Genomic DNA, 230,686 nt, shown 5'->3' with positions numbered 1-230,686 from the left:
TAATCCGCCACAAAATAGCGCAACCCAACCAAGAGGTGTTTTTACTGAATCAAGTAAATCCTGAAAACCGATATCTCCTTTAGCTATAGGAACCAAAATCGCCACAGAAATAACCGTCACTCCCCAGTTGATTCCTTTACTTCCTATTAAATCCAAAATTTTACTTGATTGTGGCAGTAATTTTATCAGCAAAACAATTCCCGTTGCGATTAATAAACTTTGATTTTTAGCAGTCCAAGCAACAATTAGAATAATTCCTAAAAATAACCAACTTCCCATCATCCATCCTCCTTTTCAAGTTTAATCACAGTCTTCATTTCAGTGTCGATTCTACCGTAATTCATGCAAAATCACAACTTAGGAAATAAAAAAGGTAAAAATACGAATCCTCTTCAAACTAATTTTCCTCTGCTAAGTCTTATTTGTGTTTCCCTAATTACTAAATTTCCACTTATTTCAACAACCTACAAATTCCCCTTGCATCTCCTTGCATTTTATGTTAAATTATTTTAGTATGAGCTGAAAATAAACGCTCCGATATCAAAGCAAAGGAGGAAACTAAAAATGGCAAAAGTATGTTACTTTACTGGTCGTAAGACAAGCAGCGGCAATAACCGCTCACATGCAATGAACGCTACTAAACGTACTGTTAAACCTAACTTGCAAAAAGTTCGCGTATTAATAGACGGTAAACCTAAAAAAGTTTGGGTGTCAACTCGTGCTTTGAAATCTGGTAAAATCGAGCGTGTTTAATAAAACTAGTTAAAAAGCTGAACGCATTTTGCGCTCAGCTTTTTTTATTTGTCTTTACTTTGAATCACAGCAATCGTACCTGACTCAAAGCTAAATTTTGCAGTTTTGCGAATAAATTCATTGCTAGCAAACGATGTTGGTTGCTCTGTACATTCATTATTCAATAGATATTTACTTTCTCTTAATGTCAAATTCGTAACTGGCGTTAAACAGACATACGCTAGATAATTCATGCCTGATTCTTGGGTTACAACATGCGTCCCCGGTTCATAATAATCAATTGTATTTTGATGATCTTTTATTCGAATACACTCCATATAAGGTTGGAATCTTGGTTCCAATGGCAACCATAGATTGGCTAAGAAATGATCGATTCGACCTCCTGTTGCACCAATAATGGTTACTTTTGCTTCCGGAAATGTCTTAAATGCCAGTGCTAAGGCTAATTGCGTATCCGTATCATCTTTTTCAGACTGCGCAGTATGTAGCTTTTTAGCTTCTTTTACAACTTGAGCATATTCTGCTTTTGAAAGAGAATCAAAATCTCCCACCGCTAAATCTAACGGCCAGTCCCTTTCAATCAAATATAAGCTTCCTCGGTCAATTCCTACAAAATAGTCGTATTTTTCTTTATCAATCAATGGCCATTTATTAGGATTACCGCCTGCAACCAGTAATATTTCCATTAATCCAACACTGCTCTAAGCGCGTCAATTCGATCTTTAGGACTTTCAGAATTATAAATATACGAACCGGCAACAAATACATCTGCTCCTGCTTCTTTACAACGCTTCGCAGTTTCAGGTACAATCCCGCCATCAACTTCAATTTCATAAGTATAGCCTTTTGTTTCTTTCCATTCTTTTAATTGAGCTATCTTATCTAGTGAACTTTCAATAAATGATTGTCCGCCAAAACCTGGATTTACCGTCATAATTAATACTAAATCGGCTAAATCCAGCACATGTTCAATCGCACAAAGCGGTGTCCCAGGATTAATGACCACACCTGCTTTAACACCAGACGCTTTGATCATTTGCATCGCACGGTGAATATGCGGCGTTGCTTCTTGATGAACAGTAATAATGTCCGCTCCTGCTTTAGCAAAGGCATCAACATAATTTTCAGGATCAACAATCATTAAATGAACATCCAACGGTAATTTTGTCACTGGACGAATGGCAGAAACCACATTTGGACCTAACGTAATATTTGGAACAAATTGACCATCCATCACATCTACGTGAATATAGTCTGCCCCTAACTTTTCGACTAATTGAATATCTCTTTCTAAATTGGCAAAATCGGCACTTAATATTGACGGTGCTATTTTCATCAAAATCACTCCTTCTTCTTTTTATATATTGGTCTACGGTTTTCTATTTCTAATAAAAACTGTAGATAATTATCATAACGGCTTCGAGCAATTGTTCCAGCTTCAACACGGCGTTTCACTTCGCAGTTTGGTTCTTTACGATGCATACATTCGCGGAACTTACAATCTACGGAAGCGACTAAAAATTCAGGAAATTGTTTTGGTAAATCAACTGCACTCATTTCTAAAAAATCAATCGAACTAAAACCAGGTGTATCTGCAACTAACCCTTCATACAAGGGAATTAACTCCACATGTCGTGTTGTATGTTTTCCTCGACCGAGCGATTCTGAAATACTGGCCGTTGCTAATTGTAATTCAGGTGAAATTTTATTTAACAACGTAGATTTTCCTGCTCCTGATTGTCCCATAAAAACAGTCAATTGTTCTGGGAAATACTGCTCCAATTCCGTTATAGCACGACGATCCTCTTTTTGGCTGGCCGCAATCACAGGATAACCAATTTGACGATACACATTCAGCACATCAGCTAATTGTTCAAGCCCAGCTTGATCTAATAAATCGATTTTCGTTAAATAAATAATTGGTCGGATTTCTTTATCTTCCAATGTCACTAAAAAACGATCCAAAAGATTATACGAAAAATTCGGCTCCACCATGCTCATCACGACGACCCCTTGATCGACGTTAGCGATTGGCGGGCGAACTAATTCATTATGTCGCGGAAAAATTTCCAATAGGTACCCGTCTGTCAGATTATCGCTTTCAAAAAAAACGTTATCTCCAACCAGCGGAGTGATGTTTCGATTGCGAAAATTCCCTCTTGCTCTAGTCTGATACGTTTCTCTATCAGAATATATGTAATAAAAACCACTTAACGCTTTTCTAATTTGGCCTTTCATCAACGTCACCTCCTAGATTCAACTATCCTCATCCATTTTAGCATAAATCAGCAAAAAAGAGCGTAGATATCTAGAAAACAAAGAAACTATTTCGATATTAAGGGATAGTCAAAAACGTTTCGGGGTATTTGAATGTTTCAAACACCGCCTAGTTGAAAAAGCGCGATTCATGGTGATAAGGAGAATTCATTATATAATAGAAGTAGCAATTAGCCATTCTGGTCACGTTTGAATTTTCACAGTAACTCCCTTATACCAGATTTTATTTCCATTCAATTAGTCCGTTCAGCGTTCCCCATACTATTGGCGACAAAAATTGTCCCGCATTTTTATTTTATCCATTATATACTTTGAACATAATCTACTAGGCCAAGGAGATTTTATTATGGAAACCAATCGATTGAGTTTACTTTACAATATTGAAAACATTTACAACGAAAACAAACTAGGTTCTACTGATTATCAATTAGCTAAATTCTTATTGGATTACTATACCGAAATTCCTTCATTTAGAAAAAGTGGATGACGATATGTTCTCTAAAAAAATGATAGGAGAAGGCATTGCAATTGAACCAGCAGAAGGCATTTTATACGCTCCTGCGGACGGTACAATAGTAATGACTACAGCAACCAACCATGCAATTGGTCTTAAAACAAATGATGGAATTGAACTTTTGATCCATGTCGGAATTGATACCGTTAGTCTAAACGGAGAATACATGAGAACACTGGTTAACGAAAATAGTTTTGCAACTAAAGGAACCCCTTTGCTCTCCTTTGATCTTGATACGCTTAAGGCAATGAATATTGATATGATTACACCTGTTATCGTCACAAATACTAATCAATCCATTGCTTTACCGACAATGGAAGAGAAGGTTTCTTCTGGAGACTATCTTTTCTCAGTAGAATAAACAACTAGTTTCCAAATCATAAAAATCCCCGAACTCGTACAACATGAGCTATACGAGTTCGGGGTCAATCATTCTATTTTACATCACAGTTGCTTGCGCTTTAATCTAGTCGCCACCTGCTGCAATTTTATCTTTATTATATATCGCTACTTTATTTTTCAAATCTTCCAACGTACCAACCTTTTTGCCTTTTGAATAAAAACCATCCAATAAGCCGACTGATTGAAACATTGCTTGTTTATAAGCAATTTCCGCATTCCACTCTACAGTATCTAAGATTTGTAGGGCCTTGTGAATCGCTTCAGAACCAGAATTTCCTGGCGCATTGATTAGAACTCCATGACTATCTAACAAAAGCATATGTGGTAATTCTAATTTATTTTCTTTGATATAATCACTCGTAATTTTCGCTAATTCTTCCGAACAGTTTGGTGCAAATTCCATCACTGGAACAGCTTTTACTTTCTGAGTTGCTTCTGTTAAGTTTGGCATTGGAATCCCACTAGTTGCCCAAAACATCGCATTTGGCGCATGGGCATGCAAAACTGCTTTAATTTCTGGATTACTTTCATAAACAGCTTTATGCATATTGATTTCTCGCGTCAATTTCCCAACACCATCAATTACTTCGGTCGTTTCTGGGTCTACCACTAAAACTTGAGCAGGGGATAAATTACCTAAATAAGCTTCTGACATCATTGTTGGAGTCATAATAATATATTCTTTTCCTGCTTCATCTGTTGTCTTAAATGAAAAATTTCCGCCAGCAACATTGGTATTTTTTCGATCGAAAATCACTTTGACTACTTTAGCCATATCCAATCGTTCTTGTTCAAATAACATTCTTCCATCACTCATTATTCATTACTTCCTTTCTTAAATAGTCTACCTTCTTGGATAATTGTTCTTGTCGCAGTATTGATTTCTTCACCTTGACGTTTCTTCCATTCTCTCTTTTTATTATATTCACTAAAAATGACTTGATCACCATATTTATAAATACAAATTGCTAGTAAAATCACTAGTACATTTAACAATGGTTGCGCATAACTTAACGATAAAACAAACAATGAGATAGCTAAGAGAAGCAATACATACCAAAAGAATTTCGTTTTCACTCAATCATCCCTCCTACTTTTTATTCATATTTTTTACTTGGAACATCTACTGTTTTCATGTACTTATTCAACAAATAGAACAATCCTAAAAAGACCACAACACCAATGATTGCTGGAATATTTTTGTTAAATGCTTCCGCAAATAGAATACGAAATTCGGGTCCTTCAATCGATGACCACGTAATCAATTGCCCTGCTTTATGCCCTTCTACGGCACCCGTTTGATCTGCTAAACCTGTTAAAATTGGTGCTAAATAAGTAGCGGAATACAGATAAATCGGAATCGTTAGCACACCTAGAACCAGCATTCTCAATAAATTCCCACCTGTTAACAACAATCCACCTACTGCAATCGAATAATTAATGATTCCAGCTAAAGGCAATACTTGGTTTCCTGGCAAAATAATCGCAAATAAAATCGTAATTGGCACTAATAAAATCGCCGTTACCCAAACTTCAGATCTTCCCGCTAAAATCGGCCAATCCAAGCCAATAAACACTTCTTTATCTTTAAATCGTTTCTTCATAAATTCAGACATTGCATCCGCTAATGGAGATAACGCCTGCATAAACATTTTTGAGATCATCGGGAATAAAGCCATTGCTGTTGCGACTTGGATCGCTAAATTAAGTGAACCTGAGATTCCGTAAGCAGAAGCAAACCCTAATCCTAATCCGATAATAAAGCCCATCACTGAGTTCTCTGAAAAAATACCGATTTTTTTCTTCAGTGAATTGGTGTCGAATTTTTTGTTGAAGAATGGAATTTTATCCATTAGCCAATTAAACGGAAACATCAATACCGCCGAAGAAGTCATAAAATGCGTCACTGTTACAAGCGGAATACCCGTTAAATCTTGAATATGTTTTTGGAACATATCTCCTAGTTTCAATTCTAGGATCACTTGAACAATTGCGACGATAAACCCTGCAACTAAACTTCCAGAAACAAAGTAAACAAGATACGCAGTCAGAGCCTTTCCCCAAACATTCCACATATCAACGTTCAATGTTTTCGTTAAATTAAGAACCAACATTAAAAAGTTCACACCAATCGTGACCGCAAAGAAAACAAAAGCGTACGCCCAAGACCAAGTAATACTGGCCGCTCCAGTCCATCCTAAATCTAAAGCAGGCAAGTTGATCCCTGTATTCGAAGCCATCGCTTCAGAGGCGGGACCCACAGCATTGGTCATATAACCAATCACCATCGACATTCCACTGAAGGCAATTCCTAACGTTAACGCTGACATAAATGCTTTACTGAATTTCATACCAGCAATTAAACCTAAAATCAAAATAATTAATGGAACAAAAATTGCTGAACCTAACCCTAATATATAATTAATAGCTGTTTGAAATAGTTCCATGAGAATCCTCCTACTAAGAATTATTTTTAATATCCGCTACAATTGATTCGTAAATCTCATCCATACCCATTCCTGTTAAAAAAGGAATCCCTGGATATACTTTGATTGCCAACTCTTGAGCCTTCGCTAACACTTCTTCATCTGGTTGAGCAATGTACACATAAATTCCTGCGTCAGGCAATTCATTTAAAATTGATTTGTAATCTACTGCTTCAACTTTAAAATCTACACCGTCATTATCCAACATACTCGAAATCTTACTGGCAATCGTTTGACTGGTCGCTACTCCACTACCACATGCTACAATCAATTTTTGTTTCATTCTAATTCTCCTCCTGTTTTATATATTGGTTTGAAATAAATCAATGATTTCCTTTTTAGAGTCCATTTTTTTGAAACTGCTTACAAAATCACTGTCCATAAATAAATTCATAAATGCTTGCAACAAACCAACTTGTTCTCTTGGATTCTTGATTCCCAAGAAAAACAAATTCTGTACATCCATTTCTTGGTTATCACCCATTTGCTTAAATTTAATAGGAGCATTTAATCTACAAATAAAAACAAACGGTTTCTTTATCACTTGTGGATCTGTATGAGGTAACGCAATATTCATATTTTGGGTGATTAAACCAGTTGGAAATCTCTCCTCTCTACTGATTAAACTTTCTAAATAATGATCATCAACATATTCTTTTTTTCTTAACTCTTGATAGATAGAATTAAAAATGTCGAGTTGATCAGATTTCGAAACATTTAAATCAATTAAATTAATATTAAACATATCCGCATATTGACTCATATTAGTCTCCTTTCTAAAAAATGATTGTTTTTGTTCATATTTGTATTATAATGTTTGTATTAGTTAATTGTCAACGCTTTATTTTCATTTTTATGTTATATTTTGTTAAAACACTTTCATTCAATTGCTTTTTTGTTCGAAAATGTTTATAATTTAGAAAACTATGTTTAATTAATTCCAAGGGGGGATTATATGTTAAAAGAGCAACGATGGGATGATATTATCAATATTGTTCAAAAAAATGAATTTATTACTATAAAAGATTTATCAAACGAACTAAATGTCTCCGAAATGACCATTCGAAGAGATGTTAACTATTTAGCAAAAGAAAACAAAGTAGAAAAACTGCGCGGGGGAATCAAAGTAATTGAGGCATCATTTCCCGAATTAAGCACAGAAGAAAAAATCATCAAAAATATTGATGAGAAGAAATATATCGGAACTATTATTAATTCACTGATTAAAGATGGAGATACCGTCTTTTTAGGCCCTGGAACAACCATCCTTTACGGCTTAGACTATATTGATAAAGAGAATTTAACCATTGTTACTAATAGTTTATTAGTATTGTTAGAAATGAAGAAACGCTATCGCTGCATTTTAACCGGGGGTGAATTTTTTAATAAGACCGAAGAATTTATCGGAGACATCGCAAATAGAGCCTTTGATAACTTAAATATCAATATTTCTTTTATTGCTACTAATGGTGTTTATAACAACAATATTACTACCTCAAAACAATTTGAAGGAAATGTTCAGAATTGTGCGATTAATCATTCTCAGACAAATTGTTTAGTTCTTGATAGTTCAAAATTTAATAAAGCGGATATTTATACCTTCAATACACTTTCTAATCTCGATTACTTAATTACTGATTGGAAAATTTCTGATGAGGACTTTAAAAATTACTCACAATTCACGACGATTGTAAAGGAGAACTAATTTTATGATATTAACCATTACTATGAATCCTTCAATTGATTATATTTATTTACTTAATACTCTGACACTAGGAAAAGTAAATCGCGTAAAATCACCACAAATTGACATTGGCGGTAAAGGTATCAATGCGGCTAGAGCAGCCAATTTATCGGGAGCCGATGTAGTTTTAACTGGTTTTTTGGGAGGAACTAACGGACGATTTGCCGAAGAAAAATTAGCAGAAGAAACCTTTAGACAAATCAGTATGATCTCTGTCGATGGCGAAACAAGAAATGCGGTCACACTCATGCACGATGCCAATACACACACCGAGATTGTTGAAGAAGGACCAAAAGTAAGTGATAAAAATATCCTAGAACTAATGGAAATGATTAAAACAATTTGTTCAACTTTTGATATCACAACAATTTGCATTAACGGATCAGTTAACTCGACACAAGAAAATATTTTTCCAAAATTAATTGAAGTAATCCGCACCAAAATCAGTCCAAAAATACCAATTTTAGTGGATGTTGCTCGACAATATTTAGATGAGTTATTAAAAGAAACGACCTATATTCCCAACTTTATTAAACCTAATATTCATGAAATCAGCGATATTGCTAGAAAGGAATTTTCACAAAAAACTGATTTGATTGATTATGTTTGTTCTTATGATTTCAATAACATCGAAACAGTCATGATTAGTTGTGGCGCAGAAGGAGCTATCTTTAAAACTCAAGATTCGATATATGATATCTCTATTCCTAAAATAGAGATTCTAAACCCTACTGGTTCTGGAGATGCAACTGTAGGTGGCTATGCTTATGCGCTAGAAAATAATTTCCCACTTGAAGATCGGATCAAATATGCAATGGCATGCGGAATGTCTAATGCACAACACCAACGGGTAGGATTTATTAATAAAGAAAATGTAGCTACTTTTATGGAGCAGATAACAATTTACAAACTATGATGGAATGCATTTTTTAAAATTTTATTTTCCATCTATCCTATCTTAAAATCACCTTATTCAGAACACAAAAAAAGTAAGATAAAACCAGCAGTAAATGGCTCTATCTTACTTTTTTACATTTTTAATAATTAAAAGCGATTACACTCATTCTCCCATAATCATAATATTGATTTTTCTGTTTCGTTCTCGATTTTGATCCCAATCAATAAAATAAATATAACCCACGGATCCAATAAGTAACTTATTATCTTTCAAAATGAACGTCTTTTCTGGGCCAAATATTGACGCACGAATATGAGCATCTCCGTTCAAGATAGTTGCAGGATCTGCTGGAAATTCTGGATGATCCTTTGCTATTTCTTCTAAAAATTCAACATGTTTCGGTCCTGGGTACAGATAATCAGATTCTGTAAGTTGACGGGGAATGATTTTATCTAGAATTCTATTTAGATCTACTTGAATCAATTCATCACCATTCCAATCAACATCATGGACATATTCTTCAAATATTACAGAACACGTCGTATGTGAAGTAGAAACCACACAAAATCCGTTCTCTAGTTTCGTTTCTTCTACAAATCGCTTAACATCCTCTGTAATATTAACATAGGTTGCTCTCTTACCATTAGAGGTTACAGTTAATTCTTTATGCTTAATCACCATGTTCTAAAATTCCTTTCTACTTAGTCTGGAATAGCTGATAATAATGGTCGAGAATTTTTTCCATCCCAAGAGCTGCTTCTTTTTTTAAATCCAAATAATTTTTTGGTTCGCTTTCTTTAATACTATTGTATGCACCATTGATTAAATCAGTAAAAATATTAATTTTTGAAATGCCATGAGTAGCACAGTATGCCAGATTTTTATCGCCTGAAGAAGAACCTCCATGTAAAACAAGTGGAATTGTAACTTTTTCAGAAATTTCATTCAGACGTTCAAAATTTAACTTCGGCGTTCCTTTGTACGTTCCATGAGCAGTTCCAATAGAAACGGCAAGAGAGTCAATATTCGTTTGTTCAACAAAAGTTACAACATCAGCCACTTCAGTATAGATAGAATCAGTCATCGACTGGCTTTCATAATTTTCTCCAGCACCGACATGCCCCAATTCAGCTTCCACAGTCACATCAAATTGATGTGCATATTTAGCAATTTCTTTTGAAAGTTGTATATTTCGCTCAAAGGATTCTGTTGATGCATCTATCATAACCGAAGTAAACCCAAGTTCAATAGCTCTATGAATAAAAGCTACGTCTTGACCATGATCGAGATGCAACGCTACTGGAACAGTCGCTTTCTTTGCCAAATATTTTCCTATTAAAGCAGCTTCTTCTAAGGGAAGTAATTCTTCATGCGCTTGAGCAAAGGGTAAGATAAGAGGTAACTTTCTTCTTTCAGCTAGTTGAACATAACATCGTGCTGAGTCTAAATCAATAAAATTGGGTGCGGGTACTGCATACTTCTTTTTCTTCGCTTCAGATAAAATTTGTTTTGAATTAACTAACATAACCATTCCTTCTTTTCTTATTTTTTCACTATCTTTTCGAACAATAATTATCTGAAAACTTGAATATAACCGTTATAAAAGTTTAATAAAAAACTTTGCTTATCGTTCAAGCTATTCTTCTGTTAACTAGTTGAGGTTGGGAAAAAGTGAATAACTCCGAGAATCGAGTACGTATTGCACAACACTAGCTTAGTTCTGAGAAAGCTACTTTTACCCAACCGTTTTTTACTAGTTGATTGATTCAGTAATTTTCAGATTGACTCTAGTTTTCGTTTCTCTTATTTTTGAATTCTGCTACTTTTTCAATCATTTTCCTTGCTGTTTCAACAGGGTTTGAAGTAGCAACAATACCACTCGTACCGCCAGTAGCGTCTGCTCCTGATTCCAACGCTTGTTGAACATCCTCAACACTTGAAATCCCTGCTGCTTGTAGTATTAAGATAGAAGGATTAACGGTCCGAACCGCTTCATTAGTGGCTTCCATATAGTGACGATCACTCACTTTTCCTGTCCCAATCAATTCAGTTGGCTCACATACCATAATATCTGGAGAAAGAGTTGCAATTATTTTCGCTTCAGTAATTGAATTGGCACAAACAATGGTTAATAATCCCAGTGAATTAGCCCTTTCTATTGCATCAACTAGCTCACTCAGCTCCATCGGGTGCTCCGCATGATTTAAAAATGTAGCAACCGCCCCCGCTTCTTTAACACTTTCAGGTAGAATTCTTCCCATTCCTCGTCCAGGTGTTATACCATCAATATGCTGAGCTGTTATGAATAAATGCGTTGTTTCTTTTGCAATTGGATAAATATCTGCATGTTGACAAGTAAATAAGATATCTACGTCATAACTTTTAGCAAATACATCAAGTTCTTTAGCAAAGGCTAACGCACTTTTTCCGTACATATATGATTTCGGATTTACTGTGAAAAATGGGGAACGTATACTTCTTTTTGACAAAATTCACGACCTCCTAGTATTTTTTAACCTAACGTTTATTCCTTAATCTTTTGTTCTATCTCAGTAAACATAGCTTCCGTTCCAATACCTGTCAGCAATGGCAGCCCCATAATCACTTTATCCTTCACCTTATCTGGTACAACAGTCGTACTAACAACAATATCATAATCATCTAATTTGTTTACTTCATCAGCAATTTTGGATTGGTATAATTTCACCTCATTTTCAAGACCCTTTTCTTTCAACCATTCTTTCATTTTCCCAGTTACAACAGTAGAAGTTGCAACTCCTGTTCCACACATAATTAATAACTTTTTCATTCTAATCATTCCCTTCAATTGTTTGTTTTGTCCTTTTTGGTAAAATCTTATTAACATAAATCATTAAACTTAGGATGACCAAGCCAATGAAAATTAAGCCAGCCCAACTAAATAGTTTAGTTAAACCAACATACATTAAAGTGGTCCATAAACCACCTTCAGCGAGTGCTGTGATTGATGCATGTCCTTGTAAGTCAAAACTAGCAGCTTTAGCTGCAGTTGTTACTAAAGGAGCGACCCAAGAAGTAATATATAAAATTGATGTCATATAAATGGTTCCAGCTAAAATTGTGCGGATAATATTTCCATTAAAAACGGCAGCCATCAAGCAAATTAAAAATGGAATGGTTGCTAAATCTCCAAATGGAAGGGTTGTATTTCCTGGCAAAATAACGGCTAAAATAATTGTTATTGGAACAAGAATCAAAGAAGAAGAAAGAACAGCTGGATGCCCAACAGATAATGCAGCATCCATCCCAATAAACAATTCTCTTCCTGGGAAACGTTTTTGAACAAATTGATTGGCTGATTCTGATATGGGCGTTAAACCTTCCATCAAGAGAGAGACCATTCTTGGCATAATAACCATAACTGCACTTGTTTGAATGGCTAGCTGACCAATCCCCGCAATATCATAGCCTGCTAAAATTCCCATTCCCAATCCTATAATGAATCCCATCACAGTTGAATCTCCAAAAATACCGAATTTTTTTTGAATTGTTTCTGGATCAGCTTTCCAGTTCTTTAAACCTGGAATTCGATCAAACAGCCAATTCAACGGCAATGCAAGAATAAATCCAGGAATAGCCGTTCCATGAGGAAAAGTGATATTAGGAAATCCATAAAATTTATTAATAATCGGCCCAAGTAAATCTCCAAACAATAAAATCATCATCGTGTATACAATCGTTGCAAAAATACCCATAGCAAAATTACCTGTAAGTGCGTAAATTAATGAAGAGATAAATGCCGCATGCCAAATATTCCAAACATCAACATTTAACGTTTTAGTTAATCCCAAAATAATAAGAACGACATTTAAAACAACAGCAATTGGTATGGCTAATGATCCTAGAATAGTACCGTAAGAAATTGCGGCAGCAGCAGGCCAGCCAATATCGATTGTAGTTAAATTTAAGCCAAATCGTTCAACCATCGACTGAGCTGCAGGGCCTAAGCTATTCGTCAACAACTCAATAACTAGATTTAAACCTACAAATCCCACCCCTACAGTTAAAGCCGCTGAAAATGCTTTCCCTGGTTTTGTCCCTAAAACTAAACCAAAGATAAAAATTAAAATTGGCAATACGACGGTTGCACCTAAATCAACAAACCACTGCAGTGCATCTAACATGATAATTCCTCCTTAATAGTAATCAAATTAAATGATTCATTTTTAATAAGTCCATATACTCTGTTTTTGTTTCTATTTCTAAAAAAGTAGCGAGCGTATTCTGCTTTTGAAACATAGCAATCAAGTTTTGTAGCATAGTTAATTGTTCATGTGGTTCTTTTAAAGCTAGCATAAATAATATTCTCACCTCCACTGGCGTACTATCTGTACCCATTTCATAAAATTCAACAGGATTCGTTAAGGATAGAAAAGCAATCTGTGATCGTCGAACAAATTGACTATCGGTATGAGGAATTGCTACACCAATTCCATTTATAACTAATCCTGTTGGAAAATTTTTTTCTCGTTTTAAAATTTGTTCGTAAAAATCATCCGTAACAAATGATTTTGTATATAATTGTGTAGAAAGTTTTTTCAAAGCTGATTCTTTTGTATGATCGCTTTCTTTAAATAAGGCAATTTCGCCATCGAAAAAATTAGTCATTTGCTGCACAACCTTTCTGTTTTAAGAACTGAATAATGTCATCTTTTTTGTTATAATTGGCAATTTTATCGATATTTTCTTTAGAACTAAGAATCGTATAAATAGAAGAAATAAGCGTTCGTGCAATGCCCATATCTTTTTCTGCTATAGAAAGCATTACAACAACATGAATAGAAGTATTTCCCCATAAAATCGGTTTTTTCAACGTCATTATGACTAAACTTGTTTGAATTACCGTTTTTGGGTCAGCATGGGGAATTGCAACACCAGTATCCATTCCTGTCGATCCAATGTTTTCACGTTCGAAAATAGCGCTTTCAAATCTTTCGGTAACAGCTCCGCGTTTAAAAAGAAAATGACTAATATGTTTAAATATTTCTTCTTTTGATTGAAACTCTTCTTGTAAAAAGATGAGTTTTGAATCCAGAATCATATCAATTGAATAAGACTGTAACTGAGATGTTTCATCCTCGAATTTTTTTTCTATTGAAATTATTTTTGATATTTTTTTATTGATTATCGATATTTCCTCATAAGTAGGTAACACTGAAACATAGCTAACGGGTACAGTTGTTTGTTCTGGTAATTTAACCGCTGAAATAATTAGATCCACACCAGATAAATTTTTTGATTCAAATTCATTAAAATCAAGTTTTTCAATAACATTATTGGTTGAGAGGGTTTGTTTAATTCGTTGATAAATTAATTGAGATGTTCCTAAGCCATTTGGGCAAACGACTAAAATATGTTTCGTCGAATTTATTTTTTCAAATGCTAATTGAAAGTGAATTGTTAAGAAACTAGTTTCATCATCAGGAATTTCTACTTCAAAAACTTCTTCAAGCAGATGAACACTATACTTCACTATATTAAACATCGTCGAATATTGAGCGACAATTTGCTTTTTCAATGGATTCTTTATGGAAACACCCATATTCAAGCGAAAAATCATTGGTGCAATATGAGAAAGTAGCGAATTGAACAAATCATCGTCCTGAGATAAATCAAGATTAATTAGTAATGACATTTGATGAATAAACGTTTCAATCGTCTCTTTAAGTAAGTAATTGACTTTCGGTGCATTTGGTTTAATTCCATGTGCTAATAATAAAGAACAAAGATGATAGATATCCGATTCTTTGAAAAAGATATCAAGTTCCCTATTACATTTCTCTAAAAATTCATATGCGGTCATATATAACTGCATATTTTCAATCTCACTAAATACCGAATTTGAGCGCTGTTCACAGTGGTTACCTAAAGTCGAACGACTTAGAAAAACTAAAATGCTATTTCTAAGTGAACAAATAAGATAATTTTTTTGATTTTTGTTGTGATTGAATGGTCTAATAAATTCGTTTACAACCTCTATGATAGCGTTATCAAAAATAGCGAAGTCTTGCATTCCTTGGTTAGTAATAGTGAAGGTCTGTTTTTCATAATAATTTTTAAACGCGTTTTGAATAGTCGATTCTTGTCCAAGTAAATTTCTATTTTTGTCTAATTCGACACCTTGCTGAATCAAATATTCTTTGATGCTATCCATATCTTTTTTGATGGTTTGAATACTGATATAAAATTTATCAGCATAAAAAGCATAACTTTGAATTTCTCTAGCAAAAAGTAGTTCTGAAAAAAGAAAGACTCTTCGATACTCATTGTTAAATATGGAAGAATCATTTTTTTCACTCTGCATATCGCCGATTAATTTATTCTTGTTTCTATCACTCCCGTTCAGCCGAATCCCATTTCTAGGCTTTTTTTCTATTGACAAATCATACTGTTCAACGAGTTTTTCTAGTTGATCTATATCTTGATAAATCGTTTTAGTAGACACATTCAATAAGACCGCAATAGCTCTAGCAGGTTTAAAATTATTTTCTTTAAGTAGCACTGTTAATAATTTTTCTTCCCTATCCTTAAGAATCATTTTTTTCACCTCTAAAGAATTTCTTGTACTAAGAATAGCTTAGGTTCAGTCAACAGTAAATTACTTATTAGTTCCACATTAATCTGGAGGTTGTTACTGACATAAAATAATAACGAATCGAATCGTTCAAACACTACTTTTCAAAATTTCATTCCAATAATTTAATAACAAGCTAGTAAAACAATCTGTTCAAGATTATCTATAAATAATTTTTTTGTTGACAGCTATCCTTAAGTTAATAATAGTCATTGACAAAATTGTTTATCAAAACTTTAAGATTTATAAAGATAAGTGGGATAATTCTAAAAAAAACTTGATAAAAGGTGTTCAAAGAGATATTATGTGGTATAAGAACTACTATAAATAAAATAACCTTGTTAGGTGAGGCTCCTATATAAACATAGGCTATTGCGCAGAAACGTCGAAAGACGCCAATGTGTAGAACAGGAATTGTCGAATTAAGGCTTTTCATAAAATAGCTAAGAGTATTCTTTACGTTATATAGTGCTAAAACTCGGACGATGAGATTGATTTCAAGTCAAGCCTCTCGAAAGATAGTGTTTGGCTTTTTTTGATAAGTTTTTCCTTATCAATACACTACATCTTTTTACTTACTTTTTTACAGAGTAAGCAGACGGATTTAATCGATTGATTCTTCCTTTCTATTTTATTAATGGAAAAGTTGACTCAGTCGCTTTTTTATTGTGAACAGAAAAAAATAAAATGAATAGAAATAGTTTTTATCTTCTGCAATTGATTGAAGATAGCTATGAAGGGATGGTACAATGCAACAACAGAAAGAAAAAAATGGCGTTTACGCAATCGTAGGCTTGGTCCTTTTTTCGATTTTAACTTTTTTAGTCGTAGAAAATTACAATTGGTTCAATACACTTGATTCTTCAATCTATCAATTTTCTTGGACTCCAAATGCAACGTTGACCTCAATAGTCAATTTATTAGCAAAAACAGCGACAATCGTTCCAATCTTTGCGGTAAGCTTAGTGGTTTCGATTATTCTTTGGTGGCATAAAAAAAGACTATTGGCCTTTTGGAATGTATCGAATGTACTGATTGTCAGTTTTTTAGGGTTTATTTTAAAGCACTCAGTCGCACGACCAAGACCAAATGTTGATCAATTAGCAGCCAAAACATCGTTTAGTTTCCCAAGTGGGCATTCATTATTAGCTATGTGCTTGGTGTGTTCAACATTTATCGTTTTACAACAATTACATAAAAATTATAAACCATTGAAGATTGGACTGATTGTCTATCTTTTATTGATTGCAATGAGTCGGATTTTCTTGCGTGTCCACTACCCAAGTGATATTTTAGGCGGATTCCTGTTAAGTTTCACTTGGATTAACCTGTCTTATGCAATTTTACAAAAAGCTTATATGGATAGAAAATTCGCTTCTCGTTCTGCTAAACGAAGCTTTGTTAAAAAAGTAATTTTCTGTTCCGTTTTACTTTTAGCAGTTGGTGCCTCAGCAGTTACTGCTTACGGAATCAAAGTATTCACGAGCGTACAAAAAACAGCCAGTGCAATGTATCAACCTTTGGAAAGAAAATCAACACCTGTTGATAGCAATTCAAGCGAACCGATTAGTATTTTACTTTTAGGAATCGCTAATGATTCCAAACGAAAAACCGATTTCCGTGCTAATACAATTATGGTCGCAACCTTAAATAATGATACTGGAACAACGACCTTAACAAGTATTCCACGAGATGCTTATGTAGAAATCATCGGCGAAGATGGCTTACATGATAAAATCAACCATGCCCATTCATACGGTGGAGAAAAAATGATTATCGATACTGTAGAAAATTATATGGATATCCCAATCAACCACTACTTTAGTATTAACATGGATGGACTATCTCAATTAGCGGAAGCGGTTGGTGGCGTAGATGTTGATAATGAGTTTGAATTTGACGCAGAAGGCATTCATTACCCGAAAGGAAAACAACACTTAAACGGTTGGGAAACATTACAGTATGCGCGTATGCGTGAATACGATGGGGATTATGGTAGACAAAAACGTCAACGTGAAGTAACGACATTACTAATGCAAGAAATGCTTTCGATTAAAAGTGTTTTTCGTTATCAAGAATTACTTAATGTAATCGGTGATAATGGCCAAACAGATATGACTTTAGATCAAATGATTACTGTCCTTAAAAACTATCAAAAGGCTCTTAAAAATATTGAAAGTGACCAATTACAAGGTGAAGGATTTACTGGTGATGGATACACTGGAGAATTAGGTATTTCGTATCAAATCATTCCTGATGAAGAAAAAATTCGTGTTCAAAAAGCTTTAGCGAAACAACTAAATCTTACTTGGAACCCTGAAAACGAACAAACTACTTCCACAACTCCAGCAGCAAACGGAACAACTTCTTCAGATCCAGCTAATGAAGAAATATACTATGAAGAATCTTATCCGACTGCCGATTATTCCGAACCTGCAGTAGATGAGTACCAATATGGCTATTAAATAAAAATGAGTGTGAAGTAGTTAAACAGGAATATCTGATTAACTACTTTACACTCGCTTTTTTATTTCATTCTATTAATCGTTAATATGAAACTAATTAACTTCAACTACTTATGTTTTTCACGTATATTCAATTTTTCTTTACCAACCCTTTTAGCAAGGTTTGATTTTGTGTAATTTCAGTTTGATCCGTTGGTAAAATATCTAAATAATCAGAAGAGTTGGTCACAATCACAGGTGTAATGACCGAAAAACCAGCTTCTTTGATTTTTTCTTGATCAAAAGTCAAAAGCTTTTGTCCTTTAACGACATGATCACCTTGTTCAACAAAACTCTCAAAATATTGACCATCTAACTGAACAGTATTTAAACCAATATGGATCAGTACTTCCATTCCTTCATCTGAAATCAGTCCTAAAGCATGCTTTGTTGGAAACAATGTCGCAACTACGCCATCAAATGGCGCGACTACTTCACCCTTTGTTGGAAGGATACCAACACCAAGACCTAACAAACCTTGAGCAAAAGCCGCATCTTCAACTTGTTCTAACGGAACGATTTTTCCTTCGATTGGACTGCTGACTGTCATATTCGTATTGATATGTGTTAAAGTTCCATTCGTTGTTTCTGTTTCTTTTTCCACTGCAATCGCTTCTTCTGGATCTTTAAAGGTAATCATCGTTGCCACGAATGCAATTGCCATCGCAATACCGGCGCCAATTAGACCGACAACTATATCCCCCATCCCTTTTGTTTCTGGGTTAATCATTGCTGGAAATTCAAAAATACCGATTCCACCAAATATATATTCTCGTAGATTTGCATAACCAAAATACGCACCAGCAATCGCCGAAGCAATACAGCTAATAATAAATGGTTTTTTCAGTGGTAACGTAATTCCATAAATTGCAGGCTCCGTTACACCGAAAAAGGCTGAAACAGCAGCTGGAAAAGCCATTTCTTTTAGTTTCTTATTTTTCGTTTTTAACATGATTGCTACTACAACAGCTGTTTGTGCAAAAGTTGTCGCAAAAAATGGCATCATCACATTATCATAACCAAGCGTCATAATATTATTAATATAAATTGGAATCAATCCCCAGTGAACACCAAAAATAACCATGATTTGCCAGAAGAAACCAACTAAAGCACCTGAAAGAATCGGACTGAAATTACGAACAGCTAAAATTCCTTCTGCAATCAAAGTAGAAGAAAAGGTAACAATCGGTCCAATCACGATAAGTCCTAAGATCATTGAAATAAATAATGTTAACATCGGTACTGTAAAGAATTTAATAACATCTGGAATCACTTTATTAAAGAATTTTTCTAACTTAGCAGCAATAAAAACAATGAAAATAACGGGTAACACGGTAGAGGTGTAATCCATCGTAATCACTGGAATGCCGAAAAAGTCTAAATAAATAGGTGATGCAAAAATCGTATGATTGAATAATGTATATAAAGGCTCTGTCGTTTCTGCAATCGCGGACAATTGAAGACTAGGATAGCATAAGGCTAAACCAATCAAGACGCCGACAAATGGTTTTAGCTTAAATTTTTGAGCGGAAGTATACCCTAGAAAAACAGGTAAAAACATAAATAAGGCATCACTCATCCCGGCGATAATGATATACGCACCACTAGAATCACTATAAAGTCCCATGACACTGAATAAAACATTCAATCCTTTTAACATTCCTGCTGCAGCCATGATTCCTAATACCGGTTGGAAAATTCCTGAAACAAGATCAATTAAACGATCGATTGTTTTTTTATGCTCGCCACTTTCTTCTTGTGGCGTAAAATCGCCTAATTGAATATTGATTGCATCAAAAACATCTGCTACATGATTACCGATTACAACTTGGTATTGTCCACCCGATTTCATAATCGTTACAACGCCGTTCATTGTTTTTAGCGCTTCATCATTTGCTAGTGATTCATCTTTTAATTTAAAACGTAATCGAGTGATACAGTGGGCTAGACTAGTAATATTGTCTTTCCCACCTACTTCTTTAATAATTTGACTTGCTAATTGTGTATAATCTGCCATTTCGTTTTCCTCCAAATTTAAAATAGATTGTGAAGGTCTAGCCAACTGAATGTCACTATCCGAAAAGAAACAACTCACCTCTTTCTATTATTGACTAATAACTTTTTGAATATGAACCGTTAAATATAAGCCCTCTTCATCCGATAATTGGTAACGATAATTATTTAGAAGGAACTCAGATATTTTTTCTACACAAAGATAAGATCGATGGTACTTTCGTTGCATAAATGAAATCATTTCGGGATCTTCCTGGCTATCATACGTTTTATCTGCTATCACGCGTTGTGAGAAAAATTTGAGATGGGTAATAAAACGATAATAATAGACTGAATCCTCTTCGAAATTGATTTTAAAGAACAGTCGTACGATATTAGCGATCTCTTGCATTAATTTTGTGACCTTATACGCATCTGGACTTCCTTCTTCTACTTCCGCATTAACGATGTGAAGCGCAATAAAACCAATTTCGTCTTCTGCTAAGGTAATGTCAAACGTTTCCTTGATATAGCTTAGAGCCAATTTACCAATCTTGTATTCGTCAGGATAAAAGCTTTTGATTTCCCATAACAAGGCATTTTTTAATTCAATACCTTCTTTTTTACGTAAAATCGTATTATAAATATGATCCGCTAATGATAAATAAATGCTTTCATTCAGTTTTTTTCCTAAAATCAACTTGGATTGATCAATTATTTTGACTGCTAAATCTAGGTATTCGATGGGCATTTCTGTTAACAACTCATCAAAGCGCTCAAATGTTTCTTTATCAGATAAATAAAAAAACTGCTCGACAATCTCTTTATTCACAATATCTCCCGCCTGTCGCTGAAACGCCAGACCTTTGCCTTTAATAATTACTTCTTTTCCACGTTCATTACGAGCTAACGCTACATTATTGTTGATAACTTTGATGATTTCCACTTTCATTTCACCTCCAATGAAAAAAACCTATTTACAGCACTAAACAAACCAGGCGAATCTGGCTTATTAGTTCGTAAATAGGTCTAGCTTGTATTTAAACAGTTACTATCCAATGTTACTTATTCGATTTTCTTATAGTGGTAATATACCATTTGAAAGCAATAATGTAAAGGGTTTCTTTTGTTCAAAATATGATTATTCGATTGAGGATTTTTTGGGATTATTAAAAATAAAAAAAATTGATGCAAAGGTTGTTTTTCAAAAACAACCTCTTTTGCATCAATTTCTTGAGTTGATTAGTTAAAAATCACTTAGAAATACGTTAACTATTTCCAGTATTTTCCTCTTTTCCAGCATCGCCACCATTAGTTGATGGACCAGATGAGTAGAAAATCGTGATTGCTGTATTAGGTGCTACTTTGTCTCCAACATTTACAGATATTCGTGTCACTTGATTTTTATCTTTCGTTGAAGTCTCTTGTTGTTCGCTAATCACACCAGTAATTCCCAAACTACTTAATTCTGCCTTATATTGAGCAACAGTTTTCCCTTCAAAGGAAGGAATCGTGATTTTATCTGTTCCCTTACTTATATATAGTGTAATTTTATCTTTGGTTACATTGAATGACGAGCCCGCTGCTGGTGTTTGTGAAAAGACCGTTCCAGCTTCCGCATCATTTGTTTCTTCCTTACGAATAATACGGTCACTACTAATCCCTAGTGCTTCTAATGCATTTGCGGCTCCATCAGCAGTATAGCCTGCATAATTACCTAGAACAATTTTGTCCGACCCTTTGCTCACAACTAACGTTACTTTACCATTTTTAAGGCTAACTGATGAACCACCCGCTGGGGTTTGAGAAATAATCAAGCCAGCTTGAACCGTTTCACTTTCTTCATAAGAAGGAATAATTTGATTTTCTGATAAGCCTAATCCCATTAACTCGGCAACTGCAGTTTCATAGGCATATTGCGAATAATCACCAATAGTGACACTATCTGGACCTGTACTGACAATCAATTTGACTTCATCTGTTTTAGGATCAAGTTCTGTACCTGATGTTGGTTTTTGACTGATAATTTTCCCTTCATCAACATCTGTACTAGATTGTGTTTGCTTCTTAATATTACTTTCAGGGAATCCCAATTTTTTCAATGCGCTAAGAGCATCGTCATACGTCTCCCCTTCATAATCTTTCAACTTAATCTTTTTAGCACCTGAACTAACGTAAAGTTGGACTTCTCGATTCTTTTTCACAGATTGACCGATTGCAGGATCTGTTTTAACGACGTTTCCAGCTTCAATAGATTCATCTGAAATTTCTTTTACATCCTCTTTTACTTTTAGCTTAGCATCTTCTAGTATCTTTCTTGCTTCTGCTTCTGTTTTATCTTTAACATCAGGAACATCTACATCATTACTTGATTGCCCACCTAAGAAATACATCAAAATCAGACCAAATAAGGCGATTGCGACAATACTTAGAACTACGATCAATGGTTTCTTACTTTTCTTCTTAACTGGCTCTGGTAAAGGTTCAAGTATTTCCTGTTCTGGTTCATTTTCAGGAACATTAAAAGAATCCGGCATTGGCGTATCCTCTGTAATTGGGGTTAAAGCAATTGTTTCACCCATCAGAGCCGTAGGTTGCCACACAGGTTCATCCAATCGATTGGCTGCCAAAACAGTGTATAAATCTTGCGCCATTTCTTCTGCTGTTTTATAACGATCAGCTGGATCTTTCGTTGTTGCTTTCAAAACTACATTCGCTAATGATTGCGGAATATTTGGATCAATACTTTTCACTGAAGGCATTTCTTCTTGAAAATGTTTTAACGCAATTGTTACTGCCGATTCGCCATCGAAAGGAACATTTCCTGTCAACATCTCATATAAAATAATCCCGACAGCATAAATGTCTGATTGGTTTGTTGCCATACTACCACGCGCTTGTTCTGGTGATAAATAATGAACTGAACCAAGCATGGTATTGGTTTGCGTAATCGAAGTTTCTGACAAAGCAATCGCAATCCCAAAATCTGTAATTTTAACGACACCATGTTCATCCATCAAAATATTTTGTGGTTTTAAATCTCTATGAATGATTCGATGTTCATGAGCTAGTGAAACAGCAGATAAAATTTGTTCCATGATATCAACTACTGTCGCATAAGGCATCGGATAATGTGTTTGGATATAACGTTTTAAATCCATCCCTTTAACATATTCCATCACTAAATACTGTAGCCCGTCTTCTTCTCCTACATCATAGACACTCACAATATTCGGATGAACTAGTTCCGTCGCTGCAAGAGCTTCCCGTTGAAAACGACGAATCGCTGCTTGGTCATTCTGGAAGTCAAAACGCAAAACTTTTATCGCCACATCACGATCTAAAATCAAATCATGCGCTAAAAATACGTTAGCCATTCCGCCACTGCCAATGTTACCAATAATGTGATATCGACCATTTAGTTTTCTGCCGATCTCAATCATTGTGTTGCCTCCTTACGCTCATCAAAATGAATGATTAAGACCGTAATATTGTCTAAACCACCCGCTTCATTTGCAGCAGTAATCAGTGTCGCAACCTTCTCTTTTAAAGACTGTGCAGAATGGATAATCTCAAGCATCTTCGCTTCTGACACCATATTCGTCAACCCATCTGAACAAAGAACAATATAATCATTTGGTAACCAAACATGGTTTGTTACATCTACTTCAACCGTTTTTGGCATTCCTAGTGATCGCGTTAAAACATTTTTTCTAGGATGGTTTGCTGCCATTTCTGCTGTAATTTCACCTGATTTTACTAACTCATTCACCAAAGAATGATCTTCCGTTAATTGCAATAATTGATCCCCTCGGACTAAATAAGCGCGACTATCCCCAATATTAGCCAATACTAAAGACTCTTTCAAAAGCGCTGCAGTAACAATCGTCGTTCCCATCCCCTGATACTCAGGTTTCGATTGCCCTTTCTCATAAATCGCTTCGTTGACTGATTGAATTTCTTGAATCAACCATTGAATCGCTTTTTCTGATGTGTGAATCTCGCTTTTTTGCCATTGTTCTCCAAGATTATTAACCGCCATTTGACTGGCAACATCGCCAGCTTGATGGCCGCCCATTCCGTCAGCTAAAACAGCTAGTGCTAGACCCGTTTTATTTTCAAACAATCCAGCGTAATCTTGATTGGTATTTCTTCTTTGACCTACATCTGTTTGGAAATTGATTTCCATTTTTCGATCACCTCATTTAACAAACTTTCTGCATGCAACAAATAAAGAAACCATCTGTTCCCAATTGATGTGGATATAACGTCAGCATTTGCTCATGAATGGCTGATTGAACAACCTCATTGACTTTTACATCAATTTTTTTTAATTCAGGATGCTTCTTTAAAAATGTAGCGACGACTTCTTGATTTTCTTCTTGGGCAATTGTACATGTGCTATAGACCATTATACCCCATTGTTTTAGAGTATGTGAAACACTTTCAAGAATTTCCAACTGAATTTTCGGTAATTCTTCAAAATCTTCTGGTGCTTTATTATATTTTATATCTGGTTTACGACGCATCAGACCTAAACCTGAACATGGAGCATCCACTAAAATACGATCAAAATATTCTGCTGGAAATTCTGTTCCAACTTTACGTGCATCTAGCTTTTCTGTGTCTACGACCTCTTTTACATGTAACCGTTCAGCATTTTGGCGAATTAATTTAATTTTATGATCATGAATATCTAGTGCTTTTACTCGTCCACCTTGGGCAGCATCTAAAAATGATGCGATATGTACCGTTTTCCCTCCAGGAGCTGCACAAGCATCTAAAACTACATGATTTTTTTCGATTTGTAGCGCAGGTGCGACTAACATCGAACTTTCATCTTGAATCGTTAATTTTCCTTCATCAAAAAGATAATGACCCGCTAAAAATCCTTTATCTGCTACAACACCATAAGGAGAAACTTGGCTAGCTGACGCCTCTATCCCTGCCTCTTGAATCTCTTCTAAAGCTTCAAAAACACTGATTGCTCTTGTATCTACACGCCCACTGACATGGCTTTTTTCAAATAACGAGAGCCCCAGTTTTCGCGTCTCATCAATGCCTAATTGAGCAACTAATTTATTCGTTAACCACACTGGCATACTGATTTCTACCGATAAACGTTCAATTGGATCAGAAATTTCGGCTAAACTTGGCACACCTTCTCGTTGAAAGGCACGTAAAACACCATTTACAAATTTACCGATTCCGCTATTGCCACGATGTTTACCAATTTCTACCGCTTCATTGATTACAGCGTGATCTGGAATTTTATCTAAGAAAACTAACTGATACACGGATAAACTTAAGAGGTTTTTCACCCAATTATCCACTTTTTTAGGATTCGTGATATACGAAGATAAATAGTATTCTAACAATAATTTCCGACTAATCGTTCCATAAACTAATTCTGTAAATAAGCGACTATCTTTTTCACCTAAATCTGATTTATTAATCATTTCATTTAATAGCAAATTAGAATACGCGCCACCTTTATCTACTCGTTCAATGGTCTGTAACGCTACATAACGAACCGAACGTTTAACTCTTGCTGGTATTTTTTTTCCCATTTTATGCCACCTTATCTTGTTCTGAAACTGATTTTCCTACGCCATTCAAGAAATCTTGAACAGCTAATTTTCCTTTACCTGACGGTTGCAATACAACTATTGAAAGGACTGTTCCTTGTCCACAAGCAATCCATAGTTCTTTTTTTGTACGTTTAATAATTGTTCCAGCTTCTGCCTCTGTTGTTTCAGCCAAAGGAGTTACTTGCCACAATTTCCAAGTCGTTTCTTTGTAGGTAGTAAAAGCAGTTGGCCACGGCCGCATACCACGAACTTGGTTATCAATTTCTTCTGCTGTTTTATGCCAATCGATTTTTTCTTGTTCCCGTGTAATGTTTGGTGAGAAAGTCACATTCGCTTCATCTTGTGGAATTGGTGTGATTTCATTTGCTAAGATTTTCGGTAATGTTTCCAGTAAAAGCTCTTTGCCAACCTTACTTAAACGTTCAAACATCGTTCCGACATCATCTTGCTTCGTTATTGGAATTGCTTTTTGAGCTAAAATATCTCCTGCATCCATTTTTTTAATCATTTCCATGATTGTCACACCTGTTTCTTGCTCACCATCAATAATCGAATAATGAACTGGCGCACCACCACGATATTTTGGAAGTAAAGAAGCATGAACATTAATCGCACCAAATTTAGGTGCTTTTAGAATTTTTTCTGGTAAAAATTGCCCAAAAGCTGCAGTTACAATAATATCCGGTGCTAATTCAATAACTTGATCCATTTCAGGAGATCCCGAAATTTTTTCTGGTTGTAAAACAAGTAGATTATGTTTTAAAGCCGCTTCTTTTACTGGTGGCGGTGTAATCACTCTTTTTCGTCCAACCGGGCGATCCGGTTGCGTCACGACCGCTAAAACATCGTAGCCTTGTTCTAACAATCCTTCTAAAATCGGTACTGAAAAAGCTGGTGTCCCCATAAATATAATTTTAGTCATTTATATGTTCCTCCATATATGCTTCTAAATCTTCTGGTTTGATTGGTTCAATAATTTTATCGATAAATAATTCGCCATTTAAATGATCAATTTCATGCTGAAACGCTCGTGCTAAATAACCGTAAGCCGTAACTTCGATTTCATCCCCTTCACGATCAAAATAACGAACCGTTACCTCATCTGCCCGTTCAACCGTTCCATACGTTTCAGGAATACTCAAACACCCTTCCACATCAATATCTTTGCCTTTAGATTCAATGATTTCAGGATTAATCAATTCAAAAAGCCCAGTTTCCTCATCAATCTCAATCACAGCCAACCGCAAATTTTTCCCAATCTGAGGAGCCGCAAGCCCAATTCCATCATGAGCAACCATCGTTTCATACATATCTTCTAGTAAAGCAACAATCTCATCAGTAATTACCGTCACCGACTCCGCTTTTTGAGTCAAACGATCATTTGGATAAATAACAATAGGATAACGCATTAAAAAAAACTCCTTTCGAATAAGAAAAGCTGAATGAAGTGGTTAGCTCTGAAGCAAATTAGGAAATAGATGGAAAGATGCTCCTTATCTTTCTAGCTATTTATCTATTTGCCGAAGAGCTGCTTCTGGAAGCTAGAAAACAAAAAAAGCTGAATGAAGCGGTTATCCCTTTAGAAAACTAGGAATCTGAATGGTGAACGCTTTTTGTTTCTCATTCAGATTATCTATTTTCCACAAGAGATGCTTCTCAATGCTAGGAAATTGAAAAACTCCCTTCTTCCTCCACCAAAAAATCACTCAAATAAAATTCATTGGTTCCGCATCAATCGATACTCGTAAGCCTTTCGCTGTCACTTTTTGTGTATCGGATAAAATTTTCTTTAGTATTCTTTGTAAATTTGGCTCTTGTTTATATTTAATAATCACTTGATAAAAATAACGATTATTAACGCGTAAAATCGCATTCGGCGTTGGACCTAGTAAAATGCTATGGTCTGATAACCCCTGTTTTAATTCATTAACGATTGAAAACATTTGCTTCGCCGCTTGATTTTCATCTGGATGACTTGCCGTAATTTGAACGGTAAAGTAAAAAGGTGGATAATCGCCACGATGCCGTATCTGCATTTCTTTTTGATAAAAATCTTCATAATCTTGGGCTTTAGCTAATTGAATCGCATAATGTTCTGGATTAAATGACTGAATAATCACTTCACCCGCTTTTTCAGCCCGCCCCGCTCGTCCACTAACTTGAGTCAGTAATTGAAACGTTCGTTCACTTGAACGAAAATCAGGTAAATTAAGCGCCGTATCTGCATTTAATACGCCAACCAAAGTAACCTCTGGAAAATCCAATCCCTTAGCAATCATTTGTGTTCCTAACAGAATATCTGCTTCGCGATTGCCAAAGGCTGATAAGATTTTTTCATGCGCACCTTTTCGCCGTGTAGTATCAACATCCATCCGCAATACACGACTATCAGGGAAAAGTTCTTTTAATTCTTCTTCTACTTTTTGTGTTCCCGTTCCATAATAACGAATCTTATCGCTCCCACATTCGGGACAACGATAGGGAATTCGTTCTTCATGACCACAGTAATGGCACTTCATTGTTTTTGAGTCCATATGTAACGTCAACGAGATATCACAATTAGGACAAGGTAAAACGAAGCCACAATCTCGACACATAACAAAAGAAGAATAGCCACGACGATTCAAAAGCAATACGCTTTGTTCTTTCTTATCTAAACGATCTCGTATTTTTTCCTGTAAAGCATACGAAAAAGATGAAGTATTTTTATTTTGTACTTCTTGGCGCATATCGACAATATCAATTGTTGGTAACCTCGCCGATTGATTTGCTCGTTCAGTTAATAATAAACGTTGGTAGACATTTTTTTGCGCTCGCGCCCGAGATTCTAACGAAGGAGTTGCACTACCAAGAACTACTGGACAATGATGAAATCCACCACGCCAAATTGCTAAATCGCGTGCATGATAACGCGGTGTTTCTTCTTGTTTATAGCTTGCTTCATGTTCCTCATCAATAATAATGACGCCTAAATTATCTAACGGAGCAAAAATAGCAGAACGCGCGCCAACTACAACTTGTGCTTCTCCGCGTTCGATTTTCCGCCACTCATCATATTTTTCTCCTTGAGACAGTCCGCTGTGCATCACCGCAACTTGTTCCCCAAAACGACTTTTAAATCGGTCAACCATTTGCGGCGTCAAGGAAATTTCTGGCACTAACATAATTGCAGTTTTCCCTTGAATTAACGCTTCCGCAATGACTTGCAAATAAACTTCCGTTTTACCGCTACCAGTAATTCCTTCCAGTAAATAGGTCTTACTCGCCTTTTGATTCATACTACTTAAAATTTCATCAACTGCGGTTTGTTGTTCATCATTCAAGGCTAATGCTGTCGTTTTTGCAAATGTTTGTCCAGCATGAGGATCGCGATACATTTCTGATTCGATAAAGGTCAACCAGCCACGATTTTCGCCATCATTCAAACTAGCTAAACTAAATCCTAGCTCTTTCATCTCTTTAACTGTTGTTGTTTTTTCTAATCCTAAATTTTGTAAGTAATAAATCAACTGTTCTTTTTTTTGCGAACCTTTACGTAAGCCAGCGCGCTCTTCTTCCAGTTGTTCAAAATTCTTTTTCGCTTGAATTGAACGAATCATTTTTGCTTTATTACGCGTCTTCACTTCATAACGAATATCAACTTTATGTTCTTTTCTTAAATTCATCAATTGCGGTAAAATGCCACGTTCAAGTGCCTCATCCCAAGAAACTTCAGCTGATCCGTGAAATAGTTGCTCTAAAAGTGTTGCATCTAACTCGTCCGTTAAATAAATATACTTTTTATAATCTGAGCGCATCACACTTGGTAACATCGTTTGCAGACAAGTAATTTTAAATGCAAATGTTTTTTCCTTCATATAATCAGCTAGTTCTAAAAGTTCTGCATTCAATACTGGTTTCAAATCCAATACCGACTGAATTTCTTTCCAAGCGATTCGTTGATCAGAGACTATCTCTTCATTTTCTTGCGTAATAGCTAATACAAAGCCCTGCACGTGACGATTGCCATTGCCAAAAGGAACTTCCACACGCATCCCTACCGCAAGTTGTTGTTCTAATTGTGAAGGAATCAAATAAGTAAACGGCTGATCTGTCTGCATCGTTGGAACATCTACAATAACTTGTGCCACTTTTCTCATTTTTATCCCTCCATTCTAACCATTCTATGTAATTAGGCTTTTCAGCACTAAAATCTCTTTGCTTATTGTACTAAAGAATCGGGCTTTTGTCTTGTACTCATTAACAAGCTTAACCAATCATTTACTGAAAAAGAAAAAGATTGGCGTCAACTTTTCCAAGCAGAATCCAATCTTTTATTACATGCTTAATTTCTTTCATCACGAATGCGATTTTCTAATTCTCTTTGTTCTTGATCACGCATCATTTTTTGCTCTTCTTTAGCTAAACGCATTTTTTCACGTTTTTCTTCTGGATTTGGGTCGTTGATTACTGTTCCAGCATCGATTTCTTCTAGTGCTTGTCCAACGCTTTTTACAGATTCAAATCCTTCTATTGTTGGTTGCGCGCCTTCATCTAATTCATGCGCACGTTTGCTTGCTAAAATAACAAGTGAATACTTAGAAGGAACTTCGTTCAATAATGAGTCAATTGATGGTTTTAACATCATAAGGCTACATCTCCTTTAACATTTTAATATATTTTCCAATTACCCGATCCACACGAAAATGTTCACTGGCAATAATTTCTTTGATTCGCTTCACTGCAAGAGGCACTTCATCATTAACAACTGCATAGTCATATAAGGCCATCATTTCAATTTCTTCGCGAGCAATACGCATCCGCTCTTCAATCACTTCATGAGCATCTGTGCCACGCCCTACAATACGCGACTTTAATTCTGCTAAATCTGGTGGTGTCAAGAAGATGTAAACACCATCTGGTACTTTATCTTTCACTTGACGTGCACCTTGTACTTCAATTTCTAAAAAGACATCTTTGCCTTCATCCAGTGTTTGATTGACATAAGAAAGCGGCGTCCCGTAATAATTTCCTACGTACTCTGCATATTCTAACATTTCTCCAGCTTCAATCATAGCTTCAAATTCTTCTCTTGTCCGAAAATAATAATCAACCCCCTCTACCTCACCTTCTCGCATTTTACGAGTCGTCATAGAGATCGAATAGTGAAAATCATTCCCTTCACTATCAAAAATTGCTTTTCGTACAGTGCCTTTCCCAACTCCAGAAGGACCTGAAAGCACAATTAATAATCCACGCTCTGGCATAATGTCTTCCTTTCAAATTATGTCTTTTATGTATTAGTTCTATAATGCACTTTTTCACAGAAATTTTCAAGGCTTTCACATTAATGTTTCATGAGAATCCGCTCTTTTTGTGCAAAAATAATAAGATGTCTCCATTTTGGCTAGACATCTTATTATAATCAATTTCACAAACGTTGAAAAGAAGTGAGTGCTTAATGATCATTTGAACATTCTCACACCCACTAAAATAGTATTAAAGCCTTATTTAATCGTTTAAGAATCGCTTTTTTTCGTTATTACTTAAATCGGCCCTTCAGTTATCGTCCAATTAACAATCACTTTCCCACTGTAATTACCTTCTGATATCTTTCGATGACTTTGAAGTAACACACCTAATTTATCGTTCCATGTTTGTGAATATTCATAGGACCCTTTGTGACTAGCTGAATTCTTATCCATAATAGTGATTGGACTCTCATTCATCGGAACATCACTAGAAGAAGTACTACTTTTCCAAACAAAACCAAAAGGAATATCTTCTTCAACCATAGTAAGGTTTGCCTGAATAGACCAATCATCATTTTGATTCTCTCTACTATCTACTACTGATAATTCAATGTCGTTGTTTGTATCACGATCAAGAATTCCAATAGATGAATCAGATGATCGATTTGTCCAATACAGCGAATCAGGAACAGACTCTAATCTTAACGAACCATTAATTGCAATCGTTAAATTTAATATTGCATCTGCCTTATCACTAGTTAGAACCTTACCTGTAGCATCCAATTGATAAAATTCAAGCGTCATTTGATTGTCACCATAAGCTAATTTTTCTGTATTGATTTCTACTTGGTCTTTCTTCAGTGCATCAGTGTCATCTTCTTGAATAATTTTCTTTAAATCCGTTTGCTGATTTGCAACTTTTTGCTTGATGAGATACTGAGTATTTTTTTTGTTAGAATTCCAATAAAACGACATTGTACTCGTGCTATCCGCGCGATCTACTTTCTTTGTAGTACTTGTTTCGATTTTATCGGCATTCCAACTAACCGTTATCCTTGTTGTTTCTTCCCAACAAGCATATAGCGTAGTATCTTTCATTTCTGCATCAATCGTCCCGTAGGTATAGCCTTCTTTTAGCAATTTCGTGCTATCAGTTGGGGAAGTTGACCACCCTAAGAACGTATAGTTTTCTCGAACAACATTAGCCTCACCAAGTAACTTAATTCCATCAATAGTAAAAGGGACTTTAGTCGTTGCTTGACCGTCAATTGTGCCGCCATTTCCGTTATACGTCAATGTATGTTGGTCTATTTTCCAACAAGCATACAAAGTTGTATCTTTCATCTCTGTATCAAGTTTCCCATAGATATAATCTGCTTGATAAGCCACTACACCAGTTGCTGTTGTTGACCAACCGGTAAAGGTGTACCCTTTGCGAATAACTTTAGAAGCGTCTAATAACTTCACTCCATCAACAGTAAAAGGAATATCATCAGAAATTGCTTTTCCGTTGACTGTCCCACCGTTACCATTGTACGTTAATTTATACTCGACCTTTTTCCAGCAAGCGTATAAAGTCGTATCTTTTTGCTCAGTCGCAAGCGTACCATAATTATAACCTGCTTTAAAACTTACAGCGCCATTTGCTGTCGTTGACCAGCCAGTAAAGGTATACCCTTTTCTAACAAACTGAGATCCATCCATTAATGATGTACCATCTTTGGTAAACTTTGTCTCTGTGGTTGTTTGACCATTCAAGGTACCGCCATTTCCATCATACGTTAACTTGTATCCATCTGCTACATTCACAGTCGCAGTTACGATTTGCGTATAGTTGAATTTGTCACTTTTTAAAACTATATTAACTTTATTTGCACCCGTCGTTAACGTTTGATTTGTATTTTGATACCCTGCACTTACTTCATCCCAAGGAAAATACGTATTGTTCATATCTCTTACAAGGTCTTCAAGTGGAATATCATACAAAGTAGTCCCAGTGTTTACAGTGTAACCATCCGTCAATTTAGCTGTTAGTTCTGGAACAACAGTAAATTTAAAATCAGATTTATTTGTCAGAACAGACATGTTTGTATTTGTTTGAACAGCTGAAGACATTTTATAAGTTAACTGAGTTCCGATCGCTATAGGTAATCTACTGTCAACCAAACTATTCATACTCATTGGATCTGAATAAATCAAAGACTTTTGTTTGACGGTCAATGTTTGTCCTGCATACTGAGAAGCAAAACTACCTAATAAATTGATATTGATTGTTGCAGAACTATCTGTAGTTTGATTCACCGAAATAGAATATCCACTATTTGGAATTATTGTATCTCCCACTAATAAAGTAAAATCATCTTTTGTTACCTGCAAATAATCAATATTACTTTCATTAATTGCTAAATTTAATGAACCCGCAGTTGGATAAAAACTAGCATTTTTCTGCTTCACTAGTAGTTGAGATGTTGTAATATTAATGTACTTTCCCTTATCTGTTGTTTGATCTGCTACAGAGCTATTTGTGTTTGGATAAACTAATGGTATTAGACTATATTCAGCAGTAGGATTAAAAATACTATAGTTTATATCTCTATACCGATAGTCGTTGTTATACGTTCCTTGTCCAACATATAAAAAGATTTCCCCATAAGCAGATGTATTCCCATAATACGCATACGTAAACATATTAGTTGTTACAGCCTGAATAGCTAAATAGGGCAAATCATTATAATATCTATAAGCGATATAGGAATTGCTCGCTTCTGTACCTTTAAGACCAAAAAGTTGATTAAATCCCGGTGCATCAAATCCATAGTCAGTTTCAGAATTATACTGTGTAGAATTCTGCTGTGTTTGTGTTAATAATACGGGAATATTGGGTTTGGGATTGCCATTAGAATCAACAAATTTCAATCTAAATTGCCTCATAGGATAATAAAAAGCAGCATAGGTATTCCGATTAGTCCCATCCACGACAGATGTAACACTCCCATCTGGTTTTACAATGATGGTAGAATACTGACTCTTATCATTGGCATTGTAAATTTGTAAGTTCAGCATTTCTCCCTTGTAATTACCTACATTAGATATTTCTAAGCAAGCGCGATTATAATAAAGAGTAAATGATTTACCATTTTTAGGAATCTCTGTACCTTTGATTATTTCATTTCCAAACTTATAAGTAGTGTTAGCTGGATTAAATGATAGTTGGACGGTATCCTTAGCAATGTTTAATTGAGGTTGACTAGGATCTACAATAGTGCTTATACCACCTTGTCCCCATCTATAATACCCATTCGCTGGTACTGCTTCAACTTGACTCGTCCAAAAAAACAGCACCCCAATCATCATTATCATTGATAAAATAAAATAGATTCTTTTTTTCATAATTTTATCCTCTATCTTGACTAGTCTTCTTTTATCCAAATTGTATCAATTGATCTTTCACATTCATGAAGAAATAAATCATCATACTAAATGAACTAATTGGAATAAGTAACATCAACCAATTTAAGATCAACACACGATTTGAATACTTCAACTTTCTTTTTAATTTTAAAGATTGCATAAAGAAATAGAAAAATAATAGTAGTGATACTAACCCTATTACGCCCATCCCTGCAATCCAAATATATACAGAAGACACTCTCACCCCTCCTCACTATTTGCTTTTTGGGAACTCAAAAAAATCGCTGTTCCAATAATGACCACTAACCAACCCACTAGTAATAAAATCACTGGCTGCATCAATTCACCTGTTGACGGTAGTCTCCCGCCTGGTTTGGTCGTTGGTTTTATTACAGCCGGCTCTTTTTTGGAATCATCAGAAGATTGTTCTGTGTTGTCAGTACTCCCTTCTGTGAAACGGATTCCGACATCATTCTCCTTAGACTCCGCATAAGAAAAAACTGGTGCAATCAATGAAAATCCCAAAAAAGTAAGCAAACAAATTCCGAAAACGACAACTGTTTTACTTTTCACCCTATCATCTCATCTCATTTTTGTTTAGTTGATTTTTTTCTTTTATTCTTTTTCATTTGCGCCCATTTTTTGTTGCGTAAACTTAATGCAATTGAAAAACCAATCGTAACAATACCAAGAATAATCGTTACAATATATGCCCAATTTGGTAAAAACAACTTGTATAAAGTATCCTTGTTCATTTTTTTCGCTTGTTCAGCAGAAATTTCAAATTCTTTTTCCAAATCCCAAGATTTATGCTTACTTGTCGCTTCTACTTGAGCAGTGTATTTGCCGCTAGGAATTGATTCGATCCCCCAATCGACTGCATAATCAAACGCTGTATTGGGAGCCATCGCACCATTTTCTAACTCTTGTTTTTTTACAACTTTACCGTTCTTATTATCAATGATTTTTATTTTCATTTTTAAATCAGTGATCATTTTGGGTTCTGGGTTCTCAAAAGTTAGTAAAATCGCTTTTTGCGTACGAAATAATTCAGGTGTTGCTTTAGTTAAATTTAACGATTGCCCGTCATTATATACCTTTTCGGATTCAGAAAGACAAATACCGATCCTATAAGAATATTCTGATTTGACTTGACTGGTTTGTTTGGTCTCTTCTTGATCGATTCGCTTAAAATAAACGGTTCCTAATTTAATACCATCATAACTTTCTTGTGGCGTCTTAATGGTAATCGTCACTAACTTTTCTTCTCCATCTGAAATCTCAAATTCTGGAGCATCAACAGTTGCGATTTCTTCAATAGAATTAGTTAACGTTTTATTTTTTTCGATCTCTGGTATATAATTAATCGTGCCAGATTCACTTGTAATAGCATTTGAAACATAGGCTTTTACTTTCACTGGCTTAGGAGAAGTACCCGTAACTTTCACTTGTACTTTTTGCTCAACTCCTGGTTGTGTTTTCAGATAAAAATAAGACTTATCTTTATCTATTTGTGTACTTGGTTGTATTGCTTCTACGGTAAATCCTAGTGGATCAGTTGTAGAACTATCCTCTGCAAAGCTTGTTTGAGGTAGCATAAAACAAACTGCTCCAAACAATAATACGGTCAGAGTTAGAAAAAATTTTTTATTCATAACTAACATACCTTTCAATTTTTCCTAGCTAAAATTAAATAAATAGTTTAGATAAATTATCACAATAACTTTCACCCAACAATGAATGCATAACATATTTTTTCTTTTTTTAACGTTTAAACTTAATTTTATCCTTCAGGATTTGGTGTTGGATCTTCTGCTACATCATCACTTAAATCCCAAGAGATTGTACTAGTGAATGATTTATTCACTACATCTTTATGATCCATTACTCTAAGTTTCACATCACTAATTTGTGTCGCAACTACTAAAGCATCAGCTACATTTTGACTATTTGCATAGCTAAGTACTTTTGTTGCATCAGTAGCCCCAGCTACTAGAGAAACGTTTTGTCCCAAGCTATATAATTTAGCATAGTCAGGATTTGTAAAATCAGTTACATTCGTAGAATCAATTGCTGGAGTAGGTGTTTTCGCTTGATCAGATTTAGCAATGTCCATAGCGTATTGTTTTACTCCACCAGTGTTAAAAGATAATACTGCTTGGTCAAGTGTTTTGGGTACGTCAGCACCATCAGTAAACGCAGCTAATTTAGCATTGACAGTCCAGTTACCTTTTGTTTCACGGTCATCTGAAATTGCAAGATATTTTGCGCTAGTGTCTGCTTGCGCATATGTTTTTGCATAAGATGCTGATGCTGTATTAACTTCATTTGACCCAAAATTAAAATTACCTGGTACATAAGCAAAAGCTATGTTTCCTTCAAAAGGACCTTCCCAAGGTTTGTTTTTATCATAGAAACTAATCCCAGTTTTAGTTTCTTGATGTGTTGCTGTTGCTTCTTCAGCATGCGCTTGAGTTCCTCCCACAAATAATAAAGAACCTAACGCAACCGTTGCTGTAAACATTTTTTTATTCATAATTTCCTCCATTTATGTGCTGCTAGGCATTATAGGCGAAAGTTATTGTGATAATTTATCTAATCCTTTACAAAATTAGCTGTTGAGGCAGGGACAAAAGTAACTTTTTACTTTTGTCTCACCCACGTTGTTTCAATTTTTTGAAAAATTTAATTTTAAATATTCGATTTTGTTATCTTTTTTATATTTTATTTTTTCGATATCAAATAAATCGAAATAGCCTTCTAAATCTTTCTTTATTGGGTAGAAAACTTTTTTATCAATATCACTCATCTTATAGCTTTTTGGAATGTCTAATAATTTTTTAAAACTTTCCATGCTGATAGTGAATTTTTTTGAGTTCTCCATTTCCTTTGTCAATAAATACGTAGTTTTAGCATAGCTTGATGGAATATTCAAAAAGAACTGTAAATCAGCTTGATCAAAGTCATTACTAATCTGTCTCAAATCATCCAATATCTCTGGATTTACAAAGAAAGTGACACTTTCTCCTTTTTCGTCCACTTCATACATCGTAAATAAAATATAATATTTAGATACCGAATTCTTCTCTTTCAAATAAGTGATTTGCATTATTTTTTTCAAATAATCATCAAGTTCTATTGAGATATTTTTTAATTTTGTATATTTTTTTAATTCATCAAAACAAAAAGTTACTGTATTAGTTTTTTCATTTTTAACTTTAAAACAAATCAAAAAAATTAAATTCATCTCCTTCACACTAAATCTTCGTACGTCGATATTGCCCACACTCTTATCAGAATTGAAAATTAATTCGCTCAATTTAAACACTCCTGCTTACTTTTTAGTTTAATCATAATAAAAATGAATTACAAGTCCTTTAATAGAATTCATAAAGACCTCTTCCCCTCCTCTACTCAAAACATCTAATTTATTAATAAATAAAATTAACGATATAAATACGACCTTCTTATTTAGTTAAGATGACCTTATATCAGATACAAATAATTCGATTTTTTACTATATATGAATCTTAAACTATTTTCATTTGTGTTTTTTTTAGATTCTGTCTATTTTCACGACATTTTTTTAAGTTTTTTATTTGATTAAAAGTAATTTATTACTAATCGATAACCTCGAGAACGAATATTCTTTATCTCAACAAATTTATTTTTTTTCAATTTTTTTCTTATATGGAAAATTATATTAGAAACGCGAAGTCTAGCATCTTCATCCTCTGGACCATCAATTTCTTCACTCAAACTTTCATACGAAACAACACTATCACCGCTATCTAATAATTTAGCAAATAATAGGTACTCTATATTGGTCAATTCAATCTCTTCATCATAAATCATCAATGATCTGCTACGTATATCTAAAAATATTTTTTCGTCAGATGTGTTTTTTATCATTCCTGTAATTTCTTCATTTACTTGAGTTTTATCAATCCAAGAAAGAAAATTTTTAATCGAAAAAGCCAATACTTCAATATCTGATTGCTCTGAAAGAATAATGTTCGCTTCCAATGTCATCAATATCAGTTCTTCTTCTTGAGAAAGTTTTCGTTCTGAAAAAACCCAAACAACTGATTTTTCATAACTTTTTACTTTTAGCAATGAAACAATCAAGCTTTTAAAATCAGTTTCCATTTTATTCACTACAATATAGCCGAAATGCGCCTCATCATCACTACTACTTTCCTGTTCACATTGAAAAACAATGTTATTCAATTCTTTAGACGAAAGGCTAGTCAAGAATTGTTCATCTCCATTTATGATGCCCATAGTTTCCATATAATTTATTCTCCTTAACGTTTCTATGAAGTAAAAAATAATATTAGCTAACGCTAATAGATATCTCGATTTTTCAGTTTACTCATAAAAAAATAAAATACAAGTCCTTGTTAAAAAATTTCTATAACCTCTTTAGTCACCCGCAAGAAACGTTGTCATTACTGTATAAAATAAACTTAAAAACAATTGGCCCTTCACTTTGAAACTCAAGACCTTTTTGTGAAAAATCATTATTAATGAAAATAATACTAAAATATATTTTAAATATACTCACTATAAAGAACGTATTTAGTTTTAAAAAAATAAGCAACAAATCATTGAAATGAAAAAAAAACGAAATTTTTTTCGCTCACTATTGAACGGTTTCTATTTGTTTTTTTCATTTTATTATGATTGTCGTTTATTTTAGTTATATAAAAAATATTCCTTTGCTATAATTCTATCGAAAGTAAGCTTGATTTCTAATAATTAAAGCAAGATATAAAGGTAATTTGTATAAAAAAACGACAAATCACAAAAAATTGAAAAGTTAACGTTAGAAATCATTCAATAGCGAATGGAAATCTAGCGTGTTTCTTATCATTTTTTGTGATTTGCCGCTTATTGCGAAAAGCAAAGCAATTCGATGGTGCATCGTTATTACTTAGTTCTCAGAGTTAAAGCTATCTGTCTTAATCTTTTCCGTTGTAACTTGTATTCAAGTAATAATTACAATCCCATATTTGATAATGTATTTACTACTCCCATCAATTCATCATGACGCTTAATTTGTTTATCTACAGGGCCATCTACTTCTACAACATCGATTCGAACGATAAACTTACGGGTTAATTGGACATAAGTATCTTCATTCACGCGAATATTCAATGCATCTTCTGAAATGGTTTCACACGCATCTTTCCACGCTTCAAATGGTGCATGTTCTGATAAAATTTGTCTTTTCACTATCGCTTTACCACTTACTTCGTGGAATGTAACATCATAAAATTTGGACATTCTTTCTCACCTCTTTATATTCTTCTCTTTCATTATATCCTTAATGGAGCAAACCACAAACAATTTTCCCCTATTCAATATTTTGAATTTGTTCTCTTATTTTTTCCAAGATTGTTTTGAGCTGCACGACAATCGTTTTTATTTCGATGGCACTCGATTTAGAGCCAATTGTATTGACTTCTCGATTGATTTCTTGAATCAAAAAATCTAGTTCTCTTCCAGCTGGCCCTTCTTTTAAAAGTAGTTCATTTAGTTTTTCAAGATGAATCCCTAGACGATCCAACTCTTCATGAATATCCGCCTTTTCTAATAAAATAACCATTTCAGTAAGTAAACGTGCTTCTTCTACTTGCGCACCAAGCCACGCAGTTAATTTTGCTTCAAATTTTTCTCGAAATTCTTTTTCGTAGAATTCTGTAAATCGTCCCAAATTCTCTACTAAGTCACTCACTTCTTGACTATATTCCAGTAGCACTTGCTGAATTTTTTGGCCTTCTTGTAGACGACTTTGATTAATTTTGGCTACTGCCTGTTCCACTGTTTCTAAAATCAACGAACTAAATGACTCGTCTACCTCTTGTGATTCAACAATTTCCACATAGTCAGGATTAGTGAGCAGTTGATTGATTGTTTGGGTTGCATCAAAACGCTTTGAATCATAAGTCGTCTCTACTTGCTCTTGAATCTCGTCTATTAATTGATGGATAAGCGGCCAATGAACCAGTACATTTTTATTTCCTGCACCAAATTCTTTGATTGTAATATAGCCTTCTACCCGCCCTCTGTACAGAGCGTCCTTAATCACTTGACGAATGGCCATTTCATGAGGATTTACCTCTTTAGGCATTCGTAAATTAATATCCAAAAATCGTTGATTGACACTTTTGAGTTCTACGTCTACATGATAACGATCATTTTGTTCCGTAGCCTTACCGAAACCTGTCATACTTTTCATCTAATCCCGCTCCTTGCTTTTTATTTACATTGTTTTTATCGTTTTTGATAGTATTTCAAATTCTTCATTGGTTAATGTAATGCCTTTACCCATTTTTTCATGGTTTGGCGCCCAATCTCTTACATCAAATTTCGGTGGTCGCCCATTCCAGCTCACTAGATTAAATTCTTTGCGCCAGCCTTTTGGGTTTTCAGATAAAACAGCAATTTCTTCTACGATTTCATAAGAAAATTCTTGTACCATTATTCATTCGCTCCTTGTTGTATAAATTCGTTCATTAAAACGTGTAATGTTTGGACGGGTAGTTTATCCATCAAAAATAAGATACGCTGTTTTTTTTCGATTTCATTTATCTTTAGTAAATTAGCGATCCCTTGAATTTGTTGTTTCTCGGAAAGTAAAAAATAATCTTCGTAATAGAGTTTTAACCACTCTTGAACGGAAACCAGCCCCGTCGATGTAACAACAGTTGGCTCTTCTACTTTCGAATTTCTGATTTTTTCGCTTAATTCATTCAGGGAATACAATGTTGTTGCAGAAATATCAGCATTTTTGGCTAAAAGCTCTAAAAGAACTTGGGCAATGATTTCTGGATAAACTTTATTTTTATAGATTTTCTGTAACTTTTTACAAATTTTCTGACTGTGAGAAAATGAATTTAACTGTGTGATTGCATATCGTTCCACCAAAAAGGCGTGAAACTCTTTTTGAAACGTAAAAATTTCAGCATCCGTAGTATCGATTGTGTACCAAAAACCACGATAACAACCAAAAGCTTTCATCGTTTCCATATAGCCAAGTTGCATATTTTGTGTCGAACGCAATCCATCAAACAATAAGATTGACCCCATTGACCAAGGTGTTTGCAACGTCACAGTGGTAATCGTTTCGGGAATTTTTATGCCTTTAGTAATTCCTGGTCCTTTAACATCAATCACTATACATTCCGTAGCACCATGAGCTAAGGCTACATCTACAGGCACATTATTTCGATACCCACCATCAACATAATATTGCTCTTTGATTTTAGTGGCTGCCATCGCGGGGAAAAATGATGCGGATGCCAATAGCCAACTGCTCCATTCCTTACTTTCACACTCATCAAAAGTCACCACAACTTCTTCTAATTGAGGCAAAGCGGTCGTCACCACGTATAATTCCTGCTTATTTTGACGCATTTTTACTTCTGAAAAAGTTTCTTTAATCAATTTTTGTAACGGTTGGGTCGAGATGCCATTCGATTGAAGGGCTTGCCGTGCAAAAGCACCGACTTGTCCCACCATCCCAATAAACGTTTTTTCAGCTTCTTCTACAGTGGAGAAAGCTAATATCTGGCTAGTTTCAATTTTTTCCCACATTTTTTTGGCCGCTTCAAGATCTCCTTGTAAAATCAAGGCACCATTTAATGCACCAACAGAAGTCCCTATAATCAGTGGATAGTCAATTGCTAGTTCTTGCAAAGCTTGCCATACCCCGATTTGATAAGCTCCACGAGCGCCACCACCACCCAATACTAAAGCAGTGTTGTAAGAAAGTTTTTTTTGTAACGTTTTAGGCGCCTCACATAGATAGCCAAACTTGATAAACTGTTCTTCTATAGGAAGAGATAGCGTTGTTTGAAAACGGAAAAACACATATTTTTTGAAAAGAGCTTTATAAATTTTTTCAATTTCACCTATAATCTGCTTCAGATGAAGATTTGCCTCTCTTTTCAACAGTAGATTCACAATCGTCTCTTGATGAATCACCAAAAACACAGCTGGTGCTTTATCATGATACAGCACAAAACCTTGCCCTTTACCTTGCGCAACACTTTGCATAAACTGCTCACGAGCTTCTGAATGTGTCGTATAGAACGGAAAAGGCAAATAACTTTCCTCAATATCTGGCAAAAATCGCTTATACTCCGAAAAATAAAGCTGCTCATGATCCATTTTCAACACTCCCTCACTATTGATTATACCAAAAACAACTTGAAGATGGGTCTAAGATAGATGGACCAAAAGTAAAAAAAATAAAGATGATCTTCAGTTTTTACTGAGTATCACCTTTTTTGTTTTCTATGTTTTTTCTTCACGATAGTAATGCGGTTACTTCTCTCTTGATTTTTTCTTCATTGTTTTTGAATCACTTTTCTTTGCAGTCGGTTTACGTTTTCGATTTTTCTTTTGAGTTTTTTTAGCTTCTATCTCTTGTTTTTTCTTCTTTTTATATAGAAACCAAGCAATTATTCCTACAATTAAAATAGCTAACATTGAGCCAACAACGATGTACATCCACATTGGAAATCCTTTCGGTTCATTTCTATCTACAGTTAGATTATTGATTTCTTTTGCTTGTTTGGCTGTAATCGTAAATTTTTCATCAAATTTCCATTCATTTTCTTTCGCATCAGTCACTGTTAAATGTAATTCATACTCACCTGCTTCTAATCGACGATTATCCCAATCAATCGCAAAATCATAAAGAGAATTCGGAGCTATTTGCATTCCACTATCATATGTAACTTTCCTAATACTTTCGTCATTTTTTTTATTGACTACATCGACATCATATTTTAAATGACCATAAGCTTCCATTGTTGGATTTCTAAGCTTCGCAACAACACTCGTTTTTCCAAACGAAACGGCTGGTTCTACACTGACCAATTCGAGTTCGCGCTTGATTGGAGTATCTGTTTCAGTCAAATTCAATCCTAAAATATAACCAACTTTATTTTGAATCCCGCTTTGCTCTTCATCTTCATTTTTTTTCATCACTTTGATCCCAGCCATAATCTGTCCATCAAATGATTCTGCTGGCATTTTGATTGTGATTGGATACTTGACAGCAACCCCTGCATCCACTGTAACTCCTTTTTCATACGTGACAATATCTTTGATTTGATAAGGTAAACTTTGATCTAAAATTGAATCTTCATCTGTATAATCAATGAAACCTTGAGCATTTGTATACGCTTGATTAATTGAAATTTCATACGTATTTTTTTCATCTGAAGTATTATTAATCATTACTTCAATTTTTTGTTCTTGGCCTGGAGTCATCCGTAAATCAAAGTACGTTTTCTCTTTGTCTACTTGATTTTCAGGAATAATCGCTTGAATATCATACCCCACATTCCCTTCATCACCTGCTGCATTAGCAACTAATGTCGAATGAAGAGTAACTAAAAAAATAAGCAATAAACTACCAAATCGTTTCCATTTGTTTTTATACATAAAAATGACTCCTTTTTCATAAAAAAGAGCTACGCTATTAAAAATCAACGTAACTCTTCGTTGAGTTTACTCAAAATTTTGAGAAATCAATACGTAATTCCAATCTGCAAAACACTTATAGCACATACTAAAACTGTTTAATTTTTAACAAAATAGTATTTTTCGTTACTATAAAAAAATAATTATTTTACATCTATGCTGTTGTATAGAGAATACGTAACAGTTCCTTTTAATTCATCATTGGCTTTTAATTCATTGTTTACATCTTGGAAGCCAATTGAAAGAGTTTTTACCTCTGTTGTAATATTACCTGTGTTGTTTGCTTCTGTTTTATCCGCAGCAGCTTTCGCTACGATTCCTGTTGCACCTGTTGCTGCAATTTCGTTCCCGCCCACGACAAATGAATCAACGGTAAACTCTTTATCATCACCAACTCTAGTAATTTTGTTATCAGTAACCGTTGCTTTTACTGACCAATTACGATCTGTACGGTCATTGAACACTACGATATTTTCAGCGGTTGTTCCATCAATCGTATAATCTTTGTTTTTGATGTATGAAGTAAAATCAAATGTAGCAGGAACACTTTCAAGTGTTAAGTGTTGTTGTGTTGGATCTGTTGGATCTAATGGATCTTTACCTGAGCCATCTTCTGCATCCTTGATCGTAATTGTTGTGTCTGTTGATTTCTTTGGACTTTCTTGGTTTTGAATTAAATCTGCGTGCGCTTGTGAAGAAGCTCCCAATACTCCTGCACATACTACTGCAATTGCTAATACTGTTGTTTTTTTCATCTCTTTTTCCTCCAATATGGTTATTTTTATATTATCCGCTTAGTTAAACATAACTTTGCAGGAATATCGTTAATTAAGGTATTACAGGTAAATCGATTAATGTTATCGTTTGAATCGCCTGATACTTTCCAGCGATTCGATTACTAGGAATCATAAGATAAATATCTTCTTTTTGAATCCGATATTCGTAGATTTCTGCATTCACAGGAGCAACTTGCAATAATAGTTGTGACTGATCCGCTTGCAAAGCAATTACTTGAGCATCGTATTTATCAGGATTTACTGTTTGATTATCTGCTAACAATGTCCCGGATCCTAGTGTAAGTCGAACGTCATTTCCTAATTTTTGATCAGCTTTTCCCTCTGTAAACATAGCGAGTTCGTACTGAAGTCCCCAACTATTTGCTTTACTCTCACGTCTGTCAGCCACTTTAACTGAAAGATCGCCCGTCGCTTGCAGTTGTTGCTCTACACCCGTTAACTCATAACTACCAAAAGTCGGTGCTTGAACAGTAGACAATCGTAACGGACTTTCAACTAGCTCAATTTGAATCGGTGTATTTTCAGTACCATTCACTACAGGACTTGCATTTGCTACAACCGGAAGTAAGTTAGCAAGTACAATCATCAGAGAAAAGCTGATTTTTAATAACTGCTTCATCTTGCTTTCCTCCTTTTTCCAAAAAACCAAACTAAGACCAATAAACCCAGCAGTAAGACTCCACTAAATGTTGTCCAAAAAACGTTCATTTCACCTGTACTTGGAAATATTCCACCGCTTGGTTTTGTATTTGTCACTTGTTGACCATTGACTGATGAACCACTGTCTGTCGTTCCAGGATTTTTGGTTCCTTTTTCAAGCAACGTCACCGTGATCGTTTGTTGATCAAAATCAACTTCATTTTCTGCTGCGTTCACTCGCTCACCTAAAAAAAAGGTAAGAGAGATGGCAAAGACCAAACCAAGAAAACAGCTATTTACTAACCATGTATTTTTCAATTTTCTCTTCTCCTTTTTACTCTGGTTGAGCAGTATCATAAAGCGCCCAATTTATACTGACCAAATCACTATAATCACCAACTTTTAAATAGTCTGGACTTTCCAATACAACACCTTTTGTTTCATCCCATGTTTTTGTATAACTATAGCCAGATTTAGTGGATGTTTCATTTGATAAAACTTTGATTTGAGTGTCTAACGGCAATGGATCCGATTGGTCATCTTCTTTCCAAACTAACTTAAATGGAATTTCTTCGCCATCAACTTTAACGGCCTTCGCACTAACGCACCAAACTTTTTGCTCTTCTGGTATATTTCGGCTATCGACAATACTTAACGCTAACAGATTATTTTTGTCTCTATCCATGATCCCTTTACTATCACGAGACGTTCGGTCTGTCCAAGTCAACTGCTTTGGAATCGAAGTGATTTGTAATGATCCTGTTATAGTTACATTTAAATTCATTTCATCTAATGGATTTCCCACAGGATTATCATTACTATCTATGACATAAATTCCTACTCGAAAGCTATTTTCACCATAATCAAGCTTATCACTTGGAATACTGATCATATCCATAATAAATTGATCTGTTCTATCTGATGCGAATGTATTTTGTGCAAAAACTGTTTCTGAATCATTTTTCACGACTATTTTATATGTTTTATTGAGATAAGGTGTTTTCCAGTAGATAGGTGAATCTAACTTGTTCTTCATGTTCGCTTTATCAAGATTCACAATTTTGTCTTTTGAGCTTCCTGTTACCGTCCAAGCTAATGTTGCTTCATCGCCAACTGCCCAAACGGCGTAAAGAGTTACGCTATTTTTTTCTTCTGGTTGATTCCCAAATAACTCTCCAGGTTGATAAATCTTATCTGTATCACTTGGATTCTGAGATAAACTCCAACCAGAAAAGGTGTATCCTTCTTTATATAACTTATCTGCTTTGGGTAAAGTGATTGGCTCCGATATAAATTCACTATTAGCGGGTGGGGTTCCTACTCCCCCGTTTGCATCATAAGTTACAATATATTTATCAACCACTGTCACAGGAATCGACAATTCTTGAATCGTTCCAAATGTATTACTAGTTAGGAGTGCAGTGACCGTTGCAGCTCCTGGTATATCGTAAACATTATTGGGTGTTTTATAACTTACTGTTACATCATCCCAAGTATAAGATTCATTTCGTTCATCTACGAGAAGACTTTCAAAAGGAATATCACTCGTTTTAGTTCCGTTCACTATAGTTGGATTTTCCACCTTATCCGCATTAAGTTTAGGAACAACACCCATTTCAACTATTTGAGTCGCTGTTGAAATGCTAGCATCCTTACCACCGTTGACAGTTGGCGAAAGCGTGTAAATTAAATTAGCATCAATAGCTACTTCTAACTTTTTATCCCTATTTAGACGTTGTTCGATCACCTTTTGATTGTTAATAATTTCTGATTTTTGTTTAATTTCTAAAAGCGTGTCCGGATTTTTCTTTATAAAATCGGAAGTTAAAATAAGTCTAATTCTTGTACTTCCTGTTTGAGCAGTACTATTATCAACTGAAATAGTATAATTACTGGAATCTACCACTTTTCCATCTACGAACAATTCAAAGTCCTTTTCTTTGATATCCATAAGTCCTCTGTTTTCTTCAGAAATTATTAATCTAAAACTATCATCGTACGGATAATATGTGTCATAATCTTGCTTTGGCAAATATTGCGTCATCATAAAATTCGCTGTTTGACCATTATTTGTTGTCTCAGTTGAATTTGTAATATTTAACGGCGAATACGGAATTGCCATAAACATTTCAGCACTTGGTTCATAAACGGATAATACCGTATCTGTCTGATTATTAATTGTCGTAGCATTTAAATTAAATCTACTTTGACTATCTGTCTGACCATAAATTAAATAATCCGTATAAATAACAGGATTTGTTTTACTTTGGTTCGGCTGCATTTCCAAAACTAACTGATTATATTGATTATCATCCCAAATCAGACCCGTTTTAGTTACTCCCTTATCATTATCAAGAGTGGCGTACAGATGTTGATAACTCGGCGGTCGATCATAGCCAAAACTTCGGTTAGTTCTATCATTGACTTGCGAGACAGGAACTAAAAATTTCGTAGAACCTACTGGTGTTCCAGAATCTCCATAGACTAACTGCATTGTTGCTTTTAATGGTGGATTATAAAAAGTTTCATTCGTTCCTGCCCGTTTATAAATCAAACGAATTCCACCTGTACTAGAAATATTTACAGTAGCAGAAGCATTATGTTCATTTTTGAAAATAGCATCGACCATTTTACCATTATAAAAACCAACATTAGTCACTTTGATAAATCCTTGTGAAGGCAGAGTAAATTCAATACGATTAAGAATAAGAGAGGAAGAATCTAAATCACTTTTAGTATAGGTTTTGACCAAAATATTATTAGCGTTGTAGTATTGATATTCAGTGGACGAATTACTACGACTCACTATAATTGTATTGGGATCAATATCAATTGGATTCGTTCCATTTGATACAATCGATGATGATATACCACCTTTTCCAAATCCCCACATCGTATAAGCGTAAGCCGTAATATCTTTATAAAAAAGCAGCAAACATCCTAAAACTAAAGTCAAACCAACTATCGACCAATTTTTCTTTTTATTACTTTTCATTACAACTCTCCTTTCAAAACATAAATAAGGTTAGGAAAAAGATATGAAGCTCCGAGAATCAAATAGTTACGAAACATTATTGAATCCTTGTGTTCTTCGTGATTTATCGAAGTAAGAAGAAATTTCCGAAAATGATAAGAAATACAACAGTTTTTTCAATGTTGAATCATTCCCGTTTGGTATTTTCTAATTTGAATTAACCGAGTAAGCATTATGTACCTTTTTGGCTTATTTTCGAAGATGTTACTTTTTCCTATCTCATTTCACTTTCAACATATATCCGACAGAACGTATCGTTTTAATTTCAAATCGCCCATTTTCTTTCATTTTTTCTCTTAAGTGAAAAACAACATTAGCTACGCGGAAAAAACGATCTCCTTCAAAATCATCCCAAGTCGACTCTGATAACTCTGTATACGTAACAGTTGTATCAATCCGGTCGTAAAGTAATTTAAATAACCGATATTCAGTACGTGTCAGTTGCTGCACTTTACCATCAAGGCTAAAAGATTGATTATTCTCATTAAAAGTTGGTTTGATTAACTTTGAATTATTTTTGTTTTTCAAACGAGCAAACGTATTTTTTACGATATAAAATAACTTTCCAGTACCAGTTGGAGAGAAAACTACATCATTTGCTCCCAATTCAAATAATATATCTTCCTCACGATTTAACTTTTTCGATGAAAAAATCCAAACAAAAAGTTCAGATCTTGTTTTAGAAAAAAGAAGCCATTTTATCGTTTCTGTTAAGCCGTCAGTTTCAGTCAAATGGATAATCAATCCATCTAATTGTTCCATTTGCTTTTTATCATTTACTTGAATCACACTATTGTTCATTGATTCAAATTGACTCACAAATTCTTTAAATAAATCCTTTTCACTTGTAAATATTCCTAAATTCGACACAGCCGATCCCCTTCTTTTTTTCTTGAATGTAGGTAATCCGAGAAAACATTATTATTATAGGCTTTTTTAGCGCTTGAAACAGTGATTGACGGTTATCCAGACGGTTTATAGAACAAAAACAATATATATTTATGGAACACTAACGAATAATGGATAGGGATAGGTAACAGAAATCAATAAAATTTTTAAGTTTGTTAAATTGCTATTTACTTATTCATTTATTTCTAGAAAAAATAAGTAAATACCAGAAAAAAACTAAAAAATACATTATTACTCGTTGAGATACGATTACTATTGATTTTTGATGATATTCAAATTTACATTAAGAGTAAGAACTTATTCTTATTTTTTATAGAATTGTGAACATCTTAATCAGTTTTAGTTGTTTATACTATCTAATTCCAGTTTCAGAATTTCTAATGGATTGCAAATTCTAATTTTGACCATTTTGATGACGGCTATCAGAATAAATACATGTTGTTATTTAATATTTTTCAATCTTTTTGTCTTTTTTTAATATTTATAGAAAATTCTATAGCACTTAGCAAACAAAGAAAAATTTAATAAATTATCATTTTTTTTACAAAAATAAAAAAAATTGATAATTTATCAAAAGAAATAACATAGACATTGTAAAATGTATAGCTTATACTAAGTAAAGAATTAAAAAAATATATATTTTCTTCAGATAATCACATATTAAATTTCTCGGATTACCTACATCTAAGAAATTACAGACGTTTTTAAATTACAAAAAATGATACATTACAAATAATATGTATTAAAAATAAAAAAAGCATTGACTTGCTCTTATTCTATGCATTTTTAGCTAATTTCCTACTAAAAAAAGGCGATAATGACCTCCTAGACCTCTTTTCAGATCAACTAAACTAAAAATAGGCATTATGAATTAGTGTTCTTATTTTATTTAAATTTCATTTGTTTCTCGATAATGAAATTTATTGTTTTTCCTTACTCAAATTTACAAAAAATTTTAGTTTTTATACATATGAAGTTAAAAAAAGTATAAAACTGTCTATTCTTCTGCTAATTTCAGAAAAATTTGGTACAATATAATGAGCTGTTTTATAGAAGGTAAGAAAGGAACAATTGAATTTATTTGCTTCTACTACTGAACTTTTTGAAACGGCTAAAGTAGGAATTATATTTAGAGAAATTATCGGGATTCTGTTTATACTATATAAATAGAAAATAAGAATATAGAGGATCGTTTTATGAGGAAAAAAAATTACTTTGTTTTGTTCACTATTTTTGCACTGACACTTTCTATCGCTAGTAGTTTTTTGGCAGCAAAAACTGCTTATGCACAAGAAGATATTCTGACACTTACTCAAAATGCTGGATATGATACTGATGAAAGTTATCGTCCAAAAGCATCAATTGTGGCTGATGCTGAAACTGGACAAATTATTTGGGCTGAAAATCCTGATCTTATATGGGAACCAGCAAGCATTGCCAAGCTAATGACTATTTATTTAGTTTTCCAAGCTCTCGAAGAAGGACAATTTACATTAGATACAACAGTCAAAGCAACAGAAAGTGATGCTGCCATTTCTCAAATTTATGAATTGAGTAATTCAACTATCGTTGCGGGTGTTGACTATCCGATTCACGATTTAATCTCAATGACTGTAGTGGCATCTTCCAATGCTTCTACTATTATGTTAGCTAATTTTGTGACGAACAATGATGCAGCAAAATTTATTAATCAGATGAACGAACAAGCCAAAAATTTGGGTATGACCAATACTATTTTTTATAACCCTAGTGGAGCCCAAGCGAGTGCCTTTAACGGTTTGTATACACCTGTGGGAATCAATCCAGATGCAGACAACACCTCTACTGCTAAAGATTTAGCTATTTTAGGTTATCAACTATTAAAAACATATCCCGAAATTTTAAATTATACAAAAGATTATCAAGTAACTGTTATGGAAAACACTCCTTATGCAGAAGTTTTGACCAATTCTAATCAGTCAATCCCTGGTGGTCCTTATGGATACGAAGGAGCAGATGGCTTAAAAACAGGTTCAAGTCCTAATGGTGCCTTCAGTTATATGGCGACTGCTAAAAAAGGCGATACTCGTCTGATTGAAGTTATCTTAGGTGTTGGGGATTGGGATAATCAAGAAGGCGAAGCTCAACGGCATGCATTCGGTAATGCGTTATTCGATTATGGTTTTTCGACTTACGAATACAAGAAGCTACTTGATAAAGGAACCACAACAATCAATGAAAAAGAAATCACTTTAGATAGTGATCTTTACGGTTTAATACAGATTGGAGCTACGCCAAGTTATACTTTAGCAAACAATCAGATAAGCGTAGACAATGGCTTAGCTCACTTGTCGCCAACAATTCCTACACTTAGCGTTGGTTATCAACCCGTTAAAAAAACGATTATTTCAAAAATGGCTGACAAAAATTCGACTAGTGCGGATAAAACACAAACAAATAATTGGGTAGATTATCTATTCTGCGGAATTGCAGTTATAATTGGCAGTTTGTTTCTGATACTTGGTCGTTCATTAAAAACACATTTAATCGTCACTAAACGAAAAAGCAAATACCCTGCTCGAATCAAGGCCGTCACTTTAATTGGCTGGATTCTGTTACTTTCAGGAATTGGTTATACGATTTTTCTATTTGTAATGAAGTAAACAAACTTTTTCTACTTTATGATAAAACAACGTTTGGTCGAAAAAATACATTTTTTTTAAAACTAAATACTATCGAATAGTTGGTGGAATCAGAACTATCTCCTACAAAAACAAGCGATAACTAACGGAATTTGCATTTGAAAACTCCGTTAGTTATCGCTTGTTTCTTGCGTTTTATCCCTTCTGATCTACCTTCTTTTTTTTATATTCCAAATTTGCTCGGGAAAGTTTACAAAAATAAAGAAAAATAAAAATTAAAAATCAATTATCATTGCCTTAAGAGATACAAAAATAAAGAAAGGTAAGTGATTTTTGTGAACGAACTGACGAAAGAAAAAATCCAAGAAATGCAAACTCATTTTGAACGTTCGACAAAAAATGAAGTTGCGCAATGTGCTGTCGTAAATAATGGAATCTTTGCGGCTGCCGAAAATTTAAAAGCAATCGGAGATAACAATTTCAACTTTTCGATAGATATTGATTCTGAAATTGTCACGAACCAAAACAAAAGTGGTCGTTGCTGGATGTTTGCTTGCTTGAATGTTTTACGATTCCATATTGAACAGCAATATGATATCGAAAATTTTGAACTTTCTCAAAACTATACTTATTTTTGGGATAAATTAGAAAAAGCCAACTACTTCTATAGTAATATTTTAAAAACAGCAAGCTCTGATCTTTCTAGTAGAGAAGTCAAATATTTATTGAATTCTCCTCAACAAGATGGTGGCGATTGGAACTTAATTGTTTCATTGATTGAAAAATATGGTGTTGTTCCAAGTTATGAAATGAACGAAACCAATTGTAGCATCACTTCAGCCGATTTAAATACTATTTTAAATTCTAAACTAAGAAAAGACGCACTTGTTTTACGCAAATTAGTTGCAGAGCAAGCAGATGAAGCAACTATTGACCAACAAATCGCTCAAAACTTGCAAGAAGTGTACGAAGTTTTATCAATTACACTGGGCACACCTCCTCAAACCATCAACTTTAATTTCAGAACCAAAAAAGATGACTATGTAAATTACACAAATCTTACACCGCTTGATTTCCTTACGAACTATATTGACTTAAACCTAAAAGACTATGTTGGCGTAATCAACGTGCCAACTGAAGAAATGCCTTACAATCAGCTTTATGAAGTAGCGATGTCAGATAATATGGTTGGCGGTATTCCAAATAAATACTTAAATCTACCAATGGATGAATTGAAAAAATTAACAATCACGCAAATAAAATCAGGTGAGCCTGTTTGGTTCGGTTGCGATGTTTTAAAATGCTTCGACAGACAAAAAGGAATCATGTCAACCGAGCTTTATCATTTAGAAAAATTATTAGGAATCGATTTTATTGCTAATAAAGGTGATCGTTTTAATTACAGCGATAGCTTACCGACTCACGCAATGGTCTTTGGCGGAGTGAACTTAATTGATAATAAACCAACAAAATGGAAAGTTGAAAATAGTTGGGGCCGCAAAGTGGGAGATAAAGGCTTCTTCGTCATGGATGATCAATGGATGAACGACTATGTATTCGAAGTGGTTATCAGAAGAGATTTGCTCACAGAAGCACAACAAAAAGTCCTTGAACAAAAACCTATAGTCTTACCATTTTGGAATCCAATGAATCCAATCGCATAAAAAAGAAAGAAGGAAAATATATTATGTGTACAACAGTCTTAGTTGGAAAAAAAGCATCTCGAACAGGTTCAACCATTATTGCCAGAAATTGTGATACAGAAGCACCGATTCAACCCGTCAAATTTATTACAGTCAAGGAAAATAGTAAAACCACAGGAACCTATCATTCTAATTTAACGAAGTTTTCTGAAAAATATCCTTCGCAATCACTTCGTTATCAGATGGTTCCCTTTGTAGAAAAAGAAACATTGGGTATTTTTGGAGAAGCTGGAATCAATTCTTTAAATATTGCCATGAGCTCTACCGAAAGTATTTTTAGTAATACTTTTGTTTTGGCGATTGATCCGCTAACTGACCGCGGCTTAGGAGAAGATTCTCTTTTAAATATGGTGTTACCTTACATTACTTCTGCTAGAGAAGGTGTAGAGTATGTTGGGAAACTCATTGAAAAAAATGGCTCGCATGAAGGAAACGGCATCATTTTTAGCGATAAAGATGAAATTTGGTATATGGAGATTCCATGTGGGCATCATTGGGTTGCACAACGAATTCCTGATGACCATTGCGCCGTGATTGCGAATCAATCGATTATTGAAGAAGTTGATTTCGAAGATACAGAAAACTTTATGTATTCAGCTTCAATTAGAGAATTTGTTGATCAATATGAGTTGAATCCAGATCCAACCACGTTTAATTTCCGTCATATCTTTGGAACCAGCAATTTACAAGATCGAAAATACAATACATCACGTGTTTGGTATGGTCAAAAAGTATTCGGTCATGAAAATACTAGTCCTGTTGCAGACGATATGCCATTTACTTTTAAACCAAAACATAAACTAACGATCGAAGATGTCGGCTATGTTTTAAGTTCTCATTATGATGAAACACAATATGATCCATTTAATGAAAATGATCTTGTTTCTGCTCACGCTTTTAGACCCATTTCAATGAATCGTACAGCAGAATCACATATTCTAGAAATTCGAAACAATGTCGATCCCGAAATTGCTGGGTTGATTTGGCTAAACAGTAGTCCAACAGCCTTTAATCCGTATGTTCCATTCTACGCAAACAGTAACGATACGTCTTCATTATATAATGATACTTCTTTAGAATTTGATATTCATCAAGCCTATTGGTTATCAAGAACATTGGCTGTTTTAGTTGAAAGAGATTATGATAAATTAGCTTTTTCAAACTTTGGCTATTTAACAGTGGCTAAAACGTTAGCAAACCATCTTGTTCTAAAAACAGATGAAGCTTATCAACAAGAAAAACCGGCTGATGTTACAAGCTTTTTAACGGACTACAACGAAAAAAATGCACAAGAAATGTACGATTTAGCGATGAAACATGTTGGAGAATTGATGCAGCAAGGGTTATCTTTATCCAAACTAACTTTTGATATCACTAAAGATGTATAAAACTTATTAATCATTAGATTTGGAGGGAAAACAAATGGCTACACCATCACAACAAAGCACTACATCAAACGCAACACCTATTTCAAATAACTCCGCCCCTGATACTAATCAGGGCGGAGGCACTTTGAAAAAATTATCAAAAATCACTCTACCTACTTTTATCGGTTTGACTTTCGCATTAGTTGCAGGTCCTTATTATTCTACTTTGACCGCAACTGGTTGGAACATGTTTATTTATATGGCTATAGCCGCTATCGGTTTTGCTTTGCCAATTGCACTTATTTCAGGAGAATTCGGCACAACATTCCCAGGTCGTGGGGGTCCAGAATTATGGGTCAAAAATACCTTGGGTCCTAAATGGGGCTTTGTTACTTCGTGGCTGATTTGGGCTGCTATGTTCCCATCAATGGTTGTTGTCGGAACTGGTTTTGCTCCAATGGTCGCATTGTTATTGAACAAACCTGACTTGATTGAGAATCAGTTGTATACATTAATCGTTATTCTACTATTAGTTTGGACCATGACCTTGTTAAATTTAAAATTTGATATGGCAAAAATCAATGGAAAATTCGGTATTTGGCTAGGTTTATACATCCCAGTTGTATTACTTTTTTCATTAGGTGCATTTACTTTTTATAAATTTGGTTTCATCGCTAACAGCACTTTAGGTCATTTTGAATTTTCAAGTTTATTCCCTAAATCTTTCACTAGTGGGACTGGAATGTATTTTAGTGGGATTATCTTTATCTTTTTAGGAATCGAAATGTCTTCTGTATTTATCACTAGATTGAAAAATCCTTCTCAACAATATTCTAAAGGAATCATTTTATCCTTAGTTTTACTAGCTGTTTTTTCAATCGTTAATTCATTTTTAGTTGCTAACGTGATCCCTGCTGGAAAAATCCAATTAAACAATGGGGCACAACCATTACAATTATTTGCTCACTACCTTGGCTTACCTTATTTCGTGGTCCAAATTTTCTGTTTACTATCTATCGTAAGTGTCTTGACGAACATGTCAACTTGGTTTGTTAGTGCTTCTAAGACAGTCACTCAAAGTGCATTGAATGGTGATTTCCCTCCTAAACTTAAGTTTTGGAAAACAAATAAGTTTAATGCATGTCCAAGTCTTTTGTTTGTTCAAGCAATCGCCATTTCGGCTTTAGCAGCTGCTTATGTCGTGATTCCTGGTATCAACAAAGTATTTATCATTATTACCAATAGCGGTACCGTTCTATATTGTATTGCTTATTCATTAATGGCCATCGGCTTTTTAGCTATGAGAAGAAAACAACCAAATGAAGTTCATCCATTCAGAGTTGGAAAATCAGGCAATGGTTTAGCATACTTCTTTGCAGTTTTACTATTAGTTACAATCGCTGCTGCTTTGCTATTGACGTTTTTAAATAATTCTTTATTGAATCTAGTATTTGTTATTGTCCTAACGGTCATTTTCTTTTCTATTCCACTTTTCATTTATAAACACAGAAAAGCAAGCTGGGCTACAACGGTTCAATCCTTAACCAATACACCAAATAAAACAAATAAATAAGATGCTTACTCTTCCCCAAGATAAGTTTTAAACATATTTTTTCAATGGCAAATAAATACACCTCTATTCGCAAAAACGATTTCTCATTTTTGTGAATAGAGGCTTCTTTTTACATAAAAATAAACTGGTGAATGTCTAAAAACTATTGAGGAATTCGAATTTTTTTGGAAGTTTAACTAGAAATCAAGAAAGAGATTGGAGCAAACAGCCATGGTGGCTATTGCTTTCAACTACTCCCTAGCCATCATTAATAATTGGCGTGATAACTAGTTTATTTTTTTAGCAGGATAAAATTAGCTTTTGATTTTCAACTGCTTCTAACTAATACGATCTGCTTCTCTAATCGTATCGATTAACTCTGAAGTTTCATATTCGTCCATAGTTTCACGACTAACGAAAATTTTTCTATCTAAAATCTCCATAGCTTCTTGTCTTTTTTCCCACAGTGAATCGGTATATGTATCTAAAGTCAACTTGATAGAATGGTGTCCCATCAACTTACTTAAAGAAGCAATATCTACACCTAATTCAACACAGCGCGTGGCAAAAGTATGTCGCAATACATGAAAGTGAATATCATCGACTCCGGCTTGTCGCAAACATTTTTTAAAACGATAAGTTACTGTTCGCGGTTCTGCATGATGATTTTTGACCGAAATCACAAAATCTGATGTAGAGAGTAATTTTTTTTCTTGTAAATATTTACATAAATGCGGTGCTAAAGGTATGGAACGAATAGAGTTTTTGGTTTTCGGTGAGCCAAAAAAGATTTTCGTTTTGCCTCTTTCATGTTGTTCTGGCAAGCGTTGAAGAGATCGTTGTACATAAATAATCCCTTGATTAAAATCAATATCGCTCCACTTTAAGCCGCAAATTTCACCAATTCGCATCCCTGTTGCTAAGGCCAAAACAACAGCAGAGCATTGCTTCTCTTGAAAAGCATAGTGTTCCAAACGATGCTGTTCGTCTAATGTTAACGCATAAACAGCCTTAGGTTTCTTTTTCGTTAATAAAATATTTTTCGTGGGATTATCTGGTAAAAACCCTTTTTTAACTGCAAAGCCAAAACTATTTTTTAAAATTTGCAAAATGTTTTTTGTCATGTTTTCAGAAAGTTCTTGATTCATAATATGACGCACAAACTTATTGATATCTTCATGCGTCACAAGGTGTAATGCTTTGTTTTCAAAATAGGGTCGAATATGATTTTTAGTTTTCATTTCATAACTAACCCAAGTAGAATGCTTTACCTTGTCTTTAATGTAAAAATAAAGCCACTCATCAAACCACTCTGAAACAGTTCCCAAGAAAAGGGTATCTTGTTGCTTCTCATATCTCATTTTCTGTTTCATTAGTTCTTGCTGAACAGAAACATATTTACGTCCATAGACATAGCCATAAATTATTTTTCCGTCCTTTGTTCGCGTTTTTTTATAGCGACCTTCCCAACGGCCGTCTTTTCTTTTATAAATATTTTCGCCTTTTTTGGGCATAAAGCATACGCTCCTCACCGACTATTTTGTCGTGTTTATTTGATAAAACTATGAGTCTGTTCCGTTAAAATAACAGACATAAAGATTATTTTTATAGTTCAAACGTAAATTATTTCAAAATCCATACTTCATTTTATCAAAAAATTCTTTCTTTATCAAAAAAGTTGAGAGATAAAATGACAGATAAGGATAGACATTACTAACTTAGTAGCTTAGTATTATAATTGAGGAAAAAGTGTTCAAAACAGCATTCCATCGTAAAAAAAGTTAACAAGATAAAAATAGCCCGCTAACTTAACAAAATAGCGCCCGTTTATAATTATAACTACGAATTCAAACAGCAGATTTTTTCTGTTGTTTTTTGCTTCATTTTATTCATATTGTGCAAATAAAAAACAAATAAATATGGAAAAATAGCTATTTTATTGTATATCTAAAACCAGATTTTGGGAGAATTTTTATTTTGTTATTTGTTAGTATAGCAGAAATTTTTATTTTTTAGACTATTAAGGCTTGCGAAAATAAACCATGATCGACGAAGCGACTGGTTTGGGCGTTTTTATCTAACGGATAGTTTAGAGTATTTGATGCTTTTAATTACATTAGTCCATAAAAAATAAAGCTATCTAGTCTTTCTATTCTTTAGTAAGCAACGCTCAGAAGGAATGCATATGGTCTTTTATATGTACTTATATTTGATTACACTATGACACTTTATAAAAATTATAAAGGAAGAGACAAATTAAAAGCTAATTATGTCCCGACCTCAACCCAAGATTTTATACTTCTACTTTAAACTTTTACCATTCACACCTTACTAATTGATTGCAACTAATTGTCAAGAGAACTAAATCGTTCTTTTATTACATTGAATCTTTAAATACTGCTGCATTTTTTACAAAATAATCCACGCCAGAGTAAATAGTAAAAATCAAACAGGCATAGAGCATAATCTGATCTAGCGGAATAGAAATAGCTGAAAAAGGGATATTATTAATCAGCAATAAAATGATTGCTACCATTTGAGTTGCTGTCTTTACTTTCCCTGGCCATGCTGCCGCCATTACTTCGCCACCTTCAACTAAAAGCAAACGCAAGCCTGTAACCGCTAATTCGCGACAAACAATAATCGCTACAACCCAAGCTGGAGCTTTCCCTTGACCAACTAAAATAATAAAAGCAGTCATTACAAGCATTTTATCAGCCAATGGATCAGCAAATTTGCCAAAATTAGTCACTAAGCCTCGTGCGCGAGCAATCTTTCCATCTAACCAATCGGTAACACTAGCTAAAGCAAATATGATTGCACCAACTAACTGTGTCACAGCTAAAGAGGTTCCTGCTATAGTTATCGTCCCCCAATCCATAGGTACACTAACAACAAGAATAAAAATCGGAATCATAAAAATTCTAAGGACTGTTAATTTATTCGGTAAATTCAATGACTATTACTCCTCTCTTCCTTTTACATTGTACGTTATCTTTCAAAACGTGTCACGAAAAATAAATTAACCTGCTCAAATCTTAGTTAAAAATAAAAAAATGAGAGCAGAATTCGGTTTGGACAGAATCGCTTAGCTCCAATCAAGTAGAGTTGATATTCCCTTTATCTGCTTGATTCTCTGGGCTAAATGTTTCTGTTCAAACCTCCTTATCCTCTAAAAACTAACGTACTATTTTGGGAGTTGTGATATTTGGAAACTTTGTTAAATTACGATGAATCAAGAAAACTAGTGGCCTCAGAAGCATCCTATCGACCTGATTTTCAAGATTCAATACATTTCAATCATTTATCTCACGATTATTCCCTTGTTTGTGTTCACGCTATTGTGCTGGTTCCTGTGACACTTCTGGTTGTGATGTTTGCGTTTGATTTGCATAGGCAATCGCTAAATCAATCCTTCTAAAGCCAATACCAGTGTTATTTGGATTAAAAGCAACAAGTTGATCATCTAGTTTAAATTCTATATTTTCTGAAGCCCCAAACGTAACTATTATTTGAGTTGTTCCCTCTGGGATGTCTACTGTTTTCGGCTGCCCTGGCTGAATCGTTTCTTGGAAGAAATAGCCATTATCAGCATTCGTTGCTGTCGGAATATAAATCCCTACCCAACAAGCGGCAGGTGTTGCCGTAAATGTTGCTTTAGCAGGAGACGAAACATTGACTGCATTCATCTCAACAGCACCATTTAACTCACTTACATACGTCACTTCTGCTTTAGGTTTTGGTTCACTTGAAGAACTTGATTGCGATGTCGACGTTTCCGAACTACTTGATGTAGAAGTCTCACTAGACTCAGACGTTGAGGTGGAAACTCTACTAATCTCAGAGGCAGGTGTTTCAATAATTGGGTTATCTTGACGATTTTGCCAAGAGATATAAAGAACAACTATTAAGATTGCCATCCCAATCAATGAAAAAACAATCGCTGGTAAATTCTTAATCCATGCACTACCCTCTTCTTCATCATACATTTGCGTCCGAGAAGCATCTAACGTTTCAAATTGAACAGCTTCTTCAATTGGTTTTTTTCTATCTTTTCCATCAAAAATATCTACTAAATCATTTCCATCTAGTCCAACCGCATTCGCATATTGCCGAATAAAGGCACGGACATAAAAAGTCCCTGGCATGGCATCAAAATCATTTTCTTCAATTGCCATCAGGTAACGTTTTTGTATTTTAGTAATTTGCTGCAGTTCATCTAGTGTAATATTTTGCTGCAGACGTGCTTCTCTTAACTTTTCTCCTATATTCACGCTGGCCACCCGTCCATCTTCTCCAGTCTTTCAAATTTATTTATCACTATGAGTCATTTATATTCAGAGAGTAAAAAAATCACAGCCGCTAGTTTTCTTAGCTGTGTCACTCTATTGGTTCTTGATTCGCACAATGCATTTGTTTACGTTGGATTCATTCTTATTGACCAATAATCTTTTCAACTTACTTGATTTTCATTCCAACTATTTTGTACTTATTTGATTTAAGGATACCACAAAAAAACTTATTAAGGAGAACTAATTTGAAAGTTTTTAGCCAATTTTTCGCAGTTTTAGTTTTTAATAAAAATAATGAAATTGAATTATTTCAAACTCATTTAAAAAAGTGCTTGAAACAAAAATAGTTGTTCCCTAGAAAGTTGCTTTTATACCACTATTTATTCAGGTTTCGTTAGGGAATCAACCTATTTTGGGAGACTCTTTCTCTGAACAAAATCCAGTCAATTTATCTTCTGTTTAGACTTTCCTATTTTTATTAAGAAAGTCTAAACAATTGCTCTAAACTAATCCAAATGATTCATTTTTAGCCTTATTTTTTAGGATACATATAAAAACGGCTTAATGCTTCTTTGCGAATGAATGCGCGACCCACTTGTTGAATATCAGCCAATTCAATCGTTTCAATCACTTGGATCATATCAAAAAGAGTTACCTCTCCATACAATGATTGAGAAAAACGGTTGGCAATATGTTCTAAAGAATTCAATGATTGCAAGTATTTTCCAATCATTTTTTTCTTCAATAAGTGTAAGTTTTCTTTAGTCAGTTCGTTACTATCTTCAAAGGTTAATAAGATTTTTTCTAATTCTTCAGCTAGTAATTCTGGTTGATCACTATCGCCACCAAAATCTGCAAAATGAAAACTACGATCCAAGCTGAATTCATAACTAAAACTATCATCTAATAATCCTTCATCATACAAACGCAAATAGTTTTGAGAAGTATTACCGAGCAACAATTGTAATAATAAATTAACGGTCGTTTTATATTTTAAAAGTTCAAATCCATCTGTCGGTACATCATCTAATCCCTTTAGACCAACAATTACTTTGGGACGAGAGACAGCCATTTCCATCGTACGTTCACGTATAATATCGGCTGCTGTTTCTTTAGGAAAATGACGGACGATTGGTGTTGCTTGAGCAAACGTCTTTTTCGCTTGATTTTCTCGAATAAACGCCATCATTTTTTCTGGTTCCATTTTCCCGACGACAAATAAAGTCATATTACTTGGATGATAAAAGGTATGATAGCACGTGTATAAATCCTCTGCCGTAATCTCAGCAATACTCTCAACCGTTCCAGCGATATCGATGTGTAACGGATGTTTAGGATAAAGATTCCCTAAAATACCGAAAAATAAGCGCCAATTCGAATCATCTAAATACATTTGAATTTCTTGTCCGATGATTCCTTTCTCTTTTTCGACCGTTTCTTTCGTAAAGTAAGGTGCCTGAACAAAGTCAATCAAGGTTTCTAAGTTTTTCTCTACTTCATCCGTCGTAGAAAATAGATAACTCGTTTTAGTAAAACTTGTAAACGCATTGGCTGAAGCTCCTTGTCGACCAAATTGTTGGAACACATCGCCCTCTTCTTTTTCAAACATTTTATGCTCTAGAAAATGAGCAATTCCATCAGGAACTTTCGTCAATGTCTCTTCTCCCAATGGAACAAATTCATTGTCAATCGAACCATAGTTTGTTGTAAATAAGCCATACGTTTTATGGTAATCATTTTTAGGTAATAAATAGACCGTTAAGCCATTTGCTAATTTTTCCGTATATAATACTTCATTGATTTGAGGATATTCTTTTTTATGCATCTGTTTTTTCTCCTTCCAAAAAGAAAATAGCTTGCAAAGCAATTGATTCTGCAACTTTTTGGATATCTTTTAACGTGACAGCTTCCATGCGAGCAATCCATTCTTCCGCAGTCAAACGTAAATGTGGCATCAAATCTGTCAAATATTCATTTTCTAGAACAGCGCCTGCATTATCTAAGGAAAGAAGGTATTGATTTTTGAGCATTGCTTTTGTTTGGATGATTTCCATTTCGGTGATTCTGCCATTACGCATATTCTCCAACTCGGTTGAAATAAGTCGCAACACTCGATTGCGATTTTTGCCATCAATCCCCGTTTGAACGTTCATCATTCCACGAAAAGTATCCATGCTACTGGATGCATAATACGCTAGATTTTCTTTTTCTCGAACATTCATAAATAACTTCGAATGAGGGAAGCCCCCAAAAATCCCATTGAAAACTTGTAACGCAAAATAATTTTTATCACCATAATAGATACTCGTGTTATAACCCAAATTCAATTTAGATTGAGCTAATGGTTCTTGTTCTGAACGTTCTTCAATCACATTACGAACGGGTTGGCGATAAAAAATATCACTTCGACCCATTTCACGATCGCTAAATGGTAATTTTTCAAATAATTTGCTGACTTCAAATTCATTGACATCGCCTAAAACTAAAATATCGATTTGGTCTTCAGCAAGCATTTTGTGATAATAAGTCGCGATACTTTCTGGTGTTTCCTCTACCAATGCTTCAGCTGTTCCAAAACTTGGAATTTTTTGATCTTCTGATTGATTGAAATACAATTGTTGCAAAGCTAATGCAGCATATGTTTGTTTATCTTCAGTAATACTTTCGTAGTATGCTTTTAAGTTTTCTTTTTCGCGCTCAAATGTTTTAGGTTCAAACGCACCTGCTATGATATTTGGCTTAAATAAAATTTCTTTAATAAAGTCCACTGCTTCTTTCAACACTTGGCTATTCGTTAAATAATTATCATTTACAATGCTTAATGAAACATTCAACCAATGATGGTTGCCTTTTTTAGTTACATTGATGCCAAAGCTGGCTCCATACATTTCTGCCAACTGCTCACTCAATTTCACCTGATCTGGATAGTTTAAACTGTTTGTTTCTAATAGACTAGAAAGTAAGGTCCGCTTCGTAATCGTTTCTTTATCTAAACGCGTATCAAAACGAACTAAAATACGTGTTGTTTTATATTTTTCAGTTGGGATAACGTGCAAGTCAACACCTTGCGCTAATTTAATTGTCATATTGGCAGCTCCTTTTCATTTTCATCATAATAAAGCAGCGAAAAGAATACAATTTTCAGCTCTAATCTAAAAGCTTTTTTAAGAATTGCTCTATCTTTTTAATTATAGCACAGCAAACTACTCTTTCCTTTATGTAAGAGCCTTTCATTTTAAATTTTATTGAATTTTCTATATACTATTTTTATAGAGAGGAGGAAAAAATATGATCAAAGAATTTAAAAACTTTATCATGCGCGGAAGTGTTTTAGATTTAGCTGTTGGGGTCGTTATTGGGAGTGCCTTCACGGCAATTGTCTCAAAAGTAGTGGAGGGATTGATTACTCCTCTTATTAGTTTGATTTTTGTTTTAACAATCAATAAACAAAGTGCCGACGATGCGTTAGGAAGTTTAGTCTTTTCTTTTAAAGGCGTCGAATTTAGATTTGGCGACGTGATTAGTGCAATTGTAACCTTTTTAATTACTGCGTTTGTTTTATTTTTAATTGTTAAAGCTGCAAACAAATTCCAAAACAAAAATAAAGAAGAAGAACCAGAAAAGCCAGCCGCACCGACTGCAGAAGAATATCTTGAACAAATTCGTGATTTATTAGCCGCTCAAAATTCTGAACATACTAATGTTGAAAAATCAGAATCAGCGACCACTAAGTCAGTGGACCCGAAATAAAAATTCTATTAGAAAAATAAATAAGCTGCGGACAAAATCCTTTAGGTACAAAAGATTTTGTCCGCAGCTTATTTATTTTAATACTCGGCCCGTTCTTTAAAAAAAGTCAGAATTTTTTGTCGTTGCTTGCTATGATCTACCAGTGGAGAAGGGTAATCTTTTCCAATGACACAACTTGTCGATTTTTGCAGTTCTTGATTCATTTTACTTGGAAAATGAATATATTTATTTGGTACCTTTTCTAACTCTGGCACAAATTGACGAATAAAAAAGCCTTGTTTATCAAACTTTTCACTTTGGTTGATTGGATTAAAAATCCGAAAATAAGGTACTGCATCGGTTCCTGTCGAAGCTGCCCACTGCCAGCCACCAATATTACTAGCTGCATCATAATCAATCAACTTTTCTTGAAAATATTTTTCTCCTTCACGCCAATCGATCAATAAGTCTTTCGTTAAAAAGGAAGCCACGACCATTCGCAAGCGATTGTGCATCCAGCCAGTTTGATTCAATTGCCGCATCGCTGCATCTACTAATGGATACCCTGTTTGTCCTGTTTTCCAAGCTGTTAGTTTTTTTTGATCATAACTCCAAGATAAGCCACGATATTTTTCTTTAATTTCTTGATTCTTTTGATCAGGATTTTCAAAATAAATCATATTGTAAAAATCCCGCCAACAAAGTTCAGAAATAAAGGTTTGACGTCCATCTGAATCTGGCTCAGCCATTACCGCGTGCCACACTTTGCGAATCGATAGTTCACCTGTTCGTAAAAATCTAGATAACCTACTTGTATAATTTTTGGCGGGATAATCGCGATTTTTTTGATAGTCATGGAGTTGATGCTCAATAAATGTTTTAAGATACTTTTCAGCTTCCTGCTCCCCACATAAATAATCAAAGGGAAGCGTCAGTTGATCCGTCATCGTTTGAAATTGTTTTTGCCCTTGAATAAATAATTCATGGGTCAATTTTGCAAAACTGACAGATGCATCATCTCCAGCTTTATATTTTCGTTTAGGTAATTCTGACCACTTTTTAAAGTACGGCGTAAATACTTTATACGCTTCACCATCTGACTTTTTGACTTCTTCGACACCATGAAGATGACTATCTTGAAAACTAGAAATTTGAATGCCATTTTCTTTAAAAAAAGTACTAGCCAATTCATCTCTTTGTTTGCCATATCCACGTTCATCTTGATTAAAATAAATATGATCCCATTCTGGATAAGCTTTTTTTAATGCCGAAAAACTTTCAATGACCTCTCCATACAAAAAATGGATGGTTCGATTTTTCGCTTCCGCTGCTTGCTGAAACGTCTGCAAACTTAGAAAAAAAGCATTCTGGTTAAAACTATTCTCTAAAAACTGCGCTGGATTTAATTGAAATAAACAAATCAGTTCTTCTGATGATTTGCGTTCTTCTAATAGATGACGAAATGCTGTATTGTCTTCAAATCTAAGATCTTTTCGGAACCACATAACGGTCTTACTCATGATACCCCTCCCTAATTGACTGACCCTTCTTTGATGGTACCATATAGCATACATCCAAGTAATTATAATGCTTTGTAACAGTGATTTATGTCAAAAAATGTCTAAAAGACTCAAAAGCTTGAGAACAAATAGAAAAACTTTTCAAACCCCATTTCCTATAAACTTTCAGCACTTGCTTTTTTCATATCGATATGAGGGATATCATCCTCTAAATAAATATCCGAGATTGGTTTAAACCCAAACGAACCATAAAAATCGACTAAATGAGCTTGAGCTCCAATCACAATGTCTCGGTTAGGATAACAATCTGCAGTGACTTTTAACGTATTCTCAACTAAGCGATTCCCTAATTTTTGCCCACGGTAATGGGGATGAATAAGTACTCGACCAAATGTCACCGTTCCATCAGCTTTCGGATAAATTCGAGTATAACCAACAATATCTGTACCTTCCTGTAACCAAGTATGAATAGCAGTTTCATCGTAATCATCTACTTCTTGATAAAAACAAGTTTGTTCTACAACAAATACTGCTATTCTTAATTTGACTAATTCATAAAATTCTTTAGTCGTTAAATCTGAGAACTCTTTTACAAAATATTCCATTTGCATCCCTCTTTTCCTCTTTTATTATGACTAATAACTGACTAATTAACAATAAAAAGAATCGAATGATCAATGCTTATTCAAAGAAAAAGATGCACCAAAAGGAAAGACCTTTGCTGCATCTGCTAAAACAATTATTCACTAACTTTTGCTTGTAACCAATTTTTTCCTTCCACGATTCGACTAACTAGCATCGCACACACAGTATTTCCTGTCGAATTTAAAAGGGTTGCTGGAATATCAATTAATGTACTAATCACGGCGATTACAGGAATCATCTCCATTGGAAAACCAAATAATGAAACAATCAGTAACTCGGCTGTCAAACCGCCACTTGGAATCGAACCAATCACAATCCCCACTAAAATAGAAACACCAATAACAATCCACATTTGCGAGAAACTATGATAATCTTTATTAAACATTGTAAATAAGAAAATGATCTTCAACATTCCACCAACCACTGAGCCATCTTTATGCGTATTCGCACCCAATGGAATCACCGTTTCAGCAATATCATCAGGAACCCCCATTTTTTTCGTCGCAATCAAATTCACTGGAATACTGGCCGCACTACTAGATGTTCCCATCGCAGTCAACGCTGGTGCCATGATATTTTTCCAAAATACTTGTACACCCTTTTTCCCACCTGCAATAAACGCATAAAAACTAAAAACTCCAAAGAAATAAATAACGGTAATTACTAAATAAAGCAACAGCGAGTTGATATAGCCACCTAAAATTTGAGTGCCTAAACTGCCAATCGTGTAAGCAAAATAGCTTCCCAAACCAAGTGGTGCTACTTTCATCAACAATTCAACTAATTTCATAATTACTTCATTTGCCGATTTCAATAAATTCGCTAACGGTTCGGCTGGTTTTCCAACTAAGGTAATTGCAACACCAAAGAACAATGAAAAAATAATCAACGGCAATAAATTCGCTTTATCAAACAATTTCAAGAAATCATCTACTGTGAAGGTTTGAACGATAACTTCACCAAAACTTCTTTTTTCTGGTTGCGTCACTTCCCCCATCAATTGTTTCATCCCACTTGTATCCATACCTTCAAAAGGGTTGTAGATTGATACTACAAAATACGAAACGAATGCAATAACAACAGCAGTCATGAAAAAGACCAGTAATGTAGTGATCAATATTTTTCCTAATCGCTGAATTTCTTTTGTTCCAATGATGGCATTCGTTAAGCTAAGAAAAACCAACGGAACAATCAAAACAAACATAGCGTTTAGGAAAATATCCCCAATCGGTTTCAAATAAATCGTCACATCACTGAAGAAAATCCCAATCAAACCACCAATCAATACACCTAACAACAGATAGATTGACCCTTTATTATTTTTAATAATCTCCATAAAAAACTCCTTCTATACAATCAATCAATACTTTTAATGATAGTAAAATAAATACTTAGTAACAGATAACTATTTTACAGGAAAAAAACGATAAAAAAAAGCATAGAATCAAAGTATTTACTTAAATATTGGCAAAAAAATAATTCTCTTTCACGTCGACACTTTTGACTAAACCTTTTTAGAACGAACTTAAACAATTATTTTACAAAAAAAAACGCAAAATTTGCGAAAACTAATTCCTGTTTTCTTAAATCTTGCGCTTATTTTGTAATAATCTCATTTGATTCATCTGCTGGCGAAATCCTAACTTTCTTTCGCTTTTCTACGTCTAGCAAAATCAACGAATTTAAATTTATCTAATCGATGTCTTGATTCTGTATATTCGAAACAGCGCGTATCTTCTAAGCTGACTACACTTCTTACAACCACAACATGCGTATCTCTATCTAAATCCATCAACTTTTGGTCTTCAAAGGTAATTGGTTCTACTGTAATCTCTTTTTGAGCATAGCTAATCGCTAAATTTAAATCATTTTCAAAATAATCATAAATCGAATCAGCTGCTCTGTCTTTTGGTAATTCTTCAATGATTTCTTTTAATAAGTAATCAATATCAACAATTACCACTTCGCCATCGATTTCACGTTGGCGAACTAAACGCCAAACTGCAGCACCTTCCTGCCAGCCAGTCAAAAACGATAACGAGCTGTTGACTTGCTCTTCTTTTAACTCAACAACTTTCGTGACGCTCTTCATATGTTGTGCTTCTTGTAATTCTTTATAGCTGATTACACCTGAAATCGGCAAATCAAATTTTCTAATATTTAAAACAATCGAACCTTTACCTTGTTTTTTTTGAATATATCCTGCATTGATCAAAAGGTTCAACGCTTTTCTAACTGTTTCTCTTGAAACTCCATGTTGCTCCACTAATTGATTTTCACTTGGCAACAGCGTTCCTGGTTGATAGGTACCATCCAATATATCTTTTTCAAGATTTAAAAAAATCTCGTGAAATTTATTCATCTCTTTTCCCCCACAATTGACTATTCAAAGAAATCATAGCACACTCTTTCACAAAAATATAGACGCTTTCATCGCTATTAAAATAGATTTAAGAAACCTTTTTCTCGAATCATTCTCTTGTATTTCTCAACTATTCGTACTATACTAAATACAACGAACATGTCTATACAAGTTGAAAAAAATTATAAAGGAGCCTTTTTATGACTTATTTACTATTAACACTCCATCCAACCCACCTAAATGTAACTAACTTAACAGCTGAACAAACGCCTTTAAGCGAGCAATCTTTCGCCTTTTCTGATTTTGAGCTACCTAAAAGTATCCAACCATTAGCCGAAACAATTACCGCTACCTTTACTGACATTAATGGCGCAGTCCTCTCAAAGATTCCTTCAGAATTTTATACTGAAAATTCTAAAGTCACTGAACTAAATGGCTCCCACGCAGAATTTAGCAAACTTTTGTCAGAAGCTTTGAATATACCAGTTATTGATGAAAATTGGTCTAAAAATACGACGGACCTTGAAACAGCATTCCAACAACAAGAACAATATACAACATGGAATCTTGATTACTACGGCTATCATCCTGGTAAAGAGGAATATTCCGTTGAGTCTTTATTAACGATTGGAAATGGCTTTATGGGCCTTCGCGGTACCTTGCCTGAAATGATGATTTCTAAAGAAAATTATCCTGCAACTTATATTGCTGGTTTATACAATAAGGAAGAATCAACTGTTGCTGGGCAAATTGTTGAAAATGAAGATTTTGTCAATACCCCAAACAGTCAATATATCAGTATCAAAGTGGCAGATAGCGCTGATTGGTTACGAGTGGAAGAAGCAAAAGTTCATCACCTTCACCGTCGTTTAGAGTTGAAAACAGGTCTATTTTCTTCTGAAATGATTATTGAAGATAATCAAAAGCACTTAATCAAACTCACAACGTTGAAACTTGTGAATATGGCAAAAATGAATAACTATAGTATTAAATACATGATAGAACCACTGAATTTTTCTAAGAAAATTGCTCTAAAAACAGCTTCAGATGGCTCTGTGTACAATTTCAATGTAGAACGTTATCGAAATCTGACGGCCAAACATTTTCATGTAACAGCTTTAAAAGCGCAAGAAAATGAAGCAACCATTGAAATGATGACGAATCAATCCAAAATCGCCGTACGACAAAAAGCTCAAATAGCTGGCGATTTCTTTGCCCCAGATCAAATTCAAACAAACATTGGTTCTGAAAAAATCGAACAAGTGATTGAATTTGAAGCAACTGAAGGTCACGTTTATACGTTTGAAAAACATGTACAAGTAACAGCTTCTATCGCTACTGAAAGTTGGAATACTCCTGCTCCAATCCCAACTTCTTTTGAATCCGAGCTTGCTGAAAGTAAACGAGCATGGCAAAAATTATGGGAAAAAGCCGATATAGCTGTATCTGGGGATATGATGTCGCAAAAACTATTGCGTACGCATATTTATCATTTACTGGTTTCTGCTTCTCCTTATAGCAATCCGGAATTAGATGTTTCAATTACTGCACGTGGCTTACATGGTGAAGCCTATCGTGGGCACATTTTTTGGGACGAAATCTTTATTTTGCCGTTTTACATTATGCATTTTCCAGAAACAGCGAAGCAAATCTTAATGTATCGTTACAATCGCCTTGGTAAAGCCAAAGAAAATGCGCTTGAAAGCAATTATACAGGCGCCATGTATCCTTGGCAATCAGGTCTGGATGGTGGCGAAGAAACACAAAAACTTCATTTAAATCCATTGAATGGCGAATGGGGCGAAGATCATAGTATTTTACAACGTCATGTGTCGTTAGCGATTGCTTATAATGTTTGGATGTACTGGAATAATACAGACGATACTCACTTCATCAAAGAGTACGGAGCTGAAATGCTTTTAGAAATTGCGAATTTCTGGCGTAGTGCAACTACTTATGATGAAACAACTGGTCGCTACTTTATTGATAAAGTGATGGGACCTGATGAATTTCATGAAGCTTATCCAAACAGTGAAGTAGGTGGCTTAAAAAATAATGCATATACCAACTTAATGGTCGTTTGGCTATTCGAAGAAATTCAACAAGTGCTCTCATTATTAAGTACGCAAGAAAAAGAACAATTGATGAAAAAAACGGGGATTACAGAAGAAAATTTAGCTGAAATGGATCAAATCAGTCACCTATTATCGATTGAAGTCAATGATGAAGGAATTATTGCTCAATACGAAGGGTATTTTGATTTAAAAGAAATCGATTGGGATGCAGCTAGAGAAAAATATGGTAATATTTATCGTATGGACCGTATTTTAAAAGCGGATGGAAAATCGCCTGATGATTATAAAGTATCTAAGCAAGCAGATACATTAATGCTATTTTATAATTTAAATAAGGAACGGATCGATCGAATCTTAGCTGAGTTAGGTTATGATTTACCTAGTAATTATCTTGAAAAAAATCTACTTTATTACTTAAACAGAACCTCTCATGGTTCAACACTTTCTCGTATTGTTCATGCCCAACTAGCTGAACAAGTTGCTTTCCATGACTTATCTTGGACATTATATCAAGAAGCGTTACATTCAGATTATCAAGATATTCAAGGTGGAACCACAGCAGAAGGCATTCATACTGGGGTAATGGCTTCTACTATTTATGTAACCTTAACAACTTATGCAGGCATCGATCTAAAAACGGACGTTCTTTCGGTTACACCTAATTTACCTGAACATTGGACGGATCTTGCTTTCACCACTGAACATAGAGGGGTTCATTTTACGATCAACATGAGCAAAACAACGGTTGATGTAACAGCTTCAAAGGCAACAAGAATTACCGTTTCAGGTACCACTTATACACTTGAAAAAGGAAAAACAACAACCATTAACTATTAAAAATAGAAAGTAGAGGACTCGGTTTATGAAAAAAGGATTTGTATTTGATTTAGATGGTGTGATTACCGATACTGCAAAATTTCATTATCTTGCTTGGAAAGAATTAGCTGCTGAATTGGGTATCAGCATCGATGAGGCATTTAATGAAACACTAAAAGGAATCAGTAGAATGGATTCATTGGACCGCATTTTAGCTCACGGAAATAGAGAAAATGATTTTTCATTGGTAGAAAAAGAAGCGTTAGCTAAACAAAAAAATGACGAATATGTCAAACTTTTAGCCGACCTTTCAGAAAAAGACCTATTACCTGGCGTGCATGATTTTTTAGTTCAAGCAAAAGCACACACTATTCCTTGTGCCGTTGCATCAGCTTCTAAAAACGCCCCAATGATTTTAGAAAAACTTGGCGTTTCAGACTTTTTTGGACATATCGTTGATCCTGAAACCTTGAAAAAAGGAAAACCTGATCCCGAAATCTTTATCCGAGCAGCTGAAAGTATTCATGTAGCACCAGAAGAAGCGATTGGTTTTGAAGATGCACAAGCAGGTGTTGAAGGAATCAAAAAAGCTGGTATGTACGCAGTAGGAATCTCAACTACTGAAACACTTGTTGGAGCAGATTTGCAAGTAAGTTCAATGACTGAATTAGATGTAGAAGAATTGATTAATCAATAATAGTAAAAATCCTGTAGCGGTCTGAATCGATCGTTACAGGATTTTTTATTATTTTCGTTTGAATACTAGCGTTTTTTTAGACCATCCAACTATAGTCAGTAGAATAATCGCGATTCCCGCAAATGAAATCGCCGCAGTATTTTTCTCGTTGGTAGCAGGTAAACTTTTTCCAGCTGGTTTTGTTGTGTCTGAACTTCCAGTAGTGTCCATAGTTTCTTCGGTGATTGTCACTTTTATACTCAGTGCATTTTCTTTTGTAGAAAACTCGTATCCTGGATATTTGTCAGTTAATTGCTTCATTACTGCGTCAGACCATTTATAGGTTACTGTCACTTCTGTTGTGCCAGCTTTTAACGCTGTCCACTTGCCAGTTTCATCAATAGAAATGAGTGATTCATCGCTATTTGTAATCACGAAAGTCCCGCTAGTATCTGTTATTCCTTCAAGTGGTTTTACTTTAATTTGTCCAACATCGCCTACTTTTCCTTCAATAGCAGTCAGATCAAAAACTGGGGTAATATCTATTGTCCCAACAGGAGTTACTTCAACTTGAATATTTTGAGCAATATCACGTGTTACCAAATCACTACCAGGATTTCTATCTTGGATTGCTTTTCTAGTTTCTTCTGAAAGCGTGTAGTCTAAAATCAAACTGGTTTTCCCAGCTTTTAAGGCTGTCCATTTCCCATTTTTATCAACAGAGATGATTCCTTGATCTTTTCCTTCTATGGTGTGCGCTTCAAATTTACCAGTTAAATTCGTCACTCCACCCATAGGAGCTACCGTAAATTGACCTGTATCGCCGATTTTTGCTATAATTGATCCTGGTTCAAATTTTGGCGTGATATCAACTGCTTCGTCATTTGCTTTAATCACCGTTACATTGATTTCTTGCGCCATTTCTTTTTTAACTAAATCATAATCAGGATATTTTTCCTGAATTTTTTTCATTGAAGCTTCATCCCACTCAATATCTACTGTTCCTTTTGTTTTACCTATACTCAATGCTTCCCAGTTTCCTTGGTCATTGATAGATACAATGGTTGAATCTGCTACACTTGTTTTAAATGTTGCTTTTAAGTCTGTCATTCCCTCAAAAGCTTTGACTTCCAATTTTCCTTTTGCGCCTACTTTTACATTATCAATTGTACTAAGTTCAAGCTCAGGGGTAATATCTATCGTTTTAGTCGATTCATTCACACGATTTTTTATTTCAGTCGTTAAACTCTCTGTTGTTGATTTTCCTTTGATAGCATTTTCCTCTTCAGCAAATGCTGTTGTAGAAACTGACACGACTGCCACCCCAGCTAAAATACCCAACACCAATTTATTCTTTTTCATCTTTACTCCTCCTATTGCTATTTCCCATCAACACTATTATCGTAGCAAACCCACTCTGATAAAACAACGTTTGTTTTATCAATAAAAGAAAGCTAGCTGATTGTTACTCTTGTTCATTGAAGGAACATCAATAACAGATAGCCGTGATTTTTAATGTGATTTAAACTACGCTATAATAATGTTAAATCATTAATAAGATAAAAATCACTAAACTAAACGTATCGACTCAAAAAATAGGAGGAACATATGTTAACTAATAAATTAGGTATTACAAATCAAGTTGAATTAGCTAAAGTAGAAGAAAAAATAAGTAAAACTAAGGCAAAAGCATTATATGATACAGGCGACATCAACCAATTAGAAATTGGAACTTATAAAGGACTAGCTGATATTCATCGCTATTTGTTTGACGATATTTATGATTTTACTGGCAAACTATGAACGGTAAATATCGTGGGTGAGACAAAAGTAAAGAACACTTTTGTTTTATCTCTTAAAACCGAACAAACGGTGGTGCAAAAGCAACTCCTTCGGAAATAACCGCTTTTGTTCCAACCTCTCCATTATCTTCTATTTCGGCATAACATCGGCTGGGATTGCTGATTGATATTTTTTCCCTCCGACAGTTACTTGGTGTTCGGCTTTCGCTTTTGCGACTAATTCTGGATTTGTTAGTAAATCATAGGCTGTCGTAGCGATTGTTTTCCCTGCAGCTAATAGACCTTTATGTGCAACGGAAGATTTTCCATTTGCGACCCATTGCCAAGAATGCGGTGGCGTTCCTTGTGGCTCACAGCCTACCAAAACTTGTGCAGTTGGACATACCCAGCTAACATCACCAACGTCAGTTGAACCTGATGTTGCGTCTGAGAAAAATAGTGGTCCGATTTGATCTAAAATAGGTAATTTCCCAAGTCGTTCAAGCTCGGCTTCACTAGCTGTTGGGAAATTTTGTTTTGCTTTCGCTACTAAACTGGCTTTCGTCGCCTCGTTTAAACTATCGTAATAGCGTTGACTGTATGCCTGATCTTCTTCTGTCAGCTCCAGAGAACCAAATTCTTTTAAATTTTCATACATAGCTGTCGTAACTTCTTTATTCGGTAAATAATCCGCACAAGCAGAATCAAAATCAATTTCTACTTCTGTTTCTGTCATCAATGCCGCACCTTCAGCAATTTTATTAACCCGTTCAAAGATTGCTTTTGCTTGTTCAATTTTTGGTGCGCGAATAAAGTAATGCAGTTTCGCTGTTGGTTGAACAACATTGGCTGACTCGCCACCAGCATCCAAAAATGCGTAATGAACACGCCCTTGATCAATAATGTGTTCACGTAAAAACTGTGTCCCAATATTCATCAATTCTGCAGCATCCAATGCACTTCTTCCTTGTTCAGGTGCCGCTGCTGCATGAGCTGAAATTCCTTTAAACGTATAATAAATTTGATAAACAGCTAAACTGCTTAATCCCCAAGCCATACTCATATCCATTGGATGCCACGTAAGTGCTACATCTAAACAATCAAATACACCATCACGCGCCATGTATGCTTTCCCATAGCCACTTTCTTCTGCTGGACAACCAAATAATTTAATCGTGCCCGTCAATCCGTCTTGCTCCATCAAATCTTTAATCCCAACTGCGCCAGCTAAAGCACCTGTTCCTAACAAATTATGTCCGCAACCATGACCGTTCCCGCCTACTTCTTCCGCTTTTTGTTCACCCAAATCAGCGACTTGACTCAAATTTCCTAATGCATCATATTCAGCCAAAATACCAATCACTGGGCTACCGCTACCATACGTTGCCACAAAAGAGTTTTCCATATTGGCAACGCCTCTTTCGATTGAAAAGCCTTCTTTAGCAAGAATCTCCAAAAATGGTTTCACTGATTCATCGGTCGCAAATCTCGTTTCTGGTGTGCCCCAAATACAATCTGCTGCTGCGATAAATTGTTCTTTTTTTGCATCGATTAACGATGCAATTTGTTGTTTTTTACTCATTATTTCAGCTCCTTTTTACTTTGTATCACACTAATTGTACCGTTATTCGTCCATAAATGACAAGAAGCAATTAAAATGACCTACCTCTTCGGACACGGTATAATTGATTTTAAGTGAGTCAAACGGGCAAATAACCTTTTTAAAACGGATAATTTAACATGCCATTGAGTTATTTTTATCATTTTAGCAAGATTTTTAGATTCCTTATAACTATCTGCCAAAAAACGACTCAAATGATCGTATAAACTGGTTGTTTTTTCTTAATAATCTTGTCTATACTAATAGTAATTTAGTCTGTGAATATATTTAAGATTGGAGGAAAGTATGAAAACAAGTCAAGGTGATGTTTTTAGAAGAAGGGAAAATTTGATTCACTTGTTAAAAGAGAATAATACCTTATCTGTCAATCAGTTAGCGGCTTATTTTAAAGTTGCTCCAGTAACAATCCGGAGGGATTTATTATTTTTAGAAAAGAAAAAACTAATCAATCGTTTTTATGGTGGAGCGCAATTGATTCTGGATCCGCCATTAAAACAGGTAAACACACAACAAGAACAAACATTTCCAGTAGCGCTATTGATTGACAAGCTAACACCATTTTTACAACCAGGTACGCAGCTTTTCGTCAGTAGTGGGCTTTTTTCAACTGAAATTATCTATGCCTTATCGTATTTCGATATCGCTATTTTGACCAATGATTCAGCAGCTATTTTTATTCATCACGCGCAGAAAAAAGCTCGGATTCATCTCAGTGGTGGTGAATTGGAAAAAAATACTAGTGCCCTTGTAGGAGATTTTGCGACCCATTCGTTCATTAAAATCGAAGCAGATCTATGTATTATTGAAGCGGCAGGTTTTAATACGCATGAAGTAACTACAAATACATTGAATGAATCCTTTGTTTACCGAACGATGCTTCAACATACAAAAGGCAAAAAGATCGTTTACACGCCATCGACTAATCTAGAAACAGTTAGTTCTTTTATGATTGACCGAACCTTTCTATTTGATCATTTATATACTGATGCGGAAATTTCGCCAGCCATTTTAACTCTTTATCAAACGCAACAAATTTCTGTGACTCCTCTAATAAAATAAATCTAGCTACGATTCTTCAATACAAGTATTTTCACGCGAGAAACTGTTCATAAAAATTTCTTCATGAACAGTTCTTTTCAATCTATTGTATTAGCCAATAAAATCCCTTATCCTTACATCGAAAGCGCTTAACAAAAAATAGAATGGAGCAAACGAATGACACAAACATTTCCAAAAAACTTCTTATGGGGAGCTTCCATTTCCGCTCACCAAACAGAAGGAGCCTATAAAACAGATGGTAAAGGTTTGAGTGTCCAAGATACTCGAGAAAGAGACAATCATGAGATTACCGATTTTACCGTTGCAGTTGATCATTACCATCGTTACAAAGAAGACATCCGTTTACTAGCTGAAATGGGCATCAAAGTATTCCGTTTTTCAATTGCTTGGACACGAATTTTTCCTAACGGACGTGGCAAAATTAATGAAGCGGGGCTAAAACATTATAGTAATGTGATTGACGAGTTACTCCGTTACGATATTCAACCTTTTATCACACTAAATCATTTTGACTTACCACAAGCATTAGAAGATGAAGGCGGCTGGAGTGTTCGCAGTACTGTAGATGCTTTTACTAACTATGTGGAAACTGTTTTTGAAGCCTATGGCGATCGTGTAAAAAATTGGCTAACAATCAACGAACCGAATATCATGTTATTGGTAGATAAAAAAATCTTAGGAAAAGAAATTCCACTACAAGAAAAATATCAACAATTTCATCATTTGATGATTGCCGAAAAATATGCATTTAAACGTTGCCATGAACTTATCGAAGGTGGAAAAATCGGACCTGTTCCAAATATTTCTCTTGTTTATCCAGCAACTAGTAAACCTTTGGATAATCAAGCTTCTCTCTATTTTAATAGCGTTCGTAACTGGGCTTATTTAGATTTTTCTTGCTTCGGTCGTTATAACACGGTCTTTAGCGATTACCTAAAACGCAATGATGTGACGATTACCTTTGCACCTGAAGACCAAGAATTGATGGAAACTCAGTTTCCCGACTTTGTTGCAATGAATTTTTATACTACTGTGACTGTTGAAAAACCAACTCAAAAAGATGGTATGGCAAACGGTATTAGTGATCAGCAAAGTGAAGACATTATGGAATGGGGTTTTTATAAAGGTTTTACGAATCCCTATTTACAAAAAAATGAATTTAATTGGACAATTGATCCTGATGGATTAAAAACGACCTTACAAACACTGTATGACCGTTATCATCTACCAATTATTATTACTGAAAATGGCTTAGGTGCTAAAGATGAACTCACTGAGGATGGAAAAATCCATGATCCGTATCGAATCAATTATTTAGAGCAACATATCGCTCAGTGTCTCGCAGCAATCGAAGCGGGTGTTGATTTGATTGGCTACAGCCCTTGGTCTGCAATCGATCTTGTCAGCGTTCATGAAGGTATTAGCAAACGTTACGGATTTATCTATGTGGATCGGACAGAACATGAAGAAAAAGAATTAGCTAGATATAAAAAAGATAGTTTTTATTGGTATCAAACGTTGATCGAAACAAATAAACTGCCTTAAGATAGAAAGGAGAAAAAAATGAATAAAGTGTTTATGTTTTTGGAAACCAAATTAATGCCGCCACTAAATAAAGTTGCAAATTTACGTTTCATTCGTGCCATTATGCAAGCAGGGATTATTACCGTTCCGTTTACAATTGTTGGATCAATCTTTTTGATTATTAACAATTTACCGCAAATTGTCCCGCCATTAGCACCATTCTTTGAGAATACAATTTTAAAATTCTCCCCTATCTATAGTTTGGCTACTACAATGTCGATTGGGTCAATTGCTGTTTTTTACTGTTTAGCTACTTCCTATTATTTAACAGATATTTATCGTAAAGAAGAAAGTAAAGAACTAAGCAGTTTTGTTGGGGCAATTCTAGGTTTGTTTGCCTTCTTAATGACAATTGTTCAAACAGATATTGTGGATGGATCGGCTAAATTAATCCAAAATGAATCTGAAACAGCAATTATTTACAATGGAATCGCTGTTGGAGGTTGGATCACTCGTTTTGGTGGTGTCGGTATTTTTATCGGAATCATTACTGCTATTATCGCGACACAAATTTACCGTTATTGTGTCAAAAATAAAATTACTATCCACATGCCTGAAGGTGTTCCAGATGGTGTCAGTAAAGCTTTTGCTTCGTTAATTCCAGCTATTTTCATTGCTTTTGTTATGATTTTCATTAATGTGATCTTAGCTATTTTCCATACTGATATTCATGCATTATTATCTAAACCGTTTGAATTTGTAAAAGATTTGACGGGTTCTTGGTTAGGAATTATTGTAATCATGCTATTGATTCATTTACTTTGGGCTGTTGGGGTTCATGGAACAGCGGTGATTAAAAATAGTTTTATCAATCCAATTTTGTTGGTCGCATTGACTGAGAACATTGATGGTGGATCAAATATTTTTGCTGGCGATTTCGTCAATATGTATATTTTCATCGGTGGAGCTGGAAGTACTCTAGGTTTAGTTTTACTAATGGTTTTTGCAGCTAAGTCTGATCAATTAAAAGTACTAGGAAAAACAGCCCTTATTCCTGGACTATTCAATATTAATGAACCGGTGATTTTTGGGGCACCGATTGTCTATAATCCTTACTTAATCATCCCATTTATTATTACACCATTAATCAATGTAAGTATCGCTTATTTTGCTAGTTCCTTTGGTCTGGTTAATAAAATCATCACTGGGATTCCTTGGATTTCTCCGGTCGGAATTGGTGCCTTTTTAGGAACTGGTGGCGACTTCCGTGCAGTACTGATTGCTTTTATTAGCTTAGCTGTATCTGTTGTTTGTTATTACCCATTCTTTAAAATGTATGATGGCAAATTGTATCAAGAGCAATTAGCAGGCTCTGAAACAAAATAAGTGTAACACTGCGTAGGATTCAACCTCAAAAATCAGGCGATAAATCACGAAAATTGTCTTTTAGGCTTTTGTGATTTATCGTTTTATTTTTTTTAAGTTACATATGCTTTATCAGTTATTTGATTTAAAAAATAAATAAGCACCACTTACAAAAATAAAAAAACAAGTTTTGTAAGTAGTGCTTATTTTAGAACTCAGGTCAAATTTTCTATTATTTGTGTTTTGTTTCGAATAACGGACTTACTGGTTTATTTTCATGGATACGTTTGATGGCGTCGCCAATCAAGCCACCCACACTAACTTCATCGATTTTTTCGATTTTACGATCGTCAGAAAGATAAATCGAATCAGTTACAACTAAGCGTTTGATAGCGGAATCTTCAATACGTTGTAACGCTGGTCCAGATAAAACGGGATGTGTACAAGAAGCATATACTTCTTTTGCTCCCGCTTCTTTTAGCGCATTAGCTGCTAAAGAAATCGTTCCCGCTGTATCAATCATATCATCAATCAAGACACATGTTTTTCCTTCGACATGTCCAATGATATTCATTACTTCTGCTACGTTTGCTTTTGGACGGCGTTTATCTATGATTGCAATCGGTGCTTTCAAATGTTCAGCAAGTTTACGCGCACGTGTCACTCCACCGTGGTCAGGTGAAACGACAACGACATCATCACCTTTAATTCCGCGTTCAATGAAGTAATCGGCAATCAGTGGGGCACCCATCAAGTGATCCACAGGGATATCGAAAAATCCTTGAATTTGTACAGCATGTAAATCTAAGGTCAACATTCTAGTAGCACCAGCTTTTTCCAGCATATTTGCTACCAATTTAGCAGTAATTGGTTCACGAGCGCGAGCTTTACGATCCTGACGTGCATAACCATAGTAAGGCATTACGACATTGATTGTTTTGGCACTAGCACGTTTTAAGGCATCAATCATAATTAATAGTTCCATCAAATTGTCATTCACAGGACTGCTAGTTGACTGGATGACATAGACATGTGAGCCACGAATACTTTCTTCAATATTTACTTGAATCTCACCATCGCTAAATTGATTTACAGAGCACTTTCCTAACTCTACTCCCACTGCAGCAGCGATTTTTTCTGCTAAAGGACGATTGGAATTAAGAGAAAAGATTTTCAATCTTGGATCAAAATAATGTTTTGACATGAGGACCTCCACTTTCTTTTACTGAACAATAGCTTCCTTATAAATAGTAGTCACTTTTTGAAAATAAATCAAGTGGTTTTGAACGATTACTTAAAAAATAATAACGTTTTTTAATAAAAGTGAGCATCTGCTAAAAAAGAATAGGCATCTTTAGTTAGTAGATCTTAAGATTTTTTCGCTTATGCTCATAAATAGTTATTTTTCTGTACTTACTGACTTTTTTACATTTCTTTTTTCAGATATCCACAAACCCATTAATGTTAGAACTGCGCCAATAATCACTTTAATGGTTAAAGGTTCGCTCAAAATAAAAACAGCACTCAATAACGTAACCACAGGTACTAAATAGATATAGACACTCGTTTTTACTGCTCCTAAAATTCGTACCGAACTACTCCATGTAACAAAACAAAGAGCTGATGCACCTAGTCCTAAAAATAAAATATTTGCTACAGTAATCCAGTTAGTAAATTGTTTTAATTCAAGATTAAAATCTAAAATAAATAGTAGTGGCACCATAAAAAGTAACCCATAAAAAAATATCCGTCTCGTTGTCTGAATCGTATTGTATCCTAAATCACTGATTTTCTTTGTCAAAATTGCATAAATTGCCCACATCAACGAAGCGAACAGTGCTAAGAAATCACCTAACGGATTTATCTCAAGATCTTGATTTCCATTGTAACCAATCAAAGTGATGCCAATCAGAGCAACTACAAAGCCAATAAAAAATTGCTTTTTTGGTTTTTCAGTTTTTAAAAATAACATAGAAAATAAAGCTGTAAAAAAAGGAGCGATAGTAATAATAATACCGACATTACTAGCTGTTGTTAATGTGAGCGCAATATTTTCTAATAAATAGTAAAGCGCAATCCCACTAGCTCCTGCAGCTATAAATAACCATTCTTCTTGTCGATTGATAAGCTTCAGTCGATGAGGATAGAGGATAATTAATAAGAGAAAACCAATCAAAAAACGAGTAAATAGAATTTCAATGGGAGTAAAGGTTTGAAGCAGTATCTTAGTGGAAACAAAAGTCGTACCCCATATTAAAATAGTAATCAGCGCAAAAACATGCCCAATTCTTATGGCTTTTTTTTGCTTCATATCTTCTTATCCTCCTTGAAAATAGCTTGATACTGACCGGGTGAAAGACCAATAAAGCGACTAAAGTATTTAGAAAAATGACTTTGATCCGAAAAACCCGTTAGTTGGGCAACTTGTACAGATGTTTTTCCTTGTTCTAACAACTTCTTTGCTTCTCCAATTCGAATCGTTTCTAAATATCGATATGGAGATATCCCCATTTGATGCGTAAATAAACGAACTAAACTATATCTATTCAATTTCACTAATTGGCTCAATTCATCCAATGTGATTGTCTCATTATAATTATGTCTTAAGAAGTCACAGATCATTCTAATTTCGTTTCGAATGGTTACTTCTTGATCTTGATTTTTGAAAGAAGCATATTCGACAAAAAGTTGTTTCATCAGTAAAAGAAATTTTTCTTCTTTTTCAATACCAGAACTATTTTCCATAATACTATAATGTAGTCTGCGAAAATCTTCCGCAATACTTACATTAAACTGGACTGGCAAAATAAATTGAGGTATCTCATTGCATTCAAATACTTCATTAGCTACCTTTTGCATGATTTCTTGCTTTATATTCAGGCAAAGATACCGTAACGTTCCACCATCAATTTGTTCACAGGTATGACTGTCTCTTGGATTAAAGGTCATTAAATCTCCAGGTCCAATGTGATACTCTTGTTGATTGACAGTTAGTTTTCGTTTCCCTTCCTCAATCAAACCAACCACATAATAGTCATGGAAATGATTAGGAAACGTTTGAACAACACCATTAAAACGATACGCTTCCAATCTTAAACTATTGTCATAGCGAATCTCTTTTAGATTCTCATACATTTTCATTCCTCCTCGTAAAATAATAATCCAACAACACTTCTCTTTGAAAATGAAAAAAATACACTAAATTTATCTATCGTTCTTTACATCTTTTCTTGATAGATTTTATTAGTATACGCCAAAATAATGTTATTCGATTGTACGATATTGACTTTTATTATTTTGAGAGGTATTAATGAAGTAAGATTGGTAATTTCCCTCTAAAACTGATGTAATAAGCTACAACTCTCAAAAGAATAAAAAACATAATGATAGAGTCACTTATTTTGGTAACAGCTAGATTCTACTTAATGGTTTTTCCTTTTTGTGAGTTGTAGCTTATTTACTTATGAATCATTTCAGTGTTCATTATTTAGTTTGTTTCAAAATAACTCTATTTGCATATACCACTTATAAATTGTTTTTTAGGAAAAATTGATTCAATGTTCTTTGAGAAAAAGGTTAATAACATTTTGATTTGATAATTTTTCTTTTTTTAATGTCAGACTTTCAACATCCTTACGAATACTAGTAGCGAGATTTTCTTCCCCAATGAAATTCAAAAATTCGATACAGTCATAGACTCTTTTTATCGAAAAGTAATCTCCCGTCATCAAATATTTAGTTAAATTACTCAAATAAGATATGACTATTTTATAGCTGATATCTTCAAGTAGCACTTTTTGTTGCATAGCCATTTTAATGTAGTCAGATGCTTTGTCATAAAGTTTTTTTTGTAAATAGGTTGTAATGACATTGTTCATAATATTAGTTATAAAAAATTTTGTGGTTTTAGTACATAACTGTTCTTTTTTTATAGGAAAAACCTTCTTCATAATAGAATCAATTTGTTTTTCATCAAACAAAAAAATAGTATTGGACAGTAGTATATAGTCGTATTGAAAGTGAATTGATTTATTATAAATTAACTCATAAATAAATGTTAGTTCTTCTTGACTCAAGGGCTTTATTTCATCCCATTGTGATGAGAAAAAAACACGAATTACTATACAATTTGATAGTTCTTGTAACGATTTTATATAAAATTCTTTAAAATCAAAACAATAGGAAATTAGACGTTTCTTTAGTGAAGAATTATTACTATGTTCAGCAGCCTCTTTAAATAATTTTCTAAATGAATCTTGTTTTTTATCAGCATATTCAAAAAACTCCTCAGGTGTAATATCAGTTTTTTGAAGAAAGTCCATTAATTCAGAAAATCGCAATTCTTGTTTATTAGATTCTATTTTTGAATAAACAGACGAAGTGCTATAATCTAAGATTTCTTTTTGTTTTAATCCTCTACTTTTTCTAAAAAAATAAAGAGTTTCTCCAATATCCAAAAAAATCACTTCCTTTTTTTCAATAATTGTATCATAATATATAGTGAAAGGTAAAAATAAACGTTGAAAGGATTGAAATAGATGATAGGAATTACTTCATTTTTAGCATCTGTATTTGCATGGATTTGTCCATAAATTAATACAGAAAATAACAAATAGCCCAATGCCAATTATTTAATTTTCACAATCTTATTGGAAAAGAAAGTGAATACTATCAGTGTTTGGCTAGCTAAACAAATTAAAAAGTATAACAAGTAACCCACGTATCGTTTGGCACGTGGGCTACTTGTTATAATGTGACGTAAAAGATGGCTCTATAATTATTTGGTACAAAAGTGATTAGTTCTGAGAACCGATTAGGTAGTGTTTCAATTATTGTTGCTCAATAAAAAATTATTTTTCCTCACCCATTATAAGGCATTTTCTTGGCATAGCCTTCCTTAACCTCTTGTCTTGCTCGAGCAATCGCCAAATCATGTTCAGCTACATCTTTTGTGATGGTAGAACCTGCGGCAATCACCGTATTTGCGCCGATTTTAACCGGTGCAACCAAATTAGAAGACGAGCCAATAAACGCATGATCCCCAACTGTTGTCCGATGTTTTTGTTTACCATCATAATTTACAAAAACTACGCCACAGCCAACATTGATATCTTTCCCTAATTCCGCATCACCTACATAAGTTAAGTGACCAACTTTGGTATCTTCGTCGATTGTCGCATTTTTGACTTCGACAAAATTTCCGATATGCACCCGTTCGCCAATATCAGCTGCTGGGCGCAAGTGAGCAAACGGGCCAACATCTGCATCTTTACGAACAATACTTTGCTCGATGACAGATTGAGTAATCTTTACATTTTCTTCAATTGTGCTATCAACGATTTCTGAATTTGCTCCGATAAAACAATTATCACCAATCACAGTTTTTCCTTTTATAACTACGCCAGCTTCAATAAAGGTATCTGAACCGATTACTACGCCTTCATCAATATAAGTTGCCTCTGGATCGACAAACGTCACACCATTCATCATATGCATTTTATTTAAGCGACGATGCATAATCTTGTTTGCTTCAGCTAACGCTACACGATCATTGATTCCCATTGCTTCATCAAAATCTGCCATTTGATATGCAGCAACTGTTTTTCCTTCTTTTTTAAGAATTTCGATAATATCTGTTAAATAGTATTCACCTTGGGCATTGTTCGTATCGATTTTAGCCAAAGCAGAGAAGAGTGCTTCATTATCAAAACAAAACGTTCCTGTATTTATTTCTTGGACTAGAGCTTCTTGTTGCGATGCATCTTTTTGCTCCACGATTTTTTCAACGATACCCACATGGTCACGAATAATTCGACCATATCCTGTAGGATTTTCCGCATGAGCAGTTAAAATCGTCGCACTTGCATTTTTCCCTTGGTGGTAATCAAATAGATTCGTTAGCGTTTCATTCGTTAAAAGCGGTGTGTCTCCTGTAATAACTAGAGTCGTTCCTTTTTTACCCTCTAAAAGGTCTTGTGCCTGCATTACTGCGTGTCCTGTTCCTAATTGTTCTGCTTGTAAAGCATAGCTACTTCTATCTCCTAAATGACTTTTAATCGCTTCAGCACCATGCCCTACGATCGTAACAACTTCACTTGGGTTTGTTTTTTCAACTTGATCTATGATATGTTCAACCATTGGTTTGCCTGCTACAAGATGAAGAACTTTGTATAGTTTTGATTTCATCCGTGTCCCTTTACCGGCTGCTAAAATAATGACATATTTATTTTCCAACTTTTCCACTCCTAAAAATTTATCGATTTATGAGTTATCTGTTCTTTATGCTACAATTTAGTTTAGCTTACTAGCTATCGTTTTTCAACTGAACCAATTACTTTTTTCTATAGACCAATTGATAATTCGTTAAAATTGCATTATTCTCTAGGAAATTTTATAGTAGAGCTATTGTTGAAACAGTTAGCTTAGCCACTATGCAAAATTACTTCCATTTCTCATTTTATTGTTTCCACTTTACAGTCGAACAAACCTAGACCATTTTTTTCTAAATAAAATAAAGAGATTCATTTTTCAGAAAGGATATCACTCATGAAAACAATATTACAGCCTTACCAATATAATTTTATTAAAAATCAAGCGCAGATCTTATTTCAAGCGCATTTATCAGTTAATGACAAAAACACGATAAAAACCATCCAAGCGTTAGCTCTTGAAAAAATCAAACAAGAATTAGTTGAATATCCTGAAGAAACACAAGAACTATTGACTTCTTTTTTGACTGCTACAACATCAAAAAATAGCTTAGATAATTATTTAGAGGGACTAAAAGAAAGAGTTTTTCCATTTGATCCTCCATCCAAGCAACAATTAGTGAAGTTATTTAAGAAAACGAAAAAATTAAAAATTCCTGATTGGGATTCACTCGATTTACGTGATTATACTTTTTATAGTTGGAACGATAGCGGTAAACAACAAAAATTTATTTTGGCAAAAATAGAAGGGCAATTTATTGGGATTCAAGGTTCGATTGCCCCCACTACTCAAAAAGGGATTTGTCCTATTTGCCATGAAACCGCCGAAGTTACTTTATTTATGTCAAAAGTAAAAGAATCTAGAGACGGACTTTATACTAAACGAGGGAATTATATTTGTTACGACAGCGAAAAATGTAATAACAATATCAAGCAACGAGAAACATTAGATGCGTTTGTTGAAAATGTCAAGTATAGTAAATCGATCACTCAATGAAATAGTACGATAACTTTGTTGTAAGTGAGACAACAATAAAAATACTTTTGTTTTATTTCTTAAAATCAAACAAACGGTGATGCAAAAGTAGCTCCTTCAAAAATAAACTGAAGTTACACAATGAATAACCAGGTTACCAATAATTCAAAGAAAACCAAGTAGAAATCATTATCGAAAGGAAATCTTTCGTGTTTCTTGTCACTTTAGGAAATTCATTCTTATTGCGATAAATCACGAAGAGCTTAGAGATTTGATAATTCGTCGTACCTACTCGTTTCTCGCAGCTAACCTTTTCTGTTACAATCTCAAAAAAGGTTGCTTAACAGAATTTTTTTATAGAATTCACAGGAAATAATAGTCGACATATAAGAAAGTTAGTGATACATTGTATATATAAAATATAATGTTAGGTGAGGCTCCTATACAAACATAGGCTACTGCCCAAAAATGTCGAGAGACGCCAATGGGTAGAACAGGAACTGTCGGATTAAGGCTTTTCTTAAGGTAGCTAAACACTAGTAATTAGTGTTTTACGTTGTATAGTGCTAAAGCTCTACGTTGCTTATTGTACGTTAATAACAACAGTGTTTGAGTACACCTATTTAGGTATGCTTACACACTGTTTTTTGTTTTAAAATTAATTTTCTTGATTTGATATAACTATTCTCTAGTATTCTTATACATTAAAAACTAAGTAGGTGAAATAAATGAAAAAAGTTATTAAACTAGCAATCGGGTTAATTATTGTGATTTTACTATTTATGTATTTTTCCTCTAGAATAAAATATGACTATTATGTAAAAAAGTTTGAAACTGTTCCAGAGAATGAATATATTAATCTTAAAAATAAAGATGGATTGTTTATTTTTGGAAGAAAAAGTTGCTCAGATTGCAGAAAGTGGATACCTATTATTTATAAAGAAAATGATAATTCTAGATACAGTGTTTACTATATAGATACAGAAGATACAGAAGATACAGAAGATATAGAAAAGAATCAAAAGTTAAAAAAATTAATTGCTGAATATCAGCTAAAAGTTGTTCCCACAATAGTAAAAATCAAACAAAATCATTCAACGCTTTGGACTTATGAAAATGGAATAGATTTAAAACAATTTTTATCTGAGTAAAATCTTATAAGCATGGAGGAATCGATATGTTAAAAAAAGAAAAAGTTTCACTGGACGCGAAAAAGATTGAACGAGATTTAAATCGAACCAGTATTTTTGTAATACTTTTCGAGTTCCTAATTAATCTAATATTACTTCCATAATTTAATAGGTTAATAAGATAATATTTATAAAGAAGAAAGGAGTTCATATTTATGAACAAAAAAATTTTAGTAAGTTTTAGCTGGAGGTTTATTTTTAGCAACTAGTAACACAAATTTAGATGTAAACAATGGGTTAGAGACTAGAGGAATGTTTGGAGGAAGAGTTCGCCAAGCTCAAATTCAGCAATGTCTCATTTATAACAAATGCCAATCGCCTTATGGACAATTATGGGATATCATTCGTAAATAAAGATAAAAGAGGTTGGAACAAACAGCCACTACATTTCAATCTTATTAACTATTAAATAAATCGTGGGTGAGACAAAAGTAAAGACCACTTTTGTTTTATCTCTCAAAACCAAACAAACGGTGGTGCAAAAGTAGCTCTTTCGGAAATACGCCGAAATTCACCAAAAATTTGAAGAGCAATTTTCGGAAATTCCTTCTTATTTCTCAGAGCTAACCACTTTTGTCCCAACCTCTTTATAAATTGGGATTTGATTATAATAAACAATATTTTTTTAACTATTACTATTATTCATCAAAATAATTCCCAGGGACTACATTGATTGTTTTCGTACTTGTATCGACATCCTTCACATAAAGTAGTGAAGTATAATCGTCAATTGCTCGATTGCCATTAAATTTAGATTCCGCAAAAACGGTAATTCCAACAAGTTCAGCTTCAAATTCTTCAATTAAGCTCTTCATCCCGTTGACTGTGCCGCCGCCCTTCATAAAGTCATCGACCACTAAAACTCTTGAACCACGTTTTAAACTACGCTTAGATAATTCCATTTTTTCGATTCGCTCAGAAGAACCTGAAACATAATTGACACTAACTGTTGAACCTTCTGTGATTTTTGAATCTCTTCTTACAATCACAAATGGAACATTTAAGTAGTAAGAAACAGCTTGGGCGATTGGCACACCTTTTGTAGCAACCGTCATAACTGCATCGATTTCTTGATCTAAATATTTTGATGCAATGATTCGACCAACCGGACGTAATAACTCTGGTTGTCCTAGTAAATCAGAGAGATAAACATAGCCTCCAGGTAACAGACGATCTTGTTCTGATAAACGATCACATAATTCCAACACAATTTTTTTAGATTCTTCCAATGGAATCTCTGGAATAAACTGAACTCCTCCTGCTGCACCAGGAATCGTTTCTAATAACCCAGTTCCTCGTTCCTTAAATGTTCTTTTAATAATAGCTAGATCTTCACTGATTGATGATTTCGCAGATTGATATTGCTCCGCAAAATACGTTAAAGATACCAATGTGTGCGGGTGATCCAATAAATATTGTGTCATATCAATTAATCGTTCACTTCTCCTAATTTTCAATTTATCTTCTCCTCTACTAGTTTTCTGTCTATTAATCTTTATATAGTATTTCGATGTTATCTCGTGTCTACTAATTTCTCAAAGGGATACACTTTTGCTCCATCCCTTATGCTATAGATTCTTATTATAAGGGTTTATCCAAAAAAAATCGACTATTATTTAAAAAATCACGAAAATAGTTCGCATTTCAGTGTAAAAAAAGAAGAAATACGAAAAAATCTTCGCTTTCTTCTTAAAGTTTTTTATTAAATAAAAATTACAGCAACTATTCACCTATTTTACTTGCTTGCTCTTGCATTTTCTTTTTTCTTTGCACGATTAAGGTGAGTCGTCGAACGACATTTACAATCAAGAAAAGTGCAATAAATATCAGGGTAATACTGGCACTTGGCGGTGTTTCTAAATAGTAGGAACTAGTCAAACCTGTCAGCATACCAATAAATCCCATAATCACACTAATAATAATAACTGTATTGAAGCCTTTACCGATCCGCATACCAATAGCTGCAGGTAAAACCATAATAGCAGAAATCAACAACGCTCCTGCAATTGGAATCATCACTGCAATAGCTACCCCTGTAATTACATTGAATAACATCGACATCCAATAAACGGGTAAACCATCTACGTGAGCGGTATCCTCGTCAAAAGTTAAGACATACATCGGTCGTTTGAATAAACAGAATAATGTCACTAAAACCACTAAAAGAACAGCTAAAATCGTTACTTGATTCCAAGTGATAGTAACAATTGAGCCAAACAAGTATGACTGAATACTGGCTGCAGAATTACCACCGCTTAAATTCATTAAAACGAGCGCCAAAGCTAGTCCACCAGACATTAGAATAGCGATTGATATTTCTGAATACGTGCGATAAATCGTTCGTAAATATTCTAAAATAACGGCTGCAATGATCACAATTACAAGTGTCATCAAATCAGGATTCAAATTTAAGAAAAAACCTAGTGCGACCCCAGCTAAAGATACATGGGATAAGGTATCTGCCATTAATGATTGTCTCCGAATTACTAGAAAAACACCCAACATTGGTGCAATCACTGAGATAAAACCAGCTGCAAAAAAGGCTTTTCTCATGAACTCATATGAAAGCATCTCCATTGTGAGTCCTCCTTTCTGACTAAACGAATTTGACGATCTGCATACGCCTTGATATCTTCATGATCGTGAGTAATCATTAAAATCGCTTTGCCATGATCACATGCATTATGCTTTAACAGTCGATAAAATTCGTTTCTAGAAGTTTCATCCATTCCTGTTGTTGGTTCATCTAAAATAAATAAATCGGGATCTGTAGCGAAAATACGGGCTAAACTGATACGCTGTTTTTGCCCACCAGATAATTCGCCAATGCGTTTGTTCCGCATCTCCCACATGCCAACAGCTTTTAATGCTTTTTCTACATGTTGATGGTCACGCTTTGTTAAAGGTTTGAACCAACGATTACGTGGAAAACGACCCGATCGAACTAATTCAATCACGGTACTTGGAAAGCCAGCATTAAAAGAGGCCACTTGCTGCGGAATATAACCAATACTGATTTTCCTTCCTTCGACATTTTTTTTAGCAATCGTAATCTTTCCGCTCGTCGGTTTTAATAACCCTAAGGTACTTTTAATCAAGGTTGATTTTGCAGCACCGTTTTCGCCTGTTAAAATCACAAATTCACCTGGATCTACATGATAGGATACCCCTTGTAAAACGGGTTCATCATCATAATAGAAAGTTAAATCTTTAACGTCTATATAGTGCATAAGATTGCTCCTTTGTTTAAATACGTGGTTGAGACAAAAGCGATTAGCTCCGAGAAATAAGAAGTAATTTTCGAAAATGACAAGAAACACGAAAGGTTCCCTTTCGATGTTGAATGATTCCTACTTGGTGCTCTTCAAATTTTTGGTAAATTTCGTCTTATTTCCGAAGGAGTTGCTTTTGCACCACCGTTTATCAGGTCATAAAACAATCGATTAGAATTGAGTAATTGGACGAACCAGCAGTTATTGCGTTCTTTGCAATGAATGATGGTTAGGAAATTGCCGAGATTCCGATTGTTTTATGCCGTTTGTTCGGTTTTAAAAGATAAAACAAAAGTGGTTTTTACTTTTGTCTCGCCCACGTTACTAAATTTAGCTGATCCTTCTGTTAAAAGAAATCAATTGATACTTTTCTTCAATGCGGCTAAATTTTCTTTCATAACAGAAATATAATCCTCACCTGCATCTTGTTCTTTCTGTGTTAAACTTTCTAATGGATTTAACACCGCTAATTCAACACCTGTTTCTTTCGCTAATGTTTTCGCTACTTTTGAAGAAGCTGTTGTTTCAAAATAGATGACTGAAACGTGGTTAGCTTCAATATATTTTTTCAATTCAGCTAAACGACTTGGCGATGGTTCTTGGTCTGGAGAAATACCTGCAATCGATTCTTGTGTTAACCCATATTGTTTGGCTAAATAACCAAAAGCCGCGTGTTGGGTAACAAACGTCTTATTTTTAGCTTCTTTAAAAGCCGCTTGATATTCTTGATCCAACTCAGTCAATTTTTCTAAATAAGTTGTAGCATTTTTTTCAAATGTCTCTTTGTGTTCTGGATAACGTTTAATCAACGCATCACGAATTGTTTCAACTTCTTTTTTCGCTAAAACAGGATCTAACCAAACATGAGGATCTAATTCGTGCTCGTGTCCTTCATGCTCTTCTTCATCTTCATCCTCGTGGACAGCGCCGTCCATTAACGTAATATTTTGACTCGCATCGACAACTGTTACCTTTTTCTGATCAACATTTTCTAGAACATCTTTTACCCATGTTTCCAATTCTAAACTATTGTAAACAAACACATCACTATCTGTAATTTTAGCGATATCCTTGGCACTTGGCTCATAATCATGTGGCTCTGTTCCTGCTGGAATCAATAGCTCCACATCACCCAAATCCCCTACAATATTTTTAGTAAAATCATACATTGGATAAAATGTCGTCACAACTTTTATTTTATCCTCTGCTTTTTTAGTCTCTTCTTTTGTTTGTCCACACGCAGCTAGTAAAAAAATAGCTATAATCGCTAGTAATCCGACACGCCAGTTTAAATGATTCTTTTTCATAATTTGCCTCATTCCGATTTAATCTACATAAAACGTAACATTTACGATTTATCAACAAAGATTAATTTAGCAGATGACATCCATTCCGTCAAGAGAAAACTCTATTCAAGAACCCTTCAAAGCTTCTAACAATAATAGTATAAATAGTGAATAACTCGTTCGATAACTTGAAAATAGAGCCTCTAAAAAAGAGACCGAAACACAACTCTTTGAGTTAGTGTTCGATCTCTACAAAAATCATTTTAACGTTCGTACGAGATAAACTTCGTCACAAAATCCTTTTAAACCATTATAAATACGTTGCGCTCTCGTTTTTTTCGAGCAAAGAGCAAAAACTGTTGGTCCACTACCACTCATCAAAGCAGCATCAGCTCCATATTTTATCATTCGGTCTTTAATTTGTTGAATAATTGGATGACGTTTGATTGTCACACCTTCTAGCGCATTTCCAATTTTTTGTGTCATCATCGCATAATCATTCAGCTCAATTGCCTGTTTAAGTCCTTTAATATCTGGATGGTCGATACTATTAAAGGATAAGCTACCAAAAATCGAACTTGTTGAGACACTCATTCTTGGTTTAACTAAAACGACCCAGCATTGTGGCATTGCTGGCATCATTTCGATTTTCTCCCCACGTCCAGTCACAAAGGCTGTTCCACCTTCGATGCAGTAAGGAACATCTGAGCCAATCTGGCCACCTAATTCCGCTAATCTATCATTAGAAAGATTTAATTCCCATAATCGGTTCAGACCACGCAAGGTCGCTGCACAATCACTGCTACCACCAGCCAAACCTGCAGCTACAGGAATTCTTTTTTCAATATGAATCTTTATTCCTTGTGATTGATGATATGTTCTTTTTAATAATTCTGCGGCTTGATAGACATGATTTCTTCTATCTAAAGGCAAAAAAGAATTATTTGTATCGATGATGATTTTATTTTCATTTATTGTTTCAAAAGAAAGTCGATCAGCTAAATCAACACTTGCCATAATCATTTCTAATTCATGGTAGCCATCTTGTCTTTTATAAAGGGCATCTAATCCTAAATTGATTTTCGCTGGGGCTTTTTCTATAATATCCATTTTTTTCACCTATCTATGTTTACTGCTAACAGTTTCCACAATCTTTTAAATTTTATCATATGTTCTACAATAAGTATATATGCCCTTTATTTGGATTTAGCTATTTATTATGAATACATCGAAGATTTTTATGGAAAAATGCGCACAAAAGGCACCTACATTCGTTTCGGTTGACTAAACGATACAAATAATAAAAGAAGCTAAGGCAAGAGTTTTTGACCCTTGTCTTAGCTTTTTTATCGTATGATTACTTAGACTGCTTCGCTGACAAATTCGATTTCTACTGTGCGTGTCAACACATCTGAATAGCTGTAAGATACGCGTTCAAAAGAATTTTCATCTGGATCTAAATCCACTACGAAAACAGAAGGATATGTCTCTGTCAAAATACCTTTACGCTCAGTTTGTCGCTTTCTGCCTGTTTGAGCAACAAGTGTTATTTTGCTCCCAATGCGGCATTCTAAATCTTTTTTGATTGAAGCTAAAGTTGTTGGCATTGCATTCACCTCACGCTCCATCATATCACATTTTAAAGAAAATAACAAGTTTACCATAATAGAATTTCAAATGCAACAAATTTACTAAAATACTATTTAAATAATGAAGTGCAAGAACAGACTTGTTTTTTAGTCGCAAATAAGTTCCTTAATTTTCTTTTTCGCCCGATCATAAGCACTACGGATTGTTCCTTCTTTCACTTGCTTCGCTTCTGCAATTTCAGCTAAATTTTTCCCAGTCATATACTCTTGAAAAGTAGTTCGTTCAAATGGAGACAAGGTGACGGGCAATTCCTCCAAATTTTCGCGAATAATCATTTGATCAAGTACATCATCGGGTGCCAAACTCATTTCATTGAAAAAGGATTCTCCTTGGCTCTCAACCTTTTGATCCAATGAAACACTAGTCGTATCAATCGTTCGTTTGACTGCACATTGTTTACGCACTAAACTCTTGATATGATTTTCAAGGTTCATTTTAAAAAAACGACCAATAGATGTGTTTTGTTGCGCATCATATCGTTCGATGGACTTGTAAAAAATGATGCGGCCTTCTTGTATCCAATCATCTAAGTCAAATCCCCTTAAATAATACTTCTTTCGCATTTTATAAACGATTGGACAATATTGTCGATACAATCGATCAAATGCCAAAGAATCTCCTGCTAATATCGCTTTGTATTCTTCCACATAAAACTCCTCCTTTCATCACTTCATTCTCAATAAAGTAATTACTCAGAGGGTAGCATGTTTTTTCTTACAAAAAGAACCGAACGTTTGTTCAATCGCTTTTTTTAGATAATTCTTCTAATTTGTCCGACAATTTTGACAATTGTTCCAAATTCCACGGGGAATTTCGTCGAAAATCTTGAAAATGGATATCAGTAGCATGAATAGCAATCGTCCGCTCAGTCTTTTTGACATTTTTGTATAATTCATTCGCCGACTCACGCAGCGCGCCTTGTGAGAAAACGACCCACTGTTCTGCTAAATCACTTGTGGCGACTGTCACTTGCGTTAATCGGGTATTTTTTTCTCCCGCGATACGTTCAATATAACTGTCAGCTGTTTCGTCTTCTTTCGTGAAAACAACCGTTAATTGATATTTTTTATAGGATTTTTGAATACCTGGGACCAATTGCGCATCAAAAACAACAATAATTTCAAGTGCTTCATATTTTCCATAGTTAGATAATCGATTCAACAATAATTCTCGTGCATCTTCGAGATTATTTTGATTTTTCAGCCGAACTAACTCAGGCCAAGCCCCAATCATATTGTATCCATCAACAATCAATAACTGTTGTTTCATTGTATCCACCTTCTTTATTTTATTGGGTTTCTACCACGAAAGACTTCGTACATCAATAGTCCAGAAGCCACGCCTGCATTTAAACTTTGAACGTGTCCAACCATTGGAATGGTAATCAACTCGTCTACTTCTTTGTGTAAACCTGGACTCATACCGCGACCTTCGTTCCCGATAATCAATGCAACCGCGCCTTGGCTATTCCAGTTTCGATAATCGGTTCCTTTCATATCCGTCCCAAAAATCCAAAATTGATGTTCTTTTAACGTCGCAATACTTTGGGCCAAATTCGTTACTCGAGCAACTGGAATGTATTCTACAGCACCAGTTGACGCTTTAGTCACAACTGGTGTAATTCCAACTGCTCGATGTTTTGGAATAATAATCCCATCGACACCTGTTGCATCTGCTGTTCGTAAAATAGAACCAAAATTGTGCGGATCTTCAATTCCATCTAAAATTAAGAAAAATGGTGCTTCTGTTTTTTCTTTTGTTTGGCTAATCAATTCATCTAGTGTTAAATATTCATATGCTGTAATTGCTAACACGATTCCCTGATGAACGCCATGATCTGTCATTGTATCCAGCTTTTGTTTTGGCACCCACTTAACTGGAACTGCATGTTCTTTCGCCAATAATTTCAAATGTTCTACTTTTTCACTTTTACTATCCTCTTGTAAAAACAACTTATTTCCACGACCTTGTTGAATCGCTTCTACGGTTGCATGGTTACCAAATACAAAGTTATCTTCAGTATTCTCTTTGGGTACCTCTTTTCGATGATGCTCTTTATTCTGTGTTTTTTTCTTATAAGAACCTTTTTTATACGCATTCTTTTTATCATTTCTCATTATTTTCACCTATTCTTTTGATACACCAGCTGATCAATTCTTCTAAGCGTTCCGTTTGTTTTGTTAAGTGTAGATAGCCCATCAACGCCTCAAATCCAGTCGAAATTCGATAGGTTGTAATATCCGCATTTTTAGCAGAAGTATGACTTTTGGCATTTCTTCCTCGTTTATACATCATAATTTCTGTTTCTACCAATATATCGGTTGCCAACATTTCTTGCACTAAAAATGCTTGCGCTTTTGCAGAAACATATTGTGTGGCCATTCGATGCAAAACGTTGGGTTTTGTTTGACCCAATTCAACTAAATAATCGCGAATATAAATTTCATAAATCGCATCGCCAACATAGGCTAATGCCAAACCATTTAACTGTGTGTAATCTCTCATTCACTTCTTCTCCATCTTGTTCCTTGCGGTGTATCTTCTAAAATAATTCCTTTTTCCTTGAATAAATCGCGAATTTCATCACTACGGGCAAAATCACGTGATTTACGCGCTTGATTTCGTTCCTCAATTAGTTGTTCTACCTCATCATCTAATAACTCATTAGAAACGAAATAAATGCCAAAAACACTTAACCAGTCTGTAAATTTAGTCATCGCCTCAGTCAGCACAATACTTGAAACGACTTCTTTTTCACTATATTGATTTAACCACTTCGCAAATTCATACACAATAGTGATTCCATTTGCTGTATTAAAATCATCATCCATTTCGGCGACAAATCGAGCTTCAAAAGTGTCTAATTGTTTCAGCAATTCTTGATCTTCCTCTGTCTGTTCGATAGCAGAGTCTTTTCTAAATGAAAGATTCTCCAATGCGGTTTGTAGTTTTTGTAAATTAACGGCCGCTTCTTTCATTGTCACTTCACTATATTTGATTGGACGACGATATTGGGTCGTTGCCATAAAGAAACGTAGAATTTGTGGATCCACTTCTTTCACCAGCTCGTGAACTGTAATAAAATTACCAAGAGATTTACTCATTTTCTCATCATCATCACCAATCGTGACATACCCATTATGCATCCAGTAGTTTGCAAATGTCGCGCCGGTTTTTGCTTCACTTTGAGCAATTTCATTTTCATGATGAGGAAATTCTAAATCTTGACCGCCGCCATGAATATCGATTGTTTCGCCTAGATGCTTCGTTGCCATCACCGAGCATTCAATATGCCAGCCTGGACGACCTGCACCCCAAGGAGAGTCCCAAGAAATTTCTCCCTCTTTCGCTTTCTTCCACAAAGCAAAATCTAATGGATCTTCTTTTAATGCTCTTTCATCTCCCGTACGTTGACTTGCACCCACTTCTAGCTCATCGATTGATTGATGGCTTAGTTTGCCATACCCATCAAATTTACGCGTTCGATAATAAACATCTCCTTGCGATTCATAGGCATAACCCTTTTCGATTAAAGCACTGATAAACGTGAGAATATCCTCCATATGATCCATTACGCGTGGATGTAAGGTTGCTGGTTTGACATTTAAATGATTTGTATCTTCTTCAAATGCATGAATAAAACGCTCAGAAACTTCTGGTGCTGTAATTCCTAATTCTTTAGCCGCACGAATGATTTTATCATCCACATCGGTAAAATTAGAGACATAATTCACTTCATAGCCACGATATTCAAGATAACGACGAATCGTATCAAAGGCAATCGTACTACGAGCATTTCCAATGTGAATATAGTTATAAACAGTTGGTCCGCAAACATACATCCGAACCTTTCCTGCTTCAATCGGCACAAATTTTTCTTTTTCTCTAGTTAATGTATTATAAATTTGAATCATAAACTTCCTCCACTCTTTCTCCTTTGATTCTAACAACCTTGGCTGGAATACCGACCGCCGTTGTATCAGCGGGAATATCATGTAAAACAACAGCTGAAGCGCCTATTTTAGCGCGTTCACCAATAATAACAGGACCTAAAATTTGAGCATGCGCATGAATCATCGCCCCTTTTTTAACTGTAGGATGCCTTTTTCCTGTATCTTTTCCCGTTCCACCAAGAGTCACTCCATGGAACAAAACAACATCTTCTTCAATTTCTGCTGTTTGACCAATCACGATGCCCATTCCATGATCAATAAATACGCCAGAAGCAATTTTTGCGCCAGGATGAATCTCGATTCCCGTTAAGAAACGCCAAAACTGGGCATTCATTTTAGCTAACAAGAATAAACGATGGCGATATAAAAAATGCGATAAGCGATGCCAAAACAGGGCATGTACCCCAGGATAAGTTAATACTACTTCTAATGTAGAATGGACAGCAGGATCATTTTTCTTGGTCGCTGCCACTGCTCGACTTAACCAACCCATATTTTTTCTCCTTTCTTACTCAATCAGAATAAACAAATAAAGCGTCTTTTGAACAAACTAAATTTGTTCAAAAGACGCTTTTCGCGTGGTTCCACTTTTTTTCGCAGAGTTACATTCTCTACCTCAAAACAGATAACGTCTGTCAGCCGTCTTCAACTACTTATCGTCGAAACCACTCAAAGATGCATTTCAAAAGATTTTATCAACTGTTTTCACCAACCACAGTCTCTCTAAAGATAATTTCTCTTTACTTCTTCTTATCATTGTGTTTTATTCGTTTGAATAAAGTAAGTCGAACGAACGGCGTTACTTCATTCATTAATTTTTAAATTATAACACATTTACTAAATGAGCTAATGCTTTTTCTTTACCAAGTAATTCGATTGTTTCTGCTAATTCTGGACCATGAACTTGACCAGATACAGCGACACGAATTGGCATAAATAAGTTTTTCCCTTTAATGCCTGTTTCTTTTTGAACTGCTTTAATTGCTGCTTTGATACTTGCTACATCCAAAGTATCTAATGCTTCTAATTGTCCTTTAAAAGCTTGTAAAACAGTTGGAACTGTTTCGCCTGCTAAAACTTCTTTTGCCGCATCATCTAGCGTTGGATGCTCATTAAAGAACAACGTAGAAAGCGCAACGATTTCAGCCGCATAACTCATTTGTGGTTGATATAAACTTACTACTTTTTCCACCCAAGCAATTTTTTCTGCACTAGGATTTTCCTCTACACGACCATCGGCAATTAGATAAGGTAAACATTTTTCAGTCAACACATTTAAATCCATTTGTTTCACGTATTGGTTATTTACCCATTCTAATTTTTTACTGTCAAAAGCAGCCGGTGATTTACTTAAACGCTCTGGATCAAAGATCTTCACTAGTTCGTCTTGGCTGAAGATTTCTTCTTCGCCAACTGGTGACCAACCTAATAAAGCAATGAAATTAAACATCGCTTCAGGTACATAACCTAATTCGCGATATTGCTCGATAAATTGAAGAATCGTTTCATCACGTTTACTTAATTTTTTACCCGTTTCAGAGTTGATGATTAATGTCATATGTCCAAATTCTGGTGCTTTCCAACCAAAGGCTTCATAAACCATCAATTGTTTGGGTGTATTGGCAATATGATCGTCCCCACGTAAAACATGAGTGATTTTCATCAAATGATCATCCACTGCAACTGCAAAATTATAAGTTGGCATACCATCGCGTTTTTGGATAACAAAATCGCCACCGATATTATCAGATTCAAAAACAATTTCACCTTTTACCATGTCTTCAAACGTATACGATGTATTTCTAGGAACACGGAAACGAACAACTGAAGCCAAACCTTGCGCTTCTTTTGCCGCTTGTTCTGAAGGCGTTAAGTTTGCACAGCAACCAGAGTAATGAGGCATTTCACCACGAGCGCGTTGCGCTTCACGTTCTGCTTCTATTTCATCTTCTGTACAATAACATTTGTATGCACGGTTGCTACTTAATAATTGATCAATCAAAGGTTGATAAATATCGCCACGCTCTGATTGACGATAAGGTCCATACTCACCTGGTTTTTCAGGGGATTCGTCCCATTCCATTCCAAGCCAAGCTAAGTTTTCAAGCTGACTTTTTTCGCCATCGGCAATATTTCTTTTAGCATCCGTATCTTCAATACGAATAATAAACTCTCCATCATTATGACGGGCAAATAAATAGTTAAATAATGCTGTTCTAGCATTTCCAATATGCAGATGTCCTGTTGGACTTGGTGCATAACGTACACGAACTTTTGTCATTTCCATTCCTCTTTCCGTTTTGAATCATATAATCAAACAAAATATACTAAACTATATTTTTTCTAGTAATGCTACTGCAATCGAGCCCATGCCTTCTTCTCGACCAATAAAACCCATCTTTTCCATCGTCGTTGCTTTTAAATTGATTTGATTGGTCTCAATTTTACAAGCTTCTGCAATATTTTTTTTCATTGCTTCTAGATAAGGTTGCATCTTTGGTGCTTCAGCTAAAATTGTACAATCAATATTGCCAATAGTAAAGCCTAATTCTTGAACTTTTTCGACTGCTTCTTTTAATAACAGAACTGAATTGGCATCTTTGAATTTAGGATCTGTATCAGGAAACAAATGGCCAATATCTCCTAGACCTGCTGCGCCTAATAAAGCATCTGTAATGGCATGTAATAATACATCTGCATCCGAGTGTCCCAGCAGTCCTTTTTCAAAAGGAAGCTCCACACCACCGATAACCAATTTTCTATTTTCTGCCAACTGATGGACATCAAATCCCTGCCCGATTCGTATCATATTTTTCACCTAACTTTTTTTTGTTTGACAATCGCTTCGCCGATCAACATATCTTCTGGTGTCGTTAACTTGATATTTTCATAACTGCCTAAAACCATTGAAACGCTAAATTCTTTATACCGCTCAATCAACGAAGCCTCATCTGTTCCTAAATACGCTTCAGCCTGTGCTTGTTGGTGGGCACTTAACAAATCTTCACCATAGAACGCTTGTGGGGTCTGAATTTGCCATAACGTTTCACGTGGAACAGTCTCTTCAACCACACCATTAACCACTCGTTTGATTGTATCTTTTACTGGAACACCTAAAATCGCTCCACGTGTCTCGGTCACCTTTCTATGCAATTGTTTCAATTGACTTAACGCAACAAACGGTCGTGCACCATCATGAACCATCACGATATTTTTCAAATCAAGCAAAGCATTTAGCCCATTATATACACTGTACTGTCGCTCGCTCCCACCTGGAATGATTGTGATTGGACACTTACTTTTTTTGGCTGCTTTTTTAATCGTTTCTGCCAATAATTTTTGCTCATCTTCTTGTGTCACTAAAATAATATGTTTACACGCTGGGTCTTTTAAAAAAGTCTGCAAAGAATAGGTAATAACTGGTTTTCCCATCAAATGGAGTAAAATTTTATTTCGACTAGCCCGCATTCGCTTTCCTTGACCAGCAGCTAACAAAATCACTTCATAGTCAGAAAGCAAATTCTTTTTTTTAGCTTTTTCCATTGGCTTGTTTTTCATCAATTCCGCGACTCGAATGCGCCGGTTTAGCAAAAATCATTCGACCAGCAGCAGTCTGCAAGGCACTGGTGACAATCACTTGAATTTGTTCATTCATATAATGTTGCCCATCTTCAACCACGACCATCGTCCCATCATCTAAATAAGCGACACCTTGTTGTCGTTCAGTCCCCGCTTTTACAACCATCACATTCATCGCTTCACCAGGAATAACCACTGGTTTCACCGCATTGGCTAACTCATTGATATTAAGCACAGGGACATTTTGAAATTCTGAAACTTTGTTTAAATTATAATCATTTGTCACAACAATTCCGTCTAATAACTTAGCTAATTTGATTAATTTACTATCTACTTCAGTAATATCTTCAAAATCGCCATCATACATTTCTACTGAAATTCCGTCTTCTTTTTGCAGGGCATTCAAAATATCTAATCCACGACGACCACGGACACGTTTTAAACTATCGCCTGAATCCGCAATATACTGCAATTCATACAAAACAAAATTCGGAATCAAAAGAACTCCTTCTAAAAAACCAGTCTTGGCAATATCATAAATACGTCCATCAATAATCACACTCGTATCTAAAATTTTATATTTATGGAAACGATCAGCGACTTTGCGTTCTAAAATTTGGCCTTCTGTTTCTGCTGGTGCTTTTTTTGGTTTAGGCGTAAAAATTTTACGCCATTCATCGATTCTCGTAGTTCCCATTCGAAAACCTAAATACCCAAGAACAATCATAACTAAGATTGGCAAAACACTATTAACAAAAGGAATCGCCAAGTTATACATAGGGATTGAGATAATTACCCCTAAGATTAAGCCTAAAATGGCACCAACACTACCAAATAAAAGGTAGGTTAAACTCATTTCATTTAATGCTGCTTCAATTTTTTTAACACCTGAAAGAATATACTTTGCTAACCCTAAAGATAAAATAAAGAAAATAATTGCACCAAGTATGCTATTTGTCAGGGCATTAGCTAGCACTGGATTCTTTCCTTGTCCGATCATCGTCCAAACCATAGGCAATAATGAAATACCTAAGCTTGCACCCACGATGACCATCAAAAATGTGATGACACGTTTTTGCATACATTCATCCTCCAATAATTCAATTAATGAGCCTGTGAAAAGTGCTACTATCACGTAAGTGACTTGCACTTTTCATCTTATGCTCTTATAAAAATACTTTTCTTAATGTTTCACCAATTGTGGCTACACCGATTACTTCAATGCCTTTTGGAGGTGTCCAGCCAGCAAGGTTATTTTTAGGTAAATACACTTTGGTAAAGCCAAGCTTCTGCGCTTCTTTCACCCGTTGTTCAATGCTATTTACTCTTCGAATCTCCCCAGTCAAGCCAATTTCTCCAATAAAACATTCAGTCGGTTTGGTTCCTTTTTCTTTATAACTAGAGGCAATACTTACCGCTACCGCTAAATCGATAGCAGGTTCATTAATTTTTACACCGCCGGCTGCCTTTAGGTAGGCATCTTGATTTTGCAATAACAAACCTGCTCGTTTTTCTAACACTGCCATGATTAATGACGCACGATTAAAATCCAGTCCCGTCGTTGTTCGCTTGGCATTACCAAACATTGTTGGGGTGACCAAAGCTTGTACTTCAACTAGAATTGGGCGCGTCCCTTCCATGGCAACGACAATAGCCGATCCAGTGGCACCATCTAAACGTTCTTCTAGGAATACTTGTGATGGATTGGCCACCTCTTCTAACCCATGTTCTCTCATTTCAAAAATACCCAGTTCATTGGTTGAACCAAAACGATTCTTGACCGCTCGTAAAATACGGAAAGTATGATGTTTATCGCCTTCAAAATAAAGAACAGTATCCACCATATGTTCCAACATCCTAGGACCTGCAATCGAACCTTCTTTTGTTACATGACCTACGATAAAAATAGCAATTCCATTGGTTTTGGCCAATTTTAACAATTCAGCCGTCGTCTCCCGAACTTGACTGACACTACCTGCCACACTAGTTACATCTGGCTGTGTCATCGTTTGGATTGAGTCGATGATAACGTAATCGGGTTCTAATTTTTCAATAGCCCGCGAAATTTCATTCATGTCTGTTTCAGCATATAAATAAAAATCGGTATTACTGCTGCCCAAACGTTCTGCACGCAGCTTGATTTGTTCCGCACTTTCTTCACCAGAAACGTAAAGAACTTTCCCGCCAATTTCAGCTAGTTGCTGAGATACTTGCAGTAATAACGTCGATTTCCCAATCCCGGGATCGCCGCCGATTAAAACTAGTGAACCTGGAACAACGCCACCGCCTAATACGCGATTTAATTCAGTTAATTTTGTTTTGACACGAGGTTCTTTTTTAGGAACAATCTCTGTCAACTTTTGTGGCTGGGTCTTTTTACCTGTCAAACTAACTCGTGCTCTACGATCAGTCGTATCTTGTGTTGTTACTTCCACCATACTATTCCATTGTCCGCAATTAGGACAACGGCCTAAATATTTAGGTGAAATATAGCCACAATGCTGACATTCAAACTGAACCTTTGCCTTTTTTGCCATCTGTCAGCCCTCGCTTCATTCTATCATAGTCTAAATGCTTTATCCTAAGACTTCTAGCCTAAATTAATAGTTTTATAAAGATTTGTTTCTTCTATTATTGTCCAGAAGAACCAAAACCACCTTCACGCTCTGTTTCAACCGTGTCGCTATCTGCTAAAAGAAATGGTTTGAAAATTCCTTGACCAATTCGTTCTCCTTTTTCGATTACAACTTCTTCATAGCCAAAATTTAAGAACTGGAACATAATGTGTCCTTCATTGCCAGCGTTATTATAATAATCACAGTCTATAACACCTACGCCATTTGCTAAAACTAAGAAGCGTTTTAATGGATTTGATGAACGACTTACTAATTCTAAGTATTCATTTTTAGCCATGTACGCTTTGATTCCTGTTTTTACCAACACAGGTTTGGGTGCAATTCCAGCTGCCTGCTGTTGCCAAATACTTGGGACTACTACTGTTTCAGCTGCTTCAAAATCATACCCAGCGGCACCTTTTGTTGCTCTTTGGGGAATATTTAATTGTTCTTCCTTAAATGTCGATAGAATTTCAAATCCTCTTTGTTTCATAAAAAATCTCCTCTACTTGTAAACTATTTTTATTTTAACATACTCTATTCGTTCTCTGTTTAGTTTTCTTAGTATCTTTCATTGTTCAATCATGATTTTTTAATCTTCTCTTTTCGATTAAACCTAATCATCTCATAAAGTGTCACCGCAAATAGAATTATCAACAACAAGACACTAATTAAATGAATCGCTTCAACGACAGAAATGGCAGCTGTATTTCTCACACGATGCTGGGTGATTTTTAATACCGTAATCAATGGCAACCTGTTTTCTTGTATTAAGAGCCACAACAATGTGACTAACAATAGTTGATGACAAATACTCCCTTTTGTCTGTGTACTATATTTAATAATTACTCGTTCATCTTTTGGCAAAATTTCTTCATGATAATAGATTTTATTTAAGAAAGATCCGGTCGCACTAGTAAACGTACTTAGTAAAAAAATACCTACTGGAAAAATAGGTGAAAATAATAACGTAACCAATGAAAGGAAAAAGCCATAGACATGCAGAATTTTTGGCTCTTGTTTAGGGAATAAACGGTAAAGTTGTTTAGTTAGTATACCTGACAACAAAATTCCTAAAATGTAAGGTACATACAAGTGACTTACAATCTTATCTGAGCCTAAACGAATAGCAATATAAAAAGTCCCAAAAAGGAGCATGAAATTATTACACATGCCCGTTACAAACGTGAAAATATTTAACCAAGCAGGTAACTTCCAAACTTTTCTTTGGCGATTAAAATACCAAGCGGCAAGTAAAAATAAGAGTGAGAATCCTGTCACACCAATCATTAAAAAGTCCGTATTTAAAAGCATCCGTGCTAAACGAATAAATAGCAACAAAACAAAGAAAACGAGAAACAGGATAAACTCTTTGACTGAAACGACCTTTCGATCGACTTCATTAAAGTCGATTTCATAGCTTGGAAAGTGCGTAATCGTATGGTACGCAGCAATGTACAAAGCCCCATATTCTAATAATACAATCATTATACGAGAAGATGTAGGCAGATTCAGCGAAGCAATCAAAACCACTAAAAGCAAAAGAGCAAAAGGACTGCTTTCTTTTTTAAATACCGAAACACCTTGCTCTTTTTCATAAAAATTAACCGTTGTATTGGCAGCGGGTAACCAAGCAGCACTTAAGCCAATCAAAATCGCTGACAGATAATATAACGGAAAGAAAAATTGTGCCGTCAAACCAAATAAGCACCCGAGTCCGCCAAATAAAACAGAAATAATTAGAATGGTGAATGTTTCTAGTTTCCCTTTGAAGCTTCTTAGTAAAAAAATACCTGTCATCCTAAAGGTATAGAATAAAACAAAAGGGAGCGTCGTTTCTAGCTTTATCCCATTACTTAAACCCATAAAAAGTAAATAAGGAACGAAAATAATTGTATTTGATAAAACGAAAGGGGCAGCTTGCATAAACTGACGAATCGTATTTTTTATAATAGACATGAGAAAATCTCCTTTAAATTTTGTAAATAAGCGAAGCATTGATTATTTAATAAAGCTGGTGTAAGGAAGCTGCAATCTTTAGCAATCACAGAAAACACGAAAACACACCTTCTGAGGTTTGCTAATTCTTATTTGATACTATTTCAAATTTTAACTAACCGAGTAAGAATTTTGCACCATCAGCTCACAAAGAAGTTCACTGTTTTTTTATTGCCCAGTTATAAAGTGATTATGAGAAAACATTCAGTTAAGAAAAGGATTAAAAAATTTCCTTATACATACAATCCAGTTGAAAAAAAGAGTGTGGGTGAGGAAGTTGGGACAAAAGCGGTTAGCTCCGAGAACCAAGTAGGTACGATGCATCATCGAATCACTACGTTCTTCGTGATTTATCGCAATAAGAAGGAATTTCCGAGAATGACAAGAAACACGAAAGGTTTCCTTTCGCTGTTGAATGATTCCTACTTGGTGCTCTTCAAATTTTTGGTAACCGAGTAGATATTGTGCAACATCAGCTCCTTAAATTCGCTGTGTTTTACAACAATTTCGGCTTGTTTCCGTAGGAGCTGCTTTTGCACCACCGTTTGTTCGGTTTTAAAAGATAAAACAAAAGTGATTTTTACTTTTGTCTCACCCACTTTATCTCTTAAAACCGAACAAATGGCATAAAACAATCAGAATCTCGGCAATTTCCGAACCAACATTCATTGCAAAGAGCGCAATAACTGCTAGTTTGTCCAATTGCTCGATTCTAAACGATTGTTTTATGACCTGAACAAACGGTGGTGTAAAAACAGCAGAAAATCTGGCTTACGCTCAATCAACACTATCTGCTAATTTTTAATTTCCACAAAAACCTTGATAAATTCAGCTTTCTCAATCGTTTCAAAATATCATTTAGTTTTAATAAAAAGCGGAAAAACAGACTTTTCATTAATACTCTAACTTTACCTCGTTCTATGAGGGATTACAATCATTAACTATTCCAGTTAAACAAATGATTTTTGACTATTTGACTGCTAATAGATTGTTCTTATCAAGAAAAAGGAGTGATACTAATTAATACGTGAAAATAAATCTGAAAGAATTTTAGAAACTTACTTTTTAATCTTTTTTTAATGTTAGGTTTCTGTTATAATTGTTTTCACATTTACTATCGCAAAAAGCGATAAATTATAAAGGAGAGATAGATGTATGAAAACTGTTTACAATTTTTCTGCTGGCCCTGCTGTATTACCGAAAAGTGTATTGGAAAAAGCGCAATCCGAATTGGTGAATTATGAAAACAGCGGGATGTCCGTAATGGAGTTGAGTCATCGGTCCTCCTTATTCGAAACCATTATCCAAAATGCTGAAACATTATTAAGAGAAATTATGAATATTCCTGATAATTATAAAGTGTTGTTTTTACAAGGTGGCGCAAGTATGCAATTTACCATGGTGCCGCTAAATTTAGCTCAAAATAAAAAAGCACTCTACGTGAACACTGGTTCTTGGGCAAAAAAAGCCATCAGTGAAGCGAAGAAAATCGATAACGTAGAGGTGGAAGTGATTGCTTCTAGTGAAGATAAAAATTTCACGTATATTCCAGAAATACGTAAAGAAGATATTCCACAAGATGCCGCTTATTTACACATTACAACAAATAATACAATCGAAGGAACTGCCTATTACGATTTGCCAGATACTGGTGATGTTCCATTAATTGCTGATATGTCGTCTAATATTTTATCTGTAAATTACAATGTAGCCGATTTTGGTTTAATTTATGCTGGAGCGCAAAAAAATATTGGTCCTGCTGGTCTAACAGTAGTGATTGTCCGTGAAGATTTGATTGGGCAGGTAGATGTTCTTAGCGCTATGTTGGATTATGATATCCATGCCAAAAATGGGTCAATGTACAATACACCGCCAACTTACAGTATTTATATGGCAAAACTTGTCTTCGAATGGATTAAAGAACAAGGCGGCATCCAAAAAATGGAAGAACAAAATAAAGACAAAGCCGCTTTACTTTATGATGAAATCGATGCGTCTGCTTTATTCTCATCACCTGTAACTAAAAAAGATCGTTCAATCAACAATGTGCCTTTTGTCACAGGTAGCGATGAATTAGATAAAGCCTTCAACAAAGAAGCTCTAGCGGCTGGCTTTGAAAACTTAAAAGGACACCGTTCTGTTGGTGGCATGCGTGCTAGTCTGTACAATGCATTTCCAAAAGCAGGAGTTGAAGCACTTATTGAATTGATGAAAAAATTTGAAGCAGAAAATGGAGGAACCAACTAATATGTACGATATTAAGACATTCAACGCCATTGCTCCAGAAGGTTTAGCTCGTTTCAATCCAGAAACCTTTACAATCAATCAAACAGAAATACCTGATGGGATTATCTTACGTAGTCAAAAACTACATGATTACGATTTTCCTGCTTCAGTCTTAGCCGTTGCTCGTGCAGGTGCTGGTACTAACAACGTGCCTGTCAAAAAATGTACAGAAGATGGCATCGTTGTATTTAATACGCCTGGTGCCAATGCCAATGCTGTAAAAGAATTAGTAGTTGCTTGTTTATTACTTTCTGTTCGCCCCATTTTAAGAGGCGCTAACTGGGTGCAAACATTAAGCGGAGCAGATGTTGAAGAACAAGCAGAGGCTGAAAAAAAACAATTTGCAGGTTCTGAACTAGAAGGAAAAAAATTGGGCGTAATTGGTCTAGGTGCGATTGGTGCCATGGTCGCTAATGATGCCTACCGTTTAGGAATGGAAGTTACAGGCTATGATCCGTTCGTATCTGTTGATACCGCTTGGAGCATTTCTCGTCGTGTCAAACGTGCGCAAAGTATGGAAGAAGTGTTTGCAAACTGCGATTTTATCACGATTCATGTGCCACTAACTGAAAATACGCATCATTTAATTGGTAAAGAAGAATTAGCAAAAATGAAAGATTCTGCTGTCTTATTGAATTTTGCTCGTGGAGAACTAGTAGATCCTGAAGCGGTAGTGACAGCACTTGAAAAGGGTGAAATCAGTAATTTTGTCACTGATTTTGCGGATGAACGTTTATTGAATAATGAAAAAATCTTAGTTTTACCACACTTAGGTGCTTCAACAGAAGAAGCAGAAACAAATTGTGCTAAAATGGCGGCTCGTACATTGAAAAAGTTTTTAGAAACAGGAAATATCAAACGATCTGTTAATTTTCCAACTGTGGAAATGGCGTTTAATTCGCCTCATCGTTTTGCGATTATCCATCGGAATGTACCGAATATGTTAGGACAAATCTCAACAGGGATTGCTAATTTAGGAATCAATATCGATAACATGATTAATCGTAGCCGTGAAGACTATGCGTATACAATTGTTGATGTTGCTGAAACAAATGAAGAAAAAATTGCAGAAGTCGCGGCAGAAATCCAAGCGGCGGAAAATATTATTCGCGTTCGTGCCATTAAAAATACCGAGGCGGTGAGCTACTAATATGGTCACAGTAAACCCGTTTAAAGGTATTCGTCCAACTGCTGACTTAAGTGCAGAAGTGGCGACACTTCCCTATGATGTATTAAACTCTGAAGAAGCACGCGAATTAGGTGCTGAAAACCAATACTCTTATCTTCATATCGATAAAGCAGAAATCGATTTACCGACTTCAGTATCGCCGTATGATGATCAAGTTTACCAAAAAGCAGCGGAAAATTTGCAAACATTCTTGCAAAAACAATGGCTTATTCAAGATGAAACACCTGCTTTATATTTATATGAGCTAACAATGAACGGACGGTCACAAACTGGGATTGTCGGTTGTACTTCAATCACTGACTATACAACAGGAAAAATCAAAAAACATGAATTTACTCGTCCAGAAAAAGAAGTCGATCGAATTCGCCATATCGAAGCATGTGATGCCAATACCAGTCCGATTTTTCTGACGTACCGAGATCAACCGACGATTCAATCACTAATCACTGATTGGAAAGAACAACATCAACCAATCTATGATTTTACTAGTTTTCATGAAGTGACACATCGCGTTTGGGTTGTGAATGATTCTAGTGTAATTGATACATTGGTCGCTTCTTTTGCTGATGACGTGCCAGCCTTATACATTGCTGACGGTCACCACCGAACAGAGTCTGCGGTAAAAGTAGGGCAAAAAATCAAGGAACAATCACCCAATGCAAGTGAAACAGCTGAATTCAATTATTTCTTGTCTGTCTTATTTCCAAAAGAAGAATTAGAAATTCTGGATTATAATCGTGTACTTAATGTTCCGATTCCGACTGATTTCTTTACTCGTTTGGAAAAAGGGTTTACCGTTGAAAAAACGACCCAAGCAAAACCAACAGCCCCTAAATCATTTGGAATGTATGTAGCTGGCCAATGGTATAGCTTGACTTCCAAAGAAACGATTTTGTCAGAGGATCCTGTTGATGGACTAGATGTTTCTCTGCTCCAAAATCATGTATTCATGCCTATTTTCGATATTCAAGATGTTCGTACCGATAAACGAATTGATTTCGTCGGCGGTATTCGCGGAATGCAAGAATTAGAAAAATTAGTGGATAGTGGCAAATGGACAATTGCCTTTTCTGTTTACCCAACTACAATGGATGATTTATTAAATGTAGCAGATGCAGGCAAGACCATGCCGCCAAAATCGACTTGGTTTGAGCCAAAACTACTAAGCGGGCTATTTTTACACGATTTAGAGACTCAAAATTAACAAAGTTGGAAAACTAAGGAATTTCTGAAAACAATTGACGTATTCGATTTTTCCAAATATTTAGTTGGAACTTATTCGCCAATATAGATTTCTGATGTTTCCAGTTATTTTCAATTAAAAATTAACTTATCGAAAAAACATGTTATTATATGAGAATAGGGTTGTCGCATTCCATTCAGGATTCTGGAACAAACGCGATTTCCTTATTCTCGTTTATCTTAAGTTTTAGTATATGAAATAAGCTACTGGTTCCTATTTTAAAACATAAGATCAACACTAGCATGACCTTTTTATCAAATAAATAGAAAAATTATCAGTCTAAGCGAGGAAGCCTATGCGTGAAAAACTAAAAGAAGCAAAGAGAATTGTTGTAAAAGTCGGTACAAGTACCTTGATTTATCCTAATGGAAAAATCAATTTGAACGCCTTTGATCAATTAGCGTTTACCTTAACTAGCTTACAAAATCAAGGAAAAGAAGTAATTTTGGTTTCATCTGGGGCAATTGGGGTAGGTTTACACAAACTAAATAAAAAGAAACGCCCTCCAACCATTCCTGAACAACAAGCGATTGCAGCTGTTGGACAAACCGAATTGATGAATATTTATAATCAACGTTTTTTAACTTATAGTCAAAAGGTGGCACAATTGCTACTCACGAGAGATGTCACTGACTATCCTGAAAGTCAAAAAAATGTGGTCAATACAATGGAACAACTGTTAAAAAATGAAATTATTCCAATCATCAATGAAAATGATACGGTTGCCGTCGATGAGTTGGATCATCTGACAAAATTTGGGGATAATGATCAATTATCTGCTGTTATCAGCCAATTAATCGATGCAGATTTACTGATTATTTTATCTGATATTGATGGTTTCTTTACGGATAATCCAACAACAAATAAAGAAGCCACCTTATTTTCAAGAATCTATGCAATCGATGAAGAATTATTTAAACTTGCTGGCGGAGCTGGTAGTGATTTCGGCACAGGCGGCATGTATAGTAAACTAAAAGCAGCCCAACATATATTGGAAAATCAACGAATGATGGTTTTAGCGAATGGAAAACAACCTAAAATCATTTTAGATATTTTAGCAGGAAAAGAAATTGGCACACTATTCAAGGAGGAGAACAAATGACTGATATCAGCGTTTTAGGACAACAAGCGAAAGAAGCAACTTATCAACTTGGATTAATGGATACGACTCAAAAAAATGATGTCTTACTTCACATGGCTGACACCCTTGAAAAGCAAATACCTGACATTCTTAGCGCCAATCAAAAAGACATAGCCGTCGCAAAAGAAAATGGGATTGCTGAAACGATGCAAGATCGATTACTCTTGACGGAAGAACGAATCAAAGAAATGGCTGAAGGAATCAGACAAGTTGCGTCTTTAGCTGATCCAATCGGTGAAATCGAACATATGTGGAAAAACGAAGATGGTTTAACGATTGGTAAACAACGAGTTCCGCTTGGTGTGATCGGTATTATTTACGAATCACGCCCTAACGTGACCACAGATGCAGCCGTCCTTTGTTTTAAAACTGGTAATTCCGTTATCTTAAGAGGTGGAAAAGAAGCATTCCATTCTAATCAGCAATTGGTTGATTGCTTACAAACTGCTTTAGAAGAAAAAAATGTCACACCTCATGCCATCCAATTTGTGGCTGACACATCTCGCGAAACTGCTCAAAAAATGATGAAATTAAATGAGTATTTGGATGTTTTGATTCCACGTGGTGGAGCAAACTTGATCCAAGCAGTCCTTTCTACCGCAACCGTTCCCGTCATCGAAACTGGCACAGGGAACTGCCATATCTATGTTGATAAAGATGCCCAACTAGAAATGGCGATTTCAATCATCGTCAACGCAAAATGCCAACGTCCTTCTGTTTGTAACTCAGCTGAAACCTTATTGATTCATGAAGAGATTGCACTTGAATTTTTACCAGCAATCGAAGAAGCGTTAGCTGAATATAATGTTGAACTACGTGCAGACGGATACGCAGCAACTATCTTTAAAAATTCTATTCCAGCTACTGAAGCTGATTGGTCTACTGAGTTTTCGGATTATATCTTGGCTGTAAAAGTCGTAGATTCAGTAGATGATGCGATTCAACATATCAATCATTACAATACAAAACATTCTGAAGCAATCGTTAGCGACAATTATTTTGCGACACAAAAATTTTTACAACAAGTTGATGCGGCCGCTGTTTATGCAAATGCATCTACACGCTTTACGGATGGATTTGTCTTTGGCTTTGGTGCCGAAATCGGAATCAGCACACAAAAGCTCCATGCTCGTGGACCAATGGGACTTGCCGAGTTGACTTCTACAAAATATATTGTTTATGGAAATGGACAATACAGAAAATAATTTATCAAAAAATATCGGTATAGAAGCAAGCGAACATGGCTCTTCTAACCGATTTTTTTCATTTCCATGCTTGTGGATAATCTTCCTGTTTTGTTAATAACTGAAAACCAATCCCCTTAAAATTGAAACTAACCTTGTTTTCCACAACTAGTTTTGGCTATAATATGATTATAGAAACGTTTTTCTGCAATTACTTTTAGCTATTTAATAATGGAGGCGCTTAAATGAAAAGAGACGGACATACACATACAGAATTTTGTCCTCATGGTCGTGTAGATGACACTGAAGAAGTTATCCAACAAGCAATTAAATTAGGTTTTAAAGAATACAGTATTACTGAACATGCCCCTTTACCTGCTGGAATCGAAACAGTTGCACTCGGTATTCCAGAAGTTTGGTCCACTGCTTCGATGGCATTGAATGATGTGGATAACTACTTCAGAAAGATGAATTATTTGAAGAAAAAATATGCTTCAGATTTACTTATCCACATTGGTTTTGAACTAGATTATTTCACTGATTTCGAAGACTGGACAACAGACTTTTTAGCCGAATATGGTCCTCAAACAGATGATGGCGTTTTATCTGTGCATTTCTTACCTGGAGAGAATGGGTTATATGGAATTGATTATACGTATGATGAATATAATGATGGTGTCGTTGTTCCTGCCGGTGGTTTTGAGAAAGCTCAAACCCTTTACTATCAAACGGTTTTACGCTCTTTAGAAGCTGACTTAGGACCTTGGAAACCTAAACGATTAGGACATATTTCTTTAGTTCATAAATTTGAAAAACAATTTACTGAATCCACTGAATTTTCTCCAGAAAATGTTGCGTTGGTCAACCAACTGCTTCAACGTGTAAAAACAGAAAACTATCAGCTAGATTTAAACACAGCTGGCTTCTTCAAAGAAGGTTATCAACAGAGTTATCCACAGCCGTGGATAATCGAACAAGCACGCACTTTGAATATTCCTCTTGTGTATGGATCAGACACCCATTCAGTAGGTGAAGTGGGACAAGGATACGAAAAAATCGCATCATTATTGGATTAGGTAAATAACTATAGATAATAAAAACATCTATGTATTAGTAAACAATAAGTTATAACAAAAAAATATACAAACTGTGGAAAAGAAGTCATTTTTACTTATCCACAGTTTTTTGTTGTGGATAAAAATAACCAACTTTTTTACCCAAGCTTTTTTCTCAGTCAAACAAATATACTGCAACAACCTGTTCTTTTTTTGCAACAAAACAAATTTTTCGTGTATTTTAGATAGGTACTTGATAATCTATTAATAGAACAGGAGGACAAAATGAAAATTACTTGTTATTGGAAAGAAACTCAACCAATTGATGAACTGAAACTTATCGCTCATCCACAAAACAAAAAAGACGTACTAACTTTAGAAAAAGCTTTAGAAACCATTGAACCACAAATACAAGTTATTGATCCGAAGAACAATCGTAAATCATTCCTTTCACTAAATAGGATTGAAACAATTCAAGCTTTTGGTCATCTTTGCCAACTTCTAACTATCACAGGAGAACCATTTTTGATTCAAAAACGATTAAAAGCTGTCCTGAAAATGAATTTTCCTTATTTAGTGCAAATCAATAATTCAACAATCCTTAATTTGAATCACGTCGTTTCTTTTGAATCTGGACAAAATGCTCGCTTAGAAGTACATACACAAACGAACAATCACTATGTTGTCAGTCGCCACTATGCCAAATTAATAAAGGAGAAATTATCATGAAAACAGAATTAAAAAATAATTTTATGCAAGCTACTTTAGGAACAATTATTTGGATCACACTACTTACTACGTTATTCGCGAATCCATCAACGTTAACAATCCTAGCTTTTTGGAAACTTATTGCAATCGGTAGTATTTTGGGGCTTATTTTCGGAGTGATTTATCCATTTTTATGGAATTATTCGACCTTTAAATCACTTACAAATATCCTTATCAGTACCCTGGTTAATTCTATCGGCGGATTGCTTAGTTTATATCTGTACTCTTACGATTTATTTTCATTCATTCGACCTTATATTTTTGGAATTGTACTTTTAACTTTAGTTGGACATAGTATAGGCTTTTATTTCTACTCAAAAGTAGAGAATCGTAAATTAGCGCGCGAATTAAATCAACATCTAAATTAATCAGCAATCCCTTCCGAATGGCTCTAAAGTCTATCTAATGTTGTCTATAGATTTTAGAGCTATTTTTTCTCTTCCTTTGTTTCTTTCATTCGTTAAATTTTTCTTTTCATTCCATCATTCTCTTCATGAATATGCTAAACTATAGATACGATTATATTATTTACTGAGAGGTTATTTATGAAGAAAAAAATCCAGCAATTTACGCAAAAAAACTGGCCTTATATGACGGCTAGCTTTTTCATTCCTTTTTTCATTATGGTACTTGTTTATTTAAGTATTGGCATCTATCCTGGCAGTAGCCGTAGTGTGATGGCCAGCGATTCTTTTTCACAATTTTCTAATTTTCATGCTAGTTTTAATAATATGCTTCATGGCAAACAAAGTATTTTTTATACTTGGAACGCTTCTTTAGGATTGAATTATCTCTCGTTGATTTCTTATTATCTTGGCGGATTATTCACCCCTTTAGTTTTCTTTTTTAAGAATCAAAATATTCCAGATGCCCTCTATTTGATTACGTTACTTAAAATAGGTAGTGCAGGTCTAGCTTTCTGGGTATTTGCACGTAATACGTATAAACTACCTGAATGGACCCGTGTAGCGCTCAGTGTCTCTTATGCGTTGATGTCATTTGCGACCGCCCATTCTGAAATCATTATGTGGCTAGATGCCTTTGTTTATCTGCCTTTAGTTTTCCTTGGGATTCATCGTTTAATGGATTTAAAAAAGCCGACCTTGTTATTTGTCAGCTACTTGCTCTTGTTTATTTCTAATTTCTATATGGGCTTTATGATTGGGCTATTTTCGTTCCTATACTTTTTTGCGCGAAGTTTTACCAACTGGAAACGATATAAACAGAGCCTTCTTCCCTACGGTATTACTTCTTTATTAGCTGGCGGCGCATCCATGATTCTGGTTTTACCTGCCGTTATGGATTTAAGAACCAATGGCGAAACATTCTCTACAATCTCAAGCTTTAAAACCGAGGCGACAGCGTTTTGGGATATTGTCATGAAAAATATGATTGGGGTTTATGATACAACTAAATACGGCTCCATTCCGTTCATTTATGTTGGTTTATTGCCATTAATCTTTTGTGTTTTCTACTTTGTAACCAAGCAAATTCCACTTAAAAATAAACTACTTTTTGGAAGTTTGTTTGTTGTCTTGATTGCGAGTTTTTATATTGTGCCACTAAATCTGTTTTGGCATGGCATGCATGCGCCTAATATGTTTTTATTCCGTTATAGTTTCCTATTCTCTTTCTTAGTCGTATTACTGGCTGGTTATGGGTGGGAAAAATTTGCAACAGATGACTTAGGCATTTTAACAGGGTCCACATTGATTTTGATTGCTGTTTTTGCCATTGCAGAAGGAACTTCTAGTAGCAAAAGCTATGAATTTGTGACCTTGACCTCTTTTATTTTAACCGTTTTATTTTTACTACTTTACCTTGCGGGGATTGCCTTTTATCAGCTAAAAAAAGTGCCAATGCAACAACTGGTTATCTTATTGCTTCTCTTAGTTTGTGCAGAAGCTTTTATCAATACAAAATTAATGGTCGATGGAATTTTAGATGACTGGAATTATGCTTCACGCAGCTTGTACTCTGAGCCGTATCCAGATATTAAAAAGCTGGTTGATCAAACAAAAAGTAAAAATGATTCTTTTTATCGCTTGGAAAATCTGAACCCTGTTTCATCAAATGATAGTATCAATTATGGATATAGTGGTGTCAGTCTATTTTCTTCCATCAGAAATCGCCATTCATCTGCCTATCTAAATGACTTAGGATTCCGTTCAAGAGGGACTGCGTTAAATATTCGCTATCCAAATAATACCTTGTTGATGGACTCTGTCGTTGGCATGAAATACAATATTTCTGAACAAGATCCACTAAAATACGGCTATGCTTCTGTAGGAAAAGCTGGAAAATATTCATTATATGAAAATAGCCATGCTCTTCCGCTAGGATTTTTAGCAGATGAATCAATTTATTCTGTCGAACAACCGACTAATGATAATTTAAGTAGTCAAACAAATTTATTTAATGCTCTTGCGGATAGAAATGAAACGTACTTTACCTTTTATCAACCAACCGTCGTTACAGAAAATAATGTGACGACTGAAAAAAATGGGACAGGTGTGACTTATAAAGAAAAACAAAGTAATATTGCTAAAGATATCACGTGGACAGTTAATGTACCCGCTCATACACAAGCGTATCTTAGCTTATTCCCAACAGATTTTGGTCAGCTGGAAAGTTCTTCGGCTACCATGACCGTTAATGGGACAAGTCAAAAATCTCAGATTAATATTACAGGCCAATACTATAATATTGGCTACTATGAAGAGCCTACCACTGTTACATTTACCGTTTCTTTTTATGGAACAACGGCTGTTAGCTTTATGGAACCTAAAGTGGTCGGACTGGATCTCACTGCTTTTGATGAGTCCGTGAGTGCCATTAAAGAAAAGGGTGTCGATTTAGCAACAACTGGCCGTACAGCTAAAGGCTCTGTTACAACAGAGAAAGATCAAGTATTAATAACGACGATTCCTTACGATAAAGGATGGAAAGCTTATGTGGATGGTAAAAAAGTACCTACAAAATCATTTAAAGATGCTTTTGTTAGTTTCCAAGTTCCTGCTGGCGAACATAAAATCAAACTCGTCTATTTACCAGAAGGATTTACGCTTGGTGCTATCTTGTTCTTTGTTTGTACATCACTATTTATCGTTTATATAAAATTTACAAATAAACCTAAACTAACTATTGTAACTAAAAAAAGACGTAAAAGAAGAGCTGCTTAAAAAGCACTTAGATTAAAAAAGCTAGCCACTGAAGTCATTTCTCTCAGAAAAATCTTCCTTGGCTAGCTTTTTATTTTTTATAAATTCGAATTATTGGTTTTCTCCTTTTTTCAAGAAATCACTGATTGCCTTCGCATTGATTTGTTCATCAATTTCCAGCACACTTCCAGATGGGGTGTAGTCATTGAAATCCCAGCTACCTTCTACAGGAACTGATAGAGATTCTAATGGTTTTACGCCACCTGTAACAAAGTCCTTAGCTAAATCAATAATCAAACTAGTTGGGATATTAGTATCTAAATAGCCCACTGCTTCTCCAGCAACTTTTGGCAATTGTAAAATAGGAACTAAATCTTTCGCCTGCTCAATCAACGCATTCATAACTTGCTGTTGTCTTCTGACACGACCAAAGTCACTTTCTTCATCTTTTCTAAAACGAGCGTATTGTAGTAGACTGTTTCCATCCAGACGCTGTTCGCCTTTTTTCAAGTCCACGCCATCTAAATTAATATCTTTTTCAACATCGATCTTAACACCATCTGGATAAAGATCATCAATCAACGTTTTAAAGTTATCAAAATCAATTACTACATAATAATTAATCGGTAAATCAAAACTTTCATTTAATACTTCTTTTGTTAATTGTGCACCGCCATATGCATAGGCTGCATTAATTTTATCCAAACCCTCGCCAGGAATATTTACATACGAATCACGCATAATAGAAATCAGTTTCGGTTGTTTTGTTTTTGAATTATAGTGAGCCACCATTAACGCATCTGAGCGCCCTTGGTCTCCATCATCGTAGCGAGCATCATTCCCCACAATCATTACCGTGATTTCGTGATCTTGCTTTTGTTCATCACCAGTGAAATTGGTGTTTGTTGACGGTGTTTTTAAGCTTTCTGCTTTTTGCTTTCCTTCATAAAATGAATAGACCGCATAGCTCCCTACGGCTGAAAGGATAAGCAAAATTAAGAGAATAACACAAATTAGTATTTTAACTGATTTTTTCATAATAACTTCCTTCTCGATTATTGATTTACAATCATTCAGGTATGTTTGTAAATCTTTCTACTTTTTTAGAAATATAACATCTATTTTTTGCTTTATTTTTTTAAAATCGCTTTTTTGACTATTTTAATATAACGAGTTTATAATTTTAAGTCAAATAATAGCAGTTGTTACTTATTTATTACTATACCTTATTAATAAACAAAGAAATCGGCGTTCCACTTGAATTTGTTACCATTTTCTACAACTAGCAGCGCAAAAAACTATTTCATACATAGAAAAAAACAAGAACAATTTAATTATTTCTTTAGATTTTTATTTCTTTTAGGAAGTGCTGGATTTCAAAAAAGAGCCTCAAACAAAACTAAAAATTAGTCTTGCTCAAAACTCTACATCCGAAAAAAGAGCGTGCGTTCAAGTTGGACAACTAAGCTCAACTAACTTCTTTCTTCTATTGCCTTAAAGGGAATCTTGTTTTGAATTATACATGGAAAGCACTAAGCCTATCGCAATAAAATTCGTTAAATAGGCTGTTCCTCCCTGACTTAAAAACGGTAAAGGAATTCCTGTTAATGGTAATAGACCAATGTTAGAGCCAATATTTTCAATAATATGAAATAGAAAATACATAATAATCCCTGTCGTGATATAGGCATAAAATTCTCTTTTAGAATTTAAGGTACTGATTAACATTTGATAAATCAGGTAGAAGAATAACAGTAACAATAAACAAGCACCTAAAAATCCAAAGGCTTCTGCAATCACGGTAAAAACCATATCTGATTCACGAACGGGTACATAAACCTGTAAATTGTTGATTCCTTTACCCGTCATTTCGCCAGATCCAATCGCAATTAATCCACGCGCCTGTTGATAGGAAATGGAATCTGCATACTCAAAAGGATTGAGCCAAGCATGGATTCGATTAAATTGATACGGTTGGAAATGAAGCATAGTCAAAAACTTTTGCCCAGCTTCTGTTAACACTAATAAAATCGTTGTAATTCCTAAAGAAGCTAAAACTGTTCCACTCACAGCTAAAATTTTCCAAGAACAACCTGAAACAAGTACCATACCAATAAAAATCGAGATAAACACCAAACTGGTCCCAAAATCTTTTTGATAAGCCATTAAAGCAAAAATCGGTAAACTGTATAATGTCATTTCACCTAAAAGCCAAAAATCATCTTTTAAAGTGCCCGTTTTGGGTCGGTTATTTCTTTTAGTGATTACATAAGCTAACATCAAAATATACCCGATTTTCATAAACTCAGAAGGCTGAAACGAAATCGGACCTAAACGAATCCAACGCTTTGTACTTGTCGCTGTCGCCATAACTGGATCATAAAATTTAACTAATAGACTCATTAGAAACAACGACCCGCCATAAACAAAAGGTGTTAGTTTCCACAAGTATTCTATCGGTAAAAACATCATCACAAACATCGCAATAAAACCTAAAATCGTCCAATAAAGTTGTTTTCTCAAGAGAGGCATGACATTTGTGATACTTGGATCAGCATGAAACGCGCCATATTGAGCAAGAAATCCCACCAAAATCAACAAAAGAACAGGTAATAATAACCCATAGTTGATTGGCTCTCTATCTGTTGTTAATTTATTCATTCTGCAGGCCCCTTTCCTAAAATCCATGCATCTCTCATTTCTGTTGCTCGTGCATTCATCGCAAGACCTAACACAATACTGAGAATGATCATACTAGAACCGCCATAACTGATAAAAGGAAAGGTCACACCTGTCATCGGAATATATCCAAGCAAACTGCCCACATTCACGGCTACCTGTAATAATAAGATGGTTCCACAACCAACGTAAAGAAACATATGATAAAGTACTTTCGATTTCACTGCTAGTTGATACATTCGTGCAACTAAAAAGAAGACCAATAACAATAAAATAAGACAGACTACTAACCCTAGTTCCTCAATACAAATAGCAAAAATGAAATCCGTATCCGCAGCTGGTAAATAGCCTTTTTTTTGAATACTATTTCCTAGTCCTAAACCCCAAAAACCACCATTATGCATCGCATAGTAAGCATTAGAAGTTTGAAATCCTAAGCCATTTGGATCCGCAAAAGGATTTTGCATCACTTTAAAACGGCTGACTAAATAACTAAATTTATCCGGAAGCCAGCTAGTTGGTATAGATAAAATAATCCATGTAGCTAATTCTTTAATTGTTACAATCGCACCGAAAGTTAAAATTGTAAACCAAGGAGAAAGACCATTCGCTAAAAACATAATCACAACTAAAAATGCAACCATCGCTCCCCCTGCTACATTTGGCTGTAAGACAACTAAACCAATCAACAAAATCGAAACCCAAATTGGTTTCTTATACTCTTTAAACGAAAACGGCTTTTGTTTATCTTTTGTCGCAAAGTTAGCACTTAAGTAAAGCACCATCACTAATGGAATCAGCTCTGAAGGTTGGAAAGATAAAAAACCAATCCTAATCCAACGTTGTGCGCCACCAGAAGCCGTACCTAAAATCAAAACAAATAGTAAGAGGGTAATTGACACCCCTAGTGCAATTTTTAACAATTTCCTATTACGAAAAACCGCCAAATTCACATGAAATACAACAAACATCGCGACTAAACTAATCATAAAGGAAATTCCTTGTTTCATCGCTTTACTAGAAACACCTACATCATTAATCAATAGTTGATACGTACTAGAACTAAAGACCATCAAAATTCCGACTGTACATAAAATCAAATACGGAATCAACAATGACCAATCTAGAAATCTATATTTAGCTAATTTAGAATTTTTTTTCATTTATTTTCACCATTATTCAAAAGATCATACCTTGCTTGGACTGTCATTTGCCCATCAATCGCCAACATACTACTAAACAATGCTTTACCAAATATTTTACTATCTGTAATTACAGCCGTTCGACTTCCTACAAACGTGCTTCCTACTTCCGCTAATAGGCTTCGGCAAAAAGATTTTACTATATATTTACTCGTACTCATTTTTTCAACTATTTTTGCTAACTGAAAAAAAACTATCGCTTTTTGAATTATTTTTATTTTCATTTTCTTGCTAAATCATCCATTCATATTATTTTCTTGCCTCCAACAAAATAAAAAACCATCCCTAAGAATAGCTTCTATCTCAGCGAAGGTCAATGGATGAAAGTTAAGGAAAAACAGCTTGTGAGTAAACGTTGAAAACCAAATAACTATCTCCAAAAATCTTATTCAGATTTAAGATAGTCTTGCATTATTTTCAAAAATGGTTGCTGTCAGATTATTTATATCATATATTTTCATAAAACAATCGATTTAAATAATCGGTCTCAAGCTACTCAACCTCTAAGTCTTAACTATAGATAAGAAAAAGTAGTTTTCCAAAAAACAAGTAAAATCAACTTTTTTGATTTTCCCGATTTTCAAAAGGAAAGTACTCTTGTCCCATCCTCTCATTCTCTTCGTGGAGTTTTAGCACTATGCAACGTAAAAAGTCTTGCTTTTAGCTACTTTGAGAAAAGCCTTAATTCGACAGTTCTTGTCCTACCCATGCCAGTCTTTCGACATTTCTGAGCAGTAGCCTTTGTTTGCATAGAAGCCTCACCTAACAAGTAATCGTGTTATTCTAAATATAGCTATTTTATAAATTGAAGTCAATTAGATTCAAAAAAAGATTCGTTTAAAAAAGAGGTTCATTCGCTTAAAGTTATCTGGCTCTTCAATTTCAAATCCTTGTCACAACAACCTTTATTAAGATTCTCATTAATAGAACGAGCGTTATACAGAATGATTTGATTATAAGCTAAATTTAACTCTTTCTTTAGTATTTATGCAATAGAGACAAGTTAAATAAAAAATAGCTTGCCTCTACCTCTCTATCAGTCTACTATATTCAGTTTTTAGTGTCCATCACATCTACTAAAAAGAAGCAGTTATTATGCTAAAGCATGACTAAAATCCTCAACTACGGTTAACTTATTCATCATTATTCATCACATCTTCAACTAAGAAGACTTTCTTCTTTCTACCTCGTTCAATCAATAGAAGCAACTGAATAAACGTAAACAATGCATTGCTTTGTTTCGGATACGCACAATAACGAGAAGCCCAATTAGTAACATATTGCTCTTTGGCTTTTCTTCTATCTTGAAATTCATAAATATGATACCCATAATTATAGAGAACATTAATCAATCGCTCTTCAAAAAAAGAATATTTTGTCTCACCAACATTCGCTAGTGGCGCAACACCCAAGTCAACCATTGGATAACCAAGCTGTTTAAACGTATCGATAAAATGTGTCAATAAAAAATCAGTAGTTTCGGCTGGTGCTTCATCACAATATCGTAGTAAATCATACGCAACTCTTTTTTCCGTTTGAATCTTCTTTTCAGTAATAAACCCAACAATTTCTCGTTGTTTATTGCGCATCAGACCAACAGCTGCTAAATCCAAATAGGTACGATCAAATCGACCTGAAATAAAATTTTTCTCTTTGTTTATACCCAGCCACTCATCCGAAACTCGTTTCAATTCTTCAAAAATCTCATCAGAAACAGGCTCTTGGTAAAGATGGAAAGTATAGCCTAAATTGGCTAACTGGCGCATGGTCATACTCTCTTTAGTTAGACGTGGTTGCGTAGAGTCTTTAAAGCAAATCGCGCCCTCTTCGCCTACTTTCATAAAATGATACCCTAAATCGTGCAATGTCATCACATATTCATCTGAAATTCGGTAAAATACCACTCGATATCCTAGTAAATCTGCTTGATTCATAAATGAAAACGTAGCTTGCGCCCATTTTTCAGAATCTCCAATCGGATTTCCTGCAACAAAACATTTATCTGCCTTGATTTGATAACCAAATAAAACCAGATCTTCATTCTGTTCTTGATAATAATAATATTCATAGTTCTCCAAATAAAGAAATTGGCTACTTTCATTCCCGCCAAATTTATGTAGAAGTTGCGTTAAACGATTTGTTTCAAGCGTTTCGCCTAAATGCTCTGTTGTATCTGCTAAATATTGATATAATGTAATCAAGCCAACCATCGAGATCCCTAAACCAACTAAACCAGAAAACCAAACATCATCTGAAGGAAATAGTAAAAAGGTTTGCGGCATTGGACCCGTTTTTTCAGGATGGGCACTGTAATATCCCGCTACCGCATAGATAATGAACAAACAGCCAAACAAAAGACTATCAATCACCAAAGCGCCCCATGAATAAACAAATTTTTCTCGATAAAATTCTTCTTTCGCTAGAAAAACTGCGAGTAAAATAATCAAGTAAACGATAATCAATTGCCAGGAAGTAGTTCGGGAAATCGTATTGACAATCCCAAAAATTAACAGACCAATCGTTGGCCAGTAAGCTTTTCGAACTTTCATAGAAATTCCGCGCGCTAATCCAAGTAGCAAAAAGCCAATTAGCATATTAAATGTCTGATCCAAAAAATCAAATGAAAAAGGTAATAGTACCTGGAACAGTCGGCTAACATTAGATAAATTAGTTACTGTAGATAAGAGCACCAACATAATTCCTGCAAAATAAAGCGCCGAAACCAAAATCGCATGAGCTACTTTTTGTGAAATAACTCTTGGTAAATTATCAAAGAAACGATTTACTTTAACTCCTGTTTGATGAACAAACAATATAACCCCTGTCAGAAAAGGGACTACATAATAAAATAACCGATAATAAATCAACCACACAACTGCCGTTGATTGATTTACTCCTAATTGTGATAATCCTAAAATCATCAATACATCAAAGGTTCCCATACCACCCGGTACCATTGTTAACATCCCAATTAATGTCGCTATGATAAACATTGGATAAATTGCTAAGGAAGAAACTGGAACATTCATCAATTGCCCAATTGCTAAAAAGACACACATTGCACCAAACCATTGCCCTAACGAAGCAGCAAACAGCAAAAAAACTTTTTTTGGATAGAAATGTTTAAATAATGTATGGCGCTTAAGTCTAGTAAAACCAAATAAAGCTGGAGCAATCAAGCTTCCTAATAGTAACCAAATCCAATATTCTCTAAATAAACTATCTGGTCGAATAAAAAAAACATCAACAAATGTTACAAAAGATAAAATCGAAAGACCTGAAATCAGGAACAACGCCACTTTCGAGACCGTTGCGACCACTTTTTTACGTGCTATATCTTTTCCGTAAAAATTAGCCCGCAACGTCGCACCAACGACACCGCCAAATCCAGCTAAATTATTAATAGTGTTGGTCACCCATGCTGAAACAATCCAATCCCATGTTTTCATTTTGGGTTTTCCTGCTTCTTCTAATACTTTGATTACTACATAATCGTATAAAAACATCGGTAAAATACCTAAGCAACCGATTAAGATCATACTGATACTGGTTAACTTTTTCTGTTGTGCCATTGTTTGAAAGACATCTTGCCATGACATGCCTTGTGCAATATGTGTCACTTGATTTGCCACGAAAATTAAGACAGAGCCAAGAAAAATAAGTTTTAATAGTAAACTATGAGTTTTAATCCAACCGATCAATTGATTTATTTTGCTTCTCACCGTGCTTACACATCCTTTTGTGAAGAAAATTCGTCTCTACTATGGTAGCGCATAATACATTTTTTTTCCATCTTTGTTTTAGACAGCAGAATATTTGCAGAAGTTGGACCTAAAAAATTGAACAAAAAAAATCAGAGTGAAAGAGTCATCCTTTCATTCTGATTTTCAATTAAACTAGCTTATAAACCTTATTTGATTAAGAGCCATTGTATGTCTTATAAATTTTGTTTTTCCAATATTTTCAATGAAATAAAACAAAAAACAACGGTTGATAACAATAAAATAAAGATTTGGAAACTAAACATTCCATTAAAACTAAACATAAATGTATTTGGAATCATATTTAAAATCCCAGAAACAATACTATTGATAATACTGAATCCCATAAAAATCAGAAATGATATATTTCGACCTTTCATCAAAATGCACGCAGTTGCAATCAACATCAATGAATTAATATATTGAACAAACATGCGTAAAAGTAATTGGAATCCAGAAATTTCAGAATAGTAAAAAACTTCAGAGATTACATCTTTCAATTGATCCAACGCATCAACCTGCGCCAATTTAATGACACATAAAATCAATGGAATCAACGTAATAGCTGCCATCAAGATTAGTGTACAAACAAAAATAGCACCAATTTTAGCAAAAAATAATTTTTGTCGATTTACACCGGATGCAACCATCATCGACATCACATTATTCTTATAGTCCATTGAAATCATATGAAATGGATAGATCCAAGCAAAAATAATATTTCCAAGAGCAATCATTACACTAACACCCGCTAAAGTCCCAATAAACGTAGCTGCTGTACTTGAATCATAATAATTACTTGCACTATTCGCCTCATTTAAGAGAATCAAAGTTAAAACAATATTGATGATTGAAATAACTCCTGCTGTGATTAAAAAGCTTTTATCTCGTAAAAATTTAAATAATTCCATTTTAAAAATCAATTTTGCTGTCATCTTCGTCCCTCCTAATTTAACCTTTCTTCCAATATTTTCACTTTAGCTAATTCTAAAATTTCAATTTGCTCTTCTCCTAATGCTGACTTAACATCTCCCCAACGCTCATCAGAGATATCAAGCTTCAGACTACCTTCATCATCTGTTTGATAATAAAAATTAGCTTCATCTAAAAGGGTCGCAAAACGTTCATTATTTGTTGTGTTAACCAAGCGAATCATTTTAGCTTTTTCAGCTTTCATATCAATTGTTTCAGCGATACGACCACGATCAATTACATAAACAATATCACAAAGGGCTTCTAAATCATTTTGAACATGGCTAGAAATTAATAACGTCAACCCCTGGCTTGTTAATTGTTTTAAATAGCCTTTAAACCACTTCACTGTATCGATATCTAGTCCTCGGAATGGTTCGTCTAAAATCAAAATTTCTGGTGTATGCATCAAAGCAATCAATAAAATCAATTTTTTCTGCATCCCATAAGAATAGTTCTTAACTTTTTGATCTAAAACAGAATATAAATCCAATTCACGCGCCAAATTCCCCGCTTTTTCTTCGTCAAATGTACCTCTTAACCCAGAAAAATATTGAATATTGAACCAACCTGTACGATTCGTATACACTGACATTCCATCTAATACAATCCCAACATTCAACAATAGCTCATTATGTTTTTTTACTAATTGGTCATCTATCAGGATTTCTCCTTGATACGTTGCAATAATATTAGTAATACATTTGAATAAAGTGGTTTTTCCCGCTCCATTATGTCCAACTAATCCGTATGATATCCCCTTTTCAAACTCTAAAAATGGAATGTTTAATACTTCTGCGCGACCATAACGCATATTTAAATCTTTGATTTTAATTTCCATAAGAGACTCCTTTTTTATTTTTTAGAGGATGAAGTCATTTCGTTTTATGTCTTATTCAAACAAGCAACAAACAATGATTACAGAAATTAAGAAGACATACACAAAAACTGAAGAATTTTTTGTGCATGCCTTCTTATTTCTCAACACTGACACTTCCCCCAACCTCTCTACTAGTTTATCATGTTTTATTCAATAGTGGTTAAGAAAAATTAAGCACTAGCAATTCAATTTGAGGGTAAAGTACTAAAATAATCGGAATTAAAACTGCAAAAAAGAGCCTCTAATAAAACAAAAAGCAGCTTTATCTAAGACTCAACCATTTACTCATATAGTGTTACCAAAGCCTATTTCCATCAATTATTACTAAATACTTTTTATGTTTTACAATAGTTATAGTTGCCAAAAACGAGCAGTGATTTCCCTAATCAAATCAGGACCGCCAGCAATAATTGTCTTATCCTCACAAATTTTATACGAACTGCCATCTACGCCTTGAAAAACAACTCCATTTTCTTCTGCAAATAATTTTCCCGCAGAAATATCCCAAAATTTCATCGCACCTTTATTAATCATCACATCAACGGTCCCTTTTCCTAACTCTACCAATCCCAACGATGCACAAGACATCCCACCTAACCCTCGTGATGCTTGAATCACCTCACGAATATGATATTCATCAGTGTAGATGTAATTAAAGCGACTGTATACAAGACTATCTACTAGCTTTCGATCCGCTCGTTTAGGCAACCGTCGATAGTTTTCAAAAGCACCTTGTCCTCTTTTAGCGTGATAAAAAAGATCAGCAACTACATCATAAATGTAGGCTAATTCCCCTACCCCATCTTGATAGACACTAACTGAGATAGCAAAATCTTTTTGTTTGTATACTAAGTTAGAGGTTCCATCGATTGGATCGATTCCCCAAACGATTCCTTTCAAATCCGTCAGTGTATCCCCATAACCTTCTTCACTAATAATCTTATGGTCAGGATATTGTTTTTTAATTTGTTTGACCAAAAAAAATTCTGTTTCTTTATCAATGTTCGTTACAAAATCATGGGCATTTTTCTTAGTATCAATCGTCAATTGGTTGGTCAGCTGATTTTTTATCCGTGCACCAGCTTCTCTAATCAACTGTTCTGCAAAAAAATGAATCGCAAAAAAATCAGTCTTTTGGCTCATTATGCAAGAATCCCTCCCATATAAAGTAGTGTACCTAAGACTAATAAACCGATAATTAGAGGAACAACATGACGGCCATTCGTTTTCTTCAAAAACTTATAGCAAGCAAAAGTTAGCAGAATAGGTAATAAATTCGGTAAAATTTTATCCAACATTTCTTGAATATTCAATACATTATCCTTACCTAATGTAAATTCTAAGCCCAAACTTATTTTTACGTTACTCACAATCAAAGCAGCAACTACCACTGTTCCCATCGCATTGGCAGCATCTGAAAATCGGTTAATCAAACTTTTACTATTTGGAGAGCTTAACAATTCAACTCCTTTTTCATAGCCTAACGTAATCCCATAATATTTTAACGGCATCCAAACAGCATTAATCATTAGCAACATAACGAATGGACCAATCAAACTACCATTCGCCGCTAAACTAGCCCCGATACTGCCGCAAATAGCCAACCATGTATAACTCAAAATACTGTCTCCAAGACCAGCCAATGGCCCCATTAAACTTACCTTTGTATTCCGAACAATATCTTTTTCAAATTCATCTGTTTTTTCTTCTAAGGCCATTGACGTTCCTAAAAGTAAAAATTGCGATACGTGGTGTGTGACCATATACTCCAAGTGACGAGACATGGCAGCTGATCGTTCTTCCGTAGTCCCGTCCTTATAACGTTTTCTTAAAAACGGCAACATCGAATAAAGATACCCTAAATTCCCTCCACGTTCTGCATTCCCTGAAACACCTAAGGTTTGCGCGCGCCAAAAATATTTATTGAGATCCTTTTTTGTTAATAAGTTCTCTTCATTCTCTATCATAAGTCATACTCCTCTTCTTCTGTCATTACTGTTGCAGTCACTGTTTGAGGTAATTCTTCTACTTTTTCTTGCGTAGTAATCAGCATATCGTAAAAATAAGCAATCACGATTCCGACCATTGCAACACCCAAAGTTGGCATATTTAAGTATGAAAATAGAACATAACCAATCAATAAGAAAACCCATGATTTTTTTTGGAGTAACATTCTTAGTAACATGGCAAAACCAACCGCAGATACTAATTTAGAAGCAACCGTTAAGCCCGTCAGCACATTTTCAGGAATATAGGACAACACAGCATCAATCATTGGAACACCAAACAACACAACTAGAAAAATTGGAATAATTCTCGTCAAAGCAATGAACAAGCCACCCGTCCAATGAAGTATGGCAATTCGATTGGAAAATAAATCCCCTTCTTTTGCAATCGAATCAGCTTTATGTGCCAAACCAATATTTGCTGTTTGCGCCACAATATTTAGTTGTTGCACAAGTAAAGCAGACGGCATGGCAACTGCGATTCCTGTCGCTACACCCCCTCCTGATAAAACACCCATCGCCACACCAATAATCGATCCTGCAATAATATCTGGCGGCGTATAAACACCAACATTATTCGTTCCTAACCACATCAATTCTAACGTCGCCGCAATAATTACTCCTTGAACTATATCGCCTGTAATGATAGCCGCTCCCGTTCCAGCTAGTAACGGTTTTTGAAAACCAAAATGCCAAGCTTTACCATCAAACATACAAAAACCGCCCCAAAGACCTAACAAAATTGCTTGAACTAACATAAAAATCCTCCTTTTTATTTTTTACAATAAATCAATAAGTTCATTTTTCTCATCTCTTGGAACTGTTTGAATAATTAATGAAACACCTCTTTCTGCAAGTGATTGAAAAATCGCTTCTTCTTCTGGTGAAATATTCACGGCTTTAGAGATTCGCCTTCTTTCACTTGTTGAACGCATTCCCCCAACATAAACTTCCGAAATATCCACACCTTGATCCAAGGCTTTTTGTACATCAATAGGTTGTGTAAAAAGTAATAAGGTTCGCCGCTTAATAGGATTTTCCTTTTGCACTTGAATAAATTTATCCACTGGAAAAACATGAACACGAATCCCCGTTGGCGCAGCAACCGTTACCATTGTTTTCTTCATCTCATTTTGACTAACTTCATCATCTGCAATGATCACTTGTTCAATATCATAATCTTTTAGCCAAGTAGTCGCTACTTGTCCATGAATCAGACGATCATCGATTCTTACTAATTCAATACTCATCACTTTCATCCTTTCGAACTATTTTTTTATTTATATTGGTCAAATAGAGCAACCAATTTTTTTCAATCAACGTAGTCAATTCAGTTAAAGAAGCTGAATTATTTGTTGCAATCTCCAATAATAAAGGGATATTTAGACCAGAAAACACTTGTACATTTTCAAAACCAAGCAATAATTGTGTTGCTGCATTTGATGGGGTTCCACCATCAATATCCGTCAATATTAACCATTCACCTGGTTTTGTTTCGACCAATTGCTTATATTGTTGATAAAATTCATCTAACCCTTCCCCTGGCTGTAAACTTAATGCACTCATGTTACTTTGTTTTCCCGCAATCATTTCTAGTGTCGTTAAGGCCGACTTAGAAAATTCCCCATGACTAGCTAAAATGATATTCACCTCATTCGTTCCCATAACACGCCTCCTTTCAATAAATATAAAAGCAAGAAGCGTGCCAATAAATTGGGACACTTCTTGCTTTTATTGATACATATACAATATGCTGTAAAGATAGCTTAGTTCTGATTCAGGAATCGTCACACTATATTTCTTTTCAATCCCACTAAAAACTTTCCGTATCGCTTCAAATGAAGTTACTGGAATTTTCGATTTTTCCATCGGATAACCATTAATTGGTTGATTGCGAATCAAGCGCTCAATCAAACAACTAACGTGAACATATAAAACCATTTGGATTTTATTTTCGATCTTACGATTAAATAATACTTCAAAAGTTGAAATAAGAGTTTCGATTTCATTAATAACGGTCTCGCTATCTAAAATAGTAATCGATTCAATAACTTTTTCGAGGGAAAAATTTTTTACAATTTTACGATTAATTCCTTCGATTTCATTCGAACTTAACGTATCAATCAAAGCACTAGTTAAGACCTCGTCTTCTCCAGAAATCAATTTTTCCAAAGGAATATAGGCAATATCTGCAATTTTTGGGTTGTCTGTTCCAATAATCGCCAAAACTTCTTCTGAATGAATGCCGTCTGAAATACCATTACTTTTTAATGTATGATAATCCATCGCTCGGATAGCGATACCATATTGTTGATCGATACTATCCTCTAACAATTGCTTAATTTGAGTGGCTGTGCCGATTCCCGTCAGACAAGTTGTAATAAACATTTTTCGTTGTTGAACTTCTGGTAAATGAAGCTTCACATCAATCCGCTGTTTTTTCGATTGTTCAACAATCGTTTCAGGAGTTGCCTGATTAATGATTGATTGGCCAACTTCTAAGACCATTGATGTTGTAACATTATTAATGATTCCAATGGTAATCATTTCTTTAGGTTTGATAAAAGTTTGAATCTCTTGTAATGAGCCCATATCAACAAGAATGATGAATTCTTTACATTCTTTATATTTTCGAATATATTCATCGACTTTTTTTCCTATTTCTTGTGTCGTAGAATCTAAAGCCATATCAAACGCATCAAAAATATGTTGATCTAATAAACGATTGCCTACTCCAGCTAAACTAGTGGCTGTTGCAAAACCATGAGCTAGAATCAAGGCTTTTACTTTATTTTTTTGTTGATATTGAATATCTGCATTAATCATATAAAACGTTAGAATTAACTCATCTTTCAAATGTAAATAAATGTCGAATTTATTTTCTAACAATAAAATAATATTTTTGGCATTTTCATGTGCTTCAGCATAATGAGTTAACAGGAAATGCTTTAATTCTAAAATAGTTTGATCTTGGTCTTCTTTTTCTAAAAACGTTTGTTTCATCCGATAAAAGATGTAATTTGAAATCGAATAACTGCTATTCGTCATTAATTTAAACTTATTCTCTTCTTCGAGGAACATCATGATATTTTTAACTTTTCGATGAATCATCTGAATCAATAAACGATTGTTTTCATTTGGTTGTTCAAATAGCAAACTATCCATCATTAAATCTACTTTCAGCGAAGCTAGTTTAATAAATTTCTGTCGCGTCATGTTGATTGGAAATTCTTTATACTGTTTAATGATTTCATCAAATAGCACATCTACTTTAGACCACTCATTGGCATTACCAAGTCCTTCTAATTGATTAATCATTGTATTGGAATCAATTAAAATATTTTTTAACGGACCAACAAATTCCAAATTTTCAGGAAGTGGATACATTTCTCTCGATAAAATCGATGTATTGATGACCAATTGAGCAGTATCCTTCTTTTTACGATATTGAAAAGCACACAAATACTTAATGGTACTTTTTAACTCGCCAACATTTCCTTTAAACATATAGTTTAACAATACATAAATCACTCGATTACTAACAGAGATTGTGGTATCTAGAATTGTGGCTTCTCTTTTAAAGAAAGTGTAGATCAATTCTAATCGTTCTCGCTCACTTCGATTAGATAACTCTGGTAGTTCAATTTGAATAGGGATTCTACGTATAAATGTCGTCAGTAAAAATTGATCTCTTGCTTCTGTAGTTGCAAACATCAAGCGTACATTCGCTGTTTTATCTTGTTTAACTTCCCCAACTGGTGTATAAATTCCTTTATCAATGAATATAAACAATTTTTCTTGTGATTCTGGTGATAGTCGATGTACTTCATCTAAAAAAAGAAACCCGCCATCAGCAGCTGCTAACAAGCCTTCTTTTTCACTATCGGCTCCCGTAAAAGCCCCTTTTACATGTCCAAAAAGTAATGCAGATAATAATTCTGGATTATCAGCATATTGAGCACAGTTCAGTGTCATAAACGGAGCATCTTCTTTCAAGCAACCATTCTTGATTGCATATCGATGAGCAAGGGTTGCTATATATGATTTTCCAGAACCAGAAGCGCCAAATAAGATTAAGGCTAGACCATTATCTGGATACATGATAGCGGATTCAATTTGCTGCACAGCGCCTCTCAAACTAGCTTCTGCTCCAATTAACTCATTAAAAATGGCTTGTGATTTCTCGACGATTGCTTCAAGAGACTCATACGTTGATTGAGTAATCGTGTACCCGTTTGATTCAAAAATCTTTTTCGATAAAAAAATAACAGGCCGTGTATTTACCTTAATAAAATGAGAACTTTCCCATAGTTTATTTAATTGCTTGCTTATGGTATTTCTCTTTTGATCAAGTAAAACAGCTAAATCACTGGCTGTAACATTTTCTAATTTCTTTGTCTCAAAATACTTTTGTGTTTGTGTTTCAATCGTAATAATTAATTCATTCCTCATTTTATTCCTCCCTAAGCACTCCTTTAAACTAAGTATAATCGATAAAAACACTTAAAAACAGACTTTTTTAGTCAATAAAATAACTCTCTTGTTTTCCAAATTACACAACATAATCAGAAAACTAAGAGAGTCGCTTTTTTATTAACTGAAGAGTAAGAGATAAAAAAGTGTTACATCTCGAAAAAATAGCTAAAGTTTACAAAAAATGGGAAGAACACTAAATAGGAACCATTCAACATTGAAAAAAAAACTCTCATGCTTCTTATCATTTTTAGCTATCTCTTCATATTGCAATAAATCACGAAGAACAGTGTGTTTTGATGATACCTTTCACCTACTTGATTCTCGGAGCTAACTGCTTTTTTGCCCCAACTTCGGCAACGATTTATCTGTTGTCTTTCGCTTTAATCAATCGCAATTTTTCTATATTTTACCGCTCTAAATACAGTTCTAAATAATCATTTAATAACTTATATCCTTCCATTTTTTGTTCCACTTCTTTTGGACAATAAACCCATTTACCCATCACTTTTCTTTTTTGAGCAAAATGCTTCGTTTCTTCCAGAAAACCATCCAGTTCATTGATAAGGTTCTGACAACTCAAATCATTTCCTAACATGATATCCCGCTGTTCCTTTTTATAAACAGAGTTCCACAAATACGGCAAAACATCCATCTTTTTTAAATTCGTTCTAAACGTTTCTTTTGAAACCATGCCTCTATGCCCTGTCCCTGTATCTCGCTGGAAGATAGCATGTATATCCCACTCTAGCTTCTTTAATTGTCTTAAATTTGAGGTTCTTTGGTGATTAGCCGTTTCAGCCGGTTGAATAAAATTGGATCGATTCATATAACCTGGATTTGGATGTTTTTCAGAAACACGATCAAGTGCTTCTTCAATGGCTAACGTCACACCAGGTTGTTGCTCCGCGACTGCTGGCAAATTTCCTGAACGATTATTTCCAGTTTGTTTAATAGACTGTAAGAACGTCTCTTTACTTGGAAAATTACGGGCTCGTTCCATTCCTTCAGTCGATGTCATAGAAGGCGGTGGGACTGCGACAGGTGTTTGCGGTTGTGCTTGTACAGGTCTTGGTCTAGGTACATCCTTAGGTCCAGCAACAGACATTCGCGCTTGTTGCGCAACTGCCTCTTTTAAGTGTTGTTCATACTTCGTCGCACTTCTCATTTTTTGTTCTAATTCAGCTATTTTTTGATGGGCCTGAATTAATTGAACATCTACTTTACCTACTGTTTGAGTCAATTTCTTGATTTCTGTTGCATTAATTTTCAATATTTCTTGGTCTTTTTTGTGTTGTTCAGTCAACTCTTCCACAGAAGCTTTTTCAGCCACTTCTACGAGTGGAGCTTGCTCGTGTTCTTCCTTAACTGTGACTAATTGCGATTCAACTGTTTGTAATTTATCTTTTAACTGTTCGATAATTTGCGTTAAGCGAATCGTTTCAGAAGCATTTTCTTGAATTTTCCCACGATCTTTTTCTATCCGTTCGACAATTTCCTGATCTGGTTTCTTCTCTAAAACGTTTGTTTCTACCGTATTTAATTTATCACTGACCTGCTGTATTTGCTTAGAAAGCGTACTAACTTCTTGAGTAGTGTTTGCTAGCTTAGCTTCGAGCACATTTTTTTCATTACTTGTTTTGGTTGCTCTAGAGAAAGAAACTTTTGGTCTTTTCGAATTTCTTACTTCCAGAACTTTATTATCAAGAAATGCTATTTTTCTATTTGCATCTTGAATTTCTTTTGTCAATGAATCAACTTTATCAATCGCTAATTCTAAGCGGCTTTCTAAAGTCAATTTACCTTCGATTCCCGTTCCTAAAACAATTTTGAATTTTGGCGGTTTTCGTGGTTTACTGGCTACTGTAGCTTTTTCAGTTACTTCCACTTTAAAATTCGCAAAATCCGCTGTTAATTGCTCAATCTTTTGAGTAAGTCTATTTATCCGTTGACTATTTTCTGTTTCTATTGACTGTTTTGCTAATGCATCGCTAGGAACCACTTTTACAACAGGAGGGGCTTTTTTCTCTTTTAAGTGTTTAACTTCATCGAATACTTCCGTTAGATTCTGACTAAATTGATTCATCATCTCAGATAAAAGCAGCACTTCACTATTCGTTTCCTGCAAGCTCCTTGTAACATCGATTGGATTTCCTTGATCGATAAAATTGCTTGTATGTTCTAACGGCATTTCTGGCACAACTAATTCACTAACCCATTCTCTCAGTTCATTCATCTGAGCTTTAGCTAATGGATTGGCTAAAGCAAGAAACATTGAGATGTAAACTGCTTTTGAAGTTGAGCGAATATACATCTTTTTCAACACAAAATGCTCAAAGTACGTATTGAATTCCTCTGGAAGCAAGGCAAGTAGCAAATCAAACTGTTCTTGCGAGTCATAATCGGTTCCTTGCTCAAATTTTCGCACTAAATAAACTGTATATTGACTTAAAACATCATCTTCGTAAACAGATTTCCCAAGACGACTTGCCTCTATTTCTTTTCTGATAAATATTTTTTTACTTCCGCTTGTACTACTTACTACGCTCATTTTTTCCATCTGTACTAAAGGCTCCTCTTTTACTTAGCTCTTTCTGCTTTAAACATACTTTTGGTCAATTTAGATTTTTGTTTAATTATAATTATATTTTTATTTTAATGAAAACATAGAGTTTTCGTTAAAATAAACAATCATTTTTAATTTTACATCAAAAATAACCTTATGTGTTTTCATAAAATGTTATAAATAGATAAAATAATGAGAATATTTCTCTTTTATCTAATCAACAACTGTTAGATTGAAAAAAAATGAATAAAATATACAAAAAAACTTTTTTTAGCAGGAAAAAATGAGAAATATTATTTTTGAATCGTTCAAAAAATTTAACCTAAAAAATTCGTAAAAATCCCCATCTCTAGTTGGACTAAAAATCAGTCTAAAGGTTGATGTTCCCAAAAATAATTCTTGCTATACTTTATATAACAGAAACAGAAAAAATGGAGGAATTAATTATGAGAGAACAATCAATGCTAATGAAGATTTTAATGGTCATCGGAATATTTTTTGCTGGTAGTATTTTACTAAGTCTAATTCTTGGTCTTTTAGGAAGTGTTCTATGGTTTAGCGTAAGAATCTTGTTGCCATTGGCAATTGCTGTTTGGTTAGTCCGCTTAATTGCAAATCCTTCTAGAGATAGACGCAGACGTTATTAAAATTAAGTTAACAAGTACGATAATCTAAATAAGCGACTCATCACCAAAATTTGTTTTTCAAATTACGATGATGAGTCGCTTATTTTATATGTTAAAATAAATAAACTTTTCTTTATTCCAGCTACTTATATAGTCCGTAAAAAATAGAAAGAGCATTACATTTCATGAACAAGCACAAGTATAATAGAAAATAGGAATTCGAATTAACTACAACTAATAATACTGGAGGAATTGTATGATACAAAATAAATTGATTGCTCATGTTTTAATCAAAATCGATAATCGTTTTTTGTTACTCAAACGTTCGAAAATCAAGCGAGGGACTCCAAATTATTTACCAGAATTTTGGGATATCCCTGGTGGTAGCGTTGAACCTGGTGAAATGCCCCGCAAAGCAGCTGAAAGAGAAGCGTTCGAGGAAACCGGACTACAAGTTCTAGTAGAAGACATTATTTATGAGGATAGTAATTATGATTTAGACAAAAAAACGGTTTTCACTCGATTAGTTTATACAAGATCTGTTATCACAGAGCAACCCATCAAACTAGATCCCGAAGAACATACAGAATATAAGCTAGTTGATACATTCTGTGGGCAAGAACAGTTAGTGGATTATTTATACACAATTTCCCTCTAGATTAATAAATTTTTTGATCAAAATAAAAAGACAGAAGTTACACTGACTCAAAGAGTTCTAACTTCTGCCTAGCTTTTTTATGAATTATTCGCCTAATTTATCAGTTTTTTTAACGATTTTTTTAATTTCATGAATCGCCTTTTTTTGTTCTAAATAGCTTTTGACCTTGTTTTCGTCTCCGTCAATTTTACCTAAAGTACCATCTAATTTATCGATTTCTTTACCGATTTGTTCAACAAGTGACGCTTGACCGTCTACCCAATCTTCAACGTCATTGACCGCCTTTTCTTCTGCTTTAGCTTCATTTTTTTCAATCTTATGTTCTTTACGGATAATTGATTTCACTTCATGCAACGCTTTTTCTTGTTCAAAGAAATGTTTCACTTTACTATCAGTATCTTCCATTTTTCCAAGCGTTTCATCTAACTTATCCATTTCTTTACCAATTTTTTCTAACAATTTTGCTTCTTTTTCTTCATAATTTGTCATAACTCATTCCTCCTAATTTTTTATCTAAATGCATATATGATATTTGTAATTCCAAACATCATAAAATAGAACCCAACTAAGAAACTTAATGTAAGAGCTGCAGATAGAGGATTAGCTAATAAAACAAATCCTAAAATAACCCCTAAAATATCCACAATTAAAGTGAACCAAAAATAACCAGTACTAACTGATTTAGCTAAATCTAAGGTAAATAATCCAAATATAGAGTCGATTATAAACCAGATTGCAAAGACAAAAGGCAACGCTGCAACACCGATATTTAGATTGAATAAAAAGTAAACACCAATCAAAATATCAATAACTCCTAGAATAATCGGTGCATAGGATTTATATCCCGTTAACTCTTTCATTCGATTACGTACAAAAATTTCAAAGATACCTTTCATAATTGCAATTATCGCGAAGAATAACACAATTGCAACTAAATTACCTGCGGGATCTTGAAAAGATATCAATGATGTTACTACAAATAAGATACCCAGAATCAAAGCTCCCCAGTCAATTCCATGTTTTTTTACTTCATTCATATCCATTTCCTCCTTTTTAATTATTACTTATCTTCTACAATTTTATGGTACTCCTAAAAATTTTATTTTTCAAAGAAAAGCACTTGCCTTTATTATTTTGACAAAGTTCAATCAAAATGGGGTAGAACTCTTTACACGCGCTTGCCTTTATAGTAGATTTTATACATACTCAAACACTCATAAGCTAAGAGAAAGCAGGAGAACAATGTCCTTAACTAATACCCAAAAAATCGCTTTATTGACAAAGGAATTAAATCCAGAAAACACACATTACTATGAAGAACTAGCAGAATCTATCATTAGTCAAAGTAAACTAGATTCAACTCAAAAGAAGCAACTTTTATTGGAGATTTTACAAGAAATGATTCAGTTGCAAAATGAAGGCAGTACGATTAAAAATAGCTTCGACGATGAGCCGAGAATATCTGCTGAACATCTTCTAAATGGATTTTTGATGCGACAAAAGAAAAAGGCAACAATCACTCGCTTCCTTTTTCTACTATTTATTTCATTTGTCCAATATGGATTATTTAATACCTTAATAGAGCCAGTCATTACGATTAGTTTATTTAAAACCGGTGTGCCGATTATATTACTTATTTTAGCAACTTTCTTTTTATTCAAAACATTTAAAACAGGGTTATCCTTTAAGAAGATTCATGGTAAACAGTTACTTTTCCCACTCTTAACAGGACTTTGTTGGTTAGGTTTCGTATTGATTCCTCTGATTGATACTAAAATCAACGGTTTTAATGTGAATGGTATTTTGTCTCATCAAACCTTGGCTCTATTTCTATTTATTTTTTCAAGTATTTGTTTATTCGTTCAAATTCAGCAAAAAATTAGTTACACATTAATTGGAATCACTATTTTTTTTATGGTTTTCGATGTGTTTGTTTTTATTGGAACAATTCAGCCAATTTATTTACCTACCACAAGTAAAACAATGGTTTCGCTACTCTTACTTTTAATCATTTCGATTGGTCCTTTCTTCGAACAAAACATGAAAAAGAGGTTGAATTAGCTTTTTAACAGCTAATTCAACCTCTTTTTAGTTAACTCTTGGGGAAGAATAATACATCTTAAAATACTACGATTTTTTCTTTCCAATCGATAAAACACCACGTTTGATAACATCGAAAAATCCAAGTGACTGAACCATCTGGCTCGAATCAAGATATGTTCTGATTGCTCGTAGAACCTTTTTCGGATTTTTAGAAGAAAATGTAAACGTGCCATTTTTTTTGGTTTGGATGGCATAACGAGGAATCCACTTTCCTTTAAACATAACAGACGCAATCACAAGGTCTACTTCTTCCCAGGGAATTTGGACAAATTTCCGAGCATCACGAGCATTATAAAATTCAAACCCTTTATCACCGATCATGATTTTCCCATAGTCAGTCAATCCTGTAAAAGCAGTGGCATCTGTGACCAAATCTACTGTTGTGTTAAGTGATTGTACCATCGTTTTCCCACCTTCACTAATTAAATTCTTTTATCATACCTTGTCTTTAATAAAAATTTGAGTCAAACATAAGAAAGACAACAGCTGTTACTTCTAAAAGCTTGTTTTTCTACTCCTGTTTGTTTGCTATTTTTTTATAAAAGACCAATCAAGTGTCCAACAATACCGACTAAAAATAGTCCTAAGATAATGATAATCGGAGACACTTTTTTCTTCAATAACCACATACAGAAGAATGTTAACAATAAGGCTGCTAAACCAGGAATCAATTGATCCAAGTTATCTTGTAATGTAGTTACTTTATCCGAAGTTAGAGATAGACCATTTCTTGCATCAATAAATGCTTTTTGTAAACCTTCTCCATTCATTGGAAGCTTATCCCAATCAATATATGCACCTTTATCCAATTTTACCGTTGAAACAATTGGTAAGAACTTGATTGATACCCATCTCTGCACCAGAGCGGCTAACACAAACATCCCTAAAATTGAAGCCCCTTTAGTAACATCTTGTAATAACCCACCAGATAAATCATCAGTAATTTTAGAACCTGCTTTATAACCAAATTCTTGTGTATACCACATAAATGACCAACGAATAACATTCCAAGCAACAAAGAATATTATTGGACCTAAGATACTTCCTCCCATTGCTAGTGAAGCACCCAGTGCTCCTAACATTGGACGAATAGTAAACCAAAATACTGGATCACCAACACCAGCCAAAGGTCCCATCATTCCGACTTTAACCCCTTGGATGGCTACATCATCAACAGGTGCACCATTGGCACGTTCTTCTTCCAACGCTAATGTTACACCAAGAATTGGTGAGGCAATATATGGATGTGTGTTGAAAAATTCCAAGTGACGTTTTAACGCATCTGAGCGTTCTTCTTTTGAAGTATATAATTTTTTGATTGCTGGAATCATTGAAAATGCCCAACCACCATTTTGCATACGTTCGTAGTTCCAAGAACCCTGAATGAATGTCGAACGCCATGCAACAGACAAACGATCTTTTTTAGTTAATTCAATTTTTTCTGCCATTTCTGTTTTCCTCCTTCAGGATTAATAGTCATTTAAGATGTCATCAAGCGGATCACCAGTATTACCGCCACCGCCATTTGAAGAACCACCAATCTTAGATAGGTTTAAGTAGATAAGTGCTAACGCAACACCTAATGCTCCTAAAGCGATTAACGTAAGTTGAGAAATCGCAGCGACTACAAATCCAATAATAAAGAATGGCCAAACTTCTTTTGTTGCCATCATATTGATAACCAAAGCATAACCTACGGCTACAACCATACCACCACCGATAGCCATACCATCAGTTAACCATGCTGGCATTGATTCTAGTGCTGATTGAACCACTTCTGCTGGTATAAATAGTAAAGCTGCTGCTGGAATCGCAATACGGATTCCTTGCATACAAACTGCTAAAATGTGTAAAATTTCAATTTTTTTAATATCGCCTTTTTCTGCTGCTGCATCCATCATATGAACGATTGGTACAGCCAATGTACGAACAACCATCGTTAAGAACAAACCGGCAACAGCCAAAGGTACTGCAATAGCGATAGAAGACGCTACCGCATCTTTTATAGAAATACTTTCTGCTCCTAGAGCTTTAACTAAAATAATTGCAGATGCTACAGATGCTAACGCCGCATCAGGAGCCACAGCAGCACCAATATTCGCCCAACCAAGTGCGATCATTTGAAGCGTTCCTCCAAGAATAATCCCTGCTTCTAAATTACCTGTTACCAAACCAATCAAAGTACAAGCAACTAGGGGTTGATGGAATTGGAATTCATCTAATATTCCTTCCATACCCGCTAGAAAGGCAACAAATATTACTAAAACTATTGATATGACTGACATAATAAGCCTCCTATTTAATTTATTTTATTTTTCGTGAGCTAACTCAGTTTTTGCTTTTTTAAGAATTTCATCCATATTTGCTTTCGAATCATTTGGTACTTTACGGACATCAAACTTAATGCCCAGATTTTCCATCTTTTCAAAAGCCTCTACATCTGCTGGTCCCATTGATAACACTTTACTTACTACTACTTTTCCAACTGAATGAGCCATTGAGCCAACATTTACTTCTTTGATGTCAACGCCTGCTTCAATTACGGTTAAAACATCTTCTGGATTTTCAAAAAGCAATAACGCTTTTGTATTCCCAAAACGAGGATCTTTTGCAATTTCGATCATTTTAGCAATCGGAATAACATTTGCTTTTACCCCTGGAGGTGCAGCTTGTTCAATCAATTTTTTACGAAGATCATCTTTTGATACCGCATCTGATACAACGATGATTCGATTTGGTAAAACTGATTTTGTCCATGCAGTGGCCACTTGACCATGCAGCAAACGAGAATCCACACGAGTTAAAACGAATTTAATTTTCCCATCACCAACAACTGTTCCTTCAGGCAATGAGCCTTTAGGTTGTCCATCCGCTACTGCTTCTGCTTTAGTTGCTTCTTTGGGTTCTAATTCTTCAGGTTTGATTCGTACGCCTTCTTTAGCAACACCTAATACGTGTGCCGCAATTTGTTGTGCTGAATCCATTGAAAAACGAGAAGAATATGCTTCGATTAACATCGGTAAATTCAACCCACTAACGATCGCCCATTTATCTTTATGTGCTTCTAACAAACTATTTGCTTGGTTGAATGGTGTACCACCCCATAAATCAACTAAGAACAATACTTCGTCTTGATCATCAAAAGAAGCAATCGCCTCTTCTAATTTTGCTTTTAAATCATCTGGACCTTCACTAGGTTTTAAGATGACTGCTTTGACATTCTCTTGTTCGCCAAAAATCATAGAACCAGATTGTAAGATGCCTTCAGCAAATTCTCCATGACTTGCAAGAATAATTCCTACCATGTTTATACCTCCTAAAAATTTTAGTTTTTTTGATTTTCTACGGTATCGATTGGTCTTTCACTTGTCCAACTTGGCTACTGACTTAAATCAAAAATCGTTTCGTTGCTTAATAATAAAAAGAAAAAATGCTTAAATTCGTTTTGATTGTTGATTTTCACAAGTCATCGCTGACTTTCTATAGTAGATCAGTAAAGACACTCTCTTTTAGGCTATCGTTAATAACCACATCCTTTCCCTGTGTATTCCTTTAGCGCCTATCTCTATTAGAATATACCGAAAATATTACTGCTATTTTTCGAATACTTCCTACAATCTGAAAGAAAGAACTTTCTTACTTTTTTAATAAATCAGTTATAGCAATTGTTCTTTTTTCAGTAATTCCATTAAGTTAACTTCACTATCCGCAGCTACTTTTCTAATTTCTAATTTAATCCCTTGATCATTTAGAAAAGCAAAAGCATCTATATCCTGCTTATCAACCGCAACAGCATTCGTGATCATCTTTTTCCCATTAGTAAAACTTAATCCACCGACATTGATTGATGTTAGTTTCACGCCACCTATAACAACGCGTTTCACATCTTCAGGATTTGTAAAAAGAAGCATTGCTTTAAAACTATTGAAACGATCATCTGGATAGACTTCAATCATCTTAGCTACAGTAACAACATTTACTTTTACTCCTGGAGGTGCTGCTTGAACTAACAGCGCTTTACGCAAAGTGTCTTTAGCAACTGTATCGCTTACGACTAAAATACGATTGACATTTGTTGTCTTGGTCCATACCGTTGCAACTTGCCCATGAATTAAACGATCATCAATTCTAGCTAACCGAATATCCATTGCTTTTTCCTCCTGTATCTAGGTTCCCTTTTGTTTTCAAAACAAGTAAAATAGAATTGCTTTTTCTTTACATCTTATTACTAAGCAATTAGCGTGCCAACTTTAGTGTATTAGCTTAAAAGTCCATTAAATTAAGCTTTTATTAAATAAATACATAAAAAAGACACACTGTATTAGTGTATCTTTAAGTGTATTTATTCTAGTGTATCTTCTAAGAGCTCTTCTTGACGACCTTGTGTATTGTGTAATAGTTGAACAATATAGTAAAGTTCACCAACTGGCAACAACAAGTTGAAGTAATCTTTGAAATACACCGCTTGTGCTAGAACGATTGGGTAAATAGGATCTTGTTCCAGTTCTTTAAGTGCTTCCGCTTCGATCGACAACTCATCTTGATATAATATACGTTCTAACGCTCCTGCCAAATGCAAAATAAAATTGATATAAAAGGTATATGTCACTTCTAGCTGCAACTCATTTTTGACTTGATCAGTAAACTGCCATAAAGGCTCTAATAGTTTTGTTGCATTAATAAAGGTAAAACTTTGTTCCATATACTCCTTACAGATTTTTTTTGCGGTTGATTCGTTTAATTCCATTTGTTTGACAGCGGTCGTACTCTCTGTTAATAACTGCTCAACTAATTTTTTCGCCTCACCCGAAAAGAACGTTTCGATTGAAATAAAGGGAGCTGCAATTTTGGGATCAGCTATACCCGTTACAGCAATCACCCGATACTCTTCCTGAATTCTTTCGATTTGTTCCTGCATATTTACAACAGAAATAGGTAAAACTTCAACATCTGATGCCATTTGAGAAAGTAATTGCTCTTCAATCATATCCTTCATTCGCTTTGCGGTTCCTTCGCCAGAGGCACAAATAGCAATAATTGCTCGATTTTTTAATGACTCGTCAACTACTTTCTCTACATCCATCTTTTGTTCCGCTCCCGCGTACCCATGAAAGTTTTTTAACGATTCATAAATATCTTCTAATCTTGTATCAATTAACGTTGTTTTTCTAGCCGTTTCTAAAACAATCGGCGTCGTAACCATGTCAACTGTTCTTACCGGAATTCCTGTTTGCCGTACGATTTCATCAGTAAAAGTACTTAATGAACCCATATCAACCAACAAAATGACTCCACTATCTTGATTCACTTCTTTTACCGCATTGACAATCAAGACTAAGGCTTCTTGTGGCTGCATCTCTAACGGCATATCAACCGCTCTCAGATTATCGGCTTTTAACAATTGGGAAACGACTTGTACCATACTGGTTGCCGTACTTTTTCCGTGTGCAGCAACAACGACCCCGATTTTCCCTGCTTCTTGATTTTCTCTTAACGAAATCAACAATACAGCTAAATAGTAAGTTTCTGATTCTGGAATCGCCATTTGATAGTTGGCTTCTATAATTTGTTTAATTCCCTGAGCGGTTTCAAATTCTAAGGGATAGTCCAAAACCATATTACGAATATTTTCGTTTAATTGATGATCTCGATTTTCTCCCACTTGAATTCGTTTCAAAAAGGAGCTTAAATGTAAACTCATTGCATACGTAAAATTCGATTGAAACCCATAATTTAGGCGACTTGTAGCAAATGCATAAATTTCTTTAGTGACATCAATAATTCGTTGATCCACGATTTCTGCTAATTTATTTTCTGAGTCAAACGTGAATCCATGTCCTTTATAAAAAGATTTTAAATGAACATTAATATCAGTCGTAATAAAATTGTTGATTGATTCTTGATCCAATCCATCAGCCTTTAGTAGTGCCGCTTTATCACCAATGATTTCATATAAATTATACGGCAATTCATACGAATCCGATTGAATCATCACTGGGGATTCATTGGGTGAAACAATCATTTGTGGTTCTAAATATTTAGAAAGCTCCGCTAACATCTCACGATCACTCGCTAATTGCAACATGCCTTCTTTAACACTTTCAGTCAGCTCATCGATTGTGATTACTAATTCATCTTGATCCATATGATTTAAAAATCCTCGAGCTGTGACAAGCTGGACGTTTGATTTTAACTGCCCTACATTTCCATAAGTCACACTGCCAATCAAGGCTTTGACCACATCTTCAGTCAAAATGATTCTTCTTTGAATCCGAGAAGCTTCCATTGAAATCATCAAGCGAACCAAATCGATTTTTTCTTTCGCTGGACGATTGATAAACGTTGGTAATTGAATGACAATCGGGATTCTACGAACAAAAGTACTTAACAAAGAAGAGGTAGGATTTTCCGTTGTGGCACAAATAATCCGAACATCTGCATGACGTGTTTTAGCCGTCTCCCCTAATCTAGAATACGTTCCGTGATCCATAAAATAGAAAATCATTTCTTGTCCCTCTGGTGGCAGTCGATGAACTTCATCTAAAAATAAAATACTTCCATCCGCCTCATGAATGATTCCTTCTTTAGCTTTATTAGCTCCTGTAAATGCGCCCTCTGCATAACCAAAAAGATGAGACATCAATAACTCTGGATTATGAGCATAATCAGCACAATTAAAAACAATAAACTCTTTGTCTTCATCCATGATTTGATTTAGTTTGGCAAATTGAAACATAGCATGAGCAAAATATGTTTTTCCTGATCCTGTCGGTCCTGTAATAATACAGTTTAACCCTTTTGGTGGATATAAAATAGCTGCTTTGGCTTGTTCAACTGGTGTTTTCATACTCCCGACAGAGCCAATAATCTGTTTGAAAATATCTTCTGCTACAATTTTTTCAGCTTTCCTTTTAGCGTATGGCGATTGTCTTGGTTGCTCGTAATAATTTTCTTGTTGCATATAACTTTTTACTGGCTTTTGTAACGGTTGATGACGGAAAATAGCCTTATCTACATACTTAACAGGACGTCCTTCAATTTTTTCTAACAAACCATCTTTTACTAATAAATTTAAGTCTTTACTGGCATTTGTCCGCTGGATAGCCAACGCTTCAGCAACTTCTTTGGTTGTAATACCTTTGCCAAACGAAACGTCTTGCGGTGCAAAATGCTCAGTCTGTTCTTTTACATATAAGTAAATCTTTTTCATCCGCTTCATTTTAAACGACTCCTTCAAAACGATACACTAACTTATGTGTATCATACAGTGTATTCCTTAAGAAGTACACTAATAGCCTTTTTATATTGAAATTGTTTCATGTGAAACACATTTTTGACAAAAAAAGTGAAATTGAAAAGAAAATCATTGCTGGTTTTCATTCATTCCAAACAAATATCGTTGATTTCCTTGAAAATGTAAGATTTACTCGCTATAATTCAGAGAGGTTCAACTATTATAAATAAAAGTGAGGAAAACAATTGATTACTGTAAATGACGTAAGTTTGCTTTTTTCAGACCGCAAACTTTTTGATGATGTAAATATTAAATTCACACCTGGCAACTGTTATGGCTTAATCGGTGCTAATGGTGCTGGTAAGTCGACGTTTCTTAAAATCTTGTCTGGAGAAATCCAACCAACTACAGGTTCAGTTACCTTAGGTCCAGATGAGCGTATGGCAACACTAAAACAAAATCATTTTGACTATGAAGATAATACCGTTCTAGAAACAGTTATTATGGGACATAAACGTTTGTATGAAGTGATGAAAGAAAAAGATGCCATCTATATGAAAGAAGATTTTTCAGATGAAGATGGCATCAAAGCAGCCGAGCTAGAAGGTGAGTTTGCTGAATTAGATGGTTGGGAAGCAGAGCCTGAAGCTGCTGTTTTATTACAAGGATTGAATATCCCTGAATCATTGCATGACCAAAAAATGAGTGAATTAACTGCAGGTCAAAAAGTAAAAGTTTTACTAGCACAATCTCTTTTTGGTAAACCTGATGTTCTACTACTAGACGAGCCGACAAACGGATTAGATACACGTTCAATCAACTGGTTAGAGGAATTTTTAATTAACTTTGATAATACTGTTATCGTTGTATCTCATGACCGCCATTTTTTAAATAAAGTTTGTACTAATATGGCTGACTTAGACTTTGGTAAAATTAAACTCTATGTAGGAAATTATGATTTCTGGTTAGAATCTAGCCAACTAGCAACTAAATTACAAGCGAATGCCAATGCAAAAAAAGAAGAACAAATCAAAGAATTACAAGACTTTATTGCACGTTTCAGTGCCAACGCTTCAAAATCTAAACAAGCAACTTCTCGTAAAAAAATGCTTGATAAAATAACTTTAGATGATATTCAACCATCATCTCGCCGTTATCCATTCGTTGGTTTTACACCTGAACGTGAAATCGGAAATGATTTATTACATGTCGAAAATGTTTCTGTTACTATTGATGGCAAAAAAGTATTAGACAATATTTCCTTCTCATTGAATAGCACAGATAAAGTGGCATTCATTGCAGACAATGATATTGTTACCACAACGCTATTCAAAGTTATCATGGGTGAGATCACGCCTGATACAGGTAGCGTTCGTTGGGGAGTAACAACTTCTCAAGCTTATTTACCGAAAGATAATAGTAAAGATTTCGACACTGATTTAACGATTTTAGATTGGTTGCGTCAATTTGCCAGTAAAGAAGAAGACGATAATACATTCTTACGTGGCTTTTTAGGTAGAATGCTCTTTTCTGGTGAAGATGTACTGAAATCTGTTAACGTTCTTTCTGGGGGCGAAAAAGTGCGTGTCATGCTGTCTAAATTGATGTTGTCTAAAGCCAACGTACTTGTATTAGATGATCCAACAAATCATTTAGACTTAGAATCAATCACAGCTTTAAATGATGGCTTAATGGCCTTTACCGGTGCAATCCTATTTGCTTCTCATGACCATCAATTTATTCAAACATTAGCAAATAGAATTATTGCTGTTTCTGATAAAGGAATGGTTGACCGTGCAGATACTACGTACGATGAATTCTTAGAAAACAAAGATGTTCAAAAACAATTAGATCAGCTCTTTATTGGAGAATATTAATTATTTCGATGACATTCGTTTGCTTGCAAAAATAAGTGATAAACTAAGTATATAAAAAATACCAAGTCAGATTCCTTCAATTTTGAATGAATTTCGACTTGGTATTTTTTATACTTTAAACCTATAAATTTTACTGAAATTAGCTAATCAACCGTCAGTTGATTGTCTAATTTCAGTAAAAAAGTTATGCTTAATTGGAGGAGTGATAGCAATGTTACTAAAAACGATTTTGAAAACCCACAGACAAGAGCAAGGATTTACACAAGAACAATTAGCAAAGAAACTATACCTCTCTACACAAGCGGTATCAAAATGGGAAACAGGTCAGTCTATTCCATCTATTGATAATTTATTGTTACTTTCAGATTTGTATAGCCTATCACTGGATGAACTGGTACAAGGAAGCCCTTTTTTCAAAAAACCTTACATTGTAGGGAAAAAATATACATTTAAAAAGGGATTCTGCTTTCTCATATTCTGGCTATTTATCAGTCTTCTTTTTACTGGCTTTGGCTACCAACCTATTTGGCTATTTGCACTTCTGTACCTGCTAGGAATTTTTATCATTCTACCGATGCTTGCAGAAGATTATTGGATCATTGATTCAAAATCTATCATAATAAACTCTTACTCTAAGAAGAATCTCACTAAACTTTGGCAAATCGTTACAAATCGACCACAAACAAAAGAAATTTTCTACACAACGGTTTCTCAAATGGAAATTATTTATATAAAGAAGATACGTGTGTCTCCATTTGATTTTAGTTGTGACAATTTTTATTTATTGCTCTCCTACAAGAACAAAAAAGTTAAATTGGATTTAAATGTACCTACTAAGCCATTTTTGCCTCAATTCATTGCTTTTCTTAATCGAAAACAAATCGCTATCATGGATAAAAATCAAATCATTGAACATTTGATCGCAGATGATTCCTTATATGACTTAAAAAATAAAATTCATTAGCATCAAAAATCAGACCGTCCTATGAAACAGACCATAAACCATATAAATAAAAAGAAACATTGTGTAGGTTCCTCTTAATATTAATCGAGTCCTACATAATGCTTCTTTTAGTCTCGCTAGTTCTTCTGTTCATAACCATATAAGCGAACTTCGCCTGAAACATATTCACCTAAATAAATTTCATTAATTCCATTAAAAGACTGTTGCTGCACCTGTTCCACTAGCCAATCAATCTCTTTATCAATCAATTCTAATGTATCATAATTGGCTTGACCGTCAGCAATCAATGGATAACGAATGTTTTCATCTCCAAACTCAATAATCGTCAATTGCCCATTCTGTTCTAAAACTGCTCGTTTCACATTTTCAACTTCATAAATCGCATTTGCTCTTAACTTAAACATTAGCTCATTGGCAGAAATCCCACGTTTCAAACATTCCGCCACATCAACCTGGCCATTTTTGATTAAAGTGATTGGACGTCCATCCACTATGTATTTGATATAACGATTATGCTCTTTCGCAAATTTGATTGTTAAAACAAGAAGTGTCCAAATGATTAAAACTAAAACAAATTGCAAGATTGTAATAGAGTCATTATAGATAACACCGCCAATAATTCCACCAAGCACATAATTTTGAACTTGATCCATGGCAGAAGAAGGCGCTAAATTCCCTTTTCCCATCAAGTTGATTTGAATAATCAAACATATAATACCTAAACCAAGTTTTAAAATAATTGGACTATAAATTTGCATATCGTTTCCTTTCTAGTACCAACGACTATTTAATTACGGAAATTTTAGGATCCATCAAATACGCTGTTTGTAGTGTATACGAGCTTTGATCTGCACTAAGCGTTGCTTTATAATAGTGGTCGTTAATTTTCACTATGGTTCCATCGATTAATTGAGTCGCGTTTACTAAAACATCAGCCGCATCGACTTGCTTGTCTTTGGCGATTTGCTTTACAAAACTAACCATTTGAGAAGATTGTGTCGATCTATTTTGGTTTTGAGTATAATCTGAATATTGCACTCCGAGTAAAAACACAAGTAGTAAAAACGTGATAATACTTAAATCTCGATATTTTGTCTGGAGTCGATGGCGCATATATAAGCTAAAAGCAATGATTAATACAATAAGTGCACTAAAAATAAAAAAATATTTAATATAATCATTCAAACTCGACTGTGATTCTAAATAGTCAATGCCATAAAAATTCAAGCTAGTCACCTCCACCATTTTTTACTGCTAAATTTTTTACTATACTTTAATTTTTCCTCTCTTGTCCAAAAGAAAAGACAGCAATACAACCATTTCCCGTATGGCTAGTGATGGTTGGTCCTAAAGGATATAATTCAATGGCTTTAACCTGAACTGCTGCTTCAAGTAACTGTTTTACTTTTTCTGCACTTTCAAGATCACCTGCATAAGCAATCAGTATCGTTTGTTGTTCTGGGTGCTCCATTCCTTTGACGGTTTCATCAACCACTTTTTTCAAAGCTTTACCACGACCGCGTACTTTTTCGCGATTTTGCAATTTCCCATTTACATCGACATTGATGATTGGTTTAACACTAATTAGAGTTCCTAAAGTCGCTGCAGCTTTGGAAATCCTTCCACCACGTTCTAAATGCTTCAAGTCATCGACTGTGACCCATGACTGCACCCTCATTTTATTTTCAGCAAGCCAATTTAATGTTTCATCCAAAGAATAGCCTTCATTTTTTAAACGGATCGTTTCGATCACTAGTAACCCTTCGCCTAAACTAGCAGCTTTTGTATCCACAATATGGATATTCACCTCTTCATATTCTTCTTTCAAGATCTCAACAGCTTGCAACGCTCCTTGGTAAGAACCACTCATTCCCGAAGAAAAACATAAATACACAACAGGGATCTTTTGCTCAATAAACGAACGGAAAAATTCTATGTAGCGACCAATGTTAACTTGAGATGTTGTTGGCATCCCACCTGCTTTTATTTTTGCTAAAAAACCATCATAGTCAAAAGTCTTACCTAAATCATCCGCTAATTCTTGTCCATTTAATTGAATCGTCATATTAATAAACTCAACTTCATTTGCTTCTAAATAAGTATATGGTAAATCACAACATGAATCAGTTACTATTTTAAATGTCATTTGTTTGACCTCCTATTTTTTATTTTAACATAGAAAAAAAGATACTTCCTTTCTCATGCAGCAATTGGGAAAAAATAGTCTTTTAACAAAAAAAGCTGAACTCCACAAAAACAAAAAATAACATTTCTGTGGATTCCAGCTTATATTTTAACGTTACTATATTTCTTACAGCACAAATAAATATTTTCTGCTTCTATCCCAACTTTTTCAGGATAATGTTTGTTTAGTATTACGTTTATACTTGTGCCCAAACACTCTCTAAAACATTCGTTTGATTACGATCTGGTCCAACTGAGAAAGTAGAAATGCGTACACCCACTAATTCAGAAATACGGTGGACATAGTTTCTAGCATTTGCAGGTAAATCAGCTAGCGTCTTACAGCCTGTAATGTCTTCGGACCAACCCGGTAATTCTTCATAGACTGGTTTACAACGGCTCAATTCTTTCAAGCTAGCTGGATAGTGATAAATCAATTCTCCATCTAATTCATAAGCTGTACAGATTTTAACTGTTTCTAAACCACTTAAAACATCAATTGAATTCAATGATAGATTCGTGATTCCAGAAACACGTTTTGAATGACGCATCACGACTGTATCAAACCAACCTACACGTCTTGGACGACCAGTAGTTGTTCCAAACTCTTTTCCGACTGTACGGATTGTTTCACCTGTTTCATCGAATAATTCTGTTGGGAAAGGCCCATCACCAACACGAGACGTATACGCTTTACAAACGCCTACCACTCGATTGATTTTAGACGGTCCAACGCCACTCCCAATCGTCACGCCACCCGCTACAGGGTTTGATGAAGTAACAAAAGGATATGTTCCTTGATCAATATCCAACATAACGCCTTGCGCACCTTCAAATAAAACACGTTTTCCTTCATCTAACGCATCATTTAAAATAACAGAAGTGTCTGTTACATATTGTTTGATTTGTTGTCCATATTCATAATACTCTTCAAAAATATCTTCAAAAGCAATCGGCTCACTATCAAACATTTTAGTAAATTGACGATTTTTTTCTTCCAAATTAATTTTTAATCGTTCTTCAAAGATTTCTTTATCTAGTAAATCAGCAACGCGAATCCCAACACGAGCAGCCTTATCCATGTATGCAGGACCAATCCCTTTAATGGTTGTCCCGATTTTATTTTCACCTTTAGCATCTTCTTGTAATTGATCCAATTTGATATGGTAAGGTAAAATAACATGTGCACGATCAGAAATACGTAAATTATCAGTAGTGACATTATTGTCTTTTAAATAAGCTAATTCTTTTACAAGTGATTTAGGATTTACGACCACACCATTTCCAATCACACTGATTTTTTCTTTGTAGAAAATACCAGAAGGAATCAAGTGTAACTTGTATGTAACTCCATCGAATTTAATTGTATGTCCAGCGTTGTCTCCGCCTTGATAACGTGCAATGACTTCCGCGTTTTCACTTAAGAAATCTGTGATTTTTCCTTTTCCTTCATCGCCCCACTGCGTTCCAACTACTACAACTGATGACATTCGAACACCTCGTTCTAAATTATTTTGTCCTGATTCATTGTACCAATAAAACAACTGCCTTTCAAGCAAAAATCGAATAATAGCTACTGGAAAATAAAAAAACGAACTAAAAAACGAACATTATTTTTCAATGAAATGAAAATAGATAAAAAAGACGAATGTTGTAGGGAAAATTCTAGAAAAAAATAGTCTCTATTATTGTCTAGAATAACAACAATAGAGACTCACTTTTTCCGATTTTAAAATACATGTTGGCTAGAATTCTTCTCGAAGAGATAGCGAAGAAAACTTATTGTATTCCTTGATAAATAATAATTCAACTGTTCCGCGGGCACCACTTCTGTTTTTTTCAATAATTACTTCAATAACGTTATCTACTTCAGGTGGTTCATGGTCGCCATCTTCTCCACCTTCTCCACGCTCATAATAATCATCACGATACAGAAATGCTACAATATCTGCATCTTGCTCAATCGAACCAGATTCACGGATATCACTTAGAACGGGACGCTTATCCTGACGTTGTTCCACGCCACGAGATAATTGGGATAGCGCAATAACGGGAACTTTTAATTCTTTGGCTAATTTTTTGAGCATTCGTGAAATTTCAGAAACTTCTTGTTGACGATTTTCTCGGCCAGTTCCTTCAATCAGCTGTAAATAGTCAATCAAAATCAAGCCTAAATTCCCTTTTTCTTGCGCAAGTTTTCGACATTTTGCACGAATTTCTGTAATCTTAATCCCTGGTGTATCGTCGATATAGATATTGGCCCGTGATAAACTACCCATCGCGATAATCAAGTTTTGCCACTCTTCTTCTGATAATTGACCTGTTCGTAAATGCCCAGCCTCAATCGATCCTTCTGCACACAACATCCGGTTAACTAATGATTCTGCCCCCATTTCCAAACTAAAAATAGCAACAGAGCGATCTGTTTTCGTTCCAATATTTTGAGCAATATTCAAAGCAAATGCTGTTTTACCAACAGCGGGACGAGCGGCTAAAATAATTAGTTCTTCTGCTTGAAGCCCTGCAGTCATTTTATCTAACGCGGGATATCCTGTTGGTAACCCTGTGATTTCTTCATCGTTTTGATAAAGTTGGTCAATATTGGCGATTGCTGTATTTAATACATCCGCAATCGATAAAAAACCACTACGATTTCGTTTTTCTGAAACCTCTAAAATGGTTCGTTCGGCATCATCTAAAATCGTTTCAACATCTTCGTCTTGTTCAAATCCTTTAGTTACAATATCCGTCGCTGTTTGAATCAAATTTCGCAACAATGATTTTTGTTCGACGATTTTTGCATAATAAACAATATTAGCTGCAGTTGGAACTGCCAATGCCAAATCAGATAAATAACTAAGTCCACCGACATCTTCTATTAAATTTTCTTGTTCTAATCGATCCTTGACTGTCACAATATCAATTGCTTCATTTCGATCGTTTAACGTAAGCATCGTTTGAAAAATTATTTGATGGCTTCTTCTATAAAAATCTTTTGGTTCAATATATTCAAGGGCATCGATAATGACCTCTGCATCTAAAAAAACGGAGCCAAGTACCGCTTGTTCAGCTTCGATATTTTGTGGTGGTACACGATCTTGCCATACTTCATTCATCGTTTTCTCTCCTATGAGTTTAGTACAAACTGTTTCAACAACTAAATAGCTAGCATTGTTTTTAAGCCTCTAAAATCAGAGCCTATCAACACTTTGTTCAGAAGTTAATTCTAATTTTCAGTCTTCTCATTTTAACAAGAATTTATAGAAATGTACATTTCATTCCTACAACAATTTACGGGTAAAAAGAAAAGCTGAAATTCATGAAATTTACTTGTAACTTCTCATGGATTCCAGCCTATTTTTATTCACTATTGATTAATTTTCTTCAACAACATGTACTTTGATTTTTGCTGTTACTTCATGATGTAACTTTACAGGAACATCCATATAGCCTAATGTTCTGATTGGTTGTGCTAACTCTAACTTACGTTTATCTAATTTCACGCTATATTGCTTGTTTAAGGCTTCCGCAATTTGTTTTGAAGGAATAGACCCAAATAAACGGCCATCCTCACCAGCCTTCGCTTTAAGCTCTACAACAGTCTCTTCTTTTTCTAGGAACTCTTGCATTTTTTTAGCTTCTTCTAAAATTTCAGCATCATGTTTTGCTTGCGCTTTTTTTTGACCAGCCAAAGCACTGATACTTCCTTTATTTGCCTCTTGAGCATAACCATTTTTGATCAGGAAATTTTGAGCATATCCAGTTGGAACTTCTTTCACATCGCCTTTTTTCCCTTTACCTTTTACATCTTGTAAAAATATAACTTTCATTGCATTCACTCCTCTTCATACATTGCATCAATATTTTGATGGATTTTTTCTAATAACTGTTCTTTCGCCATTGTTATCGTTATATCTGCTAATTGTACCGCAGCATTGGTAAAATGACCACCACCGCCTAAACTTTCCATAATCAACTGGACGTTTATCGTCCCGTCACTACGCGCGCTGATACCAATCAATTTATCTTTCCGTTTTGTGATAACAAAAGCAGCATTGATTCCTGCCATCGATAGTAATGTATCCGCTGCTTTCGCTGCAGTTACACTATCGTATTCTTTTTCCTCACTCCCAATTACTACTACAGTATCTTTAGTTATATACTCACTTTTGGAAATCAGTTCATTCATTTCTAAGTAAGTATTTAAATCGGAGCTTAATAAATATTGTACTAAAGAAGAATCCGCACTACAAGCTCTTAAATAACTTGCAACATCAAATGTTCTAGCACTCGTCCTTACTTTAAAGCTTTCCGTATCTACCACAATTCCTGCTAGTAACAATGTTGCTTCAAAACTATCTATACGCTTTTCATTGGTACTTTGATACTCAATCAATTCTGTAATTAATTCTGAAGCAGATGAAGCAGATGATTCAATATAGGATAATAACGGTTTCGCAGGAAACTCATCCCCACGTCGATGATGATCGATGATAATCACTTTAGCAAATTGTTCGTAAAGCTCTTGCGAAATCGATAATGAAGGCTTATGATAATCGACCATTACTAAAAGACTACTATCCGTTTTTTGCTTGATTGCTTTTTCGGGTGAAATGATTTGCTCTTTTAATTCTGGATACTCATTTACTTTCTCCATCACTCGTTTGACATCTGGAATAGATTCATTAGAGTCTAAAACAATCCAGGCTTTTTTATTATTAAATTTTGCTAATTTTGCCATTCCAAAAGCAGAACCAATAGCATCCATATCAGGATATTTATGCCCCATTATGTAAACATCAGAAGATTCAGCAAAGATTCCTCTAATCGCTGTACTCATCGCTCTAGAACGAACGCGTGTTCTCTTTGGCGTTGACGCTGTTCGTCCACCAAAAAAAGAAGGTTTTGCATCATCCTTTGCTTCTCTGACTACTACTTGATCACCGCCTCTGACTAATGCAGTATCTAGATTTGTTTGTGCAGCATCACCCGTCTGACTAATTGTTTCGCCGCCATAAGAAATTCCCATACTTAAAGTAATTGCAAAATTTCTAGAATTTTCATTTGATTCTTTTCGAATTCGATCAATGATGGTAAACTTATCAGCCATCATTTTTTTTACATCTTCTAATTGAGCTATAAAAAAGTATCTTTCCGCATTTAATCGTTTATAAAAAACATGGTATTCACTCATCCAATCAGAAATCATAGTAGTAATAAAACTATTTAAATATGAAATCTCTTTTTCATCCATGGTATCAGTAATATCATCATAATTATCAACAGAAACAATTCCAATTGCGGTTTGCATTTCTATTTTTTCTTGATACAAATTACTTTCTTTGGTAATATCCTTAAAAGTAATTACATGCTGCTCGCTATTCACTTCAAAACGATACACGTGGTTTTGTACTTTAAAAACATCTTTCCCTTTTTCTGCTAATAAGAGATATGTTCTTATTTCTTCAGCACCTATAACTAATTTCTCATTATTCATAAAGACATTTTCTGCAAAGGGATTCAACCATTTAATAGTTAAATTTTTAGGATCATAATTGATTAATCCAACAGAAACATCATTCACAGCATAATCTAGTGATTTTTCTGCAATAGTACTGGCTTCTTTTATCTTTTGAGTATTTGTGATTTCAATCTTTTTTATTAAATCTAATGTTCGATTTAATAAGTAGAGGTTAATCAATATCAATCCTATCGCAACAAAATATCTATTCGATACAAAGAAAAGCAAAATCACTTCTAACAAAAAGAGAATAACTATAGAAATGAAGACTCGCTTCCTTCTATTTGTTTTCATTCATTTTTCCTCCAATTTGATAAACACACATAAGAATATTTTAGCATAAAACCAGTAATTCTGCTAACAAGACCAAATGTTTCACGTGAAACATTTGGTCTTGTTGGTAAGCTAATGTTTTATATTCAAAGTCAAAATCCTATGTAAAAGCTATAATTTCATAATTTATATGTATTAGATTTAAGTAACAACTTGTATTATATAGTCAAAAAAACGAATAGATACTATTAATTGGCTAAAAGCAAAAACCTCTTTTGTTCTATCTTTTACATCGAACAAATCCTATAAAATCTACTGATTCTTAGATTTAACTAACTTTTTTCTCAATCTATAATTTAATACCTACAAAGTTTCACAAGCCTATATATTGATACTTGTATAAAACATTGTCTTCTATACTATTTTTATTCAAGTTTTAGCTAGTAATCTCTTTTATAAAAAAAAGTTAAAAGAGAAATTCTCTTTTAACTTTTTTAAACTTATCTATTTGCTATATTATTGCTCCTCAGCAACAAATGGTAACAAGCCCATAATACGAGCACGTTTGATTGCAATAGTTAATTTACGTTGGTTTTTAGCACCAGTACCTGTTACACGACGTGGTAAAATTTTTCCACGTTCAGAAATGAATTTTTTTAATAATTCAATATCTTTATAATCAATATATTCAATATGATTTGCAGCAATATAATCAACTTTACGGCGTTTACGTCCGCCTCTTCTTTGTTGTGCCATTCTTATTCCCTCCTATCAAATTCGTTTAGAATGGTAAATCATCATCTGAAATGTCAATAGTAGAACCTGAACCACCAAATGGATCAGAATCTCTATCAAAACTAGGCATATCGTTGTTACTAGACGTTGGGGATGACGACTGATTAAAATTGTTTTGTCCACCGCCAAAATTATTACCTTGTGATGATGGTTGTTGGAAACTATTGTCATTTCCACCATTAAACCCACCTGTATTATATGAAGAACCCTCATGAGTTTGTCTTTGTTCTGAAACAGAACGAGACTCTAATAATTGGAAATTCTCACATACAACTTCAGTAACATATACACGTTGACCTTGTTGGTTTTCATATGACCGTGTTTGAATACGACCAACCACACCTAACAAAGTACCTTTACGAGCATAATTCGCCATTGTTTCAGCAGGTTTACGCCAAATTACACAATTAATAAAATCAGCTTCACGATTTCCATTTTGATTCGTAAAGTTTCTATTTACTGCTAAAGTAAATGAAGCTACAGCCGAGCCACTAGATGTATATCGTAAATCAGGATCTTTTGTTAATCTTCCGACTAATACAACATTATTAATCATTTGAACATCTCCTTTCGTCTATCAAATGTTTCACGTGAAACATTCTTAAGCTTCTTCTTTAATAATCATGTGACGAATAATATCATCATTGATTTTAGCAAGACGATCAAATTCATTGATAGCTCCTGCTGTTGATGGAGAAGACACTTTAACGATATGATAGATGCCTTCACGGAATCCGTTCATTTCATATGCTAAGCGACGTTTTTCCCAATCTTTTGATTCGATGACTTGCGCACCGTTATCTTTTAAGATTGTGTCGAAACGTTCTACTAAAGCAGTTTTTGCTTCTTCATCAATGTTCGGACGAATAATGTACATAATTTCATAATTCGTATCTTGACTCATTGACTTTCACCTCCCTATGGACTTTAAGGCTCTTAGTTTGCTAAGAGCAAGGAGAGCATCTATTAAAATAGACTACTCACAATATTTCATTATACATGCTAAACCTTATCAAATCAAGTGTTTTCAGCATTTATTTTATATTATAGTTTTTTATTTTTTTGCGAAATAAACGTCGATTTCGATTCATCAAATACATCAATTATGCTTTCATTATCCAATTAAAATTTTTCGTGTTATACTGATTTCGATTTTAAATATTTTCTAGTTTTTTAACTGTTTATGAAAGGAAGAAATATATTGTCAGATATTCTAGAATACGAACCTTTGAACTTGTACTCAAATTTTCGAAAAGCTGCTGAAAACAATCCGGATGTAGCTATCGTACAAGATGAAGTCTTACCATTTTTTCCAGAATTAGGTGTTGAATATACTTATGAATCAAGCCACAAAGCAATTTTAAAACGCGCTTACCAATTAGCGAGCTGCGGTGTAAAAGCTGGTGATAAGATCATTATATTCAAAAGTTCTAAATTCGATACTTATTTACTAGCTGTTGCGGCCTCATATCTTGCTGCAGTTCCTGTCATGATTTCTTATCATTTTCCAACTGAAATCATGGAAGTGTTTGTGGATCGTTTAGAGGATCCATTTATTCTGTTTGACAGCGAAACTAGTGACCGAGTAAAAAAAATAGCTAACAGTTCTTCAGAAAAACAAATAGATATCGAAACATTGTTGAATGCATCAGATACAGAAGTTCCACAAGTGGAATTACTGGCCGATGAAATCGCCTATATGACACATACCTCTGGAACAACAGGGATTCCTAAATTGATTTGTCATTCAGCTAATTCAATGGGTTGGAGAACCAAGTGGCAAAGAACAATTTTTGCTAAAATTGCTGAGAAAAAAATGGTCGGTTTTCATATTTCTCCTGTTCATTCACGATTCAATATAGGTATTTCTTCTTTAATGGCAATGGGTTTTCCTATGATGCCTTTATCCAGTGCTAAAAGTGAAACAGTCTCAAAAATGTTAAAAGCTTACCAACCAATCGCGCTTGAAACCCATCCAAATAATTTTGTTCAATGGGCAGCATTAGCCAAAAATGATCCTACTGCTTTTTCAAGTGTTCATTACTATCATTCAACTTTCGATGCAATCAATAATGCAACAATGAAAGCTTTCTTGACTGCCTCCAATGAAAATGATCCTATTTTTCTCCAAGTATATGGTCAAAGTGAATGCGGTCCAATGATTCTAAAAGCACATACACTTGAATCATTAAAAACATCTGATGCAAGAAATATGGGGATCGGTTTAACTGATTTGACTGCAGCCAGAATTGCTGACAAAGACGGAAATACTTTACCTGAAAATACCGATGGACACATTCATTTCTTATCTAAAGGTCGAGCATTGACTTACTATAAAGAAGATGATCGTTTTCAATCAACGGTTCATGATCTTTGGTGGGATAGCGGTGATTATGGCTTTATTGATGAAAACGGGCAGCTCTTTTTAAAAGATCGTCAAGTTGATTTGATTGAAACAATTGATAGTAGTTTGGCAATCGAAGATTACTTACTAGACGCTCTTGATTTTCTAGAAGAAGTAGTCATTGTTCGCGGCAAAGAAAATTCGCCACAACCAATTTTAGCCGTCTCTCCTGAAACTAAAATGGATTGGGATGCTTGGTGGAAACAAGTAGCTGATTTACCTCACTTGAACCATCCAATTATTATGGCATTTGATGAAATTCCTCGAACAGCAACAATGAAAGTTCAACGACTTCAAATTGAAAAACAGCTAAAAGAAAGTTAATCTAGATATATAGCTTTTAAAAAACAAGTCTTGAGAAATTTTTTCTCAAGGCTTTTTTAAGCTAATAAAAAAATATTTGAAACTAAAAGTTAATAATTATTCATATTTATATAACAGTTCATACTTTCCGTATTTTGCCAACATTTCTTTTGAAAGTGTTACACCAATTCCTAAGCTATTTGGGACGGTAATTCTACCCTTTTCCAATTCAAAAGGCGTAGAAATCACATCCTCATAATAATAGCGATCAGACGCAGAAAGATCCCCAGGGAAATTAAAAATTTTCTGTGAAGCAAACTGCAGATTCAGCGCTCGACCAACACCAGATTCAAACATTCCACCTAACCAAACCAGCAAATCGTTCTCTTCACAAAAGCGTACAATTTTAAGCGCTTCTGAAATCCCGCCAACTCTTGGTATTTTCAAATTGATACTACGGCAACTTCCTAAAGCAAAAGCTAGTTCACAATCTTTTACAGAACGAATGTTTTCATCTAGACAAATTGCTGTTTGGAGTTCTTTTTGCAAGATTGCATGATCGATAAAATCATTGATAGCGAAGGGTTGTTCAATCATTGCCAAACGATACTGATCAAATCGGCGTAAATGGTCTAAATCAGCTAAAGTATAGGCTGAATTCGCATCGACCATCAAAATTAAGTCTGGAAAATAAGTTCTAATCATTTCCAATGGCTCGATATCAGCACCTGGACGAATTTTTAGTTTCACTCGTTGATACCCTTGCTCTAAAAAGGCCGAAATTTGCTGTCTAAGCATTGATAAATCAGTTTGGATACCTAAACTAACCCCAACAGGAATTTCTGCTCTCGTCTCTTTAAAATAATCCTTTAAACTTTTGTTATTGCGTTTCGCATACAAATCCCAAATTGCCGTTTCAAGACTTGCTTTTGCCATCTGATTTCCACGAACAACTGCAAAAAGTGGGGCAACTTCTTTAGGATGATTAATTATTTGATTCTTCAACAAAGGACATAAATGCTTGCTTACGATGATTCTTGCAGTCTCGATTGTTTCCTCAAGGTAATCTGGTTGTTCAAATGGAACCAATTCCCCTACACCTTGATTATCAAGTTCATCGCTGACAATAATCAGATCGAATGCTTTTTCCGTTAAATAGCCATAACTTGTTTCAAACGGTGTACGCAATGGCAAGCGAACACGATACGTTTCAATGTGACAAATTTTCATCCTCTAATCGTCTCCTTGTAAAAAGTGAAGCACTTCGTTTTGAAAAATTTTTGGCTGCTCTAAATGTACACAATGTCCTGCTCCTTGAATACTACTGATAGAAATGTTCGTTTGAACTTTCTTCATCTGACAAGCAATCTGTTGAAATTTGTAATCAAGTGTTCCTACAATCAATAGGATTGGAATCTTGTTCAAACACTCTAACTCCTCCCAAAAACTGGGTTGGGTTCCTGTCCCCATAAATAGTAAGCTACATGCAAGTCCCCACTGATCTTGTTGTAAACGTTCCTGACGAACACGTAGCTGTGTAGATTTTGATAAGCTTTTTTGAGTTTCGAACAATGCTAAATTTTCCCAATAATCAACAAATTGCTCAATAGGCTGTGTAACAATAGATTGAGCAATTTGTTGATCTGATCTCTTTCTCAATTCACGCTCCTTACTACCTTTCAATCCAGGTGAACCACTTTCTAAAATCAAGTGAGTTACTTTTTCAGGAAAAAACACTGTAAAGCCTAATGCCACTCTAGCACCCATCGAGTAGCCTAATAATGCGAATTTCGAAAGACCTAATCGTGCAGTCACTTCAGCTAAATCTTGACATAATGATTCTAAACGATAACGGTATGGATGCACGAAACTTGCTGTTTTTCCATGGCCCAGCAAATCAATCCCTAAAATGTTCCAGTGATTCCTTGTCGTAAATAGTGAGTGAAAGGTTTGACTCGATCCTGTAAAGCCATGCAAACAAACTAGAGTTGGATATTCTTTATGGTAAGGTAAAAGCCACTCACAATAATAATCTACGCCGTTCACTGAATAATTCATTTTTCTCCTAGCCTTTTTTTTATTTCTTTCACAATTTTTTCGTGAAGTAAGACATTTTCTTGTCGCTCTCCTGTAACTTCGATCAGTTGAAAAATAGGCTGTTGTTGCGTTTTTTCTAGTCGTTCATTCAGTTGCTCCAAACTCTCAGCTTTTGTATACATTGCTCCATATAATTGGGCCACTAATTTAAAATCTAAATCAATTGGCGTGCCAAATAAGGGTTCAAAATCACTTTCTGCTAATTGATTTTGAGCTAAATAAGAAAAAATACCACCACCATTATTATTTAATAGCACAATCGTTAATGGGAGCTGATACTGTTTTGCCAACAATAAGCCATTCATATCATGATACAACGCCAAATCACCGATCAATAAAATATTTTGTTTATCAGGTTGGCTGGCTGTCATTCCTAAAGCGGTAGAAACGATACCGTCTATCCCATTGATTCCTCGATTGCCAAATAACTGATATTTAGCGTGATTCTTATCAGCAAAGCGATCTAAAAAACGAATCGCATTACTATTCGATACAAAGAGCTGACCTTCATCAATCATATTTTTATGTACAAGGAGACTGGCAGTCGTTTCATTCAAGCAATCCATCTCTTCTACATGAAGCAGAATATCTTCTACGTCTTCTTGCCAATCAATCCATTGTTTGAGCCATAAGGCATCCATTTTTTCTGTCACATTTCTCATTATAGCCTCAATAAAAGCCAATTGATCTGCTTGAATCAAGTATTGTCCTTGTTTCAATGAATCTTGCCATTGTCCCGTTTCATCTACAAAATAAATTGCAGTATCCGTATCAGTGTATTTTTGTAGCCACAACATCGTATTTTTAGAAATGGGTAATGAACCTAATCGAACAATAACTTCGGGTGAGACTGCCATTTCGACTTCATTAATAAAGAAATCAGCATGACTCATGATCACTTGGCATTCTGTCTTAGAACCAGTCAAATTAGTTAGTGGATCACCAATAATCGGCCAGTTTAGCTGATTAGCCAAAGCAACAAGACGTGCTCCTTCTGCTGATGTATGTGCACCACCTGCAACGAATACGCCTCTTTTTCCTTGCCATTTTAGAACAATTTCTTTAATCTGTTTTTCTGATAATAGCTGTTTGCCAGCCATGATTTTCGTCACTTTTTTATGTTCAAAGGTCATTTCTAGATTAGGCAGCAAGGGTTCTCGTAATGGAAAATTTAAATGGACGGGTCCTTTAGGCGATTGTTTAGCTAAATCCGTCATTCGTTCCCCTTGCCAATAAGCATAGTCCAGCATTGATTGCGTTGCTTCTGGGAGCGCCATTTCGACAAAAGCCTTAACATGATCTTGAAATAATTTTAATTGATCCATTGCTTGTGGTGCACCCACTTGTCTCAATTCATGAGGACGATCCGTGGTTAAAATAACCAGTGGGATTGCACTGGCATTCGCTTCACAAATCGCTGGATAGTAATTAGCTGCGGCTGTTCCTGAAGTACATAACAGAGCTACTGGTCGTTGACTCGCTTTACTTAAGCCCAAAGCAAAAAAAGCAGCCGAGCGTTCATCAACTTCAATAAACGTTGTCACTTTTTCATGCCGATGAAGTAATAAAGCCAATGGCGTCGAACGCGATCCAGGACTAATGACTACTTGCTGTACGCCACTAGCTAGCATTCCTTCAATAAATGAGCCTAAATACTGGGTCATATCATTTTGATTGTTCATTGATTGTTTCACCTATTCCTTTTAACATTGGCTGAAATTTGACTTGTGTTTCAATTCTTTCTGATTCAGCAATAGATTCTTGTACGATGCCACAACCTGCAAAAAGATACCCTTCTTTTTTTGAAAAAACAGCTGAACGAATCCCCACTGCAAATTCACCAACATCTTCTTTTATGCCTAACCAACCAACAGGACCGCCATATAACCCCCTAGTAAACGATTCTCGCTCTTTAATCCATTTTAACGCCTCAGCTTTTGGTTCACCACCTAAAGCAGGTGTTGGGTGTAGTTGCCGAATAGCGTTCAAAAACAATAATTCTTTATCACGTCTAGCTTCGATTGAAACGAACAAATGTTGAATATCAGCATTCTTTAGTAATCGTGGAAGAGTTGCTTGAATTCGCGTCTCGGTCATCATCGTCATTTCTTTCATGATTCGTTCCACCACAATTTGATGCTCATATCTATTTTTAGTATCACCTAATAATGCTGTTCCAAGTTGTTGATCCTCAGCTTGCGTCTTACCTCTAGGCGTGGAACCAGCCACACTGACCGTTGAAAAATTAGTTTTTGAGGCTTTTAAGAGTCGTTCGGGTGTCGCACCGATAAATAGATGTCCTTCTCCCTCTAAAACGAAAAAATACGTATTATTTTGCTGTTCTTGCAAGTTTTTCAAAATAAAGTCAGCTTGAATGGCAGAATCACTTTTAATCTTCATTCTTCTAGCCAGCACAACTTTTTCTAAAGGATTTTCCTTTTTCAACATTGCAACTGTTTCTTCAACCAATGACATCCACTTTGAAACCTCAATTTCATTGGTTTCCACAATCATTGGCTTTTGAAAAGATGGAACAGACTCACATTTTAGTTGATAAAAAAACTGTTTACGTTTCGTCCATTCATCGACCAAAGCTTCTTTTGTTTCTGCTTTAAAATTAATACTTAGAAATTGCTCATTATTTTTTTCAGTGATTAAAAACGAAGGCAAAGAAAAGAAGCCCTGACCTAATTCTCCCCATTCAGTCTGTGTCTCCGTTGATTCATCGAATGCAAATGCGCCAAATAATAATGCCCCCGTTCCTTCAATCAGTTTATTTTGAAAACGCGCTTGTTTTTCCCTAGCTATAACAGTAGCTACCTTAGAAAAATGAGCTTGTTTTTCTTTCAACACAATTTCTTGACCAAATCCTACTAAAGTAATATCTTTTTCAGGTGTTTGCCAGTAGAAACGAGTCCCTTGAAATTCATTTTGTGCCTTAAAAAAATAGTTACGCATTATTTCTCTATTTTCATTTATTGATTCAATCCAGCTAAATTGACGATAGCCAAGATCAAATGCTGCTATTAATTCTTCAGGAATGCTCATTAGTTAAAAAAGCCGCCCTTTCATTTAGTAGTTAATCGATGTTTTGCTACTTTTCCACTAGCTGTTTTGGGTAACTGTTCGCAAAAATAAAGCTTCTTTGGTTGTTTAAATTTTGCTAGTGAATGTTTCGTAAACGCATGTATTTTTTCCACGGTCAAGGAAGAATCTCCCACAATATAAGCGACAGGAACTGCTCCCCATTTCAGATCTTCTTCTCCCACAACCGCTATCTCGCTAATTTCTGGCATTTCTAATAAAAGATGTTCAACTTCTGTTGGATAAATATTTTCGCCACCTGAAATAATCAACTCACTTAACCGACTGACTAAGTATAAGTAACCTGCTTCATCTAAATAACCCATATCACCGGTTTTAAACCAACCATCGCTTGACCATTTCTCTGTTTGCCATGAGCGTCCATTCAAATAATTTTTGACGACATTTTTACCTTTTACTAAAATTTCACCTATTTGATTATCAGCTAAAGTATGTCCTTCTTTATCAATGATCTTAAGCGAGATACCTTTTAATGGTTTCCCAGCAGAGCCTCTATGTTTACTAGCATCTGCGAACTGGAGCGCCACGATTTGCGAACAGGTTTCTGTCATGCCATACGATTGAATCACAGGAATTCCGAAGGTTTCACATTGCTCTAATGCTTTCGTTGATATGGGGCCGCCACCTAATAAGCAACCTTTAAATTTAGTACTATACCCTTTTTCAGGATAAATAGCTAACAACTCTTGTAACATGGTGGCGACAACCGAAATCACGGTTCCTTTGCCTTGAACTAAGTCTTCCGTCACTTTTTTAGCATCGAACATTGGATACAAACGAATACTACAACCTAAAACAAGCTGTCTAACAATAATCGATAACCCACTAATATGAAACAATGGAACTGAACAGAGCCAACAATCTTGATCCGTAATGGCCATATTTTCTTGTGTCGCTAAAGCACTAGCAAAATGATTATCAAAACATTGGCTAACACCTTTAGGTTTTCCAGTCGTCCCAGACGTATACATAATCGATGCTATGTTCGATTGCAAGCGATTAGTGGTCTGAATCGCCTGTTGGTTATTTGACGTCAAGCACAGTTCGATTTTCTGATACATTGATAAATCAGCCAACTGTGATTGATATTCAGTGGCAACAATAACCGTATTGACGCTAGCATCCATTAATTGATAGTCGATTTCTTTTAAACTTAAATGGGTATTCAAAAATACAATTTCTTTTCCTAATTCCCATAAAGCTAAAATCGAAAAATAGCATTCTTTTGAATTTCGGCTAAAAAGCGCAACTCTCGGTTCATCTTTAGAAATTTCCAACGAAAATTTTACTTGCCATTTTTTTACTTCATTGTTTATTTCTGAAAAAGTCCATACCTCCTCTTGCCAGTAAAAGGCTGGTTGATTAGGTCTTTTATTTACTTGCTGCTGGAGCCAACTGTCCATGTTATTCACCCTTACGGAAACTTAGGGAATTGATCGAAATCAGGTGTCCGTTTTTCCTTAAATGAATCTCTGCCTTCTTTGGCTTCATCCATTGTGTAATATAGCAATGTTGCATCGCCAGCTAATTGCTGAATCCCTGCTAACCCATCTGTATCGGCATTTAAAGAAGCTTTAATCATACGCAAAGCCAATGGACTTTTCTTCAACATTTCTTCAGCCCATTCAATCGTTACGTCTTCCACTTGATCTAATGGAACGACTGTATTGATCCACCCCATATCCAATGCTTCCTCAGCAGAATACTGCTTACATAAAAACCAAACTTCTTTCGCTTTTTTGTGACCGATGACACGAGCTAAATAACCTGAGCCATAACCACCATCAAAACTACCTACATTCGGTCCTGTTTGACCAAATTTTGCATTATCAGCTGCAATCGTTAAATCACACACAAGTTGTAGCACATTTCCTCCACCAATTGAATAGCCTTTGACCATCGCAATAATCGGTTTAGGAATCACGCGAATCAAACGTTGTAAATCCAAAACATTTAAACGTGGCACGCTGTCTTCTCCAACATAACCACCATGACCACGAACTTTTTGATCCCCGCCAGAACAAAACGCTTTGTCACCTGCACCTGTTAAAATAATCACACCAATCGACTCTTCATCACGACAAATCGAAAACGCATCAATCATTTCAAAAACTGTTTTAGGTGTAAACGCATTGTGTACTTCTGGTCTATTGATGGTAATTTTAGCTATTTTTCCTTCTTGTTCAAATAAAATTTCTTCATATTCTTTAACTGTTGTCCAGTTTCTCATAAAAATCCTCCTAAAATGGAAAGCAAGCTTGCTCACTAAATTCATCAATAACTGTCGAATGTAAATAAATCAAAACAAGTCATTGATGTACTTTTTTCAATGGTACTATTATACACAAAACCGACACTTTTAGGTCTTTAAACGTTTTGTAAAAAGCAAAAATAAAATACACGTTATCTATTGGCTTTGATACCAGCAGTCTAACGTGTATTCTTAAATTTTTATTGAGAGGATTATAAAAAAGTTTTAGCCTTAAAAACAAATAATCATGTGGGTGAGACAAACACCCACTATCAATGAGCCATCATTTCTTGTCCAATTTCTAATCCAGTCATTTCAACAGGATAATATGTCGGCCAGTTATCCATTTCCTCCAACAGCTTCGCTTGACTTTCATTCCCAAAATAAATATGGAAATGATAGGCTTTTGTCGGAGCGATCCCATGATCCGAGAATTGAACATATTTGTATGGCGTATCTTCCGTTGCTTCAAATAAGTAACGAACACCGCGATTACCAGCTTCATAATTCAAAATTTCTTTCCCGCTGTATTTATACTTCGATGCATATTTTTGATCTCCTACGAAAAAGGTCATTGTATCATCTGAAATTTCAATTCGATCCACATCGGTTTGATACCCTTTTTCATAATAAGCTTTATACTCTTCCGCAGTCATTTTTTTCGTTAATTTTGCCTTATAATCAAAAACTTGGTCAAACGTTCCTTCTTCTAGATAAGGATAGACTGATTGCCAATCTCCTTTATAATCAGACAATTTGCGATCCTTTACTTCTTTATCTTCAAAATAGCCATTGTAGACTGTTTTACTCTTCGTTTCTTCTTGTATTTCTTTTTTCGGTTCAACACTTGTTGCTTTGACTAATGCGTTTAAATTGTCCTCCATCACACTAATATAAGTTTCTCCAGCATCTATTTGCTTTTGCGTAAGTCCTTCTAACGGATTTAACACAAGTAATTCAACGTCAGATTCAGTTGCTAATGTTTTGGCTACTTTATCACTAGCATTTTCTTCAAAAAAGATATAGTTGATTCCTGTTTCATTCACTAACTCTTTTAGTTCTGCAATTCGTGAAGGTTTTGGTTCTTGGTCAGGTGAAATGCCTGAAATCGGGATTTGTTTTAGCCCGTAATCCAATGCCAAATAAGAAAATGCTGTGTGCTGTGTAATAAAGTTTTTTTGTTTGGCATCTTTTAGCTTAGCATTATAAGCCGCATCAAGTTCTGTTAACTGTTCAATATAATCAGCTGCATTTTTGGTAAAATCAGCTTCTTTTTCTGGAAAATCTTTAATCAATGCATCGCGAATCGTCTCTACTTGCTTAATTGCACGATAAGGACTCAACCAAAGATGAGGATCGTATTCATGAGAATGCCCTTCATGACCTTCCGTGTGATCATGATCATCTTCTTCTGTTCCTGGCAAAAGAATCATATCTTGTGTGGCCTTGATCATATTGACATCTTTTAACGATTTTTCTGTTTTCGGAACCCATGTCTCCATATACTCACTATCGTAAACAAAAGCATCTGCATCTTGTAACTTTGCAATATCTTTCGCAGAAGGCTCGTAATCATGAGCTTCTGTACCTGCTGGAATCATTAGCGTTACGTCACCCGCATCACCAACGATATTTTTAGTAAATTCATACATTGGATAAAAAGACGTCACAATAGACAACTGTTCCTTCTTTTCTTCCGTTTCTTTTTTTGATTTTGAATCTGTACATGCTGCCAAAACAACGACTAATAATAATAAAATAGCAACTATAGTTGATTTATTCTTCTTCATCTCGATCCCCTTACTATGATTTTTGTGGCTTGTATTTTAGAGTCCTGTTATGCTCTAAAAATGAATATTTTTAAATCCTTTCCGATTTCTCTGGTTCAAATCGTAATAATTACGTTTTAACCACACGAAAATATACCAAGGAAATTAAACTTTGTCAAGTCTAAATAAATCAAGAATTACTCATGCACAACTAGCAGCTTCTTAATCTTTTATACGAATAGCAATAATTATCTGTTTTAATCCATCAGTAAAAAAATAACTCATTAGTTATAAACTTTGAACCATATGATATACTAAGGGTGCAGAAAAGAACATATGAGGAACATCTTTTCAATCGCAAGAGTGTCGCATAGGCGACACTCTATTATAACTTAATACAACGTGACCTATGAACAAAATTTTAACCGATATTGAATATCAAAAATGATTAATTAAGCATACAAAAATCTAAACGAGAGGAAATTGCTTTATGGAAAAAATAGAAACTACTACTCCTCATAGATTCCGGTAATTATACCAATAAAAAATCTTTTATACGAATCTTGAAAAACTCTCTCAGATTCGTATAAAAGATTTAAACGCTATTCTTTATTTTTAAAATACGCCCATGTAACTTCAGTCAGTTTATCAAACGACACAGTCGTTTGATCTGATTCTAAAAACACTCTAAAACTAAAAACACGTTCGCCATGATTAAAATATAATTCGATAAAACTATTATCGACAAATACATCTACTGTGATTTCATCAGATAATTCACAAATCTCACATGTTCGTTTTGTTCCCATTTCTACATCAATGGCTTGCGCTAATTGACCGCGATCAACTGTCATCGTTTGACTCTTTTCATCTACGATTAATGCCCAAAAATCATCTTTATTACCAAAACAAATCTTGGCATCTTCCTGTTTAGCTAATTTAAAACGTAAATGATAGAATGGCTGATTTAACTTAAAATTTTCTACTTTAATTGTTTGTTTTTCGGTAAAATAATTAGCCAATTCTTTTGTTGGAAAACGACGGAGTTTTCCATAGACTAGCGTCATCTCTTGCGCTGTCGTCAAGCCATGTTTCCAACCTTCTTCATCAATCGGATAAACTTGCTCACCGCAACCAAACCAACCAAATGTTAGTGGAATATGATCTTTGCCATAAAAAGATTGTGGTGCATAATAATCAAATCCTGCATCCAATTCATCACTGTATTCCATTTCAAATGTCCGTTTTTCAACATCTAAATGACCCACCAAATAAATGGAAGCAAATCGATTATGATAGCGGTACGTTTCTTTCTCATAACCCATTGGTGATAAAAATAGCACGTCTTTGCCATCAATCGTTACCAAACTAGGACATTCTAGCATATAGCCTCTTTCAATCGGTAAATCAATTGTTCCTTGATAGACCCAATCTAGTAAATTCGTGCTCTTATATAACAGCAATTCACCCACGTCGCCAAAGCCTGTTCGCTCTTCTTTAAGAAAACGTCCACCACCAAGCAACAGGTAAAAATAGCCATTTCGTTCAAAAACAAAAGGATCTCTTAATTCTTGGCTAAAACCTTTAGGTGCCCCATTAATGATTGGATTCTGAGCTGTTTTAGTGATATTTCCATCTTTATCCATAATTGCCAAAGCTTGTTTCGCAATTTTATCGGTTTCAGTTTTGTAATTCGCTGTGTAAAAAAGATATAATTTCCCATCATGTTCAAACGCATTACCGGAATAAGCACCATTTTTTTCATATTCTTCATCTGGGATAAGTGCAAAACCTTGATCTTCAAATGTCACTAAATCTTTAGAAGTTGAATGCCCCCAGTGCTTCATTCCATGAAAGGAGTCAAAAGGAAACCATTGGTAAAACACATGATAGTTACCGTTAAAATAACTAAGTCCATTCGGATCATTCATTAAACCTGTTTTAGGATATAAATGAAATTTAGGAAGGTAAGAACTCTTTTGAATATCTTCTTCTAATTCTTTTAAATGTTCTTGCCATTCCGTTGTATAATAGGTATATTTCTCAATTTTTTTTCTCATAAGCTCTTTTCTAGACGCTCCTTTTTTATAAGGTACTACCTTTACCGATTTCTGCACCTTTAACGCCTTTTGTTTGGTTCCATAAAAACAGAATAATAATTGGTAACACAAATGCCAACAAATTCCCAATAATATAAAGAACCAATCTAGGTGGATAAACAATCGTCAAACCTGGTAATCCAGTCAAAGCAAAACTAGTTGCTTTCACATCAAATATCTTCATAAAGGCACCGCCAATCCCAGCTGAAAATGACGCAGCTAAAAATGGTACAATTGAATCACGTAAGTTTACTGCAAAGATAGCTGGTTCTGAAATCCCAAATAGTGTCGGTACAAAACTGGACATGGCAACTTCACGACGTTTTGAATTTTTCTTTGCTAAAAAGAACATGCCTAATGCAGCGCCACCTTGAGCAATAATTGAAACGGACCATAGGGGTTGAATATAATTGTATCCAGTTGTAACAACTAATTGAGCTTCGATGGCTTGAATCGCATGTTGGGTCCCAGTTACAACAAGTGGTTGCAATAATGCAGCAAAAACAAAGGCACCAATAAAACCTGTTTTATTATATAAAATATCAATAATCCAACCTAAACCAGCTCCAATCGCATTCCCAATTGGACCAAACACTAGGAATAATGCTAACGCAGAAAATAAAATCGTAACCGTTGGAACTAAAATAAAACTCAATGCCTGAGGTGTTTTTTTCTTAGCAAACGCTTCTGTTTTTGATAAGAACCAAGCAGTTAAAATCGCAGGAAAAACACCACCTTGGAACCCAACTTGAGGGATTGACCAATTAAAGACATGCCAATATTCAACTGTTTTATAATTTCCCAAAATAAAGGCATTTCGATCCAGTAAATCAGGTGTAATCATTACAAAGCCTAAGACCAAACCTAAAATCGGATTTCCACCAAAACGTTTCGTCGCAGAGTACATCACCAATACAGGTAAATAAGCAAACGTTGTCGCAATAACACCTAAGAAACTAGCTAAATCATTTGCCCATAGCCACTCTTCGGCCATTGAACCGCCTAGAAAGCCAAAATAGGTGGTCAATAATGATTTTAGTCCTAAAATCATTGCTGCTCCTACAAAAGCTGGAATAATTGGAATAAAAATATCAGAAAATACTTTGAATGCTTGTTGTAGTTTATTTTGTTGTTTCGTACCAGATGCTTTAACATCTTGCAATGAGGCTTCTTTGATTCCTGAAACTTCTTGGAAAGCCGCAAATACTTTTTCTACTGTTCCTGTTCCAAAAATAATCTGTAATTGTCCACTATTAAAAAAGACTCCCTTGACACCTTCGATTCCTTCCAAAGTTTCTTTATTATAGTTATCACTATCATGTAATACTAAGCGTAAACGGGTTACACAATGGGCAGCATTTGCCACATTTTCTTTTCCCCCAATAGCTGCTAATACTTCTTCGGCAATTTTTTTGTAATCCAATCTTTTCATCTCCTTGATTAATTTATCAAAATATCACGAACTTATGGAACGTTCCATCTATGCTTATCATTATATTTGGAACGTTCCAAAAAAGCAAGAGCTTTCACAAAAAAAATTGGATTTATTCCTCATCCAATTTTCTAGTTGTATTAAATGCGGTAAATTCAACCGGTAAAATATGTTTGTTTTGTTTTTTAGCTGTAGCATCAAAATGAACAAGTTCATCCACACTTAAACGCGCAATCTCATGAACATTTTGTGTCATTGTCGAAATCACTAATGATTGATTTGAAAAACTTCTAGCCCCATCAAAACCAATCAATTGGACATCTTCTGGGATTGACCAAGGCAATTGTGTAAAAGCGTTGAACACAAATTCTGCATAGCGATCAGTCACTGCAAAAATGCCATCAAATGGACACGAATCAGCATAACGCTCTTTAAAAAAAGCATCTAAACGTTTGGGAAAATTCAATGAATCGCCTTTATCTAAAAGAACTTCATATTCAAGACCATGATGTTTACAATAATCGATAAAACCATTCATCCGTTCAAAAATACCAAGATTATTAGGGATATCGCGTAAAATCAATAATAAGCGCTTCGAACCACGTTGATGCAATTGTTCTGCCGCCAAACGCGCTCCGCCAAAATTATCACTCGTTATAAAAGGAATACAGCTATTAAAATATCGTTCGATCGAAACGATTGGTAATTCTGAAATCAAATATGGCGCGATATCACTATAAGAAATGGTCAAAATCCCTTTTACTTTTTGCTCTTGCGCCATTTTTATATAGTCTAATTCTAAATTATAGTCATTTTGAGAATTACATAATAACATTTTCAAATTATGGCTTTGTAATTCTAACTGAATATAATAAGCTAACTCAGAAAAAAACGGCGTCCAAATGGTTGGCAAAATAAAGGCTATAATGTCACTTTCCTGTTTTTTCAACGATCGAGCCGCTTGATTCGGAATATAATTCAACTCTTCGATCGCTTTTTTTACTCGATCCGCTAATTCCGGATTGATTTTTACATGATTAATATAATTGGATACTGTTCCTCTTGAGACATTGGCTTTTTTAGCAACGTCATTCATATTCACCATTCACATTCACCTCACTAGGTAGTATATCACAATAAAAAAAGAGTTCAGCAAAATTTTTGATTGGCTCATTATTTTTTGTTAGTAATTCTTTTCAACCGGCTTTTTTTCTGTGCTATACTGAATCGTAGCTAAGTTTAGGAAGGATGATAACGAGATGAATTTACTAGAATTTTTACAAATTCAAACAAAAGAAATCTCTAAAGATAGAGTGATTTTATCCCTACAAGTCACAGACTGTCATAAACAGCCTTTTGGTCTTTTACACGGTGGAATGAATGGCGTATTGATTGAAACGGCCTGTAGTATAGGAGCTAACGAACATTTTGATACTAAGAAGAATTTTGCGGTTGGAATTGATCTGCAAGTAAATCATTTAAAAAGTGTTGCCGATGGAAATCTGACCATTATTGCAACGCCTGATCATATTGGTAACTCACTACAAATTTGGGAAGGTAAAATCTATAATGATCAACATGAATTGACCAGTATTGGTCGCTGCACTTTAATGAATAAAAATCATAAATAAACGAAAAAATAAAACCAACCGAAAAAGTTGAAGAAGTGTGAGACAGACAAAAGCGACTCTTTTGAAGTTAAACACTTTTGTCTACCACTCACGTTTATCTCATCAACTTTACTCTGGTTGGTTTTCATTTTTTTAATCTTACTGTCTACTCATTTTATTTCGTTGGTTTTTGAAAATGAACAAAAACTAATTTTGTCGCTTCCATCAACAACATTGCTACAAAGGCTAATCCTAAGCAAAGCCCTACTTGTTCAAAACTAAAATTAGCTGGGATAGAAAAAATACTTCTTAAACCAGGAAGTAATGTCACACTATATAGACCGCCACAAACAACAACAGCCAATAAAACTAAACGATTTGAAAATAAACCAGCTTGCCATGCTGTTTCTATAGTGGAACGAGCAGGCAATGTTTGTAAGGTACGACTTAAAATCAACGTAGAGAACGCCATCGCAACACCCATTTCAGCAGAAGTTTGCATCCCTAACCATTGAGCAATAATTACAACAATAGCAATTAAGATGCCGCGATAAGTAACAGCTTTTAACGTTGATCCTGTAAAAATACCGCTATTAGGATCTCTTGGCGGACGTTGCATAATCGTTGGTTCTGCTTTTTCAGTTCCTAAAGCAATTGCAGGTAAAGAATCATTCACTAGATTGATAAACAATAATTGTAATGCTGTAAACGGATTTTCCCACCCCATCACTAAAGCAAAAATAATCGCAATGATCGCGCCTAAATTCCCAGCAAATAAATAAGAAACAGCTTTTTTAATATTATCAAAAACATTTCGACCCACTTCAACCGCTCGAATAATCGAAGCAAAATTGTCATCAGTCAAAACCATCGCTGCTGCATCTTTGGCAACATCAGTTCCTGTTCCCATTGCAATTCCAATATCCGCTTGTTTCAACGCTGGCGCATCGTTCACGCCATCTCCTGTCATCGCTGAAATTTTTCCTTTTTGTTGCCAAGAACGGACAATCCTAATTTTATTTTCAGGTGAAACACGCGCATAAACCGTTACTTTTTCTAATATTTCTGTTAATTCATCTTCAGATAATTGATCCAGTTCAACACCGGTTAAAGCTTTATCTCCTGCTTCGAAAATCCCGATCTCTTTCGCGATAGCAACTGCTGTTGTTTTATGATCTCCAGTAATCATGACCGTTTTGATGCCCGCTGATTTTCCATCTTTAACCGCTTGGAAAACTTCTTCACGAGGTGGATCAATCATTGCTAATAAACCTACTAAAACTAACTCTTGCTCATCTTCCAATGTCAACTCTTTACGCTCTTCCAAAGGTTTATAAGCAAATGCCAATACACGTAACGCACGAGTCGAGAATGCTTCATTTTTTTCTTGTAGAGTCTGACGTAAATCGTCTGTTAATGGAATGATTTCTCCATCCACTAAAACACGATTACTTCTAGCAAAAACAATATCTGGACCACCTTTCGTCATCATCACTAATTCATCCTCTAATTGATGTAAAGTAGACATCAACTTTCGATCAGAATCAAACGGTAACTCACTGATTCTTGGGAAATTTTGACGAAGTGACTTTGCTGAAAATTGATGTTTTTCACTAAAATCAACAAAAGCGATTTCTGTTGGATCGCCTAATTTTGTCCCATCTTCGGCAATAACGGCATCATTGGCTAACAAACTAATTTCCATCAAACGTTTTTCTTCTTTAGACCAATTTGTTGCTTCTTGTTCATAATTTTCTGATCGTGTTGGTAAATAAGCATCAACGACTGTCATTTTATTTTGAGTCAATGTTCCTGTTTTATCGGTACAAATGATACTGGTCGATCCTAGTGTTTCTACTGCTGGTAATTTTCGAATAATCGCATGACGTTTCGCCATTTTTTTCGTGCCAATCGATAAGACAATTGTAACAATCGATTGCAACGCTTCAGGTATAGCTGCCACCGCAACTGCTACAGCAAACATGAAGGCATTAACGATATCTTCCGTCAAATTACCTGAATTATCGCCCAAAAAGATACGCGCCAACTGAACTCCTAAAATGATAAGTGACAATACTAAAATTGCTAAACTTAATTTTTTACTAAAACGATCCAAGCCTTTTTGCAATGGCGTTTTTTGTGATGTTGTACTTTCCAACATTCCTGCAACTTGCCCTATTTCTGTTTGACTTCCGATAGCAGTTACTAAAAATTTTCCTCGCCCATAAGTAGCTACGGTACCACTAAATACCATATTTATGCGATCACCAATTGGGACAGTTTGCTTAATTTCTGCTAATTCTTTTTCGGCTGGTACAGATTCACCTGTCAGCATTCCTTCATCAACTTTAAGTGAAACTTCTTCAATCAATCGCCCATCAGCTGGTACATAATCACCCGCTTCAAGAATCACGATATCTCCAACCACTAAGTCTTTCGCTGCAACTACTTGCTCTTTACCAGCTCGAATTACTTTTGCATTAGGTGCTGATAAATTTTTCAACGCTTCTAAAGATCCTTCTGCTTTTTTCGTTTGAATCACACTAACAACAGCATTTAATAACAAAACAGCAAAAATCACGATTGATTCTACCCATGCCCCCATCACCATTTGAACGACAGCAACGATTAGTAAAACAATCACCATCGCATCTTTAAACGTTTCTAAAAATAATTGCATACTTGATTTTTTTGGCGCCTCTTTTAATTGATTAGGCCCATCTTCAGCTAATCGTTTTTGAGCTGACTCATTCGACAATCCTTCTTTGGTACTATTTGTTTCAGTAAAAATTTGTTCCATTGATTGTTTGTATACCTCTTCTATCTTTTTCAACTTCATTCTCCTCCAGATAAATTATTGACTATAAAGTAACAAAAAAAGTGAGACCTAAAACAAGAAATTTCTTGTTTTAGGTCTCACCATTTCATACGGCACCAGAAGATCATTTTCACGATCGACTTACTGTTGACACCGTCGCAACAAAACTGTTGCTGGTTACTCCCCTAAAAGGGATTTGATTTAATTAGTGTAGAACTAGCATAGCAAACTTTATTTTATCATGCAATCTTTTTGATTAATAAATTTATTTTTACTACGATTTTAATCAATCTTTCGATTACTCGGCAGAATCTTCCGAACCATCTGTCTCAGTTTCAGTAACTTCAATGGTTTCAACGACTTCAACATCCACTTCAGTAATTGTTTCTTCAATCTCTTCTGGTTCGACCACAGCCATCGTCACAACTTTTGCTTCTTCTTCCATTCTCATCAAACGGACACCAAGCGTTGCACGCCCCGTTTGCGAAACTGAATCAACATTGAAACGGATGATAACACCTTTATTTGTGATTACTAGGATATCTTCATCTCCACGAACAGTCGTTAAACCAGCTAACGGGCCATTTTTAGCCGTAATATTAGCCGTCTTGATTCCTTTACCGCCACGGCCCTTCACAGGGTACTCAGAAGCTTTTGTGCGTTTTCCATAGCCATTTTCCGTCAAGACTAGAACTTCTCTGTCAGCGTCCAACAAAGAGGCTCCTACGACATAGTCATCTTCGCGCAAACGAATTCCACGAACACCAGAAGCTGTTCGTCCCATATCTCGTACGGCACCTTCAGCAAAAGTCACTGAATAACCGTTGTGCGTACCAATAATCATATTTTGTTCGCCATTGGTCATAACTACATTCACTAATTCATCCTCTTCTTTCAAACCAATAGCGATTAAACCATTGCTTCGAATATTAGAAAAGGCTTGGACTGCAGTCCGTTTAACCGTTCCTTTTTTCGTCGTAAAGAACAGATAATGTCCTTCTTCAGCTTGTCCTTCGACCGCAATAATTGCTTGGATTTTTTCACTTGAATCAATTCCTAATAAATTGATCACTGGAATTCCCTTAGCTGTTCGACCATACTCAGGAATTTCATAGCCTTTAGCACGATAAACTTTTCCATTATTAGTAAAGAATAGTAATGTATCATGAGTTGAACATGACACTAAGTTTTTCACAAAGTCATCATCGTGAACGCCCATACCTTGTACGCCACGTCCACCTCGACGTTGTGCACGGAACTCACTGTTTGCTAAACGTTTGATATAGCCATTGTTCGTTAATGTAATTACGACTTCTTCCTCTTCGATCAAGTCTTCATCTTCTAAACTTAAGACTTCACCAACAAGTAATTCTGTTCGACGAGCGTCGCCAAATTTATCGCGAACTTCGCCTAACTCCGTTTTAATAATTTCAACGACACGTTCAGGACGAGCCAAAATATCATCTAAGTCAGCAATTAATTTTAGTAATTCTTGGTATTCATTTTCGATTTTATCGCGTTCCAAACCACTTAAACGACGGAGACGCATATCTAAAATCGCTTGTGCTTGTCTTTCAGAAAGGTCGAAACGTTCCATCAATTCTTTTTGAATCTCAGCATCCACAGTACCGTTACGGATAATGCGAATAATTTCATCAATATGATCTAAGGCAATTCGTAAACCTTCTAAAATATGCGCACGTGCTTCAGCTTTTCGTTTATCAAAGACTGTACGACGAGTAATAACAACTTTTTGATGTTCAACATAGTTTTCAAGGATTTGTTTCAAACTTAAAATCTTTGGAACACCCTTTTCGATTGCTAACATATTAAACCCAAAAGAAGATTGCAAGGCAGTCATTTTATATAAATTATTTAAAATAACGGAAGCACTCACATCACGACGTACATCAATCACAATCCGCATTCCTTCACGAGAAGATTCGTCACGTAAATCAGTAATACCTTCGATTCGTTTTTCACGATGCAATTCAGAAATACGCTCAATCAAACGGGCTTTGTTAACCATGTAAGGTAATTCAGTAACCAAAATACGTTCTTTGCCATTTGCCATTTCAGTAATATCGACTTTTGCTCGAACAGTAATCGAACCCCTACCCGTTTCATACGCACGACGAATCCCTGATTTCCCCATAACTAAACCACCAGTTGGAAAATCTGGTCCAGGTAAAACTTCCATTAATTCGTTGGTTGTTACATCAGGATTTTCCATCAATAAACCAACGGCTTCAATCACTTCCGCTAAATTATGCGGTGGAATATTAGTCGCCATCCCAACAGCAATCCCAGTTGTTCCGTTCACTAATAAGTTTGGGAAACGAGCCGGTAATACATCTGGTTCTTGTTCTGAATCATCATAGTTTCCATGGAAATCCACAGTATCTTTATTGATATCGCGTAACATCTCTAACGCAATTTTACTCATTCTAGCTTCGGTATAACGCATCGCAGCGGCGCCATCACCATCGACAGAACCAAAGTTTCCATGGCCATCTACAAGCATGCTACGGTAACTAAACGGTTGCGCCATTCGAACCATTGCCTCATAAATCGATGAATCCCCGTGTGGATGATACTTACCCATTACATCTCCAACAACACGGGCTGATTTTTTATGCGGTTTATCTGGTGTTACACCTAATTCATTCATTCCATATAAAATACGACGGTGAACCGGTTTTAATCCATCACGAACATCAGGTAAGGCTCTGGCAACAATAACACTCATCGCATAATCAATGAAGGATTCTTTCATCTCACTGGTTAAATTGACATCTTGGATATTTTCTTTCATTTCTTCACTCATGAATTTTTCTCCTCTAACTTTGTAAGTCTACAACTCATTCTCTTGTACCATTATAGAAAAAGCATGGTTACCTAAATGTCTAGGTTTTTAACATAGTGAGCATTCTCTTCAATAAAAGCACGACGAGGTTCTACTCGGTCACCCATTAGCATTTCAAATATTTGATCCGCTTCAATTGCATCGTCTACACTCACACGTGACATTAAACGATTGCTTGGATCCATTGTAGTTTCCCATAACTGATGATCATCCATCTCTCCAAGACCTTTATATCGTTGAACACTTGGTTTAGGTGATTTAGGCAAACTTTCGATCACACGAGCTAATTCTTCTTCAGCATTTTTACCTGGTTGAACATACGTGATATTTTTTCCTTGTTTTACTCCATACAATGGTGGTTGCGCAATATATACATAACCCGCTTCAACAATTGGACGCATAAAACGATAAAATAGTGTCAACAATAGCGTACGAATATGTGCGCCATCGACATCAGCATCGGTCATAATCACTAATTTATGGTAACGCGCTTTTGATACATCAAAATCAGCGCCAAAACCAGTTCCCATAGCAGTAAATAACGAACGAATTTCTTCATTTGCCAAAATTTTATCCATACTCGCTTTTTCAACGTTCAAAATTTTCCCACGAATTGGTAAAATCGCTTGAAATTCACGACTACGTCCTTGTTTAGCAGAACCGCCGGCAGAATCTCCTTCGACGATAAATAACTCACATTTTTCTGGTACTTTACTTGAACAATCCGCTAATTTACCAGGTAAATTACTGATTTCCAAAGCGCCTTTACGACGAGTTACTTCACGCGCTCTTTTCGCAGCTAAGCGTGCTTTTGATGCTAGCAAACCTTTTTCAACGATTTGTTTCCCAACCGTTGGATTTTCCATTAAAAATTTATTGAAATACTCAGAAAACAAACGATCTGTAACCGTACGAACTTCTGAATTTCCTAATTTAGTTTTTGTTTGACCTTCAAATTGAGGCTCAGGATGTTTAATTGAAATAACAGCGGTTAGTCCTTCACGAACATCTTCACCTGTCAGATTTTCATCATTTTCTTTCATGATTTTTTGCTTACGAGCATAGTCATTAATCACACGAGTTAGCGATGTTTTAAATCCTGATTCATGTGTTCCGCCTTCATACGTGTGAATATTATTTGCGAAACTTAATAAATTGGAGTGATACCCATCTGTATATTGCATGGATACTTCAACCGTAATTTCTTGTTGTTCTCCTTCGATAAAAATTGGTTCTGGGAACAAGACATCTTTATTAGCATTTAAATGCTCTACATAGCTCTTGATTCCGCCTTCGTAATGGTATTCTTTAAGCACGGATTCTTCTGCACGTTTATCTTCAATTGAGATTCTTAAACCACGATTTAAAAAGGCCAGTTCTCTAACACGAGTTGCTAATTTATCAAAATTGAAAACCGTTGTTTCAGTAAAAATTTCTGGATCGGGAATAAAATGAACTGTTGTTCCATGACGATCTGTTTCATCGATTACTTTTAAATCGGCAACCACTGCTCCACGATTGAATTCTTGGTAATAAACTTTGCCTTCTTTATAGACTTTTACATCCAGTGTCGTAGACAACGCATTTACGACTGAAGAACCTACCCCATGTAATCCACCAGAAACTTTATAACCGCCGCCGCCAAATTTCCCACCCGCATGCAAAACAGTAAAGACCGTTTCTACTGCAGGACGTCCCGTTTTTGCTTGAATATCAATTGGGATTCCACGACCATCATCAATTACGGTAATACTATCATCTGGTTCAATCACTACTTGAATGGTTGTTGCAAAACCAGCTAATGCTTCATCGATAGAGTTGTCAACGATTTCCCAAACTAAATGGTGTAACCCTTCTGAACTCGTTGAGCCAATATACATCCCAGGACGTTTGCGGACAGCCTCTAGACCTTCCAGTACTTGGATCTGACTGGCATCATATTCCTTCGCACGTTCTTTCATGTTCTTTTTTTCATCTGTCATAGTTTCAATTCCCTCTCTATCTCTCCCTGATGAACAGTAAAAATATCTGGCTCAACAGTTAGTTTATCATTCAAATGCGTTAAACTAGTTGTCGTTAAAAAGGTTTGAACCTTTCCTTCGATTGTTTCTAATAAATGAATTTGTCGCTCGTTATCTAGCTCACTCATTACATCATCCAGTAATAAAACAGGATATTCGCCAGTTTCAGCGTACATTAAATCAATTTCAGCCAACTTTACACTTAAAGCCGTCGTTCGTTGCTGGCCTTGTGAACCATACGTTTGAACATTCTGACCATTTACAATAAAAATCAAATCATCACGATGTGGTCCTAAAAAAGTATTCGCTTTAAATAGCTCACGCTTCCGATTATCTGCAAAACTTTGTAATAATTGTTCTTTAATACCTTCTTGTGAAAAATTTTCTTTATCTATTGGGATACTTGAAAAATACTCAATCGTCAATTGCTCTTTTTCATGACTGATTTTTTTATGTAGACAATTAGCCCAGTGTTCTAGTTTTTTGACAAATTCTAAGCGCGAAACTAAGACTTTACTACCAAATTCCGCTAACTGCTCGCTTAAAATATCTAAATAAAGCAAATCGGTCTGTTTTTTTTCAGCCAATTGTTTTAAATACTGATTTCGTTGTTTTAGAACCGCTTGGTATTGAACAAGATCATACAAATAAATTGGATTTACTTGTCCTAATTCCATATCGATAAATTTTCGCCGAAATTGTGGCGATCCTTTAACTAAGGTTAAATCTTCAGGGGCAAATAAAATAACATTCAGTTGACCAATATACGAGCTGAGCCGCTTTTGCTCGATGTGATTAACCTTTGTTTTACGCCCTTTATTTGAAATCAATATCTCTAATGGAATCGTACCTGTTCGTTTTTCGATAATCCCGCTAATTTTTGCCGATTCAGCATCCCAACGAATCAATTCTTTTTCATTACTCGTTCGGTGGCTGCGGGTCATTGCTAAAACATAGATACTCTCTAAAAGATTGGTCTTACCTTGCGCATTTTCTCCTAAAAAAACGGTTAACGTTTTAGGAAATTCCAAGGTCAAAGACTCGTAGTTGCGATAATTTGTTACTGAAAGTTCATTCAGCCTCATCGATTGACCCGTCTTCTTTTTTCTCCATAAAAAAAGTACCTTCATCAGGTATTTCGATCATCATACCGGCATACAACTTTCTTCCACGGCGATTTTCTAATTCTCCATCGACAAACACCGTATTTTCTGCCAAATACCATTTAGCTTGTCCACCACTACTGATTACATTGATTTCTTTCAAGAATTGACCTAATGTCATGAAATCAGTTTCTAAAACAAGTGTTTTTTTCAAATTGCATCCCTCTTTTTAGTTTTCACGTTCTTATCTAACATTATACTCTTTTTTATAGGAGAAAACAAATTTATCCTTCTAATTTTCTTTCTAAGCAGTTTTGATTATAAACGATAAAAATTATTCCTAAGACTAAAAAACTCTTAAAAAGCATTTTAATAAGAAATTTTACCGAATGAATAACTGAAAGTTTTTCATTTATTTTCATTTTGACGGAAAAAATACACTTCATAAAAAAGAAAACTTTGAAGGAATAAATCATAAAAAAAACGATAACTCACATGTTTATGAATTATCGCTTTCCTTCAAAATTTCAGAAATACTTTAATTTGTTCGAACTGGAGTAATCAATTGAACAAAGTTCAAATCATTTTCTGTAGGTTGTAACGTGAAAGGACGAACAGCTGAAATCAATTTAATGACAATACTCATATCTCCAAACGCACGTAACGCATCTTTCATATAGTCTGGGTTGAAAGAGATTTCTAAAGGATCCCCTGTGACATTGCTGTAATTTAATGGTTCCTCTACTTTACCGACTTCTGGTGAATTTCCGTAAAGAACCACAGAATCAGAAGTGATGGATAGACGAACGATATTATTTCTCGCTTCATGTGACAATAAAGAAGCTCGTTCAATTGCTGAAAGTAGCTCAGGAACATAAAATTCAATTTCAGTATTAAAACTAGTTGGAATTAATCGGTTCGTATCAGGATAATTTCCTTCTAGCAAACGAGAATAGAAGTACATATTCTTTGTTTTGAATAAAACTTGATTTTCCATAATACTGATTTCAACCATTTCTTCCTCATTTGTTAATGAACGAGAAAGCTCTAAGAGACTTTTACCAGGAATTACAATATTAAAATTCTCTGTTGACTGCTCTATGGGAATAATTCGTTGACTTAAACGATGTGAGTCTGTAGCAACAGCTAAAAGTTGCTGATTCTCTAAGATAAAATGAACACCTGTTAAAATTGGACGACTTTCATGAGGAGAAACCGCAAAACTAGTCTCATTGATGATTTTAGTCAACAAATGAACAGGCAATTTAATCTGATTTGTTACATCGATTACTGGAAGGTGTGGATAATTATCTGAATCCAACCCATTAACGGTAAAATCAGCTTTTCCTGAAGTGATAGCTACTTGATTGTTTTCAAGTACTTCTAATGTAAATAAATCTTCAGGTAATTTACGGATGATTTCACCAAAGAAACGAGCAAGTAAGACAATACTTCCTGTCGATTCAATCGTCATTTGTGCTTTTTCATCATCTTTACTTAAAAAACTTTCAATAGAGATATCGGTATTACTACCTGTTAGAGTCAATCCTTCATCATTTAAAACAATTTTTACCCCTGTCAAAATAGGGATCGTTGTTTTGGAAGAAATTGCTCGTTGCACAGTTTGTAACTCCTGTAAAAATACCGTACGTTTTAACGTAACTTTCATAATAAATAGAACTCCTTTTTGAATAAATTTATGCAGATAAAAAATCGCGAAAGACTTTTGTATTTATATATATAAATATAATAAAAGTAGTAGGGCCTGTTAATTCTGTGGAAAAGTAGTGAAACCAAAGAAAGTTCTAAGTTTTCCACTTGTGCATAACTTGTGGAAAACTTTTCGTTTTTTTTCTATTTGTCCACAATTCAAGAATTTAACAGATTTTTAATTTCATGAATTTCTTTTTGCATTGTCACATCTTTTTCCAGTAATTGTTGAATTTTTTCATGAGCATGGATAACTGTTGTATGATCTTTGCCGCCAAATTCTGCACCAATTTTTGGCAGAGAATTATCCGTCATTTCCCTTGAAAGGTACATTGAGATTTGTCTAGGAACAACAATTGATTTTACACGTTTTTTGCCTTTTAAATCTTTTAACTGGATATGGTAGTATTTTGCGACTTCCTCTTGAATCTCTAAAATAGACAGATGGTGTTTAACACCGATTGATTTCAATGATTTTAGCGCATCAGCAGCTAAACTCGTTGTAATATCTTCACCATTGATGGTTGCATAGGCTTGAACGCGTACTAAGGCGCCTTCTAATTCACGAATATTGGAATCGATTTGGCCTGCAATATAACTGAGTGTATCATCAGGAATTTCAAGACGCTCAGCATCAGCTTTTTTACGCAAAATAGCAATTCTAGTTTCTAAATCGGGTGGAGTTATATCGACTGAAAGTCCCCAAGCAAAACGAGAAACTAATCGTTCTGGTAATTTTGGAATATCATTCGGCGGTCGATCACTTGTGAGCACGATTTGTTTATTTTCATTATATAAATCATTGAAGGTATGGAAAAATTCTTCTAGTGTCGCTTCTTTTTCTGCTAGAAACTGAATATCATCGACCAAAAGTAAATCAACATTTCGATATTCTTCTCGAAACTCTTCTGAGCTTTTTTTCTGAATAGAATTAATAAATTCATTCGTGAATGTTTCACTACTAACATATTTTACTTTAGCATTTGGTTGATTTTGTAACATTTGATGACCAATTGCATGCATCAAATGCGTTTTTCCTAATCCAACTCCCCCATAAAAGAATAGCGGGTTGTAAATAGAGCCAGGATCTTCAGCGACAACGAGAGCCGCAGCATGGGCCATTTGGTTTCCTTTACCGATAACGAATGTATCAAAAGTATATTTAGGATTTAATTGGGCTTTTTTCCCTAAATCTGGTACAGTCGTCAATTCTTCCACAAGTTCTTGTTGTTCTTCAATAATAGACATCGTCTCTTTTTCATCTGTCACAATAAAATGAGGCATTACTTCTGCGCCAGTCAATTTAAATCCTGTTTCTACGATTTTTGCTGATAAATTCTTTTCCCAATAATTTTTATGAACGGCAGAAGGAACTTCTAGCCACAATTGATTATTTTCTAATTTTAATGGCTGAGTAGTTCTTATCCAAGCATCAAAACTAGGTGCAGATAAAACAGACTGGTAAGCTTCTTCTAGGCTTTTCCAGAAACTTTCCATATCGGTCATATAGTGTCCTCCTTAAAAGAATTTTTTATTTATAAAGAAACCTAGGTAGCTATCTGCTGTAAAATAGCGTTGTTTTAAGTCATTGAAAAAAAGTATATGAATGGAGTAAACAGTAAACAAACGCTTGAATTTAGTTCTAGTATTTTGTATTTAGAGAACGCAAAAAACAATAATAACGAATAGTTGCACAATTTTCTTAGAAGTCATCGTCAGAAAGCGCTACTTATGCACCATATAAGCTTGATTTCTAATAAAATTGCTGAAAAATTCGAGAATTCTCATTAATTAATTCCATTACTTTTCAGGTTTTCTGTAAAAATATCTGAAAATACTACATATTAAAACATATCAGCTAGGACCTAGTATAATCCACAAAAAGATAAGCACATAGAATTTTAGCATTTTTTTTCAACTTTTTCCACAGGTAAATTGTGAATTGTGGAAAAAAAATACACAGATGTGTTGAAAGATATCCACAGCCCAATTTCAAATTGTGGATTAATCGTATTTAAGAAACTTATCCACATAACTTTTGTGGCAAAAAAAACCTAGTATAAAGGTATTTATAATAGTTTTCCACAATTTTTACTTGCTATGTGCATAAGTTTTGAACAAGGTGTTTTTATGTGTATAACTGTGGATTAAATAAAAAATAAGTTTTAGATGAGAAAAAAACTATCCACAGTTAAAAATGAAAAATAACAAATTGTGGATAAGTTTTTTTCCAATTCTTCCTAACAAATTTATGAAATTAGATTGACAAATGACTAGTTTACTCGTTATACTATCAAAGTATGTCTATATATATTGATGGATAGTTATAATTTCAGGAGGTGGAACAAAGATGAAAAGAACTTATCAACCAAATAAACGTAAACGTCAAAAAGTTCACGGATTCCGTAAACGTATGAGTACAAAAAATGGTCGTCGTGTTTTAGCAAGCAGACGTCGTAAAGGCAGAAAAGTTATTTCAGCTTAATATGCTGATTTTAGATAACCAAGACAGGCTTAAGAACCCTTTATTATCTTCGCAAACAGCTGTGATGATAGTAAAGGGTTCTTTTTCTATAATAGGTATAGAGAATTACTCCTTGATTAGGATTTAGTTATTGTGTTTGAAAAAGCCTAAATGACTAAGCAGTTTTATGGTTAGATGAAGCTGTTCGACTCGCTTTTTTTCTAGTTAAAAGCTCTTATTTCATTTTTTTTTGATTTAAAGATGTCAGACTAAAAGAAATCTCCGGATATTTTCTATTAAAATATAAAAAAAATAAGTTAAATATGCTATTATTGTAAGAGTAAGTAAAAAGAAAGAATCAAAGGGATACCTATGAAAAAATCCTATAGAGTAAAGAAAGAAAAAGAATTTCAAACCGTTTTTTTTAATAAACAATCGTATGCAAATCGAAAATTTGTTGTTTATCTGCTCAGTAAGCCAGATCAACTTCATTTTCGAGTAGGTATTTCTGTCGGTAAAAAGATTGGAAATGCAGTAACACGTAACGCTGTGAAACGAAAAATCCGCGCATCAATCTATCAAATACAAGAAGGCATTGAACCAGCTTGTGACTTCATTGTGATTGCTAGACCAGGAGTGGAAAAACTAACATCAGAAGAGCTTCAATCAAATTTAATACATGTATTGAAACTTGCAAAAATTTTAAATTAAGAGGGGAATCATTTTGTGAAGAAACAACATAAACGTTTATTATTAATGGCAGGCTTGGTAACGCTTGTTTTTGTTTTGTCTGCTTGTGGCACAGCTCCAATCAGTAAAGATAGTACTGGAATTTGGGATCGTTACATTGTTTTCTATTTTGCTGAAGCAATCAAGTTTTTATCTGTTTCAGGAAATACAGGGATTGGGATCATTTTATTCACATTGATTATTCGTGTGATTTTATTACCGTTAATGCAATTTCAAACAAAAAGTATGCGTAAAACGCAAGAAATACAGCCTAAACTGAAGGCGTTACAAAAACAATATTCATCTAAAGATCCAGAGACACAACGTCGGTTCCGTGAAGAGCAACAAAAATTATATGCTGAAAATAATGTAAACCCATATGCTGGTTGTTTACCATTACTTGTACAGATGCCAATTATGATGGCGCTGTATCAATCAATTTCACGTGTACCAGAATTAAAACAAGGTAGTTTTTTATGGCTAAACTTAGGAAAACCAGATCCATACTTCATTTTACCGATTTTAGCGGCGGTCTTTACCTTTGCAAGTACTTATTTAACGAGTATGAGTCAAGTGGAATCCAATGCTTCATTGAAAGTAATGAATTTCGTGATGCCTGCGATGATTTTCTTTATGGGGATGAACTTGGCAAGTGGGTTATCTCTTTATTGGGTGGTTTCAAATGCCTTCCAAGTTGGTCAAACGATGTTGTTAAATAATCCATTTAAAATAATTAAAGAACGTGAGGAAGCTGAGCGCTTGGTGAAAGAACGAGAAAGAGCACTGAAAAAAGCGCAAAATCCTAAGAAAAAAAATAAAAAGAGGTAAAAGGAGGTTCTAAAATGCCAGTTTATGAGGGGAATACGGTTGAAGAAGCAATAGCGATTGGTCTAAAAGAATTGAATTTGACTAAAGAAAATGCGGAAATTAGCGTAGTAATCGATGCTAAAAAGGGCTTCTTGGGCTTTGGTAAAAAACAAGCACAAGTATCGATTGAACCAACAGTGGCGGAACAAATAACAGAAGCTGTTGAAGAGACAGTAGAAGAAGTAATAATTGAAGATCGAGAAGAAAAATTAGAAGCAGCACTTGAGGCAATTGATAAAGAAGAACAGCCATCAATAACAGGCAACAAAGTTTTAGAAAATTTAAGCGATGAAGAAGCAGTAAAAGAATTGGCGGTTTATTTAACGAATATTTCTAAAGAATTGAATGCGCCAGCGATGGTTCGAGTAGCCAGAGAAGAAGGGTTGATCGTTTTCCATTTAGAAACAAACAAACAAGGAATTTTGATTGGAAAACACGGGAAAGTCTTAAATGCACTTCAATATCTTGCACAAGTATTTATTCATCGTACAGCGGCAAATAAATTATCAGTAGTGGTAAATGTGGGAGACTATCGTGAAAAACGTCAAGCGATTTTACAACGACTAGCTGAAAAAACAGCTGATAAGGTGAAGAAGACAGGCAGACCTGTTTTTCTGGAACCAATGCCAGCTTTTGAACGCAAACAAATTCATTTTACGTTAAGCAAAGATGAGGCGATTCAAACGCATTCTGAAGGGGATGAACCTTATCGCTATCTAGTAGTGGAACCTGCTAAAAAGAACTTTTAATCAACAAGGGAGTATCTGAGAACGATTGTGGAATTCACATTTTTCAGATACTCCCTAATTTTTTTCTTTAAAAATAAGTAGTGCGGTTGTGCAAGAGTAAAAAAGCTTCTTATCTCAACCATGTTAATTGATGGAATTTTTAGAGATATTAAAGTTATTTTTTCAGTTGAAATCCATTTACTTGAAAAAGAGGTTTGTTTTTAACTCTAAAAATACATTGACAAATGAAAAAAAACAAAGTATATTTTATTACGAAATCATTCTTATCAACGTGTAAAATACGATGATAAAGTAGTTGAAGCAATTTGCTTCTTCCAGCCTGGTTCATATGAATCAGGTTTTTTTATGGTCATTTTTACGGTAACTAAAAAACCAAAATCTGTCCAAAATCAAAAGCTGATTTTAGGAAATTTTGGCTTAGTTTCGTGAATTAGTAACTAGCTAGGACTATCCTTACCCAATAGTTGTTTGAGTAAATTGAACGACTGTCCCATAAGCAAAGATTTCTACGACCCATTTACCTTGATATTCTACGTATTTTTCTTCAAAATGACAGTTAATCACTGCATCGGCTTCATATTCAAAAGCAATCTCTTTTAATTGACGATAAACACCACTAAAGACTTCATTCGGGTTGACTTTAGAAGAGAATAAGTCTGTTTCGATTCGATCTGTTGCAAAAATAATATCTCGAACGATATATTTTTTATTTACATTTCCAGTAGATAAAGTGATTCCATTTAAACGATTTTCTAAATCTACCTCAGTCAGTTCATTTGTTTGTGATTTTTTCATATAAAATCCCTCCTAAAAAAGTCTTTTCTTACTTTTTATTTTACGCATATAAAGAGATAATTGCAAAATTAATGCTGAAACTAATAATTTGAATGATAAAATAAATAATAGTAAAAAAGTTGTTTGCTTAGAACAGATAGATATGAAATAAAATAAGAAAGTTAGGTTGCTTTTATCTTAGGTTACATAAGTCTTGTGTGGCTAACTTTCCATTGCTCAAGTTTGATATGTAGCCAAAAACTGTAAATACCTAACGTAATGATTGTTAATAATAACCACTTGATCCAATTTCCAAATAGTCCCATTGCTGTACCTGTAAATTGACAACGGCGCCCATCAATAACCGTATGCTCTATTTTCCAACGATACATGATGCAAATTCCCCATGGCGCACAAATACCGAATGTTACAACAGTTATAAGCCAAGCAATAATTGCGGTAACGACATAACTAGCAAGTCCACCATCAAAAAAAGATTGTCGCATTTTTTTCACCTCTCTTTCCTTATGTTATTTTAATTATACTAAATTATTAAAAGAAGTGATAGATAATATTTTTGTTTGTTATATATTAAGGGACGTCAAAAAAATTTCTTGTGTATCATACAAACATTTTTTTTACATGTTTTTAAATAAGTTCGTTCATGCTATTCGACTAAATGAACGTGTATCGATTGAAAAATCTTAGTTTTGAGTCAGTTTAGCCGAAACATTTTGTCTCAAAATTTTTGAAAGAAGTTGCTAAATCAATAAAAATGTGCTATCCTAATCCAAGAATTTAATAGGAATTTACGCAGTGAAAGGGCTAAATCCAACCTGAAAAAATAGGGGTGGAGTGGGCGCTTTTTTTGTAGTTTATACGTCATTAAATAAAAAATCTTTAACCTAAAAACAGAAGTGTTTAGACTGTTAATAATGAAAGGAAGAGATCTGTGCAACAAGTAACTTTAGAATTTGATACGATTGCAGCAATTTCCACCCCACCCGGAGAAGGGGCAATCAGTATAGTTCGTTTAAGTGGCGATCAAGCGGTTAAAATTGTCGATCGAGTTTATACGTGTGGTCAAAAGAAATTAAATGATATGCAGACACATACCATTCATTATGGGCATATTGTTGATCCAAAAACGGATGAAGTAGTAGATGAAGTGATGGTGTCATTGATGCGCGCGCCAAAGACATTCACTCGAGAAGATGTTGTTGAAATTAATTGTCATGGCGGAATCGTAGTTGTGAATCAATTATTACAACTACTTTTAAGAGAAGGTGCACGTTTAGCTGAACCAGGTGAATTTACCAAACGTGCTTTTTTAAATGGACGTATGGATCTTTCACAAGCTGAGGCGGTCATGGATTTGATTCGTGCAAAAACAGATAAGGCGATGAGCGTTGCGTTACATCAATTAGATGGCAATCTTTCTACGTTGATTCGCTCATTACGGCAAGAAATTTTAGAAACGTTAGCACAGGTTGAAGTCAATATTGACTATCCTGAGTATGACGATGTGGAAGAATTGACGACCAAGTTACTTTTAGAAAAAGCAGGATTTGTCAAAGCTCAAATCGAAGGCTTGTTAACAACGGCAAAACAAGGAAAAATCTTGCGTGAAGGCTTAACAACAGCAATCATTGGACGACCGAATGTTGGAAAATCAAGTTTATTGAACCATTTACTACAAGAAGAAAAAGCAATCGTTACAGACATTGCTGGTACAACACGAGATGTGATTGAAGAATATGTCAATGTTCGTGGTGTCCCATTAAAATTGATTGATACAGCGGGAATTCGTGAAACGGAAGATATCGTTGAACGAATCGGCGTTGAACGGAGTCGCAAAGCATTAGCAGAATCAGAGCTGATTTTACTTGTATTGAATCAAAGCGAACCGTTAACAAAAGAAGATAAACAATTACTTGAAGCAACAGAAGGCTTAAAACGGATTATTTTGTTAAATAAAACGGATTTACCAAAAAAATTAAGAGAATCTGAATTAGCTCCCTGGATCAAAGCCGAAGAAATTTTACCGGTTTCTGTTCTTTCGAATACAGGAATGGATGCGTTAGAAGTAAAAATTGCAGATTTATTCTTTGGTGGAGAAACGGAAGACAAAGATGCGACCTATGTTTCCAATACTCGTCATATCGCATTATTGGACCAAGCAGTTTTAGCTTTGGATGAAGTAATAAATGGTATTGAATTAGGGATGCCTGTCGATTTAGTACAAATGGATATGACACGCTGCTGGGATTATTTAGGTGAAATCGTAGGAGATAGTGTTCAAGATGAATTAATCACGCAATTATTTAGCCAATTTTGCTTAGGAAAATAGAGAGGAAGAGTCGATGAACCAATTTAAAGCAGATACTTATGATGTAATCGTGGTCGGTGCTGGGCATGCTGGATCAGAAGCTGCGTTAGCTTCTGCTCGGATGGGCAGTAAAACTTTACTTTTAACAATCAATCTAGATATGGTTGCCTTTATGCCGTGTAACCCATCGGTTGGTGGACCAGCCAAAGGAGTCGTTGTTCGAGAAATTGATGCTCTAGGCGGCGAAATGGGACACAATATAGATAAAACATACATCCAAATGCGGATGCTCAATACAGGAAAAGGCCCCGCAGTCCGCGCGTTGCGCGCCCAAGCGGACAAACACGCGTATGCTTCTGAAATGAAACACACCATCGAAAAAACGGAGCATCTAACGCTTCGTCAAGGAATCGTAGAACGGTTGATCGTAGAAGACGGTATTTGTAAAGGTGTGGTCACTACAACAGGTGCTCAATACTATAGTAATGCTGTGATTATTACTGCTGGGACAGCTCTTCGCGGAGAAATTATTATTGGTGAATTAAAATATTCTTCCGGTCCAAATAACTCATTACCATCAATCGGTTTAGCGGATCATTTAAAAGAATTAGGACTTGAAATGGATCGTTTTAAAACAGGGACGCCACCAAGGGTAAAATCAAGTTCCATCAATTATTCAGTGACTGAAGAACAGCCTGGGGATGAAAAACCAAATCATTTTAGTTTCGCAACACCTGATAGCGCGTATAATTTGAACCAACAACCTTGCTGGTTAACTTATACAAATGAAGGAACACACGAAATTATTCAAAACAATTTACATCGTGCCCCTATGTTTACTGGAATTGTTGAAGGGGTTGGCGCACGTTATTGTCCATCAATCGAAGATAAAATCGTTCGTTTTTCGGATAAACCGCGTCATCAATTATTTTTAGAGCCAGAAGGTTTAAATACCGAAGAAGTTTATGTTCAAGGGTTATCGACTTCATTACCAGAAGATGTTCAATCAGAAGTTCTTCACTCGATTGCAGGTTTAGAAAAAGCTGAAATGATGCGTACAGGTTATGCGATTGAATACGATGTAGTCGTTCCTCATCAACTACGTCCGACTTTAGAAACAAAAGTAATCGAAAATTTATTTACGGCAGGACAAACAAATGGTACAAGTGGTTATGAAGAAGCTGCTGGACAAGGATTAATCGCTGGAATTAATGCTGCGCTTAAAGTTCAAGGTAAAGAACCCTTTGTTATGAAACGCAGTGATGGATATATTGGTGTTATGATTGATGATTTAGTAACAAAAGGAACTAATGAACCGTATCGATTATTAACTTCACGCGCAGAATATCGATTGATTTTACGTCATGATAATGCTGACTTACGTTTAACTGAACAAGGACATGAAATTGGTTTGGTAAAAGAAGACCAATATCAAGCTTATCAAACAAAAAAAGCAGCGGTTGAAAAAGAAATTGCTCGTCTAGCTTCAGTTAGAGTCAAGCCTACGCAGGAAGTACAAGACTTTTTAGCAGCGAAAGGATCAGTTCCATTAAAAGATGGTGTTCTTGCGAGTGACTTCTTAAAACGACCTGAAATGACCTATCATGAAGTCCTGCAATTTATCCTGAAACCAGAAGATGAATTGGATGATAAAGTGATTGAACAAGTCGAAATCCAAATTAAGTACGAGGGATACATCAAAAAAGCCTTGGATAAAGTGGAGAAACTAAAACGCATGGAAGCCAAACGCATTCCTGAAAACATTGATTATGAAGCCATCAATGGATTAGCAACAGAAGCGAAACAAAAACTACAAAAAATCCAACCCGAAACAATTGCTCAAGCAAGTCGAATCAGTGGTGTTAATCCAGCTGATTTGAGTATTTTAATGGTTTATATCGAACAAGGGAAAATTGCAAAAACCACTTCTAAAAATGAAGCTTAGCAAGAGATTTACCTTCTTTGAACTAGAAAAGAATACCATTTTTTCAAAGCTTCGTATTGAACGAAAGCTATCTAATTAAGAGTTATTATGATTGATTTGAAAAGTAAAAAATAGCCCAATAAAAAAGAAGTCAACAGCCATTACGTTCCTAACGTCGCTGTTGACTTTTTTTATTGATACTTTTTTCAATCGTCATTAATAAAGCTGAAAACCTCCTCAATTCTCATCTGAAAAATTTTTGCTATATTGTATGCAATCAATAGAGAAGGATTGTAACGATTTTTTTCTAATTGGGTGATAGTTTGCCTAGAGACCCCCACTTTACTAGCTAATTCTTGTTGTGATATTTTGAATCTCTTTCTATAAAAATAAATATGGTTATCAACTGATGATTGATTCTCTTTTTTCATATGTCTTCAACTAATATAATTTAATTTTTACATAAAGTTATTCATAATAAAAACAGGTGATGAAGATGACATATAAAAATATTCGTTCAATCAGAGAAGATAATGATATGACACAGCAACAAATGGCAGAGCTATTAAATGTTTCTCAAAATACTTATTCTCAATATGAAACTGGAAAAATTGATTGGACGGCTAGTACATTAATTAAGATAGCTGATTACTTCGATGTAAGTGTTGATTATTTGCTAGATAGAACAAAGTTTAAAAATAATAAACTAATATGGTGAGAAAATTAGACGAAATAGATATGTATAATAAAGAATTTTTTAAAAGAAATACAGAAAGAGAACAGTATAAATTTTCTATAGATAGTTTATCAAATCCGTTAATAATGAAAAAATAGTAATCACTTTTGTTCTATGCCCTAAAACTAAATAAATATCATAAAATAATCAGACTCTCGATATTTTCCTCTCCATCATTCATTGCAAAGAGCGCAATAACTGATGGTTCGTTCGTCCAATTGATCAATTCTATACGATTGTTTTATGACCTTGATAAACGGTAGGAGCAGAAGCAACTCCTACGGAATAAGCGACAACTCACAAAAATTTGAAAAACACCAGGTAAGAATGATTCGACATTGAATCGAAACCGTTCGTGTTTCTTGTTAATTTTGTGAGTTATTGCTTTTTACGACGTATCGTTTATTTGTATAAGTTTTTTTTAAGGTTTTTATATAAAAAACAAACATTTTTTCTGTTATATATTAATATTTTATTTCAAAATGAGGATATATTTTATCTAATAATCTTTATTTTTTCACTTTACAAAAATGATTTATTGTTTTGTGTTAAAATTTAATTAAAAGAATATGGAAAATGTTTTTTTATGATTAAATAAATGATATTATCTAAGTGGATTCGGAATATTTTTTAGCAATTACTCTTAGAATTTAAGTGAATGATGGGGGAAATATTTATTTTTATTTAGTTGTTTTAGAGTATTTTATTTCGGGTTTATATTTATGATACTAGGGGTGGAGAAAAATGAAAAAGTTATTGTTGTTAGTTTCTATTTTGTTGGTTAGTTTGGTTTTGTATAGTGGGCAAACAGCGGAAGCCGCAATTGATTTACCTGTACGAACGATTACAGGGACAAGCTTTCAAGATTTAAATAATAATGGTGTGTATGATCGTTTGCAGATGGAAATACCACTAAAAGAGGTGAAGGTTTCTCTTTATAAAACTTTAAATGAGGCACAAAATGAATCCAAACCAGTAGCGGTTCAAACAACTACATCATTAGGCAGCTATACGTTTACCAAATTAAAAAAAGGAACGTACTATATTCGTTATCAAAGTCTTAGGGAAGATTATAAAGTAAGTGCCATAGAAAAGAGCATTTTTGATGGAAGTGGTATTATTACTGTACGATTAACGGATAAAGAGATGGTTTTCACACAAGATTTACCATTAAATAAACAAACGAATATCAATGTTTTCCCTTTTTCGGATCATAATCAAAACGGCATAAAAGATGAAGGCGAAGAATTGATTGATGGTAAAACTATGATTATTTTAGAGTTGAAAAAATTCAAGAAGGCACTTCAAAGTAATTCATTAGAAACGATTGATGTCAATCGTGTGATTTCAAGTGCCTTAAAAGATGGGAATGTAGATTTAACAGATGGAATCTACTTACGTACGTCAGCAAATCAACAAGGAATTATTATGCCTAACGTTGACAATGGTGTTTATGTAGTAATTCGTTCACCATTTAATTTAACATTAAAAGATTCTTTGGAAAACACGGATCGAATCAAAGCAATCATTGAAATGCTTAGTGGAGGAGATATTCAGTCTGTGTTAAATAATGCCACTTTACTTAATAGTGGAGATATTAATACAAATAATGATAATACGTATTTACAATCTTTATTTACAATTTTCCCGAAAATATATGATGAAGCAAATAAAATCAATTATGAAAAAGTGCTTGGAGAAGATCATGCTAAAACTGTAACAGATACATTGGGCTATTTAAATAAAACCAATACGCTATTAGCTGAAAACATGCCAGTTTTTCGATTGGCAGTTGTGGATTATTATGGAAATGCGTATGATTTTACAGGATTAAAGGTTAAGAAGACGAATGATTTATTTTTTGGAATCAAAGAATACGGATCTATTAAAGGGTCTGTTTTCGCAGACAATACTGGAGAAGGAAAAAAAGGAAAACTAGATTTAGCGGGTTCAAATAGTCGTGTCATTGTTTATAATGAAGCTGGCGAAGAGCTAGCTAGTACAAAAACGACAACAATCGCGCAAGGGTATAATTTACAAAAATTACCATATGATACACCACTATTCTTAGCTATTGAAACAGATAAACCTTATTATCCAATGGTTGAAAAGGCCACATTACCTGTTCAGTTACAGGATAAAAAAATAGTTGGTAGTTATTATATTGATAGTAAAGCTGCTGAAACAATGATTAATCAAAATATCGGAGTTTTAGCAAAAAACTCAGAAGCTATTTCGGCTAGTATCAAATCGATTGATGAAGAGCAACAATTTGCTAAGGTAAGTTTTAAAAATACAGATAAGATCAATGATACAACCGTTACTTATGTATTAAATGATCAAGTAGTAGAAACTTTTGTCTTAAAAAAAGCCCCATTAATAGGGAGTTCTAAGGCAATAGAAAAAAGCATGAATTATACAAGACCACTTAATCAAAATGAATTACAGGTTTTATGGAAAAAAGGTGTTTATACCATTGAGTTAACACCGTTGATTTTTTAGAGCTAATTGATTGAAGAGCGATAAATCTCATAGGTAGATTAATCATTCTAAATTAGGCTGAATGAACAGGTAAGTATTTGAAGTATAGATAAGTTTAGTAGAAGCATTAAGTCTAAGTTACAAGAATAAACGGAAAACCACAGAAATTTTTGTGGTTTTTCGTTTATTGCCATCTAATAGTCAATTTTAGAGTATGAGACAAAAGTGAGTGTTACTTTTGTTTCATACTCTTTTTTGTTTTATCCAAGTTTCATTAACGAGTTGTTTCATGTGAAACACTTTAAAAAATGACAATTTTACAATTGTTTAAATTCCATCAAGTACATGATTTTACTGTCTCGTAACAACTGAATTTTTCTGTACCTTATTTTATCAAGTAATGAAAGTAAAAGTTGAAAATATAGTGGGAGTTTTTTGGGAGTCTGTTGATAGAAAAATGGCAGTTTTTTTGAACAAAAATGTAATAAAATTAGACTACGTTAGTTTTAAGTGATCAAAAAGTTATTTAAAGTTGACTGTTTTTGAAATGAAAAAAGTGGAGTGATGAAGTGTGCGTATAGTAACGATGGAAGAATTTTGGACAGTTGTTGATGAATTACGAGCGAAAAAAGGAATGAGTTGGCGCGAATTGACTAGTGGAAATACAAAACTAGCGGTAAGAAAAACGTGGAATCTTTCTCTAGAAAATATTTTTAGTATTCAAAAGAAATTAGATGTCACCCTTATTAAGAATGTTGACCGTGACGAAGTTCTTTTAAATGAACTAATTCAGAGAGATCCAGCTACATCAGAAAAAATGAATCAAATTTATCAATGGATTTGCACCGAAAACTGGATGAGAAACGAAGAAATAGTTGAAAAGGTCCAAAATCTAGCTAAAACAATCATCTAATAAGAATAGTATCTATAGAAAACGTTTAAAAGAGAATTTTTTTATTTTGACTATTAGAAAAAGAGAGAAGCGAATGAGAGAGGAAAATAAAATGAAAAAAGCAACATTTAATTATGTCAAGGAAATTGTAGCTGATTACCCAAGAGTTGATGAGTATATTAAACAACGACAAGAAGAACTGAGATATCCTTATCGAGAAAATGATTTAAATGCGGGAATTAAAGCGAAACATGGTAACTATGATGTACAGGACTATTTAATGATTACTATTGAACAGGATCAACGCTTAGCTGCTTTGGAGCGTAATAAACGAGTGGTTTCTATGGTTTTAGAAGAATGTTGTGAAGACACCAAAGTGATTATCCAAGAATTATACATGCGAAGAATGCCTAAATATAATATTCAAGGATTAATTACTAATGGTTTGATTTTTGTTGGTAGAACAAAGGCGTTTGAGTTACGTGATCAATTTTTTTTAATGGTAGCAAAAGATTTAAATTTAACGATTTGATGTAGAGTTAAGAAAATAATTCGTAAGTTCACTCAGAATAAAAAAATTACTGTTTAAATTACCAATTTTCCATAGTATATAAATTACAACTAATTGTGAACGATATGCGGATTTTAGAGGTTCGATTTCGATATATGATTGTTCTATCAAGAAAAGAGTTAACAATTCGAAAGCTAAGGAGTTCTTTTCTTGAACTACTGATTATTCCTTTCTAACTAGTTTTCATTAATGAAACTAAAAGTACATTTAAAAATTCGGATGATAACCGAATTTTTAACTTAATTTTTCAAGCTAAAATGATATCATCGAAAGTTTCTAATAAAGCACAGACTGATGGAAGCGCAAAAATGAAAATCGATTATCTTCCAGTCAAATGTGCCAAACAGTAAACATTCGTCTCTCTTGATTGTTGAGAATAGTAACTATTTCAGTATGTTTCATTAGAAAATTCCGGCAGATGATTTTTAATCGATTCGAACACCCTGATTAAATTGTTTAAAAATCTATCTACGTTTATATAGATCACGATATGGCGATCGCATATCAAAAAGGGTATTAGAAACTGTTTGTTAGTAAAAGCGGTTAAATGTAGGAAAGGGGAGAAATGATGAAGTTTTTAGGTTTTACAATTGCAGAAGTTGCGGCGCTAATCGCTATTTTAGGCTCATTAGGAGCTTGGTTGATTTGGATTGGAAAAAAAGCGTATGAAGCAATTAAGAACAACATTTCAGATCCCATTAAGAAAAATCTTGATGGGTTATCTGAAGCCATTACCTATTTATCAGAAAACGTAGCGAAAGAAACAAGATTATTGCATGAACGGTATTCTGAAGTCGTAGATAAATTAGAGGATCACGAAGAAAAAATTGGCGATATTGAAGATAGCGTCATAAAACATGATGAACGAATCAAAACATTATTTAGAAAGAAGTGAGAATATGGAAAAAATATCATCTGAAACGATTGCTAGAACAATTATTTTAGTTTTAGCATTGATCAATCAAATTTTGGCTATCGCAGGAAAAGGCACCCTTGATATTGTCGATGAGACTATTTATCAAGTGGTGTCTTTATTATTTACAGTTTTTTCTACCTTATTGAATTGGTGGAAAAACAACAGTTTTACACAAGCGGCCATCAAGGCAGATACTTTTTTGAAGGAGGAAAAGAAAAATGAGTGATTTAAACAAAATGATTCACTGGATGACGGAGCGAAAAGGGAAAGTAACGTATTCGATGAATGCGCGATTAGGTCCAACTAGTTATGACTGTTCAAGTGCCGTTTATTTTGCATTAATTGCGGGTGGTTTTTTATCTGCGAAGACAATCGGAAACACGGATTCACTTTTTACGCATCTTGAACAAGCGAATTGGAAAAAAATTCAATTAGATGCGACTGGCAGTTATCCAGCTAAAAAAGGCGATATTTTTATTTGGGGACAGCGTGGTGCTTCTGGAGGCGCAGCAGGACATACAGGTATTTTTGTTGATGACAACGACACAATTATCCATTGTAATTATGGGCATAACGGAATTTCAGTGAATGATCATGATGCTATTTGGTCTTTAAATGGTTGTCCAGCCGTAACTATTTATCGTTATTCGCCGAAAACTTCACAAAATACGACAGCACCAGCAAGTAAAAGTCCAGCAAACAAAGTAGAAAATAAACCAGCTTCAACCTTAATTACCATGCGAGGTACCTTTTACCCTAACCAGAAGTTGCCAGTTAGTGCGGATACTAACCCCGATGATAAAACTAGTCCTGCTTTGGATTATTATTTACCAGGAATGGCGATTAATTACGATTCCTATATCTCAAGCAATGGATATGTTTGGATTAGTTATATTAGCTATAATGGTCATCGACGTTATATTGCAGTTGGTCCAGATGATGGAAATACAGCAACTACTTGGGGCAGAGGCTTTTTTAATTAACAATGAAGTAAAATATAGTTGGCAAACGAATAGGTTTGAGAGAGTGGCGTCTTGTTTCGATTATACTTGGGGAAACTGAGTCAATGCTGTAGGTAGAGCATTACTTGGATTTCGGAGCTTGCCGGAGTAAAAATAGTTACAAGCTAGAAATAAAGTAAAGTAGCGATTGAAAACAAATCAATATAGCTACCTTTTTTCATAAGCTACTTAACTAAACTGTGGGTGGAATTGAAGTGCTTATTTCGGTAAGCGTTACTTCTACTCCCACTGTTTGTCTTCTTTCACTAACATTTATTAATAAAAACAAAATCAACTCAAAACAATGAAACTCTATCTATTTTAAAATTATTTTATAAAAAATAAAATAACTTCTGTATTAAAACAAATATTAGTACGAAAGAATCCATTTTTTTTACATAAAAAATTCATATTTTCTGGTTATTATATATACATACCAACAAACAACCCTAACAAAACACTTTTTCATTTTTAACTCCTTTCCCGTCCTACCCCTATAGGACGGGTATTTTTTTATTTAAAATAACAGTTCATGTTACTAGAAAAAAATAGCTAAGATTCTTTTTTTAAAAATTATTTGAGACTATGTTATAGTGAGAAATAGAAATGGAGGTCAAGCGAATGAAAACAAGTAGAAATCCTAAAACAGTCCATCCACCTTTAGGTGCGTATGTCCATCAAATTGAGGTAACTGGAAATAATCGCTGGTTAAATTTATCTGGTCAAGTAGGAATGGATATCGATAAGCACATACCAGAAAATGTAGCTGAGCAATTTAAACTAGCGCTACACAATCTTGCTTTGAATTTAGAAGCAGCGGGAATGAGCGTAAAAAATTTAACTAAAATGGTGTTATACTTTGTTGATCCAATTGATTTAGAAGTAAGAACCAAAATTTTGACTGATTTCTTAGCTGGAACAGAAGTCTGTATGACATTATTATATGTCAAAGCATTAGCCGCTCCGACGATTAAACTTGAAATTGATGCTTGGGCTAGTAAAGAAATAGATTGATATTTTATGATGTCTTAAGAAAATCCTCTGAAATTAAATGATTTTTCGACATAAATTCTTCATATTTATCTTTTAATATGTATGTATACCAACAAACAACCCTAACAAAACACTTTTTCATTTTTAACTCCTTTCCCGTCCTACCCCATAGGACGGGTGTTTTTTTGTAGATAAATATAGTATCAAATGAATGACATCCAAAGAATAACTAGGGGCTTAAAATATATCAAAAATTTTTTGTATATTTCAAAAGATGAAAGTGATGTAAAAGCAAAAAAACTTTTTCCAAATCTTATTTTTATTTTTTAAATTTATTGTAATCAATTACGAATAGTTTAGTGAATTGCTTAGCTCTATATCTTCTGTCTGGAAAGATGAGTAGATTAGTTTTGACAATCTTTACAATGCTTTAATAAAATCATCCGAAATTAGATGATTTTTCGACATAAATTCTTCATATTTATCTTTTAATATATATGTATACCAACAAACAACCCTAACAAAACACTTTTTCATTTTTAACTCCTTTCCCGTCCTACCCCCATAGGATGGGTATTTTTTTTGTAATTGGGAATTCAGCCCATATTGATAGGAGTTTTTTCAAGAAATTGAGTGTTTTCTTCTTTTTTTGTTATACTTTTATTGTGAATAGAAAAGTAGGAAGAAGGGAAAGTTAATAATGATTATTCGTCATGCGGTTGAAGAAGATTTAAACCAAATAATTAAAATAGAGCAAGAATGCTTTCTAGAAGAGGAAGCAGCAAGTAAAGATGCATTTATCGAACGTTTATCAATAATTAGTGATAGTTTTTTTGTTGCAGAAGAAGATGGGAAGATTCTAGGATATATCAATGGACCAGTAATTGATGCTGAGTTTATCACAGATGATCTTTTTGAAACAATCCAAAAAAATCCCGTTTCTGGAGGCTATCAAAGTGTTTTGGGCTTAGCTGTTTCTAAAGAATATCAACATCAGCAGATTGCGAGTCAATTGTTAGATACGCTCTATCAATCTGCTTGTGTAAACCAGCGTAAAACAGTCACACTCACTTGTAAAGAAGAATTAATTCCATTTTATAAGAAAAATGGTTATGAAAATCTAGGACTGTCTGCTTCTACTCATGGAGGGCAGCGATGGTACAATTTAGTGAAAGAAATTTCAGCTAATGACTCTGTTTAATTCAAGTTTTTTTATCCAAACCAAGAGTATATAACTAGTTAAGACAGAAAGGCACTTTTTTCAGAGTTTTACTTTTGTTTCAACTCTCAAAATAAAAATCAGGACGGAGATTTGTAATGAATAAAAAAATTGTTTTAGAAGAAGTAAAAGAACCAATGATTTTTAAAGGAATTGCCCCAGCATTTTTATCAGATGAAACGATGGCAGAGCGAAAAAATAAGCTGTTGCAGGCAATGAATACTGAAAACTTTGATACATTAATCATTTATGCCGATAAAGAGCACGGAGGGAATTTTGAATACTTAACAGGGTTTATTCCACGTTTTGAAGAAGCACTTTTAGTATTAGAAAAAAATGGAGAAGCGACACTGATTTTAGGGAATGAAAATTTAAAAATGGCTAAGGTATCCCGTTTAGCGAATGAGCTAGTCCATACCCCACTATTTTCATTACCTAATCAACCGATGGAAAATGAACGAGCACTAAGTGATATTTTTAAAGAGTTAGGCTTAGCAGGGAAAAATAAAATCGGTGTAGTTGGTTGGAAAATGTTTACAACAGTGCATTCGGATCCTAAAGAGCATTTTGATTTACCTTATTTTATGATGCAAGCTTTAATCGAGTGTTGCCAGGAACAGGTGGTGATTCAAAATGCTACCCATTTACTGATTGGAGGGTTAGATGGTGTTCGTACCGTTCATAATGCGAATGAATTAGCGCATTATGAATATGGCGCTAATTTAGCTTCAACTTGTATTTTAACAGCAATGAATGCAGTAGATGTGGGCGTTACTGAAGCTGAATTAGGAAATTTATTAACTGCTGAAGGTCAGACAAATTCAGTTGTTACGATTGCAGCAACTGGTCAACGATTTGAATTTGCTAACGTCTATCCAACTCATAAGGCAGTGAAATTAAGTGATCCACTATCTTTAACGACAGGGTATAAAGGTGGTTTATCTAGTCGGACTGGTTTTGTTGTAGAAAATGAAGCTCAATTACCAGAAAATCAAAGTGATTATTTAGAACGAATGGTAAAACCCTATTACCGTGCAGTAGTAACTTGGTTAGAAACGATTAAAGTCGGAATGTCTGGGCAAGAAATGTATCAAAATATTGAAACTGTTTTTCCTAAAGAGAATTATGGTTGGCACTTGAATCCAGGTCATTTAGTGGCAGATGAGGAATGGATGTCTTCTCCTATTTATCCAAACTCTAGTGAAAAATTGAAAAGTGGGATGATTTTACAAATTGATATTATTCCATTGGTTGCAGGTTATACAGGAACCAGTGCAGAAGAGTGCGTGGCGTTAGCAGATAAAGAATTACAACAGCAACTAGCGTCAAATTATCCTGATATGTGGCAACGAATCCAAACTAGAAAAGAATATCTTCAAACAGAGTTAGGTATTCAATTAAGTGAAGATGTTCTCCCTTTGTCTAACACTGTGGCTTATCTTCGTCCATTTTATTTAGCGAAAAATAAAGCTCTTCGTGTTTTGTAGAAATTTACTCTTTTAATTAAAATAAAGTACTCGATTGTTTGTGTTAAACTATTTTAGACGTGGTGTTACACGTGAAACATTGTTGAAGGAAACTAGGTTGGGGCTGAAAATAATAGAGGAACTCGACTTTTAAGCAATTTTAATGGAAAATCAAAAAAACGTAGCTTATGTAATCGGTAAGCTACGTTTTGTGATTTTCGCACTAATCCTAAAACGATCTGCAACTAAATTTTTTGATAAATCTTAGTCTATCCTTCCTTCACTAGCCGTGAAATAGCTACTTTGAAATAAGGATTGTGTTAGGAAACGTACAACAGGAGCGATGATTGCAACTTGAAGTAAAAAGGCGACCAGATAGTTTTTGATGATGGTAATAGGTAAAGAAGCGAGAGAGCCAGTATGTAAAAAGGTACTTAAGGAAGACATAATCACACACATGAAAGTTACCATAAAAAATTGCATACTTAAAATTTTAATCATAGGTTTTGTTTTTTCGTGTGTAACAAGCTGGCTCAAAATCCCAGCAATTTTTCCTATGATAAAAAAATCTAAAATAAATCCAATAATAAAAAATAAGGGAAATCCTTTGATTGCTTCAATAAAAATCTGCCACGTAAAACCTAAATTTAAAATCAGATTATAGCAACTCATAAAAAAAATCATTGCTGCACACATTACCGCAGTAAAAATCACTTTTTCTTTTGTATTCTTGTACATAAAATTCTCCTATTCCAATTTCGATTGTTGCGTGAGAGCAACTATCTTCAAGACTAGCATAAAAAAATTTTTTTCGTAAGTTTTTTCTGAGCCATCTTATTGCAAGAAAAAGCTTAGGGGTATTCAAAGATTTTCTTTGGTGTAAAAAATACAAGACTAAAATAACCCCTTAAATATTACTAAAAATCATTGCATGATTAGTCCATTTGAGTTAAAGTAAAGAAAGACTACTGTGAAACATTTTTCTGTTTCACACAAGGAAGGAAAGCTATGACTCCAGAAGAATTTAAGCAATTACTAAGTCAAAAAAATATCCAGTTATCTGATCACCAGATGCAACAATTTGCCGATTATGCGCATTTACTCGTTCAATGGAATGAAAAAATGAATCTTACAGCAATTACAGAAGAAAAAGAAATTTATTTAAAACATTTTTATGATTCAATTACGCTTGGTTTTTATGAAGATTTTTCTTCAAACAAGACGATTTGTGATATTGGAGCAGGTGCAGGTTTTCCAAGTATCCCGTTAAAAATTGTTTTTCCTACATTAGAAGTAACAATAGTCGACTCTTTAAACAAACGAATTACTTTTTTAAAGGAATTAGTTAATCAATTAGGATTAGAAGCTGTTTCACTTTATCATGATCGAGCAGAAACGTTTGGTCAAACGCCAGAATTTCGTGGCGCTTTTGATTATGTCACAGCAAGAGCAGTTGCGCGTTTAAATGTTCTTAGTGAGTTATGTATTCCTCTAGTAAAAAAAGAAGGCTATTTTATTGCATTAAAGGCTTCTAAAAGTGAAGAAGAATTGAATGAAGCGAAACCAGCTATTGCATTATTAGGTGGTAAATTTCAAGAAGAGCGTTCATTTGAACTACCAATTACTCAAGATGAACGCCATATTATAGTGATTCAAAAGAAAAAAGAAACCCCTAAAAAATATCCAAGAAAACCAGGATTACCGAATAAGCAACCAATTAAGTAAAATGGAGGAAAGCACATGGCACGAATTATTTCTGTAGCAAACCAAAAGGGCGGTGTTGGTAAAACAACAACGACAGTCAATCTTGGCGCGTGTCTTGCTTACAGTGGAAAAAAAGTACTCTTGATTGATATTGATGCTCAAGGGAATGCAACGAGTGGTATTGGTGTACGTAAACCAGATGTAGCACACGATGTGTATGATGTTTTAGTAAATGAAGAACCGATAAAAAATGTGATTCAACATACAACAAGAGAAAACCTAGATATTGTTCCAGCTACTATTCAGTTGGCTGGAGCTGAAATTGAATTGACCTCTATGATGGCTAGAGAATCTCGCTTAAAAACGGCAATCGGAGAAGTCGATGATCAATATGATTTTATTTTAATTGATTGTCCACCTTCTTTAGGACATTTAACGATCAATGCATTTACGGCCAGTGATTCTATTTTGATTCCTGTTCAGTGCGAATACTACGCTTTAGAAGGGCTAAGTCAATTGTTAAATACGATTCGTTTGGTTCAAAAACATTTTAATTCTGATTTAAGAATCGAAGGAGTATTATTAACAATGTTTGATGCCAGAACTAATTTAGGTGCCGAAGTTGTTGAAGAAGTTCGTAAATACTTCCGCGAAAAAGTTTATGATACGATTATTCCAAGAAATGTAAGATTATCAGAAGCGCCAAGTCATGGACTATCAATCATCGATTATGATGCACGTTCACGTGGTGCCGAAGTCTATCAAGCGCTAGCAAAGGAAGTGTTAGAGAATGAGTAAAGGTAAAGGATTAGGAAGAGGTATTGATGCATTATTTCAAGATTTTGCTAGTTTAGAAGATGTAGATGTTCAAAAAGAAGAAGTTCTTCAAGTTCCTTTAAATGACTTGCGCCCCAACCCTTATCAACCAAGAAAAACATTTGATGAAACTTCTTTGCAAGAATTAGCGAACTCAATTCAACAGTCTGGTGTTTTTCAACCAATCATTATACGAAAATCAACCGTTAAAGGTTATGAAATTATTGCCGGTGAACGTCGTTTTAGAGCATCTAAATTAGCTGGAAAAGAAACGATTCCTGCAATCGTTAGAGAATTTGATGAAGAAGCAATGATGCAAATTGCGGTTTTAGAGAATTTACAACGAGAAGATTTAAATCCACTTGAAGAAGCAGAAGCTTATGATATGTTGATGAAAAATTTAAAATTAACGCAAGTAGAAGTTGCTGAAAGATTAGGTAAAAGCCGTCCCTATATTGCAAATTATCTGCGTTTATTGACTTTACCAACGCCAGTAAAAGAATTAGTTCAAAGCGAAATTCTTTCAATGGGTCAAGCTAGAACTTTATTAGGATTAAAAGATAAAGACTCAATTTTAACTGTAGCAAAACGTGTAGTAGATGAAAATTTAACTGTACGTCAATTAGAACAAATTGTGATTGATCTTAATGAAAATCAAGGAAAAAAAGTTCAGAAGAAAAATCGTAAGTTAGTAAAAGAAAAACCTTACTATATAAGAGAAAGCGAAGATCGTTTAATGGACAAATTTGGAACGACTGTTGCAATCCAAGAAAAAGAAGGTAAAGGAAAGATCGAAATAGAATATTTATCGCAATCTGATCTAGCTAGAATTTTAGACATACTAGAGATTAATTTTGACGAATCGTAAAAAATGATAAGAATAAAAAATTTAAAAGAGGAAACAAAAGTTTAAATGACTTTTGTTTCCTCTTTTTTTAAAAATATAGTTAATAAATTTATATGAACACAGATTATTTTTTTTAGGATTTTGAAATATTTTCAACAAAAACAAAACAACGATATTTTTTCTTGTTCTTATATAAAATAAGAAAAAACGATAGATAATAAAAAACAATTTAACCTCACCTATACAAAGGCTAGTCACGCTATTTCTCTCTAATTATACAATAGATAAATTAAATGTGTCAATAGTCGATGAAAAAAGAACACCTTGTATTATTCTATTTTTTTCTTATTTTTTATTCAATCTAAATTCATTAAGAAAAAAGAACTGAATGTATATCTAGATGAATAGATATCTTTCTCTGTTAAGCTAAGAAAAAACTAGTTTTCATCTAAAATAATATTCTCATTTGATTTATTAAGGATATTTACTTCTCATTTTTTTTGACCGTCAAATAGACCGTCAAACAGAAAGCGATTTCCCATCCGAGTTAGGTGCTATTTTTTGTTATCAAATTTATTTTTCCATTTTAAATATACATAGGTAATTCAATTTCTGAATTTTATATTTTTAATAAAAAAACTTTTTTTTATATGTATCTTTTTATAATTTTCCGTCAGATAACCGTCAGAGAATTTTTTAAACGCTTTATAAATAACCTTATCTATCGTTTTTTCTTATTTTATATAAGAATAAGAAATTTTTTTACTTAAAATATTATCTAAATGGAGAATAATTTTAATATTTTAAGTTGTTTGGTCGTAGAAGTATGGGTAGGTTTCATTTTAAATGGATGACTAGAAAATTCGTGGGAGGAATTTTGGTATGGGGAAAAAGATTATCATATTAACAGATACTTTAAGTGCAAATGGTTTGCTTCAAAACAGTCTATTAAATCTAGAATATGAAATTATGATTTCAAAAGACATGATGATTCAGCCGAAAGGAAGTGAGTTTTACTTTTTACAAAATTTTGATTTGATTATTTATCAGCAGTCGATGTATGGTGTTTTAAAAGAATCTCTTTTAGACAATTTGGCTTTGTTAGATAAACCAATTGTTATTTTGACATTTGAATCAGAACAATTAGATCAAACGAAATATGCAGCAAATGAAAAAATATATTTTATGCCGTATCCTATTTCTGTTTCAGAGCTTGCCAGTAAATTAGGAGTGATTTTTGATGAAACTGCTTCAGAGCGCTATTCAAAAGATCCGTTACTTAATCATACAGCAAATGCTTATCCGTTTGCTGAAAGAAGGCAGCCTGGATCGTTTCCAAATTTAATTAAAACAAACAAGCAACATTCGTTCCAATTAAAGGATCGCACATTGATTATAGATGATTGGTTGATTCCACTAACTAAAAAAGAATATCAAGTTCTCGAATATTTGATTGAAACAGAGCAAAGATTTTTTTCAAGTCAATCATTATGCGAAGCTTTATGGAATAATTCTCAACAAAAAAATAAACAAGCTCTATTGAGTAATTTAATTAATCGCATTAAACAAAAAATAATGGAGAAAACGTCTATATTTGAACCGTTCATTTTAAATAAAAAAGGGATTGGGTACTATCTCAATCAAGAATTTAAGCTTGTAAGTGATAGAAGAGATGAAGAATCACGAGAACTTCTTTTAGGAAATAGCTAAAGAAGTAAAAAATAAGATTGGAGAATAATAACTGATGTTTAACCGAAAAAAGAAACAATATGAAGAAGATTATGAAGAATACTACGATGATTACGAAGATTATGAGGATGAAATGGACGACGAGTACGATGAAGAAGAGTACGAAGAAGTGAAGGAACCAGTAAAAAGAAATCGCCCAGAAACAGCTAAAAAAGATCGTTCAGAAAAAAGTAATAAAGAAAATTCAACTGATTCCTCTGAGCAAATAAATAGAGAAAATCAACGTTTGCAAAAAGAAGTTCAGCGACAAAAAACGATGACTGAACGTTTAAAGACTGAAGTTGAGAATAAGCAACAAGAAATAGATCAGTTAACAGTGCGATTGACAACTTCCTCTAAAGCGAAAGAAAGAATTCAAACATTGGAATCTCAACTTATGCAAGCAGAAGAGAAAATTGTTTCAGCGTGTAATAAAAATGTAGAGTATGAGAAAGAATTAGCTTTTTCGGGTAAAGCTAAAGAACAAGCGCGTTTATTAAAGATTCAATTACATAAAGTGGAAGAAGAATTATCTGAAACACTTTCAAACAATGAGAAATTAGAGCAAGATTTAGCAAAACAAGAGGCAATGAAAAACCAAATCGCAGAAGTTCTAATGGAAGCAAAAAGTAAGGCACAACAAATTCAAGATAGAGCAAATATGGAAGCTGATCGAACAGTTGAAACAGCAAAACATCAAGTGAAAAAAGCAGTAACTGATGCAGCAGATGAATTAAAGTTAATCAATAAAGAAGCAGCAAATTACCATAACCGTATCGCACGATTACAAACTGAATCAGCTCTACTAATGGAAGAACTACTTGAAAAATCAAGTAAGCTAGCAGAACAAACTTTAAATTGAAGTAAGTAAAGGAGATTATGAAGTGGTTTATCAAAATATTGGAGTTGACATGTATCAAGCTGCATCTCCAGCTGTGGGAGAACGTCTTTTTGATGACGATATGCTGCGTGATATATATTATATTTGTGAAGAAATTTTTCAAAAAAGAAATATAGGAGTGACTTATCCTCAAAAAGAAGTTGAGGAATATTTTGAAGAATTCCACACCATAATTTCTTTTTTCAAGCATATAGAAATTACTTTAGACTTTGTAGATCTTGATTGGTCGAAACTTTTAGATGAATTGATTCAAACTTTTCCGCAAATTGCCTGGATTGGTGGTTCTACAGAAAGAGAAGATAATCGAGTGACTTACTATCTTGATTTTGTTCCAATTGCATATAGAAATTCTGGTTTTCCGTTTCTGGTAAACTTGCAGCAATCGCTAGAACAGCAAGTTGTAGGTGAGAACTATGATCCAGATTCTCTTATCGAGTACTTTATAGAAACAATAGAGCAATTAAGTGCAAAGTTTATCAAGCCTCTTGAAATCAAAGAAAAGAATATTGAAAAAAAAATAGTAGAAGAAGTAGAATCAGAGGCTCAGAAAGATAGTTTGGCTCATAAATACAGTGAAGCAGAAGAAGAAAAGAAAAATTATGTGCTACAAATTGAAGAAGAATTGACTCGCGAAAAATATGTAAAAGAAAGAATGCGTTTAGCTAATCAAAAATTAGAGGTAGTTATTGAACAGATGGAACGTCAGCGATTGACAAAGGCGATGGATCAATTAAGTCATGCGACTCCTGAGGAAAATGAAAAGTGGGATCGAATATTAAAAGTTGACTTACGTGAATACTCTCAGATTTTGCAAAAAGCTAAATTTCTTGAACAAACATGGTTTATGAATAAAGAGTTGATTACAAAAAATGAAAAAATGACAATTTCAGATAATCAATTGACCTACGAAAGAGAACAAATAAGAGGTTTTAAAGAAGAGATTAATTCTACCGAACTTTATTTAATTTTAGAAGAATGTAAAGTGATTGAATCTAGAGTGAAGATTAAAAGAAAAACCTGGTTTCGTCAACCTTATGTTCGCATTATGAAAATGGATTACGATAATTTGCTTAAAAAAGCTGCCTATTTTGATTTAATTCAAGGGGAAAATTATCTTATTGAAAAAATTGTCTTAACTAACCAAGTAAGTAGTAGCTGAGTATTTTTTAGTTAAAAATCAAAAAGTGGAATGGACTTTGGAGGAGTAGGTGAAAAATGATTAGGAAGAAAAATCAAAAAATAGGTTGGTACAAATTTTTACATAAGGTGTATACATTTTTAGGATATATAAGTCTTTTGGGAAGTGTTGCTTTAGTCATATTGTTTAATGTTCCTTTAATTAAAATAAACCTTACTATTGAATATCTTTCCATACTAGTTCTAACTGTTGGTTTGTTTGTCTATTTTCGTATTAATACAGCGCATTATCATTCTTTAATTTACTTGATAGAGAATGTCTCTCCTAAATCTGGAGAAGTACGTAAGCCAAAAGAAAAGAGGCTAAGAAGCAATTATTAATTGAAAGTAGAAGATATTCTGAGTAGAGAGAGTTAAATTAAGGAGAAAATAGCTTAATAAATTAGCTGAGGGTTGCGAAGTTTTCGTGGTTTTTATCATGTAAAAATCCCCTCTTCTTTTCTCAGCGTGATTGAATTTTTTAATAGTTACATAAATCATTAAAAAATAAAGTAGTTACTGTACATAAAAAATCATTAAAGATTGACAAGAGAATATTTTAGGAGTTGGTAAAAAATGAATACACAAGAGAATGAAATGCAAGAAAAAAAAAATCTAAAAAAATATAGTATTCATCAAAAAATCAACACTAGAATGCTCGGTATAGAAATATTTAATCAGAACATAGCAGTGCCATATAGTGCCTATTTAATATGTAAATTGATTTATAAAGAAGATATTCACTCATTTAAAGAAATGGAAGAATTAATTTTTGAAATACAAGGTGCTTGGGAAAATGAGCAACAAGAAATATTTATAAAAAAAATTCATATATTTACCTCGGAAAAACACGTACTTCTAACAATTTCATTAGGTTTCTTTCAAAAAGATCAAGCCAAAAAGCTTCCAGATCTAAAAGAGTGGTTTAAAAATAAAATAGAAAATCACACTAAGGAATTGTCGCAAAGAAGGGCACTCGAAAGTGATTTATTAAAAAAATTATCTACTCAAATTGAACAATTAGAAACTAAGATAGATAAATTAGAGAATCGAGTTAAGAAAAGTGAAACAGTGGCTGTAGATGCTAATAAAAAAGTACAAGAAGAAATTGAACAGATGAATCAAATGCTTACAACTAAGCTAGCTAAAAAGAATGAATTGCTGGAAACAGGACGTAAAAATGCAGTTGATAAAAAAAATAAAAATCAAGTAAATGTTGATTTATCCACTCAAATTAATGCGCACAAGCATGAAAAACAAGAGAGTAAATTTCACTTAGTAAGAGGAAAAAAAGTAAAAAAAGTAACGACACAATGGCAAGCAATTAGTCCTAGTTTAAAAGAGATGCAAGTAAATACTAGTAGTGAAGTGGAGAAAATACAACAAAAAATTCATTTATCTGAATATGAAAAGAAGATTGTTTATTACTTTACAGAAGTAAAAACGTCAGAAAAAAAGCAAATCATCCCTAAAAAGAAATTTTTAGAATGGCAAGCTAAAATTGAATACATTGATTACTTGTGGAAGATGTTTGAATCGGAAAAACAATCAGAGTTAGTTATTGCTGAAAAATTAAGTTGTAAAAATTTAATAAAAGAATTACCAATAATATTAGTTGCTGTCGAAGAATTATCAAAATCTACAAGGTTATTTAATTATTGGATATATTGTCCTCAAGCAACTTTGATTAAGTTAAAAGGTTATGTAGTGTTAGCGGAATATTTAGCTAGTATTGCAGATAATACAGAAACTGTTTTTATGGTTAGCTAAATACGTAGTTACTTGAAAACTCAGAGAAGCATAGTACGTGAAGAGCGTAGCTCTGCTTTTTTGATTAGTAAGCAATAGTTTAAAATTATAAAACAACAGTTATTTTACTTCCAAAAATTACTATATTTTTTTTAATTTGTGAAATAAATCATGAGAATTTGAAGTGCATAATTAAAACAGATAAAAAAAACGATAAATACTATAATTAAATCTTATATTGCAAATAAAAAACAAAAAAACAATCGAATAATTGGGATGGTTGGGAAATAGCCAATCTAGGAATGGAGTGCTTAAAGTGGCTAGAAGAGGAGAGAACATATACAAGCGAAAAGATGGTCGTTGGGAAGGGCGGTATATCAAGGGTAGAAAAGCTTGTGGAAAAATTTATTACGGCTATATTTATGGTTATAAATATTCAGAAGTAAAAGATAAATTGATTTTTATAAAATATGAAAAACAAACCGTTGGAAGAACCAATTTAATGCCGTATGATGGAAGATTTTCCGATTGGGTGTCTTATTGGTTAGAAACTTTTGTACATCCAAAAGTCAAAGATAGTACTTATGCGAGTTATAAAAATAAATTAACGGTTCATGTGCTAGCTAAACTTGGAAAAATTAAATTACAAGATTTGAAAAAATCTGATTTTGAAGAATTGTTGAATGAAATGAGGCCGCACTTAAAAGCTAGTTCTATTAAGGCGATTTTTTCTGTTGTAAAAAATTGTTTAAGTAAGGCAATTACAATGAATCTGTTACTTGACAATCCCTGTGTGGGTTTAGAGTTACCTAAAATAAAAAGAAAAACGGTTCAAGCATTGTCTGTTAAAGATCAAGTGAAATTAGTCAAAGAAGTTGAAGAAGAACAAAAATTTTTCTCTATTATATTAGCTTTACAAACAGGACTAAGAATTGGGGAAATTTGTGGATTAAAATGGGAAGATATTGATTTTGAAAATAATGTTTTACATGTAAACAGAACCATTCAACGCATACAGTATGGTGAAAAAGGAAATCGTAAAACCAAAATAATTGAAATAAAACCTAAAAGTAGTAACTCACAAAGAAAAATTCCTATTTCAAAAGGATTAAGAAAAAATCTAATAGACATGAAGAAAATGTCAAAAAGTGAATACGTTGTTTCCAATAAAAATAAGCCGCTTGAGCCACGTACAATAGCTTATCGATTTCAAATTGTTCGAAAGAAAATTGGTTTGGAAAGTTTCTCGTTTCACTCACTGAGACATAGTTTTGCTACTAGATGTTTAGAAGCAGGAGGCAATATTGCTGCGATTAGTTCTTTGTTAGGCCACTCTTCCACTCAGATGACTTTGGATTGCTATACGAATTCATTCTTTTCTGAAGAGCGTCAATTAATTGATAAAGTAGATGTTTTTCAGTAGTTAGAAGTTTGTCTGAAGAGGTTTTGACAAAGACATAATTTTTAATCGATTTTTCCCGAAATTTATACAGTTTAGCTTTCAGTTATTATGGATGAGATAAAAAGGAAAAGACCACTTTTTTTTATCTTCAAAAACCGAACGAACGGCATAAAAAAATCAAATTCTCGGCAATTTCCCAATCATCATTCATTGCAAAAAGTGCAATAACTGATGATTCATCTAATTGCTCGAATATAAGCGATTGTTTAATGACCTGAGTAAATAGTGGTGTAAAAGTAGCCCCTTCGGAAACAATTAGCTCGTTGTACAACGAGCAATTCCAACAATGAGGGTAAATAGCTCACTTTCTTATAAAGTAAGCGGAAATTTGAAGAATATCAGGTAGGAATTATTCAACATCAAAAGGAAGTCTTATGCGTTTCTTGTCATTTCTGAAAATTCTTTCTTATTGCGATAAATCACGAAGAACCTAGGGATTCGATGATGCATTGTACCTACTCGGTTCTTGGAACTAATTACTTTTACTTCAACCGCAATAAACAGTAAAAAATAGATACTTTTAATTTTTCAATAAATACTGTTTGAGAGCTGTTCTAATCTATTGAAAATTCTGACTTTTTATTCATATAAGGAAAAATATATTTAGTTTATCATGGCGATTATTTAAATCCAGTTAAATATAGATATATGTATTAATTGAGATACATTTTTGTTAGTACTCCTTTTAAATCTCTTAAATCCATTTTTTCATTTTGGTGAGTAATAAATAAGAACTTTCTACCTCTATTTCTTATGTATGGATAGTCTACATTACTAATAACTAAGTCATAATTTTTACTTCTTGCCATTTCTTCAGCTGAGCCAATAGTTGTTAAATTTACTTGGCTGATCCACCAGGTAGTTAAGAATTTACTATATAAAAAGTCATCTTCAATAAAAACGCCTACTGTGATTCGAGATTGAATGCATTGTTCATAATAATCGATTGCATAAGATAGTTGCTGCAAGATTAAAGAATCACTGATTGATTGACTAAAAAATTGAGGATATTTCAGTTTATACTGACCAATGAACATCTGTAAAGTGGCGTTAAATTTTATTGGTGCGTATTCTCTATTATAGTGAAATCGTGTAATAGCTCCTTTAAAAATGATTTGTTTATAGACCAGCGATTTTAAATAATGTTGAAGGTGGTCTTTTTGCGTTGTCTCTAAGGTACTAGCGGGGTGTTTTTCTTCCATAAAAGTAAAAAAATCATGGACTAATATTTGTGTAAAAAAAGGACTGGTATTTTCAATTTTTTTCAAATCATTTAAAAGAGAAGAATTTATGGGAGAAATATTTTCTCCGAGTAAAAATAAAATTAGCAATAAGGCCTCGTCTGTACATTGTTTGAAAGAGTAATAATTTAAAAAAGAATTCAGTAATTGCTGCATATTTTGATAAAACTGAGTCTTTTTTAATTGAATAAAAAAATCATTTTCTTCATAAATCGTTAATTGATTGTTCGAAAGTACCTGATGAAAGTTAGAATTTTTATTTTGAACATTTCTCTTTTTTAAAACAATAAAATAAAAAGCGAGTTTTTGTTTCGATAATTCTGATAATGGAGCTTCAATCTTTTCTGTGATTTCTTCGATTATTAGTTGGATTTTTGGATCTAGATTATTTAGTTGGGTTAGATAGTCAGGACGGGTTTCGGAATAAAGAGAAATAAAGAAGTAGCGAATCTGCAATTCATCTCCTTGTATTGTTCCATTTTGAATGGTCAATTCAAATTCACTCAATAAATTGTTTAATTCATTGATTTTTCTAAAATATGTTGAATAACTAATATTGATTTTTTCACATAAACGAGAAGGATCAGTGGTTCCTGTTAAAAATAATTCTTCTAAAATTTTATATTTTGGTGCCTGAACAATAAATTCAAGTAGTAATTTATTTAGAGAATAATTTGTTTTTGTGTTGAAATGAACAGTTGTCTTATCTAACGTTAGCGAAAAATTACCATTTGATTTACTAGACAAATGGATTAAATTTTCAATTAATCTTGTAACAAAGTAAATTCCTGTTTGTAAGTAGTCAGCAATATCTTGCTTTTTCGCAGATCCACCAACATCACACATATATTTTAATAGCATAATTTGATGCGCTTCAATTTTTTCTAATAAATCAACCCGGTTCATAAAAGTGCCCCTCTATAATTCTAAAATAAAAGTTATCGTTCTCTTAATGTAGTTTTGTATTCAATTGAGAAATGTACATTTTTTTACAATTATTAATTAGTAAAAAATTATTATATTTACTATTTGTTTGTTTTTCGAAATAAAAATAATGTAAAGTTAGTATAAATAAAGTACATCTATCTTACAATAAATTACACAATAATAACAGATTATTTTTAAAATAATTTATACGAATACATGATTAATTTCTTTTTATCATTCATAAATTACTTTGAATAATGTTTTTACTTATCTTTGATAATGGAATAAGCTAAATTATTATTGAAGTAAATTAAGCAATTGTTTAATGATCTTATAAACGGTGGTGCAAAAGCAGTTTTCTCGGAAATAAACCGAAATTGTTGTAAAACACAGCGAATGAAATAAGCTGATGTTGCACAATACCTACTCGGTTCTCGGAGCTAATCACTTTTGTCCCGACCTCGTGTTCCTTATGCATTTTTGGAAATGTCTTGTTGTAGTGAAGAATTAAGAGGAACTTAGTGATTTGATGAGTAGCAAATCTAATTAGGTGTTACCGCTCTTTTAATTCTGGCTTTAATAATACCTGATTAATCGAAATTGCTTTTGCTTGATTGGTTAAAACATGGTATTGTATGCTAGTAGGTTTGTGTCTTGTTTCATAAAAATTTTTAATAGAAAGGACATGGCTGTAATGTACGATTTGGGCGATATAGTAGAGATGAAGAAACCTCATGCATGCCAAGCAAACCGTTGGGAAATTATCCGAATGGGTGCTGATATCAAAATAAAATGTGAAAATTGTGGACATATCGTGATGATGACAAGAAGAGATTTTCAAAAAAAATTAAAAAAAGTATTGGAAAGAAAAGTAACAGAATAGCTTTCTTGTTGTATAATTTAAGTGAAGTAAATTTTATAGTATGATTCGTTTTATATGAATAGCAGACTGAGATAAAGGAAGAGTGAATAAATAATGGCATTAACAGCTGGAATCGTAGGTTTACCAAATGTGGGTAAGTCTACCCTTTTTAACGCAATTACAAAAGCAGGAGCAGAAGCTGCAAATTATCCTTTTGCAACGATTGATCCCAATGTTGGGATGGTTGAAGTTCCTGATGAAAGATTACAACGCTTAACGGAGTTAGTTAAACCTAAAAAAACCGTTCCGACAACGTTTGAATTTACAGATATTGCTGGAATTGTTAAAGGTGCAAGTAAAGGTGAAGGACTTGGAAATCAATTTTTAAGTCATATACGTCAAGTAGATGCAATCTGTCATGTTGTTCGTTGCTTTGATGATGATAATATTACTCACGTTGAAGGCCGTGTCGATCCATTAGCTGACATTGATACAATCAATCTTGAATTAGTATTAGCGGATTTGGAGTCTATCAATAAACGATATACGAGAGTGGCTAAAGTTGCCAAAACAAAAGATAAAGATGCTGTTGCAGAATTGGCTGTTTTAGATAAAATCAAACCTGTTTTAGAAGAGGGCTTATCTGCTCGTACGATAGAATTTACAGAAGAAGAACAAAAAATTGTTAAAACGTTGTTTTTATTGACAGCAAAACCAATTTTATATGTGGCAAATGTTTCAGAAGATGAAGTAGCTGATTCTGATAATAATCCATATGTGCAACAAGTAAGAAACTTTGCTACAAATGAAAATGCCGAAGTTATTGTTGTTTGCGCTCGTGCTGAAGAAGAAATTGCCGAATTGGACGAAGCAGACAAAGATGAGTTTTTAGAAGCGTTAGGAATCGATGAGTCTGGCTTGGATCAATTGATTCGTGCGGCTTATGATTTATTAGGCTTGGCAACTTATTTTACGGCTGGTGAACAAGAAGTTCGTGCTTGGACTTTCCGTAAAGGAATGAAAGCTCCACAAGCAGCTGGGATTATCCATTCTGATTTTGAGCGTGGCTTTATTAGAGCTGAAACCGTCTCTTATGAAGACTTAAATAAATATGGAAACATGCAAGCAGCGAAAGAAGCCGGAAAAGTTCGGTTAGAAGGTAAAGAATACATCGTTCAAGATGGTGATGTGATGCTTTTCCGTTTCAATGTTTAAAAGAATATTTTTTCTCACTACAACTATATGTTAAAATATCTTTTAGGTAAAAACTGTCTCTATTTTGGGGCAAGGAGGATGCGAACGAATGGAAGTAGAAGCACTTCGAGAATTAGTTACAGAAAATCGTGAATTAGAACAAAAGCTAACAAAGAAAAATGAGCAATATATTTTTGATTTGAAGAAAGCCTTGCGTGCTGCAAATCTTTCTGAAGAGTTACAAACAGTAGCATTACATGACATCTTACTTCAGTTGGTGGAAGGACAAAAAAGCGGTAAAACAGCTCGTCAGTTATTTGGAACAGTTTCTGAAAGAACGGAAGCTATTTTAAATAAACCAGAAGAATTACCAGAATCACCTGCTGGCTTAATGTGGTTAGACAATACGTTATTGTTGATGGGAATCATGATGATTATTCTGTCAGTGACCTCAATGTTTTCTAATGCACGCTCGCAACAATTGGGCTTAGTCACATTTATTGTTACTTCTATGGCGGGTGGATATTTATTTTATGTATCTTATAAGTACATTTATCAATACGATCGTCCAGGAGCGGATAAATCACAACGTCCAAGTTGGTTAAAAACAGGAGCGGCGTTAATGGGTGCAATGCTCTTAATGGTTTTTGCTTTTGCAGGTTCTGCTTTTTTACCCCCAGTACTAAATCCTATTTTAGATCCTACGATTGCAATTATACTTGGAGCAGTGGTATTAGTTGCTCGTTACTTCTTAAAGAAAAAGTATAATATGAAAAGTAGTTTATCACGTTAATTTACTTTTTTAATAATAATGAAATAAATTGAATTTTTCGAGGTTGAGTCAGTGATGAATCCCTCTGAGAGAGAAGCTGAAGGTCACGAAAATTATTTTTCTAGTTTTTGTGATTTTCAGCCTTTTTATAGTTTACATCACTTGTTACTGCTGTTTTTCTTTCAAAACAATGGCAAAACAATAAGAAAACACTAATGTTAGGGAATTCAGACAAAAAACGATTGAAAACATAAAAATCTGGTTGACTTCCCTTTTGTTATCTGTTATTTTTTTAAATAAAATTAAGCTGAGGAGTGGTCCAAAAATGTCTAACTGGGAAACAAAATTTGTAAAAAAAGGTCTAACATTTGATGATGTTTTATTAATTCCTGCTGAAAGTCATGTATTACCGAATGAAGTAGATATGAGCGTTGAGTTAGCGAAAAACATTACCCTAAATATTCCTCTAATCAGTGCAAGTATGGATACTGTAACTGATAGTAAAATGGCAATTTCAATGGCTCGTCAAGGTGGCTTAGGTGTCATTCATAAAAATATGAGTATCGCTCAGCAAGCAGATGAAGTCCGGAAAGTAAAACGTTCTGAAAGTGGCGTAATTATCGACCCGTTTTTCTTAACACCAACTAATTTAGTTGCAGATGCTGAACAATTAATGAGTAAATACCGGATCAGTGGTGTACCAATCGTTGAAACAATGGAAAACCGAATTCTAGTAGGAATTATTACTAACCGTGACATGCGCTTTGTGACCGACTATCAAATGAAGATTGAAGAAGTTATGACTAAAGACCACTTAGTAACAGCCCCAGTTGGTACTTCTCTGAAAGATGCAGAAAAAATCTTACAAAAACACAAAATCGAAAAATTGCCAATTGTAGATGAAAACAATCGTTTAAGTGGCTTAATCACCATTAAGGATATTGAAAAAGTAATTGAATTCCCAAATGCAGCGAAGGATGAACATGGAAGGTTGTTAGTTGCCGCAGCAGTAGGTGTGACAAGCGATACGTTTGAACGTGCTGAAGCGTTGTTAGATGCAGGCGCAGATGCAATTGTGATTGATACAGCTCATGGACATAGTGCTGGAGTACTAAGAAAAATCGAAGAAATTCGAGCAACATTTCCTAAAGCAACTTTAATCGCTGGTAATGTCGCTACAGCAGAAGGAACAAAAGCTTTATATGATGCGGGTGTCGATGTAGTAAAAGTTGGAATTGGGCCAGGTTCTATCTGTACAACTCGTGTAGTAGCAGGTGTTGGTGTTCCTCAATTGACTGCTATTTATGATGCTGCTTCTGTTGCACGTAAATATGGCAAAGCAATTATCGCTGATGGCGGAATTAAGTACTCTGGAGATATAGTGAAAGCATTGGCTGCTGGTGGTTATGCAGTAATGTTAGGAAGTATGTTGGCTGGAACAGATGAATCACCAGGTGAATTTGAAATTTATCAAGGACGTCGCTTTAAAACTTATCGTGGAATGGGTTCGTTAGGTGCAATGGAAAAAGGTTCAAGTGATCGCTATTTCCAAGGTGGCGTAAATGAAGCGAATAAATTAGTTCCAGAAGGAATTGAAGGTCGTGTAGCGTATAAAGGAAGTGTATCTGATATTGTATTCCAATTGATTGGTGGTTTAAAATCAGGAATGGGCTATGTTGGAGCTGGAAACTTGAAACAATTACGTGATGAAGCTCAATTTATTCAAATGAGCGGAAATGGATTGAAAGAATCTCATCCACATGATGTTCAAATCACTAAAGAGGCGCCAAACTACTCTGTAGAGCAATAGAATTAAAAAACTAGCAATAATTTTTTCTATCTGTCAGTGTGACAAGGTAGAAGATTATTGCTAGTTTTTTATTGTACAGGTCGTTCATCTGTGGAACCATAGTACATATGCAGTGGTTTTGCTTTATTCATTAGTAATTGTTTAGATGGAATAATTTCATAACCTGCTGCTCTCAAATGATCAATGACGATTGGAACGGCGTCGATTGTTTCAGGATAAATATCATGCATTAAGATGATTGAGTCATTATAAGCTGTGTCATCTACACGTTTGACGATGGCATTCTTATTATGACTTTGCCAATCTTGAGAATCTACAGACCATTGAATAATTGGTTTGCCAATGATTTCAGCAACATCTTTATTGACAGCACCGTATGGCGGTCTAAAATCTGTCGGTAAAGTACCGGTTGCGTTGTAAATAGCTTTATCTGTGTTGTTTACTTGATCGCTAATAGTTGCAGCATCTAAAGTTGTCAAGTTTGGATGAGAAAATGAGTGACTCGCCACTTCATGTCCTTCATCATAAACTCTTTTAGCTAACTCTTCATTCTGGCTTACATTTTGACCGAGCATGAAAAATGTTGCTGTGACTCCCTTTTCTTTAAGGATATCTAATAATCTTGGTGTTGTCGCCGGATTAGGTCCGTCATCAAAAGTAAGGGAAATATATTTTTGATTTGGATCCAGAGCTTGTGGAACTTCGGTACTTAACTTACTTTTATCAATAAAATCTGTATTGATGAAGCCAACAATATCGTTATAAGGAACCGTCACTTCTTTTTTATCAGCAATAGTTTCAGGTAGTGTAAGAGTAATCGCATCTGATTGATAAGTAAATGGCGTATCGTCCAATGTTAAATTTGGTATCGCCAGGACTTGGTCAAGAACAGCATCATCATTTGGGTGATCGCTCAATATTTTTTGTTGAATTACTTGTCGAACAGCTAATAAGTTGGCTTCGTTGTCATCAAATAAATCATGCAATGATACTAGCTTATTTGTTTGATTATTCATGGCAATTCCAGAATCAAGGGTTCCTTTTTCTTCGATCCAGTCATTATTGTTCCAAACATAGGTGTCAACAACAGGTTGATACTCTGTGACTGTGTCAGATGAATAGCCTTTTTTTATTTGAGCAACTATTTTCGTTTCAGCTTCTTTTTTTGTTTGTTCGATGGTGTTGATTTTTTGATTCATATTTTCTTCAATTGTTGCCAATTCTGATTTTAGCTCATCAGATTTAGGTAAATAAGTAATAATCTCGACTTTGCCTTGTTTTTGTATGGACTCATTACTATCGATTCCTTCAGTTTTTTGTTTTTCTCTGATGGAAGCCAATAAGTCATCTTCTTTTTGTTTAAAATCATCGTTTGTTTTGTTTTCGGTTGTCTTCTTCGCAGTATTATCAGGGTTCGTTAGATGTGTATACACAGCATAGCTACCCACACAAGATACAAGTAGAGCAAAAACAACCAACCAATAGTACCATGTTACTTTTGATTTTTTTCTTTTTGCTTGTCTAGAACGTCTAGTATTGGCTCTATTCTGGGGTTCTTGATTCATGGTCATTCTATATCGATCCTTTTCATGAAATCTAATTCTAAAGGACAACTGTATCATGTTTTTTTTACTTATTCAATAAAATTATAATTATTTAATCAATTTCAAATTTCCCATATAAGGAATTAGAACTTCTGGAATTGTAACTGAACCATCTTCATTTTGATAGTTTTCTAAAATAGCTGCTACTGTTCGGCCAACCGCTAAACCAGAACCGTTTAAAGTATGGGCGTACTGAACCTTATCGTTTTCGTCACGATATCGAATCATTGCACGACGCGCTTGGAAGTCTTCACAATTTGAGCAAGAGCTAATTTCACGATAAGTGTTTTGAGCAGGGATCCATACTTCTAAATCGTATGTTTTAGCGGCTGAAAAACCCATGTCTCCAGTACATAAAGCTAGTACACGATATGGTAATTCTAATTTTTGTAGAATTTCCTCTGCATTTGCAGTCATTTTTTCTAATTCTTCATAAGAATGTTCTGCATCACTGAATTTTACCATTTCTACCTTATTAAATTGGTGTAAGCGAATCAATCCGCGTGTATCACGACCTGCGCTACCAGCTTCAGAACGGAATGATGGGCTAAGTGCAGTGAAATAAATTGGTAAACTTTCTTTATCTAAAATCTCATTATTATAGTAGTTTGTTAAAGGAACTTCAGCTGTTGGAATTAGCGTAAAATCTGTATCAGCAAGTTGGAAAACGTCTTCTTTGAATTTTGGAAATTGACCAGTCCCGAACATAGCGTTGCTATTAACAATATAAGGAGTCATCATTTCGGTATATCCATGATCATATACATGCATATCTAACATGAAATTATATAGAGCACGTTCTAATCGCGCACCCAAGCCTTTATAATAGACAAAACGACTACCAGCAACTTTTGCTCCACGTTCAAAATCTAAAATACCTAAATTTTCAGCAACTTCCCAATGAGGTTTCGGTTCAAAATCAAAAGTACGTGCTTTGCTCCAGCGGCGAACTTCTACATTATCTTCTTCGTCAGCTCCTACAGGAACTGATTCATGTGGCAAGTTAGGAAGTGTGGTAGAAATTTCTTTTAGAGCGGCGTCGATTGTTTCAATTTCGATATCTAAGGCTTTGATGTTGCCGCCGACTTCTTTCATTTCATTGATTTTATCCGTTGCATCTTCTTTTGCTCGTTTTAGTTGAGCGATTTCAGTTGAAACATCATTACGATATTTTTTTAATTCTTCAGACTTCACCAGTAGCTGACGACGATTTTCGTCTAAGCGCATAAATTCTATCAGCACCTCTTCTTTGACACCTCTATTTTTTAATTTTTCTTGTACTGCTTCAAAATTTTGACGAATCATCTTAATGTCTAACATATTCTTTCCTCCTATTTATTATTACTACAAAAAAAGTCACTTTATCCCAGAAAAAATCTTGGGACGAAGTGACTTGAATAATCGTTTCGCGGTACCACCCGAGTTCAGCCAAATAGGCCGCTCTTATACTAGCTATTAACGGTAGCCACCGGTCTAACTTGTTTCGTTAGACAGCTTATCAGAGACGGAATTCATCGTAGTTGATTACTTGCTTTCACCGCCGCAAGCTCTCTTGAAATCATTACTACAAGTACTTTTTCTCTTGCTTTCCATTAGAATACAAAATTTCTAATGGAATGTCAAGCAAGCTTAGACTTAAGTTTAGTCAAAAAGTACGAAACATCCCTTAATAATAAGTGAAAGGGAGTAAAGTTTCTTATTGCAGTATTCTCTGCAAAAGAGTCTTGGAAAATCAGAGCTAAACAACCTCTTAAAACTCAGATGTTTTAGCGTAAGTTTTATTAAAAATAGAAAATTGATTGAGTATAAAACAAAAAAACAGTTAACTCTGAACAATCGAATGGAGTTAACTGTCTGGAAAAATATTGCTATCGTATTTTTTTGTAGGGTTTGTTTAGTTTTAGAAAATAAAACTAAACTTTTTCCTACTATATAGAAGTGCGGTTTTGAGTTAGGGGTAAATGGATAATAAACGAAGTCCAATTAGTATCTGACTTGGCATAAATATAACCACCATGTAGAGCGATGATACTTTGGGCAATGGCCAAACCTAAACCAGTTCCGCCAGTTTCTTGTGAGCGTGATTCTTCCACTCGATAAAAGCGGTCAAATAATTGATCTAACGATTTTTTTGGAATTGGTTGACCATCATTTTTAACTGAGATTACAGCTTCTAAACCGATTTTATCTACCGAAATAACAATATGCTTCCCGCCTTTCCCGTACTTTAAGGCATTTGAAAGTAAATTATTAAATACGCGCACTAATTTTTCGGTATCGCCATCCATCATTAGAGAAGGGGGGTCCGCTTGAACTTGAATAATCATCCCTTTTTTCTCAGCTTCCAGCTTAAAATCAGCAGCTAACTGTTCAACTAGTTGAACCATATCAAAATTAGTTGAATAGAGTGGAACACTTGGTTGACGTACTTTAGTGTACTCAAAAAGGTCATCTACTAATAATTTCATCTGTTTAGCTTTAACATAAGCGGTATGCGTGTACTTCAATAAATCTTCCTGACTATGAAACTGTCGATCTTCAATTAATCCTAAATAACCAATAATAGAAGTTAAGGGGGTACGAATATCATGGCTGACATTCGTAATCAATTCATCCTTAGATTTTTCTATTTTCCGCTCATCTTCAATTGCAGCTACAGTACTATCAACTAAGCCATTGACACTAGAAACAACTTTTGCTAAATCACCACTTAGTTGAAATGGAATACGATGCCCATAATTTCCGTCTGCGATATAATGAAGCTCAGTAATAATATGTCGCAATTGCATTTGGCGGTAACGACGAATTAAACGCCAGTACAGTACAACAATATCAACAATGAAAAAAATCGGGATAATAAATTTACTCCAGCTCCAAAATAGGTTGGTATTTAGTTCATTTGCTACAGCATCCTTTGTGGCCCAAACGATTCCTTGCAGTGATTCATTGACATGAAGGATTTGATTAATCAAAACCATAATTGATACATTTAATAGTAGTAAAAGAATAATAGTTACAATTCCTTCAGCTAATAATTCACTGATTTCTTTAGAGGTTAGAGTAATTCTCTTTTTTGTTTCAGCTTTGCTTTGTTTAACGCGCATCGATCTTATACCCAACACCCCAAACGGTTTGAATCACCTTTTCGCCACCAGTAGCTTCTTCGATTTTATCTCGTAGATGACTAACATGAACCATAACCGTTTTAGCTGAAACAATACTTTCTTGCTGCCAGACACGTTCAAATATTTCGTCGGCACTAAAAACTCGATTTGAATGGTTAGCTAACAAATACAAAATACCAAACTCTAAAGCAGTTAATTGAATTTCAGTTCCTTCCACTGTACGTACTTCATGTGAGTCTCTATTGATTATTAGAGAACCTACTTCTAAAACGTCGGGTTCTTCTGCTTTTAATTGAATCTGGCTACGTCTCAAGATAGACTTAACTCTTGCCATAACTTCAAGAGGGTTAAATGGTTTTGTGACGTAATCATCAGCTCCTGCAACTAAACCTTTGATTTTATCCATATCGGTGGTTTTTGCTGTTAGCATAATAATCGGAATTTGAGATTCCTTTCGAAGCTCTTTGACTACTTGCATCCCATCCATAATAGGCATCATGATATCTAAAATCAGTAAATCAATACCTGATGTGGTTCTAATTTTAGAAAGTGCCTCTTTTCCATCGTAAGCTTTCACAACTTCATATCCTTCGTTGTGAATGTAAATACTAAGTAGTTCTACAATCTCTTTATCATCATCAGCAACTAAAATTTTCATAATTTGTATTTCCTCCATAATAAAGTAGTTTAATTCCTTCCTATATATTCTATCAAAAAATAGCAGAAAAAGATAAGAGCAGAGAAGACGTTAGAGAAAAATTAGGAATAAATAAACAAAACTTAAGAAAATGACGCCAAAAGACCTCCTGAATAGTAATAAAACGAACGATTAATCTATAAAATCAAAAAACAATCGCTTATAAAAAAAACTGAAAAAATTTTCATTTTTTAGTTGACCTATACCTGATTTATTGATATATTATTACTTGTCGCTAGGCGGGGAACACAAAGAGCTAAGTGATTGCAAAAATCAAGTCATCAAAAACAATTTTTAATTTTAAAAAAAGTTGTTGACAAATGATGAGAAACTTGATAAGATATAAAAGTTGCTGGCGAAACAAACAGTAACAAATTGAATAACAAACAAGTTATTCAAAAACATTGAAATATCAATAAAAAAGTTGTTGACAAATAACGAATAAGTTGATATGGTATAACAGTTGTCGCTGATAAAGTGATAACAAATCGAAACAAACTACTAAAAAGTTTTTTAAAAAAGCAGTTGACATCGAAAAAGAGACATGATATAATTTAGGAGTTGCCGCATGGCGACTTAAGTAGACCTTTGAAAACTGAACAAAGTAAGACGAACCAAATGTGTAGGTTGTTTTTACAATGGTAAAAACAAACAACAATTTTTAAAACAAGCGAAGCAATATGCTAGCAAACAAAATGAGCTTAACAATCGTAAGATTGTGTTCAACTTTTATTATGAGAGTTTGATCCTGGCTCAGGACGAACGCTGGCGGCGTGCCTAATACATGCAAGTCGAACGCTTCTTTCCTATCGAGTGCTTGCACTCACTTGGAAAGAGGA

The 230,686-nt window shown here is 34.5% G+C and carries 199 protein-coding genes, 2 pseudogenes, 3 riboswitches and 2 other annotated features (1 of these 206 cut by a window edge); of the genes and pseudogenes, 64 read left to right on the top strand and 137 right to left on the bottom strand.

Annotated elements, in window-relative coordinates; translation table 11 throughout:
* Nucleotides 1-279, bottom strand: the 5' portion of a protein-coding gene (locus tag ACYSNW_RS09820; RefSeq protein WP_461744313.1) for a DUF441 domain-containing protein. It extends 183 nt beyond the left edge of the window; the window shows 279 of its 462 coding nt (coding positions 1-279); it begins with the start codon at nucleotides 277-279; its stop codon lies beyond the left edge, outside the window.
* A gap of 285 nt (nucleotides 280-564) precedes the next feature.
* Between ACYSNW_RS09820 and rpmB the strand changes: the two genes are divergently transcribed.
* Complete coding sequence (gene rpmB, locus ACYSNW_RS09815; RefSeq protein ID WP_010761898.1) at nucleotides 565-753, top strand: 50S ribosomal protein L28; 189 nt, start codon at nucleotides 565-567, stop codon at nucleotides 751-753.
* 44 nt (nucleotides 754-797) lie between these two features.
* Here rpmB and ACYSNW_RS09810 read toward each other — a convergent pair whose 3' ends face one another.
* From ACYSNW_RS09810 to rsgA, 3 genes are read right to left on the bottom strand one after another with little or no spacing between them, the layout of a single operon-like run.
* Nucleotides 798-1,439, bottom strand: coding sequence for a thiamine diphosphokinase (locus ACYSNW_RS09810; protein WP_461744312.1), 642 nt, complete (start codon nucleotides 1,437-1,439; stop codon nucleotides 798-800).
* Nucleotides 1,439-2,089: a ribulose-phosphate 3-epimerase gene (gene rpe, locus ACYSNW_RS09805; RefSeq protein WP_461744311.1), complete on the bottom strand. Its 651-nt coding sequence runs from the start codon at nucleotides 2,087-2,089 to the stop codon at nucleotides 1,439-1,441. Before rpe ends, ACYSNW_RS09810 begins: the two co-directional genes overlap by 1 nt.
* A gap of 5 nt (nucleotides 2,090-2,094) precedes the next feature.
* Nucleotides 2,095-3,000: a ribosome small subunit-dependent GTPase A gene (rsgA, locus tag ACYSNW_RS09800; protein ID WP_461744310.1), complete on the bottom strand. Its 906-nt coding sequence runs from the start codon at nucleotides 2,998-3,000 to the stop codon at nucleotides 2,095-2,097.
* A 376-nt stretch (nucleotides 3,001-3,376) separates the two neighbouring features.
* Between rsgA and ACYSNW_RS09795 the strand changes: the two genes are divergently transcribed.
* A complete protein-coding gene (locus ACYSNW_RS09795) occupies nucleotides 3,377-3,517 on the top strand; it encodes a hypothetical protein (RefSeq protein WP_461744309.1) in 141 nt (46 codons plus the stop codon).
* Nucleotides 3,518-3,521: 4 nt separating this feature from the next.
* Nucleotides 3,522-3,905 (top strand): PTS sugar transporter subunit IIA, encoded by a 384-nt coding sequence (locus ACYSNW_RS09790; protein ID WP_461744308.1) that lies wholly within the window; start codon nucleotides 3,522-3,524, stop codon nucleotides 3,903-3,905.
* A 105-nt stretch (nucleotides 3,906-4,010) separates the two neighbouring features.
* Here the strand turns inward: ACYSNW_RS09790 and ACYSNW_RS09785 are convergent, their stop codons facing one another.
* Genes ACYSNW_RS09785 through ACYSNW_RS09765 form a run of 5 tightly spaced genes read right to left on the bottom strand, consistent with a single transcriptional unit; the run spans nucleotide 4,011 to nucleotide 7,195 of the window.
* Nucleotides 4,011-4,763 (bottom strand): class II aldolase/adducin family protein, encoded by a 753-nt coding sequence (locus ACYSNW_RS09785; protein WP_461744307.1) that lies wholly within the window; start codon nucleotides 4,761-4,763, stop codon nucleotides 4,011-4,013.
* Nucleotides 4,763-5,023 (bottom strand): hypothetical protein, encoded by a 261-nt coding sequence (locus ACYSNW_RS09780; RefSeq protein ID WP_461744306.1) that lies wholly within the window; start codon nucleotides 5,021-5,023, stop codon nucleotides 4,763-4,765. Before ACYSNW_RS09780 ends, ACYSNW_RS09785 begins: the two co-directional genes overlap by 1 nt.
* Before the next feature lie 20 nt (nucleotides 5,024-5,043).
* Nucleotides 5,044-6,393 carry a PTS galactitol transporter subunit IIC gene (locus tag ACYSNW_RS09775; protein ID WP_461744305.1) on the bottom strand — a complete coding sequence of 450 codons (1,350 nt, stop codon included), beginning with the start codon at nucleotides 6,391-6,393 and terminating at the stop codon, nucleotides 5,044-5,046.
* A 13-nt stretch (nucleotides 6,394-6,406) separates the two neighbouring features.
* Entirely contained in the window at nucleotides 6,407-6,715 is a 309-nt protein-coding gene (locus ACYSNW_RS09770; RefSeq protein ID WP_461744304.1) for a PTS sugar transporter subunit IIB, read from the bottom strand.
* 18 nt (nucleotides 6,716-6,733) lie between these two features.
* A complete protein-coding gene (locus ACYSNW_RS09765; RefSeq protein WP_461744303.1) occupies nucleotides 6,734-7,195 on the bottom strand; it encodes a PTS sugar transporter subunit IIA in 462 nt (153 codons plus the stop codon).
* Nucleotides 7,196-7,387: 192 nt separating this feature from the next.
* Here ACYSNW_RS09765 and ACYSNW_RS09760 point away from each other — a divergent pair, with 192 nt between their 5' ends.
* Nucleotides 7,388-8,137: a DeoR/GlpR family DNA-binding transcription regulator gene (locus ACYSNW_RS09760; protein WP_461744302.1), complete on the top strand. Its 750-nt coding sequence runs from the start codon at nucleotides 7,388-7,390 to the stop codon at nucleotides 8,135-8,137.
* A 4-nt stretch (nucleotides 8,138-8,141) separates the two neighbouring features.
* Nucleotides 8,142-9,092, top strand: coding sequence for a 1-phosphofructokinase family hexose kinase (locus tag ACYSNW_RS09755; protein ID WP_461744301.1), 951 nt, complete (start codon nucleotides 8,142-8,144; stop codon nucleotides 9,090-9,092).
* Nucleotides 9,093-9,236: 144 nt separating this feature from the next.
* On the opposite strand, the gene ACYSNW_RS09750 is transcribed toward ACYSNW_RS09755, so the two are convergent.
* The 7 genes from ACYSNW_RS09750 to ACYSNW_RS09720 all read right to left on the bottom strand — a co-directional run bounded on the left by ACYSNW_RS09750 (nucleotide 9,237) and on the right by ACYSNW_RS09720 (nucleotide 15,651).
* On the bottom strand, nucleotides 9,237-9,755 hold the full coding sequence (locus tag ACYSNW_RS09750; protein ID WP_461744300.1) for a YjbQ family protein: 519 nt from the start codon (nucleotides 9,753-9,755) through the stop codon (nucleotides 9,237-9,239).
* Nucleotides 9,756-9,771: 16 nt separating this feature from the next.
* The gene (locus ACYSNW_RS09745) at nucleotides 9,772-10,599 is read right to left on the bottom strand and encodes a class II fructose-bisphosphate aldolase (RefSeq protein WP_461744299.1); all 828 of its coding nucleotides are present in this window, start codon (nucleotides 10,597-10,599) and stop codon (nucleotides 9,772-9,774) included.
* A 262-nt stretch (nucleotides 10,600-10,861) separates the two neighbouring features.
* Complete coding sequence (locus ACYSNW_RS09740; RefSeq protein ID WP_461744298.1) at nucleotides 10,862-11,563, bottom strand: triose-phosphate isomerase; 702 nt, start codon at nucleotides 11,561-11,563, stop codon at nucleotides 10,862-10,864.
* 35 nt (nucleotides 11,564-11,598) lie between these two features.
* Nucleotides 11,599-11,883 carry a PTS sugar transporter subunit IIB gene (locus ACYSNW_RS09735; protein ID WP_461744297.1) on the bottom strand — a complete coding sequence of 95 codons (285 nt, stop codon included), beginning with the start codon at nucleotides 11,881-11,883 and terminating at the stop codon, nucleotides 11,599-11,601.
* 1 nt (nucleotide 11,884) lies between these two features.
* Complete coding sequence (locus ACYSNW_RS09730; protein WP_461744296.1) at nucleotides 11,885-13,237, bottom strand: PTS galactitol transporter subunit IIC; 1,353 nt, start codon at nucleotides 13,235-13,237, stop codon at nucleotides 11,885-11,887.
* Nucleotides 13,238-13,259: 22 nt separating this feature from the next.
* Entirely contained in the window at nucleotides 13,260-13,721 is a 462-nt protein-coding gene (locus tag ACYSNW_RS09725) for a PTS sugar transporter subunit IIA (protein ID WP_461744295.1), read from the bottom strand.
* Nucleotides 13,714-15,651: a BglG family transcription antiterminator gene (locus tag ACYSNW_RS09720; RefSeq protein ID WP_461744294.1), complete on the bottom strand. Its 1,938-nt coding sequence runs from the start codon at nucleotides 15,649-15,651 to the stop codon at nucleotides 13,714-13,716. Before ACYSNW_RS09720 ends, ACYSNW_RS09725 begins: the two co-directional genes overlap by 8 nt.
* Before the next feature lie 366 nt (nucleotides 15,652-16,017).
* Nucleotides 16,018-16,184: riboswitch (M-box (ykoK) riboswitch) on the top strand.
* A gap of 252 nt (nucleotides 16,185-16,436) precedes the next feature.
* On the opposite strand from ACYSNW_RS09720, the gene ACYSNW_RS09715 reads away from it, so the two are divergent.
* Complete coding sequence (locus ACYSNW_RS09715; protein WP_461744293.1) at nucleotides 16,437-18,152, top strand: phosphatase PAP2/LCP family protein; 1,716 nt, start codon at nucleotides 16,437-16,439, stop codon at nucleotides 18,150-18,152.
* 130 nt (nucleotides 18,153-18,282) lie between these two features.
* On the opposite strand, the gene ACYSNW_RS09710 is transcribed toward ACYSNW_RS09715, so the two are convergent.
* The 27 genes from ACYSNW_RS09710 to ACYSNW_RS09580 all read right to left on the bottom strand — a co-directional run bounded on the left by ACYSNW_RS09710 (nucleotide 18,283) and on the right by ACYSNW_RS09580 (nucleotide 49,257).
* Nucleotides 18,283-20,208, bottom strand: a complete 1,926-nt coding sequence (locus ACYSNW_RS09710) for a beta-glucoside-specific PTS transporter subunit IIABC (protein WP_461744292.1) — start codon at nucleotides 20,206-20,208, stop codon at nucleotides 18,283-18,285.
* 87 nt (nucleotides 20,209-20,295) lie between these two features.
* Nucleotides 20,296-21,129 (bottom strand): BglG family transcription antiterminator LicT, encoded by an 834-nt coding sequence (gene licT / locus ACYSNW_RS09705; RefSeq protein WP_461744291.1) that lies wholly within the window; start codon nucleotides 21,127-21,129, stop codon nucleotides 20,296-20,298.
* 322 nt (nucleotides 21,130-21,451) lie between these two features.
* Nucleotides 21,452-23,626 (bottom strand): Stk1 family PASTA domain-containing Ser/Thr kinase, encoded by a 2,175-nt coding sequence (gene pknB, locus ACYSNW_RS09700; RefSeq protein ID WP_461744290.1) that lies wholly within the window; start codon nucleotides 23,624-23,626, stop codon nucleotides 21,452-21,454.
* Entirely contained in the window at nucleotides 23,623-24,372 is a 750-nt protein-coding gene (locus ACYSNW_RS09695) for a Stp1/IreP family PP2C-type Ser/Thr phosphatase (protein ID WP_461744289.1), read from the bottom strand. The genes pknB and ACYSNW_RS09695 overlap by 4 nt, the downstream gene beginning before the upstream one ends.
* Nucleotides 24,373-24,388: 16 nt before the next feature.
* Nucleotides 24,389-25,753, bottom strand: coding sequence for a 16S rRNA (cytosine(967)-C(5))-methyltransferase RsmB (gene rsmB / locus ACYSNW_RS09690; RefSeq protein WP_461744288.1), 1,365 nt, complete (start codon nucleotides 25,751-25,753; stop codon nucleotides 24,389-24,391).
* A gap of 1 nt (nucleotide 25,754) precedes the next feature.
* A complete protein-coding gene (gene fmt / locus ACYSNW_RS09685) occupies nucleotides 25,755-26,696 on the bottom strand; it encodes a methionyl-tRNA formyltransferase (RefSeq protein WP_461744287.1) in 942 nt (313 codons plus the stop codon).
* A complete protein-coding gene (def, locus tag ACYSNW_RS09680; protein ID WP_461744286.1) occupies nucleotides 26,689-27,183 on the bottom strand; it encodes a peptide deformylase in 495 nt (164 codons plus the stop codon). Before def ends, fmt begins: the two co-directional genes overlap by 8 nt.
* A gap of 297 nt (nucleotides 27,184-27,480) precedes the next feature.
* Nucleotides 27,481-29,913: a primosomal protein N' gene (priA, locus tag ACYSNW_RS09675; RefSeq protein ID WP_461744285.1), complete on the bottom strand. Its 2,433-nt coding sequence runs from the start codon at nucleotides 29,911-29,913 to the stop codon at nucleotides 27,481-27,483.
* Nucleotides 29,914-30,098: 185 nt separating this feature from the next.
* On the bottom strand, nucleotides 30,099-30,401 hold the full coding sequence (gene rpoZ, locus ACYSNW_RS09670) for a DNA-directed RNA polymerase subunit omega (protein ID WP_461744284.1): 303 nt from the start codon (nucleotides 30,399-30,401) through the stop codon (nucleotides 30,099-30,101).
* Nucleotides 30,402-30,405: 4 nt separating this feature from the next.
* Nucleotides 30,406-31,020 carry a guanylate kinase gene (gmk, locus tag ACYSNW_RS09665; protein ID WP_461744283.1) on the bottom strand — a complete coding sequence of 205 codons (615 nt, stop codon included), beginning with the start codon at nucleotides 31,018-31,020 and terminating at the stop codon, nucleotides 30,406-30,408.
* 279 nt (nucleotides 31,021-31,299) lie between these two features.
* Complete coding sequence (locus ACYSNW_RS09660; RefSeq protein ID WP_461744282.1) at nucleotides 31,300-34,395, bottom strand: InlB B-repeat-containing protein; 3,096 nt, start codon at nucleotides 34,393-34,395, stop codon at nucleotides 31,300-31,302.
* Between the two features lie 31 nt (nucleotides 34,396-34,426).
* Nucleotides 34,427-34,654, bottom strand: coding sequence for a hypothetical protein (locus tag ACYSNW_RS09655; protein WP_461744281.1), 228 nt, complete (start codon nucleotides 34,652-34,654; stop codon nucleotides 34,427-34,429).
* Between the two features lie 2 nt (nucleotides 34,655-34,656).
* Entirely contained in the window at nucleotides 34,657-34,989 is a 333-nt protein-coding gene (locus ACYSNW_RS09650; protein ID WP_461744280.1) for a hypothetical protein, read from the bottom strand.
* 14 nt (nucleotides 34,990-35,003) lie between these two features.
* Entirely contained in the window at nucleotides 35,004-36,071 is a 1,068-nt protein-coding gene (locus tag ACYSNW_RS09645; RefSeq protein ID WP_461744279.1) for a DUF916 and DUF3324 domain-containing protein, read from the bottom strand.
* 128 nt (nucleotides 36,072-36,199) lie between these two features.
* Nucleotides 36,200-36,952 (bottom strand): WxL domain-containing protein, encoded by a 753-nt coding sequence (locus ACYSNW_RS09640; RefSeq protein ID WP_461744278.1) that lies wholly within the window; start codon nucleotides 36,950-36,952, stop codon nucleotides 36,200-36,202.
* Nucleotides 36,953-37,084: 132 nt separating this feature from the next.
* Nucleotides 37,085-37,735, bottom strand: a complete 651-nt coding sequence (locus ACYSNW_RS09635; RefSeq protein WP_461744277.1) for a replication initiation protein — start codon at nucleotides 37,733-37,735, stop codon at nucleotides 37,085-37,087.
* Between the two features lie 284 nt (nucleotides 37,736-38,019).
* Nucleotides 38,020-38,709 (bottom strand): helix-turn-helix domain-containing protein, encoded by a 690-nt coding sequence (locus ACYSNW_RS09630; protein WP_461744276.1) that lies wholly within the window; start codon nucleotides 38,707-38,709, stop codon nucleotides 38,020-38,022.
* A 708-nt stretch (nucleotides 38,710-39,417) separates the two neighbouring features.
* Entirely contained in the window at nucleotides 39,418-39,705 is a 288-nt protein-coding gene (locus ACYSNW_RS09625; RefSeq protein ID WP_461744275.1) for a hypothetical protein, read from the bottom strand.
* Between the two features lie 70 nt (nucleotides 39,706-39,775).
* Entirely contained in the window at nucleotides 39,776-40,660 is an 885-nt protein-coding gene (locus ACYSNW_RS09620) for a YicC/YloC family endoribonuclease (RefSeq protein WP_461744274.1), read from the bottom strand.
* 24 nt (nucleotides 40,661-40,684) lie between these two features.
* Nucleotides 40,685-40,903 (bottom strand): YdbC family protein, encoded by a 219-nt coding sequence (locus ACYSNW_RS09615; protein WP_461744272.1) that lies wholly within the window; start codon nucleotides 40,901-40,903, stop codon nucleotides 40,685-40,687.
* On the bottom strand, nucleotides 40,903-42,594 hold the full coding sequence (locus ACYSNW_RS09610) for a patatin-like phospholipase family protein (protein ID WP_461744271.1): 1,692 nt from the start codon (nucleotides 42,592-42,594) through the stop codon (nucleotides 40,903-40,905). Before ACYSNW_RS09610 ends, ACYSNW_RS09615 begins: the two co-directional genes overlap by 1 nt.
* A 156-nt stretch (nucleotides 42,595-42,750) precedes the next feature.
* Complete coding sequence (locus ACYSNW_RS09605; protein ID WP_461744270.1) at nucleotides 42,751-43,878, bottom strand: DUF916 and DUF3324 domain-containing protein; 1,128 nt, start codon at nucleotides 43,876-43,878, stop codon at nucleotides 42,751-42,753.
* 182 nt (nucleotides 43,879-44,060) lie between these two features.
* Nucleotides 44,061-44,672 (bottom strand): hypothetical protein, encoded by a 612-nt coding sequence (locus ACYSNW_RS09600; RefSeq protein WP_461744269.1) that lies wholly within the window; start codon nucleotides 44,670-44,672, stop codon nucleotides 44,061-44,063.
* A gap of 73 nt (nucleotides 44,673-44,745) precedes the next feature.
* Complete coding sequence (locus tag ACYSNW_RS09595; protein ID WP_461744268.1) at nucleotides 44,746-45,333, bottom strand: hypothetical protein; 588 nt, start codon at nucleotides 45,331-45,333, stop codon at nucleotides 44,746-44,748.
* A complete protein-coding gene (locus ACYSNW_RS09590; protein ID WP_461744267.1) occupies nucleotides 45,330-45,671 on the bottom strand; it encodes an LPXTG cell wall anchor domain-containing protein in 342 nt (113 codons plus the stop codon). Before ACYSNW_RS09590 ends, ACYSNW_RS09595 begins: the two co-directional genes overlap by 4 nt.
* A 16-nt stretch (nucleotides 45,672-45,687) precedes the next feature.
* Entirely contained in the window at nucleotides 45,688-48,348 is a 2,661-nt protein-coding gene (locus tag ACYSNW_RS09585) for an InlB B-repeat-containing protein (RefSeq protein WP_461744266.1), read from the bottom strand.
* A gap of 258 nt (nucleotides 48,349-48,606) precedes the next feature.
* Nucleotides 48,607-49,257 carry a winged helix-turn-helix domain-containing protein gene (locus ACYSNW_RS09580; RefSeq protein ID WP_461744265.1) on the bottom strand — a complete coding sequence of 217 codons (651 nt, stop codon included), beginning with the start codon at nucleotides 49,255-49,257 and terminating at the stop codon, nucleotides 48,607-48,609.
* A 1,235-nt stretch (nucleotides 49,258-50,492) separates the two neighbouring features.
* On the opposite strand from ACYSNW_RS09580, the gene ACYSNW_RS09575 reads away from it, so the two are divergent.
* The 4 genes from ACYSNW_RS09575 (at nucleotide 50,493) to ACYSNW_RS09560 (ending at nucleotide 56,560) form a co-directional block, all read left to right on the top strand.
* On the top strand, nucleotides 50,493-51,938 hold the full coding sequence (locus ACYSNW_RS09575; protein WP_461744264.1) for a DUF1958 domain-containing protein: 1,446 nt from the start codon (nucleotides 50,493-50,495) through the stop codon (nucleotides 51,936-51,938).
* A gap of 314 nt (nucleotides 51,939-52,252) precedes the next feature.
* Nucleotides 52,253-53,581, top strand: coding sequence for a C1 family peptidase (locus tag ACYSNW_RS09570; protein WP_461744263.1), 1,329 nt, complete (start codon nucleotides 52,253-52,255; stop codon nucleotides 53,579-53,581).
* A 23-nt stretch (nucleotides 53,582-53,604) separates the two neighbouring features.
* A complete protein-coding gene (locus ACYSNW_RS09565) occupies nucleotides 53,605-55,008 on the top strand; it encodes a C69 family dipeptidase (RefSeq protein ID WP_461744262.1) in 1,404 nt (467 codons plus the stop codon).
* 34 nt (nucleotides 55,009-55,042) lie between these two features.
* Entirely contained in the window at nucleotides 55,043-56,560 is a 1,518-nt protein-coding gene (locus ACYSNW_RS09560) for an amino acid permease (RefSeq protein WP_461744261.1), read from the top strand.
* A gap of 317 nt (nucleotides 56,561-56,877) precedes the next feature.
* Here ACYSNW_RS09560 and ACYSNW_RS09555 read toward each other — a convergent pair whose 3' ends face one another.
* From ACYSNW_RS09555 to yfmF, 5 genes are all read right to left on the bottom strand, one after another.
* Nucleotides 56,878-58,053, bottom strand: coding sequence for a tyrosine-type recombinase/integrase (locus tag ACYSNW_RS09555; RefSeq protein ID WP_461744260.1), 1,176 nt, complete (start codon nucleotides 58,051-58,053; stop codon nucleotides 56,878-56,880).
* An 863-nt stretch (nucleotides 58,054-58,916) separates the two neighbouring features.
* A complete protein-coding gene (gene pgsA, locus ACYSNW_RS09550) occupies nucleotides 58,917-59,495 on the bottom strand; it encodes a CDP-diacylglycerol--glycerol-3-phosphate 3-phosphatidyltransferase (protein WP_461744259.1) in 579 nt (192 codons plus the stop codon).
* Nucleotides 59,496-59,877: 382 nt separating this feature from the next.
* The gene (locus ACYSNW_RS09545) at nucleotides 59,878-60,813 is read right to left on the bottom strand and encodes a helix-turn-helix domain-containing protein (protein ID WP_461744258.1); all 936 of its coding nucleotides are present in this window, start codon (nucleotides 60,811-60,813) and stop codon (nucleotides 59,878-59,880) included.
* Between the two features lie 550 nt (nucleotides 60,814-61,363).
* Nucleotides 61,364-62,656 carry an EF-P 5-aminopentanol modification-associated protein YfmH gene (gene yfmH, locus ACYSNW_RS09540; RefSeq protein ID WP_461744257.1) on the bottom strand — a complete coding sequence of 431 codons (1,293 nt, stop codon included), beginning with the start codon at nucleotides 62,654-62,656 and terminating at the stop codon, nucleotides 61,364-61,366.
* Nucleotides 62,649-63,917 (bottom strand): EF-P 5-aminopentanol modification-associated protein YfmF, encoded by a 1,269-nt coding sequence (gene yfmF, locus ACYSNW_RS09535; protein ID WP_461744256.1) that lies wholly within the window; start codon nucleotides 63,915-63,917, stop codon nucleotides 62,649-62,651. Before yfmF ends, yfmH begins: the two co-directional genes overlap by 8 nt.
* A 202-nt stretch (nucleotides 63,918-64,119) precedes the next feature.
* Between yfmF and mscL the strand changes: the two genes are divergently transcribed.
* Nucleotides 64,120-64,581, top strand: coding sequence for a large conductance mechanosensitive channel protein MscL (gene mscL / locus ACYSNW_RS09530; protein WP_461744255.1), 462 nt, complete (start codon nucleotides 64,120-64,122; stop codon nucleotides 64,579-64,581).
* A gap of 77 nt (nucleotides 64,582-64,658) precedes the next feature.
* Here the strand turns inward: mscL and ACYSNW_RS09525 are convergent, their stop codons facing one another.
* The 4 genes from ACYSNW_RS09525 to treR all read right to left on the bottom strand — a co-directional run bounded on the left by ACYSNW_RS09525 (nucleotide 64,659) and on the right by treR (nucleotide 69,087).
* Nucleotides 64,659-66,080 carry a cryptochrome/photolyase family protein gene (locus ACYSNW_RS09525; RefSeq protein WP_461744254.1) on the bottom strand — a complete coding sequence of 474 codons (1,422 nt, stop codon included), beginning with the start codon at nucleotides 66,078-66,080 and terminating at the stop codon, nucleotides 64,659-64,661.
* Between the two features lie 155 nt (nucleotides 66,081-66,235).
* On the bottom strand, nucleotides 66,236-66,685 hold the full coding sequence (locus ACYSNW_RS09520) for a GNAT family N-acetyltransferase (RefSeq protein ID WP_461744253.1): 450 nt from the start codon (nucleotides 66,683-66,685) through the stop codon (nucleotides 66,236-66,238).
* A 134-nt stretch (nucleotides 66,686-66,819) separates the two neighbouring features.
* Nucleotides 66,820-68,061 (bottom strand): dicarboxylate/amino acid:cation symporter, encoded by a 1,242-nt coding sequence (locus tag ACYSNW_RS09515; protein ID WP_461744252.1) that lies wholly within the window; start codon nucleotides 68,059-68,061, stop codon nucleotides 66,820-66,822.
* 303 nt (nucleotides 68,062-68,364) lie between these two features.
* A complete protein-coding gene (gene treR, locus ACYSNW_RS09510) occupies nucleotides 68,365-69,087 on the bottom strand; it encodes a trehalose operon repressor (protein WP_461744251.1) in 723 nt (240 codons plus the stop codon).
* Nucleotides 69,088-69,287: 200 nt separating this feature from the next.
* On the opposite strand from treR, the gene ACYSNW_RS09505 reads away from it, so the two are divergent.
* Both ACYSNW_RS09505 and pgmB read left to right on the top strand, forming a co-directional pair.
* Nucleotides 69,288-71,999 carry a glycoside hydrolase family 65 protein gene (locus ACYSNW_RS09505; RefSeq protein WP_461744250.1) on the top strand — a complete coding sequence of 904 codons (2,712 nt, stop codon included), beginning with the start codon at nucleotides 69,288-69,290 and terminating at the stop codon, nucleotides 71,997-71,999.
* Nucleotides 72,000-72,024: 25 nt separating this feature from the next.
* Nucleotides 72,025-72,675 (top strand): beta-phosphoglucomutase, encoded by a 651-nt coding sequence (gene pgmB / locus ACYSNW_RS09500; RefSeq protein WP_461744249.1) that lies wholly within the window; start codon nucleotides 72,025-72,027, stop codon nucleotides 72,673-72,675.
* A 48-nt stretch (nucleotides 72,676-72,723) separates the two neighbouring features.
* On the opposite strand, the gene ACYSNW_RS09495 is transcribed toward pgmB, so the two are convergent.
* The gene (locus ACYSNW_RS09495; RefSeq protein ID WP_461744248.1) at nucleotides 72,724-74,016 is read right to left on the bottom strand and encodes an LPXTG cell wall anchor domain-containing protein; all 1,293 of its coding nucleotides are present in this window, start codon (nucleotides 74,014-74,016) and stop codon (nucleotides 72,724-72,726) included.
* 246 nt (nucleotides 74,017-74,262) lie between these two features.
* Between ACYSNW_RS09495 and ACYSNW_RS09490 the strand changes: the two are divergent.
* Nucleotides 74,263-74,454: pseudogene (locus tag ACYSNW_RS09490) on the top strand (protein adenylyltransferase Fic); the annotation flags it as partial.
* A gap of 132 nt (nucleotides 74,455-74,586) precedes the next feature.
* Here ACYSNW_RS09490 and ACYSNW_RS09485 read toward each other — a convergent pair.
* Entirely contained in the window at nucleotides 74,587-76,017 is a 1,431-nt protein-coding gene (locus ACYSNW_RS09485; protein WP_461744247.1) for an amidohydrolase, read from the bottom strand.
* 324 nt (nucleotides 76,018-76,341) lie between these two features.
* Between ACYSNW_RS09485 and ACYSNW_RS09480 the strand changes: the two genes are divergently transcribed.
* The 3 genes from ACYSNW_RS09480 (at nucleotide 76,342) to celB (ending at nucleotide 80,025) form a co-directional block, all read left to right on the top strand.
* Nucleotides 76,342-77,115, top strand: a complete 774-nt coding sequence (locus ACYSNW_RS09480) for a DeoR family transcriptional regulator (protein WP_461744246.1) — start codon at nucleotides 76,342-76,344, stop codon at nucleotides 77,113-77,115.
* A 156-nt stretch (nucleotides 77,116-77,271) separates the two neighbouring features.
* The gene (locus tag ACYSNW_RS09475; RefSeq protein ID WP_461744245.1) at nucleotides 77,272-78,660 is read left to right on the top strand and encodes a glycoside hydrolase family 1 protein; all 1,389 of its coding nucleotides are present in this window, start codon (nucleotides 77,272-77,274) and stop codon (nucleotides 78,658-78,660) included.
* An 18-nt stretch (nucleotides 78,661-78,678) separates the two neighbouring features.
* Entirely contained in the window at nucleotides 78,679-80,025 is a 1,347-nt protein-coding gene (celB, locus tag ACYSNW_RS09470) for a PTS cellobiose transporter subunit IIC (protein WP_461744244.1), read from the top strand.
* 211 nt (nucleotides 80,026-80,236) lie between these two features.
* Here celB and ACYSNW_RS09465 read toward each other — a convergent pair whose 3' ends face one another.
* The 5 genes from ACYSNW_RS09465 to glmU all read right to left on the bottom strand — a co-directional run bounded on the left by ACYSNW_RS09465 (nucleotide 80,237) and on the right by glmU (nucleotide 86,238).
* Entirely contained in the window at nucleotides 80,237-81,208 is a 972-nt protein-coding gene (locus ACYSNW_RS09465) for a ribose-phosphate diphosphokinase (protein WP_461744243.1), read from the bottom strand.
* A gap of 195 nt (nucleotides 81,209-81,403) precedes the next feature.
* Nucleotides 81,404-82,315 carry a DMT family transporter gene (locus tag ACYSNW_RS09460; protein WP_461744242.1) on the bottom strand — a complete coding sequence of 304 codons (912 nt, stop codon included), beginning with the start codon at nucleotides 82,313-82,315 and terminating at the stop codon, nucleotides 81,404-81,406.
* On the bottom strand, nucleotides 82,312-83,139 hold the full coding sequence (locus ACYSNW_RS09455) for a helix-turn-helix domain-containing protein (RefSeq protein ID WP_461744241.1): 828 nt from the start codon (nucleotides 83,137-83,139) through the stop codon (nucleotides 82,312-82,314). The genes ACYSNW_RS09460 and ACYSNW_RS09455 overlap by 4 nt, the downstream gene beginning before the upstream one ends.
* Nucleotides 83,140-83,558: 419 nt before the next feature.
* Nucleotides 83,559-84,461, bottom strand: a complete 903-nt coding sequence (locus ACYSNW_RS09450) for a helix-turn-helix domain-containing protein (RefSeq protein WP_461744240.1) — start codon at nucleotides 84,459-84,461, stop codon at nucleotides 83,559-83,561.
* A 403-nt stretch (nucleotides 84,462-84,864) separates the two neighbouring features.
* Nucleotides 84,865-86,238 carry a bifunctional UDP-N-acetylglucosamine diphosphorylase/glucosamine-1-phosphate N-acetyltransferase GlmU gene (glmU, locus tag ACYSNW_RS09445; RefSeq protein ID WP_461744239.1) on the bottom strand — a complete coding sequence of 458 codons (1,374 nt, stop codon included), beginning with the start codon at nucleotides 86,236-86,238 and terminating at the stop codon, nucleotides 84,865-84,867.
* 312 nt (nucleotides 86,239-86,550) lie between these two features.
* Here glmU and ACYSNW_RS09440 point away from each other — a divergent pair, with 312 nt between their 5' ends.
* Together ACYSNW_RS09440 and traF are read left to right on the top strand one after the other, a co-directional pair.
* Nucleotides 86,551-87,210, top strand: coding sequence for a FusB/FusC family EF-G-binding protein (locus ACYSNW_RS09440; protein ID WP_461744238.1), 660 nt, complete (start codon nucleotides 86,551-86,553; stop codon nucleotides 87,208-87,210).
* Nucleotides 87,211-87,605: 395 nt separating this feature from the next.
* Nucleotides 87,606-87,781: riboswitch (M-box (ykoK) riboswitch) on the top strand.
* A gap of 136 nt (nucleotides 87,782-87,917) precedes the next feature.
* On the top strand, nucleotides 87,918-88,340 hold the full coding sequence (gene traF / locus ACYSNW_RS09435; protein ID WP_461744237.1) for a conjugal transfer protein TraF: 423 nt from the start codon (nucleotides 87,918-87,920) through the stop codon (nucleotides 88,338-88,340).
* A 677-nt stretch (nucleotides 88,341-89,017) separates the two neighbouring features.
* On the opposite strand, the gene purR is transcribed toward traF, so the two are convergent.
* The 19 genes from purR to ACYSNW_RS09340 all read right to left on the bottom strand — a co-directional run bounded on the left by purR (nucleotide 89,018) and on the right by ACYSNW_RS09340 (nucleotide 106,693).
* Entirely contained in the window at nucleotides 89,018-89,836 is an 819-nt protein-coding gene (gene purR, locus ACYSNW_RS09430) for a pur operon repressor (protein ID WP_461744236.1), read from the bottom strand.
* Nucleotides 89,837-90,101: 265 nt separating this feature from the next.
* Complete coding sequence (locus ACYSNW_RS09425; protein ID WP_461744235.1) at nucleotides 90,102-90,956, bottom strand: metal ABC transporter permease; 855 nt, start codon at nucleotides 90,954-90,956, stop codon at nucleotides 90,102-90,104.
* Nucleotides 90,929-91,609, bottom strand: coding sequence for a metal ABC transporter ATP-binding protein (locus ACYSNW_RS09420; protein WP_461744234.1), 681 nt, complete (start codon nucleotides 91,607-91,609; stop codon nucleotides 90,929-90,931). The genes ACYSNW_RS09425 and ACYSNW_RS09420 overlap by 28 nt, the downstream gene beginning before the upstream one ends.
* Nucleotides 91,610-92,007: 398 nt before the next feature.
* Complete coding sequence (locus tag ACYSNW_RS09415) at nucleotides 92,008-92,958, bottom strand: metal ABC transporter substrate-binding protein (RefSeq protein WP_461744233.1); 951 nt, start codon at nucleotides 92,956-92,958, stop codon at nucleotides 92,008-92,010.
* A 237-nt stretch (nucleotides 92,959-93,195) separates the two neighbouring features.
* Nucleotides 93,196-94,047, bottom strand: coding sequence for a 4-(cytidine 5'-diphospho)-2-C-methyl-D-erythritol kinase (ispE, locus tag ACYSNW_RS09410; RefSeq protein ID WP_461744232.1), 852 nt, complete (start codon nucleotides 94,045-94,047; stop codon nucleotides 93,196-93,198).
* A gap of 251 nt (nucleotides 94,048-94,298) precedes the next feature.
* Nucleotides 94,299-94,544 (bottom strand): Veg family protein, encoded by a 246-nt coding sequence (locus tag ACYSNW_RS09405; protein WP_069663217.1) that lies wholly within the window; start codon nucleotides 94,542-94,544, stop codon nucleotides 94,299-94,301.
* A gap of 129 nt (nucleotides 94,545-94,673) precedes the next feature.
* The gene (locus tag ACYSNW_RS09400) at nucleotides 94,674-95,234 is read right to left on the bottom strand and encodes a sigma-70 family RNA polymerase sigma factor (protein WP_461744231.1); all 561 of its coding nucleotides are present in this window, start codon (nucleotides 95,232-95,234) and stop codon (nucleotides 94,674-94,676) included.
* Nucleotides 95,235-95,325: 91 nt separating this feature from the next.
* A complete protein-coding gene (locus tag ACYSNW_RS09395) occupies nucleotides 95,326-95,856 on the bottom strand; it encodes an NYN domain-containing protein (RefSeq protein WP_461744230.1) in 531 nt (176 codons plus the stop codon).
* A gap of 14 nt (nucleotides 95,857-95,870) precedes the next feature.
* Nucleotides 95,871-96,704, bottom strand: coding sequence for a 23S rRNA (guanosine(2251)-2'-O)-methyltransferase RlmB (rlmB, locus tag ACYSNW_RS09390; protein ID WP_461744229.1), 834 nt, complete (start codon nucleotides 96,702-96,704; stop codon nucleotides 95,871-95,873).
* On the bottom strand, nucleotides 96,694-97,092 hold the full coding sequence (locus tag ACYSNW_RS09385) for a Mini-ribonuclease 3 (RefSeq protein WP_461744228.1): 399 nt from the start codon (nucleotides 97,090-97,092) through the stop codon (nucleotides 96,694-96,696). Before ACYSNW_RS09385 ends, rlmB begins: the two co-directional genes overlap by 11 nt.
* A complete protein-coding gene (cysS, locus tag ACYSNW_RS09380) occupies nucleotides 97,089-98,501 on the bottom strand; it encodes a cysteine--tRNA ligase (RefSeq protein ID WP_461744227.1) in 1,413 nt (470 codons plus the stop codon). Before cysS ends, ACYSNW_RS09385 begins: the two co-directional genes overlap by 4 nt.
* On the bottom strand, nucleotides 98,485-99,033 hold the full coding sequence (gene epsC / locus ACYSNW_RS09375; RefSeq protein WP_461744226.1) for a serine O-acetyltransferase EpsC: 549 nt from the start codon (nucleotides 99,031-99,033) through the stop codon (nucleotides 98,485-98,487). Before epsC ends, cysS begins: the two co-directional genes overlap by 17 nt.
* Nucleotides 99,034-99,100: 67 nt before the next feature.
* Nucleotides 99,101-99,306 (bottom strand) — a binding site (T-box leader).
* 57 nt (nucleotides 99,307-99,363) lie between these two features.
* Nucleotides 99,364-100,821: a glutamate--tRNA ligase gene (gene gltX, locus ACYSNW_RS09370; protein WP_461744225.1), complete on the bottom strand. Its 1,458-nt coding sequence runs from the start codon at nucleotides 100,819-100,821 to the stop codon at nucleotides 99,364-99,366.
* Between the two features lie 51 nt (nucleotides 100,822-100,872).
* Nucleotides 100,873-101,349 (bottom strand): 2-C-methyl-D-erythritol 2,4-cyclodiphosphate synthase, encoded by a 477-nt coding sequence (gene ispF, locus ACYSNW_RS09365; RefSeq protein WP_461744224.1) that lies wholly within the window; start codon nucleotides 101,347-101,349, stop codon nucleotides 100,873-100,875.
* 5 nt (nucleotides 101,350-101,354) lie between these two features.
* On the bottom strand, nucleotides 101,355-102,083 hold the full coding sequence (gene ispD / locus ACYSNW_RS09360; RefSeq protein ID WP_461744223.1) for a 2-C-methyl-D-erythritol 4-phosphate cytidylyltransferase: 729 nt from the start codon (nucleotides 102,081-102,083) through the stop codon (nucleotides 101,355-101,357).
* On the bottom strand, nucleotides 102,070-103,200 hold the full coding sequence (locus tag ACYSNW_RS09355) for a PIN domain-containing protein (protein WP_461744222.1): 1,131 nt from the start codon (nucleotides 103,198-103,200) through the stop codon (nucleotides 102,070-102,072). Before ACYSNW_RS09355 ends, ispD begins: the two co-directional genes overlap by 14 nt.
* Before the next feature lie 85 nt (nucleotides 103,201-103,285).
* Nucleotides 103,286-104,656, bottom strand: a complete 1,371-nt coding sequence (gene radA, locus ACYSNW_RS09350; RefSeq protein WP_461744221.1) for a DNA repair protein RadA — start codon at nucleotides 104,654-104,656, stop codon at nucleotides 103,286-103,288.
* Between the two features lie 94 nt (nucleotides 104,657-104,750).
* Nucleotides 104,751-105,227 carry a dCTP deaminase/dUTPase family protein gene (locus tag ACYSNW_RS09345; protein WP_461744220.1) on the bottom strand — a complete coding sequence of 159 codons (477 nt, stop codon included), beginning with the start codon at nucleotides 105,225-105,227 and terminating at the stop codon, nucleotides 104,751-104,753.
* A gap of 89 nt (nucleotides 105,228-105,316) precedes the next feature.
* Nucleotides 105,317-106,693 carry a hypothetical protein gene (locus ACYSNW_RS09340; protein WP_461744219.1) on the bottom strand — a complete coding sequence of 459 codons (1,377 nt, stop codon included), beginning with the start codon at nucleotides 106,691-106,693 and terminating at the stop codon, nucleotides 105,317-105,319.
* Nucleotides 106,694-107,887: 1,194 nt separating this feature from the next.
* On the opposite strand from ACYSNW_RS09340, the gene serC reads away from it, so the two are divergent.
* From serC to ACYSNW_RS09295, 9 genes are all read left to right on the top strand, one after another.
* The gene (gene serC, locus ACYSNW_RS09335) at nucleotides 107,888-108,979 is read left to right on the top strand and encodes a 3-phosphoserine/phosphohydroxythreonine transaminase (protein WP_461744218.1); all 1,092 of its coding nucleotides are present in this window, start codon (nucleotides 107,888-107,890) and stop codon (nucleotides 108,977-108,979) included.
* Between the two features lies 1 nt (nucleotide 108,980).
* On the top strand, nucleotides 108,981-110,168 hold the full coding sequence (locus ACYSNW_RS09330; protein ID WP_461744217.1) for a phosphoglycerate dehydrogenase: 1,188 nt from the start codon (nucleotides 108,981-108,983) through the stop codon (nucleotides 110,166-110,168).
* Nucleotide 110,169: 1 nt separating this feature from the next.
* Entirely contained in the window at nucleotides 110,170-111,411 is a 1,242-nt protein-coding gene (locus ACYSNW_RS09325) for a DUF1015 domain-containing protein (RefSeq protein ID WP_461744216.1), read from the top strand.
* 334 nt (nucleotides 111,412-111,745) lie between these two features.
* The gene (gene proB, locus ACYSNW_RS09320) at nucleotides 111,746-112,552 is read left to right on the top strand and encodes a glutamate 5-kinase (RefSeq protein ID WP_461744215.1); all 807 of its coding nucleotides are present in this window, start codon (nucleotides 111,746-111,748) and stop codon (nucleotides 112,550-112,552) included.
* The gene (locus ACYSNW_RS09315; protein ID WP_461744214.1) at nucleotides 112,549-113,796 is read left to right on the top strand and encodes a glutamate-5-semialdehyde dehydrogenase; all 1,248 of its coding nucleotides are present in this window, start codon (nucleotides 112,549-112,551) and stop codon (nucleotides 113,794-113,796) included. Before proB ends, ACYSNW_RS09315 begins: the two co-directional genes overlap by 4 nt.
* A 224-nt stretch (nucleotides 113,797-114,020) precedes the next feature.
* Complete coding sequence (gene hisJ, locus ACYSNW_RS09310; protein ID WP_461744213.1) at nucleotides 114,021-114,851, top strand: histidinol-phosphatase HisJ; 831 nt, start codon at nucleotides 114,021-114,023, stop codon at nucleotides 114,849-114,851.
* A gap of 264 nt (nucleotides 114,852-115,115) precedes the next feature.
* Complete coding sequence (locus tag ACYSNW_RS09305; protein ID WP_461744212.1) at nucleotides 115,116-115,559, top strand: LytTR family DNA-binding domain-containing protein; 444 nt, start codon at nucleotides 115,116-115,118, stop codon at nucleotides 115,557-115,559.
* Entirely contained in the window at nucleotides 115,556-115,966 is a 411-nt protein-coding gene (locus ACYSNW_RS09300; RefSeq protein ID WP_461744211.1) for a hypothetical protein, read from the top strand. The genes ACYSNW_RS09305 and ACYSNW_RS09300 overlap by 4 nt, the downstream gene beginning before the upstream one ends.
* A gap of 177 nt (nucleotides 115,967-116,143) precedes the next feature.
* On the top strand, nucleotides 116,144-118,780 hold the full coding sequence (locus tag ACYSNW_RS09295; protein ID WP_461744210.1) for a YfhO family protein: 2,637 nt from the start codon (nucleotides 116,144-116,146) through the stop codon (nucleotides 118,778-118,780).
* 90 nt (nucleotides 118,781-118,870) lie between these two features.
* On the opposite strand, the gene ACYSNW_RS09290 is transcribed toward ACYSNW_RS09295, so the two are convergent.
* The 14 genes from ACYSNW_RS09290 to ACYSNW_RS09225 form a co-directional block, all read right to left on the bottom strand.
* A complete protein-coding gene (locus ACYSNW_RS09290) occupies nucleotides 118,871-119,797 on the bottom strand; it encodes an LCP family protein (protein WP_461744209.1) in 927 nt (308 codons plus the stop codon).
* Nucleotides 119,798-120,253: 456 nt separating this feature from the next.
* Complete coding sequence (locus tag ACYSNW_RS09285) at nucleotides 120,254-121,420, bottom strand: FtsW/RodA/SpoVE family cell cycle protein (protein WP_461744208.1); 1,167 nt, start codon at nucleotides 121,418-121,420, stop codon at nucleotides 120,254-120,256.
* Nucleotides 121,417-122,601, bottom strand: coding sequence for an FtsW/RodA/SpoVE family cell cycle protein (locus ACYSNW_RS09280; RefSeq protein ID WP_461744207.1), 1,185 nt, complete (start codon nucleotides 122,599-122,601; stop codon nucleotides 121,417-121,419). The genes ACYSNW_RS09285 and ACYSNW_RS09280 overlap by 4 nt, the downstream gene beginning before the upstream one ends.
* Nucleotides 122,598-122,864: a hypothetical protein gene (locus ACYSNW_RS09275; RefSeq protein ID WP_461744206.1), complete on the bottom strand. Its 267-nt coding sequence runs from the start codon at nucleotides 122,862-122,864 to the stop codon at nucleotides 122,598-122,600. Before ACYSNW_RS09275 ends, ACYSNW_RS09280 begins: the two co-directional genes overlap by 4 nt.
* A 384-nt stretch (nucleotides 122,865-123,248) precedes the next feature.
* A riboswitch (M-box (ykoK) riboswitch) is annotated at nucleotides 123,249-123,417 on the bottom strand.
* Nucleotides 123,418-123,773: 356 nt separating this feature from the next.
* Nucleotides 123,774-126,362: a bifunctional lysylphosphatidylglycerol flippase/synthetase MprF gene (gene mprF / locus ACYSNW_RS09270; protein ID WP_461744205.1), complete on the bottom strand. Its 2,589-nt coding sequence runs from the start codon at nucleotides 126,360-126,362 to the stop codon at nucleotides 123,774-123,776.
* A 215-nt stretch (nucleotides 126,363-126,577) separates the two neighbouring features.
* Nucleotides 126,578-127,336: a hypothetical protein gene (locus ACYSNW_RS09265; protein WP_461744204.1), complete on the bottom strand. Its 759-nt coding sequence runs from the start codon at nucleotides 127,334-127,336 to the stop codon at nucleotides 126,578-126,580.
* A gap of 11 nt (nucleotides 127,337-127,347) precedes the next feature.
* Entirely contained in the window at nucleotides 127,348-128,214 is an 867-nt protein-coding gene (locus ACYSNW_RS09260; RefSeq protein WP_461744203.1) for an ABC transporter ATP-binding protein, read from the bottom strand.
* Between the two features lie 390 nt (nucleotides 128,215-128,604).
* The gene (locus ACYSNW_RS09255) at nucleotides 128,605-129,396 is read right to left on the bottom strand and encodes an inositol monophosphatase family protein (RefSeq protein WP_461744202.1); all 792 of its coding nucleotides are present in this window, start codon (nucleotides 129,394-129,396) and stop codon (nucleotides 128,605-128,607) included.
* Nucleotides 129,396-130,220 carry a PTS system mannose/fructose/sorbose family transporter subunit IID gene (locus ACYSNW_RS09250; protein WP_461744201.1) on the bottom strand — a complete coding sequence of 275 codons (825 nt, stop codon included), beginning with the start codon at nucleotides 130,218-130,220 and terminating at the stop codon, nucleotides 129,396-129,398. Before ACYSNW_RS09250 ends, ACYSNW_RS09255 begins: the two co-directional genes overlap by 1 nt.
* A complete protein-coding gene (locus ACYSNW_RS09245) occupies nucleotides 130,217-131,017 on the bottom strand; it encodes a PTS mannose/fructose/sorbose/N-acetylgalactosamine transporter subunit IIC (protein WP_461744200.1) in 801 nt (266 codons plus the stop codon). The genes ACYSNW_RS09250 and ACYSNW_RS09245 overlap by 4 nt, the downstream gene beginning before the upstream one ends.
* A gap of 21 nt (nucleotides 131,018-131,038) precedes the next feature.
* Nucleotides 131,039-131,509 (bottom strand): PTS system mannose/fructose/N-acetylgalactosamine-transporter subunit IIB, encoded by a 471-nt coding sequence (locus ACYSNW_RS09240; RefSeq protein ID WP_461744199.1) that lies wholly within the window; start codon nucleotides 131,507-131,509, stop codon nucleotides 131,039-131,041.
* A complete protein-coding gene (locus ACYSNW_RS09235; protein ID WP_461744198.1) occupies nucleotides 131,499-131,924 on the bottom strand; it encodes a PTS sugar transporter subunit IIA in 426 nt (141 codons plus the stop codon). The genes ACYSNW_RS09240 and ACYSNW_RS09235 overlap by 11 nt, the downstream gene beginning before the upstream one ends.
* A gap of 66 nt (nucleotides 131,925-131,990) precedes the next feature.
* Nucleotides 131,991-134,711 carry a sigma 54-interacting transcriptional regulator gene (locus ACYSNW_RS09230; protein ID WP_461744197.1) on the bottom strand — a complete coding sequence of 907 codons (2,721 nt, stop codon included), beginning with the start codon at nucleotides 134,709-134,711 and terminating at the stop codon, nucleotides 131,991-131,993.
* Between the two features lie 430 nt (nucleotides 134,712-135,141).
* A complete protein-coding gene (locus tag ACYSNW_RS09225; RefSeq protein WP_461744196.1) occupies nucleotides 135,142-137,292 on the bottom strand; it encodes a hypothetical protein in 2,151 nt (716 codons plus the stop codon).
* A gap of 452 nt (nucleotides 137,293-137,744) precedes the next feature.
* Between ACYSNW_RS09225 and ACYSNW_RS09220 the strand changes: the two genes are divergently transcribed.
* Nucleotides 137,745-137,945 carry a hypothetical protein gene (locus ACYSNW_RS09220; RefSeq protein WP_461744195.1) on the top strand — a complete coding sequence of 67 codons (201 nt, stop codon included), beginning with the start codon at nucleotides 137,745-137,747 and terminating at the stop codon, nucleotides 137,943-137,945.
* 235 nt (nucleotides 137,946-138,180) lie between these two features.
* On the top strand, nucleotides 138,181-138,582 hold the full coding sequence (locus tag ACYSNW_RS09215) for an NUDIX hydrolase (protein ID WP_461744194.1): 402 nt from the start codon (nucleotides 138,181-138,183) through the stop codon (nucleotides 138,580-138,582).
* A gap of 84 nt (nucleotides 138,583-138,666) precedes the next feature.
* Here the strand turns inward: ACYSNW_RS09215 and ACYSNW_RS09210 are convergent, their stop codons facing one another.
* Both ACYSNW_RS09210 and ACYSNW_RS09205 read right to left on the bottom strand, forming a co-directional pair.
* Nucleotides 138,667-139,071: a hypothetical protein gene (locus ACYSNW_RS09210; RefSeq protein WP_461744193.1), complete on the bottom strand. Its 405-nt coding sequence runs from the start codon at nucleotides 139,069-139,071 to the stop codon at nucleotides 138,667-138,669.
* 20 nt (nucleotides 139,072-139,091) lie between these two features.
* Complete coding sequence (locus tag ACYSNW_RS09205; RefSeq protein ID WP_461744192.1) at nucleotides 139,092-139,619, bottom strand: HdeD family acid-resistance protein; 528 nt, start codon at nucleotides 139,617-139,619, stop codon at nucleotides 139,092-139,094.
* 205 nt (nucleotides 139,620-139,824) lie between these two features.
* Here ACYSNW_RS09205 and ACYSNW_RS09200 point away from each other — a divergent pair, with 205 nt between their 5' ends.
* The gene (locus ACYSNW_RS09200; protein WP_461744191.1) at nucleotides 139,825-140,643 is read left to right on the top strand and encodes a hypothetical protein; all 819 of its coding nucleotides are present in this window, start codon (nucleotides 139,825-139,827) and stop codon (nucleotides 140,641-140,643) included.
* Nucleotides 140,644-140,709: 66 nt separating this feature from the next.
* Here ACYSNW_RS09200 and ACYSNW_RS09195 read toward each other — a convergent pair whose 3' ends face one another.
* From ACYSNW_RS09195 to ACYSNW_RS09170, 6 genes are all read right to left on the bottom strand, one after another.
* Nucleotides 140,710-141,087: a DUF956 family protein gene (locus tag ACYSNW_RS09195; protein WP_461744190.1), complete on the bottom strand. Its 378-nt coding sequence runs from the start codon at nucleotides 141,085-141,087 to the stop codon at nucleotides 140,710-140,712.
* Between the two features lie 134 nt (nucleotides 141,088-141,221).
* The gene (locus tag ACYSNW_RS09190) at nucleotides 141,222-142,133 is read right to left on the bottom strand and encodes a PTS system mannose/fructose/sorbose family transporter subunit IID (protein WP_461744189.1); all 912 of its coding nucleotides are present in this window, start codon (nucleotides 142,131-142,133) and stop codon (nucleotides 141,222-141,224) included.
* A 21-nt stretch (nucleotides 142,134-142,154) separates the two neighbouring features.
* Nucleotides 142,155-142,970, bottom strand: a complete 816-nt coding sequence (locus ACYSNW_RS09185) for a PTS mannose/fructose/sorbose transporter subunit IIC (RefSeq protein WP_461744188.1) — start codon at nucleotides 142,968-142,970, stop codon at nucleotides 142,155-142,157.
* Between the two features lie 24 nt (nucleotides 142,971-142,994).
* On the bottom strand, nucleotides 142,995-143,990 hold the full coding sequence (locus ACYSNW_RS09180) for a mannose/fructose/sorbose PTS transporter subunit IIA (RefSeq protein WP_461744187.1): 996 nt from the start codon (nucleotides 143,988-143,990) through the stop codon (nucleotides 142,995-142,997).
* A 351-nt stretch (nucleotides 143,991-144,341) separates the two neighbouring features.
* Nucleotides 144,342-144,833: a mannose/fructose/sorbose PTS transporter subunit IIB gene (locus tag ACYSNW_RS09175; RefSeq protein WP_461744186.1), complete on the bottom strand. Its 492-nt coding sequence runs from the start codon at nucleotides 144,831-144,833 to the stop codon at nucleotides 144,342-144,344.
* Nucleotides 144,834-145,027: 194 nt separating this feature from the next.
* Nucleotides 145,028-147,904: a sigma-54-dependent transcriptional regulator gene (locus tag ACYSNW_RS09170; protein ID WP_461744184.1), complete on the bottom strand. Its 2,877-nt coding sequence runs from the start codon at nucleotides 147,902-147,904 to the stop codon at nucleotides 145,028-145,030.
* A gap of 260 nt (nucleotides 147,905-148,164) precedes the next feature.
* Between ACYSNW_RS09170 and ACYSNW_RS09165 the strand changes: the two genes are divergently transcribed.
* Nucleotides 148,165-149,796, top strand: a complete 1,632-nt coding sequence (locus tag ACYSNW_RS09165) for an ABC-F family ATP-binding cassette domain-containing protein (RefSeq protein WP_461744183.1) — start codon at nucleotides 148,165-148,167, stop codon at nucleotides 149,794-149,796.
* Nucleotides 149,797-150,007: 211 nt separating this feature from the next.
* A complete protein-coding gene (locus ACYSNW_RS09160) occupies nucleotides 150,008-150,760 on the top strand; it encodes a helix-turn-helix transcriptional regulator (protein ID WP_461744182.1) in 753 nt (250 codons plus the stop codon).
* A 116-nt stretch (nucleotides 150,761-150,876) separates the two neighbouring features.
* Here the strand turns inward: ACYSNW_RS09160 and ACYSNW_RS09155 are convergent, their stop codons facing one another.
* The 10 genes from ACYSNW_RS09155 to rpsF all read right to left on the bottom strand — a co-directional run bounded on the left by ACYSNW_RS09155 (nucleotide 150,877) and on the right by rpsF (nucleotide 160,437).
* On the bottom strand, nucleotides 150,877-151,518 hold the full coding sequence (locus ACYSNW_RS09155; protein WP_461744181.1) for a DUF421 domain-containing protein: 642 nt from the start codon (nucleotides 151,516-151,518) through the stop codon (nucleotides 150,877-150,879).
* A 25-nt stretch (nucleotides 151,519-151,543) separates the two neighbouring features.
* A complete protein-coding gene (locus ACYSNW_RS09150; RefSeq protein WP_461744180.1) occupies nucleotides 151,544-151,987 on the bottom strand; it encodes a DUF3290 domain-containing protein in 444 nt (147 codons plus the stop codon).
* A gap of 46 nt (nucleotides 151,988-152,033) precedes the next feature.
* Entirely contained in the window at nucleotides 152,034-152,906 is an 873-nt protein-coding gene (locus tag ACYSNW_RS09145) for a DegV family protein (RefSeq protein WP_461744179.1), read from the bottom strand.
* 235 nt (nucleotides 152,907-153,141) lie between these two features.
* Nucleotides 153,142-154,434, bottom strand: a complete 1,293-nt coding sequence (locus ACYSNW_RS09140; protein ID WP_461744178.1) for an adenylosuccinate synthase — start codon at nucleotides 154,432-154,434, stop codon at nucleotides 153,142-153,144.
* Nucleotides 154,435-154,689: 255 nt separating this feature from the next.
* Nucleotides 154,690-156,060, bottom strand: coding sequence for a replicative DNA helicase (dnaB, locus tag ACYSNW_RS09135; protein ID WP_461744177.1), 1,371 nt, complete (start codon nucleotides 156,058-156,060; stop codon nucleotides 154,690-154,692).
* Between the two features lie 258 nt (nucleotides 156,061-156,318).
* A complete protein-coding gene (gene rplI, locus ACYSNW_RS09130) occupies nucleotides 156,319-156,774 on the bottom strand; it encodes a 50S ribosomal protein L9 (protein ID WP_461744176.1) in 456 nt (151 codons plus the stop codon).
* Between the two features lie 5 nt (nucleotides 156,775-156,779).
* The gene (locus ACYSNW_RS09125) at nucleotides 156,780-158,759 is read right to left on the bottom strand and encodes a DHH family phosphoesterase (protein WP_461744175.1); all 1,980 of its coding nucleotides are present in this window, start codon (nucleotides 158,757-158,759) and stop codon (nucleotides 156,780-156,782) included.
* Between the two features lie 495 nt (nucleotides 158,760-159,254).
* Nucleotides 159,255-159,494, bottom strand: coding sequence for a 30S ribosomal protein S18 (gene rpsR / locus ACYSNW_RS09120; RefSeq protein WP_461744174.1), 240 nt, complete (start codon nucleotides 159,492-159,494; stop codon nucleotides 159,255-159,257).
* A 25-nt stretch (nucleotides 159,495-159,519) separates the two neighbouring features.
* Nucleotides 159,520-160,089, bottom strand: a complete 570-nt coding sequence (gene ssb / locus ACYSNW_RS09115; RefSeq protein WP_461744173.1) for a single-stranded DNA-binding protein — start codon at nucleotides 160,087-160,089, stop codon at nucleotides 159,520-159,522.
* Between the two features lie 45 nt (nucleotides 160,090-160,134).
* Nucleotides 160,135-160,437 (bottom strand): 30S ribosomal protein S6, encoded by a 303-nt coding sequence (gene rpsF / locus ACYSNW_RS09110; RefSeq protein WP_461744172.1) that lies wholly within the window; start codon nucleotides 160,435-160,437, stop codon nucleotides 160,135-160,137.
* A gap of 279 nt (nucleotides 160,438-160,716) precedes the next feature.
* Here rpsF and ACYSNW_RS09105 point away from each other — a divergent pair, with 279 nt between their 5' ends.
* Entirely contained in the window at nucleotides 160,717-162,261 is a 1,545-nt protein-coding gene (locus ACYSNW_RS09105) for an AMP-binding protein (RefSeq protein WP_461744171.1), read from the top strand.
* 96 nt (nucleotides 162,262-162,357) lie between these two features.
* Here ACYSNW_RS09105 and menC read toward each other — a convergent pair whose 3' ends face one another.
* The 10 genes and pseudogenes from menC to ACYSNW_RS09055 all read right to left on the bottom strand — a co-directional run bounded on the left by menC (nucleotide 162,358) and on the right by ACYSNW_RS09055 (nucleotide 176,098).
* On the bottom strand, nucleotides 162,358-163,470 hold the full coding sequence (gene menC, locus ACYSNW_RS09100) for an o-succinylbenzoate synthase (RefSeq protein WP_461744170.1): 1,113 nt from the start codon (nucleotides 163,468-163,470) through the stop codon (nucleotides 162,358-162,360).
* Nucleotides 163,471-163,473: 3 nt separating this feature from the next.
* Nucleotides 163,474-164,298, bottom strand: a complete 825-nt coding sequence (menH, locus tag ACYSNW_RS09095; RefSeq protein WP_461744169.1) for a 2-succinyl-6-hydroxy-2,4-cyclohexadiene-1-carboxylate synthase — start codon at nucleotides 164,296-164,298, stop codon at nucleotides 163,474-163,476.
* Nucleotides 164,295-166,019: a 2-succinyl-5-enolpyruvyl-6-hydroxy-3-cyclohexene-1-carboxylic-acid synthase gene (menD, locus tag ACYSNW_RS09090; RefSeq protein WP_461744168.1), complete on the bottom strand. Its 1,725-nt coding sequence runs from the start codon at nucleotides 166,017-166,019 to the stop codon at nucleotides 164,295-164,297. Before menD ends, menH begins: the two co-directional genes overlap by 4 nt.
* Complete coding sequence (locus ACYSNW_RS09085; protein WP_461744167.1) at nucleotides 166,003-167,385, bottom strand: isochorismate synthase; 1,383 nt, start codon at nucleotides 167,383-167,385, stop codon at nucleotides 166,003-166,005. The genes menD and ACYSNW_RS09085 overlap by 17 nt, the downstream gene beginning before the upstream one ends.
* Nucleotides 167,372-168,845, bottom strand: a pseudogene (locus ACYSNW_RS09080) (o-succinylbenzoate--CoA ligase). Before ACYSNW_RS09080 ends, ACYSNW_RS09085 begins: the two are co-directional and overlap by 14 nt.
* Before the next feature lie 11 nt (nucleotides 168,846-168,856).
* Complete coding sequence (menB, locus tag ACYSNW_RS09075) at nucleotides 168,857-169,672, bottom strand: 1,4-dihydroxy-2-naphthoyl-CoA synthase (RefSeq protein WP_461744166.1); 816 nt, start codon at nucleotides 169,670-169,672, stop codon at nucleotides 168,857-168,859.
* Between the two features lie 293 nt (nucleotides 169,673-169,965).
* Nucleotides 169,966-171,483, bottom strand: coding sequence for a zinc ABC transporter substrate-binding protein AdcA (locus ACYSNW_RS09070; protein WP_461744165.1), 1,518 nt, complete (start codon nucleotides 171,481-171,483; stop codon nucleotides 169,966-169,968).
* A 581-nt stretch (nucleotides 171,484-172,064) separates the two neighbouring features.
* Nucleotides 172,065-173,522, bottom strand: coding sequence for a glycoside hydrolase family 32 protein (locus tag ACYSNW_RS09065; protein ID WP_461744164.1), 1,458 nt, complete (start codon nucleotides 173,520-173,522; stop codon nucleotides 172,065-172,067).
* Between the two features lie 25 nt (nucleotides 173,523-173,547).
* Nucleotides 173,548-174,984, bottom strand: coding sequence for a PTS transporter subunit EIIC (locus tag ACYSNW_RS09060; protein WP_461744163.1), 1,437 nt, complete (start codon nucleotides 174,982-174,984; stop codon nucleotides 173,548-173,550).
* 121 nt (nucleotides 174,985-175,105) lie between these two features.
* On the bottom strand, nucleotides 175,106-176,098 hold the full coding sequence (locus ACYSNW_RS09055) for a LacI family DNA-binding transcriptional regulator (protein ID WP_461744162.1): 993 nt from the start codon (nucleotides 176,096-176,098) through the stop codon (nucleotides 175,106-175,108).
* A 154-nt stretch (nucleotides 176,099-176,252) separates the two neighbouring features.
* Here ACYSNW_RS09055 and ACYSNW_RS09050 point away from each other — a divergent pair, with 154 nt between their 5' ends.
* Complete coding sequence (locus tag ACYSNW_RS09050) at nucleotides 176,253-176,624, top strand: PaaI family thioesterase (protein ID WP_461744161.1); 372 nt, start codon at nucleotides 176,253-176,255, stop codon at nucleotides 176,622-176,624.
* 154 nt (nucleotides 176,625-176,778) lie between these two features.
* Here ACYSNW_RS09050 and ACYSNW_RS09045 read toward each other — a convergent pair whose 3' ends face one another.
* The 7 genes from ACYSNW_RS09045 to dnaA form a co-directional block, all read right to left on the bottom strand.
* On the bottom strand, nucleotides 176,779-179,403 hold the full coding sequence (locus ACYSNW_RS09045; protein WP_461744385.1) for a cation-translocating P-type ATPase: 2,625 nt from the start codon (nucleotides 179,401-179,403) through the stop codon (nucleotides 176,779-176,781).
* A 316-nt stretch (nucleotides 179,404-179,719) separates the two neighbouring features.
* Nucleotides 179,720-182,248, bottom strand: coding sequence for a DNA gyrase subunit A (gene gyrA, locus ACYSNW_RS09040; RefSeq protein ID WP_461744160.1), 2,529 nt, complete (start codon nucleotides 182,246-182,248; stop codon nucleotides 179,720-179,722).
* Nucleotides 182,249-182,319: 71 nt separating this feature from the next.
* Nucleotides 182,320-184,269, bottom strand: a complete 1,950-nt coding sequence (gene gyrB / locus ACYSNW_RS09035; RefSeq protein ID WP_461744159.1) for a DNA topoisomerase (ATP-hydrolyzing) subunit B — start codon at nucleotides 184,267-184,269, stop codon at nucleotides 182,320-182,322.
* The gene (recF, locus tag ACYSNW_RS09030; RefSeq protein ID WP_461744158.1) at nucleotides 184,266-185,393 is read right to left on the bottom strand and encodes a DNA replication/repair protein RecF; all 1,128 of its coding nucleotides are present in this window, start codon (nucleotides 185,391-185,393) and stop codon (nucleotides 184,266-184,268) included. Before recF ends, gyrB begins: the two co-directional genes overlap by 4 nt.
* Entirely contained in the window at nucleotides 185,380-185,625 is a 246-nt protein-coding gene (gene yaaA, locus ACYSNW_RS09025; protein WP_461744157.1) for a S4 domain-containing protein YaaA, read from the bottom strand. Before yaaA ends, recF begins: the two co-directional genes overlap by 14 nt.
* Before the next feature lie 324 nt (nucleotides 185,626-185,949).
* The gene (gene dnaN, locus ACYSNW_RS09020) at nucleotides 185,950-187,080 is read right to left on the bottom strand and encodes a DNA polymerase III subunit beta (protein ID WP_461744156.1); all 1,131 of its coding nucleotides are present in this window, start codon (nucleotides 187,078-187,080) and stop codon (nucleotides 185,950-185,952) included.
* Between the two features lie 200 nt (nucleotides 187,081-187,280).
* Complete coding sequence (gene dnaA / locus ACYSNW_RS09015; protein WP_461744155.1) at nucleotides 187,281-188,627, bottom strand: chromosomal replication initiator protein DnaA; 1,347 nt, start codon at nucleotides 188,625-188,627, stop codon at nucleotides 187,281-187,283.
* A gap of 844 nt (nucleotides 188,628-189,471) precedes the next feature.
* Here dnaA and rpmH point away from each other — a divergent pair.
* The 4 genes from rpmH (at nucleotide 189,472) to jag (ending at nucleotide 191,930) form a co-directional block, all read left to right on the top strand.
* Nucleotides 189,472-189,606 carry a 50S ribosomal protein L34 gene (gene rpmH, locus ACYSNW_RS09010; RefSeq protein WP_002356012.1) on the top strand — a complete coding sequence of 45 codons (135 nt, stop codon included), beginning with the start codon at nucleotides 189,472-189,474 and terminating at the stop codon, nucleotides 189,604-189,606.
* Nucleotides 189,607-189,957: 351 nt separating this feature from the next.
* The gene (gene rnpA / locus ACYSNW_RS09005) at nucleotides 189,958-190,296 is read left to right on the top strand and encodes a ribonuclease P protein component (protein ID WP_461744154.1); all 339 of its coding nucleotides are present in this window, start codon (nucleotides 189,958-189,960) and stop codon (nucleotides 190,294-190,296) included.
* A gap of 45 nt (nucleotides 190,297-190,341) precedes the next feature.
* Nucleotides 190,342-191,142, top strand: a complete 801-nt coding sequence (locus ACYSNW_RS09000; RefSeq protein WP_461744384.1) for a YidC/Oxa1 family membrane protein insertase — start codon at nucleotides 190,342-190,344, stop codon at nucleotides 191,140-191,142.
* Nucleotides 191,143-191,156: 14 nt separating this feature from the next.
* Entirely contained in the window at nucleotides 191,157-191,930 is a 774-nt protein-coding gene (gene jag / locus ACYSNW_RS08995; RefSeq protein ID WP_461744153.1) for an RNA-binding cell elongation regulator Jag/EloR, read from the top strand.
* Nucleotides 191,931-192,383: 453 nt separating this feature from the next.
* Here the strand turns inward: jag and ACYSNW_RS08990 are convergent, their stop codons facing one another.
* Nucleotides 192,384-192,725 carry a hypothetical protein gene (locus ACYSNW_RS08990; RefSeq protein ID WP_461744152.1) on the bottom strand — a complete coding sequence of 114 codons (342 nt, stop codon included), beginning with the start codon at nucleotides 192,723-192,725 and terminating at the stop codon, nucleotides 192,384-192,386.
* A 182-nt stretch (nucleotides 192,726-192,907) separates the two neighbouring features.
* Nucleotides 192,908-193,210, bottom strand: a complete 303-nt coding sequence (locus tag ACYSNW_RS08985) for a DUF898 family protein (protein WP_461744151.1) — start codon at nucleotides 193,208-193,210, stop codon at nucleotides 192,908-192,910.
* A gap of 446 nt (nucleotides 193,211-193,656) precedes the next feature.
* Here ACYSNW_RS08985 and mnmE point away from each other — a divergent pair, with 446 nt between their 5' ends.
* Together mnmE and mnmG are read left to right on the top strand one after the other, a co-directional pair.
* Nucleotides 193,657-195,054 (top strand): tRNA uridine-5-carboxymethylaminomethyl(34) synthesis GTPase MnmE, encoded by a 1,398-nt coding sequence (mnmE, locus tag ACYSNW_RS08980; RefSeq protein ID WP_461744150.1) that lies wholly within the window; start codon nucleotides 193,657-193,659, stop codon nucleotides 195,052-195,054.
* Between the two features lie 13 nt (nucleotides 195,055-195,067).
* A complete protein-coding gene (gene mnmG, locus ACYSNW_RS08975) occupies nucleotides 195,068-196,978 on the top strand; it encodes a tRNA uridine-5-carboxymethylaminomethyl(34) synthesis enzyme MnmG (RefSeq protein ID WP_461744149.1) in 1,911 nt (636 codons plus the stop codon).
* 185 nt (nucleotides 196,979-197,163) lie between these two features.
* Here mnmG and ACYSNW_RS08970 read toward each other — a convergent pair whose 3' ends face one another.
* On the bottom strand, nucleotides 197,164-197,388 hold the full coding sequence (locus ACYSNW_RS08970; protein ID WP_461744148.1) for a helix-turn-helix transcriptional regulator: 225 nt from the start codon (nucleotides 197,386-197,388) through the stop codon (nucleotides 197,164-197,166).
* A gap of 65 nt (nucleotides 197,389-197,453) precedes the next feature.
* On the opposite strand from ACYSNW_RS08970, the gene ACYSNW_RS08965 reads away from it, so the two are divergent.
* The 10 genes from ACYSNW_RS08965 to ACYSNW_RS08920 all read left to right on the top strand — a co-directional run bounded on the left by ACYSNW_RS08965 (nucleotide 197,454) and on the right by ACYSNW_RS08920 (nucleotide 207,253).
* Nucleotides 197,454-197,675 (top strand): helix-turn-helix domain-containing protein, encoded by a 222-nt coding sequence (locus ACYSNW_RS08965; RefSeq protein WP_461744147.1) that lies wholly within the window; start codon nucleotides 197,454-197,456, stop codon nucleotides 197,673-197,675.
* Nucleotides 197,676-198,437: 762 nt separating this feature from the next.
* Nucleotides 198,438-200,195: an SdrD B-like domain-containing protein gene (locus tag ACYSNW_RS08960; protein WP_461744146.1), complete on the top strand. Its 1,758-nt coding sequence runs from the start codon at nucleotides 198,438-198,440 to the stop codon at nucleotides 200,193-200,195.
* Nucleotides 200,196-200,745: 550 nt separating this feature from the next.
* The gene (locus tag ACYSNW_RS08955; RefSeq protein WP_461744145.1) at nucleotides 200,746-201,087 is read left to right on the top strand and encodes a hypothetical protein; all 342 of its coding nucleotides are present in this window, start codon (nucleotides 200,746-200,748) and stop codon (nucleotides 201,085-201,087) included.
* 91 nt (nucleotides 201,088-201,178) lie between these two features.
* On the top strand, nucleotides 201,179-201,598 hold the full coding sequence (locus tag ACYSNW_RS08950) for a transcriptional regulator (RefSeq protein WP_461744144.1): 420 nt from the start codon (nucleotides 201,179-201,181) through the stop codon (nucleotides 201,596-201,598).
* Nucleotides 201,599-202,205: 607 nt separating this feature from the next.
* Nucleotides 202,206-202,532, top strand: coding sequence for a hypothetical protein (locus tag ACYSNW_RS08945; RefSeq protein ID WP_461744143.1), 327 nt, complete (start codon nucleotides 202,206-202,208; stop codon nucleotides 202,530-202,532).
* Between the two features lie 4 nt (nucleotides 202,533-202,536).
* Complete coding sequence (locus ACYSNW_RS08940) at nucleotides 202,537-202,779, top strand: phage holin (RefSeq protein WP_461744142.1); 243 nt, start codon at nucleotides 202,537-202,539, stop codon at nucleotides 202,777-202,779.
* Nucleotides 202,772-203,536 carry a peptidoglycan amidohydrolase family protein gene (locus ACYSNW_RS08935; RefSeq protein WP_461744141.1) on the top strand — a complete coding sequence of 255 codons (765 nt, stop codon included), beginning with the start codon at nucleotides 202,772-202,774 and terminating at the stop codon, nucleotides 203,534-203,536. The genes ACYSNW_RS08940 and ACYSNW_RS08935 overlap by 8 nt, the downstream gene beginning before the upstream one ends.
* A 639-nt stretch (nucleotides 203,537-204,175) precedes the next feature.
* Entirely contained in the window at nucleotides 204,176-204,568 is a 393-nt protein-coding gene (locus ACYSNW_RS08930) for a RidA family protein (protein WP_461744140.1), read from the top strand.
* A gap of 679 nt (nucleotides 204,569-205,247) precedes the next feature.
* Nucleotides 205,248-205,748 (top strand): GNAT family N-acetyltransferase, encoded by a 501-nt coding sequence (locus ACYSNW_RS08925; protein WP_461744139.1) that lies wholly within the window; start codon nucleotides 205,248-205,250, stop codon nucleotides 205,746-205,748.
* Between the two features lie 116 nt (nucleotides 205,749-205,864).
* Nucleotides 205,865-207,253, top strand: a complete 1,389-nt coding sequence (locus ACYSNW_RS08920) for a M24 family metallopeptidase (protein WP_461744138.1) — start codon at nucleotides 205,865-205,867, stop codon at nucleotides 207,251-207,253.
* 243 nt (nucleotides 207,254-207,496) lie between these two features.
* On the opposite strand, the gene ACYSNW_RS08915 is transcribed toward ACYSNW_RS08920, so the two are convergent.
* Nucleotides 207,497-207,970, bottom strand: coding sequence for a hypothetical protein (locus ACYSNW_RS08915; RefSeq protein ID WP_461744137.1), 474 nt, complete (start codon nucleotides 207,968-207,970; stop codon nucleotides 207,497-207,499).
* Between the two features lie 270 nt (nucleotides 207,971-208,240).
* On the opposite strand from ACYSNW_RS08915, the gene rsmG reads away from it, so the two are divergent.
* The 9 genes from rsmG to ACYSNW_RS08870 all read left to right on the top strand — a co-directional run bounded on the left by rsmG (nucleotide 208,241) and on the right by ACYSNW_RS08870 (nucleotide 217,576).
* Entirely contained in the window at nucleotides 208,241-208,957 is a 717-nt protein-coding gene (rsmG, locus tag ACYSNW_RS08910; RefSeq protein ID WP_461744136.1) for a 16S rRNA (guanine(527)-N(7))-methyltransferase RsmG, read from the top strand.
* Between the two features lie 15 nt (nucleotides 208,958-208,972).
* Nucleotides 208,973-209,734 carry a ParA family protein gene (locus ACYSNW_RS08905; protein ID WP_461744135.1) on the top strand — a complete coding sequence of 254 codons (762 nt, stop codon included), beginning with the start codon at nucleotides 208,973-208,975 and terminating at the stop codon, nucleotides 209,732-209,734.
* On the top strand, nucleotides 209,727-210,620 hold the full coding sequence (locus ACYSNW_RS08900) for a ParB/RepB/Spo0J family partition protein (RefSeq protein WP_461744134.1): 894 nt from the start codon (nucleotides 209,727-209,729) through the stop codon (nucleotides 210,618-210,620). The genes ACYSNW_RS08905 and ACYSNW_RS08900 overlap by 8 nt, the downstream gene beginning before the upstream one ends.
* Nucleotides 210,621-211,481: 861 nt before the next feature.
* Nucleotides 211,482-212,309 (top strand): winged helix-turn-helix domain-containing protein, encoded by an 828-nt coding sequence (locus ACYSNW_RS08895; protein ID WP_461744133.1) that lies wholly within the window; start codon nucleotides 211,482-211,484, stop codon nucleotides 212,307-212,309.
* Nucleotides 212,310-212,343: 34 nt separating this feature from the next.
* On the top strand, nucleotides 212,344-213,189 hold the full coding sequence (locus ACYSNW_RS08890) for a hypothetical protein (protein WP_461744132.1): 846 nt from the start codon (nucleotides 212,344-212,346) through the stop codon (nucleotides 213,187-213,189).
* A 22-nt stretch (nucleotides 213,190-213,211) separates the two neighbouring features.
* Nucleotides 213,212-214,387, top strand: coding sequence for a hypothetical protein (locus tag ACYSNW_RS08885; RefSeq protein ID WP_461744131.1), 1,176 nt, complete (start codon nucleotides 213,212-213,214; stop codon nucleotides 214,385-214,387).
* Between the two features lie 56 nt (nucleotides 214,388-214,443).
* Nucleotides 214,444-214,746 (top strand): hypothetical protein, encoded by a 303-nt coding sequence (locus ACYSNW_RS08880; RefSeq protein ID WP_461744130.1) that lies wholly within the window; start codon nucleotides 214,444-214,446, stop codon nucleotides 214,744-214,746.
* 234 nt (nucleotides 214,747-214,980) lie between these two features.
* Nucleotides 214,981-216,174, top strand: a complete 1,194-nt coding sequence (locus ACYSNW_RS08875; protein ID WP_461744129.1) for a hypothetical protein — start codon at nucleotides 214,981-214,983, stop codon at nucleotides 216,172-216,174.
* Between the two features lie 295 nt (nucleotides 216,175-216,469).
* Nucleotides 216,470-217,576 carry a tyrosine-type recombinase/integrase gene (locus ACYSNW_RS08870; protein ID WP_461744128.1) on the top strand — a complete coding sequence of 369 codons (1,107 nt, stop codon included), beginning with the start codon at nucleotides 216,470-216,472 and terminating at the stop codon, nucleotides 217,574-217,576.
* 127 nt (nucleotides 217,577-217,703) lie between these two features.
* On the opposite strand, the gene ACYSNW_RS08865 is transcribed toward ACYSNW_RS08870, so the two are convergent.
* On the bottom strand, nucleotides 217,704-217,886 hold the full coding sequence (locus tag ACYSNW_RS08865; protein ID WP_461744127.1) for a hypothetical protein: 183 nt from the start codon (nucleotides 217,884-217,886) through the stop codon (nucleotides 217,704-217,706).
* Between the two features lie 382 nt (nucleotides 217,887-218,268).
* Nucleotides 218,269-219,762 (bottom strand): helix-turn-helix domain-containing protein, encoded by a 1,494-nt coding sequence (locus tag ACYSNW_RS08860; protein WP_461744126.1) that lies wholly within the window; start codon nucleotides 219,760-219,762, stop codon nucleotides 218,269-218,271.
* Nucleotides 219,763-220,477: 715 nt separating this feature from the next.
* Here ACYSNW_RS08860 and ACYSNW_RS08855 point away from each other — a divergent pair.
* The 4 genes from ACYSNW_RS08855 to guaB all read left to right on the top strand — a co-directional run bounded on the left by ACYSNW_RS08855 (nucleotide 220,478) and on the right by guaB (nucleotide 224,421).
* A complete protein-coding gene (locus ACYSNW_RS08855; RefSeq protein WP_461744125.1) occupies nucleotides 220,478-220,666 on the top strand; it encodes a DUF951 domain-containing protein in 189 nt (62 codons plus the stop codon).
* Nucleotides 220,667-220,759: 93 nt separating this feature from the next.
* The gene (gene ychF / locus ACYSNW_RS08850) at nucleotides 220,760-221,860 is read left to right on the top strand and encodes a redox-regulated ATPase YchF (protein WP_461744124.1); all 1,101 of its coding nucleotides are present in this window, start codon (nucleotides 220,760-220,762) and stop codon (nucleotides 221,858-221,860) included.
* Between the two features lie 88 nt (nucleotides 221,861-221,948).
* Entirely contained in the window at nucleotides 221,949-222,632 is a 684-nt protein-coding gene (locus ACYSNW_RS08845; protein WP_461744123.1) for a DUF1129 domain-containing protein, read from the top strand.
* A gap of 304 nt (nucleotides 222,633-222,936) precedes the next feature.
* On the top strand, nucleotides 222,937-224,421 hold the full coding sequence (gene guaB / locus ACYSNW_RS08840) for an IMP dehydrogenase (RefSeq protein WP_461744122.1): 1,485 nt from the start codon (nucleotides 222,937-222,939) through the stop codon (nucleotides 224,419-224,421).
* A gap of 68 nt (nucleotides 224,422-224,489) precedes the next feature.
* Here guaB and ACYSNW_RS08835 read toward each other — a convergent pair whose 3' ends face one another.
* From ACYSNW_RS08835 to croR, 4 genes are all read right to left on the bottom strand, one after another.
* A complete protein-coding gene (locus tag ACYSNW_RS08835) occupies nucleotides 224,490-225,992 on the bottom strand; it encodes a polysaccharide deacetylase family protein (protein WP_461744121.1) in 1,503 nt (500 codons plus the stop codon).
* Nucleotides 225,993-226,073: 81 nt separating this feature from the next.
* Nucleotides 226,074-227,345 (bottom strand): serine--tRNA ligase, encoded by a 1,272-nt coding sequence (serS, locus tag ACYSNW_RS08830; RefSeq protein ID WP_461744120.1) that lies wholly within the window; start codon nucleotides 227,343-227,345, stop codon nucleotides 226,074-226,076.
* Between the two features lie 56 nt (nucleotides 227,346-227,401).
* Nucleotides 227,402-227,621 (bottom strand) — a binding site (T-box leader).
* 332 nt (nucleotides 227,622-227,953) lie between these two features.
* A complete protein-coding gene (gene croS, locus ACYSNW_RS08825; RefSeq protein ID WP_461744119.1) occupies nucleotides 227,954-229,129 on the bottom strand; it encodes a sensor histidine kinase CroS in 1,176 nt (391 codons plus the stop codon).
* Nucleotides 229,119-229,808 carry a response regulator transcription factor CroR gene (gene croR / locus ACYSNW_RS08820; RefSeq protein WP_461744118.1) on the bottom strand — a complete coding sequence of 230 codons (690 nt, stop codon included), beginning with the start codon at nucleotides 229,806-229,808 and terminating at the stop codon, nucleotides 229,119-229,121. The genes croS and croR overlap by 11 nt, the downstream gene beginning before the upstream one ends.
* Between the last annotated feature and the right edge of the window lie 878 nt (nucleotides 229,809-230,686).

The organism is Enterococcus sp. LJL99 (genome assembly GCF_054871725.1).
Note: the sequence above shows the minus strand (reverse complement) of the source record. Positions and strands in the feature narration are given on the sequence as shown.

What these genes read in the sequence shown, in the direction of transcription:
- ACYSNW_RS09290 (WP_461744209.1), bottom strand. Translation starts at nt 119,797, where the DNA reads ATGAAAAAATCAGTTAAAATACTAATTTGTGTTATTCTCTTAATTTTG.
- rlmB (WP_461744229.1), bottom strand. Translation starts at nt 96,704, where the DNA reads ATGAGAAATGATAAAAAGAATGCGTATAAAAAAGGTTCTTATAAGAAA.
- ACYSNW_RS09770 (WP_461744304.1), bottom strand. Translation starts at nt 6,715, where the DNA reads ATGAAACAAAAATTGATTGTAGCATGTGGTAGTGGAGTAGCGACCAGT.
- ACYSNW_RS09185 (WP_461744188.1), bottom strand. Translation starts at nt 142,970, where the DNA reads ATGTCAGTCATATCAATAGTTTTAGTAATATTTGTTGCCTTTCTAGCG.
- guaB (WP_461744122.1), top strand. Translation starts at nt 222,937, where the DNA reads ATGTCTAACTGGGAAACAAAATTTGTAAAAAAAGGTCTAACATTTGAT.
- dnaN (WP_461744156.1), bottom strand. Translation starts at nt 187,080, where the DNA reads ATGAAAGTTACGTTAAAACGTACGGTATTTTTACAGGAGTTACAAACT.
- ACYSNW_RS09600 (WP_461744269.1), bottom strand. Translation starts at nt 44,672, where the DNA reads ATGAAAAAAACAACAGTATTAGCAATTGCAGTAGTATGTGCAGGAGTA.
- pknB (WP_461744290.1), bottom strand. Translation starts at nt 23,626, where the DNA reads ATGATTGAGATCGGCAGAAAACTAAATGGTCGATATCACATTATTGGT.
- proB (WP_461744215.1), top strand. Translation starts at nt 111,746, where the DNA reads ATGCGTGAAAAACTAAAAGAAGCAAAGAGAATTGTTGTAAAAGTCGGT.
- ACYSNW_RS09595 (WP_461744268.1), bottom strand. Translation starts at nt 45,333, where the DNA reads ATGAAGCAGTTATTAAAAATCAGCTTTTCTCTGATGATTGTACTTGCT.
- ACYSNW_RS08940 (WP_461744142.1), top strand. Translation starts at nt 202,537, where the DNA reads ATGGAAAAAATATCATCTGAAACGATTGCTAGAACAATTATTTTAGTT.
- ACYSNW_RS08965 (WP_461744147.1), top strand. Translation starts at nt 197,454, where the DNA reads ATGACATATAAAAATATTCGTTCAATCAGAGAAGATAATGATATGACA.
- ACYSNW_RS08985 (WP_461744151.1), bottom strand. Translation starts at nt 193,210, where the DNA reads ATGCGACAATCTTTTTTTGATGGTGGACTTGCTAGTTATGTCGTTACC.
- rpoZ (WP_461744284.1), bottom strand. Translation starts at nt 30,401, where the DNA reads ATGATGTTAAAACCATCAATTGACTCATTATTGAACGAAGTTCCTTCT.
- rplI (WP_461744176.1), bottom strand. Translation starts at nt 156,774, where the DNA reads ATGAAAGTTATATTTTTACAAGATGTAAAAGGTAAAGGGAAAAAAGGC.
- ACYSNW_RS09200 (WP_461744191.1), top strand. Translation starts at nt 139,825, where the DNA reads ATGTCCTTAACTAATACCCAAAAAATCGCTTTATTGACAAAGGAATTA.
- ACYSNW_RS09475 (WP_461744245.1), top strand. Translation starts at nt 77,272, where the DNA reads ATGACACAAACATTTCCAAAAAACTTCTTATGGGGAGCTTCCATTTCC.
- ACYSNW_RS09285 (WP_461744208.1), bottom strand. Translation starts at nt 121,420, where the DNA reads ATGAATAAATTAACAACAGATAGAGAGCCAATCAACTATGGGTTATTA.
- ACYSNW_RS09520 (WP_461744253.1), bottom strand. Translation starts at nt 66,685, where the DNA reads ATGGAATATTTTGTAAAAGAGTTCTCAGATTTAACGACTAAAGAATTT.
- ACYSNW_RS09260 (WP_461744203.1), bottom strand. Translation starts at nt 128,214, where the DNA reads ATGGAAATTAAAATCAAAGATTTAAATATGCGTTATGGTCGCGCAGAA.
- ACYSNW_RS09245 (WP_461744200.1), bottom strand. Translation starts at nt 131,017, where the DNA reads ATGTTAGTTCAAGCAATTTTGTTAGGTCTTTGGGGCGGTTTTTGTATG.
- ACYSNW_RS09560 (WP_461744261.1), top strand. Translation starts at nt 55,043, where the DNA reads ATGGCTACACCATCACAACAAAGCACTACATCAAACGCAACACCTATT.
- ispE (WP_461744232.1), bottom strand. Translation starts at nt 94,047, where the DNA reads ATGGATATTATAGAAAAAGCCCCAGCGAAAATCAATTTAGGATTAGAT.
- ssb (WP_461744173.1), bottom strand. Translation starts at nt 160,089, where the DNA reads ATGATTAATAATGTTGTATTAGTCGGAAGATTAACAAAAGATCCTGAT.
- ACYSNW_RS09170 (WP_461744184.1), bottom strand. Translation starts at nt 147,904, where the DNA reads ATGAAGCGGATGAAAAAGATTTACTTATATGTAAAAGAACAGACTGAG.
- gmk (WP_461744283.1), bottom strand. Translation starts at nt 31,020, where the DNA reads ATGCCAGAGCGTGGATTATTAATTGTGCTTTCAGGTCCTTCTGGAGTT.
- mscL (WP_461744255.1), top strand. Translation starts at nt 64,120, where the DNA reads ATGATCAAAGAATTTAAAAACTTTATCATGCGCGGAAGTGTTTTAGAT.
- ACYSNW_RS08905 (WP_461744135.1), top strand. Translation starts at nt 208,973, where the DNA reads ATGGCACGAATTATTTCTGTAGCAAACCAAAAGGGCGGTGTTGGTAAA.
- ACYSNW_RS08920 (WP_461744138.1), top strand. Translation starts at nt 205,865, where the DNA reads ATGAATAAAAAAATTGTTTTAGAAGAAGTAAAAGAACCAATGATTTTT.
- ACYSNW_RS09215 (WP_461744194.1), top strand. Translation starts at nt 138,181, where the DNA reads ATGATACAAAATAAATTGATTGCTCATGTTTTAATCAAAATCGATAAT.
- ACYSNW_RS09785 (WP_461744307.1), bottom strand. Translation starts at nt 4,763, where the DNA reads ATGAGTGATGGAAGAATGTTATTTGAACAAGAACGATTGGATATGGCT.
- ACYSNW_RS08990 (WP_461744152.1), bottom strand. Translation starts at nt 192,725, where the DNA reads ATGAAAAAATCACAAACAAATGAACTGACTGAGGTAGATTTAGAAAAT.
- ACYSNW_RS09265 (WP_461744204.1), bottom strand. Translation starts at nt 127,336, where the DNA reads ATGACAGCAAAATTGATTTTTAAAATGGAATTATTTAAATTTTTACGA.
- ACYSNW_RS09280 (WP_461744207.1), bottom strand. Translation starts at nt 122,601, where the DNA reads ATGAAAAAAAATTCTAAATTAGCTAAATATAGATTTCTAGATTGGTCA.
- ychF (WP_461744124.1), top strand. Translation starts at nt 220,760, where the DNA reads ATGGCATTAACAGCTGGAATCGTAGGTTTACCAAATGTGGGTAAGTCT.
- ACYSNW_RS09575 (WP_461744264.1), top strand. Translation starts at nt 50,493, where the DNA reads ATGAGGAAAAAAAATTACTTTGTTTTGTTCACTATTTTTGCACTGACA.
- treR (WP_461744251.1), bottom strand. Translation starts at nt 69,087, where the DNA reads ATGAATAAATTTCACGAGATTTTTTTAAATCTTGAAAAAGATATATTG.
- ACYSNW_RS09480 (WP_461744246.1), top strand. Translation starts at nt 76,342, where the DNA reads ATGAAAACAAGTCAAGGTGATGTTTTTAGAAGAAGGGAAAATTTGATT.
- ACYSNW_RS09300 (WP_461744211.1), top strand. Translation starts at nt 115,556, where the DNA reads ATGAAAACAGAATTAAAAAATAATTTTATGCAAGCTACTTTAGGAACA.
- ACYSNW_RS09795 (WP_461744309.1), top strand. Translation starts at nt 3,377, where the DNA reads ATGGAAACCAATCGATTGAGTTTACTTTACAATATTGAAAACATTTAC.
- ACYSNW_RS08950 (WP_461744144.1), top strand. Translation starts at nt 201,179, where the DNA reads ATGAAAAAAGCAACATTTAATTATGTCAAGGAAATTGTAGCTGATTAC.
- ACYSNW_RS09405 (WP_069663217.1), bottom strand. Translation starts at nt 94,544, where the DNA reads ATGCCAACAACTTTAGCTTCAATCAAAAAAGATTTAGAATGCCGCATT.
- traF (WP_461744237.1), top strand. Translation starts at nt 87,918, where the DNA reads ATGAAAAAAGTTATTAAACTAGCAATCGGGTTAATTATTGTGATTTTA.
- ACYSNW_RS09330 (WP_461744217.1), top strand. Translation starts at nt 108,981, where the DNA reads ATGTACGATATTAAGACATTCAACGCCATTGCTCCAGAAGGTTTAGCT.
- ACYSNW_RS09765 (WP_461744303.1), bottom strand. Translation starts at nt 7,195, where the DNA reads ATGAGTCAATATGCGGATATGTTTAATATTAATTTAATTGATTTAAAT.
- ACYSNW_RS09790 (WP_461744308.1), top strand. Translation starts at nt 3,522, where the DNA reads ATGTTCTCTAAAAAAATGATAGGAGAAGGCATTGCAATTGAACCAGCA.
- ACYSNW_RS09255 (WP_461744202.1), bottom strand. Translation starts at nt 129,396, where the DNA reads ATGAGCCAAAAGACTGATTTTTTTGCGATTCATTTTTTTGCAGAACAG.
- ACYSNW_RS09625 (WP_461744275.1), bottom strand. Translation starts at nt 39,705, where the DNA reads ATGTCCAAATTTTATGATGTTACATTCCACGAAGTAAGTGGTAAAGCG.
- croS (WP_461744119.1), bottom strand. Translation starts at nt 229,129, where the DNA reads ATGCGCGTTAAACAAAGCAAAGCTGAAACAAAAAAGAGAATTACTCTA.
- ACYSNW_RS08890 (WP_461744132.1), top strand. Translation starts at nt 212,344, where the DNA reads ATGTTTAACCGAAAAAAGAAACAATATGAAGAAGATTATGAAGAATAC.
- ACYSNW_RS08935 (WP_461744141.1), top strand. Translation starts at nt 202,772, where the DNA reads ATGAGTGATTTAAACAAAATGATTCACTGGATGACGGAGCGAAAAGGG.
- ACYSNW_RS09710 (WP_461744292.1), bottom strand. Translation starts at nt 20,208, where the DNA reads ATGGCAGATTATACACAATTAGCAAGTCAAATTATTAAAGAAGTAGGT.
- dnaB (WP_461744177.1), bottom strand. Translation starts at nt 156,060, where the DNA reads ATGAATGAAGTATGGCAAGATCGTGTACCACCACAAAATATCGAAGCT.
- ACYSNW_RS09340 (WP_461744219.1), bottom strand. Translation starts at nt 106,693, where the DNA reads ATGTCTATTATAAAAAATACGATTCGTCAGTTTATGCAAGCTGCCCCT.
- ACYSNW_RS08960 (WP_461744146.1), top strand. Translation starts at nt 198,438, where the DNA reads ATGAAAAAGTTATTGTTGTTAGTTTCTATTTTGTTGGTTAGTTTGGTT.
- radA (WP_461744221.1), bottom strand. Translation starts at nt 104,656, where the DNA reads ATGGCAAAAAAGGCAAAGGTTCAGTTTGAATGTCAGCATTGTGGCTAT.
- ACYSNW_RS09745 (WP_461744299.1), bottom strand. Translation starts at nt 10,599, where the DNA reads ATGTTAGTTAATTCAAAACAAATTTTATCTGAAGCGAAGAAAAAGAAG.
- ACYSNW_RS08970 (WP_461744148.1), bottom strand. Translation starts at nt 197,388, where the DNA reads ATGAAAAAAGAGAATCAATCATCAGTTGATAACCATATTTATTTTTAT.
- ACYSNW_RS09440 (WP_461744238.1), top strand. Translation starts at nt 86,551, where the DNA reads ATGAAAACAATATTACAGCCTTACCAATATAATTTTATTAAAAATCAA.
- rnpA (WP_461744154.1), top strand. Translation starts at nt 189,958, where the DNA reads ATGAAAAAATCCTATAGAGTAAAGAAAGAAAAAGAATTTCAAACCGTT.
- ACYSNW_RS09525 (WP_461744254.1), bottom strand. Translation starts at nt 66,080, where the DNA reads ATGAGTAAGACCGTTATGTGGTTCCGAAAAGATCTTAGATTTGAAGAC.
- fmt (WP_461744287.1), bottom strand. Translation starts at nt 26,696, where the DNA reads ATGACTAAAATTATATTTATGGGGACACCAGCTTTTTCAGTACCGATT.
- ACYSNW_RS09645 (WP_461744279.1), bottom strand. Translation starts at nt 36,071, where the DNA reads ATGAATAAAAAATTTTTTCTAACTCTGACCGTATTATTGTTTGGAGCA.
- def (WP_461744286.1), bottom strand. Translation starts at nt 27,183, where the DNA reads ATGCGTTATCCTATTGTTATTTATCCAAATGATCGTTTGACTCAAAAA.
- gltX (WP_461744225.1), bottom strand. Translation starts at nt 100,821, where the DNA reads ATGACAAAAGTTCGTGTACGTTATGCACCAAGTCCAACAGGACATCTG.
- ACYSNW_RS09585 (WP_461744266.1), bottom strand. Translation starts at nt 48,348, where the DNA reads ATGAAAAGTAATAAAAAGAAAAATTGGTCGATAGTTGGTTTGACTTTA.
- ACYSNW_RS09630 (WP_461744276.1), bottom strand. Translation starts at nt 38,709, where the DNA reads ATGGAAACTATGGGCATCATAAATGGAGATGAACAATTCTTGACTAGC.
- ACYSNW_RS09355 (WP_461744222.1), bottom strand. Translation starts at nt 103,200, where the DNA reads ATGCAAAAACGTGTCATCACATTTTTGATGGTCATCGTGGGTGCAAGC.
- ACYSNW_RS09325 (WP_461744216.1), top strand. Translation starts at nt 110,170, where the DNA reads ATGGTCACAGTAAACCCGTTTAAAGGTATTCGTCCAACTGCTGACTTA.
- ACYSNW_RS09385 (WP_461744228.1), bottom strand. Translation starts at nt 97,092, where the DNA reads ATGAGAGATTACACACAGTTAAATGGTTTGGCATTAGCCTATGTTGGC.
- ACYSNW_RS09605 (WP_461744270.1), bottom strand. Translation starts at nt 43,878, where the DNA reads ATGTATAAAAACAAATGGAAACGATTTGGTAGTTTATTGCTTATTTTT.
- ACYSNW_RS09250 (WP_461744201.1), bottom strand. Translation starts at nt 130,220, where the DNA reads ATGATAGAGAATGAAGAGAACTTATTAACAAAAAAGGATCTCAATAAA.
- ACYSNW_RS09640 (WP_461744278.1), bottom strand. Translation starts at nt 36,952, where the DNA reads ATGAATAAAAAAATGTTTACAGCAACGGTTGCGTTAGGTTCTTTATTA.
- menD (WP_461744168.1), bottom strand. Translation starts at nt 166,019, where the DNA reads ATGAACAATCAAAATGATATGACCCAGTATTTAGGCTCATTTATTGAA.
- ACYSNW_RS09735 (WP_461744297.1), bottom strand. Translation starts at nt 11,883, where the DNA reads ATGAAAAAGTTATTAATTATGTGTGGAACAGGAGTTGCAACTTCTACT.
- menC (WP_461744170.1), bottom strand. Translation starts at nt 163,470, where the DNA reads ATGAAAATTTGTCACATTGAAACGTATCGTGTTCGCTTGCCATTGCGT.
- jag (WP_461744153.1), top strand. Translation starts at nt 191,157, where the DNA reads ATGCCAGTTTATGAGGGGAATACGGTTGAAGAAGCAATAGCGATTGGT.
- ACYSNW_RS09295 (WP_461744210.1), top strand. Translation starts at nt 116,144, where the DNA reads ATGAAGAAAAAAATCCAGCAATTTACGCAAAAAAACTGGCCTTATATG.
- ACYSNW_RS08945 (WP_461744143.1), top strand. Translation starts at nt 202,206, where the DNA reads ATGAAGTTTTTAGGTTTTACAATTGCAGAAGTTGCGGCGCTAATCGCT.
- ACYSNW_RS09050 (WP_461744161.1), top strand. Translation starts at nt 176,253, where the DNA reads ATGAATTTACTAGAATTTTTACAAATTCAAACAAAAGAAATCTCTAAA.
- ACYSNW_RS09155 (WP_461744181.1), bottom strand. Translation starts at nt 151,518, where the DNA reads ATGCAAATTTATAGTCCAATTATTTTAAAACTTGGTTTAGGTATTATA.
- ACYSNW_RS08880 (WP_461744130.1), top strand. Translation starts at nt 214,444, where the DNA reads ATGATTAGGAAGAAAAATCAAAAAATAGGTTGGTACAAATTTTTACAT.
- ACYSNW_RS09485 (WP_461744247.1), bottom strand. Translation starts at nt 76,017, where the DNA reads ATGAGTAAAAAACAACAAATTGCATCGTTAATCGATGCAAAAAAAGAA.
- ACYSNW_RS08900 (WP_461744134.1), top strand. Translation starts at nt 209,727, where the DNA reads ATGAGTAAAGGTAAAGGATTAGGAAGAGGTATTGATGCATTATTTCAA.
- ACYSNW_RS08915 (WP_461744137.1), bottom strand. Translation starts at nt 207,970, where the DNA reads ATGTACAAGAATACAAAAGAAAAAGTGATTTTTACTGCGGTAATGTGT.
- ACYSNW_RS09775 (WP_461744305.1), bottom strand. Translation starts at nt 6,393, where the DNA reads ATGGAACTATTTCAAACAGCTATTAATTATATATTAGGGTTAGGTTCA.
- ACYSNW_RS08845 (WP_461744123.1), top strand. Translation starts at nt 221,949, where the DNA reads ATGGAAGTAGAAGCACTTCGAGAATTAGTTACAGAAAATCGTGAATTA.
- ACYSNW_RS09610 (WP_461744271.1), bottom strand. Translation starts at nt 42,594, where the DNA reads ATGGATCATGAGCAGCTTTATTTTTCGGAGTATAAGCGATTTTTGCCA.
- ACYSNW_RS09175 (WP_461744186.1), bottom strand. Translation starts at nt 144,833, where the DNA reads ATGGATATTCGGTTAGCTAGAATTGATGATCGTTTAATTCATGGGCAA.
- yfmF (WP_461744256.1), bottom strand. Translation starts at nt 63,917, where the DNA reads ATGACAATTAAATTAGCGCAAGGTGTTGACTTGCACGTTATCCCAACT.
- ACYSNW_RS09715 (WP_461744293.1), top strand. Translation starts at nt 16,437, where the DNA reads ATGCAACAACAGAAAGAAAAAAATGGCGTTTACGCAATCGTAGGCTTG.
- mnmG (WP_461744149.1), top strand. Translation starts at nt 195,068, where the DNA reads ATGAACCAATTTAAAGCAGATACTTATGATGTAATCGTGGTCGGTGCT.
- ACYSNW_RS09415 (WP_461744233.1), bottom strand. Translation starts at nt 92,958, where the DNA reads ATGAAAAAGAATCATTTAAACTGGCGTGTCGGATTACTAGCGATTATA.
- ACYSNW_RS09055 (WP_461744162.1), bottom strand. Translation starts at nt 176,098, where the DNA reads ATGGTGAATATGAATGACGTTGCTAAAAAAGCCAATGTCTCAAGAGGA.
- croR (WP_461744118.1), bottom strand. Translation starts at nt 229,808, where the DNA reads ATGAAAATTTTAGTTGCTGATGATGATAAAGAGATTGTAGAACTACTT.
- ACYSNW_RS08855 (WP_461744125.1), top strand. Translation starts at nt 220,478, where the DNA reads ATGTACGATTTGGGCGATATAGTAGAGATGAAGAAACCTCATGCATGC.
- rsmG (WP_461744136.1), top strand. Translation starts at nt 208,241, where the DNA reads ATGACTCCAGAAGAATTTAAGCAATTACTAAGTCAAAAAAATATCCAG.
- pgmB (WP_461744249.1), top strand. Translation starts at nt 72,025, where the DNA reads ATGAAAAAAGGATTTGTATTTGATTTAGATGGTGTGATTACCGATACT.
- ACYSNW_RS09230 (WP_461744197.1), bottom strand. Translation starts at nt 134,711, where the DNA reads ATGAGGAATGAATTAATTATTACGATTGAAACACAAACACAAAAGTAT.
- ACYSNW_RS09465 (WP_461744243.1), bottom strand. Translation starts at nt 81,208, where the DNA reads ATGTCAAAACATTATTTTGATCCAAGATTGAAAATCTTTTCTCTTAAT.
- serC (WP_461744218.1), top strand. Translation starts at nt 107,888, where the DNA reads ATGAAAACTGTTTACAATTTTTCTGCTGGCCCTGCTGTATTACCGAAA.
- ACYSNW_RS08875 (WP_461744129.1), top strand. Translation starts at nt 214,981, where the DNA reads ATGAATACACAAGAGAATGAAATGCAAGAAAAAAAAAATCTAAAAAAA.
- ACYSNW_RS09495 (WP_461744248.1), bottom strand. Translation starts at nt 74,016, where the DNA reads ATGAAAAAGAATAAATTGGTGTTGGGTATTTTAGCTGGGGTGGCAGTC.
- rpmB (WP_010761898.1), top strand. Translation starts at nt 565, where the DNA reads ATGGCAAAAGTATGTTACTTTACTGGTCGTAAGACAAGCAGCGGCAAT.
- hisJ (WP_461744213.1), top strand. Translation starts at nt 114,021, where the DNA reads ATGAAAAGAGACGGACATACACATACAGAATTTTGTCCTCATGGTCGT.
- ACYSNW_RS09460 (WP_461744242.1), bottom strand. Translation starts at nt 82,315, where the DNA reads ATGAAGCAAAAAAAAGCCATAAGAATTGGGCATGTTTTTGCGCTGATT.
- ACYSNW_RS09505 (WP_461744250.1), top strand. Translation starts at nt 69,288, where the DNA reads ATGACTTATTTACTATTAACACTCCATCCAACCCACCTAAATGTAACT.
- rpsF (WP_461744172.1), bottom strand. Translation starts at nt 160,437, where the DNA reads ATGAGTCAAGATACGAATTATGAAATTATGTACATTATTCGTCCGAAC.
- ACYSNW_RS09275 (WP_461744206.1), bottom strand. Translation starts at nt 122,864, where the DNA reads ATGAAAATAAAAATAATTCAAAAAGCGATAGTTTTTTTTCAGTTAGCA.
- cysS (WP_461744227.1), bottom strand. Translation starts at nt 98,501, where the DNA reads ATGATTCAAATTTATAATACATTAACTAGAGAAAAAGAAAAATTTGTG.
- ACYSNW_RS09730 (WP_461744296.1), bottom strand. Translation starts at nt 13,237, where the DNA reads ATGTTAGATGCACTGCAGTGGTTTGTTGATTTAGGTGCAACCGTCGTA.
- ACYSNW_RS09345 (WP_461744220.1), bottom strand. Translation starts at nt 105,227, where the DNA reads ATGAAACAAAGAGGATTTGAAATTCTATCGACATTTAAGGAAGAACAA.
- ACYSNW_RS08925 (WP_461744139.1), top strand. Translation starts at nt 205,248, where the DNA reads ATGATTATTCGTCATGCGGTTGAAGAAGATTTAAACCAAATAATTAAA.
- ACYSNW_RS09045 (WP_461744385.1), bottom strand. Translation starts at nt 179,403, where the DNA reads ATGGAACAAATTTTTACTGAAACAAATAGTACCAAAGAAGGATTGTCG.
- ACYSNW_RS09240 (WP_461744199.1), bottom strand. Translation starts at nt 131,509, where the DNA reads ATGAGTATTGAATTAGTAAGAATCGATGATCGTCTGATTCATGGACAA.
- celB (WP_461744244.1), top strand. Translation starts at nt 78,679, where the DNA reads ATGAATAAAGTGTTTATGTTTTTGGAAACCAAATTAATGCCGCCACTA.
- ACYSNW_RS09305 (WP_461744212.1), top strand. Translation starts at nt 115,116, where the DNA reads ATGAAAATTACTTGTTATTGGAAAGAAACTCAACCAATTGATGAACTG.
- ACYSNW_RS09105 (WP_461744171.1), top strand. Translation starts at nt 160,717, where the DNA reads ATGAAAGGAAGAAATATATTGTCAGATATTCTAGAATACGAACCTTTG.
- ACYSNW_RS09695 (WP_461744289.1), bottom strand. Translation starts at nt 24,372, where the DNA reads ATGGAAATCAATTTCCAAACAGATGTAGGTCAAAGAAGAAATACCAAT.
- ACYSNW_RS09220 (WP_461744195.1), top strand. Translation starts at nt 137,745, where the DNA reads ATGAGAGAACAATCAATGCTAATGAAGATTTTAATGGTCATCGGAATA.
- rpmH (WP_002356012.1), top strand. Translation starts at nt 189,472, where the DNA reads ATGAAAAGAACTTATCAACCAAATAAACGTAAACGTCAAAAAGTTCAC.
- ACYSNW_RS09190 (WP_461744189.1), bottom strand. Translation starts at nt 142,133, where the DNA reads ATGGCAGAAAAAATTGAATTAACTAAAAAAGATCGTTTGTCTGTTGCA.
- ACYSNW_RS09235 (WP_461744198.1), bottom strand. Translation starts at nt 131,924, where the DNA reads ATGGGAACGAATGAGGTGAATATCATTTTAGCTAGTCATGGGGAATTT.
- rpsR (WP_461744174.1), bottom strand. Translation starts at nt 159,494, where the DNA reads ATGGCACAACAAAGAAGAGGCGGACGTAAACGCCGTAAAGTTGATTAT.
- ACYSNW_RS09125 (WP_461744175.1), bottom strand. Translation starts at nt 158,759, where the DNA reads ATGAAAACAAATAGAAGGAAGCGAGTCTTCATTTCTATAGTTATTCTC.
- rsmB (WP_461744288.1), bottom strand. Translation starts at nt 25,753, where the DNA reads ATGGGAAAAAAAATACCAGCAAGAGTTAAACGTTCGGTTCGTTATGTA.
- ACYSNW_RS08860 (WP_461744126.1), bottom strand. Translation starts at nt 219,762, where the DNA reads ATGAACCGGGTTGATTTATTAGAAAAAATTGAAGCGCATCAAATTATG.
- ACYSNW_RS09660 (WP_461744282.1), bottom strand. Translation starts at nt 34,395, where the DNA reads ATGAAAAAAAGAATCTATTTTATTTTATCAATGATAATGATGATTGGG.
- ACYSNW_RS09750 (WP_461744300.1), bottom strand. Translation starts at nt 9,755, where the DNA reads ATGGTGATTAAGCATAAAGAATTAACTGTAACCTCTAATGGTAAGAGA.
- ACYSNW_RS08835 (WP_461744121.1), bottom strand. Translation starts at nt 225,992, where the DNA reads ATGACCATGAATCAAGAACCCCAGAATAGAGCCAATACTAGACGTTCT.
- menH (WP_461744169.1), bottom strand. Translation starts at nt 164,298, where the DNA reads ATGAATTATTCAGTGAACGGCGTAGATTATTATTGTGAGTGGCTTTTA.
- ACYSNW_RS09760 (WP_461744302.1), top strand. Translation starts at nt 7,388, where the DNA reads ATGTTAAAAGAGCAACGATGGGATGATATTATCAATATTGTTCAAAAA.
- priA (WP_461744285.1), bottom strand. Translation starts at nt 29,913, where the DNA reads ATGAGAAAAGTGGCACAAGTTATTGTAGATGTTCCAACGATGCAGACA.
- ACYSNW_RS09565 (WP_461744262.1), top strand. Translation starts at nt 53,605, where the DNA reads ATGTGTACAACAGTCTTAGTTGGAAAAAAAGCATCTCGAACAGGTTCA.
- ACYSNW_RS09720 (WP_461744294.1), bottom strand. Translation starts at nt 15,651, where the DNA reads ATGATTCTTAAGGATAGGGAAGAAAAATTATTAACAGTGCTACTTAAA.
- ACYSNW_RS09810 (WP_461744312.1), bottom strand. Translation starts at nt 1,439, where the DNA reads ATGGAAATATTACTGGTTGCAGGCGGTAATCCTAATAAATGGCCATTG.
- ACYSNW_RS08895 (WP_461744133.1), top strand. Translation starts at nt 211,482, where the DNA reads ATGGGGAAAAAGATTATCATATTAACAGATACTTTAAGTGCAAATGGT.
- ACYSNW_RS09420 (WP_461744234.1), bottom strand. Translation starts at nt 91,609, where the DNA reads ATGCACTATATAGACGTTAAAGATTTAACTTTCTATTATGATGATGAA.
- ACYSNW_RS09620 (WP_461744274.1), bottom strand. Translation starts at nt 40,660, where the DNA reads ATGAAAAGTATGACAGGTTTCGGTAAGGCTACGGAACAAAATGATCGT.
- ACYSNW_RS09425 (WP_461744235.1), bottom strand. Translation starts at nt 90,956, where the DNA reads ATGGAGATGCTTTCATATGAGTTCATGAGAAAAGCCTTTTTTGCAGCT.
- ACYSNW_RS09180 (WP_461744187.1), bottom strand. Translation starts at nt 143,990, where the DNA reads ATGGTAGGAATTATTCTTGCAAGTCATGGAGAATTTGCTGAAGGCATC.
- ispD (WP_461744223.1), bottom strand. Translation starts at nt 102,083, where the DNA reads ATGGAAAAAGCTAAAAAAAAGAATTTGCTTTCTGACTATGAAGTGATT.
- ACYSNW_RS09315 (WP_461744214.1), top strand. Translation starts at nt 112,549, where the DNA reads ATGACTGATATCAGCGTTTTAGGACAACAAGCGAAAGAAGCAACTTAT.
- ACYSNW_RS09195 (WP_461744190.1), bottom strand. Translation starts at nt 141,087, where the DNA reads ATGGTACAATCACTTAACACAACAGTAGATTTGGTCACAGATGCCACT.
- ACYSNW_RS09225 (WP_461744196.1), bottom strand. Translation starts at nt 137,292, where the DNA reads ATGGAAAAAATGAGCGTAGTAAGTAGTACAAGCGGAAGTAAAAAAATA.
- ACYSNW_RS09725 (WP_461744295.1), bottom strand. Translation starts at nt 13,721, where the DNA reads ATGACTAATTTTTTCGATGGCGAAATTGCCTTATTTAAAGAAAGCGAT.
- gyrA (WP_461744160.1), bottom strand. Translation starts at nt 182,248, where the DNA reads ATGAGTGAAGAAATGAAAGAAAATATCCAAGATGTCAATTTAACCAGT.
- recF (WP_461744158.1), bottom strand. Translation starts at nt 185,393, where the DNA reads ATGAGGCTGAATGAACTTTCAGTAACAAATTATCGCAACTACGAGTCT.
- rpe (WP_461744311.1), bottom strand. Translation starts at nt 2,089, where the DNA reads ATGAAAATAGCACCGTCAATATTAAGTGCCGATTTTGCCAATTTAGAA.
- ispF (WP_461744224.1), bottom strand. Translation starts at nt 101,349, where the DNA reads ATGATACGAATCGGGCAGGGATTTGATGTCCATCAGTTGGCAGAAAAT.
- ACYSNW_RS09065 (WP_461744164.1), bottom strand. Translation starts at nt 173,522, where the DNA reads ATGAGAAAAAAAATTGAGAAATATACCTATTATACAACGGAATGGCAA.
- serS (WP_461744120.1), bottom strand. Translation starts at nt 227,345, where the DNA reads ATGTTAGACATTAAGATGATTCGTCAAAATTTTGAAGCAGTACAAGAA.
- ACYSNW_RS09000 (WP_461744384.1), top strand. Translation starts at nt 190,342, where the DNA reads ATGGCAGGCTTGGTAACGCTTGTTTTTGTTTTGTCTGCTTGTGGCACA.
- ACYSNW_RS09555 (WP_461744260.1), bottom strand. Translation starts at nt 58,053, where the DNA reads ATGCCCAAAAAAGGCGAAAATATTTATAAAAGAAAAGACGGCCGTTGG.
- ACYSNW_RS09515 (WP_461744252.1), bottom strand. Translation starts at nt 68,061, where the DNA reads ATGGAGATTATTAAAAATAATAAAGGGTCAATCTATCTGTTGTTAGGT.
- ACYSNW_RS09755 (WP_461744301.1), top strand. Translation starts at nt 8,142, where the DNA reads ATGATATTAACCATTACTATGAATCCTTCAATTGATTATATTTATTTA.
- ACYSNW_RS09205 (WP_461744192.1), bottom strand. Translation starts at nt 139,619, where the DNA reads ATGAATGAAGTAAAAAAACATGGAATTGACTGGGGAGCTTTGATTCTG.
- ACYSNW_RS09395 (WP_461744230.1), bottom strand. Translation starts at nt 95,856, where the DNA reads ATGAAACAACAGTTATTGATTGTTGATGGATACAATATGATTGGGGCT.
- dnaA (WP_461744155.1), bottom strand. Translation starts at nt 188,627, where the DNA reads ATGACCGATATGGAAAGTTTCTGGAAAAGCCTAGAAGAAGCTTACCAG.
- ACYSNW_RS09160 (WP_461744182.1), top strand. Translation starts at nt 150,008, where the DNA reads ATGTTACTAAAAACGATTTTGAAAACCCACAGACAAGAGCAAGGATTT.
- ACYSNW_RS09455 (WP_461744241.1), bottom strand. Translation starts at nt 83,139, where the DNA reads ATGTATGAGAATCTAAAAGAGATTCGCTATGACAATAGTTTAAGATTG.
- ACYSNW_RS09615 (WP_461744272.1), bottom strand. Translation starts at nt 40,903, where the DNA reads ATGGTACAAGAATTTTCTTATGAAATCGTAGAAGAAATTGCTGTTTTA.
- yfmH (WP_461744257.1), bottom strand. Translation starts at nt 62,656, where the DNA reads ATGCATAAAAAAGAATATCCTCAAATCAATGAAGTATTATATACGGAA.
- ACYSNW_RS09085 (WP_461744167.1), bottom strand. Translation starts at nt 167,385, where the DNA reads ATGAGCATTCCTGAAGAATTAATAGCAGCATTTGATCTTGGCTATCGT.
- epsC (WP_461744226.1), bottom strand. Translation starts at nt 99,033, where the DNA reads ATGGGTTGGTTAAGTCGAGCAGTGGCAGCGACCAAGAAAAATGATCCT.
- ACYSNW_RS09140 (WP_461744178.1), bottom strand. Translation starts at nt 154,434, where the DNA reads ATGTCATCAGTTGTAGTAGTTGGAACGCAGTGGGGCGATGAAGGAAAA.
- menB (WP_461744166.1), bottom strand. Translation starts at nt 169,672, where the DNA reads ATGAGAAACTGGACAACAGTTAAAGAATATGAAGAAATTTTATTTGAA.
- ACYSNW_RS09145 (WP_461744179.1), bottom strand. Translation starts at nt 152,906, where the DNA reads ATGACATTTAAAATAGTAACTGATTCATGTTGTGATTTACCATATACT.
- ACYSNW_RS08930 (WP_461744140.1), top strand. Translation starts at nt 204,176, where the DNA reads ATGAAAACAAGTAGAAATCCTAAAACAGTCCATCCACCTTTAGGTGCG.
- gyrB (WP_461744159.1), bottom strand. Translation starts at nt 184,269, where the DNA reads ATGACAGATGAAAAAAAGAACATGAAAGAACGTGCGAAGGAATATGAT.
- ACYSNW_RS09210 (WP_461744193.1), bottom strand. Translation starts at nt 139,071, where the DNA reads ATGACAAATTATGAAGAAAAAGAAGCAAAATTGTTAGAAAAAATTGGT.
- ACYSNW_RS09070 (WP_461744165.1), bottom strand. Translation starts at nt 171,483, where the DNA reads ATGAAGAAGAATAAATCAACTATAGTTGCTATTTTATTATTATTAGTC.